Genomic DNA, 230686 nt, shown 5'->3' with positions numbered 1-230686 from the left:
GCCGTAACGGGTTGGTTCAAGGCCGATCAGGGCCTATTCGATGACTTGCATCTGAAACCGTACGCCCGGTTCAACTGGAAAAAATCAGGTTAGCGCCGCGGCGGGCAAAGACGGTCAGATGAACACCGGATGAGCACTGCTACCCTTTATCCCTGAAACTTTTTGCTTGCATCAACGGCAAGCCTGTCGACACGATTGTTGCGCTCATCAGTAGAGTGCCCCTTCACTTTCACCCATTCCACATCGTGCGGCTGCATCACCTGAAGCAGCTCCTCCCAGAGATCCCGGTTCTCCACCGGTTTTTTATCCGCTTTTTTCCAGCCTTTGCGCAGCCAGTTGTCGATCCATCCCCGGGTGAATGCATTTATGATGAGCGCACTGTCGCTGTGAACGGATACCCTGCAGGGCTTTTTGAGTATTCTGAGAGCCTCAATGATTGCCCGCAGTTCCATGCGGTTATTGGTCGTATTGGCTTCACCTCCGCTGATCGTTTTTTCCTGATCCTTCCACTGCAACAGCGCACCCCATCCGCCCGGGCCGGGGTTGCCGCTGCAGGCGCCATCCGTGTAGATAATGACATGCTGTTTTTTGTTGTTTACGGATGCACTGCTGCTTTTTGACTTACTCATCAGCTTTGGTCTGATATTTTTGTGATATGGTTGCAATCAATTTGTTGATGCGGTCGGTATTATGTCTAATCTGAATATCCCACGGCTCTTCACGAGACGGATCTGTTGCGGCGACAGCCCGGCTTGCATTGATAAGCGGCAGTCCGTCATGACCGGACAGGACCCGGTCAAGTTCGGGAACGGATCCGCCCTGGGCACCAACTCCGGGAATCAGAAGCGGCGCTTCAGGGTAAGCCCGCAAAACGGGCGTGTAGTGTTCCGGTTGTGTTGCACCGATGACCATTCCCAGTGAGCCGGGGTAACGGGCCGACACCTCCCGCAGCCTGCCGGCGATATACGCACTTAATGATTTCTCTGTGCCAAACGGCCGGGTCATGAGCTCATCAGCGCCGGGGTTGGAAGTAAGTGCAAGAGCATAGACAGCACGTCCGGCATCATCAAGAAACGGGGCCAGCGTATCGGTGCCCATAAAAGGGGAGAGAGTTATGGCGTCAAATCCGAACCGGTCGAACCAGGCTGCCTTGTACCGTGCATTGGTATGCGGGACATCGCACCGTTTGGCATCTGCAATGACCACCTTTCCAGAGGGAACCGCATCCAGGATTTCGTTTAGTACATGGAAACCATCCGCACCGAGTGCTTCAAAGTAGGCTGTGTTGAATTTGTAGGCAGCTGCTCCCGTTTTGGTTTGTTCAATGACGCGTCTGCAGAAAAAGACCGTCATATCGTTCTCAGACTGCTCCATTGCTCTGACTTCCCGGGGAAATGTTTCCGGAACGGGATCCACGCCTACGCAGAGGACCGAGCGGGAGTTGCGAATGGAGGCTTGTAATTTGGAGATGTAGCTCATGGACAGCAGATGATCGGATGGTAATTATCCGTAATTTAGTTCCTTTTTGTACCGCACCGAAAATACAATAATCCCGAGGCTTTTTTTTGCCGATTTAATGGAAAATCGGGATATATTTTGAGCCCGGCGTTGTTAGGGTCATTCAGCAACATTTGAAAACGGCAATTTTATCCAATCTGTGACATGCAGACATCCCGGTGGTTTGAATCCTGGTTTGACAGCCCGCTCTATGATCAGCTCTATTCCTACAGAGACGACAAAGAGGCGGCACGTCTTGTTTCCTGGATTCGTCACAGGTTTCCTCCGGAAAAACACCCGGAAGTGCTGGATATGGGTTGCGGAAGAGGCCGCCATTCATTGCTGCTGGCGGACGAAGGGTACCGGGTGACCGGAGTGGACTTGTCACCGCTCGCCATTTCGAAAGCTTTGGAAAAGGCACAGAACGGCTCACTCCGCAAGACAAAAAAAACGTCCTCTGCTGCGTTTGAAATCGGAGATATGCGTACCTGGCGGGGCGGGCCGTTTGATCTGGTTTGCAATCTGTTCACCAGTTTCGGGTATTTTGACGATGACGGGGATAATGCGTTGGTGCTGAATAACATGGTGGCCAGTATCAAAAATGACGGATATCTGGTTATGGATTACCTGAATGCGGATTACACCAAAAAGCATCTGGTTCCGCATGAACTGCTGGAGGTCGGATCCATGCAGTGTGAAATCACCCGTGTTATTGAAAAAGATACCGTCATCAAAACGATTCATTTCCGGCACCAAAGCAGCCGGGAGCATCAGAATTATCAGGAGCGGGTCAAACTGTATGACCGAAGCTGGTTCCGTGACAAATTCCGGGAGGCCGGACTGGAAGACCCGCAGGCGGCCGGAGATTACGATGGAAGTGAATATGACCCGGCCGGCAGTCCCCGCCTCATCCTTTACGCCGGGAACAAGGGCTCCTGAACGGTCTAAGGGTAATCATTATTCGGGGGTAAGCCGGGTAAACAGCCCCCGAATGCTCCTAAGCGCCGTTTTCATCCAGTTTCTTGAGCTTGCTCCGCAGCGTGCCGCGCGGAAGGTCAAGCAATTTGGCGGCACGTGATATATTGTTGTCGGCTTCTCTGAGTGCCCAGTTGATGATCTCCTTCTCCTTGTTATGCATATACTGCTCAAACGGCGGATAATCATCGCCCTCAGCATCATCATCGCTGCCGGTTTCTCCGTTGGGTGCCGACCTTTCATTAATCAGATCCGTTACAATATCGGGATCCGATGTGGCAATCACTCGCTCAACGGTATTTTCGAGCTGCCGTACGTTGCCGGGCCAGTTGTACTGCATAAGGGCTTCGTAAAAAGCCGGATCCAGATCAGAAAGCATATGACCGGCATCATGTTTCCCGAAAAAGTGATTGACAAGGTTCGGGATGTCCTCTTTGCGGTCGCGAAGCGGTGGTATATGGACCGGAATAATATGAAGCCGGTAATAGAGGTCTTCCCTGAATTCGTTTTTTCTGACCTGCTCTTCCAGATCGATTTTTGTGGCACAGATGACGCGGACATCCACGTTTACGGTTTCTGATCCGCCAACTCGCACAAACTGCCGCTCCTGCAGCACACGCAGAAGCTTGACCTGCAGGTGCAGGGGAAAATCATCAATGTCGTCAATAAAGATGGTCCCTCCGTCGGCCCGTTCAAAGTATCCCTCATGCTGCTGAATGGCACCCGAAAACGCCCCTTTTTCATGTCCGAACAGTTCGCTTTCCACAAGGGTTTCCGGAATGGCGGCACAATTGATGGCAATAAACGGCTTGTCTTTGCGGGTGCTGTGACGGTGAAGTGCACGCGCGACAACCTCCTTGCCGGTTCCGCTTTCACCCTGTATCAGAACGGTATAGTCGTGTGATGCGACATTTTCAACGGTTTCAAGCAGCTTGCGCATGGGGGGAGAGTTGCCGATGATGGTTTTGCTTTCAATCTGTTCGAGTCTCTTTTTCAGCTGCTGATTTTCATCACGGACTTCATGATACTGGTGGATGTTGTTCATCAGGCTGATAAACTTTTCAGGCGACAGAGGTTTGGTTATATAGTCATATGCACCTTTTTTGAGTGCCGATACCGCGGTTTCGACCGAGGCGTAGGCGGTTATGACAATCACTTCACATTCAGGATTGTTTTCCTTTGCAGCATTCAGAATGTCCAGTCCGCCTTTTCCCGGCAGGCGAAGATCCGTGATTACCACATCGTAGCTGTTCTCACAGACCAGTTCATGTCCCTTGCTGCCGTCTGCCACACTTTGCACTTCATAGCCTTCCTTATCCAGAAGGTTGGCCAGTGTGATTCTGGTTATTTTCTCATCTTCAACGATCAATATCTTCATGCGCTGACTCCACAGGTATGGTTATGATGAATTCTGTAAACTCTCCGATTTTGCTGTCGACCTTGATGGTTCCGTTGTGAGACTGCACAATGCCATGGGTTACGGAGAGACCGAGTCCGGTACCTCTGCCGGTCTCTTTGGTTGTGTAAAACGGTTCGAATATGACTTCACGCTCTTCTTCTGCAATGCCGGTCCCGTTGTCACGAATCCGTATTTCAATGTGATTTTCATCGGGTATTTTAAGTGAGACAAGAATAAAGCCCTCCTTGTCAACAGCATCAAGGCTGTTCAGCAGCAAATTCATGAGCATTTCCTGGATCAGGTTGGGATCGGCCTTGATTTCCGGAAATTGATCATCCTTTTCAATAGTTACCCTGATTGCTTTTTCAGTCAGACGGTATTCCAGCAGGTCCAGAACCATTTTGACCTTCTTCTCGATATGGACCGGCTCGGAAGATTTGGGCCGCTGTCGGGAGTACCCCAACAGCTTGGTGACAACCGATTCGATCTGGACAAGCCCTTCATTTATCAGTTTCAGGTATTCCTGCGTCTGCTCTTTGTTGTCCATGTCCTTTTGAATGCCATACACGCAGAAGCGCATGCCGTTCAGCGGATTGTTCACTTCGTGGGCCACGCCGGAAGCCAGCCGGCCGATCGAAGCCAGCTTTTCGGCCTGATATATCTGATGCTGGGCCATGGCCAGTTCCTGCCTGGAATGGTTTAACCTTTTTTTCAGCATTTCAAAATGCTTCAGCAGGAAGCCGATTTCATCGTTGCCCGGATTTGTGGCCAGCGGTTCATTTGATCCCAGATCAATTTTGTCCACCTCCACAACCAGGTTGCGCAGGGAGGCCATTACACGGTTGATGAAATAGTAGATCAATGAAAGGGTTACAGTGAGCGCCACCGCTGTGAGAAACAAGAGCTGAAAAAAGGACCTGCTGATACGGTCCCTGGTAGTCTGAGCTTCGAAACCAAGTATGGCGCTACCCCAGCGTTTCTCCCCGATCTGAAGCGGCTGAAGCGCTTCGAGGGTCCACCCGTGCACCTCATCCTTGAACACGGATGTGACCGGCTCTCGGCTTTCAATGACACTGAGCAGACGAGAATCTGTTATGGTCTGGTCATATTGTGACAAATCACTGTGGGCGATGATCCTGTGCTCGTTGTCCTGAATAGAGATGTAGGTGATCGATTCCACATTGTCCAGAAAATTCTGGATGTGACTTTCAAGCAGATCGCCGCCGATGACCCCCTCTCTTTCAGACTGGATAAGTGTTTCAATGACCGGAATGGAGAAGGCCCTGGAAACCGACAAGGCATTCTCCTTTTGCTGCTCAATGATCAGGTTGCGCCACTGGAGCAGTATCCCTATGGAAATAACGATCATCAGAACCGACACAATAACCCCGGTAACCGCAAGAATCCGGAATTTAATGCTGGAGCGGAACCATTCCCGAAGAACCTGCAGTAATCTCATGGCTGTCTCTCCGGCTGGTTGATTTGTGGAAGAAGATGATCGTAATCACGCGGTTCGGCCCTGGTGAAACCGAATGCAAACTCCTTGTCCCAGCGTGATATAAGCTCCTGAAAATCGGGATGGTCCGGATCAATATTCAGGAGTGCAGAGGAGATCGCTTCCACTTTGTATTCATCATAATCTTCCGGCACGACAATCGGAGATCCCGGTACCGGGGGCGACTGATCAATCACGCGAATACCCCTGCCTTCAAATTCTCTTGCAACACGATCTTTTACGCTCCCTGCATCAAAGCTTCCCCGTATGACTTCGTAGACAACCGAGTGATGATGATCGAAGTATTCAATTGCAGACAGATCATCACGGGTCATATTGTACTGATCAAAACCGGACCGGAACAGCCAGTTGCCCGAGTAGGACTGTGCCGAAGGAAGTGCCAGGCTGTGCCCTTTCAGGTGTGGGAGCCCATGCTTGTCAGAGTCCTCTCTTACAATGACCACAGAATGAAAGAAGGGTTCTCCGTTTTTATTCAGCGGCTTAAGTATGGGGATGATGTTATATTCATCACGCGATTTGGTGTAGATATATGATCCTAAAAATGCTGCGTCCAGCTCACCGGAACCCAGTCCCTGAACGGTTTCAATGTAGGACCTGCTGATGACCAGCTCAAAGTGATAGTCCGACTCTCTGCCAAGGTAATCCATTACAGGCTGGTACCCCTGATAAAGAATGTTTGCAGGAAAACGCGAAATGACCCCGAAATGAACAGTGTCAGCCGGACTCCGGTGGAGCACTTCGACGGTTTCAACTTCACCGGGATACGGCGATGTGATGTCTACTATGGATCGGTGGAGAAATAGCGTAAACACAACAGCAAACAGAAAAATCACAAGACTTATTACGAGGATCTTTTTTCTGATCATCGGATGCGAAAATAAATGTCGGTGAGAAATAGTCACGGTAGTTGTTTTCATAAGGAGCAAAAACCGTACCCGTAAAGAGAAACGGTTCAACCTGACGATATTTAGCCATCGTCAATGAGAAAAGCAATTAAAATGGCGAGATTTCGCCGTGATAGTGGCGATATGTCGCCGATCCTGGCGGTATTTCGCCGGTTGCTGAGTCCGAAACCATGCATGCAACATGCCTCAGATCAAAAAAGAGCCTGATCTGCAGATTTGAAGTGCAATTGGCATGCTGTTTGTAAAAGCGCTTACCAAACTTTGTTTAAACCGGAATAGTCACCAAAAAATTGAAAATCATGAGTAAGGATAAACTGAATATCGGCGAAGCTTCAAAACCCAGATTCGAATTCCGGACTTTCGGACAGGACTTTAGTCACGCTCATTACAGAATGTCCCGGTTATCGGTTCCTGTACCGGAAAAAGTATGGGAACGCCATTCTGATGAGATATACATTTTGTCGCGTACCAACGATGTCAACAACACCAAAATTCGTGACGGAAAGATGGACATCAAAACCTTCATCAAGACAGTTGATGGTCTGGAGCAATGGAATCCGCTCATGAAGGGTGAGTTCCCGATGAAAAAAGAGATGCTGGAAAAGGAGGTTATTCCTGCATTCCAGGTGGATATGGGAGAACTGACCAAAGAAGAATATACGCTGGAAGAATTTCTTCAACTGGTCAAAGACCATCCGGAACTGGAATCTGCACGGGTTCACAAGCAGCGGTTCGGCTACATGGTGAATGACACCATATGTGAGTTCGGTTATGTCACCATCAACGGCGCCAAAGTCGCGACGATCAACTCCGAGTCAACCGAGATCGAAGATATTAAAAAGACGATGGCTGATGTCGGCCTTGAGAGTGTCGAAAACATCAACTATCTGCAGGCCATAAAAAGGGTAACCGGGATGATCGACAAGCCGCTTGCAAATGAATGATGCACAGCCGGTATTATTGGGCGGATTATCAAACTGAAACCGATACAAATTCAAATAACCGAAATTATGTCTCAGGAAATTGAACGCAAGTTTCTCGTCAAAGGCGATTTTAAAAAGGACGCCTTCAAGGAAACAAGGATCATACAGGGCTATCTTTCATCAGTGCCGGAACGGACGGTCAGGGTCAGGGTGAAGGGTGACAAGGGATTCCTCACCATCAAAGGAATCGGTGACGAATCCGGTGCCAGCAGATTTGAATGGGAAAAAGAGATTCCTGCCGATGAAGCAAATGACCTGCTCAAAATTTGCGAACCCGGTGTGATCGATAAAACACGCTATCTGGTGAAGGCAGGCCAGCATACGTTTGAAGTCGATGAATTTTATGGTGACAACGACGGACTGACGGTCGCTGAAGTGGAGCTTGACTCGGTTGACCAGAAGTTCGAAAAGCCGGATTGGCTGGGTGAAGAAGTGACCGGCGATGCCAGGTACTTCAATTCCATGCTAATGAAAAATCCCTATAAAAACTGGTAGGACCGTAGCAGGAGTATGTCCGGTCAGGTCTGTGTCGGACGTGCAGACCGCCGGACATATTTCATTCATGTAATGCTTTCAGAAGCCTGAAACGCGGCGGAGGTCCCTGCCACTAAATGTTGCTTTAAATCAATAATATTTCGAACGATGAGTGACAGCAAAAAGGAACACTTGAAAACTGATGCGGAAGGAAATTCGTATGATCCGCTGGACATGACGAATTACTCCATTGAAAAGCTTCCGACCCGGAAGAAGTCTCCCGCCGAGCAGTGGATGGCCACGATCGGAGCCCCGCTTGCGGTCGTGGTATTCATACTATTCGCTTTTGTTATTGAAATTCCCTATTTGCAGGAGTTTGATGTGGATTCGATCCAGTCAGACACCGCTGTGGAAATACTTACCGATGTGGGTGATGACAAATTCAGCCAGAAAAATCATTTCATGCTGGCCATCTTTCTGGCAGCCATCATTCTCTGGATTACTGCAGCCATCCCCAACTATCAGGTTTCTCTGATTCTGATTATTTCCCTGGTTCTCACCGGTGTGCTTCCGGAAAGGGAGGCATACGCGCAGCTCGGGCATCCGGTGATGTGGCTGAACATCATGTCGTTTGTTCTGGCAAGCATGCTTGTGGCAACGGGTGTGGCGAAGCGTTTCGCTCTCTGGTTTATTCTGAAATTCGGTAAAAATGCCGGATCCATTTTCATCAGTTTTATTCTGATCAATACGGTATTGTCGGCGTTCATATCTGCCACGACGGCCAAGGCAGCTATTCTCCTGCCCATTTTTATGGTAATTGCAGCCGTGTACGGAGCAGAAGGCGGAAACAAAAAGAACAACTTTGGCCGAAGTATTGTGCTTCAAAACCTGCTGAATATCAATCTCGGTGCCGGTGCTTTTGTGACCGGTTCGGGAGCCAACCTGCTTGCAGCAGCGTTGATCAGCGGCGCCATTGATGGCAATGTCTATTTTGCAGACTGGATGGTTGCCATGTTTCCCACAATGGTCGGCATGATGTTCATAGGCTATATTCTGGCCATGAAAGTCTTTTTTCCGCTTAAGCCGGATGAGCGTGTGCCTCAGATCAGCGGGGGAATGGATATGCTCAAAAAAGAGTATGATAAGCTAGGAAAGATCGACTATCAGGAGATCAAAACCATTATCATATTTCTCGCAATCCTGACGCTCTGGGCAACCGACCGCATCCATGGTGTAAGTGCTACGGCGGTTGCATTTGTCGGGGCTATTATTGCCCTCTTGCCGAGATACGGTATTGTGACATGGAACCAGGTCGATATCCCGTGGCACCTCATGCTGTTTTCGGCCGGTGCTTACACACTTGGGGCAGGATTCAATCACACAGATCTGCCCTCGCTCAGTGTCAATGCCTTTTTCGACGGCCTGGGTATTCAGGATGAGACCCCGTTCTGGGTATTGTATATGCTCATGACCGGCGTGATGTGTTACAGTGCGCTGATCTTCCAGTCCAAAACCATGCGTACCATGCTCTTCATACCCATCGCGATCGGTGTCGCCCAGCGGTTTGATATCAGCGTGCTCAGTCTGGCACTGCCGACAGCATTCATGATTGAATATGTCTGGGTACTCTATTTCAACAGTAAACCAGCAGCACTTCTTTACGAAACCGACCGGTACGATCTCAAGGATGCCTTCAAGTTCGGTTTTACCCTGATGGTAATCGGATATTTCCTGAACATTCTGCTTGGAGAAACATACTATCGCTGGCTGGGTATCACTCCGGATGGTGTATTCGGAATATTCTGACAGACAGACAATCTCTCATTTATCCAATGTAACGGAATATCATGGCTCAGCTATTTACCAAACACAAACAGATTGAAGGTGAAATTGACGACTTTCTTGATATGATAGTAGAGGGAGGTCTGCTGTTCAAGAAAGGTGTACAATTTTATCTGCACGGCAGAAAAGATGAATTTGAAGGACGACTCAGCGAGCTGAGAAGTCTCGAAAAACAGGCCGATACGCTGCGGAGAAATGTGGAGACCAAACTGTACCTGCGAACGCTCATTCCCGAGTTCCGTGGCGATGTCCTGGGTCTGCTCGAACATTCCGACGCTGTTCTGAACAAGATTACCGATACCCTTCTTGAGTTTTCCGTCGAGATTCCTGAAACCCTCGAAGATCTCAACGAACTTCACGAAGATCTGGCATTTAATGCCATTGAGGCATCGGAAAATATGGTGAAAGCCATCCGGGCCTATTTCCGGGATCTGTCCGCAGTAAGGGACAATATCAAGCAGGTTCAGTTTTCACGCGAGGAGACCAACCGGATCGCCGAAAAATACAAGCGTGACCTGTTTCAGCGAACCAATCTGCGCCTGAGTCACAAAATCCACCTCAGGTACTTTGCACATAATATCGAGCAGATTGCCGATGAAGCTGAGGATGTCTGCGACCGTCTGGCTATAGCTGCAATTAAACGCTACATATAGAAAAAATATACTAAGCAATGGAATGGATCTTTTTAATTAGCGGGTTATTTCTCGGCTGGTCGCTGGGAGCCAATGACGGTGCCAATATTTTTGGTACCGCCGTCGGGACCCGTATGGTCCGTTTCAGTACAGCAGCGTTGGTTTCCACCATATTCGTAATTCTTGGAGCCGTGTTAAGCGGGGCCGGGACTACCGAAACACTGGGTCAGCTCGGAGCCGTGAATGCTCTCGCAGGATCCTTTACCGTTGCACTGATGGCCGGATTTACCGTAACGGTAATGACGCGCATGAAACTTCCGGTTTCTACCTCCCAGGCTGTAGTAGGTGCCATTCTGGGCTGGAACCTGTTTACCGGTTCTCCGACCGACTACAAAGCGCTGGCTGAAATTGTGGGAACCTGGATATTCTCACCGATTCTGGCCGGAATATTTGCCATCGGGCTCTACCTGCTTGCCAAAAAATATCTGGGCTCGGCCAAAATCCACATGCTGCAGATGGATGCCTGGACACGCATGGGGTTGATTGTTGTAGGTGCTTTCGGGGCTTACAGTCTCGGAGCCAACAATATTGCGAACGTGATGGGGATGTTCGTGTTTGCCAATCCTTTTGAAACGGTGACCATCGGTGGTTTACTGGACTTCACCAGCACGCAGCAGCTGTTTCTCATTGGTTCGGCGGCAATCGGGGTCGGAATTTACACCTACTCCTACCGGGTGATGACAACGGTAGGCAACGATATTTTCAAGCTTACCCCCTTGCTGGCACTGATAGTTGTGCTGGCCAAATCTCTGGTGCTTTTTGTCTTCGCCTCACAGGGCATTGAAAGGTTTCTTTTATCAATCGGGCTGCCGGCGTTACCGCTTGTACCGGTATCAAGCTCACAAGCCATAATCGGCGCCATTCTGGGTGTGGCTATTGCGAAAGGGAGGACCGGAATCAACTACGCGGTAGTCGGCCGCATTGCTTCCGGATGGGTTATAACACCGGTTATTGCCGCGGCCCTGTGTTTTGTGGCACTTTTCTTCGTTCAAAATGTATTTGAACAGGAGGTCGTGAAAAAACAGGGGATTGACCTTCAGACCTCTGTGCTGCAGGAAAAGGCAGAGTGGCGCCCTGTTCCGGAAAATACATTCGTAATTGAACATGCCGGTATGAACGATAAAAAAGAGATCCGGTGCAGTACCGGTTTTCCCCGAAGCATTAAAGAGTTTCAGCACAAAAACGGTACCGGCGAGCGACCGTTGGTTCTGAGCAGTATTAAACGCTCGCCACTAACAACCGGAGTTTCTCCTGCAGATGAATTTGCAGATTCCGGGTCGTACAACACTATTAATAAATGAATGAGGGCAGTTATATGTTACATTCAAAACAAAAAAACAGCCAGATTCCCTGGTTGCAGGCAATTGTAGTTGCATTTGTGATGACCGGTCTGCTTTATCAGCCGGCTTTTGCCACAGATGCTGATGAAAAGAAACCGGAAACAAAAGAAGCAACAGAAGAAAAAGCCGAAGAAGCAGCAGATGAGCATGACGAAGATGTTCCGCAAGCGGCAATTGACATGCATCCGGAACTGGAATATGATCCCACCACTCCGCTTGAGTGGCAGGAAGTCATTATCCGCCCGCACAAATTTGCCATCGCCAGCTCGGATGGAAAGCACAGAATCGGTATTCGCGGTCGTCTCCAGACAGACGTGGCCTATAACCTGTTTGACAGCAACGATACCGTTAACCGGGCCGAGTTTGGTGATGAGCGTACCGCACATTACGGAACCTGGCACCGGCGTATTCGAATGGGTATGCTCGGTGTAATGTATAACCGCTGGGAATGGCAGGTGGAACCCGAGTTCCGTGATACAGAAGTGCGATTTGCCAACCTGTATATGGCCTATCTGTTTGATCATGGTCGTCTGGCATTCGGTCACTTCAAAGAGCCCTTCAGCATGGAAAGCCATACCAGCTCAAGAAGAATCACCTTCCTCGAGCGCGCCGCTCCTGTTGATGCGCTTCGTCCCAGCAGCAGCCGTTCAATCGGTCTGATGTATGAGACCCTCCGTCCGGGATGGTATCTTGGTGGTGGAATTTTTGGCGGCAATACCTGGGGCGCACAGGAACGCGAACGGGACATCAACGAAGGATGGGCCACAACGTTCCGGGGAAGTTTTGCACCGCTTGATGATCAGTCACAGGCGCTGTTTGTCCACCTTGGCGGTAGCTTCCAGCATCGCGAGAACGCCTATGGACGTGGGGATGACCTGTCGGTAGACGGTGACGGAGAAGAAATGGTCAAAGGATACATGCCGGTACGAAAGCGTACCAGAACGGGGCAGCGCGCCGCTGAGGTTCGCTTTGTAGGCCGTCATGATCTTGAAGGGATCAAGCACCATCAAACCTATGCACTCGAAGCTGCAACGGGTTATGAAAGACTGACACTTCAGGGTGAGTATCTGTGGGCCAATTTCAACCGTCCGGATGACCTCACGGTTGATAATTTTGCCGGAGAACTGGAAGAAGCAGAAATCGATAATGTGGAATGGCTGGACTATTACGACGAAACCGTTACACAAAGCGGATGGTACATCGAAGGCACGTTCTTCCTGAGCAACGACCGCCGGACCTATCGCTCATTCAGCGGTGACTTTGGCAACCAGTACGTCAGCAGTCCGGTATCTGAAGGCGGAGCCGGAGCCTGGATGCTTACTGCCCGTTATGCGCATATGAACGGCTATACCGATCAGTATGCTGTTGATGCTGATGGAAATCACCTGTTTGATGAAGATCTTTTTGAGGGTGATCAGTATGCCGGCGGACAGAAGGTTGACCGCTTTACTCTGGGACTGAACTGGTTCCCCGAGACGGGAATTGTTACAAAGCTGAATGTCATGTACATGGACGGACGCTATCAGAAGCCCGTTGAGAACCTCGCAGGCGATCCTGAAGTGCGGAGCACGAAAGGATGGTCCTTCGCTCTCAGATTCCAGTATGAGTGGTAATCATATTCAGTACGACGCCACGGGGATTGATCCGGATCCCTTCGTCTAATTAAACCGGATCTGTCAGTCACGGTAACAGGCTGATATAACGTAGCTGCAGGAGGCCCCTTTCAATCCGAAAACGGTTTGGAAGGGGCTCTTTTTTTGAGGACAGATAAATAAATCATGGTATCCATGATTTATTTATCTTCCTGCTCTATCGCGAACTGTATATAAGAGTGCAAAGCAGCAGCTCTCCGTCTGCACGGTAAAACAGAAAAGCTTATTCAGCGTTACTGGCTCACAAGAGACTGCCAGTCACTGTCCGACACCGGACGGAATGCATCTTCATCCAACGACAGCTTGTTGCTCTTTTCGATGATTGCCGCAGCCCTGTCCCGCGGATCCGGATGGGTCTGAATCCACTGGGGAGCTGTTACGCCGTCACGTGTTTTGGTTGAGATGCGAAGCAGAAAATTGGCAAGATGGGCAGGGTCCCATCCGGTCTCAACCATGTATTCAAACGCCTTTTCATCGGCCTCCCTTTCATGCTGCCTGCTGTACGCTGTTGTGGTGAGAATCCGCAATACATTGGATATGATTTCCGTGCCCGCATCCATGCCGCTGAGTGTCATCAGCAAGGTAATGCCGAACTCTCTTTGCAAACGCTCCATGACATGATTTTCGGTGATATGGGCCAGCTCGTGAGCAAGAACACCGGCAAATTCATCCGCATTTTCGGTATAATCCAGCAGTCCGGTGAATATGATGATGTTGCGTCCGGGAATAACGGCGGCATTGATCACAGAACTGTCAAACAAATGAATGTCAATGGACTCCGGGTCGACACCGTTGGAGTCGCACAGTTCCCGGTGAATATTCTCGATGACGGACAATAGTGAGTCATTGGCGGAACGCGGATGCTGAAGCTCAAGCTGTTTGAGCAGGAGTTCCCCAAGCTTTTTTTCGGTCTCCCTGCCAATCGATTCGGTGGTGGTCTCACCGAGAAAATCAATCCGGCTCAGGCCATACCAGATTCCGGCAATCACCAGTATCGACAGGAATAGCTGAAGCAGCGGTTTTTTCATATCTATCTCACGGCTTGCAGACGGCATTGGTTAACGGTCCCCAGAACCACCATTCGACATGCCGACCCTTGCGGGTGACAATGGCGGTGTAGATGGTCATCACAAATTCGGTCAGATTGATCAGCATAGCTGTTATGACCCAGGCAATGTAGGTATTTGCAAGCTCGCCGGACCCGAAGACGATGCTGAGGGTCCATCCGACCGTAATCACATTGACGACAAAAATGGTGACTTGGGAAAGCATAGCCTGGGTGCAGTGCCAGCGGGTGAAGTAGGGCCCTTTGCGGTTTCCAAGGTAGAAAATTCCAGTGGCAAGAAGGTTGGCAACGGGCAGGGGCACCCCGACCATAATCGCGATAAGAGACATGAGGTAACTGTTGGAGGCTTTCTCACGCTCTGAGTCGTCTGGTTTGTAACTGAATTCAGGATGTTTGATCATGAGTTCCGTAAAGGTCGAATGATGGAATAACGTACTGACTAAAGGCCCTTCTGGATATTCCAGAACCAGTTTGCAAGTACCAATATTATGAGAACCGATGCAAGCCAGAATTGTTTTCCAATATATGCTTCAGCGCGTTGATAATATGATAACAAGGTCTCTTTTTTTCTGATCAGGTCGGAGAGGGTCCATGCAGGCAGAACGATCAGCAGACCGGCAGCGATCACACCAAGCGGGTTGATAAGCAGTGATCCGGCAACATCACCGTTAAGCAGCAATACGATGGAACGGCTTGTGCCGCAGGAAGGGCAGGGGAAACCGGTCAGCCGGTTGACCGGACAAATTTGTGCTGAAATACCTGCGCTTTCTGCGCGGAAGAACAGCCATGCAATGAAGGCATAAGAGGTCAGGGCAAGTGCAAGAATGAGTGCATATATGGGATTTCCTGCAAGCATGCTGACCCTGCTGTCAGTAGTGAAGTATTTCCTGGATCTTTTCGTAGTTGACTTCACGTGTTCGTCCCATGATCAAAAAATAGTCCACAATGGTCCAGATGCCGAAACCTCCGCAAGTTAAAAGCTTGGCTATGCCCAGTCCGACATCCCCGATAACAAAACGATCCACGCCAAGCGGTCCGGCAATGAGTGAGATAACCAGGCTGATAATCGGATCTTTAAAATTTGTGGCTTGAAGCCTTAAAAAAGTAGATTCATCGGCATTCAGCATCGCTTGCCGGATGGATGATATTTGATGAGGTTCGAAGAATTTGTTATTTGACATGATAAACATGTCAACCTGCTGTTTCTCCATGCAATCCCTCCGTTTTATATGGCTGTTTTGGTTCTTTTACAGACCATCATACGATAAATAATTCTGCAAGTTTATCAAAAAAAGAGATTTGTTTGATAAACTTGCACTTGGAATCACCTCCGTTTACCGGATCGTGGCATCTTTTGTGACTTCCTGAAAACCGTGAGGCGGCCGGTCCAGTGTCCAGGTTTCAAAATAGAAATGCCTTTCACTGCCAACCCTGTTGGCATTTATGCTGAAATATCTGAGTCCGGGGCCGATCAGCTTTTTACAGGAGTCAAAGATGGTCTCGTACAGGTTTTGCGCTGAAAAAAGATGAATATCAATGCCATGATGTGCTTTTTCTGTAAGCAGGACGTAGTATCCGGAGTCAAGAAGTGACGTCAATGGCCTGAAGTTTTCCCGGATTCCGGTGTGATTGTCCAGGATGAGCTGACGGGCAAGTTCCCTGTTTTGTCCCTGAGGATTTTTGCCAAAAAGGAATACCGAATGTGTTCGCGGATTTTTCTGAAGATATTCACTGAATGTGGCAATTTCGGAACCATCCGTATGAAACCACCCCGGCTCTTTCGTTTCAGGTGACTGGCGCTTTTCATCAGCCATAAGCTGCTCCAGTGTTGAAAGTATGAGAGGCCAGACAGACAGCGTGTTCAGTCCGAACCGGAACTTTCTGAAATCGTCAATATTGCTTCCGGAACGGTCAGTGTCTGCTGTTTTTTCTGTCCGGCTGCCGCTGCCGGCGCCGGTATCCGTGTCTGCAATGGTTGTACCGGTGAAGTAATACCGGTTATACGTTTTTTCCGGACGGAGAAAGGCTTCAAGGGTGTTTTCCCGTGTTTCACGAGCGATTTTCTCCTGGTGCCCCGACAAATGTCCGAGGGTAATGTCGTGTTGAAAGATTATCTTTAGAATTTCCATAATGTGCTGCACAGATGATTTTCGGCTATATAGCTTCGGCGGGATTCAGGCAGTGAATCCCGCATGGTAGGTAAATGCATGCCGGATGACTATCCTGAATATTTCAGCGCCGAATAACTGCCTGTATAAAATAAAAGCCCCGGAAATCATTCCCGGGGCTTCAAAAAATCAGAATAGTTCTGCTGATTTAATCAGGTGCTTATATGGCAGTGGCAATTACAAGCGCCACGATGGATATAAGCTTGATAAGAATATTGAGCGAAGGTCCGGAAGTATCCTTCAGCGGATCACCGACGGTGTCTCCCGTAACAGCGGCTTTGTGTGCATCCGAGCCTTTGCTGTAGGTTACGCCGTCAAATTCAATATCAGCTTCGATCATTTTCTTGGCATTGTCCCAGGCACCGCCGGCATTGGCCTGGAAAAGCGCCATGAGCACACCGGAAACGGTCACACCGGCAAGCAGACCGCCAAGTGCTTCAGGACCGAAAATAAAGCCGACAAGCACCGGCACGGCAATGGCCATAAGTCCGGGGAAAACCATCTCCTTGAGTGCCGCTTTCGTGGAGATCTCAACACATTTGCCATATTCTCCGGCATTTTCAGCCTTGGCAAAGGTCTCTTTGTCTTCATCGCTCCATTGATCCTGTTCTTTGCCCTCATTTCTGCGCATTACTTCAAGTGCATTTTTAAGCGCGGGAATCTCAGCGAACTGGCGGCGGACTTCCTGAATCATGAAATTGGCTGCCCGTCCTACAGCTCCCATTGAAAGAGCCGAGAAAACAAAGGCGAGCATCGCCCCGACAAAGAGTCCGGCAATCACACCGGCCTGGGATATATCAATGACCTGGATCTCGGCCGATGTCATGTAGGCTCCGAAAAGGGCAAGTGCTGTCAGTGCGGCTGAACCGATGGCAAATCCCTTGCCAATGGCAGCTGTTGTGTTTCCGACAGCGTCAAGCTGATCGGTTTTTGCGCGCACTTCAGGCGGCAGCTCGGACATTTCGGCAATACCACCGGCGTTATCGGCAATCGGACCGTAGGCGTCGACTGCGAGCTGGATGCCGAGGGTGGAAAGCATACCCACAGCTGCAATGGCAATACCATAGAGACCGGCAAATTCAAAAGCGGTCATGATGGATATGGCGATGATCAGAATCGGAAAAGCAGTGGAAATCATCCCCACCCCAAGTCCGGCAATGATGTTAGTCGCATGGCCGGTTATGGACTGACGAGCGATATTGATAACCGGCTTTTTGCCAACTCCGGTGAAGTATTCGGTGATGAATCCGATCAGCAGTCCGGCAATCAGACCGATGATCGAGGCAAAAAAGACGCCGTTGGCGGTGATGGTCCGCTCTTCACCGTAAAGAATGTCGGTGTAGGTCCAGCTGGAAGGCAGAACCCAGTTTATAAGGAAGAAGAAGGTAACGATCAGTATACCTGCAGCAACTACTTCTCCGATATTGAGCGCAGTCTGGGGATTGCCGCCTTCTTTGACACGAACAAAAAACGTTCCGATGATGGAAATAATGATTCCTGATCCGGCCATTAGAAGCGGAAGAACGACACCGCTCATGTTGCCGAATGCTGATTCATCGACAAAATGCTGTGAGGACATAAACACAACCCCGAGTACCATGGCGGCAATGATGGACCCGACAAACGACTCGAACAAATCCGCGCCCATTCCGGCAACGTCGCCCACATTGTCACCCACATTATCGGCAATGGTGGCAGGGTTCAGGTGGTGATCTTCCGGAATACCGGCTTCGACCTTGCCGACCAGGTCGGCACCGACATCAGCGGCCTTGGTGTAAATTCCGCCGCCGACACGTGCGAAAAGAGCAATGGATGACGCACCAAATGAGAAACCTGTAATCACAGTTACGATGGTGGCGAGTGTTTCCTGCATGGTAGCATCCGAATCAGGTCCGGGGATGAAACCGAAAACACTGGTGTAGAGCCAGAAAAGCAGGCCAAGACCAAGCACGCCAAGTCCTACAACGCCCATTCCCATAACGGATCCGCCGGAGAAGGCAACAGTCAGCGCCTTGTTAAGGCTTGACCGAGCGGCATGCGCCGTGCGGACATTGGCCTTGGTGGCCACCCGCATTCCGATGAAACCGGCCAGTCCCGAACAGAGCGCCCCGACGATAAACGAGAGGGCAATTAACGGGGACGATCCTTCAGTCACTGATCCCTGAAACCCGATGAGAACTGCAACGATTACTACAAAAATGGCAAGTACACGGTACTCGGCCTTCAGGAATGCCATGGCCCCTTCAGCAATATGGCCGGCAATCCGTGTCATTTTTTCGGTGCCGGTATCCTGTTTGTTGACCCAGTTTGATTTGATATAAGTGAACAGCAGTGCGATAATACCTGCAATCGGTATAATGTAAAATATGTAATTCATAATCGCTTCTGATTAAGTGAAGTGGTAGAGTTCGCTATCTTTTGACTGTCAGGACGTTGTATGGCAGGACAGGGGGAATATTATTAATTGAAATGATTCATAGCAATAACTATTCCTTCCCGGATAAAGCATAATGCTGCTTCTTCTGACTTTTTCAAACCCTCTTCTACATCCGGCATTTCTTCATCATCAAAAGGAGAGAGAACATATTCGGATTGCCGGCCGCGCGAATAATTATTACCGATTCCAAACCGCAGGCGCGGAAAATCGCGTGTGCCAAGATGATCTATAATACTTTGAATTCCGTTATGGCCGCCGGCACTGCCTTCGGGTCTGAGGCGGATCTTGCCCGTTGGAAGGTTGACATCGTCATAACAGACCAGGATGTCACCGGGCAGATAACGGAACATGCGGCAGGCTCTGAGAACGGCCTTGCCGCTGTTGTTCATAAGTGTGGTGGGCTGGATGAGTATGGTTTTCACACCCTTGAAACGCCCGACGCCCAGAATGTAAGGGTCGTCGGTCTGTTCCATGCTTGCCGACAGTGTACCGGCAAGACGGTCCACTATCGAAAAACCGATATTATGCCGTGTACCGGTATACTTTTCCCCTATATTGCCCAGCCCCACGATAAGTGGCATGACGAAATGGTTTAGCTGTCGCTTTCCTCTTTGGAGCCAGCTTCGTCTCCGCCTTCTTCGCCTTCAGCTGTTGTCTCTTCGCCTTCTTCACCCTCTTCACCTTCTTCCTCTTCTTCTTCAAGACCGAGAAGCTCGGCGAGGCCACCTTTCGGCGGACGGATAACGGCGATAGTACGATAGGAAGCACGCAGCGGCTCCAGACCTTCGATGTCGATCGCTTCAACATCAATGGTGTCACCGATATCCAGATGCGAGATATCCAGAACAATTTCTGCCGGGATGTCTTTCGGGAGACAGAGCACGGAGATTTTGCGAAGCGGCTGATACAAACGGCCGCCTTCGGCAGCACCTTTGGGAGTGCCGGTCAGCCGGATGGGAATCTCGATGGTCACCGGAGTCTGCTCCTCCATGGCGAACAAATCCACGTGAAGCGGACGGTCGGTGACAGGATGGAAATCAACCGCCTGTATCAGGGTCATGTACTCGGTCCCTTCGTAATTGATATTGATAAGGGCCTTTTTTTCGGAGGACAGGGCTTTTTCAAGCTCCAGTTCCGGGATATAGACGTTGAGATTTTTGTCCAGTTTCGGCCCGTAGGAGACCGCGGGAACCATGCCGTCCTGACGCAATTTTTTCAGAGCGGATTTGCCTTTTGGGCGTTCAGATGCTTCAACTTCTATGATAATTGGTTTTTCCATGATTCAGAAAACACTTAAGGGTTAGTCATCAAACAAGGTACTTATCGAATCGTCTGTGTAAATTCGCCTGATCGATTCGGCAAAAAGTCCGGCAACACTCAATACATGAATTTTGTCGGATGGTCGCTTCAATGGAACGGTGTCCGTAACCAGAAACTTGTCTATCGGAGAATCTTCTATTCGCTGGTATGCCGGGCCTGACAGTATGGAGTGTGTGCTGGCCGCCATGATTTTTTTTGCACCGCGTTCCTTCAGGGCAACCGATGCATTGGTGATCGTTCCGGCCGTATCAATGAGATCATCCACCAGCAGGATGTTCTTTCCGTCAACTTCACCGATAATATTCATGACCTCGGCGATATTTTGATTCGGACGGCGTTTGTCAACAAATGCTAGTCCGGCATGGAGACGCTTGGAGTAGGATCGTGCCATCTTGAGACTGCCCACATCCGGTGCTACTACAACCAGATCTTCTGTCGGGTTTTGCCTGAAATGTTCAACAAAAATGGAACTGGCATACAGATGATCGAGCGGGATGTCAAAAAAGCCCTGGATCTGGGGTGCGTGCAGGTCCATCGTCAGGACCCTGTCGGCTCCGGCTCCGGTCAGCAGGTTTGCAAACAGTTTGGATGCAATGGATACTCTGGGCTGGTCCTTGCGGTCTTGCCGGGCATATCCAAAGTAGGGAATTACTGCTGTGACCCGGTGGGCTGACGCTCTTTTGGCCGCATCGATCAACAGAAGAAGTTCAATTATGTTGTCACCGGGCGGAGGAGTGGACTGGACAATGAATACGTCGGCTCCGCGAATGCTTTGCTGATATTTGATATACAGCTCACCGTCGGAAAAGGACTTGATGGTAACGGCACCAAGCTTGGTGCCGAATTTTTCAGCAATGGCACGTGACAGTGCCAGGTTGCTTCTGCCGGCAAATATGGCTAGAGGCTTATCCAAGACTTTTGAGCGACGGCTTTATGCGGTGAATACTAAAAAAGGATGGAACCGATGCGGTCATCCTTTTACGGGTCATGCGAAAAACAAGTGTTGAAAAGTTGCCCGGGGAGGATTCGAACCCCCACTGACTGGACCAAAACCAGCTGTCCTACCCTTAGACGACCGGGCAAACACAAAGATTGAATTCCTTGAAAATTCAATTCATTGACAGACTTCTAATTTATGAAATGTCCTGAATGTTGTCAAGCTTGGACCAGATACTTCATGATATCACATTCACCGCACCTCCTTGGTTTGCAAAAATATTTAAAATGATGGAGTGTTGCCAGCCTGAAGGCATGATCTCCTTCGGGAAACCCGGTCACTTCCAGCGTCGCAGAGATTTTTTTCGGAAGCGGTATGTGCTGTCTTGCCCATGATTTTTCCGCTTCTCTGCAGACACTTTGCTTTTGGGTCCATTTGCCAAGTAAATAGACAGATGGCAGTACTACATTGTGAAGGAGGACCAGTTGCCGCTGCCGCCCCGGTGACGGCGTTTCACGCAATGTGCTGATGTTCTTCCACATTTTTTCCGGTGGATTCTGCAGCCAGTCTGCGGGTGTTGTTTTTTGGAGCAAAAGGCTGATTTCAGCGGCCTGCCTGATTCTTGCTGCAGGTTGATTTGCCGGCCGGCAGGCACTGAAGTCCCACTCGTTTCTGGTCACTATGGCATCGGAATGGCCGGTAAGTCCCGATTTTCTCAACAGAAAACCGACGGTCAGCTGTAATTCTTTTTTTCCGTGAATACTTCCGTTGGTTTCCTCCAGTGTATCAGCCAGCCGGACCATGCAGGCCTGATTTTTGTGGTAACCCAGCCCTTCGAATATGCCGCGCCTTATCATCCGCTTCCAGCCTGCAGACAACGGCAGGTGAGCCGGGTAGTGAGTGAGCATCCGGTTCAGGCGGTATTGAAAGTAATACTCATCCCATCGGGTTGTGACGGACTGAACATAATCTTCGGGAATCGCAGATACCTGACCCGCGCAGGGCAGTCTTTCCGGCTGATGAAATGAGCGCCACAGCCGGGCAAGATTGGCCGGCAGGGCTGACCTTAATTCCAGAGTTGGAATGCCGGTTCCGTCAGAAGCCGTCACATTTTTCCGGTGAAAATCGTCCTGAACGACCACGTGCAGAATAACCTTCTCATAACGTGAGTCCCTGTGATGTCCGTGCTGAAGCCACTCCGAAGACTTCTTGTGCAGTTCAACATCACCATAAAAAAGCAGTCCGTCCAGGCGTATCTTTGCATAGCGGTAATCGGGGCCGTCACCGGTATGGGGATACCCCGGATGGATGATCTCCACTTTCCGGCCATGTGTTGTACTCAATGCAGGTTGAGAAAAGTGCAGGTGCTCCCAGAGAAAGTGAAAAAAATCCTCGCGAATAATGTTCATCATTATTGGTTTTGTTTAATTGCCGCATATGTCATAAATTAAAAGTCAAGCTTCATTGCAGCATGTAATAACTACCTGATTTGTAAGAGATGAAGTCATTACAGAAAATCTGTTACTCTTTTGTTGCAGCAACGTTCCTGGTATTGCTTTCGCAAAGCCTGTTTGCGCAGGGCCATCAGATTGAATTTTCATCGGAAGAGCGACTGGAAGACAGAACCATAGTGGTGAGCTGGAGGGTATTGAGCCGCGATGAGGGACCCATTCCTCTGTCTTCTTTCAAACTTGAGCGAACCAATCACAGCAACGGACAAACCGCCGATGTATCGAGGGATATTGAAAAGATCAGCGACTACGAGTTTATCTACAAGGATACTGACCTGTACAAGCAGCCGGAAAATGAAACCGCATCCCAGGTAGAAGTCTCTTATACACTTTATGTTGACGGTGAAGAGTACGATCAGATCAGGTCAAGTTACACCACCAACGCTGTACGAAGAACCTGGGGCGACATCAAATCAATGTTTCAATAAGCTGTGACTGATCAGGATGCGACAAAACACCTGCTGATGAGCGCGTCCCGCATCGGACGGACCCTTACCCGAATAGCATTCCAGATTTTTGAAGATACCCGCGGTTCCGGTGATCTCGTCATTCTTGGGATCAATAAACGCGGCGCCCTTCTGGCCACCATCCTTTCCAAAAAGCTCTCGGAAATTTTCAAAGCGAAGATAAAGGCCTTTCCTGTCGACCTGAAAAATCCGGATTATGCCGGATCAGCAGCCGAATCTGCAGGGGAAGCGTTGGCGCACACACTGCCGGATATTGAAAATAAAAAAGTGATCATTGTTGATGATGTCATTTACAGCGGCAAAACCATGTTCGGGACGCTTCAGATGCTCATGTCTGCCGGAACTCCATCAGAGATCAAACTTGCGGCACTTGTCGACCGCGGGCACCGGCGCTACCCGCTGAATATTGAATATCTTGGCATGTTCTGCCCGACCAAGCTCGATGAACACGTCCATTGCGATTTTACCGGTGACGGTGAACCCGGGGCGGTTTGGCTTCATGCAACTTCCGTAGCTGAAGAGAAGTAACTCGTCTTGATTTTCTATTCACGTGCGAAGCAGGCACACCCCCAAATTAAAATCAATCTCCAAATACCATGACTATGATACATCGTTTACTCATTACCGCCGCACTTTTGTCGCTTATGACTGCGCCTGTTCTCAGCGCTGGTCCGGGAGCCGGAGCGGAAAATTCGGCTGCTTCTCTGTCCGGAGCTGCTGCCAGCGAGCAGCAGGAGAACAATGATGAAAAAGCGGATTTGTGGGAGCACAATTTGCGGCTCTCGCTTACCGGATCACAATCAACATACCGGAACTGGAGTCAGGGCGGGACGGACAATGTATCTGTTCTTGCAAGTACGGCCTATTCTTCTGAATATAAAAAAGATCATCTGGGGTACAGGGTCAGTGTGAACCTCCGGTACGGACAATCACGAATCGGAGACGGTGATTTTGTGAAAAGCGATGATGTGATCCGGGTGAGGAATCAGGCCAGGCGACTTTTCCGTGATGAGCGCTACAGTGCGATTTTCAATGTCAACTTTGAGACGCAGTTTGATAAAGGATATGACAATCCGGTACCGGATGAAGGAGAGACCAGGAATGTGATATCCCGCTTTTTTGCTCCGGCATACCTGAGCCAGACTCTGGGTGTGAGTTACAATCCGGACCGTCATTTCCGGTTTGAAACCGGTCTGGCCATGAAGCAAACGTTCGTGAGTGACACCGATCTTTCTGAGCGTTATGGTCTCCCCGAAGGCGATACGTTCCGGAATGAAGCCGGTTTCTCTTTGCTTCTGGGCTACGAACGGCGCATAATGGACAGCATATATTATGCCGGGTACGTCGAAACATTCAGCAATGTCAACAAAAGCCTGCTGTCAACGGACGTTCTGTTCGTAAATGAAATAACCGGTCAGATCAACCGCTACATCAGTGCCAACATCGAATTTGCATTAGCCTATAATGACGATGTGACCGATGAGCTCCAGGTCAAGCAGAATATTTCTGTGGGATTCAGCTACAGCATTTTTGGAAGTGAATGATGATCAGGGATTCATTATATTGTCGCTTGTCACATACGCTATGCCGGGTGTATTGTTATTAAAATCTGCATCCGGGCCCCTGAAGCTGTATTTCGCAGATCCATTATTACCTCTTCGATAATCAGCTTGCTCCATGCGTAAAGACAGTCACGAATTTATCTGTTATACGTTTATCGCAAATATTTGCATTGATCATGCGCTGGTGGTATGTCTTATTATTAACCGGGTTTCTGATGCTGTCGGGGGCATGGTCTGTAAAGGCTCAGCAATTACCCATGCCAACGGATGATCTGCTGAATGACGCAGAAGAGGAAGGGGACTGGGACTTTACGTTCCGGGTTGGTATCAACGGCTCCCAGGCCTACTACAGGGAATGGGCACAGGGTGGTGTCGACCGTATAGCCGTTATTGGCAATACCGTTTTCACAGGTGTTTACACCGAAGGGCCGTATCAGTACGGCTTGCGTGTAAACCTGCGCTATGGACAAACCAGGCAGGATCGCGGCGCCTTCAGGAAAAGCGATGACCGCATCCGTATCCGGAATCAGTTCCGGAGAAAGTTTGAGGATGAACGATTCAGCCTTACGGCCAACATCAATTTTGAAACCCAGTTTGACAAGGGGTATGACCGGGATTTTGAGGAAGTGCAGTCCCGCTTCATGGCACCGGGCACACTCACAGAAACCGTAGGTCTGTCATATGATCCCGACAGTTATCTGGAGTCAACCGTGGGTATCTCTCTTCGCCAGACATTTATCAGTGACACTTCCCTCTCGGAACGTTACGGACTTGACAAGGGGAGCTGGTTTCGAAATGAAGCAGGTTTTACGGTTATTCTGAACTATGAAAGGGAGATCTGGGACAATGTCTCCTATACGGGCTATCTAGAAACGTTCAGCAACCTGCAGGAAAGCCTGTTGAACACGGATTTTGTTATTACAAATGAATTTGAAGGGAAGATTAACGACTATCTCACCACGAATTTTGAATTTTCAATGCGATACAACAACGACGTCACCAATGCATTGCAAATCAAGCAGATTCTCTCAGTCGGACTCAATTTCCATTTCATGTGATAAAATTTTTGACTTCCAAGGTCACATGAGCCGAAGGTAACGAAGTGAAATGCCATGACCGTGTTTATTACAACTCAGGTTTTTCCGGAATCACGACCGGTCATGGATATTGTATCTAATGCCGCGTCATCTTTAAAGGTCATATTATGATACCGGACAGATATCTGAAGCGCCTTCCTGACCTGCTTGCCGGGTTGCAGAGCCGGCTTGATGACAACCGGTCTCCGACAACTCATACCGGTGCTGTCCCGGATGTCAGCGAGCAGCAACTTCAGAAGTCCGCTAATGAGTTGCTCGAGCGCCTCTCCCGGCATTACCCGTTCCACCAGCCCGGTTATGCCGGACAAATGCTCAAGCCACCGCACCCTGCCGCCTGGCTGGCATATACCCTGGCAATGACGATCAATCCAAATAATCACGCACTGGATGGCGGCCCGGAAGCATCTTACATGGAAAAGGAAGTCATCCGCAAGCTGGTCTCTTTTGCGGGCTTTCCGGATAAGTCAATCGGTCATCTTACCAGCAGCGGCACCATCGCCAATCTGGAAGCATTGTGGGTTGCCAGGGAGCTGCACCCTGACCGCCCGGTTGCCATTTCGTCCCGGGCGCACTACACGCACCGGAGAATGGCGCAGTTGCTTCGTCTGCCGGTGATTGAAATTCCTGATGATGAAGACGGAATGCCGGATTTGTCGAAGCTGAACGGCCCGGGGGCAGGCAGCAAGAATCTTCCCGGTACGATTGTGGTGACTGCGGGAACTACCGGGCTGGGAATTGTCGAGCCCTTGCACCGGATGACGGCATGGGCCCGGCAAAATGACGTGCGCATTCATGTGGATGCCGCTTACGGCGGATTTTTTCATGCCATCCGCAACTCAGGCAGCATTGATCCGGAGCCCTGGGACACTTTGTCACAGGCTGACAGCCTGGTGATTGATCCTCACAAGCACGGCTTGCAGCCCTACGGATGCGGATCCGTCCTGTTCAGGGATCCGGAAGTGGGAAGGTTTTACAAACACGATTCTCCGTATACCTATTTTACCACTGACGATCTGCATCTTGGTGAAATCAGCATTGAATGCTCGCGTGCCGGTGCTGCCGCAGTGGCTTTGTGGTTTACCCTGGAGCTCCTTCCGCTGAACGCGGACGGACTGGGACGGATTCTCAGTGCCTGCCGCAATGCGGCGCTTGAACTCTATGAGGCTTTACAGGAGTCTTCACTTTACCGACCAGTCCTGAAGCCGGATCTCGACATTGTCGCGTTTGTACCTGTCGAAAATGGTGGTACCTACCGCTCCGTGAGCCGGCAAACAGACCGGATATTAAAACGGGGAATGTCTGCACCGCAGGACGAAAGGCTGCACCTCAGCACATTGCAGCTTGACAAGCAGCAGGCTGAGCGATTCCTGCCCGGTCTTGAACCGGACCAGGATTACATAAGGGTACTTCGCAGTGTGCTGATGAAGCCGGAGCATCTCGGTTTTATCCCCGAGATGATGACACGTCTGGAAAGGCTGGCCGAATGACAGCATGCTGCGCGGACCCGGCTGAGCCCGACAGCGTGGTCACTCAAACAGCTGATCCATCAGCCATCAAAACGAAAATGCTGTCAAGCCGGATGAAAAGTCAGACCCGATGTGCGATCAGCCCGGGCGTGCAATCAAATCGAACATCCATCAGACATCAAACCGGATACCCTGCGCAAGCGGCATCTCCGTGCTCCAGTTGATGGTATTCGTCTGCCGGCGCATGTAGCTTTTCCACGCATCAGAACCGGATTCTCTGCCGCCACCGGTTTCCTTTTCGCCTCCGAAGGCACCTCCAATTTCCGCGCCGCTGGTTCCGATGTTGACGTTGGCGATGCCGCAGTCCGATCCGGTGGCACTGAGAAACCGCTCGGCCTCGCGAAGGTTGAGCGTGAAAATGGCTGAACTGAGCCCCTGATCCACACCGTTATGCATGGCAATGGCGTCATCCAGGGTTTCGTACGGAATCAGGTAGAGGATTGGTGCAAAGGTCTCTTCCTGGACAATCGGATATTCGTTTTTTGCCTGGCAGAGTGCCGGTCTTACATAGTTTGCAGACGGGTACTCGCCGCTGTCCAGAGGCTCTCCGCCGTACAATATTTCTCCGCCCTGTTTTTTAAGTTCCGACAAAGCATTCTGCATGTTTTCAACAGCCTGACGATCGATCAGAGGCCCGACGAGTGTTCCCTCTTCCAGAGGATTGCCGATGGTGATCTTTTCGTATACCTCAAGCAGGCGCTTTTTGACTTTTTCAAATACAGAAGACTGCACAATCAGCCGCCGTGTTGAGGTGCAGCGTTGTCCGGCCGTTCCTACCGCTCCGAACACGGTGGCGCGGACAGCCATTTCAATATCGGCATGTTCCGTGACGATGATGGCGTTGTTGCCGCCAAGTTCAAGTATGCTTTTTCCGAGCCGTGAAGCAACACGCGGGCCAACCGATTTCCCCATTCGCGTAGAACCGGTTGCAGATATCAAAGGCAGCCTGGTGTCACCGGCCATTCTGTCCCCGATGCTTGCGTCACCGATAACAAGATTGAACACGCCTTCCGGCATGTCGTTCTTTTTCATGACATCAGAGGCGATTTTCTGGCATGCAATCGCGGTAAGCGGTGTCTTTTCGGATGGTTTCCAGATCATGACATTTCCACAAACCGCAGCGATCATAGTGTTCCAGCTCCATACCGCTACCGGAAAATTGAAGGCGGAAATGATACCCACGGGTCCGAGAGGATGATACTGATCGTACAGACGGTGCTCCTCTCTTTCGGACTGCATGGTAAATCCGTACAGCTGCCGCGACTGGCCCACTGCAAAGTCGCAGATATCGATCATTTCCTGCACCTCGCCCATGCCTTCCTGCAATATCTTTCCGTTTTCCAGAGAAACAAGACGGCCGAGATCCTCTTTGTGCTTTCGCAGTGATTCGCCGATTTGCCGGACGATTTCCCCGCGCTGCGGGGCCGGTACCTTTCTCCAGGCAATGAATGCTTTTTGAGCCTCCTCGACGACTTCCTCGTATTGATCATCAGAGCTCCAGCTCACTTCAGCAATGACGCTGTCATCGATGGGGGAGATACTTTTTAAATATTCACGGTGCTCCCAGCTGTAACTCTTGCTTCCTATCCAGGTTCCGTTATTTACTGATTCGATGCCGAGGCGTGAAAGAAAACTCATAGCAACTTCTCCGATTTTCTGATGGTTCAGGTTAGTTTCTTGGATGCAGTATGACGAAAGATTCACAATCAGCTCCCGAATATGCAGAGCTGTTATTTATATCATAACGTACCCTAAAAAATCTGAAACAGCAATATCCTGCAGAAAGGTTGTGAAGTTTATCCACAACGGATTGACGGATGCTTTGCTTTGTGTCTGAATTCTTTGCCCGGCACACTCTGGCGGGGTAAGGCTAAAAACTGAAGACGGCCCGGATCTCCAGGTTCGGATACGTTCGCCGTACAGCACGCCGCTCTTCTTCCCGGAAAGCATCAGCAACATCCTCCGTATAGTTGATGTAGAGACGTCTGCGCACGGACTGCTGCTGCATCCATCCCCGGATGACAAGTCTGTTACCGGAGAAAAAGTTCAGATTTATGTCCACATTGGGACCGATTTGTCTGGTTGTCTGAACCCCGGGTGCGGCGCGGGTAACCGGAACCGGTGTACCGTCTTCATCGGGTATTTCCGCTGTTATGGCAGCCTGGGGAAGATAATCACGCCGGTAGAAAATGCGCCCGCCCAAACCGATCCGGTGATTTCCCGTCTGCATCACGGCCATGGCTTCGGCATTGTAGGTTATGAGTGTGTCGGTAGGGGTTTCCTCAAAGGAGTCCCAGTACAGCCTGCCGATGCGCAGCTCATTGCGCGATCCGCCGAGCTCAAGACTCCATGAATCGGTGAGCATGAATTCGATATTTGTCTGAGCGGCGAACTCCCTGGAGGACTGATCATTTTTGGGCCGGTCTTCCAGCTGATAATCCTCAACTGTGTAATTTGCCCGGACCAGCAGCGAATTGCGTATCCGGAGGCGTTCGAGAGGCTGCCATTGCATTTCGGGAGCCAGGCGGATGGTTCTGCGCCAGTTGTTTTCAATACTTCTTGCGGCGCTGAGGTAGACATAGTGGGTCGCTTCACCTCCGGCCCGCAGTGTTATGTCAAAGTACGGAGAGAAGACGTGCCGGTTGATGATCTGGATCCGGTAATTCAGCTCGTCCCTGTCATCCTGATTGATCTCCGGTGTATCGTAGCGTAAAATTCCGGCCTGACCCTGAATCAGCAGCTCATTGTTGTCGGCGATTCGCCATCTGCTTCTTGTGAACAGCTCGAACCGGCTTTGATCAAAATTGGAGTTTCTGAGTATCTCGTTGCGGCGGGTGACCTGATCTTCGGTAAAATCTTCCGTGTTGGTCAGACGCGAACCTCTGTTGATGTATCCAAAATTGAAACCCAGGGCGATCTGATTGCGTCTGAACTCATATTCGGCCCGGGAGTTGAGTTCAACTTCACGGCGCTGTGTGCGCGTGTCGGAAACGGGGTCATCCAGGTCATCGGTGTACGGCCGGCTGTTTACGGAACGGACACTGCTGAGTGTGTAGAGGTCTATTTCCAGATGCAAAGACTCAATGACGGGTACTCTGACCTGCAAGTCAAATGCGGTGGAATCATTGCGGATGGATTCGATGATGTTTGTGAGTCCGCGGTTAAAAAAACTGCTTGGCTGGTAGCCTTCTCTTGTGCCTCTTGAGGCGACAATATCCCCCCGCATGATAAAATCATCAAATCGGTACTCCCCCTCGGTTTGCACCCGGTAAGTCGAGGATGTTCTCGGATCCAGATCAGCGTAATGGGCCTCAGCAGAGGGTTGAAAAATGAAATCACCGGTTCTTACAGGCCTGCTTCGGGCACGAAACAAACCAGACCACCCCTGGTCCAGATTATCGCTTCGCCTGTCGCTCATGATACCACCCATCAGCGAAAGCTCGATTCGCTCGTAGGGATTGTACAGCATTCCCAGATGTGCTCTGTTCTGCAGCAAATTGGTGGTTGTGAAACTGTAGGATTGCGCCTCTCCGGTTACCGCCCATTGATCATTGAGCCATTGCCGCATGCTGAGCCGCAGTTCGTTTTCATCCTGAATATTTCTGGCCTCGCCATCGGAAAGATAGAGCCGTGACCGGAAGCTGTTTTGCAGTGTTACGCTGAGATTGTTCCTGTCCAGATCAATGCCACCCTCATATTGCCATCTCATTGCATCCAGCTGGCGGTTGAAGGATGTTTCCCCGCCAATGGAAAAAGGGGAGAGAAACTGGGCCAGGGCATTACCCGGACTGAGTGTGCACAGTGCCACAAGGAGTATCAGGAATGGCCTCAGGCAGCGGACAAGCAGATAAGTACGCCGGTAAATATGCTTTTGCCTCTTCAAAAGTCAGACGTCAGACGGGGGGTTAAAAAAGGATTTCGGCTTTCTTCGTGCATTATACAATCTATAATGCATCCTTTTTATCTACAAGTATGAAATGCCGTTTCAGAGTGCAAAATTTCCTATACTTTTGTTTAACCGGGGATGCCGTATGGGCAGGGCAGTTCAAAAAAACTGCTCAGGCAGCAGATTTTCCCTATTCCTGATTGTATGAAAAGTATGATAAATGTGATGAACCCACTCTCCAAAAACAGGGCAAAACAAATAAAGGCGCTTAAAAAGCGATCAGAACGGTACGAAAAGGGGCTGTTCCTGATTGAAGGCCTGCGATCGGTTATGCAGGTCATTCAAAATGATATTCTGGAGATTCAGTATCTCATATTTGATGAAAACACGAAACGGAACGGGCATCCTGATGATGAGGCAAGGAACCTGTTGCGTTCTGAAGTGCCGGACCACAAGCTGCTGACAGCCGGTTCAGGGTTGTTTAAGGAGTTGTGTGATACTGAAAATACGCAGGGAGTGATGGCAGTTGCAAAGATGCCGGATCCCGTGTATATCAGTGATCTGCTCGAAAAAAAAGGAGTGTTGCTGGCTGTTGACCGTGTTCAGGATCCGGGTAACCTGGGCACAATGATCCGTTCTGCCGTTTGGTTTGGAGCTGCCGGACTGGTGCTGGCCCCGGGAACAGTCGATCAGTTTCATCCAAAAGTTGTCAGAGGAACAACCGGTGCAACAGGGGTGCTGCCCTGGCTTGAATCGGACCTGGTTGACTTTTTTGATGCAGCACTGCAAAAGGGTTGGAAAGTGCATATTCTTGATGGCGGAAAGGATGCCAGGTCATGGAAGCAGGTATCACCCGGTGGTATGGATATTATTGCAGCCAGCAACGAGGCAGGAGGCGTGTCTCCGGAAGTTTCTGCTTATGCAGACCGGGAACAAGGATGCGGGAAAGTAAGAATTGATGCTCATGGAAGGAGCGATGCCGGTGCGCAGAATATAAAGGCACCGGGGGTGGAAAGCCTCAATGTCGCAGTTGCAACTGGTATTCTCCTGTCAAAACTAGCAGGAGAATGCGCGTGATATAACGGAGGTCAGATCACCCTTTAAGGTTCACGATTTCCACACGATTAAGCTTTTTCCCAAGAAAACGTTCCGCAAGCAGCTTGAAACGCTGAGGCTTGTCACTCACATAGCAGTGAAATGAGCCCTCAGTTCCGTTATGCAGCTGTTCTGCTTTTTCAAGATGTTCCCGGGCCAGGACTGCAATTGACTCTGCAGAGTCGACAATTTTTATTTTTTCCCCCAGAATCTGCGATATGCCTTTTTTGAACAATGGGTAGTGTGTGCACCCCAGAATCATGGCATCAAGATTCTTGCTCTGAAAGTCCTTCAGATAGGTTCCCAGTACATCCAGGGCAATGCTGTTGTCTGTCCAGCCCTCTTCAGCAAGGGGCACAAGCAAAGGACATGCTCTTGAAAAAACCTGGATATCAGTATTCTGCCTGTGAAGGGCTTCTTCGTATGCACCGGATCCAATGGTTGCGAGTGTTCCGATTACTCCGATCCCGGGCCTGGTGCTTTTTGAATGGCTCAATGCAGCCAGTGTTCCGGCTTCAATTACGTCCAGAACCGGAATATGCCTGCTCTTTTTTTTTATCTCAGAACTTGCGGCAGCAGCGACGGAATTGCAGGCTATCAGAATCATCTTGACATTCTTTTTCAGCAGGAAGTCTGTGATCTGCAAGGCATACTGACGAATTGTTTCAGTAGACTTTATTCCATAGGGAACCCTGGCGGTATCTCCGAAGTAAATAATGTGTTCATTCGGCAGCAGGTTCATAACGGATTTTACCACGGTCAAACCACCGATTCCGGAATCAAAAATACCTATTGGCGCCTGTTTGGGAGAACTCATAAATAATTTTTTAAAAACGGTTATTTAAACTGTAACAAGAATAGGAACTTCTAAAATGATTGCAAAGTCCGTTTTTTCATCTATAGTGGTACGGCCAGCACAGCAATAATTCTGTAACTCTTGCTCCCTCCCCGTCGCGAGGCAGCCTCAAAATGAACAATGTAGAGACCGACGCGGCATAACAGGCCGCTGTCATCCCTGCCGTCCCAGATCAGTTTTCCGGAGTAGCCTGCGCGTTCACCGTCGGCAAGTGTCCGGACAGGGCGGCCGTTCCGGTCAAATATCCTCACGTGCATAAGGTAATCTGAGTATTCAAGCTGATAGGATATGACAAGGTGGTCGTTGACGCCGTCTCCGTCTGGTGAAAACGGGTTGGGCTCAAGGTGAAGTCCGGTTGATATGTCCTGATTAACCGGTGCGCTGACAGAGTTTTCAAATCCGGGAGTTCCGCCCTGAAGCATGGTGTTGGATGTCCAGTTGTCAGGGTTCTGAGAGCCGGCATCATATCGAATGCGTTCAAGGCTGATTCCTCTGGTGTCTGTAACATCCGGATTGTGCCATTCGGGTCTGTACCACACTGAATCAATGACATCCCCGGCACGGTTCGCCAGATAAAGGTGATCTCCCTGCGTTGAAAGTCCCAGTGTAAGCCGGTCTACCCGATAAAAATGCTGATGGATATCTTCCGGAACGTCAAAAGCCTGGAAGATTCGGGCTGTTCCTGGTGAACGGCTTGTGTCCGCATGAAATACGGCATATGACCCGGGTGCCAAAGTTTGTAAAATATTAACCTCAGGTTTCATGCTGCGGACGGCACCCTGTTTGTCCGGCCGGTCATGAAGATGCAGCCCGGCAAGTAAAATGCTGAAATCTTTTCTGTTGAATATTTCAACATACTCACTCTGATCATGTGTTGAACTGTATCTTTCCGCCAGCGGCTGGTACATTATTTCATTGATGATCAGATCTCCGGAAACCGGTGGAAAGGACACATCAAGCTCCTGTCCGTCATTTTTACGGCCTGCATAATCCCGGAAACCGGACATATGAACAGATTTGGGCATCCTTTGAATATCGTCACCATCTGAAAACGTGAACTTAGACCGGAATAATTGAAGGTTTTCAGGGGCAGTAAGTTCCAGTTTTCTGTCATGCAAATGAATGTGTTCGATACTGCCGGAGCTGATAAACCGGTTAAAATGTATTGTAACCATGCTGCCGTTTTCAATTTCTGCAAGCAGTGCTTCCGGTGGACCGGGAGAGTCGTCCCGATTGTGGTTTTTTTTGCCGGCAGTATGATGATGCGGGTGCCCGGCCCAGTTAGCCGGGTCTGATGATGCTCCTTGAGGGTCAATGCGTTCCAGTGAAATCCCGTCTGCATTTCCTCCCCAGTCCGGTTTGTAGCCAACACTGTCAATAGTAATACCTTGCGGAGATATTATGCGGGGACTATCCCCCAGACGCGAATATGAAGGGAACGATGCAAGGGGAATATGAATGTTTACCGCATAAGGGATCACCATTTCTTTTTCTGAAATCACAGCCTTTTGGCCCGGCAGCAAAAAAACGGGCTTCTCTGAATGTTCTTCGATAATTGTGACAGCATTGCCCGTGTGCCTGCCTGTTTTCCAGCCGCGAAGGTCAAAAACGTGTTCGCTTGTGTTCTTGATTTCCATAAAACGCAAGGCGTCATTTTCACCGGGACGGTACAGGATCTCATTGATCACAACATCACCCGGTTCAGGGGTGTGCGTATGGTAGTAATGAAATGTTTTGATGACAGGCTCAATGATATTGCCAAACAGGTCGGAAACACCATTTATCTCAAGGTGATATTCCGCACCGTGACTCATCGGCTGATGCAGGTGCAGGGTTATCTCCGAACCGGATGTCAGTGACGGTTCTGCTGAAACACTTCTGTCATCATGTATGTCTGACAGGCGGTAAAAATCCGGACTTTCAGCAGCATCCGGCTTTAAATAATTGTCAAAGCCCAGTATGATCCTGTCAGCACCGGAATAGTCCATACTGATCAGCGAGAGAGCAGAATCCGGCGGTGTGACCGAATTGACAGTTCCCGGTGTGCCTCCCTGCACAGCATTAGACTCGTTCCAGTTCAGCTCCAGCCACGCAGGTACCACCGGTGATTTTCGCTCAAGCGCAACTCCTCTGCCACCCCAGGAGGATGGTTGATACTGAAGCGAGTCAATCAGCTGGTTATCCTCTGAAAACAACCTGATTTTATCAACGGAAGCTCTGTTGAGACGGGGGAAACCGGACATTTCAAATACATTTTCAGCACCCATTGTATGCGTAAGTGCAGCCTTGTCGGCTGTCAGAACCAGATATTCTCCGGGATGCATCTGCAGGTCGTTGGCAGTGATATAGCGTTCTGTTTCTGATGCAAGATTTCTGCGCTGCAACCTCCAGTTTTTCAGAGAGAGCACCTTGTCAGTGTGATTAAAAAGCTCAACATACTGCGGAACATCTTCCGGCGGATCGTACATGAACTCATTGATGGCAACATCACCGCTCTCTGCTGTATGCGGCACGATGAATTCAGTTTTTTCAAGGTTTGCGGTTTGCCCGTAGATGGTGCGATAAGACGAAACCTCCAGGTAATGCATTCCCGGATCAATCGGTTCGGCAAGGCGGAGTTTGCAAATCTGCGGATGCTCGCACTCCAGTTCGAAGGCTGCGTTACCGTTGTTGATACTGAACAGTGTCTGAGTGCGCTCCTCAGGTGCAGGAGGGATTGTAAATGTAACCTTTATCGCCTGTTCCAGAACGTGAACTTCAGCAATTCCCGGTTCCGGGTAAGTTTCAGATATAATCACATCACCAAAGCTGGTCTGATCGCTCCGGGTTGCCGTATAATCCGCCCTGATCCCGAAATGGCCTGTCAGCCTGTCCCGGCTGTGACCGGATCCGGTTTCGCCGGCAGTCTGATTCAGATCATGTTCACTCAGTGCATATGTCTCACTCTGCAGCAAGGGAACACCTTCCGGACCCTCGGCGATATAAAAATGAAGCTCATTGTCCGGTGTCTGAAGAACCCTGATCCGGTACGCAGTTTCGGGGTTGATATGTACATCACTTTCCCAGACGCTGCTGCCGGGCCGGCCGTTTTCGAACGGAATCAACCTGAAGTGTTTCGGGTTGCCGTTTTCGCCTGTTCGTATGGCCAGCCCCGACAGGTTTTCATCCGTGAGGTCCGGCTGACCGGCATTGAGAAAAAAGAAACTGCGATTGTTGTTCGACGGGGCAAAATTCTGCCGTATGACCCATTCCCGTACCTTGCCTGAGAAAGCCTCGCGTGTGGCAATCCAGGACATCCCCGACTCCGGTGGCGCATTCAGTTTAAGCGGAAGATGCCGGTTATCCGTGGCCGGAATAAAGTTGCCCGGATCACCATCCCACTGAGCGGACAGGTCTGAATCTGCAAAACGGGAGTGAAACACCTCTTCTCCGGACTTACCGTTGGAATCAGGTGTGATTACAACAAGAGCCGCAAGCACATGAATCCACACAAACAGAGATGTAAGGTACAGGTTCCGGCCACGTGCAACAACCCGTATCCTGAATCCTGCAAGGTATTTCCGGGGATTAAATAGGGTTACGAGGTGTTCCCCCCGCAACCCCATAGGACTGTAGAAATGCGCCTTCACGACTTTCCCAATGAATAGATCGGTTGGTGTTAATCTGTTCGGTTATACAGATAATGTTTGAAAAAATTCCTTACTCAATTAGCACAGAACAACACCAGGAAATAATTAATCTGTCAGAAAGCTACTGCAAAGGTAGTGAATACTATGGCCGAAATCAATGATAAAAGCGCTTTTTTGAAACTAATCTGACGGGGCAGCTGACGGCAGATATTTTGTGGCAAATATAGAGTAATGCCGGTACAGCCACCCGGCAGGGAAAACCATGAAGCGTGGTTTTCCCCTCGGTTTTTTTAAAAAAGACAGATTTTAAAGAAATGTTATGAAAAGTAGCCTTTGGCGTGCAGAAGCTCTGCATTGAGGATGGAGCATCCAGCCGCACCGCGGATAGTATTGTGCCCGAGCGCTGTGAATGCAATATCCATCACACTGGCGTTTCTGAGCCGGCCCATTCCAACCTGCATCCCGTTTTCAGCAAGTGACTGATGACGCGGCTGCGGATAACGGAAATCTTCATAAAGCCGGACCGGTTTGGCAGGGGCAGACGGCAGGTCAAGATCAGCCAGCGGACTGTCCCATTTGCGCACGTGGTCACGTACTTCTTCAATATCTCCGGGCTTTTCTTTCAGATTTGCGGTAACCGAAAGCAGGTGTCCGTCGATGACCGGTACCCTGGCGGCGGTGGCATGAATGGGAATATCTGCAGGAATTACCTTGTTGTCTTCCAGCTTGCCCATCAGTTTCAGCGGTTCCAGTCCGATCTTGTCCTCTTCTCCGCTGATGTACGGCAATATGTTACCCAGGATGTCCAGACTCGGAACACCGGGGTACCCGGCACCGGATACCGCCTGCATGGAAGTCAGAATTACCTCTTTGATGCCGTAAGCATCGGTAATAGGTTTGAGGGCCATTACAAGCGGAATGCAAACGCAGTTGGGATTGGTAACAATAAAACCTTTGCCGTTCGGATCGAAGGTCTGATGCTTGATCAGGGCAAGGTGATCCGGATTTACCTCGGCCACCATCAAAGGTACGGTTTCATGCTGCCGGTAATTTCTGGCATTTGAAATGACCGGGATGCCGGCTGAAGCGAAGGAAGCTTCAATATCAGTTGCAACTCCGGAATCCAGCCCTGAAAAAACAAAATCCACATCCATCTCATCAGGTGTGCAGGCCGAAACAACCAGGTTGGCAATATCATCGGGCATTTCCGTTGACTCTACCCAGTTTGCAGCTTCACGGTATGTTTTACCGGCACTGCGTTCGGAGGCTCCGAGTGCCGTTACCTTGAACCACGGGTGGTTACGCAATAAATGAATGAATTTCTGACCGACTGCTCCGGTCGCACCTAATACACCAACACGATATTCTGCCATATCTCTGAAAGTTTTTTTAATTATTTTTCGAAGTTTGATATAAATTGTACCGGATGCCGATGGCTGACTGCCAGAATCGATCCGGATTTCTGAAGTGTTCAGTCCTTTATTGAAAATCACATCAGTTTGAAACAATCCGTTCCTGAATCGCCGTGAACTGGCATGATGAAACGGATGGAAGTTGCGCGAGTGTAAATATTATTGAACATTCGCACATTACAGAATAAAATATCAAATCTGTGGTGTAAAACCTACAAATTTAAGGAAATCGGGTATGATGCAGCGTCCTTCTGAACACTGAGCAGATCAAGGCAGTGAGGACGAACATTTTAAAAGTTCACCTGCGCTTTTGTACTGCAATGGATGAACCAACAGACAACTATCAGATAATGAACGAAGAAATAAAAAAAATTACGGTATTCGGAGCAACCGGGATGCTGGGCAAGCCGGTCGTCAGAGAACTGGTTAAAGCTGATTATGAGGTTACCGCGATGGTCCGGGATGCCGGACGTGCGATCCCTAAGCTTCCCGAAAATGTAAACGTCACGGAAGGGGACTTGTCGAACCGCGAGGACATTGCCGCAGCAATTCAGCATGCCGATGCCGTGTATCTTAACCTCTCCATTCGTCCGGATGTAAAAAAATACGACTCATTCATTGCTGAACGGGATGGCCTTGAAAATGTACTTGCCGGAGTGGCTGCAGTCAACGATGACGCTGCTTCCACACGAAAAATCAAGCGGGTTGGAGCCATTTCATCACTCGTGCACAGATATCAGGGGACAAATAACTTCGACTGGTGGGTATTTGAAATCAAAAAATGGGCAGCCGAAACGCTGATAAAGGCAGATGTGCCTGTATCCATTTTTTATCCCTCAAGTTTCATGGAGACATTCGACCAGGGCGGAATCATGCAGGGGCACCGGCTGATGCTTCCGGGGAAATCCCGCTGGCCCATGCACTTTATTGCCGGATCCGATTACGGCCGGATGGTGGCTGAGGCATTCCGGACAAATGACGGCAATGATTATGAATATGATATCCACGGACCGCAGGCGATGACCATGGGGGAGGCGGCCCTCGAGTTTCTGAAACACTACCGGCACGGTCCGCTCAAGATCACGAAGGTGCCGATGTGGCCGCTGAAGCTTGTGGGCATGATCAACGGAGAGGTACATTATCTTTCCAGGATCATGGAGGCGCTTAACAATTATCCGGAAGAGGGGCCTGATGAGCAGGTCTGGCAGAAATTGGGACGCCCCCGGGTAACTCTGGCTGATTATGCCCGGCGTTTATAGCACGTAATTAATGTGATTACAAATTTGGATTTATGTTGTCACATGTGTTTTATGTCGTCACATGAACCGAAGATTACGAAGTGAAATGTCATGCCCGTTTTTAATCATGTGTCTGTACATCCGATCGCCGGCCCGGTCAGGGCATTTCATCGGCATAAAAAATGCGGTATATTACGGGCTTGTCTGATGAGCAAGGCACAGCGCTGCATCATCAGGTAGTTTTTATACATTATATAATTTCCGACCGGATTTAACGCAGAAACGCATTATGGCTTCAAAAAACAGACTCGACAAGATTGTCTCCCTTTCCAAGGCACGCGGATTTATTTTTCAGTCCTCTGAAATTTACGGTGGTCTCAGTGCTGTATACGATTACGGACCGCTCGGGGTAGAGCTGAAACGCAAGCTGAACCAGGCCTGGTGGGCGTCGATGACCCAGAAGCACGAGAATATCGTCGGTCTGGATGCCGCCATTTTGATGCATCCGACCGTATGGAAGGCCAGCGGACATGTCGACAGTTTCAGCGATCCGATGATTGATGACAAGCAGTCCAAGATGCGGTACCGCGCGGATCTTCTGATCGAAGAACACATCGAAAAGCTGCATCAGAACGGAAAAGCCGAGCATGCAGCCAGGGTTCAGGAACTGCTGGATACCTCAGGCACCCGCAAGTCGCTGAATGAGGACCTCTATGATATCGTCATGCAGGAGGAGATCAAGGGTCCCGACTCCGGTGCATTTGACTGGACCGAGGTGCGGCAGTTCAATCTTATGTTCAAAACGCAGTTTGGAGCCACTGCTGCCGGCGAGGATTCGGAAGTCTACATCCGGCCGGAAACCGCTCAGGGGATATTTGTCAATTTTACCAATGCGCTTAATACAACACGCCAGCAGGTGCCGTTCGGCATCGCCCAAATCGGGAAGGCTTTCCGGAATGAAGTGGTTGCCCGGCAGTTCGTTTTCCGCATGCGCGAATTTGAGCAGATGGAAATGCAGTACTTTGTGAAGCCGGGAACGGATTCCGAAGAGTATGAGCGCTGGAAAAAAGAGCGGCTCGACTGGCACAAAAGCATCGGCATCAGACCGTCAAAACTCCGCTTCCACGATCATCCCGAAGACAAACTTGCGCACTACGCCAAGGAGGCGGTTGATGTGCAGTACGAATTTCCGATCGGCTGGCAGGAGGTGGAAGGTATCCACAACCGGACCGACTTTGATCTGGGTGCCCATCAGGAGTTTTCGGGCAAAAAGATGGAATACTTTGATCCCCGTACTCAGGAGAGATACATCCCGTATGTGGTAGAGACATCTGTCGGACTCGATCGTACCCTGCTTATGGTGCTTTGTGATGCCTATCGGGAGGAAGAGGTGCCCGGTGACAAGGAAGGAACCGTCGAAACCCGTACCGTGTTGAAGATGCATCCAAAGCTGGCACCCGTCACTGCAGGCATTTTCCCGCTCATCAAAAAGCCGGAACTTCAGGAGGTTGCCCGAAAAATTCAGAGCGAACTTTCGGAAGATTTCAAAGTTCAGTATGATGAAAAAGGATCAATCGGCAAGCGGTACCGCAGGCTGGATGAAGCCGGCACACCGTTTTGTATTACCGTTGATTTTGACGGACTTGAAGATCAGACCGTCACAATCCGGGATCGTGACTCCATGAAGCAGGAGCGGATTCCGGTCGACAAAGCAGGTGAAGTAATCCGGAGCCGCATGAAAAACTGGACACCGGATGAGGCAGATGTGGAAGCAGAAGCCGGGTAAACGCTCTTTGGAATCACCCTGCATCAAGGGCGAATCAACCCGTTTTCGTTGATCCGTCCAAAAAAAGTGAATAATATCCACCGCATTTTTATGTTACAGGTGGTAACCGATAAATACGAATCAAACCATATAATACTTTGGCTACAATTAAAGAAGGCGACACCGTAAAAGTACACTACACTGGAAAAGTATCCGATGGAACGGTTTTTGACTCTTCAAAAGAACGTGAACCACTTGAGTTCACAGTTGGAGAAGGAAAACTCATTCCCGGATTTGAGAAAGCTGTTGTCGGTATGAACCCCGGCGATACCACCACCGTAAGCATTCCCACTGAAGAAGCCTATGGCGAGAAGCGGGATGATATGGTTGTCGATGTGGAACGCAATCAGATTCCGGATGATATTGATCCGGAGGTTGGACAGCAGCTGCAGATTCAGCAGAAAGATGGCGGTGCCATCCCTGTAGTGATTACCAATGTCACAGATGATACCGTTAAGCTGGATGCAAATCATCCGCTTGCAGGTCAGGAGCTTACCTTCGAAATTGAAGTAGTCGAAGTGAAATAGCGGCCTAAGCTGCAAACAGGAAAATCCGGCTGTTGCCGGATGGTTTTATGATTTTCAAAAAAAAAAGAGCCTCCGGACGGGGCTCTTTTTTTTTGCTGTATCTCTTGCCCGGTATCACTTCTGGGCAGATTGTAACCGTCTAACCATAACAGGTTCGAAAGTCCTTAAGCTCAGGCGGTGGAACCGGCTGCGGCGGAAGTCTCTTTTCTGACAGCCGGCGCCACTTCGCTGCCGAAAAGTTCGATGGCACGGAGTACCTTTTTGTGAGGGAGACTGCCCACCGTCAATTGCATCAGAAAGCGGTGATGACCGAACAACTCATGCTGGTGCAGTATTTTGTCTGTGACTTCTGACGGACTGCCGACGATATTGGCGCCATATATGGTGCATGATGCGTCAAACTGCTCACGGGTCATCGCCGGCCAGCCCCGTTCCCGGCCGATCCGATCCATGGTCAGCTTGAATGCCGGAAAGGCATAATCCTTCGCCTGACGGGAATCCTCGGAGATAAAACCGTGAGAGTTGATGCTCACAGGTGGTGCAGGATGCCCCGCTTCTTTTGCCGCCTGCTGATGCAGTTGTACGAAAGGCGCAAACTGGGCCGGCTGTCCGCCGATAATCGCAAGAGCCATCGGTAGTCCGAGGTTGCCGGTACGAACGGCAGACTGCGGCGAACCGCCGACTGCAACCCAGAGAGGCAGCAGGTCCTGTTGCGATCGCGGATATACCGCCCTGTTATTGATAGCCGGGCGGTGTTTTCCCGACCAGGTGATGCGCTCCGACTCACGCAGTTTCATCAAAAGCTGAAGCTTCTCGGAAAAAATCTCGTCGTAATTTTCAAGATCCTGACCGAACAGCGGAAAGGACTCAATGAACGAACCGCGTCCGGCCATGATTTCGGCCCGCCCGCCTGAAATCTGGTCAAGTGTCGAAAATTGCTGAAACACCCGGACCGGATCTTCAGAGCCCAGCACGGTTACGGCACTGGTCAGACGGATATTCCGTGTTTTGGCGGCGGCTGCAGAAAGAATGACCGCAGGGGAGGATGCAAGATATTCTGAGCGATGGTGTTCGCCAATGCCAAAAACATCCAGCCCGGCCTGATCAGCCAGTTCCACCTCCTCAAGCAGGTCCTGCATGCGTTGTCCGGGGCTTCTGGTTTGGCTGCTTCCGGCAATCGGAGTATTCTCGGCAAAAGAGTAGATTCCAAGTTCCATGTGTCAAAAAATGTTTAAAGTACTTTTCGAAATATGCAGCTTTAAACACTTGCAAACCTCAAATCATTCTTATATTAAGTGAATGACAACGCAATTACGGAATGTCACTTTTTTGTGCCGGAAATGCAATTTTATTTAGTTGGTATCCTCTATAGAGAAGATTGTCACATATCGAAGAAAAAAGCTCAATATCAATAATTCTGTTTTTGCTGATGCCGGCGGTTGCTTTGGTCTTGTCCGCCTGCATGGGACCGGTGCGTGAACTCTATCCGGAAGACCCTGATGAACGGCCCATTCCTGTATACATTGTCAAGGTGGGCTGGCATGCCGGACTTGTGGTCGAGTCGGAGTATCTGAGTGACGAGTTTCCCGATCATGACCGGATGCCGGAAGCGGAACGTTTTAAAGTGGGCTGGGGGGATGATAAATATTACCCTGATCCGGATGCGTCATTCGGCATTCTGCTTCGGGCAGCCCTCTGGCCGACACGGAGTGTTTTGCATGTCGTTGGTATTGATGCTCCGGTTGAGGAAAGCTTTTCCGGATCTGAGGTTATCACCCTTCATGTCTCGGAAGAAGGCATGGATGAAATCTCAAAGTTTATTATCGACCGTTTCCGGAGGGATGATGACGGAGAAGTGGTTTATCACAGTTTCGGCCGCTACAGCAACAGTGCATTTTTCAAGGCTACCGGAAGGTATTATGTCCCCAAAACATCCAATGTCTGGACAGCCAGGGCATTGCGGCGGGCCGGCATTCCGATCACTCCGATGTACGGAGTCACGGCCGGCAATGTGATGCGGCAGGCCAGGGGTGTTGCTGCTGATGACAAAAAAATGGAATAAGGGAAGCGCATTATTACCGGCAATATGGCAATACTTAAATTCCGGCGACATTTGTACCAAGTTTTTTGGCATTTGATGCAGGGCCGGTCGTTATATTTATAAAGGAATGGTGATTGTTTGAAAACAGATGTTAAAAAAACGGTCTTGCAGAAAAACAATACTTTCATTTTGTCAAGGAACCTTACATCTTTCTGATACAGTTACTAAAGTGTATGAACATGCGAATTGTTATAGCCTCACTGTTGCTGGTTTTCGGTACGCTGCTGCTGGTGGCAGAAGATAACTTTGTTCCCGACAGGCAGAGTTTGTCGTCAATTCAGTATGCCAGAGAAGGTTCTGCACCTGATATTGTCAGAAGTACGCTTCTTTCCGGAATGCTTCAGGTTGAGGATGTGGAGGACGAATTTGAAGATTTGCCCGATGAACCCGCGCCCGTTGTTGTGGATGAACTGGATGAAGATAAGCGTCCGACTGTAAGTGTCATCACGGTTCAGGGATCTATTGGCCCGACAGTAAGCAACTACCTGTCCCGGGGACTTGAAACGGCCAGAGAGCGCGGAGACCAGATGCTGATCATGGAACTGGATACTCCCGGAGGTCTCCTCAATGTGACGCAGGATATCGTCAGAATGCTTCTGGGATCGGAGCTTCCTGTTGCCGTATATGTTTCACCGGAAGGGGCCAATGCCGGAAGTGCAGGTACGTTCATTACACTCGCAGCTCATGTAGCTGCCATGGCTCCTGCAACAAGTATCGGAGCAGCATCCCCCGTAACGATGGGAGGCGGAGAGATGGATACCGTCCAGCAAAAAAAGATTTTCAGCTATACCGAGAGTTTCATTGAAAGTGTAGCCGAGCGAAGGGATCGCAATGTCGAATGGGCGAAATCAGCTGTTCGCGACGGAGCATCAATTACAAGCTCGGAAGCGGTGGAAATCAATGTCGTGGATTTTCTTGCACAGGACCTCGATGATCTGCTCGATCAGATGCACGATTTTGAAGTTAACGGACACAAACTCAAAACACGTGACGCTGACGTAAACCGCATTGATCTGAATCTGGCCGAACTCTTTTTCGGTTTTATCATGAGACCGGAAGTCCTGCTGATCCTGACACTCGTCTCTATTTACGGTATCCTGGGTGAAATCAGCAACCCCGGTGCCATCATCCCCGGCGTTGCCGGTGTCATCGCTTTAATCCTGTTGCTTTTTGGTGTGGCAGCCATGCCTATCAATGTAGCCGGATTCCTGCTGATCGGCCTCGCCTTAATACTATTTGTGATGGAAGCTTTTACACCAACCTATGGCATTCTTCTGGGAAGCGGTGCCGTCGCGTTTTTCCTGGGCGCGTTAATGCTGTTTCAGGATTTGCCTGAGGACATGCGGTTGTCTCTTGCCTGGCTTATTCCTGCAACTATCGTCACCGTTATGTTTTTTGCACTTGTAGTTTATTACGGGCTGAGAGCCCAATTCGGGAAAACGCGTTCCGGCGTGGAAACCATGATTGGTCAGAAGGCAACCGCAATTGAAAAAATCGACCAATCACGCGGACGGGTTTCTATTTCCGGTGAAATATGGAACGCAAGAAGTGACACCCCCATCGGCAAGGGTGAACAGTGTGAAGTATTGGAAGTCCAGGGGTTGATGTTGCAGGTCCAACCCCTAAACGAATCTATAAAACAAAAATAGAACAGAGGATCACTATGCAAACACTATTTAATCTAACCGACCTGATTACCTGGGTTGTTGTTATCGTTATTTTCCTGGGAATTGTCCTGCCTCAGATGTTCAAAATCATGAGGGAATATGAGCGGGCCGTGGTTTTTCGTCTTGGAAAATTCTATATGACCAAAGGACCCGGACTTATCATTTTGATCCCTTTTATTGATAAGATTGAGCGCGTTGATCTCCGTGTTCTTACCATAAATGTGGATAAGCAGGAAATTATTACTAAAGACAATGTCACGGTTCATGTTGATGCCATCACTTTTTTCCGGGTCGTGGATGCCGAGAAAGCAATCATTAACGTTGAACAGTATCACGCTGCAACGACATGGCTGGCTCAGACAACCCTCAGAAGCGTTCTGGGTCAGGCCGAGCTGGATGAATTGCTCGCTGAGCGGGACAAAATCAACAGACAAATTCAGGAGATCATTGACCAGCATACCGACGCCTGGGGAATAAAAGTGGTCACTGTGGAAGTCCGGGATGTTGTCCTTCCTGAATCCATGCAGCGTGCGATGGCTCAGCAGGCCGAAATGGAGCGTGAACGACGCGCCAAGGTCATTAACGCACAAGGTGAATTCCAGGCCGCAGCCAAGCTTGTGGAAGCAGGTAAAATGATCGAACAAACCCCGGTGGCTCTTCAGCTGCGATTCCTGCAGACCATGTCAGAAATCGGTGATGAAAGCTCCACACACACCTTCCTGCCAATACCGATGAATTTCCTGGAAGCATTCAAGCCGACCATCCAGGATGCATCCGGGAAAAAAGCTACGGCGAATGTGGATCCCGGAGACATGGATATGGATGATCCCGGTATAGAAACGAAATCTTCCGGCAAGAAATCAGGCGGATCTGAATCCGGACAGAGCGGTAAAAAGTCCGGAGGAAGCAGAAAGAAATCGGGAGGCGGCAGCAAGGAAGAATAATGGATAAATTTCCGATTACTCCGTGGTTTCTTTTACTTGTGATTTCAGTAACAGGATGGCTCGCAGCCTGCGGGGAGGAGCGTGATCCCCTTCCCGGCGAGCCGCCATCCGGACTGACATCGTTCATTGAGGAGCATAAAACCGACTGGGATATTCCCGGCATGGCAGTTGCCATCGTACACGAAGACTCGGTGGTATATGCCCGGGGTTTCGGTGTAACACATCTTGATGATCCCGAACCGGTTGATGAACAGACAATTTTCGGTGTGGCATCCATCAGCAAGGCCTTTACTGCGGCTGCACTGGGACTGCTGGTCGAGGAAGGCCTGATCAGCTGGGATGACCCCGTAGCGGAACACCTGCCGGACTTTGAGCTGTATGATCCGCGCATCACCGATGAGCTGACCATCCGCGACGCACTTTCACACCGGAGCGGGCTCGGCCGCATGATCGGCAACCGGCTGCAGTTCATGACAAACAGAGACCGTGACGAGCTGATATACCGGCTGCGGTATCTTGAACCCGAGAAGCCGTTCCGAGAAGGATATGTTTACAACAACATGATGTATCTTGTGGCCGGGGAGATTATTCCGGCCGTTACCGGACAATCCTGGGATGATTTTGTAGCCGAACGCTTCTTCGGTCCGCTCGGAATGGAGCGAAGCAACACTTCCGTCACACAAATCGATGAAGATGACAATGCCGCCTGGCCCCATCAGGAAATCAGGGGAGAGGTGGTACCCATACCCCGGCGGAATTTCGACAATGCGGGTCCGGCCGCATCGATCAACACCAGTGTCAAAGAGCTGGCGCAGTGGGTCCGGCTGCATCTCGGGGAACCCGGAATCTACGATGGAGAAAGGCTGATCAGTCGTGATATCATGAAAGAAATGCATTCCGCACAAACGATCATACCGGTTGACGAAATGTACGGTGACCTGCGTGCTTACGGACTTGGCTGGTTTATTCAGTCGTACGAAGGCAAGCGCATCGACCGGCATGGTGGCGGAACCGATGGAATGACCACCTCGCTGGTACTGATGCCGGAGCGGGATCTGGGTATCATCGTTGTCACCAATACCTTTTCCGGTTTTCGCGATGTAGTGACCAACAAGATCATGGACCATTATCTGGGTCTTGAAGAGACCGACTGGAACAGCATCATCCTCGAGCGTTACGAAGAAAGATACCGCGAGCAGGCGGCTGAACGAGACACCATCCATCAGCTCAGGCAGCAGGATGTTCCCCCGTCACTTGAACCGGACCGTTTCACCGGAAGCTACTTCGACAATCTCTACGGTGAACTTGAGGTGCTTATGGATGATGAGGATAACCTTGTGCTGAAATTTTGGGATGACGAGGAGCTCATGGCTGATCTTCAGCACTGGGAGGGTGACCGGTACAGGGCTCACTGGCACAATCCCGCCCAGCGGGAGAAGTTTGTGGAGTTTGTGCTCGGACGGCGTGCGGTGGTCGAAGGCATCGATGTCACATTCAATCTGCGACCGAATATGATTCAGGTAGGTGCTTACCCCTCGGATTACACGCGGACAGTGCGGTACGAAAAAGTGGAGTAATGGTATAGCTGTTGATCCAAAGTTTTTTATACCCACTGAAATCGATATATTTGACGGTTCTCAAGGTATGGTTTCTGGCATGCTTTGTTTTCATGATGATGTTGATGACAGCGCCTGAAAGATTCCTTTCTAAATCAGGTGGAAAATTGGTGCAAAAAATCGGTCGATATGGATATTATTCAGGCAATATTGCTTGGACTACTGCAAGGTATTACGGAATTTTTGCCGGTCAGCAGTTCCGGTCATCTTGCTCTGGGCAGAGCTTTACTTGGAAGGGATCTTGAGCCCGGCATTACATTCGAAATTGTCGTGCATTTTGGATCCTTCTGCAGCATTGTGGTTTATTTCCGCAAAAAAATATGGGAAATACTCACTGATATTTTCAAGAGTTTTTCACCCTCCGGGATACGAAGCAAGCGATTTATAAGCGATGGCAACACACAACTGAGCTATATAATCCTGTTGAGTATGATACCTGCCGGACTTGTTGGCTTTACCATGAAAGAAAATATTGAGGCGATTTTTCTAAATCCCTTTTTTGTTTCTTGCATGCTACTGGTAACCGGTACGCTTTTGTTTTCAACAAAGTTTGTGGGCAATCCTGAGAAAGATGTGGATGTAAAACGAGGCATACTGGTCGGAGTAGCTCAGGCTTTTGCCATTCTTCCTGGAATCAGCCGCTCAGGGTCTACCATATCAGTGAGTTTATTTAGTGGAATGAGCAGGCAAAAGGCGGCCAATTTTTCATTTTTAATGGTGCTTCCGGTACTCGCTGGTGCCATGTTGCTCGAAATGATAGAAATTGCAGAAACCGGAATTGAAATGACTGCTGTTATCAGTCTGTTTGCAGGATACCTGACTTCCTTTGTTTCAGGATATTTTGCTCTTAAATATCTCATTATACTGCTTAAAAAAGAGAAGTTTCATTACTTTGCTTACTACTGCTGGACCGTCGGGATTGTCGGCATTTTTTATTTTTTCTGATAAAATGTAAGCATCATGGTACTTTGGGTCGCTATTGTCCTTGGTATTGTTCAAGGGATTTTCATGTTTTTTCCGGTTAGTTCAACAAGTCATCTGGCTCTGGCACAGCACTTTTTTATATGGACCGGTCAGGATATGCCATCGCCGGATTCCGCTGAAATGATCCTGTTTGATCTTATTGTGCATGTTGGGACACTCGTTTCTATTGCTGTTGTGTTTCGGAATAGCCTGGCGAAATTTTTGAGAGATGCAATAAATGGTTTTCTTGCAACACTAAGAATGAAACCATCTTCAAAAGATCTGCTTTTCGTTAAACTCTCTCTCTTGGGACTCTTTTCTGTGGCAGTTACCGGCATAATTGGCTATCCGATGAAGTCGCAGTTTGAAAATGTATTTGCGCACCCACTATTGATGAGTTTGACGCTTGTGATTACTGGGCTGCTTTTGTGGTGGACAGACATTCTGCCTGAACGAAAAATTGGACTACGTGAAATTGGCTTTGGTGTTGCACTTGTAATAGGAGTTGGCCAGGGGTTAGCTTTGATACCCGGATTCAGCCGCAGTGGACTGACTATAGCATTTGCACTTTTTGCGGGACTAAAAAGACGGTGGGCTGCTGAATACAGTTTCTTTATCGCATTTCCAACAATCCTTGGGGCAACCTTACTGCAGGCTATGGAGGTTGTTGGTTATGGGAGCAAAATTACAATTGGATTTCCAGCTCTTGCAACCGGATTTATTGTATCAGCGCTTGTCGGTATTGCAGCCCTGTATCTCGTTGTTCATATGCTTTATAAGGCAAAATTCCGTTTTTTTTCCTACTATGTTTGGTGTCTGGCGCTCGGAATCATCGTATCTCATTTAATATTATGATTGTTGATGATGCCGGAGTCACCCAATTCTGTGCGTTTGCGAAATTATTGATAACAACTGAGTCAATTATCCCCCAAGCGGAAACATGTCCGGCATGGGCGGAGCAGGACGAACCGAAGGTTCGAATGTTCCGTCCTGCAGAAATCGCCCAATATCCTCTTTCATCTGAGAATATTGGGCGATATCTGTATAATTTTTGAAATCCCGTTCCCCGGACGCGGTTTGCAGCCCTTCCAGTTTTTCATCCAGATGTCCGGCAATCATGCGAAGCATCCAGGTCGTCGCAGCCCTGGCCTCGGATACCGAATTTTCATTTTTTGCGGAACTCATCAGTTCCTCAATATACATCCGCTGCGTTGCGCGAAGTATTGCGGGCCGACCGGCCTTGTCAAAACCGGACTCAAATTCGAAAAGATGATCATACAGCGTCACAAGAACCTCCTCGAGAGCAGGCATTTCGGGATTCCTGTCATGAAATGAAACAACACGTGCCGTGCGTTGCGGCAGCAGGATTTCCGAAAATATGCGGGACGTGAGCGCACGTACGTATTCAAGCTGGTCTGCGGCCGGACTTGCCGGTGTTGTAAACGACCGCTCATCATGATTGAATCCCCACGGAGAGGGGGCCATCAGTTTCATGATACGCTCCGGAACGGCAAGCTCGTCGGGATGAAGCGTTTCGAGAACTGCCTGCAGCGCTTTTCGTTGTTTTTCCGCCGGAATCAGCCTCGTCGGTTCTTGTCCGTCTCCCCGCAGAGCGTAACGAAACTCCATCCCCCCAATGTGTTTAATCATCGATGAGAGGATAAACCGGTGGTGGACATAGACAGGTGCAAACCGTTCACGCAAAAGGGAATAGGGTTCCCCATCCCGAACGGCCCGCTCATCGAAATGCTCCATTAAAAAACTCCGCACTTCCATGGCCTCCTCAAGCTCCCTGAACGGATCTTCAGCCCTGGTCCAGGCATGTACTTTCGGATAGGATCCGAACGGGCGGGTGTGCGGTGCACTGATATGATACAGGTCTTTGTCCAGTCCTTCCTGAATGATGGTTTCCAGACCCTCCTTCTCTTCATCAGGGTCAAATTGTGTGTATCCCCAACGGATCGAAAGGGTGTCAAAAGCACCGGGTCCGGGTTCATAGGCACGGCTCAGGTCAAGTTTGCCATCGCGTAAACGTATTTTTGCAGCGGGGTAATCCATCACGGATGCCCGTCCCATGCTTTCGGCGGCAAAGTTGTGAGCCAGTCCCAATGTGTGGCCAAGCTCGTGGGCAGCATGCTGACGCCTTCTGGCCATTACGAACTCTTCGGCGTCCACCTCGGAATCCAGTCCGGCCATCCATTCCATTGCGCCCTCACTGTCCATAGAACCAAACGGCTCCATGGCATCCAGTGCAGGGATCAATCCGGCATACTGATTGTAATTGACCAGGGACCGGTGCGAATCCATCCGCACTGCCGCCTTGATGATTTCTCCGGTGCGGGGATCACGGAATGTCGGTCCGATAGAGGCACCTGCTTCGGAACGATGTACCCACATGACTACATTGTAGCGGGCATCCATCGGATTCATGTCTTCGGGCATATCCCTGAGTTCAAATGCATTGATAAACCCAGCCTCTTCAAAAACTCCGTTGAACCACTCCATCCCGTCACGGAAAGCGGTGCGGTAGGGCTCCGGAATGGCGGGATCCAGGTAGTAGACGATCGGCTCAACAGGCTCTGAGAGTTCGGCTTCGGGATCCTTTTTCTCCAGCCGGTGGCGGACGGCATAACGGGTGATCAGATCTTCATCAAACCCCTTGGAGTAGTCATAAAAAGAGATGTTGAGATAGCCACCCCGGGGGTCATATTCACGCGGACGGAAGTTGTCATCCGGCAGTTTCACGAATGAGTGGTGCTGGCGCATGGTCACGGAGCGTCCGTCCGGCGCATGCCTGCGAAGGCGCCATGCCGGGTCACTGGCGGTGTATGTGATCGCAGCCTGCACTTCGGTATTCTCCGGAAACGCATCTGTTCCGGCCGGGTGGATGTGGCTTCTGGAGGTCTCCACGCTGAAGTTTCCGAGGTTCCTGGCGCGGAAAAGCCGCCGGACATCAAAGGTATCCCGGAGGAAATAGGATGTGGCATCGATGAGATAGTTTCCCTCTGTTTCGGCGACGATGTCGAAAGATCCGACAATGGATACGGGAAATGACTCTTCGACAGACCGGGCCAGCTGCGGCTGACCGGGATCGGTTGACACAAACTGCGTGTTGGACAGAACAAGGCTGATCCCGGATCCGGTCCGCTGAAATCGTGCGATGTGCTCATTTCCTATCTGGGCCCGGTCGAGGCGGGGGCCGTTCATGCCGCCGCCGGTTGCCATGCTGTTCAGGTAGAGAAACTCCCGGCCCAGCCGTTCAGCCGGAATCTCCATGTACAGTGAGCCCGAGCCCTCATCCAGATACAAGGGGAAAAATCCGTCTTTTTTCTCAAGAGATTCGGTGTAATCCGGGATGGATGGAGCTGTATCCGGCGATTGTGATGTTTCCCGGCCCGGCCGGTCGCCGGCACCGCTGGTACTGTTTTGACGGACACCGTCTTCCGGAGCGAAAACGGCACATGAGCTGATGTGGCTGAAGCTTATAAATATGAAAACAAGCGCAAAAGTGATTTTGCGGAATAATAATTTTGTAGTCATGAGATAAACGCGGCAGTTTATTCGGTGAATCAAGTCCCTGTAATTATGTCTCTTTCCACATGAATGTCAGAAGGCAGGCATTTTTCTGACCGTTGGAAATGAGATGATTTGAAATATAACCCGATTTGTCTTCAAAAAAATCGGCAAAAGAAAATACTTCCTCACCGTAAAGAAGCTCCTTGCGGTAATCTACCATTACACGGGTGGCCCTTTTGCCGTCGATCAGCTCGGGCGGAAGGGTGTTCAGCGCCCACTCGACAAACCGGATGTTGTTGGCATGCTTGTTTGTGTCTATGTCGCCGGGGCGAATGGCAAAACGGCTTTCATATTGCTTTTTTTCCGGTGCCTCCGGGGCCTTGATGGGAAGCGGCTTGTTCTGGTCCGGCGTCAGGCCGAATGCATTGATCATTTCTTCAGATACACGGACCGGCTTTTTTTTCTTCAGATCGATAAAAATCCAGAGGCTGCTGGCCTCGGCAAGGAGTGTCCCGTTGTCGTCCTTCATTTTGTACTGGCGAAAACCGAAAAAATTCCGGAAGGAGACCGGCTGTGTTGTGACATGAACCTGCTGATTGAATCCCGGATAGCTGTGAATGGTGATATCCCATTTGGCAAGCACCCATGCCACCTGGTTTTCTTCGTAATGATCGAGTCCGACGCCGCAGACTTCGCTGTGGCGGATCGCCATGTCTTCCAGGAACTGCATCAGTGCCGTAACGCGGAGTTTTCTGTGGCGGTCGACGAGAAAATAGGGGATGTCGTAGGTGTGAGTATATGCCATCGTTTTTTTTTTGCGCACAATATAGTATCCTCTCAGGAGAAATGCCGTTATATCATACCCCGCTGCCGGCGGGCGTGACAGCCCGAAGACTGCTGGGACCATCAGCTCATTAGATCAGCCCATCAGCCCCGAATCACCGTTACCACTCGAAAATAATACCTATGGTAGGCAGAACTTCTCCTGAGTTGTTGTCAAGCAGATACGTGTTATAGTAATCCTGTCCTTCCCGTGGATTGAACCGGGTTGCATCGTCCGGAGAGGTAAGTGGTTGCGGACGTCCGTCTCCGTCCCTCCGCACATTAAGGAACGGCTGCAGTTCAGTCTGGAATGCGTACACATTCTGGACATCCAGATAGAGGGAAAGATTGAACCGGTCGAAGTAGAATCGTCTGTCGACACGGATATCCAGCTGATGGAAAACCGAAAGCCGCTCTTCATTCAGACGGGTGTAATCGGGAAGTCCCTGGCTGTTGACATCCCAGACTTCCTTTCGGGATGAACGTTCATAGTCATATGGCGTGTAGGGTGCTCCGCCAAGCAGCTGCCAGCGAAGACCGATATCCCATCCGCCCGAAAACTGGTATCCTGCAGTCAGTGAAATAAGGTGTCGGTTGTCCCAGGCTGAGGGTGTGTAATTGCCCTGAAGGTCTTTGAATTCGCTCCAGAAGAGGGTGTATGAGAAAATCCCGTAGAAATTCCGGAAAAGTTTTTGCTGTGCCAGAAACTCGATACCGTAGGAGCGGCCTTCAGAAGTGGATTCCGCCGGTTCATTGCCAATAACTCCGAAGTCACTCCCCAGATTCGCCAGCGAGACTCCCTGACGTGTGAGAAACGGGTAGTCCCGGTACTGTTTGAAGAATCCTTCGAGTGTAAAAATCAGACTTTCTGTGGCCAGATACTCGAATCCGGCGACATAGTGGTTGGACCGGATGTAAGTGACGCCATTGTCTCGGTTGACCAGGTTTCCGTCGCCGTCACGGTATCCAAGCACCGTATAGGGCGGAAGCTGATAATAGATACCGGTATTGGCATTGAAGCTGAAGTTGCTGGTCAGATACCAGGAGAGGGAAAAACGGGGCGAAAACTGATCGATCAGATTATTTGTGGCACCGGAGTAGTCGGTGGCATCCATGCGGAAACCGGCTGACAGCGAGAGTCGCCGCCCGAAATAATTGGAGCTGAGCTGGGCAAACAGACCCCATTGATTCAGGCGCAGCTCGGAATCAAAATCAATGGTTTCAAGGCCATCCTCACCGGGAATAGATACAAAGTTGAAGGTGTCTGTTGTGTATATGGAGTGTTCGTAGTTTGCTCCGACGTTGAGCCGGTAGGAGCCGAGCTCCAGTTCGTTTTCGACCCGGGCTTTGTTTTCTGTTTCAACGGAGGTGTAATCAAGAATGAGGTTTTCCGGATCGCTGTCATCGTTATCCTCGTACTTGAAGGCGCGGTTGTTCAGCTTGTTCCGGCTGAGAACCACCGTTGTGATGCGATTCTCACCGGTATTCCGGTACCGCAGTCCTCTGGTGTAGTTCCATTGCTCATTGACCGGCAGATTGGCGAGGATGTACTGCTGCTGTTCGGTTTCATTGGCATCGGTGTTCAGCGAAAAGTCGTCAATGGCGCCAAGTCCGATAAACGTAAATTCATGGTTGGATGCGGGCTGGTAGCGGAAACGGAACTGTATATCGGTGTAGATTGGCAGGAAAGGCAGATCGAGCAGCTCGAAAAGAAACTGCAGGTACGAACGCCGGTATGAAAAAATGAAATCGGCATCATCACCGATCGGACCTTCGGCGGTAAGTCCGATATCGCTTGCTCCTACGGTTGCAGTTAACCCGTATCTGTCACCCCCGCTTCGCTGACGCAGTTCCATGATGGAGCTGAGTGCGTTTCCGCGGCTGGCGGGGAAAGCTCCGGTATAGAAATCAACTTCCCGGATGAGGTCGACGTTGATCATCCCTACGGGTCCGCCGGATGCGCCTTGTGTGGTAAAATGGTTGATAGTCGGAACTTCGATGCCATCCAGATAGAATGTGTTTTCACCGGGCGCTCCTCCGCGGACAATCAGGTCATTGCGGAAGCCGCCGATGCCGCTGGCCACACCCGGCAGTGACTGAACCACGCGGGAGATGTCGCGGTTGCCTCCGGGTGCACGTTCAATTTCCGATGTGCCGATAGTGCGCTTGGATATCGGGCTTTCCTCGGTCCGGTTGAAAGGTGAGGGGCGGATTACAATTTCACCCAGCTGTGCTGCATCCGGTTCCAGCTCCACATCCACGCGGATATCCCGGTTTCTTCTGACATGGATCTCGTAAACGGTGCGGCTTTTATAGCCAACATATGTGAAACGAAGGTTGTAGCGGCCGGGAGGTACGTTCCTCAGTTCAAAGTATCCGTCTTCGTTTGTACTGGTTCCGAAATCGGTGTCCTCAACCAGTACATTTGCAAATTCAAGGGGAGATCCGTCGCTGGCATCGGTGACCGTGCCTTTTATGGCGCCGCGCCCCTCTTCTGAGGTGGTGTCGACACCCGCAGAGGAGAAACCGGCGAGGGCAAAATGCGGGATGAGAAGCAGGAATAATGTAAGTAATGTAACTGCAGCTGACGATTTGTTAAAAACCAAGGCGGAAAAATGCACGCAGCAAGTACAGTCAAGATGACATATGCATCTTGATAACAAACCAGTTGAACGGCTTCTGAATGGGCGTGATTTTCGGGGCGACATTGGAACGACGTTGGAGGCTGCTGATACCTAATTCATTGTCTTGCAGCGATTAGATTAAATCTACCCAGTAGTAATCCGGATTGCCGGTAAAAAGTTCCTGAAAGCAGCAAGAGGCTTGCATGTGAATGTAAATAAGATGTGAGGTAAATATTAAATATTACAATTAATAATCAGGATTGGGGGATATTGGCTTAACAAAAGTTAAATATGTTTAATAATTGTATTGACTTCGGTTTTAAATTATCCCATTTTAAAGGACGAATCGGGATTTAGGGGTCTTCACATGGGTTTACAGGAATATACAAGAAGATGCTGCTGAACCGGCTCAAATTATTAGAAAAGCGCTTCCTGGGTTATTTGTAAAAATATTCAAATGATGCGCACATTATATGCATCCGGTTGATGGTGAAGATGGTGAGAATTGTCTTTTCATGCCGAATGCATTCCACCAATAACCAAAACAAAGCAAAAACATGAGCTATAAAAAACTACTGTATATTTGTTTTTTTCTTGCTTTGCTGCCTGCCATGGGACAGGCACAAACAGGAGAAATAAGCGGTACCGTTAAAGATGCAGCTACAGGCGATGGACTTGCTGGCGCCAATGTACTGGTACGCGGCGAAAATATTGGAGCTGCTACAAGTCTGGAAGGTGATTACACTATTACAAATGTTCCGGCCGGCGCTCAAACGCTTGAGGTGCGTTATCTGGGATACCAGGCAAAGACATTGAGTGTAGAGGTGACGGCGGGCGAGGTGCTGAATGTAGATATTGATCTTGCGCAATCTCAGCTGAATATGGATGAAGTGGTCATAACTGGAACAGCCGGTGATACACGACGACGGGCGGTTGGAAACTCCATAAGCAGAGTCGATGCCAGTGATATCATGGAGCGTGTATCCAACAACACCGTCACAGAACTTTTGCAGGCGAAGGTTCCGGGTATGACTCTTGTTCCCGGATCAGGTACTGCCGGAACGGCTGCCAATATCCGGATCAGGGGTGCCGGTTCCATGCAGGCTTCCGTCCAGCCGATATTCTATGTTGATGGTGTACGTATCCAGACAGGTGGTCAGGGTAATTTCAATGTCTACGGACAAAATACCTCTGCGCTTGATGCCATCAACCCCAATGATATTGCTTCGATTGAAGTCATAAAAGGACCTGCCGCTGCAACAATTTATGGTGCGAATGCCGCCAGCGGTGTGATTAATATCACAACCAAACAGGGAAGTATGGGCGAACCCAACATCAACTGGAGTGCGCGTGTGGAAAGAGGGGGGACATCCTGGCCTGAGTCTTGGCGTCCAACGAATTACTCTCTTGTAACCGAGGAACGTCTTGATGCCCCTGATAACTGGCCCGGTATGGTAGGCATGCAGGCTGGTGAGTTTTTTGAGCATATTCCGATGAGCGAAAACTCCGATGCCCTCAGAACCGGAGTGCTGAATCAATACTCTCTTTCTGTCAGAGGTGGCGGTCAACAGTACTCCTTTTTTGTATCCGGATCCAGGGACGAAGAAGATGGCGTTTTTTACAACAACTATTCCAACAGATCTTCGGTAAGAGGTAACTTCCGGTTTTTCCCATCAGAACAACTCGACTTTTCTGTAAATGCCGGATACTCGAACAACCATGTCAGGCTGCCATTGAATGATAACATTGCCTATGGTCTGATAATCAGTTCCTGGCTCGCTGTTCCCGGGCGTCAGTATACCGGTGCAGGGGATGTAGGGTTCTTTACTATTGCTCCCGAATATGCCAATACTTACAACAATCAGACCCGTTCCGACCGGTTCAGCATAAGCTCAACCATCAATTACCGGCCTTTGGATTGGTTTACCAACCGGCTGAGGGTTGGAATTGACAGCAATACCAGGCAAGCCGAGCTGTTCTACACACCTGACCAGACAGGCCTGGCACCTTTCGGTGTCAATGTCGCAGATGGATATGTCAGCATAGCAACACCCAAAACAGATGTTTATACCATCGACTATGGCGGATCACTGCAGTTTGATTTAAATCAACAGATTCGGTCCGATTTTTCCTTTGGTTTCCAGTTTGAGGCGGTTGACGGGCGCAGTGCTACGGCTACGGGTGAAGGGCTCGGGTCAGAAGCAGCCCGACTGGTTGGGAATGCTGCTACCACATTCGGCTCCCAGTCTTTCTCTGAATCACGCTCTTTTGGTGTTTACGTACAGGAACAGATCGGTTGGGAAGACAGGTTGTTTGCAACAGCGGCCGTACGAATGGATAACAACTCTGTCTTTGGTTCAGAAATAAACCGTGTGTTCTATCCGAAAACGTCCCTGTCTTATGTCATGTCTGAAGCACCATTTTTCAATTATCGCTACGTAGATGAGTTCAGGCTCCGGGCAGCATGGGGACAAGCAGGTAACGCACCGGGAACCTATGCAGCTTCACGTACTTATACTACCAGTGTACGCACAATGGAGGATGGCTCCGCTGAACCTGCTCTCCGGTATGCAACATTCGGAAATCCGGACCTGGTGGCTGAAAGATCTTCTGAACTGGAGCTGGGATTTGACTTATCCATGTTTATGGACCGGCTGGGGCTTGAGATTACCTATTACAATACGGTCACCCGTGATGCGATTATGAGTGTCAGTGTCGCACCTTCAACCGGCTTTTCCGGAAGTACGCTTGAAAACCTTGGTGAAATCAAGAATACCGGTATAGAAGCGGTGTTGAGCTTTGTACCTCTTGCACTTAATTCGGTAAACTGGCGAAATACTTTTACGTTCTCTACCAACAGCAATGAGCTGGTTTCCTTTGGTGATGGCAGAGATTCCCAGATATTTGGTATCTACCACCCGGTTCAGCGATACGAAGAAGGCAAACCTCTCGGTGCATTCTGGGCTCAAAGAGCATCACGTGATGATGATGGAGTCATGAGGCTTGAATCTGAAGATATTTACAAGGGCCCGTCACTTCCGACCCGTGAGCTTAAATATTCGGCAGAGATCAATTTCCTCGGCGGATTTCGCTTCTTCGCACTTGTGGACTACCAGGGAGGCCATTATCAGTTCAACGTGAAGGACATGCGCCGTGATCGTGCCCGCATAAGCTGGGAGACGGTTAATCCTGAGGCTGACCCGGATGAAGTAGCCGCAAGAGCACTATGGGGGCAAACGTATCACCACGTTCAGCCTGCTGATTTTATCAAACTGCGCGATGTATCATTGAGTTATACCCTGCCGGTTTCTTTTGTAGATCAGATTGGTCTGAATCGTGCAACACTTTCTGTAACGGGACATAATCTTGCCGTACTGTGGACCCGCTACGGAGGACATGATCCCGAGGTAAACTTCCATGGAGATGCCTCTTTCAGCCGCGTGGACTCGTGGACGGCTCCCAACTTCCGTCGTATCACAGGCTCGCTCAGCATTGATTTCTGATCACGGCTGGTCAACAGTTTTTTTAACACCATACTTTGAACATTATGCTACCATTTAAAAAACATCTTTTACACGGTTTTATGGCCGTACTGCTCATCACTGCGGCAGCTTGTGATGATATTCTGGATGTATCCAATCCGGGGGCTATCGAAGAGGATGAGCTGACAAATGTCAACCTGGAACAATCGCTTATTAATGGAGTGATTGGAGAATTTCAGTATACCCATTCTTACACTTCGCAGTGGACCGGAACGGTTGCGGATGAACTCCTGCTGGACCATACATTCGCTCAGACTATACCCATGGTGCTTCGTACTGCTGATGAGAACAATGTGTATGTAGCAAACATATATTCATTCTGGCAGCGAAGCCGCGCTTCGGCTGATGACGCTGTATCCAGGTTTGAAGTAATGTACGGCGATGATGCCTACTCCAGGGTGAATACTCTGAAGGCCCTGGCTTATGGCGGTTACTCCTATGTCATGATGGCTGAAACTTTTTGTGAGGCTCCTGTGAATGTCAGCGCGGCCTATTCATCTGATGAATTATTCCGAATCGCAATTGAGCGATTTGAAGAGGCGTTATCAGCAGCCGATAATGCACTCTCTGCAGGTGAGCCAGGTGCAATGGTTGAGCGACTCAGAAATCTTGCGTTGCTGGGTGCCGCACGTGCTTCACTTAATCTTGGCGAAATGGAAGATGCTGAAGAATATGCATTGCAGGTTGCCGATGATTTTGAAATGTGGATCCGTCATTCCGATAACTCATCCCGGCAATACAATCCCTTCCGTGATCCCACGACCGGAGCTAATAACAGATACCTGAGTCCGGGAGAACCATTTCAAAACCTGAATGACATCCGTGTTCCGCACACAGCTGAAAAGCTGACGTCACTGGTAGAGGGTACCATGATGTATATACCTTACCAGCCGTACAGTTTCAGTGATTGGGTCGCGGAAGAAGCGATGGAGTTTCAAAGAAGCACTGATGTCCGGTTTGCGTCTGCTTTGGAAGCACGGTATATCATCGCCGAGGCGCGTGGTGCTTCAGATTATACTCTGGATCTTGTGAATGAACGGCGTGAGTTTGCCGGTCATGATTCTGTTGATCTTACAGGTGATGAACTGATGGCTGAACTGCGTGAACAACGTGCCCGTGACTTCTATCTCACCGGGAAAAGGTTTGGTGATTTGCGCAGGTATAAAAATCTCTATGGCATTGATCTTTTCCCTTCCGGCGATGATCCGTTCCAAAACCTTCCGTATGGTGATCTCACCTGTCTGCCGATTCCTCAAAGCGAACGCAACAGTAATCCCAATCTTTAGCGGACAGCCGACAGGCAGACTTCCTGTCAATAAATGAGAAAGGCTTGCAACCCGGTATCTGACCGGGCTTGCAGGCTTTTTTTGTAATATGAGGCACACCGGTTACAAATCAAATATTGTGTCTGCAGCAGATAGTTTGTCAGAACGTTTTATGGTGAGAATAGGTTATCATTTCATTCCGGAAAACACATAAGAAGTTCAGAATTCGTTACTCCGGTTGAACCAGTCTCATACATGCATGCTTAAAACTGTTTTTAATCCGATGCGATCAGTGCTGCTTATTTTTTTTCTTCCGGCACTAACTGTCCTTATCAACGGGTGCACTACGATAGAAATCAAGGAAAAAGACGCTTTTGACGCTCACCGCACAATCACACCGGCCGAATTTGACATCCCCGGTTACCGGCTTTATCAGCACACTATTGAGACAGAGGACGGGGAAGAGCTTGACAGCTGGTTTATTCAGCACGAGGACGCTCAGGCAAACGTGATTTTTATGGGCGGCAACGGTTTTTTGATGGTGAAATCCCGGTATTTGATTGAAACATATTCGTCCTTGCCGGTAAACCTTCTTCTGTTTGATTATCGCGGTTACGGAATGAGCAGCGGTGAACCAAGCATAGCAGGCATAAAGAAAGATGCACAGGCTGCTTACAACTTTGTTGATCAGCACGAAGAAGCCGGAAAACTGCCGGTTTACATACACGGGCACTCCATGGGCTCACTTCTGGCTGGATGGCTTGCCGGCAGAGAGTCGGTGGATGGATACGTTCTCGAGAGTCCGATTTCGAGCACCGATGACTGGACGAGCGGCCTGGTTCCCAGATTGTTCCGGCCACTTGTGCGTTTTGATGTGGCTGAATCGATCAGGGAGCACGATAATCTGGATCGGGTGGCACGCATATCACATCCGCTGCTGCTTATTGGCAGCGAAAACGATCCCATAACGCCGTTCAGAATGGCAGAGTCACTGTATGATGCTTCTGTTTCGGAACAAAAAAAACTGATAAACATTTCAAACGGAGGCCATAATGATCTGCCACAGTTTTCCGAGTATCGTGATGCGCTGGAAGCGTTTTATCTGGAACATGCAGGGCTTGAGCAACCGGAATATACGGCGGAGTACTGATACCCGTCTTTCCTGCTGTCCTGATCTTTGCAATGCTGAAATGATCATGAACGGGCTGGCGCCCGGACGCACAGGCACATGAATAAATACCGTCATGACATTTCACTTCGTGACCTTTTGTTCATGCGGCCTTAAACCCATAAATTCAAAACGGATGACGTGATTTGTCTGTTAACTGTTTCCAAAGGCTGTTATATTTAGTGTTTGCCATTAATCGGGTAGCGAGATGCCATATGCGTTGGCAGCCGGGCAAATCAACAGTGTGATCAGCAGTTAGCTGCTAGTTTAAAGGGAACACATTAAAATGAACAGAAAACGAATACGAACTATTTTCATAGCCTTTGCTTTGGTCCTGGCCGGCCTGGTAATTGCCGACTCGATGGGTTTTTTTGACTCCAAACCCTACCGTGAAGTGCCGCACGGCAATCACAGCCACTATGTTCCCCATGACCGTGATCCGGCCATTCCGATTTCAGATTTTCCTACAACACCACCCAGGGAAGGTGAAAAAATTACACCCACCGGTCAGATTGTCCCGGATGCGGATGGAGACTGGTGGGACTGATTTTCAATTTCTGCAAACTCTAAACCTGAAATATCTTAGTTCATGCCTCACTATACCAGAATTCTCGGAATCATCCTGATACTTATCGGAATTATCGGTTATATAGCGTCCGGCGCAGTCAGCATTACCGCAATGATTCCCGCCTTTTTCGGCATCGCATTCATCATACTGGGACGGCTGGCCCAAAAAGAAGCATGGCGCAAGCATGTCATGCATATTGCTCTGCTTGTAGCTCTTATCGGACTGTTCGGATCATTTTCCGGAATATTTGACGTCATCTCCTGGTTGGGCGGTAATCAGGAAGTCAATGAGCTTGCGGCGATTGCCCGTGCTCTTATGGCCCTGTTGCTGATTGGCTACATAGCACTCGGCGTCAAATCATTTATCGATGCCCGTAAGGCAGCATCCTGAGACCTTTCTGAGGATATATCGCAACACAGACTTTTCAGTCTGCAAAGTCTGGATAGAGCGATATAAAACGGTCGGGGTAATCGGTGATAAGCCCGTCCACGCCCATGGAAACCATTGTTTTCATGTCGGCTTCCGTGTTGACGGTCCACGGTAACACCGTCATGCCCAGCTCATGCGCCCTTTCAACATGTGAGGGGGTCAGCAAGCCGTAATTCGGAGAATAAATTTCCGGTTCCAGTCCGTCAAAATAGGCGAGGTGATCGTCAACGGTACCTCTTTTGTACGTCAGGATGGCTATCGGAACCCCGGCATCGATCTCCCGCATGGCATGCAATGGCCTCGGGTCAAATGACTGGATATTTACGCGGTCCATCAGATCATTGCCGAGGGAGTCACTGAGTGACTGCAGCTCGTCATACACAATTTTTGCAAACCCATCCGGCGCCGGGGTGAGACTTTCATCCCATGCCTTATGGGTTTTTAATTCGATGTTGTACCGGACGGGTTGTCTGTCCTGTCCACGGGCATGCGCCTCCATTTCGAGAATCGCATCTTTCATCAGGGGTTTTGGCGCAGAGAGCGTTTTCTGCTCCGGATGATCCGGATGCCGCAAAGAACCGCAGTCAAACTGAGCGATCTTTTCATAATCGTATTCAAAAATCCGGTACGAGCGTTCCCGGAATTTGCGGATGCGGCTGCCATCGGGCTGAAGGCAGATGTCCGACCGGAACCAGGGCTCGTGGGATATAACCGCTTTGAGGTCCCTGGAAACCGCGAGGTCAAATTCTATGGTGGTTACACCGAGATCCATCGCTTTCAGAAAACCCGGAATGGTATTCTCCGGTTTGAGTCCCATCGCCCCCCGGTGTCCCTGCAGGTCAAAATCATCGGGGAGCGGATCCGTATCGGCGCGGCAGCCTGATGATACCCAGAGTGGAATGATCAGGGATAGTAGCAAAATGGCCCTCGTTTTCATGGCACGGCATCTGATGGAATGCCCGGGTCCGGCCATAGCCGGCCCTGACGGTTGTCCTTCGCCAAGTTACCTGAATACCTCAACCCGTTCAATAACAACATGCTCTTCCGGCTGGTCACGGTACTGGCTGCTTGTCTGCACATTGGCAATGGCATCAACCACGTCCATCCCGGATGTCACTTCTCCGAAAGCCGTATACTCATTATCGAGCCCGGGATTGGCTCCGTGCATGATGAAAAACTGGGAGCCGGCACCCCGGCTTTTGTCGGAAACCCGCGCCATGGACAGTATTCCCGGTTCATGGCGTGTGTCGTTGAATTCGTGCGGAATGGCAACGACGGGTCCGCCCTGCCCGTAGAGGCGGCGGTCATCCTCCCTGGAATTGGGATCGCCTCCCTGAATCATGAATCCCGGGATAACACGATGAAACTTGGTTCCGTCATAAAATCCGCTTTCCGCACGGGTCACAAAATTGAACGTGTGGATGGGAGCGCGATCCGGGTGAAATGCAAGCTCGATGTCACCATGATTGGTAACAATAGTGGCTTTGATGCCATCCATCTGCCCGGCAAGAAAATCGATACGTTTTCGGGTTGTCATCAAGTCCTCAATCTTTTGCTCTAGTTCCCGTTTTTCGTCGCTTAATTCTGTTTTGGAGCGCTGAAGTCTTTCCAGCTCTTCACTGTTGCCGCATGATATCAAAGTTATTGATGCCAAAGCAATCAACAGAATGGCTGCCAGTAAATTGACAGGGTTCATCCTTTTGGTAGTTTCGGTTTATATGGAAAAATGCAATGCCATGGTCGCAATTGATCATGCGCCTGCACATCCTGGCGCCATATCCGGCCATGGACATTTCATCACGGGAATGTGTATGATGCCTGCAGACCAAGCGGAATACCGATCCACCAGTACACAAGGAGGAAAATGCTCCAGGTCACCATGAAAATGAAGAAGTACGGAAGCATCATGGAAACCAGTGTTCCGATTCCGGTGCTTTTGACATACCGCTGACAGAATACTACAACCAGCGGGAAGTAGGGGAGTAGCGGCGTGATGATGTTCGACACCGAGTCACCAACGCGGTAAGCGGCCTGGGTCAGGTCGGGCGAAATTCCGATGCCCATGAGCATGGGAACAAAAATCGGGCTGATAAGCGCCCATTTGGCAGATGCCGATCCTACCAGCAGGTTTACGACAGCCGTGAGGACGATGATTCCGACAATGGTAAGGGCGCCCGGAAGTGCCAGACTTTCCAGAAAGCCGGCTCCCTTGAGCGCAATCAGGGTCCCGATATTCGAATTTCCGAAAGCGTCAATGAACAGCGCGCAGAAAAATGCCATTACAATATAGTAGGCCATGCTGCCCATGGCTTTGCTCATGCTGCCCACCATATCCTGCGAGTTTTTGAAGGTTCCTGCCAGAAATCCGTAGATGACACCCGGTATCACGAACAGCAGAAATATAAGCGGAACAATAGACTGCATCACCGGCGCGTCAAATGCCGTGACGTCCCTGCTGCCCTGAAGCGTAGCCACCATTTCGCCGGCCTGCAGTGTAGATCCTTCCCGCAGGTCGGGTTTGGCAAAGTGAATAACACCCTCTTCCATGGCCATCATGGTGTCTTTGCGTACCGGCTCGTAGTAAAGCTGGTCCTCATTTTCACTCTGCAGGTGAAAGATCTGAATGATGCCGAGTTCCTGTCCCACATCCACGGTGTCCCCGTCATCCACATAGAGTGAGTGTATCATACCTTCACCGGATGCCTCAAAAGCGGTTGTACCGGGCGAGCGCATGGGAGAATCCTGCGGAATGGTCCATGCAAATAATCCGGCAATACCAAGAAGCATTACGATAGTAGCAACCCAGAAAGCCCGGATTTCTTTTTTATTGAGGCGTTCCATCTGGGGCAGATCATCCTCATCCGCATCCACCTTGGTCTTGGCGAGCCGCGGTTCCACAATGCGGTCGGTAATCCACCATCCCACCGTAATAATGAGGATACTGGATATGGCGGTGAAGAAGTAGTTATTGAGCGGGTTGATAAGCATTTCCGGCTCAATAATCTGTGCTGCCGACTGGGTGAAGCCCTGGAGCAGCGGATCAATTCCTGAGGGAATGAAGTTGGCGCTGAACCCGCCGGATACACCGGCAAAGGCCGCGGCAATTCCGGCCAGCGGATGCCTGCCGGCGGCATAGAATATGACCCCGCCAAGCGGTATAACCAGCACATAGCCCGCGTCCGCCGCAGTATGGCTGACAATGGCTACCATGATGAGCATGGGGGTCAGCAGTGACTTCGGGGTGATACCCAGGATATATTTCAATGCGGCGTTGATATAACCCGAATGTTCAGCGGCTCCCACACCAAGCATGGCCAGCAGAACTACGCCGAGCGGAGCAAAGGTGATGAACGTTTCGGTCATATTGGCCAGGAAGGAGGCCATCTGATCACCGGAAAGGAGATTGATCACCCTGAGGGTTTCGCCGGAACGGGGATCGGTTTCACCAAAATCAAACGGAGAAAGTATGGCGGAGAGAAACCATACGAATATCATCAAAAGGAAGAATAGAATGGCCGGATCGGGCAGTTTGTTTCCTGTGCGTTCAATAATATCCAGAAACCTGCCGAGCACACCCTGCTGATTGTTGTTACTCATATCATGTATATACGTTTTTGCAAGAAATAAACGGAGTCTGGTAACACTCCGGGATAATCGCTTAGAGATAGAGAAATCCTGACTATCATGCAAGAAAAAAATCCGGCATTAACAGGAATTGCAAACAGGTTATTTCAGCCGGAAAATGTGCTCGGTCTGCCCCGGGCTGGTATAGCTGCATGAAAGGTCGGACAACTTCCCGGACTCCAGGCTGTAGATCATTCCGTGCACCGCAATAGCCTGGTTGTTTTTCCAGGCTTTCTGAAGGATGGTACTTTGAGCGATGTTGGCGACCTGCTTTCTCACATTCCATTCACAGAGTTTGTCTACCACCTCTTGTTCGCTCAGATGTGCAAACTCCTCTTTGTGATCCTGATAGATTTGTTTGACAGGACGCAGCCAGTTGTCGATAAGTCCATGGTCGACAGCCTCCAGGGAAGCCTTGACACCGCCGCACGCGTAGTGTCCGCATACGATAATGTGCCGGACTTTCAGCGATTCCACGGCGTACTGCAGAACAGAGAGGATATTCAGGTCATGATTGTTGCATTGATTGGCAATATTCCGGTGGACAAACAGATCGCCCGGCTCTGCATTTACGATTTTTTCAGCCGGCACCCTGCTGTCCGAACAGCCGATCCATAAAAACTCAGGATGCTGGTCGCCGGCCAGGCGTTTGAAATAATCCGGATCATCGGCAACTTGCCGGTTTACCCATGTTTCGTTTTTCCGAAGCAGTTCCTTGATTTCATTTTCCATGTTCACCCGTCTCTGTTACGTATTTTGATAATAACCTGTTTTTAGTGATGTTATTCAGTATCTGAGGAAGATTATGCATTTTTTGTCTGATACAGCAGGCGGCATACCGGCCGATAACTTCTCAAAGACATAGACTTGATTTAAATTGTAAAATACAAGCGGTTACCAGCCTTATTGTTTGCAGGAAACAATATATTCAAATCCCTGCACATTTTTGATAACTCAGCCGGATGTCTCCGACTTTTTTTATCCCATTGTTGTAAACATGAAGAAATTATACGAACACAGAGAGCTCGTTTTTGCATTGCTCTGCGGTACACTCCTGCTCGGGGCATGGCTTTATGAAGTGCTGGGTGATCCCGAACAACCCCGGCCGATCGTTGTATACCTGCTGTCCTATTTCTTCGGGGCCTATTTCGCATTTTTCCATATGATCGCCAGCCTCAGAGCCAGGCAGTTTGATATTGACTTCCTGATGCTCGTAGCCGCAACGGGTGCCGCAATACTGGGTGCCTGGGCCGAAGGCGCACTGCTGCTGTTTCTTTTCAGCCTCGGACATGCCCTGGAACATTATGCCATGGGCCGGGCCCGAAAAGCAATCCGGGCACTTGCGGATCTGGCTCCAACCGTCGCCCGGATCAAAGATAATGGCGGCGAGCGGGAAGTAAGTGTCGATGAAATCAAACCGCAGGATCTGCTGATTGTAAGGCCGGGAGAGCGTTTTCCTTCGGACGGATTTGTCATCAGCGGCAGAAGCAGTGTGGATCAGGCCCCGATAACCGGCGAAAGTGTTCCTGTTGACAAAGAACCGGTGCGTTCAGCGGAAAGCGCCCGCAATGATGTGGAAGGCCTGGGGCCGGCTCACAGAATATTTGCCGGAACGATAAACGGGGACAGTGTCATGGAAGTGGAAGTGACCAGCCGCGCCGAGGACAGCACCCTGGCCCGTGTCATCAGGATGGTCAATGAGGCCGAAACCGGCAAATCACCGACTCAGCGATTTGCCGAGCGTTTTGAACGCATATTTGTTCCGGCCATCATTTTGTTTGTCGTCATGCTCCACTTCGCCTGGGTTGTGGTCGATGAGCCCTTTGCCGATTCCTTTTACCGTGCAATGGCTGTGCTTGTCGCTGCAAGTCCCTGTGCCCTGGCTATTTCCACACCAAGTGCCATTCTCAGCGGAGTAGCCAGAGCCGCCAGGCTTGGGGTTCTTGTAAAAGGCGGCCGGCCTCTTGAACAGCTTGGCGGATTGCGTGCACTCGCCTTTGACAAAACGGGAACGCTCACTCAGGGTGTGCCGGAGGTAACCGACATCATTCCCCTGAACGGATTTGATGAACCGGGACTGATGCGGCTGGCCGTTGCCGTAGAACAGCGGAGCGATCATCCGCTCGCTCGTGCGGTAGTGCGCGCTTCGGAAAAATGGCTGGTAAATGACGATATACCGGAAGTGTCGGATGTCAGGATGATTGCCGGAAAAGGGATCATCGGCACCATCAACGGAAGTCATATCTCTATCGGGCAGCTGCGGCTTTTCAATAACTCCATTCCGGATGACGTGCAGTCAGAGCTTGACCGGCTGCACGGTGAGGGCAGAAGCACCATGATAGTCAAGTCAGGGGATCATTTTGCCGGTGTCATCGGACTTATGGACCTGCCCAGGCCCGGAGCCTCACAAGTCCTCAACAACCTCAGGGAAATGGGGATCAGGCGTCTGATAATGCTTTCCGGAGACCATCAGCGGGTGGCCGAAACCATTGGCTCCCGGGTGGGAGTGGATGAATCCTGGGGTGACCTGCTGCCTGAACACAAAGTGGATGCAGTCAAAAAGCTGCTGGATGAGGAGAAGGAGGTGGCTATGGTAGGTGACGGGGTGAATGATGCCCCGGCCATGGCAAACGCCACGGTCGGTATAGCAATGGGGGCCGCCGGATCAGACGTCGCACTGGAAACAGCTGATGTAGCCCTGATGGCCGATGATCTCGGAAAACTGCCGGTTGCAGTGGGGCTGAGCCGCAAAACAAGGAAAATCATCAGGCAGAATATTTTCATCAGCCTTGGCATGATTGCCTTCCTGGTGCCATTTGTGATTTTCGGTTACGCGGGAATCGGAATCGCTGTGCTGCTTCACGAAGGCTCAACCCTTGTTGTGGTGCTTAACGCACTCCGCCTGCTTGGATATCAGCATCCGCACTATCAGCCGGACAGCGCGTCTTTCACTATGGCGACCGCTTCTTCCTGAATTTTTTTCAGATGGTCTTTGTCCCGAAAACTTTCCGCGTAGATTTTGTAGATATCTTCGGTTCCTGACGGACGGGCGGCGAACCACCCGTTTTCCGTCTCAACTTTTAGTCCGCCCAGCGGCGCGTCATTGGCAGGAGCTTTCGTGAGTTTTTTCAGGACCGGCTCTCCGGCCAGGCTGTCCGCCCGCACCTTATCAGGTGACAGACTGGACAGAATATCCTTCTCTTCCGGACTTGCCGGCGCATCAATTCGCTCGTATACCGGACTTCCGTGCCTGCTTTCGAGTTCCTCGTAATGCTCGGCGGGATCCTTTTCGGTTTTTGCTGTTATTTCCGCAGCCAGGAGGTTCAGTATGATTCCGTCCTTGTCAGTCGACCAGGCCGATCCGTCAAAACGCAGGAAGGATGCGCCTGCGCTCTCCTCACCGCCAAATCCATACGATCCGTCAAGCAGTCCGTCAACAAACCACTTGAATCCTACCGGTACTTCTGCAAGCGGCCGGCCAAGTGCTTTTGCAACACGGTCAATCATGCTGCTGGAAACGAGCGTCTTGCCGATCGCAGCATCCTCACGCCATTTCGGCCGGTTTTGGAAAAGATAATTGATAGCAACGGCCAGATAATGGTTGGGATTCATCAGTCCGGCAGAGCGGGTGACGATGCCGTGACGGTCAAAATCCGGATCATTGCCGAATGCAATATCATAGCGCTCCTTCAGGCCTATCAGGCTTGCCATGGCATACGGAGACGAACAGTCCATCCGGATTTTCCCGTCTTTGTCGACGGTCATGAAAGCAAACCTCGGGTCCACATCGGGATTGACCACGTCGATGTTTAAATCGTAATGGCGGGCAATGGGTTCCCAGAAACCGACACCCGAACCGCCCATCGGATCCACACCGATTTTCAGTCCCGTTTTTCTGATGGCCTTCATATCGACAACCTTGTCCAGATCCTTGATGTACGGCATCATGAAGTCGGTAGCCATGACATTTTCTTTTTTCAGGGCTTTCTCAAAGGGTATGCGCTTTACTTTTTTACAGCCGTCTGCGAGAATCCGGTTTGCTTCATCCTGAATCTTTTTTGTGATGTCGGATCCGGCAGGCCCCCCGCTGGGCGGGTTGTACTTGAATCCGCCGTCACCGGGAGGATTGTGGGAAGGTGTGATCACAACACCATCGCATTTGTGCTCTTTCTGGCCACGGTTGCAACCCAGAATGGCGTGAGAAATGACCGGAGTGGGAGTGTAACCGAATCCCTCCTGATACCCGACCAGCACATCATTTGCTGCCAGCACCTCAATAGCGGTAATCATAGCAGGTTCCGACAGCGCGTGCGTATCCATCCCGATGTAAAGTGGCCCGTCGATTCCCTCTGACTTTCTGTAATCAGCCAGAGCCTGCGATATGGCCATGATATGCTGCTCGTTGAAGGTGTGTTTCAGCGAGGAGCCGCGGTGTCCCGAGGTGCCGAACCGAACGTGGTGCCGCGGGTTGTCAGGATCCGGCGTGCGGCTGTAGTACGCAGATACAAGTCGTGGAATATTGTCAAGAATGTAATACGGAGCTTTTTTTCCGGCTAACTCGTGAATGGCCATATCGCAATTATTTTTTGTTGCTTGTGTTGTTTAAAGAAAGTCTGCAGGTGTGAACGAATCCTCTTTGCCGCAGCGTTCTTTGAATATATTTTCACGAATAAGATGACGCAGAACCATGTCAAAATCAATCTATTTTATCGTTGCCGGAGTAGCTCTCGGGGCTCTCGGCGGATTTGCCTACTGGCATTTTATCGGATGTGATACAGGCAGTTGCCCGATTACCTCAATATGGTATCATGCAACAGCATACGGGGCTCTGATGGGAGGACTGCTTGGTAGTATAATCAGTCCGCAAAAGAAAAAGGAGGAAGGCCCGGAAACCGGTGAAAATTAGCACGGGGAGACGGAAAGCTGACCCGTCCTCACAACAGACTGGCCGGGAATACTGTAATTTGTTATAATGGCTTTGCAGGGACCTTTGCATAACACGCCATGTGTATGCACCGTATTAATATAATTACTGCTTGCCATGCCTCTTTACAAAATTATTTCAGCCGGTTCATTGCCGGCTTTAGTGATCATCACCAGCATGCTTTTTTCAGGGTGCCGTTCACATAACACTTATTCATTGTCCGGTGACATTCAGCAAGAATACCCTGATACAGACGAAGAAGCCTTGATCACCGATCTGAACGGGGATGGATACATGTTCCCTGAGGAGCCTGCAGTGCGTGTATTGCTGATCAACACGCTTGCTGAATTTGTTCTGCAAAGTAGCGGGAAGGTGGTTATTTCCGGATCCGGTCAGGAACATGAAATACCGGCAGGATCGGAAATCCGGTTTCAGCAAAAAAAGGGGGAACTTCTGCTGTTTGCTGATGGAGAAACACTGGCCAATGATGTCCATTTTCGAATGAAAACGGATTCATCGTTCACCATACGGGATGTGCCATACGGCATCAACTGGTGGTGGGGCGGACGGGAAGACCGGATTTACCAGGGTGAGCTGAATATATATACCGGGGATGAAGAAAATCTCAAGGCTGTGCTGCATCTGCCCATGGAACGTTATATGAAAGGAGTGGTTCCGTATGAAATTGGTCCGGAATCGCCTCTTGGAGCTTTAAAAGCTCAGTCGGTAGCCGCAAGAACCGAAATTGTACAAGCGCTGCTGACGGGCAAGTACGAAGGTGAGCACTACGATGTCTGCGCTGAAGTTGAGTGTCAGGTTTTTGCCGGAGATCACAGGAGATCATCACGATCTGATTCATCTGTAACGCTCACCCGCGGCGAAGTTCTGGAGTTTGAAGGTGCAGTGGCTGATGCCTATTACGCATCCAACTGCGGTGGAAAGTCGGAAAGGGTGGAAAAGGTCTGGCCCTGGCGAAGCGGCCCCAAACCCTACCTGGTTTCCGGATTTGATCAGGCGGATGATCCGCCAACGGATCCGCAAGATGACATCGAGACCTGGCTTGAGGAACCGCCCGAATCATGGTGCAATCCATACATCCACACGGACTTGCCGGAGTGGAGCAAAGCCAATTTCCGCTGGGAAAGAGAGATTGCCGATTCCGATTTCACAGAGGATTTCCGCGGACTGGATTCACTTGAAATCATAGAACGCGGGGAGTCCGGGAGGCTTCACCGCATACGCGCATGGAAAAACGGGGAAGCTGAGAAGCTGGATTATGAACTGGCTATCCGGCAGATGGTCAAACCGCCGCTGCGCAGTTCTGCATTTGTTTACAGTCGCACAGATACATCATGGGTTTTCCGCGGAGCCGGATGGGGGCACGGAGTGGGAATGTGCCAGAGTGGTGCCATATCCCAAATTAACAGTGGCTATGATTACCGTCAGGTCATTGATCACTACTTTCCCGGAACTTCTGTCGTTACCGTTTACAGGTAATTTCCACGGATGATATTATCACGGATGTTTTTCAGCCGGGATAACTCTGAATAAATCCGGCAATGCACAGCCGCATTTGAATTGAGCAGTTTTTGAGTTTGGTGTTTAATTTTTGGATAAATCTGTTTATTTGCATTATCAATCATTGCATTTAGGTTTAAAGATGTTATTTTAAACAGCTTATTGCATACATGATATGCGAAATATCGACAGATGAATTGCGGGTAAAAAAGTGTTGGTGACACCTCCCGCAGATAAAAAGGACTGTAGCTGCATTTTCCGCAAATGCAGAAATAAAAATGAATTAAATGAAGAACGACAGCAGATTGCAGCCGCTGCCGGAAGAATTATTGCAGAATCTTCCCGAAGTGGTCCGCACCGAACTTGACGAATACGAACAGCAAATCCGGGATTTCCGCAGAGGACAGATAGGCGATGTTAAAATGCAGAAAATCCGGTTGCAGCTCGGCACCTATGCACAGCGCCAGCCCGGCGTTCAGATGCAGCGAATAAAAATTCCCTATGGTGATCTGACCCCGTCCAAACTCCGCCGCCTTGCGGATGTTGCGGATAAATATGCCAACGGGTTCATGCACCTTACTACCCGGCAGGATGTTCAGCTTTATTACATCATGCTGGAATCTGTCCCGAATATGATGCGTGAGCTGGCCGATGCCGGAATCACTACAAGGGAAGCCTGCGGCAATACCATTCGGAATGTGACGGCAACTCCGTTTTCCGGTACCTCTCCGGATGATGTTTTTGATGTGGCACCATACGCCAAAGCGTTTACCGGCTTCATGCTGCGCAATCCCATATGCCAGAATATGGGCCGCAAAGTCAAAGTGGCGTTCGAAAGCAATGCCATAAAAGATGATGCCGGTTTGCGTATTCATGACCTTGGATTCCGGGCGCAGGTTCGGCAACAAAATGGCAAAGCCGAACGCGGATTCCAGGTCTATGTCGGCGGCGGACTCGGTTCATCTCCCATGCTGGGTCATCTATGGTCAGATTTCCTGCCGGAGGAAGAGCTGATTCCGTTCTCAGCGGCAGTCATCAGAATCTTTGACCGGTACGGAGAACGCAAGAACCGGATGAAGGCACGCATGAAATTTCTGGTCAAAAAGCTCGGTTTTGATGAATTTCGCCGCAGGGTAGAGGAGGAGCAAAAGGCATTGAATATCGATCCCTCCTGGAACAGCTATCTGGCAGAGGCGCACAGTGAGGAACAGCCGCCGTCCGGAACGGACCAGCTGCCCGATGCGCCCGCCAGAACCGAAGATGATCCCGGATACTTGCTCTGGAAAGGATCAGCTGCTACGGTACAAAAAAGCGGCGGACACGCTCTTGTTCAGCTGCGCATACACAATGGTGATCTGGCGACGGATAATGCCAGAAAAATCGCAGATATTGCGGGCACATTTGCCAATGGCAACATCCGGATTACGATACATCAAAACCTGGTGCTCCGCTGGGTTCCGGTTGATGCGCTGCCGGCTCTGTATGCAGCATTGAAAAAAGAAGGGCTGGATACCATCGGCGCCGAAACCATCGCCGATATCACCGCATGTCCGGGAGCCGACACCTGCCGCCTGGGAATCACATCGGCAAAGGGACTGGCAACGGGAATAGACAAGGCGCTGCAGAACGGCCTCGGAGAATACGCTGAAGTCGCCAGAGATCTGAAAATCAAAATTTCAGGCTGCCCGAACGCTTGTGCCCAGCATACAGCAGCCAACATCGGATTTCAGGGTGGAGCCATGTCAAAGGACGGACGCCGCGTTCCCTCAGAAATGGTCTTCGTAGGGGGCTCACTGGCCGGAGAAGAAACCCGCCTTGCTGAATCCGTCATAAAAATCCCGACACGGAATGCGCCCCTGGTCGTAAAGAAATTGATTCAGCTCTATATCGCCGAACGCAGCGACGGGGAGCATTTTGATTTTGTCATGAAACGGATCGGTAAAGACCGGCTGAAAAAGGAATTGAAGGAATTTACGCATGTTCCGTCATTTGAAGAGGCTCCCGAATTTTACAAGGACTGGGGCCACGAGGATGAGCAATTCGATATTATGACCGGTGTTAAAGGTGAGTGTGCCGGAGCAACGGTGGAGGACAAAGTGCCTACGTTCGAAGAAGCCGAAGCCTCGATGCAACAGGCGAAGGCCCATTTCATTCATGAAGACTACGAAGTCTCTATTCTGGAATCGTACCATGCCATGGCGCATGCCGCCCATGTTCCGCTCTACTCCAAACTGGTCGATCCGTTTACACCTTCGCAGACCATTTGGGAGTTTGAAAATCTCTTTGTGCGAACGGGTGAAGTGGATGAAGAATGGCTGGATATCCATGACCGTCTGCAGGATGTCCTGCAAATGAAGCCGGACAAAGAGCTTGCCGATGAAATGAGAAAAATGGCCGGGACGTTTTATGATGTGTGCTTTGAGGCGGAAAAACGTCTGAACAGCAAGGCAACGGCTTAAACCGGCATACTGATCAGTACGGTATCACGGCATTGTCCGGATTCGGCCTTCAGCGATTCATCAGATCCTGAACCTGTTCTATGCGTTCCGGGCTCGTCCGGTCAAAAAACCGCGACCTGAAATCGTCGTGGATCTGGTCGATGATCTCTTTTGTATCCTCATCCATCGGTTCATCTTCCGGATCATGACTGATGATCAGTTCCGCTTCCATGCCGTCCAGTCCGGGCTGATCGATCCGGAAAAGATTGGTGCGCTCAACCGTAAAGCTCACACGGTATATCAGATAGTACCATTCATCGTCAATGTATCCCGGATAAACCGGAAAGGGTGTGCCTCCGTAGGTTCCGAAAAAGTCGGGAACGGTGAATTGAACACCGGGCAGCTGCCGGTAAGCATCGGCAACAACCTCGACATTCAGCAGCTCGTCAAAATAGACGAGGTAATAAAAGTAATCGCTGTCTTCATCGTGATCAAGAAACATCAGCGAATCAGGACGCTGCTCAGCCGGCAAATCATCAACATACCGGAAAACTCCGTCCTGAATTTCATCCATATACTCAATATCGGCCCCGATAATCAGCCGGCCGGGCTCCCAGGGCATCAAAAAGATTGACTCTGTTTCCGGGAGGGTGTCGGAATAGGCATCACGAATGGCATCCCGGTGCTGCAGGAACATCAGTGCGGTCTCCGGGTCTGCCCTCAATTCGCCATCCTTCCACAATGCAAGCTGCCAGGCTTCAAAATAATCGTCATTGCTGAGCACAAATTCGTGGTCGTCAAACAACTCCAGCCGTTCACTGTCGCTGACGGGACCGTCAATTCCGTTGTCGCTGTCAACCGCATCGCAGGAGGTCAGAAAAAGTGTCAATGGACTAACAGAAAGGAGCAAAATGAATAATCTCATGGCAAAAAAAGGTAAGTGTCAGTAAGAAGCCGGATTCAGCAGGTTCAACGATTCAGCAGGTTCAACAATGGTATAACGGATAGTGTGTCTGCTGCATGTCCGTCATTCCCGAATGATCTTCAATTAATTCCATTCATACATCCGTTTCTTCCGTAATCCGATATTGGTATATTTAAAAAATGGACTTGTTACAAAATGACACCTCTGACAATAGTTTGCAACCCGGTCAACACAAACTCCGCACTGGTTTTCCTGAACAGGTAAAGCGACTTGTAATCAAGGTGGGAAGCAGGGTTCTTGTTGACAAGCAAGGGCGGCCGGATCCCGCTCAGATTCAGAAGCTTACCGGGCAGATTGCCTCACTGCGCAATCAGAATTACGAGGTCATTCTCGTATCCTCAGGAGCCATAGCTGCCGGTGTTCAGTCGCTGGGATGGCCCCGGCGTCCGGTCAATTTGCCGGATTTGCAGATGGCCGCTGCGATCGGCCAGGGGGTTCTGCTGAATCTGTATTCGGAACAACTGGCAAGGTATGACTGCCGGCTTGGACAGGTGCTGCTTACCCACGGCGATCTGAATGACCGCATCCGCCACCTGAATGCGCGAAACACGATCATGTCCATGCTCCGCAACGGGATTATTCCCGTATGCAATGAAAATGATGTGGTTGCGGTTGATGAAATCCGTTTTGGCGACAACGATTTGCTTGCAGCCATGGTAGCCGCGCTCATTGATGCCGATCTGCTCGTGCTGCTGACCACTTCGAACGGCCTCTTCCGGGCAGAAAACGGCCGGTTCACCGAACGCATTCCGCTGCTTGAGGATATAACGGATGAAACACTGGCCATGGCTCAGGGTAAGGGCAGCGGATGGTCATCCGGCGGGATGGGATCCAAGTTACAATCAGCCGACCGCGCCATCCGTTCCGGCACACCGGTAGTTATCGCCGACGGATATCAGGAAAACGTCGTAGCCCGGCTATTGAGCGGTGAGGACCTGGGAACTCTGATCACTGTTTCTTCAGAAGAGCAGAAACTTAAAGCACGGAAAAAATGGATCGCTTTTTTCCATCGTCCGCAAGGCAGTTTGTTTGTGGATGAAGGTGCCGCAAATGCCATAACCGAAAAAGGACACAGCCTGCTGCCGGTGGGTGTAAGCAAGGTAGAAGGTCGGTTTCGTGCCGGCTCCCTTGTCAATATCCGCAAGTCAGACGGAAAAGTTATCGCCCGTGGCCTAACCGCTTTTGACCGTGATGAAATAGAGCGGATCAAAGGCAAGAAAACTGTCGAAATTCCACGCATTTTGGGTGAAAGACACCATATTGAAATAATCCATCGTGACAATATGGTGCTTGTGTAACCTGCCGTAATTGTACAACCAGAAAAAAAATATTCTGCATTATGCCTGAAACCGAAGAAGCCATTCACAAACAGATCCTGGAGCTTGGGAAGAAAGCAAGGCGTGCATCGCGTGAAATGATGGGCATGTCTGCTGATGAAAAAAATCATGCGCTGCTGGCAATGGCGGATGCCCTGGAGCGCAGAAAGGAAAAAATCCAGGAGGAGAATGCAAGGGATGTCAGTGAGGCCAGAGATGCCGGACTTTCGGATGCACTTGTGGACCGGCTTGTACTGGATGATAAGCGGATGGCGGCAATGACACAGGGTTTGCGTGACATCGCAAAGCTTCCTGATCCGGTCGGCCGAACTCTCAAAAGCTGGGAAAAGGAGAACGGTCTGATCCTTGAAAAGAGAGCGGTACCCATTGGTGTAATCGGTATGATCTACGAATCCCGGCCGAACGTAACCGCCGATGCGGCCGCCTTGTGCCTGAAGGCATCGAATGCCATAATATTGCGGGGTGGATCGGAAGCGCTGCGAAGCAATCAGGCCATAGCCGATGCGCTTCAGGAAGGTGGGTCCGCCACCAAACTGCCGGCCGATGCGATTCAGCTTGTCCCGGTTCGCGACCGGAAGGCCGTCACAAGTCTTATTACCATGGATGAATATGTGGACATGATTATCCCGCGCGGCGGCGAGGGGCTGATCCGGGCTATTGCAGAAAACGCAACCGTACCTGTACTGAAACACTATAAAGGCATTTGTCATGTGTATGTCGATGGTGATGCAGACCCCGAAAAAGCATGGTCGATTGTGGAAAATGCAAAATGTCAGCGTCCGGGGGTTTGCAACGCAGCCGAAACGCTTTTGGTGGACCTTTCCATTGGAGAGGAGTGGCTGATACGCATGGCAGAGATCCTTCAGAAAAGGGGTGTTGAGCTTCGCGGGGACGAAAAATCGCGGGAGATTGTGGCATCCATGCTGCCTGCAACCGGGGAAGACTGGCATACCGAATATCTGGATATGATACTTTCGGTGCGTGTTGTGGACGGTATTGAGCAGGCTGTCGAGCATATCAACCAATATGGCTCAGGTCATTCGGATGCTATTGTGACCCGGAATAAGGGCAGGCAGGAGTATTTCGGGAAAATGGTGGATTCCGCTGCGGTCTACATCAACGCATCAACGCGGTTTACTGATGGTGCGGAGTTCGGCATGGGAGCCGAGATCGGTATCAGTACGGACCGCCTTCATGCGCGGGGGCCGGTGGCTCTGGAAGAGCTTACCACATATAAATATGTCGTTACCGGTGACGGGCAGATCAAAGAGTAATATGCCGAAACAGTTACAGCTGTTCAGCGCGGGGAGTTGCAGTTTGTGCCGGTTTTGCACATAATGATTTGTAACCCGTGATGACCTTTACCCGCCTTCATCGTCAACGCTGTCATGAGCTTAAAAAGAGAGAGCAGGGGAATACTACAAACCTTCATCCTAAACACAACAATTTTGGCAAAAAAATGGTTGTCATCCCCTTGTTGTTGCTGTCGGTATTTTCCATTGCTGCTGTATCCGGTGCGTTCTCATCAGCATCCGCCGGTCATGCTCTGCAAGAGGGCAGCCGTGCATTGCAATATCGGAGTGGAATGGTTCACCGCTTCATCGATCAGTTTTCTGGCAGAATACGGTATAGACCTTTATTACCTGTATTCGAATTCTGATGGAATGCGTGAATCGTATAATATGGATGGTGAATTAACAGGTGAGCAGGAATCATCCGCAAGCGGACATGGCCTTTTACTGATCCCCGGTTGTCCGGCTCGGTTAACTGCCTATTTATAATAGCTCACAAAGACGAGATCAGCTATCCGGCCCCTCCGCCGGAACCACCACCTGCGGAACCGGCCGATGCCCCGCCTACACCCGATACACCACTGAAACTGCTGGTGCCGCTTGAGGCCAGGGTGCTGAGTCCGGATGCTGTTTCCGCCGGACTGCCAGAAGTGGATACGGGAACGATCCAGATGAACAGCGGGCTGTCTTCTGTGACACTGGTTAATCGCTTTTCAAGCTGTTTTTTGGTCAGGCCAAGGGCTATGGCATAAACAAAATGCCGTCCCATATCCTGTTGATCGAACGACCGGTTTGGTCCCTTTTTAAGTGCTTTTCGATAGGCTGTCCATTCGGCATGCAGATTGGCTCCTATTTTGGTACGTTTGGGAAGGGTCAAACTCAGTAGCATGATCAGCACCACCAGTATAATTCCGATTACTCCAACACCTGGAGAAAGAAGTGTCACAACAACCATCCCGAATAATAGCGGCAGCTGGGCGAGCAGGTGCCAGTTCAAGGCCCTGGCTGCTTCGCGGTCAAACCAGGACCGTTCACGGATCTCGTTCTTAAACAGTTTTTTCCATTGACGCCACCATTTTCGTGATTTTCTGTCCGACCACTCAAGGATATCATTCATCCTTGTGATGCCATCATCAATACGCCCGTTTACTTTTTCCAGCAGGTTGCTTTCCCAATCTCTGAGATCATCTGCCGGTTTTTTTCCTGTTTTTTCAAGATGATACTCGGGGGTTTCGCTGCCCAGGAACTTCTTTTTCCCCTTTTTTTCGACAATACGAAAATATCCCCTTCTGGCCAGATCGAACAGTGTAATTCCCAGTGCCAATTTGTCGGGATCAGCATTCAGGGGCCCAAGCATAAGCATGCGGACAAGCGCCGGCGGATCTTCAGACGGAGGGGAGTAGCGCAGTTTTCCGGTGGTGATATCCGGTTTGTTTCTCCGGCCGAAGCGCCTGTAAAACCAGATGAAAATAATGATTGACCCGGGAGCAAGAACAAAGATCAGCCCCAGCGCCAGCATATGATTACGCTCTTCACGTTCCCGTGCCTCCAGCCAATCGTCCTCTTCCTGCATCACCCGGTCCAGCCCGAATCGCCTGTCAGTGATATCGGCATCCGGCAGCACCCGTGTCGGGAACAGTATGCGGGCTCTGATAATATCACCGCTTCGGAATCCCTCGCCCTCAAGAAACAGCAGGTTGTTATCCGTGCTTTTTTCAACATGATCAGGGCTCTCGCGCAACCAGACATGCCACTCGTCCTCATCAATACTTTCAGGCAGGGATATCCGTGCGCGAAACGTGTCGGGGGTGCGTTCCAGTTCCTCAGAGAGAAAAAACCAGAACCATTCGGTATGATCCGGACCGAGAACCAGTGCGTCCTTAAGGTCGTACTGGATGGTGTACGTATGCTCAGTATTGCCTTCCGTTTCGATGTACCAGGTGATCCGCAGTTCGTCGCTGTCTTTTTCCACTTTGAACGTTCCCGGCTCTTCGGTATCAGTATTGGTCAATGCGCGGCCATCCTGGCGGACTCTGATGTTGCTTATTTCATCAAAACCCCTGAGCGGTAATGTATAGTAGGCATAATTATACGTACCATCGAAAACATAATGCCTCTCTTCCGTATAGCGTATGGTTGCATCGGACTTAATTTCAGCCTGAAGGGAAATATCCGGGATGTGATACTCTCTGGCGTGCCCTGCGTCTGCAGCAAGAAACAATCCGATAATCACAATGAAATAAAATTGCCGGGTCATGATGGTAAAATATTGGTGAAACGATTGGTAACTTGATGATTACGAATATCCCAATGTTACTTTTTTATCCAATAAAAACATAGTTCGTAAATCAATCAATGCGGGCTATCTGCATCTGGCCGGTTTTTAATCCACTCGTGCTTTTTGACAACAATCACATTTTCGGATCTGCCGGCAATGTTTTTTACAATGGGTATACCGGTGATACGGATTCGTCCCTGCCGGTTATGCCACAAGTACTGAAGCTCCTCTTCTTCCATTTCAAGAAACCAGCGCTCCTCTTCATCGGTTACCAGGGCAATCATCGTAAAGGGCTCGTTTCCAAAAAGCCGCAGTGACCCCTCCCAGGTTTCCACTGTGTCCGATTTATCGAAATAAGAAGCTGAATACACGACAGTTGGAAACAGCGTACTCATTGAAACAATAATGGTAATCATAAGTGTGATTGATACTGTCATTTTTATAAAATAATGAATATCTTAGGAAAAATCGGGCTACGTTTATTTATCAAAAAAGCCCTTTTTTATAAATTGATTTTTAGTAGTTTAAAGGAAAATTATTACGTAGTCAGGGACAGAAGACGGCGATTCATCGATTATTAAACACAAGTCAGTCTTCTCCTGATACGTGTCGGTCGCAATAATTGTTCTGTTATTTTCGTCTGTGCGGATATCCTGCGATAACACAGTTTATCCGTCAACTCATTATCAAATTTCTATTTACCAGAATCACAAGGATTATTTATGAAACGTCCGCTTGTAACTATTGACGCCAACGAAGCCGCGTCCTATATCGCCCATCATGTAAACGAAGTCATCGCTATTTATCCAATTACTCCGGCATCTCCCATGGGAGAGTGGACCGATGCATGGTCAATGGCCGGAAAAAAGAACATCTGGGGCACAGTGCCGGATGTCATCGAATTACAGAGTGAAGGCGGCGCTGCCGGTGCCGTTCATGGAGCTCTGCAAACCGGCGCCTTGTCAACTACGTTTACTGCTTCACAGGGATTGCTTCTGATGATGCCCAATCTTTACAAGATCGCAGGCGAGCTGAGTCCAGCGGTCATCCACGTTTCGGCGCGGACCGTGGCATCGCATGCGCTTTCCATTTTCGGTGATCACAGTGACGTAATGGCTATGCGCATGACCGGCATGGCGATGCTTTGCTCAAACAGTGTGCAGGAAGCGATGGATATGGCAATGATATCACATGCTGCCACTCTGGAATCCCGGGTGCCGTTTATCCACTTTTTTGATGGATTCCGGACATCGCACGAAGTGCAGAAAATCGAGCAGCTTACACTCGGCGACATGGAGGAGATGATTGACTATGACCATGTCATTGCGCACAGAAACCGGGCATTGACACCGGATAAACCCGTAATCCGGGGAACAGCACAGAATCCGGATGTCTTTTTCCAGGCAAGGGAATCATCCAATACCTACTACAACAATTGCCCGGGGATTGTCCAGAAAACCATGGACCGGTTTGCCAAACTGACCGGAAGAAGCTATAACCTGTTTGATTATCATGGACCGGAGGATGCCGAGCGTGTAATTGTACTTATGGGTTCCGGAGCAGAAACTGTTCATGAGACCGTCGACCGAATGAATGCTGACGGCGAACGTGTCGGCGTGGTCAAAGTCAGACTCTACCGCCCATTTGATGTGGCCGCATTCGTAAAAGCCCTGCCGCAGAGTGTCCGAAGCCTGGGTGTACTTGACCGCACCAAAGAACCGGGAAGCGCCGGTGATCCGTTGTACCAGGATGTGATCACCGCACTGCAGGAAAACCGGGTTGAGGGTTACCGGAAATTTGACGTCGAACCAAAGGTTGTCGCCGGTCGCTACGGGTTGTCTTCCAAAGAATTTACCCCCGCTATGGTTCGAGCCGTCTATGATGAAATCGGCCGCGATAAGCCCAAGAACCATTTCACGATCGGCATTAAGGACGATGTCACACAAACCAGTATTGAATGGAAAAATGGATCCGGCAATGGCCGGTCGGTCGCGAAGTCCGGGACTGCGGACAAAAAACAGGGTAAACAAAAGCTGTTTGAAGGCCTGTTTTACGGACTGGGTGCCGACGGTACGGTCAGTGCCAACAAAAACTCCATCAAGATCATCGGCGAGAATACCGATTATCATGCGCAGGGCTACTTTGTGTATGACTCGAAAAAGTCCGGTGCGATGACAGTGTCCCATTTGCGATTCGGTCCGGATCCCATCCGGTCTGCGTATCTGATCCAAGAGGCCGATTTCATTGCATGTCATCAGTACCGCTTTGTTGAGCGCATGGATATGCTCCGAAATGCACGTCACGGCGCTACCTTTCTGATCAACACGCAGTATGGTCCGGATGAGCTTTGGGAAAATCTGCCCGACAAGGTTCAGCAACAGATTATTGACAAGAACATTCGTGTTTTTGCAATTGACGGATACCAGGTTGCTAAAGATAGCGGAATGGGCAACCGGATCAACACGGTAATGCAGGTGTGCTTTTTTGCCATTTCGGATATCCTTCCGCAGGATGAGGCGATTGCAGCCATCAAGGATGCCATCAAGAAAACCTATGGTCAAAAAGGCGAAGCCATTCTGAAAAGCAACTATGCGGCCGTGGACAATGCAGTTGAGCACATGTTTGAACTGGATGTTCCGGGCAAGGTTACCTCCACCCGCAAGATGCTGCCACCGATCATTGGCGAGAATACGCCCGAGTTTGTAGATAATGTGATCAGCGAAATCATTGCCGGAAACGGTGATGACCTGCCGGTCAGCGCGTTTCCTCAGGATGGCACGTTCCCGGTAGGCACGGCCTGCTATGAAAAGCGGAACATCGCACAGGAAATACCCATTCTGGAGCCGGATATATGTATCCAGTGCGGAAAGTGCGCCATGGTTTGCCCGCACTCCTGTATCCGGATGAAGGCTTATGATGAAGAGCTTCTCGCCGATGCGCCGCCTGAATTCAAATCCATGAAAGCCAAGGGACGCGAATGGCCTGACAATACCATGGTCAGCGTTCAGGTTTCCCCGGATGACTGTACCGGTTGTGAGCTGTGCGTTGAAGTGTGTCCTGCCAAGGATAAAAAGCAGGTGGGACGCAAGGCCATCAACATGGACAAGATTGAACCGCATCTGGAAACAGAGAGGAAGAACTGGGATTTCTTTGCATCACTTCCTGAATTTGACCGGACACAGCTGAAAACAGCTACCGTGAAAGGTTCACAATTTCTGCAGCCGCTGTTTGAGTTTTCCGGTGCCTGCTCCGGTTGCGGCGAAACACCCTATGTCAAACTGGTGACCCAGCTTTATGGTGACCGCATGCTGATCGCGAACGCTACAGGTTGCTCCTCCATTTACGGCGGGAACCTTCCGACAACACCATACACAACCAACGCCGAAGGACTCGGGCCTGCATGGTCCAACTCGCTATTTGAGGACAATGCGGAGTTCGGTCTCGGTTTCCGCCTGACCGTTGACAAGCAGACCGAACAGGCGCAGCGCCTGCTCAGGGAAGTGAACGGTTCTGTACCTGACAAGCTGAAAGATGCGCTCCTGAATGCCGATCAGTCCGATGAACCCGGGGTATTTGAGCAACGCAAGCGGGTTGCCGAGCTGAAAAGCGTCCTGCAGGATGCGGGAGGCGAAAACGCAAAAGACAAATCTGTCCGCCAGCTTTACAGCCTGGCTGATTTTCTGGTGCGCAAGAGCGTCTGGGCATTCGGCGGTGACGGATGGGCCTATGATATCGGCTACGGAGGACTGGACCATGTCCTTTCATCCGGCCGTGATATAAACCTGCTTGTGCTTGACACGGAGGTCTACTCCAATACCGGAGGTCAGCGATCCAAAGCCACCCCGCTTGGATCTGTCGCAAAGTTTGCTGCAGCCGGAAAGGAGACTGCAAAAAAAGATCTCGGACTGCTGGCCGTTTCGGGCGGATCGGCCTATGTTGCGCGAATTGCGATGGGTGCCAATGATACCCAGACCATCCGTGCCATTATGGAAGCGGAAGCCTATCCGGGTCCGTCAGTGATCATTGCCTACAGCCACTGTATCGCGCACGGTTACAACATGAAATACGGTCTGGATCAGCAGCAGAAAGCGGTAGACAGTGCATACTGGCCGTTGTTCCGGTTCAACCCGGCTCTGCAGGCGGAAGGCAAGAATCCGTTTATGCTTGATTCCAAGCCTCCGAAAATTGCGTTCAAGGACTATGCGTATAATGAAATGCGCTATCTCATGCTCTCCAAGTCACATCCGGAAGCTGCTGCCCGGTTTATGGAGCAGGCTCAGAAAGATGTGAATGAGCGCTGGAGACAATACGAGGAGATGAAAAATGTCTATGAGCCGAAGAAAGAGGAAGAGTAATATTATCACCATTATTTAACTGAAAAATTATTGATATGAATCTTGAAACCAATTACCTGGGACTGAAGCTGAAAAGTCCGCTCGTCCCGTCGGCATCGCCGCTGAGCAGCGATCTCGGAAAAGTCAAACGGATGGAAGATGCCGGTGCCTCCGCGATCGTCATGTACTCACTGTTCGAGGAGCAGATCACAAAGGAAAACCGGGCTATGGATCACTTCATGAATGTTTCGGCTGAAAGTTATGCCGAGGCGCTCAGCTATTTTCCCGAGCCCGAGCAGTACCATAATCTGGAAGCCGAAGATTACCTCGAACACATCCGGAAGATCAAGGAAACCGTGGATATTCCGGTGATCGGCAGCCTGAACGGAATTTCCGAAGGCGGCTGGATGAGTTATGCCAAAAAGATGGAAGATGCCGGTGCTGATGCTCTTGAGCTGAACATCTACTATGTGGCCGCGGATCCGGATATGACATCCGACAAGGTCGAGCAGATGTATATCGATGATCTTAAGGCGGTGAAAGAAAACGTCTCGATTCCCGTGTCTATCAAGCTCGGTCCTTATTTCAGCGCTTTTGCAAATATGGCAAAAAGGCTGGAAGCTGCCGGAGCTGACGGTCTGGTGCTGTTCAACCGGTTTTATCAGCCCGATATTGATCTTGAGACCAAAGAAGTGGCACCCAGCCTGGAGCTCAGCAATTCTTTCGAGAAGCGGCTTCCGCTGCGCTGGATTGCCATGCTGCGGCCCCATATCAAGGCCAGCCTTGCAGCCACCACCGGTATCCATTCAGCCGAGGATGTCATCAAGATGCTCATGGTCGGCGCCGACGTCACCATGATGACCTCTGCTCTGCTCAGGGAAGGTTGTGACAAACTCTACAACATCACCGAAGAGATGAAAATCTGGATGAATGAAAATGAGTATGCCTCCGTGGAGGAACTCAAGGGATGCATGAGCTCCGCCTCCGTAGCCGATGCGACTACGTTTGAGCGGGCCAACTATATCCGCATTCTCCAGAGTTATAAAATGGACAGCCTCGGGTGATTTTGTAAAGGTAAATCACTATCTTTACTCTAATACATTATTTTTATTACATCTAAACACAGCTCATTATGCTTGCTGATTATGGGTTTGCGCTATTATTCATAACCATCGGCGCCGTTTTTGCAGGTATTACACTTTTGGTGGCCTGGCTTTTGCGACCTGACCGGCCCAGTCCCGAAAAGCTTACCACCTATGAGTGCGGCGAAGATCCCGTCGGATCGGCATGGATCCAGTATAATAACCGGTTTTATGTCATTGCGCTCATGTTCCTGATATTTGAAGTCGAGGTGGTCCTGCTGTTTCCCTGGGCGACGGTATTCCAGAGTATGGGCTGGTATGCGTTTTGGGCAATGGTTGTCTTTGTTTCACTGATTTTTGTCGGGTTTCTGTATGAACTCGGAAAGGGTGACTTGGAATGGGACAAGCCGCAGCCCGTAGTTCCGCGTTATGTGGATGGTGTCGGAGTGGTTACCCCTGACTGGCAGGATCCTTCCCTGGCAGCCGGTGCCAATGGTCACACCAATGGAAACGGCGCCCCTGTTGCAGCGGAAGCGGCACCTTCTTCTGAAAGCGATGCTGCCGGAACGGAGTCTGACGCAAATAAAACAGAACCTCCGAAGTGAATGTAACGCAATGAGCATTTCATCTGCATCGTGTAGTAAAAAAGCAGTCAATTCCGGATGCATCCGGTAATTTGTAATCAGAATCAATGTCCACCAATTTTACTTATGGGTCTTCTCGATAAAAAATACCAGGACAGCAATATTATCATTGTGTCTCTGGAAAAGGCACTCAACTGGGCCAGGAAATCTTCGATTTGGTATATGCAGTTCGGACTCGCATGCTGTGCTATTGAGATGATGGCCACGGCTGCATCGCGCTATGACTTCGACCGGTTCGGGATTATTCCGCGTTCCTCACCACGCCAGGCTGACGTGATGATTGTGGCCGGGACGGTGACGCTGAAAATGGCAACCCGGATCAAGCGCCTGTACGAGCAGATGGCGGAACCCCGCTACGTCATTAGCATGGGTTCCTGTTCCAACTGCGGCGGCCCCTACTGGGAGCATGGCTATCATGTGCTGAAAGGCGTGGACCGTGTTGTTCCGGTGGATGTTTATGTGCCGGGCTGTCCGCCGCGCCCGGAAGCACTACTCCAGGGATTTCTGCATTTGCATAACAAAATTATGAATGAGAGCCTGGTCGAAGGTGTCGATCCCACCAAGCCTGTTGTGGTTGATGACAAGGGAGGTGAGGATATCGCTCTCAAAAATGTGGATGAAACCGATGAGCACAAAAAGGCTCAAATCGAATTCCCGCAGCAGGACGTACAGCGCAAGGAGAAGGGGGCATAATGAAAACAACGGAAGAGATATATAACATACTTGTTGAGCAGTTCGGTGAAGAAGGGCTGGAACTCAGGCCCGATGAGGTGGTGGCCCCGGTCATCGTGGTGGCGCCAGAAAATATCCAGAAAGTTGCAAAATATCTTCGGGACGGAGAGGATCTGCTGTTCGATTACATGATGTGTCTGAGCGGGGTTCACTACCAGAAAGAGGAGCAACTCGCCGTGACCTATCATCTCAACTCCACCTCGCTGAAGCACAAGGTGATACTGAAGGTCATCATGCCGCAGGATGATGCCCGAGTGCCGACAGTGGAACAGGTTTGGAAAACAGCCGACTGGCATGAGCGCGAAGCCTTTGACATGTTCGGCATTCAGTTTGAAGGTCACCCCGATCACCGCCGGATTCTTTGTCCGGATGACTGGGAAGGACATCCCCTCCGAAAGGACTACAAAGTCCAGGAGTTTTACCGTGGAATGAAAGTAGAGTATTAAGTAACCGATTTGTCCGGAGTAACAGATGACAACAGTGAAACAAAAAGCGCCCGAAGTCAGTCTTTCCCCGCCGGTCGAGGCCGGAAACGGTTTGAAGACCCAGGAGATGGTGGTAAATATGGGGCCCCAGCACCCGTCAACGCACGGAGTGCTTCGGGTTGAACTGACGCTTGACGGCGAAATTGTCGTAGCGGCGAAACCGCATATCGGCTATCTCCACCGATGCTTTGAGAAGCACAGCGAGGAGATGAATGACTATACCAAAGTCATTCCCTACGTTGACCGCATGGACTATGTGGCCGCTATGAACAACGAGCACGGCTTTGCCGTAGCCATGGAGCGGATGATGGATATTCAGGTCAACGACCGGGTAGAATATATTCGCATAATCATGGCCGAACTGCAGCGCATTGCCAGTCACCTTCTTGCCCTTGGAACCTTTGGCCTCGACATCGGTGCATTCACACCATTTCTGCACTGCTTCATCCATCGTGAAAAAATCCTGGACATTTTTGAAAAAGCCAGCGGCGCCCGGCTGCTCTACAATTATATCTGGGTTGGCGGGCTGATGAACGATGTTCCCCCGGACTTCAAGAAAGATACACATGAGTTTGTAAAGTACTTCCGGCCACAGATCAAGGAACTCAACGATCTGCTGTCCTACAATAAGATTTTTGTCGACCGGACGGCAAATGTCGGAGTGCTTCCCGGAAAGGTTGCCATTAATTACGGTGTCTCCGGACCAAGCCTGCGCGGTTCAGGAGTAAAGTGGGATCTCCGCCGTGACGATCCGTACTCCATCTATGACCGTTTTGATTTTGATGTCATTGTCGGTGACGGCAGCATGGGCACTCTTGGCGACTGCTGGGACCGCTACATGGTCCGGGTCTGGGAGATGGAGGAGAGCCTGAAAATTATCGAGCAGGCGCTGGATCAGATGCCTGATGAAGGCGATGTGCATGAGTCCCTGCCCAAAAAGATCCGTCCGCCTGCAGGAGAAATTTATGACCGGACCGAAACCCCGCGCGGTGAACTTGGCTATTATATCATAAGCGATAAAAAAAGCTCGCCGTACCGGATCAAGGCCCGCGCGCCAAGTTTTGTAAATTTAAGTGTTGTTCCCGCCATTTCGATCGGAGCCATGGTGGCTGATATGGTGGCGATTATTGGAAGTGTTGATATTGTACTCGGCGAGGTAGACCGTTAGCCCGGCTGACGGGGTCATCGCCCATTAATTTATTTCATAACTATGCTGGAATATCTGGAAACCATATTTCCTTCAGAAGCCCTGGCCATACTGGCCTTTTCCTTTATCCCGTTGACGATCATCCTGATCTATGCGCTTTTTGCCATATGGCTTGAAAGGAAAGTTTCGGCCCATATGCAGGGGCGGCTGGGACCGATGCGGGTCGGAGGCTGGCACGGCTGGGCTCAGACCATCGCCGATTTGCTCAAAATGATTCAAAAGGAAGATATCGTGCCGGCCAATGCCGACCGGTTTCTTTTCAAAATGGCACCATTCATTGCGTTTGCCGCATCCTACGGTGCTTTTGTTGCCATTCCGCTGAGCAGCGAGTTTCTGGGCAGCCATTTCGATGTCGGCATATTCTATATTATCGCTATTACCTCAATTCTGTCGCTCAGTATCATCATGGCCGGATGGGCATCCAACAACAAATGGTCGCTTCTGGGGGCCATGCGGACCGCGGCGCAGACCGTGAGCTACGAAGTTCCGGTAATTGCTACCATATTGTCAGTGATTACAGTAACCGGCACGCTGAATCTTATGGAAGTGACGGAGCTGCAGTCAGGCAATGCCTTTCTCGGTTTTCTTCCCAACTGGATGATCTTCCACAGTCCGTTCATGGTGATCGCATTTGTGCTCTTTTTTATCGCCATGCTGGCCGAGGCGCACCGGGTGCCGTTTGACCTGCCGGAATCAGAATCCGAGCTTGTGGGCGGCTACCAGACCGAATACTCCGGTATGCGCTGGGGCATTTTCATGCTTACCGAGTATGCCGATATGCTGCTGCTTTCTCTGGTGGCTGCAACGCTCTTTTTTGGCGGCTGGAACAGCCCGTTCGGCTCATTCATGGACGGTCCGGTATGGGGCGCCTTCTGGATGCTGCTGAAGGGCATGATTTTTGTTTTCATAATGATGTGGCTGCGGTGGACACTCCCCCGGCTTCGCGTGGACCAGCTGATGAATCTGTGCTGGAAATACCTGATCCCTCTTTCTTTTGTGAATCTTGTTCTGATTGCACTCTGGGAGATGATTTTTTAAACCCAAAGCGGTAAGACTATGCTTTCATTCTTTCAAGAAACCTATCATACTTTCAAAACCATCTTCACCGGTATGGGCGTTACCTGGCGGCATCTTTTCCGCCCGGCCGTAACCGTTCAGTATCCCGAAGAGCGCGATGTGCTCCCGGAAAGAGTGCGGATGAAGCTGGATGTCAACATCGATGACTGCATCGGCTGCCGGCTGTGTGAGCGCGCCTGTCCCGTTGACTGTATCGAAATCGGAACCATCAAGTCCACTGACGACGACGATCTGGGCGAGACTTCAACCGGCCACAAAAAGAAATTGTGGGTCAACCAGTTCGATATCGACTTGGCCAAGTGCTGCTATTGTGAACTCTGTGTGCATCCGTGTCCCACTGACTGCATATTCATGGTTCCGGATTATGAATATTCGGTTTATGACCGTGACAACCTTCTCTTCTCCTTTTCCGACATGACACCGGAGCAAATTGAGGAAGCTCAGGCGAAACTCGAGAAGGAAGAGGAGGAGAAGCGGCGCAAGAAAGAGGAGGCCCGTCTGGCCAAGAAGAAAAAGGCCGAAGAAAAGAAAGAGGGCGGATCAGAAGACGACGGAGGATCAAAAGCTTCCGCCGGTGCCGGAAAAAGTGACGCATCAACGAATGCCGATGCCGATGCCGCCAAGGAAGCACGACGGGCTGAAAGGGAGGCTCGGCGCGCAGCCCGTAAAGCTGAAAGAGAAGCAAAGAAGAAATCGGACAGTTAGCAGAAACCGCGCTTGAACAGCTCCGCCGGTGCGGAGCCGGAATCATTTTTTCGACATCATTGAACATCACTTATTAGACTTTACAATTTGAACTTTACTGGTATGGTAACATTATGGATCTGTTTGCTTTAGCTTTTTATCTGTTTGCGATCCTGATCATAGGCAGTGCAGCGGTGATGGTATTTACCAAAAACATTGTGCATGCGGCTTTTGCACTTATGTTTACCTTCGCCGGACTGGCCGTGTTTTATGCCCTTCTTTATGCAGGTTTTGTGGCTGTTACACAGCTGCTGGTTTATGTGGGAGGAATTCTGGTCCTGATACTTTTCGGGGTTATGCTCACAACAAAAGGGTATTTCGAAAAGGTAAAAACCCGGACCGTCAATCTGGTGCCGGCAACCATTTTTTCAGCTGTTGTGGCTGCCATTCTGATTATGGTCTTCCTGTCGACCAGCTGGGTGCTGGTGCCGCTGGAAGCGGATGAGGTGTCCATGACAGCACTGGGTGAGCTGCTTCTGACGGATTTCATGCTGCCCTTTCAGGTCGCCGGTGTCCTGCTCCTGCTGGCCATTATCGGCGCTGTGCTGATGTCCGCCAGAACCCGCACTCCGAAAGTGCCGGATCAAAAACAGCAAGAGACATCCTGAGACCGGTACCATGAATATTAAAAAAACGGTACAACTGAAATTGAAACCATTCACATTCAACATTATAGGTTATGGTATTACCTGAATGGCTGGCAGAGCCCGGACTCAATCATTTCCTGGTCGTGAGTGCCATCCTGTTTTCGCTGGGATTGCTGGCTGTGATATCCCGCAGAAACATCATTATGATCCTGATGGGGATCGAGCTGATTCTCAACTCGGCAAATCTCAACATCGTGGCCTTCAGCCGGTATGGTATGCTGGATCTTGACGGGCACATGATTGCCCTGTTTGTGATCATTATTGCCGCGGCCGAAGCGGCCGTTGCCCTGGCCATTGTACTGAATATATACAACCGGTTCGGGTCTGTGGATGTCGAACATATCACCGAGCTTAAGGAGTAGAACAACATCTCTTCAACCAGATTATTATGGGATTGGAAAACTTGATACTGCTGTCACTTATTACACTTTTTCTTCCGCTGGCCGGATTTGTGCTGCTGATTTTTTTCGGGAAGCGGATGCCCAGGGAGGGCGACTGGCTGGCCACTGCGACAGTGACCGCCGCTTTTCTGGCATCACTGGTTATCATGTTTGCAAAACTGGCAACGCCTGAAACAGTGACCGCCGGCTGGAACTGGGCAACGTTCGGAGGTATTCCCGGCGTCGGAGAAGTGACCGTCGAGCTGGGCATACTGATCGACAACCTGTCGGCAATCATGCTTGTCGTGGTTACCCTCATCAGTATGCTGGTACACTTTTTCTCGATGGGCTACCTCGAAGGCGATGTGCGTTACTCCCGGTACTTTGCCTACCTCGGCTTGTTTACGTTTTCTATGCTGGGCATCGTGCTTACCCACAACCTTCTGATGATGTACATTTTCTGGGAGCTGGTAGGCGTGAGCTCATATCTGCTGATCGGACACTGGTATGAGAAGAAATCGGCATCCAATGCCGCGATCAAGGCGTTCGTAGTAAACAGGGTCGGTGACGCCGGCATGTTCATCGGTATCATGATCATCTTCGTCCACTTTTCGACATTCTCGTTTGATGCCATTTTCAGTGCCGTTTCAGCCGGCAACCTGCCCTTTGAAAGCCAGGCATGGCTGACAGCCGTCGGTGTGCTGATTTTCTGCGGTGCCATTGGCAAATCCGCCCAGTTCCCGCTTCACGTCTGGTTGCCCGATGCCATGGAGGGTCCGACCCCTGTCAGCGCCCTGATCCATGCCGCCACGATGGTGGCCGCCGGTGTGTTTCTCGTTGCCCGGCTTTTCCCGCTGTTCACGGCGGACGCCCTTCTGGTCATTGCTTACATCGGAGCCCTTACGGCACTCATTGCAGCCACCATCGCCATCACGCAGTATGATATAAAAAAGGTGCTCGCCTGGTCTACCATCAGCCAGCTTGGCTACATGATACTCGCCCTGGGTGTGGGCGCCTACGCAGCAGGGTTCATGCACCTTGTCACACATGCTGCATTCAAGGCCGGACTTTTTCTCGGTTCCGGGGCCGTTATCTATGCGATGCACGCCGCCCTGCACAAGCAGCACGATCATCAAACCGATGCCCAGGATGTGCGGAATATGGGAGGGTTGCGATCCAGAATGCCGCTGACCTACTGGACGTTCCTCATATTCACGCTGGCCATTTCCGGCATTCCGCTGACATCCGGCTTTTTGAGCAAGGATGAAATCCTGGCCGGTACACTTGCATTCAGCACGCTGAACGGACACTACCTGCTGCCGCTCATAGCGTTTGCCGTCGCCGGTATGACGGCATTCTACATGTTCCGGCTTCTGATTCTCACATTCCACGGCAAACCGGCTGATGAGGAGCGCCTGACGCTCGTACGCGAAGTTCCCGGAGTCATGGGCATTCCGCTTGTCATCCTTGCGGCATTATCGGTATTCATTTTTTACAGCTTCAATCCGTTCGGAGCTTCATCCGGCTGGCTCTTCCAGGCGCTGGAACGGCCGGCAAGCGTTGTCCCCGAAGCACTCGCACCGGCAACCTGGCCGGTCCTTTACGAAGCCATCAGCCGGGTGCATACCCTCGTCATGATTCTGTCAATCGTCATAGCCGTTGGCGGACTTGCATTTGCATGGATGGTGTATGAAAAGCGATCCGTCAGCGCCGACAAAATGGCGTCAGCCATGGGGTGGCTCTATCACGGGTCCCGCAAAAAATGGTACTTTGACGAGATGTATGAAGCCGTATTTGTCAACGGCACTCTGGGTCTGACCCGCATTTCAAACTGGTTTGACATGAATATCGTCGACGGTATTGTCAACGGTGCAGGATCAGTGACCAGAAGCGTTTCGAAAATCAGCGGCTGGATTGACAACACCTTTGTCGACGGTCTGGTGAACTTCCTGGCGAATTTCACCGGAGCCATTGGAATGAGGCTCAGAAAGATACAAACAGGCAGCATCCAGAATTACCTGGTCTTCGCTGTATTCGGATTCCTGATCATAACCATTTTAATACTGGCCATCTGAGGCGAACAGTTCGCCCGGCCTCCGCAACCGGCGGTTAATCCGGCACAAAATTTCACAAATATTCCGGCAGCAAAATCATAAACAGATAAAGTAACGGTATGGAATTTACAATATTCGGCATCGGTATTCTCACATGGATCGTCTTCCTTCCCATTGTCGGGATGCTCATCGTTCTGCTCATCCCGAATGAACAAAAAAATGCCATGCGATGGACGGCAGCGGCAGTAACCGGGATCCAGCTTGTGCTGGCTGTCGTGCTGCTTGGTCTTTTCGACCGCGAAGCCCTCGGCATCAACGATCCGGGCAGCTTTCAGTTTGTCGAACAATTCGAATGGATCATTGTCGAAGCCGTGCCCTGGGTCGGGAAGATCGAGATCATGTACTTCCTGGGTATAGACGGTCTGAGTGTGCTGATGGTGCTTCTGACGGCGCTCATCAGTGTCATCGGGGTCATATCCTCGTGGACGATCCAGGAGAAGGTAAAGGGCTACTTTGCGCTCTATTTGCTGCTGGTAACCGGTATGATGGGCGTTTTTGTTGCGCTCGATTTCTTCCTGTTCTTCATTTTCTGGGAAGTCATGCTGCTGCCCATGTATTTCCTCATCGGTATCTGGGGCGGACCCAGGCGCGAATATGCGGCAATCAAGTTTTTCGTCTATACCTTTCTGGGCGGGGTGCTGATGCTGCTGGTCATGCTGGCGCTCTACTTCAGTGTGGCCTATACCAACGACGCCGGTGACCAGGTGCACACCTTCAACCTGCTGCACATGATGAACTCCGCGAATTTTGTTGAAGGGTCCATTCTGTACGGGATGGATACGACCTGGCGCTATGTTGCCTGGATTGCGCTGTTCATCAGTTTTGCGATCAAGGTACCGCTGTTCCCGTTCCATACCTGGCTTCCAGATGCGCACGTGGAAGCGCCAACCCCGATCAGTGTCATCCTGGCCGGTGTCCTCCTTAAGCTGGGGACCTATGGCATGCTGCGGATCATGTATCCCATCCTGCCGGACGGCACCGTCTACTTCATGTACCTGATGGCGGTACTCGGCATGATCAGCATCATCTACGGTGCGCTTTGCGCGATGGCCCAGGACGACTTCAAAAAACTGATCGCCTATTCATCCATCAGTCACATGGGTATTGTGATGCTTGGAATGGCCTCACTCACCAATCAGGGAACCGTGGGCGCAGTACTGCAGATGTTCAACCACGGAACCATTACCGCCATGCTCTTTCTCATCGTCGGCGTACTTTATGACCGGACGCACAAGCGCGGGGTTTACGATTTTGGAGGCATAGCCAACCAGATGCCGAAATATACCGGAATTGCCATGGTCGCCATGTTTGCGGCGCTGGGACTGCCCGGACTCAGCGGGTTTGTCAGCGAGCTCTTCTCGTTCCTCGGCGCTTTCGATGCCTTCAAGTGGATAACCATCATTTCGGTGATCGGGATTGTCCTGACCGCCGCCTACATTCTCTGGACGGTGCAGCGGGTCTTCCTCGGCGAGCTGGATGACAAGCACAAAACCCTTACCGATCTCACAGGCAGGGAAATGCTGATGTTTATTCCGCTTGTGATTATCGTCATTTTCCTCGGTGTCTATCCCGGTCCGGCCATCGAGTTCATGAACGCATCGCTGAGTCATCTGGTGGAATTTGTGAATGTTGCAGGCAGGTAACGACAACCACGAACTAATTTGTAACTGCAGGATTTTCTGATAATCTGACAAGGTATGGCTGAACACATTATTGAAAGTATTTTCCGGTTCCTTCCCGAGATTGCGCTGACGATTACGCTGATTGCGGCAATTGTGGCGGATCTTATTCTGAAGGAGCGAAACAGAAACGTGGCCTGGGTGGTGCTGGCCGGACTGGTGGTGACAGGGGCACTGGTGTTGGGTCAGGCCGGATGGAATGTTTCCATTTTCAGCGACACAGTGGCCGTGGATCCGTTCGCGGTATTCTTCAAGGCCGTGTTGCTGATAGCCGGACTCTTTATCGTTCTTTTCTCGGTCAAAAGCCGCGAACTCGATCACAACAGCACCCGCATCGGCGAATACTACATGCTAATTACCGGTGTCATTTTCGGGATGTTCCTGATGGTGGGAGCGACCAATCTGCTGCTGATGTATCTGGCTTTTGAGCTGACAAGTATCAGCTCCTATGTCCTGGCCGGATTCACCAAAACGCTCCGGAAATCGGCTGAAGCGTCGATGAAATACATCATCTTCGGATCGGTTTCGTCGGGTTTTCTGATTTACGGCATTTCGCTTCTGATTGGTGTGACCGGTGCGGTTGATATTTACGGTATTCGTGAAGCTTTGATGGACGGGGTGGAACAGACGGCGGCCCTGTATCTTGCGGTCATCATGATCATTCTTGGGTTCAGCTACAAGATTACGGCGGTACCGTTTCATTTCTGGGCGCCCGATGTGTATCAGGGAGCTCCGGTAACCATTACGACGTTTCTGGCAACCGCTTCAAAGGTGGCAGGGTTTGCCATGATGATCCGTTTCTTCCGTGTGGCCTTTGTTGATTCGGGAACCCTGACTACCCCCGGCTTTGAAGGGATTGCCGCTGTTATGCCCTGGAATGTTGTAATTGCCGTTATGGCTGCGCTGACCATGCTCATTGCCAATCTCATGGCATTGTGGCAGGAGAATATCAAAAGACTGCTGGCCTACTCAAGCATCGGCCACGCCGGATTTATCCTCATGGGTCTTGCTCTGCTGAGTGACGAAGGCATCAGTGCCATGATGATCTATCTTGCGATCTATCTGTTCATGAATATGGGTGCCTTCTTTGTGGTCATGCTGGTTGCAGATAAAATTGATACCGAGCAGATCAGTGATTATGAGGGGCTGGGCCAGCGTGCACCGTTTCTCAGTGTGGCGATGACCATTTTTATGGTGGCGCTTGCCGGATTTCCGCCCACTGCCGGCTTCATTGCCAAGGTCTACATTTTCGGTGCTACCATAAGTGCGGGATGGATCTGGCTGGTTGCTGTTGCCGGTCTGGCTACCATTATTTCACTCTTCTATTATATCCGTGTAGTCCGGAATATGTTTCTCGTGGATCCGTCAGATGAGACTTCCGGTCCGCTGACATTTGACCGCAGCTCTGTCGCAATACTGATTTTACTGCTTATTCCGGTGCTGTTTCTTGGCGTCTATTTCACGCCGATTGTTACCTGGGCGAAAAACGCGGTTACCATGTTCGGGGTGTGACGATCCGTTGTAACAGCAGGCTGAAGCATGTCGTGTGGTATCTTTGAGGCAGTGATCTGAAACGTAGATTTAGTCCAAATACCGTTTTTTTGTCATTTTAACTGGACAATGATATCCAAAAACTGTTCATTGCGTTATGTGGTGATCATTTTTGCACCGCATCTGCGTTTATATTATTGAAATCATTTAGCTTCACATACAACGGGATACTATTATGTCACATGCTAATTCTCATCAGGCTAACGACGGATTCAGCAAGCCATATGAATTGAAACAGATTCTGGATCAGGCAGAAATCGACTACGGCCGGTCTCAGGAAGAGCTTTACCGCCCGTCACACGATGTTGTTCTGTATTCAGCCTGCTTTTTTGCCCGCCGTGCACTCCATCATTACCTTTACTATTATTACAAGAAGTACAACGGTCCCGACTCAGAAAAATCTCCTCATGAGCTGACGGTTATGGAAATGGCCGAGTATTGCAAGCAGTTTGACAAGCGAATTGCCAGCATCGATTTCGAGGGCATGCACTGCAGCAAGTCGGATGTGCTTGAAGACGAAGAGGTTTTTTTCTGCAACGATGTTGACAAAGTCAACAGCTGCAAAAGCCTCGCGGAACAGATGCGCACTCTGGTATTCGATTGATCATCATGTGGCTGAAGCGGCAGGGCGGTGATGATTACGCTTCGGTATGATCATCATTGTTATCGTTATTGCCGTTTTCCTCATCACCGTTATTATCGTCACCATTGTCATTATCATCACCGTTTTCTTCCTCTTCTTCTTCGGTAATGATTTCGATCAGCTCCACTTCGAAAATGAGCGTGGCGCCGGGATGAATCCCGCTGCCGGGAGGCGGGAACTCTCCGTATGCAAGGAAATCAGGCAGGACCAGCTCAAATATATCACCTTCCTGCATAAGCATCAGACCTTCAGAAAATCCGGTGATGAGGTCATTGACAAAGAAACGGGCAGGCTCATCCCGGTCATGTGAGCTGTCGATCACATCGCCGTCAACAAGGGTTGCCGTGTAATGTACTCTGACCTCGGACGACTGCTCCGGGGAATCACCATCACCGGTCTCCAGGACACGATACATCAGTCCGCTGTCGGTGATCGTCACATCATCCCGATCGGCATAATCTTCAAGGTAGGCAATGTCATCAGCGTTGTCAAAATCCTGGGTCTCATCTTCAATGCAGGCTGAAAGCACCAGCAGAGCGGAGATGACCAGAAACCGGGGTAATTTCATCAGTTGAGCTGTAAAAAAGTGTATATTATCGTTTGGCAACTATTTCCTTTGATAAGGATCAAAGAAATATACTAAAAAAACGAAAAAAGCCTTATTGTGGTATGAGATGAGATTTTTCATGTCCGTTATTCTACCATCCGTCAGAATAAGTATGAAAAAATGTTTGAACTCACTTAACGTCGGCAAACAGCGCTGTTTTATTTCATATTTCGCAGTTTTCTTCAGTTTTATCATCCTTGTGTTATCAGATCCGGCCTCCGGAAATGCTCCGTTGCCCGGTGACAGCCTGAAAAATACCGGGGTTCAGGGTGATCACTATTTCATTGCTGACGAAGCTGATTTTTTTCAGCGTATCGATTCAATGGCATCAATAGACTCTCTGATGATTTCCGATGTCCCTGAATTCTTGAAGGAACCCGTCATTCCTGTCCTGAAGGACATGCGGCTGGAGGTAAATATCCGTACCCGTGAACTTTACGTTTATGATGGCAGCGATCGAGTAGCGACCTACCCGGTGGCTGTGGGAAAGCCGGACTGGCCCACACGTACCGGAAACTGGAGCGTCTATGAGGTGGTGTGGAATCCGTGGTGGCATCCGCCGGATGAGGAATGGGCCTGGTATCGTGCCATCATGGCTCCGGGTGATCCCGATAATCCCCTCGGGCGTGCACAGTTGATATACGATGCGCCGAGATCTATACACGGAACCATTGATCCGTCATCAATAGGAAGGGCAGCATCACACGGCTCCATCAGAGTAACAAATGAGGTGGCTATGAAACTGGCAAGACAGATTATGGAATCTACGGGACTGCAGCATGATGAGGACTGGTACAGGGATGTGCAGCAAAACAGGAGCAAGAACGTGAGGATCAGATTGTCAGAACGGATTCCGATCAGGGTATATCAGTAATTGAACCAGTCATCATGAGCGCGTATAACCGTTTCCGGGAAAAACACTATCATACCGCACTGGCCTCACTGACCGGCCGTGTTCTTGAAATCGGTTTTGGCGACGGGACATCATTGCTGCGCTATGCGCAAGCTGATGAGGTCTTTGGCCTGGAAAAAAAACGCAAAAAAATTCAGGCAGCCGGCTCGCTGCTTAAAAAGAATCACAGGGGTGATATCCGGCTGGTAGAAGGAGTGGCTGAGCAGCTTCCGTTTGAATCATGCCATTTTGATGCGGTGACCTGTTCTTTTACACTATGCTCGGTAAATTCCCGGGAACAGACGGTCTCGGAAATACTCCGGGTACTCAAGCCCGGCGGCAGACTGATATTGCTGGAACATACACTGTCACATAACGGCTTTTTCAGGATACTGCAAAAAGTGCTGGCCAGGCCACTGTCAAAAATATCCGGCAACTGCCATCTCGATAATGAGCCTCTTCGCGTTATTGATACTGAGAAGTTCCAAATTATTTCAACGGCCTACTTTCCCTTTTATCTGGAGCCGCCTCTGTTTATCGAAGCGGTAAAAAAAGGATAATTGGTTTTTATAGTCAATTTTAACGCAGAGTGAACGTTCAGGTGAGTACACCCGGGCTTATTAAAACCCGCATTTCACGAAGCATTGCATGCAAAATTTCAAAAAACAGTTACGGATATGTGGCTGTATAAAAAACAGGAGACTATTCCCGGCTATATTGGCGGGCAGCGTTGGATAATTCCGGAGAAAACGTTTGTCCCCGCATACCTGAAGCTGTATGAGCAGGACAGCAGCATATTTGAGGAGCGCAGGGAAAAAGCCCTGAAATTGCTTGAAGAGTGCATCGTTTGTCCGCGTGACTGCAGGGTGAACAGGCTGGAAGATGAACACGGCATTTGCCGGTCAGGGCGATACGCGAATGTCAGCAGCGCGTTTCCGCACCACGGGGAAGAGGCAGGGCTGCGAGGCCGGAACGGATCCGGAACCATATTCTTCTCGTTCTGCAATCTTAAGTGCGTTTTTTGCCAGAATCATGAACTCTCCTGGCAGGGGCAGGGGACGGAACTGGATGCCGGTCAGCTGGCCGGTCTCATGATTGACCTCCAGAACTCGGGGTGTCACAACATCAACTTTGTGACGCCTGAACATGTCGTGCCGCAGCTGATGGAAGCCATTCCGATCGCCGTGGAAAAGGGGCTTCGCGTACCTTTGGTGTATAATACCAGCGCCTATGACTCCATGCACTCCCTTGAACTGATGGATGGCATCATTGATATTTACATGCCTGATTTCAAATTCTGGGACAGGGAAAATGCCCGCAGATTCATGGCAGCCGAAGACTATCCGGACGTTGCCAGGGAAGCGGTCCGTGAGATGCACAGGCAGGTCGGGCCGCTCCGTTTCAGTGAAAAAGGCATTGCGCTTCGCGGACTGCTCATCCGCCATCTTGTTATGCCTGAGCAGACCGCCGGCTCAGATGAGATATTCCGGTTCCTTTCCAATGAAATATCCAAAGATACCTGGGTGAATATCATGGATCAGTATCGTCCCGACGGAATGGTGCTGCGGAAACCGGACAAGTATGCCGAAATCAGCCGGGGTATTTACAGATCAGAATATGACCGGGCTGTGCGGTCTGCACGAAGCCATGGCTTGTACCGGTTTGATAATAACTGATCTGGCTATCGGAAGACCACCTGAGTGGCTAGACACATTTGCCCGTCTCATACCCGCATGCAACCGAACGACTCAACAAGATCACTCCCGCCGCATCCCCGTTGAATTGATGAAACGGTCAATGTTTTTTCCGGATGGCTGCTGATAGTGCCGCAATCCGAATTCCGGCAGAATGGCCAGCATATGATCAAAAATATCGGCCTGAATGTGCTCATAATTTGCCCATTGCGTGCTGTCTGCAAAGGCGTAGAGCTGTATCGGCAATCCCTGGGCTGTTGGCTCCAGCTGCCGGACAAGTGTGAACAGTTCTTTGTTTGTCCGGGGGTGATGCTTCAGATATTCAAAAGCATATGCCCGAAAAGTGCCGACATTTGTTAGCCATCTGCCGTTGGTGACAATACCCGGCTTGGTCAGGAATTTCTGGTTATATCTGCCGACTTCGTCCAGCTTTTTTTCGATATAGTCTTTCAGAAGATAAGATTCTTTCAGACGCTCTACTTCGGAGAGTGTAAGAAACCTCACGCTCTCAATATCGATAAGAAGAGAACGCATCATTCTCCGCCCGCCGCTTTCCTGCATGCCCCGCCAGTTTCTGAAACTATGCTCCAGGAATTTATGAGTCGGAATAACCGCAAAGGTCTTGTCCCAGTTCTGGACACGCACGTTATTGAGTGCAATATCAATTACATTTCCGTCTGCACCGAATTGTTCCATTTCGATCCAGTCTCCGACACGGATGAGATCGTTGTTGGTAAGCTGGACACTGGCTACAAGTGAAAGCAGTGTATCGCGAAAAATCAGCATCAGTATAGCGGTGATGGCACCAATACCGCTTAGGAAGAACCAGGGTGAAAGCCCGGCGAGCTGAGCAATAATTAAAATGGCAGCAACAAGATAGACCAGAACTTTACCAAGCTGTATATAGCTTTTTATGGGACGGCGATTGGATCCGGGCTGTGTTATGTGAATGCTGTGAACAGTTGATAAAAAAGCATCGATGGTCCGAGCAAAGACGAGTACCATCATAGAGTTTATGATCCTTGTGAAAAAATCGAGCCACTCCTCCGGCAGGTCAGATACCCAGTCAAAACCAATGTAGAAAATGAGCAGCGGCAAGATGAACAGCCCGCGCTGAGGAACGCGGTTTTTAAGCAAAGCATCATACCACGGATGATTGGCCTTCTCACCAAGTTTGTTGAGCAGCCGTATCAGCCATCGTCTCACAATCAGATGAAGGAACAGAACAATCAGAGCCAGCAGTATGATGCCTGCCAGCGTTTCAATATGAGTGACCTGTAATTGTTCGGGGAGTTTTGAAACTACCCAGCGAATAATATTATGACCGGACTCTTCCATCTTATTCAAGCAATGATTTATTCAGAATTTGTTATACTTTCCAAAAGTAGCGATTGAAATGATATTTAAAAACCTAATCGGCAATGTTGATTGGCAATGATACAGATTGGCTGTTCACAAACTGTCGTTGCCGCGATCATTTTTCAGCAAACATTACAATTTTACATAGTCATCAGTCGGGATGCTTTTATTCTTTTTTAAAAAAATCATTAATTCACCGGAGGAGTTATGAAATATTCCGTTTTGCTTTTTCTGCCTTTCATTATGCTGCTGTCTTTCGCTTCTGCAGCATCAGCACAGGACGGGGAGTATCCGTCCTATCAGGTAACCGGGTTCATGCAGCAGCACTTCAGCTGGGAACACGACTCTGATGACCCTGCCGCTTTTTCCATTCATCGTGCCCGGGTCGGGCTTACCGGCAGTCTGACTGATATGATCTCCGTAAATATTGTTGCCGGGGCTGTTGAGCCACCGGACAGGACTCCAAGGCTTGTCAACGGCTTTGTTGACCTTGATCTGCATCCCATGCTTACTGTTCGCACCGGCCAGTTCCTGGTCCCGTTCGGACTGGAAGGTCCGGAACCCATTTTCCGTAATCCGGCGATTGAGCGCACAGAAACTATCCAAAGGCTGAATGTGCATGCCATGTTCCGCGATATCGGTATTCAGGCCTTTGGTTCGCACGAAAATGTCACATATGCCATTGCACTGGTAAACGGAACCGGTGCCAATAATCCGGAGCAGATCGATCCCAAGGATCTGTTGGGACGATTCGGCTATCAGGCTTCTTCGGAGCTTAATCTTGGCTTGTCGTTCCACATCGGACAGTATCCTGTTGGAAATGTTGAGCGCGACCGGTTCCGTCTCGGGGTGGATGCCACCTATCGCGCAGATGAATTGCTGTTGCGGGGAGAGTACATTTTCCGGAAGGATCAGCGCGTGGGTACAAGTGATCGCGATCATTTCGGGGGATATCTGCTGGCCGGTTACGACCTTACGGATGAACTGCAGGCCATCGCCCGGTTCGAAATGCTTCATCCCAATTCTGATGCGGATTTCTCGGATGCCGGCTTCACCAGTATCACTGCCGGGCTGAATTACTACTTTCAGGGACACAATCGTGTTAGCGTCAATTATGAAATCCGTAATGACAGACGATCTCAGCACGATCCCGGTAACTTGCTGACGGTTCAAATGCAGGTTGCCCTGTAGCGTTTTATTGGGAATGATGGGTGAGACCGCTTGTATCTAAATTTTTAAACAGATGTAACATGCCCGTGATCCGATCGGTTGCCGGGCACACAGACACCTGATTAGTTACGTGTCGGGCATTACATCTGATCACATAAATCCAAACACTAAGCACATGAATTCGCTGGGCATTCGCCATGAAGACAAATATGCTCCGGAGCGACGCACGCCGCTGGTTCCTTCGGATGTCCGGAAACTTGTCAATGAACACGGCATACCCGTTTATGTGGAAAGATCACAAAAGCGGATTTTCACTCATGCCGAGTTTGAAGATGCCGGTGCAGGGATAGTTGATGATGTTTCTTTTTGTGACATTGTGCTGGGCGTCAAGGAGATGCCGGTCGGATCATTCCGGCCCGGAATGGTCTGTGTGTACTTTTCCCATGTCATCAAAGGACAACGACAGAATATGGCAATGCTCAGGGATATCATGGAATCCGGGGCGACACTGATCGACTATGAGCGCATTCTGGATCAGAACGGGAATCGCCTGATCTTTTTCGGCCGGTATGCCGGGATCGCCGGTATGATCAATACATTATGGTCGACCGGGCAGCGATATGAGAAACTGGGAAAGGCTACACCGTTTTCAACAATAAAACAGGCTTCCCGTTATGACTCGCTTGAAGCTGCCAAAGAGGACATCCGGCGGTCCGGAGAAGCCATTGCCTCATCCGGACCCGGAGAAGGGGCAGGTCCGCTCATATTCGCCGTAACCGGTGACGGAAACGTGGCTCAGGGTGCGCTTGAAATACTGGATCTGCTTCCCGTCACAGAGCTGGCTCCGGGCGAACTGAGGGATCTTGACCGGTCCCGGCTTGACCCCGGTGCCATTTACAAGGTGAATCTGATTCCGGCCGATTACATGGTCCATAAAAAGGGCAAGAAGTTCTCGTTACAGGATTACATCGCCTTTCCGGATCATTATGAATCCCGTTTTGAGGAGTTCCTTCCCAATATAAATGTGCTGGTAAACGGTATTTATTGGGATGAGCGCTACCCTCGTCTGGTAACCAAAAAATGGCTTAGAGAAAAAAATCAGCATCTGAATGTGATTGGCGATATTACCTGTGATCCGGATGGTTCGGTGGAATGCACTGTCAAAGCCACGGAGATCGAGGATCCTGTTTTTGTTTATGACCCGGAAACCGATTCTCATAACATGGGCTTTGACGGACCGGGCGTAACCGTCATGGCTGTTGACATCCTGCCGAGTGAACTGCCCCGGGAAGCCTCCAAACAGTTCAGCAGTCTGCTGTCTCCATGGATTCCGCATCTTGCGGCCGCTGATTATGATGACTCTTTTGCCGATCTGAACCTTCCGCCGGAACTGAAAGGGGCGGTCATCGTCCACAAAAAGAAGCTGACGCCCGATTATGGTTATCTGAAGGCATATCTGAATCAGGTCTCCGGATAGCAATTTCGTACGTCAAGCCGGTTTCCGGGCTTCCGTGTGTTGCCGCTTTTGTATCAGCACCGGAAAAACGGCAGCGGCAATCAGGGCTCCCATCCCGGTCCGCGCACAACCCGGCCCGGCTTTGCTCCGGTGTGCTCGCCATCCTTCACCACCGGCGTGCCATTGACCAGCACAAATGCCACACCTTCAGCATATTGATGCGGATTTTCATAAGTGGCATGGTCCTGAATCTGTTCCGGATCAAAAATTACTATATCGGCCTTATAATCTTCATCAAGGCGACCGCGCCGGTCATCAATACCGAGAATTTCAGCGGGCTTGAGCGTCAGACGGTGGATGGCATCCTCCAGTGAGACAAGCTCTCTTTCACGGACATATTCGCCCAGCAGTCTGGCAAAATTTCCATAGGCTCTCGGATGAGGGCTGCGGTCGAGAAAGACACCTTCGGCTGCAAATGAGCCCCCGTCCGAACCAAACGTCATCCAGGGGAGCTGAACCTGCTTCTCCAGATTCTCCTCAGACATCAGAAAATAGACGGCATTAACGGTGTAATCATCTTCGGTTATCAGGTCAAGCACGGTTTCAGCGGGATCGGTACTGCGTGAGCGCGCCACCTCAGCAAGGGTCCAGCCGACATAGCGCTGCAGGTCATCAGAGCGGAATCCGGTAAGCAGTATGTCATCCGGCGACTCCACCATCTGAAGGAAATTCTCCCAATCGGTATCTTCAGACTCCATTTCAGCGATAATATCGGATCGCATGGTGGGATTCTGAAAGCGTTCGATCATCGATTCTCTTTCCCCTTCGCGCGCCCATGGGGGAATAATTGCCGAAAGGCGGGTCGCCGCAGCGGTATACATGTACATGTTGGATGTAATGTTCATCCGCTCCTCACGGGCCTGCTCCACCATATCAATAACCTCGTCAATTTTGTGCCAGTTATTCTTGCCTGCGGCCTTGAGGTGGTGAATATGTGCATCAATTTCCGCTTCTTCTGCAATCTGAAGCATTTCGGAAACGGCCTCAATGAAGCGGTCCCCTTCACTGCGCAAATGGGTAGCATAAATACCTCCGTATTCAGCGGCTGCTTCGGAAAGGGCAATAAGTTCTTCAGTGTCGGCATACCATGCCGGAGCATAGATCAGCGCTGTGCTCAGGCCCATGGCCCCTTCCTGCATGGCCTCGCGCACCAGGTTCTGCATTCTCTGAAGCTGGTCGGGGGTGGGTGTCCGGTCGTCCCGGCCAAGTTCGTGAATTCTGACTGTAGTGGCACCAACAAACGAAGCTATATTCGGAGAAACACCGCGGTCTTCAAGATGCTCAAGAAACTCCCCGAGTGTCCGCCAGGTCACATCATACGTGATGTAACTCTGATCCTGCTCTCTGATGAGTGCCATACGGTCGGTTAATGGTCCCATAGACCATCCTTCTCCCATGACTTCCAGGGTCACACCCTGCTTGATGTTGCTCATGGAGCGCCCGTCCTCGATCAGCGGTTCATCTGCCCAGCTGAGCATATTTATGAATCCGGGAGCCACGGCCATGCCCCCGGCATCAATGACTTCGGGGGCTGAGATATCATCGGGGAGATTACCGGTGTGGGTGATTCGGCCGTTCAGAATGGCCAGACCGCCTTCAGCGCTGCTGTTGCCGGACCCGTCGTAAATGATGCCGTTTGTGATGATAACATCGTGGGTGTGTCTTTCACAGGCAGCCAGGAGCAGCAGAGAGGCCAGAAACAGCACAAATGTGCAACTGACTGTATGCGCTGATGAGTAATCAATCGTTACAGATGAGGAAAAGCGACGCAGGGTTGATATGATGGAAAAGGACAGCATAGCGGTATTTTGCATTATTGGTCTGGTGTCTTACGGATGATAAGAAAATACACCTTTCCCGAAACAACTTTTCTTTTCGATGAATTATGCCCATTTTACAGTTACGGCGTAATGTTTTTCACCGAAACAAATCACAAAAGAGGTGAACATGATAAAAAAAGCGAGTGCAATATTATTATTTGCAGGCCTGATGGTTATGAACACAACAGTATTTGCCCAGGATGAAGCTGAAGTAGATCAGCGAATGGCGCAGATAGTTGAAGAGTACATGAACACCAAAGACGGTCTTGTTCATGACAGGGACGATCTGGCAGCCGCCTGGGCGGAACGCCTTGAAACCACTCTTGCCACAACACCCAATGAAATATTTCATGAAGATGATCTCCCGACATGGCAGAGTTACCAGCAAACCATGCACGGAACGGTGGGTGACCTTGTTGATGCCGAGAGCATTGAAGAGCAGCGCCAGGCACTGGCCGAAGTATCATCCGACCTTAAGGCGCTGATCGAGGAGTTTGGCAGCGGAGGCAGTGATATATTCGTCTTTGCATGTGAAGATCTTGATGAAGACATGATCTGGCTGCATACTTCCGAAGAGGTTGGCAATCCCTACCACGGCGTGGAAAATACCGATTGCGGAGAGGTCATCGAACAGCTTTAGGCCTGTTGAAAAAACGTGCAGGCCCGGGGATTAACTCCGGGGAAATTAAACCGCATCCTGGTTCCTGCTCTGTGATTTGCCACTTTTGACAAGGTCATCGATTATCTTCAGGTTCAGATCCTGAAAATCGTCGATGACCTTGTCACAGGCTAAAAGCTCATCGCGCCTGTGGGTTGTTGTGACACCGATGACGCTTGCACCGGCACGCTTTCCGGCCTCAATACCGGGCAGGGAATCTTCTATTACAACGCACCCGGAAGGCGGCACCCCTATCACTTCGGCAGATTTCAGATAGATATCGGGGTCAGGCTTGCCTTTACTGACATGCGATGAGTTCAGTACAGCATTGAAATATCCTGCGATTCCGGCTCGTGAAAGGATAAAATCGGCATTTTCAGCGGGGGCGGAAGTGGCAACGGCCACAGGAATCTCCGCGCGGCTGATCTCATCAATAAATGCAAGCAGTCCCGGCAGTAAATGCTCTTCAGGAGAGAACATGGATCGGAACAGGCGCTCTTTCTCATCCGCCAGTATTTGAGCTTCTTCCTTGCTGATGCCGGTAAACATTTTCGGTATCCACTCCTTGTTGGTTCTGCCCGAGATATGCTGCCGGAAAAACGCATCGGTCAGCTCTTTTCCGTGGTTTTGACAAAATGTATGAATAGCCTGCCTGTGCACAGGATTGCTGTCCGCAATCACACCGTCCATATCGAAAAGAATACCAAATCCTGAATTATTCATGGGAAATATTGTTTAAAAAAGCGGGGAATCAAATAAAGGCGGAAAAACCAGTCCCGATTTGTGCCACATCGGGAGGTTTGCTAAATTTCCGGCTCCAATGCAAAAGAATCGGAATGGGTTAAGCAGACTGCATTTCAGCCAAAAAACGCAACTACCAATATACGAAACCGGGTCGGTTGTTTTGGGTCTGATCTGAGGATAACAAAGTATTTCTGATAATGTCAAAACATCATAACCTTCAGTCAGGGACAGATGCCGGAATGTCATCATGCTTATTCATCTTCACACAAAGGGGCAGGTACAAATCCTTCTGTGTGAGTTCATTCTGATTAAATGAATCCGGAGTTAAACACATGATACATACTATGACTAACACTAATTTGGAGCCGCACTTGTTTCGCCGTTCTTTCCTGCCGGCGATGTTTGCAGCACTGCTGCTGCTCTCGGGATTGTTCCACTCATCTGCGATGGCATCAGACGAGGACACCCGGTTGCTGAGATTTCCCACCATTCACGAAAATCAAATCGTATTCTCCTATGCCGGAAATCTCTACACCGTTTCGGTTCACGGAGGAAATGCACGCCGCCTGACCAGCCACGAAGGCTACGAAATTTTTCCGCGCTATTCTCCTGACGGCACCCGCATCGCTTTTACCGGACAGTATGACGGCAACACCGAAGTCTATGTCATCCCTTCCGGTGGAGGAGAACCGCAGCGCAAAACCTACACGCCGACACTGGACCGTGATGACGTGGCCGACCGGATGGGCCCGAACAACATCGTTATGGACTGGACACCGGACGGTGAGCAGGTCCTGTTCCGGTCCCGCAAGCGCGAGTTCAATTCCTTCAAGGGACATCTGTATCTGACCGATCCCGACGGAGACCTCGCACAGCAGCTTCCGCTGCCGCGCGGCGGGTTTGCCTCATACTCCCCCGACGGCTCAAAACTGGCATACAACCGGGTATTTCGTGAGTTCCGCACCTGGAAACGATATCGCGGTGGCCAGGCCGACGATATCTGGGTGTACGACTTTGATACCAAAGAGACCATTCAGGTTACCGACAGCGAGGGGCAGGACATCATCCCCATGTGGCATGGTGACATGATCTACTTCATTTCCGACAGGGAAGAAAGCGGCCGTATGAACCTCTATGTCCATGACCTGGAATCGGATGAGACCCGCAAACTTACCGATTTCACCGAGTTTGACATCAAATTTCCCTCTATCGGGAAACGGCATATCGTATTTGAAAACGGCGGGTATATTTACCGGTTCAATCTGTCAACCGAAGAAAAAAACCGCGTACCCATCCGGGTTAAGGATGATCGCATAACCGGGCGCGGCGGACTTGTGGATGCCAGTGAGTTTATTCACTCCTATGATGTCGCTCCGGATGGCAGCAGAGTTCTTTTCGGCGCACGGGGGGATATTTTCACCGTGCCTGCGCGGAGCGGAATTACCCGTAACCTCACACAATCATCAGGTGTGCATGACCGCAACCCGGTCTGGTCGCCGGATGGTGAATATGTGGCGTTTATTTCAGATAAAACCGGAGAAGATGAAATATACGTCAAGCCTCAGGACGGATCGGGTGAGAAGCAGCAGATCACCACGGATGCCGATACATACAAGTACCGGATGGTTTGGTCACCCGACAGCCGGAAACTGCTCTGGGCCGATAAAAAACTCCGGCTCAACATGGTCGATGTGGAAACGGGCGAGGTGACTGTTGTCCGTGAGGCCGAAGCCTGGGAGTTTTCGCAGTACACATGGTCGCCGGACAGCCGCTGGATTGCCTACACGCTTCCTGAAGTCCGGACCATGAGCCGGGTCTGGCTGTATTCCGTTGAGGATGATGAGCACTATGAGGTCACGAAGGGATGGTACTCAGCCGGAAATCCCGAGTTCAGCCGCGACGGCAAATACCTTTACTTTGTTTCCAACAGGGATTTCAACCCGATTTACAGTCAGACCGAATGGAATCATGCCTACGCTGACATGCAGCGGATTTATTTCGTGACGCTGCAGGCGGATGAGTCCTCACCTTTCAAGCCCGAAAACGACGAAGTTTCGTTGAACAACAACGAAGAGGAGGATGATAACGGTTTCGATCCTTCAGAGTCTATCCCGGTTGATACCGAGGGCATCGGTAACCGGATTGTCGATCTGCCTGTTCAGCCGTCCAGCTACGGCAATCTGCAGTCTGTCGGCAACCGGATCTATTATCAGCGCAACGGAATGAGAGACCAGCAGACCATGCTCCTGTTTTATGACCTCGAAGCCAAAGAGGAGCAGACCGTAGGTGCTTTCAACGGCTATCGCATCACTGCCGATGGCAAAAAAATGCTTCTTGTACAGGGCGATGATTATGCTGTTGTTGATCTGCCCTCCCAGGAAGCCGAGCTGGATCCCAAGGTTGATCTGTCCGATGTGAAAGTTCGTCTGGACCGCACCGAAGAATGGGTGCAGATCTTCAACGAAAGCTGGCGGCAGATGCGCGATTTCCTCTACGCTCCCAATTTGCACGGAGTCGACTGGGAAGCTATTCGGGAGACATATCGTCCGCTTGTCGATCATGTGGCCCATCGCAATGACCTGACCTATGTTATCGGCGAAATGATCGGTGAACTCAATGTTGGCCATGCCTATGTCGGTGACGGTGACCGCAGGGAAGCTGACCGCACACCGATGGGCAGACTCGGCGCCGAGCTCGACCGTGATGATGAAACCGGGTTTTATCGGATCGACCGTATACTCAGAGGAGAAAACTGGGAGGATTCCCGACGGTCGCCGCTTACGGAAGTCGGGGTGGATATTTCGGAAGGACAGTATATCGTCCGTGTCGACGGTAATTCCACAGCTGAAATGACCAATATCTACAAGTCATTGATCGACAAAGCCGAAAAGCCTGTCATTTTGAGCATCAATGACGAGCCCGGGCTGTCAGGCGCGCGGGATGTCGTCATCAAGCCTGTTTCCGACGAGCTGGACCTCTACTACTACAACTGGGTTCAGGAGAACATCAGAAAGGTAAATGAGGCATCCGATGGCCGCGTCGGCTACATCCACATTCCGGACATGGGTCCGGGCGGACTCAACGAGTTTATCAAGCATTTTTATCCGCAGCTCAAGAAGGAAGCATTGATTATCGATGTGCGCGGCAACGGCGGCGGCAATGTTTCGCCGATGATCATCGAGCGGCTGCGGCGTGAACTGGCCATGGTCGACAAGCCACGCAATGCCGTGCGTCGTCCCGATCCGAGTGCGATGATGCTCGGTCCCATGGTGACCCTGATCGATCAGTTCTCGGCATCCGACGGCGACCTGTTCCCGTACCGGTTCCGCAAGCATGAGCTGGGCAAGCTTATCGGTACCCGGACATGGGGTGGCGTGGTCGGTATTCGCCAGACACTTCCCTTTGTGGATGGGGGATATCTGAACAGGCCGGAGTTTGCATCATACGACACCGACGGGGAGGAGTGGATTATCGAAGGCGTTGGTGTGGAGCCGGATATGTACGTTGATAACGATCCCGCAAAAGAGTATGGGGGAATTGACGAACAGCTCAATGCCGGTGTGGAGCATCTGCTTGAACTGCTTGAAGAGCATGACTTCAGCTTGCCGGATCCTCCTGATTATCCCATCAAGCGCTGATGTCGTTCAACGACTTAATCAGATTCAGATAGTCTGATGATCTCAAAAGCCATGGGCCTCACAGGTTCATGGCTTTTTTAATCCATTCAATCACTGAAGCGGAAGGTAAGTCCCTGTTTGCCGGCAGACAAGGTAACCGTACCTCCATGCTGAAGCTTTCCGAACAGCAGCTCATCGACCAGCTTGTTCTTAATGTTTTCCTGGATGACGCGGCTCATCGGCCGGGCTCCGTAGGAGGGGTCGTACCCTTTTTCCGCCAGCCAGTGCACAGCCTTCTCTGTGAGGCGAATTCTGACTTTTTTATGGCGTAGCTGCTCCTCAAGTTCCTTGATGAACTTGTACACAATACTTTCTATGACATTCTTGTCCAGATGATTGAAGATGACAATGCCGTCGAGACGGTTCCGGAATTCCGGACTGAAGTGCTTTTCGATGGCTTTTTTGGGATCGCCGCCGGGTTTTGCTTCTTTTCCGGAAAATCCGATAGGGGGACTGGCAAGCTCGCGTGATCCGACATTGGAAGTCATGATCATCAGTACGTTCCGGAAATCAGCCTTTCTTCCCGTGTTGTCAGTCGCCGTGGCATAGTCCATGATCTGCAGCAGGATGTTGAAAATATCGGGATGCGCCTTCTCGATCTCATCAAGCAGCAGCACCGAGTTTGGCTGACGGCGGATGGCATCGGTAAGCAGGCCGCCCTGCTCAAAACCGACATAGCCGGCCGGGGCGCCGATCAGTCTGGAAACGGTATGCTTCTCCATGTATTCACTCATGTCAAACCGGATGAGGGGCAGGCCGAGGTGATCGGCAGCCTGCCGGCATAGTTCGGTTTTTCCGACTCCGGTGGGACCCGAGAACAGAAAAGTACCAACCGGTCTTGAATCGTTGCCGAGTCCTGCCCGGCTTCGTTTCACCGCGGTAACAAGTGAGGTGACAGCCTTCTCCTGGCCAAAAACATTCTGGTTCAGTTTGCTTTCCAGGTCCCTCAGGCTCTCTTTTTCTTCACCGCCGACTTGCTGTACCGGCACGCGGGCCATTTTTGATATGAGTTTCTCAACATCACGAACCGAAAGCTGTTTGCGTTCACCCGGCTGGAGCGAGACCTGGGAACAGGCTTCGTCTATAACGTCAATAGCCTTGTCTGGAAGCCGCCTTTCTGTGAGATATTTGGATGAAAGCCGCGTGGCCGCCTCAAGTGCTCCGGTCGGGATCTTGAGCCCGTGGTACTCTTCGTAAACATTCTTCAGCCCCTTGAGAATGTTTACCGTAGTCGGTATATCCGGTTCATTGATCTCAATTTTCTGGAATCGCCGTGACAGAGCCCGGTCTTTTTCAAAATGGTTCTTATACTCTTCGAATGTTGTCGCACCGATGCAGCGGATGGCACCGTCGGCGAGCAGGGGTTTCAGCATGTTTGAGGCATCCAGGGTACTCGATCCGGCAGCTCCGGCACCGATGATATTGTGAATTTCATCGATGAACAGGATGACGTTTTTCTTTTGCTGCAGCGATTTCAGCACCCCTTTCAGCCGCGCCTCGAAATCACCGCGGAATTTGGTGCCGGCCAGCAGCGCCCCGAGATCCAGGGCGTAAATCCGGAAATCCTGAATCCGCTCCGGCACTTCCTGCTGCACAATCTTTTGAGCCAGCCCCTGGGTAATCGCTGTTTTACCCACTCCGGGATCACCCACGTAAATCGGATTGTTCTTCTGACGCCGGCAAAGGATTTCTATGCTTCGCTCAATTTCCAGCTCACGTCCGATTACCCTGTCAAAATGTCCTTCGCGGGCTTTGGCTGTCCACTCCTCCGTGTACAGTTCAAGCAGGTCCGTCTTCTTTTTTCCGGCCTGACCGGGCCGCTTCCGGCCGGTTTGCGGGTCTCCGGGAGACGGCTGGCCGTCTGCACCCGGAAAAGAAGCACCATGCCCCCCTTCAGCACCATCACGCCCCAAATGACCATCAACGCTGTCAGCCCCGTCCGGACCCTCCTCACCATCCGGGCCCTCATCCATCTCTTCAAAGAACGCCTCGCCGCTCTCCTCGTCATATCCGCCCTGTCCGTTATCTCCTTCCTCTGACAATTCCTCATCAGGATCTTCAAAACCGGGCTTGGAAATACGATGGGAGACGTAGTTCAGAATATCCAGCCGGCTTACTCCCTGTTTCTCAAGATAGAAAACGGCATGGCTCTCCTTTTCGGCAAACATGGAGATCAGTATGTCACCAACACTGGTCTCTTCCTGTTCTGCAGCCCGGCTGTGCATGAGTGCCCGTTGCAGCGTCCTCCGGAACCCGATAGTGTGGACTGGCTCGAGTGACTCATTCTGACGCCGGGGCATGTGATGGTAAAAATCGTCCAGATCCGAAAGCAGCATGGCAATATCCGTGCCGCTGCGACGGAGAATGCGGCTTCCCGGCTCATCGTTTGCAATGGAATGCAGCAAGTGTTCCAGGGTCACCATTTCATGGTTGAAATGGCTCGCCATCAAGTAGGAGTTTCTGAGAACCTGGTCGAGTGTTTTGCTGATCATGTGGATTTGTGACTCTGAATATGTTGTTTGGTATGAATATACTGAGGGAGGTGTTTTGCCGGCAGCCGGACAAACAGGCGCTGCCGGTGCCGCGTCAGGTTTCTTCCATTGTACATCGCAGCGGAAACCCAGCCTCTTTGCTGCTTCTTGCTACCATATCCACTTTGGTTTCTGCAATATCGCGGGTGTAAATGCCGCATACTCCCGATCCCTTCCGGTGGACATCATTGGTGATGGCAACCGCTTCAGGCACGGATTTGCCGAAAATGCCGGTCAGCACACTGACCACAAAATCAAATGTGGTATAATCATCATTCAGCAGAATCACCTTGTACATAGGCGGTTCTGTGATTTTTTCCCTGGTTTTTTCGCGTGTTTTGGTTTGATCCTGAAATTCTGTATCCGGCATATTTTGTAACGGTTTCGTATACGATATTCACACAATCTGGCCATCTGCCCAGAGAAGAAAATTTATCATGATTCGCGTTCGTTTTCTATTTTAAAAACAGAAACATTTTCGCAACGAATATCAATCAGCTAAAATTATCGCTTGTGCGGCCGGTTTGCAACTCGGCCGTTTACACTCACCGGATTCTTCTTATATTGTCCGGCACATTGATTCCGGGTTTACAGTCAATATTTATGTTGAGGTAATAATACATTTGGTTTTATGGGCAACCAGAACAAGACAGTAAAGATATTCAATCTGGATTTTGAAGTGGAAGGTGCCGTGCGCCGGAACCTGCTGCGCCTGGGCAGAAAACCGCTGGAAGGACTCCTTTCTTTCAAAGGACTGAATAATTTGTACAACGATGCACGCAACTACGAAACCGACCAGGGTTTTTATGACAAGCTGCTGGAGAGAATGAATGTGAATTATCATATCTCCAAAAGAGATATGGAGCGCATCCCGAAAGAGGGACGAGTCGTTGTTGTTGCAAATCATCCGTTCGGAGGAATTGAAGGTATTATTCTTGCCTCCCTGCTGCGATCCGTCCGCGATGACTCGAAAATTTTTGCCAATTACATGCTGGAACGCATTCCCGAACTGCGGGAAGTGTTCTTTTTTGTCGATCCCTTTGGCGGCAGGGAATCTGTAAGAGCCAACCTGGCAACCATGAAGAAGTCCATACAGTGGCTGCGGGATGATCATATGCTGGGAATGTTTCCTGCCGGTGAAGTAGCCCACTTTTCGATGGGTAAACGCAAAATTGTCGAATCTGAATGGACCGAATCACTTGCCGGAATCATACGCAAAACCGAATCACCGGTACTTCCGGTCTATTTTGACGGGTTTAACGGCCCGCTGTTTCACGCACTTGGCCTGATCCATCCCAGATTGCGTACCGCCATGCTGCCCAGAGAGCTGCTCAACAAGAAAGACAAGGATATTGAAATCTGCATCGGGAAAACAATCGGCTACAGTAAACTCAAGTCGTTTGATGATGATTCGGAGCTGGTAAATTATCTGCGTCAGCGGACCTTCATGCTGCAGAACCGCAGCAGTGATGAGGAGGCGGAAAGCTCATCCGTATCGCTCAGCGTATCCAAAGAAAAAATGGAGCCGGTTATTGAAGCTGTTCCGGAGGAAGAGGTAGAGCAGGAGATTTATTCTCTTCCCGGATCGCAAATGCTTCTGGAGAGCAATGAATTTCAGGTCTATCATGCCGTAAAGAGGCAGGCTCCGAAAGTACTTCAGGAAATCGGGCGCCTGCGGGAAGTGACTTTCCGTGGCACGCACGAAGGTACCGGAAAATCCATCGACCTTGACAAATTTGATGAGTATTACGTGCACCTGTTTGTCTGGAATAAGGAGAAAAAGGAAATTGTCGGTGCCTACCGACTTGGCCGCACCGATAATATCATCAAGCGTTTCGGGAAAAAGGGCCTGTATACCACCACGCTGTTCAATATAAAGAGCAGCCTTTTTGACGAGATCAGTCCGGCACTTGAAATGGGCAGATCTTTTGTGCGCCCCGAGTATCAGCGCAGTTTTGCGCCGCTGATGCTGCTTTGGAAGGGAATAGGAGAATATGTGGTCAAATATCCCAAGTATCGCGTCCTTTTCGGACCCGTCAGCATAAGCAGCGAGTACCATTCCATGTCACGTCATCTGATGGTATCTTTTCTTAAACTGCACAACTATCTGCCGGACATGGCCCGGAAAGTTAAACCCAAGACTCCCTATCGCGGACGGAGAATGAAGGGGATGGATACCAAGAACCGCACGATGATCCGGAGTATTGAGGACGTGTCGGAAATGATATCCGAGTTTGAAAATGACGAAAAAGGGGTTCCGATCCTGCTGAAACAGTATCTCAAACTGGGTGGAAAGCTGCTCGGCTTTAATGTGGATCCTGACTTCAGCGATGTGCTCGACGGACTGATACTTGTTGATCTGACAAAAACGGATCCCAAGATACTGAAACGCTACATGGGGGATAAAGGACTGAAATCCTTCTATGCACACCATGATAAAGCAGAAACTCAGGAAGAACCGGCCTGACAGCGATACATCTGCTTAAGGCAGATCGACGTTCAGTTCAGGTGAGGCCGGATCGCCCGAAAAGTCGAGATGAATGCGCCCGTCTTTCCGCGGAAGATCTATTTGAAACAAGCCTTCAAATCCGTCAATGAAGTCATTGAAGTCGGCACTGGTTCTGACAAAGCGGATCGAGCCCTCAACGATATCGGGGTCACGATCAGCGGGCAGGGCGACAATGGTGCTGAGCAGCGCATCGAAAGGCTCGGTGTAAAACGTGGCTTCCTCTATTCGCAGAGTATCCTCTCCGAGCTCCCACGTGGCATCAAGCGCCCTCACAGGCAGCCGGCTTTCAGGTATGCCGAACATGTTGAACATCATACCGTACTGCTCAGTGATATGATCAGGCGGATACCAGGAAATATTGCCGAGATGCAATCTGTTTTTACCCGGAAGTGTGAGCGGATGTCTGCCGGCATCTGATTTGTCAAACGTAACCGAACTGCTTACCGACATCGTATCCATCGAAAAGCCTCCTAAACGCGGTGATATGGGCAGGCGTGCCAGCTCATGCGTACTGGCAGATAAATCGTAATCCAATGACCAGGACTCCGGTTCATCCGGCCAGCCGGTTTCACCAAAAGTGACAAGACCATTTGCACGGAACACCAGCTCCGGCGACTCAATACGAAAGGCGCTCAGCGATGCTGATTTCTCTTGCGCACGGTATCTGATCTGGAGTGAAATGTGGCTGATATTTTCCGGGATTTTGTATCCGGCAAGAATGGGAAGGTCTGCACCGGTTATTTCAGGGAAGCCGGTGACGGAAATGTCATCGGCAGAGATGTTCAGCCGGTGATTGAACCCGGGCGGCCGGTTGTCTGCCGCGATTCCTGAAAGTTCATCCAGGCGTCCGTTATAGATTCCGGTCAGTGAGCGGAAGGATACGGAGACCGGTTCTCCGTCCGGGGTTTCTGAACCGCGTGCATCAGCTGTAAGAGTGACCGAAACCGATTGGGCGTTAAGGCGGAATGAACGAACGTTCTCCATCGGATTTTCGGAGCGTTTCCGGATAATACGCCACATATCTGCGTATGTAAGTGATCCGGTGATCTTATCCGCCCGGATGTGGTCACTCTCGCTCTCATAAATCAATTTTTCAATTGTGAGCGAGCCGAATGCCGGGTTGACTGATATTTTTTTATGGTCATAGTCAATGCGGTCGTCTGTTTCGGCAAATTGTCTGAGCTGGTGATCAACCTGGGATGCAAGAATGCGTCCGGCCAGCCAGTTTGCAAATATCAAAACGGCAATCAGTACAAAAAAACCTATGATGAGCCTGGCTCTCATGGCATCCACGCTGTTACGTCAAAATTGTTTTTTTGATGTCGTCCAGCGACAGTGTGACTTCTTCGCTTTCGGACATGTTTCTGAGCGTATAACGGTTATCCTGCAGTTCCTGTTCACCGACGATGATAGCATAACGCGCCTGCTGCCGGTTGGCGTCTTTCATTTGAGCCTTGATGGACCGCCCGGCGTAGTCCATGGTGCAGGAGAGTCCCTGCGAGCGAAGTCCGGGCATGGTTTTCACAGCCCATCGCGCCGCTTCTTCACCGCGTGTGACAATGTAGACGTCAGGACCGGATGTTTCAGAAAGGGCAATTCCCAGCGCTTCACAGGCAATCATCAGACGTTCGATGCCGCATGCGAAACCGACAGCCGGTGTCGGTGGTCCTCCGATCTCTTCGACAAGCAAATCGTACCGGCCGCCTCCTCCAAGCGCATCCTGGGAACCGAGATCCGGGCTGACAAGCTCAAAGGCGGTTTCCGTGTAGTAGTCGAGTCCGCGCACCATGAAAGGATCGGTTTCGTAAGGGATATCCATCTGTTCGAGCAGTTTCCTGACTTCTTCGTAGTGTTCCCGGGAAGCCTTGCTGAGATAGTCGGTGATTTTCGGAGCATCGGCTTTAAGGGGCTGATCTTCTTCTTCCTTGGAGTCCAGAATCCGCATGGGATTGGTTTCCAGGCGACGGCGGGAGATCTCGCTGAGTTTGTCCGACAGAGGCTGGAAATAGTCATACAGCGCCTTTTTGTAGGCACTGCGGGACTCCGGATCTCCTACAGAGTTGATCTTCAGCGTGGTGTTGTCAATCCCCGTCTGCTCGTATATGCTTTTCATGAAGGCAATGATTTCCACATCGGCGGCGGCGCCGGATGCGCCCATAAGCTCGGCTCCGAACTGGTGAAACTGGCGCTGACGGCCCTTCTGCGGCCGTTCGGCTCTGAAAAACGGCCCGATGTAAAACAACCGCTGGGTTCCGCCGCGCTGGGCGAGATGGTGCTGCACATATGCCCTGGCAACAGGTGCGGTGCCTTCGGGCCGGAGGACATACCGGTCTTCACCCCGGTCAAATGCGAACATCTCTTTGCTGACGATATCGGTAAGCTGACCGACACCCCGCGCAATGAGCTCCGTTTGTTCAAGAACAGGAGTCCGGATTTCCTGGAAATGAAATCTGCGGGCGGTTTCGCGAATGATGTTTTCAAGAACCTGCCAGTTTTCTACTTCCCCGGGCAGGAGGTCTGACATGCCGTGATGTGTTGCGAACTTCTTTTTTTCCATGAAAATTGATCAGGATGCAAATGGCTTAAAGCGTAAAAGAGAAAAATTGTTGTTTTCAGGCCGGGCCTTCTTTCAACGCATCAAGATAAAAGAATCCGCAAAGATTTCCTTACCCAAACCCGCTGAGGGAACTTACCGTTTTCCGGTGAACAATCGAAGGGTGTCCCGGATGAATTGCCGCAGGTCATCTGAAATGTTAAGCGAAACCACTGCAAGTACAAACAGGCCTGCAGCAACAGAAGACCTGATCAGCAGATCCAGAATCCATACCGGCACTTCCGGGATTGCGGCACTGACTGCGAGAATGGCCGCAAGTACGAGCAGGGCAACCGGTGTAGCCTTGCTGAATGGCTGAATACCGAACCGGTATTTGATATAGAAAAATGCGGCACTGTTTTGCAGCAAAATGGAAAGCGCAGTAGCCATGGCAGCTCCGACGATACCGAAAATCGGAATGAAAATCAGATTGGTAATAATCATCAGAGCCAGCAGCAGTAACGTTGCATACAGATCAAAACGGTACCAGCGCGAGGTCCGGATAATAGTGGCATTGAAACCGGCTGTCATTTCGAAAAGTTTAGCCAGACCGACAAACAGAAAAACGTATGCGCCTGCGTGATACTCTTCAGGAAGGAAACGGTAGATGTGATCCAGATTGATCCAGACAAGAATAAATATGATCCCGCCCACAAGAAGCTGGTTGATGGAGCTTTTGGAATAAATCGAGGAGACTGTGTCCAGATCGTTCTTGTTGTTGGCTTCAGCTATGATGGGCTGGGATATTTTGATCAGGCCTTTTGACGGTATCTTGATCATGGAAGCCAGATAAAAGCTGACGGCGTAAATTGCCGTTTCACCAAGCGTTGTCAGACCTCCCAGCATGATCATGTCGATGTTGCTGAATGCAATGGTTGCCACACTGCCAATTGTGGCAAAAAGAGCATAGTCTGCCATGCTGCGGACGCGGTCGCCGGTAAAACCGCTGAAGTCCGGTATGATGAACAGATGACGCTTTATACCGATATGCGCAAGCAGCAAAAGGGTCTGAACGGCATACGCCAGAACAAAAAGCCACATGAAGGTGTGAAACGGGATAAGATCAAAATAGTAGACCAGTATCAGGCTGGTGTGAAGAAGCCTGAGCAGAATGTCCTGCAGAAAGGTTGCGGCAACCGTATCAAAAAGGGAACGTATGTAGCACTCAAGTATGTGGAAATAGAGGATGAACAACAGAAGCGGGAAGAGCAGCTTGTAATACTCCCCGAAGAGGACACTTTCATCGGTATAAAACGAAACAACCGGTTCCCGGAAAAGCCAGCCGGCGATGCTGAGCAACAGAAAACCTGCCAGCGGAATGACCACTGCAATAAAAAGGAACCCGAAATGCCGTTTTTCACGGTTCCGGAACCTGGGAAAGAAGCGAAGGGTCACATTGCCCATTCCAAGACTTGCCACCTGTGCACCTATCATGGATATGGAGATCATGACCCGGGTCAGGCCGAACTGCTCCGCTTCCAGTACATATGGGAACAGCCAGATGATATTGATGAAACCAATGACCGCTCCGGCATAGGAGTACATCGTGTTCATCAGACTCTGGCGCAATACCATTCCCATCGGTTACCTTGTTTGTTGTATGAAGTGCCGGTCAGTCATGCACAGTTACGGTTAATAGCTGCAAGAAATGAGAATCAATGCCGCTGTGAATTGCACAAGCCGATGAATGCCGCTGTTATAACGAAACGGCAACATCGCTGAGGCGGGCTGCTTCGTAAATTCGTGCTGCATTGGTTGCCTTGTCATACGCATTTTTATTCATTGCATGATGCTCGTCGTCCCAGGTTTTTTTGAACTGGGATTCCAGCCAGCACTGTATATCCTCATCCTTGTCCGGATAGAAAATCTGCAGAAAAAAGGCAATTTCAATTCCTGCAGGGTTGTATGGGTACCCGTATTTGCTTTCCTCAAGTTCGTTTATGAACTGCTCCCGGAACAGAGGTGATGCGATTTTTTCTGTCACTTCCGGCTCCGGACCGTGGTTGTCAGGCAGTAACTGTTTCAGACGGGCCAGAGCGTAGAGATTGAAGCCGTGATAGCCGACCGACTTCCGGTAGATATAATTCCGGTGAAGCCCGTAAAAATACAGCACTTTCGCCGGTGCCTTGATCAGGTCGATTCCTTTCCCTATCACAAATGGGTTCAGATGCTTTATAATGCCGTTTTTGTAAAGCAGCATTTTCCGTTCAATATAGCGGACAAAGGCGCCGGCCCGGTCCACGGCCTCCGGGGTATCTTTCAGCATCCCGGCTGCAGAAGCAAACCATAACTGATGATTGAAGGTATAGTCGAAGGGATCCGCGCTTCCGTCCATCCGGAGTTTATGCCAGTATCCTTTGTTTTCATCCCACCGATGGAGCAGAAACAGCTTTTCTGCGACCTCATAACACTCCGGCATTGCAAGGGCGGAGGATGCTCCGGCAAGTGCTTCGATGACCCAGGCCTGGCCAATCAGTCCGTTGGCAGGGTGGGCGCCGGGTTCTTTAAGGCACAAAAAGGCGCCGTTTCCCGGACGGTTTTCTTTTTTCAGCAGATAGTGAGCGGCATGCTCTGCAGCCTTCCGGTACCGCTGATCTCCGGTCATCTCATAGACCTTCAGAAAAGAAACGAGCCAGTGAGCGGTATTGCGGACCGGGGTTTCCTCATGATGATACGGTCCGTTGTGTCCGGGCGGCATGGATCCGTCACTGCGCTGCATTTTCAGGGCAGCATCGACCGAAAGTTGTAATAATGTATAAATGGTCATCCGGTTTATGATGCATTGTGTTTACGCGTGCTGAAAAGATATTGAAAAACACCGGAAATATTGCCAAGGATCATAACGGGACGCACGATCAGCGAGAGCAGGAACAGACGGTAAACGTACCTGGTCATGAATGGTTTGCCGTTCTCCTTGATATTGTTCCTGATGGTCCGGGGCGGGATGGCGATTTTTGCCAGGTGGATCAGCAAGGTCAGGTATTCCTTCTGCCTGAGCCATACCCGGGGCTGAGCTGTGGCAACTCGCCACTGTTTTTTCAGAAGTCCCTTCAGCTTTCTCGGCGGTTTGTACACTCTGGCAGAATCACAGTAGACCAGTTGCTTGCCGGCCGCAGTCAGTGATCTCGTCCAGAACACGTCGCCTCCGGAACGCCATCCCTCAGGAAACAGGCCGATATCCGTAAACACGGATCGTTTTATGAAAAGATTGACGGTCTTGGCCATGCGATGCTGCTCTACAGAGGCCTTCATCCGGATGTTCATGATGGCATCGTACATCTCCCCGAAGGTGGCCGTTTCATCCAGTCGGAAAACGACACCGCCTCCGACCACATCCGCCTTTTGTGCCAGCAGGGCTTCTGTGCCCCGGGAGAGCCACTGCTTTTCAGGCACACAGTCCGAGTCCAGCAAAACGATGACCTCGCCGCCGGATGCCTCAATCCCCCGGTTTCTTGCCGAGTACGGACTTCCAGTGTACTTGCATTCTTTCGTGACGATAATGTTATCAGCAAGCTCCTGTGCCTTTCCGGTGGTGTTGTCGTCAGAGCAGTTGTCTGCGATTATGATTTCGGTTTTATCTGAAGGATAATCCTGTTCCAGTACCGACCGGACGCATCGCTGAATGTGTTTATCCGCGTTGTAGGTTGGGATGATGACAGATACGAGAGGGTGCATGTCAAATCGGGTGAAATAGTAAGGGAGGGAAAATGGTGAAAATGATTCAGGATTGAAACTTGCGGATGATTATCGGTGGTTTTGGTTCAGCCGGAGTTCATCTCACTCCGGCCGGTTGCCGGCCCGGAAAGCGCCTCCAGTGATGATACGGCCCGGGCCAGAACGTCATCAACGGAAAGAAAGCCGTTTTCAAAAATAACCCGCAGCAACTCGAGGGATTGAAATGAGTTGATATGCTCTCTGCCGGTGTAGCGGCCTTTAAAATCGGTTTTGTTGATGAATCCGTACCATGCAAGCGGATGTTCGTCATAGACCGATTTCATGCGTTTCCAGGCCATATACGTGTGATATCCTTTTTTTGATATGCTGAAAACAGGCGTATTTTTGATTTTATCCCGTATTGACAGAATTTTACTCTTCGGGTAATAACCCGATATATCATGAGGCGGCAGGGATAAAATATAATCTGTGTACAGGTTTTTGTCGTGCCGGAATTCCAGCGGGACCTGTAACCAGAATCGCAGGTAGTCCAGGTCAGTCCACGGCATCCACCAGTCGTACCCCATGAATTCATACAACCTTCCCGCATTGATGATGAATTTTGCCTGCCTTTCGTGAAAATCCCATGATTCGCAGGCACTCGGGCTGTCCGGGTAATCCTCTTCCGGTGCCAGAGTGTTCGTGATCCGGTCCCGGAAGAAGGGATACAGATCATCATGTTTCTCAGACCAGTTCCATAAATAATAGTGGTAGTGCATGACATGGGAAATGACCGTATCCATATTCATTTCCGGATGCTCACGGTAGGTGTAGCTGTCATAAACTCCCCGGCCTCCCGGCATCAGGCCTCCATGATGCCCTGTCACAATCACCGCATTGCCGGGTAACCATTCCTTTTCTTTCAGCTCGCCCATTACAACCAGTTCCTGGATGTTGGGTATCCCCGCAAGTCCGGATGCCTGGCGGTAGTACATCCGTCTTTCAGCGCTGTGGAACCACGCCCGCCATTTTTCTTTGGTATATGTGACACAGGTCCAGGGCAGATCCAGTTTTTCAGCAATGGATTTGCTGACACCAATTTCTTTGCTGCTTTGCTGACCATAAGTGTAGCAACGGACATCGGGATACTTCATCCGCTTGAGCGTCGCTGCAATAAGCCGCGAGTCATAACCGCCGCTTAACGGCAAGACTATCGGCCGTCCATCGGCATAGTCGGTCGTGTTTTTGAGTGTCTGCAGGACGATATCATCAAAATCCAGTAAAAGCTGCTTTTTTGTCGCGGACCGGTACCGGTGGACATAGCGAAAGTATCGGTGCTGCCGGATGTGCAAGCCCGGATTCTCTTTGCCGGTATGGTGTCCGTTTTGCTGCGCAATTTCTGTGGCAGTACCGGCTTCCACCTGCCGGATTTTTCCGGTGATGGTCTGGTCTCCTGTGACGTAACCCAGAACAAGGTATTCCGAAGCCAGCAGCTCGTCCGGAAGAGCATCTGCAAACTGATGATACAGCCAGCCGGCCTCGTCACTTACCCACACATCCTGCCCGTCAGTGGCATAAAAAAGAGGTACTGAACGATGATGGTCCACGCACAAAATGACCTTGTCGTCCATGATCCGTACCCACGCCCAGGAACCGTTGAGATCTTTGGCAAATTTGGCCGCATGGGATGCTGCATCCAGGTTCTGAATATCGCTTGCCAGCTGCTTGCCGGGTACAGGTTCGTTGTCTTTGATTCCCTTGCCTCTTATCCGGGTTTCATCATGGAGGTGCCACCGGGATTCATCATAAAAGTGCAGGTGAACTCTCATTATTTTTGGATTTGGTGGATGATGCCGGCAAGCCGGCGTGTGGTATGCCTGCGGGAGTATGTTTCAATCGCACTCTTGTCCGCCTGCATTGTTCCGGCCGGGACTTCGTCCTGCTGCTTTTCTTTGAGCAGTTTCCGGAGCCAATCAGCCGGACCGTCCGCATCGTCGTAGTCAAACGCCTTGCCAATGCTGCACTTTTGCACGATTGATGCGGCGTCTCCGTCAGGCGGACCGATAACCATGACGGGTTTTCCTGCTTTAAGGTAATCAAAAAGTTTGCCGGGGATAAGGATGCGGCTGTCATCCGAACGATGGACAACCACGACATTGACATCCGCCTGAATCATCAATGATACGGCTTCTTTGTGAGGTACGTACGGATGAATGGTCACCGAATCCTGAAGCCCGTACGACGCAATCCGCTTCTTTACGGCCGGATGCGTATAACCGATGAATTCTGCCGCAACCGGAAGATCCCGCATCCCGGAAAGTGCTTTCAGCAGGTTTTCGGGGACGGAGGTTTCTGTGACACTTCCGACGTGGCGTATGACCAGTTTGACGCGGGATGGGTGGTTCGTTTCATCCAGTCCCTCATGTGATTCTGTGGTTTTTGAAGAGGTTTTCGCAGAGCCGGTTTCGGGCAATGCAGCCTCGAAGTCATCAGGATCATACCCGTTGGTGATGACATGGTACTGCCGTTTGTGATGCTTTTTCAGATACTCCGCCGTACCCGGAGCGGTGACGGTCACGGCATCCGCCCCGGTGAGAATCTTTTTTTCAAGCCGGCGATCGAGCTTCCGGGTGATATAGTTGCGCGGCAGGGCCCTGTTATAGTGGATGTCCGTCCAGGGATCACGAAAGTCGGCAATCCAGGCGGCCCCGGTTTTTTTTGCCGCCCATGCACCTATGAAATGAGAGGAGTGGGGCGGACCGGTTGTGATAATGGTATCTATTTTGTGCTCGTTGATCAGGTCCCGCGCTTTTCTGCGGGCTGAAAATATCCAGCCAACCCGCGCGTCGGGTATGAAAATATTGGCGCGGACCCACCTGGAGAATCTTTGTGCCAATGACAGGTCTTTGGAGCCAAGTTCGATGGTGGGATTTGCCGCCTGGCCGGATGAGCTCCCGGTAAATCTGCTGTACAGGCGGAACGGTTCCATGGAGGGAGCTTTGAACACCGGAAGTGACTCTGCCACTTCATCAAGCAGGGACGCATCCACAATGGGATACGTGGGGTTGGAACATGTGAGTATGAAGGGCTCGACACCAAACCCCGGCAGGTATTTTGCAAATTTCAGGAATCGCTGTACCCCGGCTCCGCCGCTCGGAGGCCAGTAGTAGGTGACAATCAGCACCCGTTTGCTGCTGCCGATGTCGCTGGATGGCGTATTTACCACTGTTCGCTGCTCACATTGAGAAAATGTTCATGGTTTTCTGATCGTCAGGAGGAAGGGGCATCATCCGGCGTTTTACTTCCATCGCCTTCGGCAATCTCACCGTCTTTTCCGGACAGAAACCGGGCCCGGTACCACTGCACCAGTGCAAGGGCGCCAATCAACAGAATAACAATATTGAATACCCAGGTGAATCTGCTGCCGACGATGTGTGACCGGGGATCAAACCGGAGCTTCAGCTCGTGTTCACCGGCCGGAATCTCGAATCCCCTGAGAGTGTAGTTGGTGCGGATGATATCCACAGCGTCACCGTCCAGCGTGGTATACCAGCCTTCGGGATAGTACATCTCGCTCAGCACAAGAAAAGAGGGGGCATCGGCGGATACATCCATCCGGATCTCCCGTGGCCCGTACTCCGTTACATCAACTGAGCGGTTCTCCGTCGGTGTGATCTCCGGCAGCCGGTCATGCTGCAAAATGGCTGTCGATGCCGCTTCAAATCGATTCAGCCTGTCCATGGCGTCGCGGGCATCATCAGCCAGTTCAAGCGAATCCACAAACCAGGCTTTCGGCAGCACATTCTGATTTTCCATGACAACTCCTTCGTCACCCTCATAGACTACGCTCCAGCCCGGTATATTTACCGGATTCGGATAGGTCAGGTAGCGGGTGTTCAGCATGCTCAGCACCTCATTGTTGATTCCGGCGGGTCCGCTGTATATGGCATGGTCGATGACATCCTGGTAGTTGGCCAGTTTGGCGCCGGAATATCCTCCTATGGAGGGGTAGACAAAGGCTGACGGGATAGCATTGTTGAACGGGCTGTCGCCAAGCGGAAACGACCGGTACGGCCAGACGCCATCGGCATATTTGTTGTCCTCAATGTACCTGTCAAGGGATCTTACTTCGCGGGCGACAACATCATAACTTGTTTGTCCGTCAGGTGCGAGTCCGCTTTTATCCACATATCTGTTGCCAACCTGGACCAGATCGACTGCGGCAAGGATCAGCAGACCGGCTATGGCGTAATTGGCCGGAATTTTGCGGGTGGCCGCAAGGGCTAGCAGCGCGCCACCGAGCAGTATGAACAGCAGAAAACGCCGGCTGTCGGATGTGGCAAGGTCCTGCCTTGCAGGCTTTAAATCCTCTTCAACATACCGCTCGGCAAACTGTGTTACCTGGGGATCGTCGGGACTCATGTTCTGCTGTGAGGCAACTTGCTGGGCGATCTGCTCTGTTTCTCCCGGTTTTTCAAACGAAAGGACATTCTGGATAAAGCCGGCAAAAAACAGGGCGACAACAAGGGCGATTCCGACGGGAAGATACAGGGCGCGAAGCTGCAATGTGCCGTCATGCCAGCTGTCGTACAGCCATTTCATCCCCATGACGGCCACAATCACGAAGGAGAAGACACTGGCCATCAGCCATGCTTCCGGAGTCCGGAACTTGTCGAAAAAGGGCATGTACTGAAAGAAGAAGTAGTTGAAGCTGTACAAATTTTCCCCCAGTGAGAAAAGCAGCGTCAGCAGGCCGGATCCGAGAAATACATACTTCAGCCGTCCGGGAGCGCGGATCAGTCCGATCAGCAGCATCAGAAAAACGATGGCTCCCATGTAGTGCGGGCCGCTTGTGAAAGACTTTGGTCCCCAATAGGTGCCGTCCATCGAAGATCCGCCGAAGCTGCCGGGCACGATCAGGGTGAGCAGCTCGGACCGCCCCTGGGACCAGGCGAAGGCATAATCGATATCAAGCCCTTCGCGGCCGTTTTCCTGCAGCTCAGATCCGCCCCGGATGCTGTGTGGGGAATATTCGTAGATGCTCCAGTAGGGCTGCGTATTGGCGGCAAGTGCCAGCAGTCCCGCTGCAACCATCAGCGATGCACGTTTTGCCCAATCGGGCATCACACTGTTTCTGTACGATGTGTACGTGTCATAAATAAACCAGATCGCAAGAATGAACAAAAAGTAGTACAGAACCTGCACATGCTCCGCCCTCAGTGTGAAATTGAGTGCGAAGGCAAACAGGAACAGGCCGGTCACCCGGTGGCGCGTGTACGATAGCAGCCAGTATCCCGACATGACCCACGGAATATAGGAGTAGGCAATAAGCTTGGAGTTGTGCCCGGCTCCGACAATGATGGGAATGTAGGTCGTCAGACAGATTGCCAGAGCCCCGAGAGCAGACACCAGGGGGCGGTATCCCATCAGCCAGAAAAGCAGGTGCAGGCCCAGTGTGCAGAAAATAAACGGAAAGAGAGGTATATAGATGGAGGAAAAGGCACTTCGCAGGACATTGTCAAAGTGGGTAAACGTCTTGTTGGAATGCACGATGTAGGAGGGCATCCCGCTGAAAATATTGGTGGCCCACAGCGCATCGTCTCCGGTTTCCTGCTGATAGTCAATCACGGACTGTGCCGTAGCTCTCCACTGCTGGCGGTCATGTCCGACAAATTTCTGCCCCTCAAAGTAGACTTCACTGAAGATGAAAGATGGTATGATCAGCAGAAAAAGGAGGACAACCAGGTGCTGATATTTCAGAGGGATGTTTTCCCAAAAATCCCGGATGGCTGATCCTGTTGTGCTTTCGGTTGTTCTGCGTGTTCTGCGGGATGTTTCCCGTGCGGCTTTCTTTCTTTTCTTTTTTCCCATTTCAGGCTGTTTCTCAGTCTATCACTCTCGGTACACGGAAATAGTCGGCGTCAGCATCCGGAGCATTTTTCAGGGCTTCTTCATGATCAAGGGGTGTGAGAGCCTTGTCGGGACGCAGACCGGAATCGACATCGGTAACATGTTCCAACGGAGGAACGTCGGATGAATCGATCTGTCCAAGAAGCTCCATGTATTCCAGGATATCATTCATATCTTTGACAAGCCCCTGCGCTTCTTCATCTGTCAGCTGCAGACGTGCAAGGTTGGCCATATACGTAACATCTTCAAGAGTAACCGACATGCCGATTAATTATATTTTGCGTTCAGGAAAACATATAAAAACAGAAAATCTGTTATTTTGAATAAAGAAGTTACAAAATGTGTGATCAAAGTGTAACTTTGAGATTGCTAAAATAACATGTAACCGGATCAACAGTTACGCATTGGAATTACGGATTGAATTCAATTGAAACATGATCAAAAGAAAGGTGACTGTGCAGAACGATGCCGGCATTCATGCTCGTCCTGCATCGATTATTGTCAAGGAAGCATCACGCTTTGAGTCGGATTTTCATATTCACATGTATGGGTATCGCATCAACGGAAAAAGCATTTTGGGTCTGCTGACCCTTGCTGCTGAAAAAGGTGCGGAACTGGAACTTGAGACCGAAGGGCCTGACGAAGAGGAAGCAATGAACAGCCTGGTTTCATTATTTGAAAACAGTTTCCATACGGAATCAGAATAATCAATACACGAATGACGGGAATCGATATGCAAGAAGGAAATTCAAAGGAGTCCAATGCTGTAGTAAAAGGTGTTACTGCCGTTGAAGGGGTGGTAATGGGAGTTGCCCGGCTCTACACCCGCGGCAACATCAACATTGATCCCGAACCGGTTGAAGAATCGCGGGTTCCCGGTGAAATTGAAAAGTTCGCCCGGGCCAAAAAAAGTATCGGCATGGAAATGCAGCGGCTCACTGATTTTGCCAATGAGAGAGAAGATTCGCAGACGCGTGATATACTCAGCGCGCAGCTCGAAATTCTGAATGACCCGGAGCTGGACCAGATGGTTCAGAGCCACATCGAAGGAAAGCATATTCGCGCTGAAAAGGCTGTCTATGATGCATTCCAGTACTATATCGATCTGATCAAGTCATCCGAAAAAACATTTCTGGTTTCCAGGCTCTCTGACCTCAGGGACGTTCGCGACCGCCTGATCAACAATATCCAGCAGCTTGCGGTTATTGCCAATTTTGGCAAAGACGCCATTATTGTGACGGATGATGTGAGCCCGCTTGAGGTTGTTACCTTTGCAAGGAATGGCGTTCGGGGTATCATTTGCAACTATGGCGGACTGACATCCCACGCGTCCATTATTGCCAATGCCATGGGCATCCCGATGGTGATTGATACCAAGTCAGCCACTCGTGAGGCCGGCGACGGTGATACCGTTATTCTTGACGGATATGGCCAGGAGGTTATTCTCCGGCCGGATGACAGCACCTCGGGCTCTTACAGACGCGCGATAAAAAGGCACAAGGAAGAGGAAAAACTGCTCCGGTCTGTGATCGATAAACCCGCTGAAACGCTTTGTGGCAAAAAAATCAGCCTGCAGGCCAATATTGACTTTGAAGATGAAGTCCTGAACATAGAAAAATACCGTGCTGATGGCATCGGGTTGCTGCGGACAGACACGCTGCTGATGAATGCGGGTCCCATTTCCATGGACGGCAAGAGGCAGGAGCAGTTTTGCCAGACGGCATATTCCGGCAGCGGAAGTGCTCTGGTGACTATCCGGCTGCTGGATGTGGGCGGGGATAAGCTGCTGGACCTCAAGACACGGGAGGCCAATCCGTTTCTCGGATGGCGCGGGGTAAGAATTCTCCTGGATCGCAGGGAATTGCTCAGAAGTCAGCTGAAAGCGATTTGCCGGGTGGCGGGACAGCAGCCCGGCCGGACCAGAATACTGGTTCCCATGATTTCCAACATGGATGAACTGCGTGAAGTGAAAACGGAATTGGAGTCGGTCCAGAAACAACTGGCAGAAAAAGGCACCCCGATTGACAAGAACATTAAACTGGGCGTGATGGTGGAGGTGCCAAGTGTTGCACTGCAAGTGAAACATTTTGCGAAAGAAGTGGACTTTTTCAGTATCGGTACGAACGATCTTACCCAATACACTCTGGCCGTAGATCGCGGAAATCATCTGATTTCCGACCTGTACCAGCCGATGCATCCTGCCGTTCTTGCATTCATATCCATGACTGTTGAAGCAGGTGATGAACGTGATGTCCCCGTAGCGGTATGCGGCGAGCTGGCTTCGGATCCGTTCGCAGCAATGGTCCTGGTAGGCCTTGGTGTAAATGAACTTAGCATGACGCCCCGCCTGATACCGCGGGTCAAGCAGGCTATCCGGCTGCATACCATCAGGGAAATGGGAGAATTAGCCCGGCAAGTACTGGCTTCGGTATCGATAAAAGAGATAAAAAAGCTGAAAGAAGAGTGGCAGAGTGCTTATGAGGTCAAACTCAGGGAAGAAAGGGCAAGCGCGGCAAGAGGGTAATGCTGTTTGCTCTAAAAAATAGAGTGAAAAAATCTGAACGTTTTTCCTTTTTTTAACCCATCCGCTTAAATTGATTATGCACAAAGCGCTTGCATACAGATGACCGGGTTCTTTTTTTCGCAACGAATACTAAATAAATTAATGTTAAATCACATTAATTATTAAATATTTAAGCATTGAGTGTTTATTGTTGAAGAATATAATGATATATTCCCGTTGCGTTAACCCCAACCAAATTACAAGCCGATATGATTGAAAAAAAATTTACCCCCAAACGTACGATATGCAAAGTTACTTTCCGTGTGCCCGAAGATTGGGCTGAAAAAGAAGTAGCCGTAGTCGGCGACTTCAATGAATGGGATACCGAAGCCAACAAGCTTGAGCAAAAGAACGGTTCATGGGAAACCACCCTGAGACTTTCTCCTCAAAGCGAATACCGCTTCCGTTACCTTCTTGACGGAGAGCGCTGGGCCAATGACGACTCTGCCGATGGATATGCCACCAACCCGTACGGAACCGAAGATTCCATCCTGGTGATCGGCAGCTGACAGCTAGTTCTGACCAACAATATTTTTTTCGTTGTCACCACAAAGGTCTCTGATATGAGGCCTTTTTTTTTATCTTTATCGGTAGTTACCGGAATTCAATTCTCCTCCTTTGTTCGATCCCGCATCTTTTCACAAACTGCTGAAGACCGGTTGGCTCGGAAGACGATTCTGGTATATCAGGTCAATCGATTCGACCAACAGGTATCTTCATGACATGCCAGCCCGGCGTCTGTCACATGGTCTGGTATGTCTTGCAGATGAGCAGTATGACGGAAAGGGACAGTACGGTCGCCGGTGGAGCAGTACAGAGGGTGAAAACCTGACATTCACTATTGTCCTCATGCCCGGAGAGGTTCAGGGGCTGCAGCTTTTTTCTCTTGCTCTTATGTATGGCCTTAAGCAGACCGTTGATACCATGGCTTCATGTGACAGCCGGATTAAATGGCCCAATGATCTGTGTATTTCAGGCCGGAAGGCAGGCGGGGTGCTCACAGAATGCCGCTATAACGGAAAACAAATCGACCGGATGCTGCTGGGCCTTGGTGTCAACATCAACCAAACCACCTTCCCGGAGCATCTCCAGGACACTGCTGCCTCGGTGGCACAGTTTACGGGCGGACAACCACTTGACAGGGCTCTTTTTCTCGCTGTCCTTCTGAATAAACTTGAACCCCTGCTTGAGAGAACCCGGGATGGTGACCTCGACCTTATCAGAGATATCAATCGGTGTATCGACGGATATGGCAAATGGGTTTCCATAGAAGTGGATGGCAAAAGGGGCGACACCCCTGTTAAGGTGCTCGGTGTCAATGAATACGGTCATCTTTTGGTTCTCGATGCCAACGATGATCTCAAGTCGTTTACCCATGAACAGGTCCGTTTTGATGTCACAAACTGAAAAAACCGATCCCGGTGATTTGGTTCTGCAAAATATTGAGCAGCAAGGGCTGGACGATAATAAGGACAGCTGGATAGTTTCTGTCAGCGGTGGCAGCGACTCCATGGTGCTTCTGCACATACTCCACGAAATTGCCGGATTTCATGTCATTGCCGCACATGTAAATTTCAGAAAGCGCGGAGAGGCATCTGCTGAAGACGAACGCCTGGTCCGTGATTATTGCAGTAAAAAGGGGATCGTGCTTGAAGTCCTGGATATTGAAAACCCGGAAAGGACAGGCATTGAAGCGGGAAGTGCGGAGGATGCTCTGCCAGGCATGGTAGCAGGGTCACATGAATCCCTGAGCGAAAGCATGAATCGCGGCAATTTCCAGGATTCAGCCAGAAAATTGCGGAGGGAGTTTCTGGAATCCGTCCGCCAAAAGCATTCTGCAACGTTCATTGCGACCGGTCATCACCGTGACGACCAGCTGGAAACCATTTTCCAAAAAATCATGAGAGGGGCTGCGGTTGAAAACTGGACAGGCATCAAAACCCGGGATGATCCGTGGGTACGTCCGATGATCGATGTAACCAGGAAGCAGATTCTGGACTATGCCGCAAACAGGAACATACCTTACAGGACCGACCGCTCCAATCTTGAATCGGATTATGCCCGGAACATGCTGCGCAACCAGGTGTTCCCGAAGCTGCTGAATCTGTTCCCGGGTTGGCAGGACAATCTGATTCGTGTTCCCGAATTCGCCGGTCTGCATCAGGAAATGCTGGATTTTCTTACTGAAAAGGTGACAGTTCTGCGCCCGGAGGATTCATCGGAAAGCGTCGGGAATGTGCGCAGTTCACCCGGTCCCAAAGCCATGGACCGTGCAGCCTGGCTCTCTCTTCCTGAAAGACTGCGAACTGCGGTTGCCAGAAACTGGGTCAGAAGCCAGTCAGGCTTTGCAGAATGGACCAGGGGCGATGTTCTCCGGCTCGCAGACCTTGAGCATATCGAAACCGGACAGGTTGTTTCCGTAGGCCGGACCATTTCCATCATTCGGGATCGCGACCATTTTGTAATCAAACAGGAATTGCAGCATACAGACGAACCGGAAGATCAGGAACCACTGCCGGTAACACTGAACATATCCGGACTTGGCAAACGGCCGGTAACTATCAGGGGGGTGCAATTCTCTGAAGCTGGTTTTAATCCGGAAATTCCGGAAAATACATTGCAGCTCCGGAGAGATGTGCTGCCGGATCAGCTGATATTACGGTACTGGCAAAACGGGGACCGGTTCATTCCTTTTGGTATGGCCGGCAGTCAGACGGTAGCTGATCATCTTGCAAACAGAAAAATCGCCTCGGGTCAAAAAAAACAAACTATGGTGCTTGCGTCTTTTGACGGAAGTATCTTTGCCGTTATATTTCCACATTCTCTGCGAAAAGGTGAAATTGGCACTATTGCTGAGCATGCCCGATGCAATTCGGAAGAGCAGCGTGTTCTTTTTATTCAAAAAACGTAACCTATTACATGACTTTTTACGAACCAGAAAGTGTTGTCTGTAACGGATCCCTCTTCAGGCTTTATATCACAAAAAAGCAGCTGGACGAGCGTATAGCCGAACTCGGCGAGCAGCTGAACCGCGATTATAAAGATAAAAAGCCTATTTTCATCGGTATTTTGAACGGTGCCTTCATTTTTCTTGCGGATCTGATGCGTCATGTCAGCATTCCCTGCGAGGTCGACTTTTTCAAACTGAGCAGTTACGGCGACGAAAAAGTATCATCCGGACACGTTACCGAAAGAAAGGATCTGGATGCTGATGTTGCCGGCCGTCATATTATTTTAATCGAGGATATTGTAGATACCGGTTTGTCCATGAAATATATGGTTGACCGGATAAAAGAGAAGGATCCGGCATCAGTAAGTGTAGTCACGCTCCTGCACAAGCCGGATGCCACCAAACATTATGTAAGTGTGGATTATGTCGGATTTCAGATCCCTACACTTTTTGTGCTGGGATACGGAATGGATTACGCCCAGGAAGGCCGGAACCTGGCTCAGATTTATGTTATTGAGGATGAAGCCGACAACGGTGATGTCATTTCCGGGAAGAAGATTGGAAAAACGGATTCTGTCGATGACAATGATGAATGACCCGTTACAAATTTGACTGATTGTACCCGCCCCGCTATTACACATTTCTTTTTGAAGATGATCTTCCGGCATTGATATCACCTGTGAAAAAGATTATCTTTTAGTTCTGAGTTTTACTGACCGAATCATCACACTCAAGCACGGAGAGATGGCTGAGTGGTCGAAAGCGGCACCCTGCTAAGGTGTTGAGCCCCTCACGGGGCTCCGTGGGTTCGAATCCCACTCTCTCCGCCAAAGGGCAATATCCATACCGGTATTGCCCTTTTTTTTATGGTGCGCCCGGAAGGGCGCATCCGCTTGGTAGTGACAACTTCTGTGCACCGGCATTTTACTGGTCATTGTCCATAGCTGTCCCAAAGCCCTCCGTCTTCCTTGCCGGGCATAGCTGCATTACTTGCCCTCTCATCTGAACCCGCACTGCTTTTTACATATATTAAGTATTGTTCGGTTTTTTTTATAGAAAAAAATTGAATTTTGTTGCAGCTTTATTTTATTTAAATAAGAGAGCATGTTTGTTAAAGCATAAAAAATTGCTAAGTCTATAGAGCAGTTTTTTAATAACTTCCAATGAATCAGGAGATATATCATGAGAAAAACTACTCACTCACTCACTCACTCACGTAAAAGCAGGACTTTTATTTATTTCAGTTGTTCTGTTTGTCGTACTGATTAACATTCAGCCGGTAAAAGCACAGATAACCTTGGGCTCAAACGGCAATGTTACCATAGGAGATGAGGCGATTAACAGTACACAGAAACTGAGGGTAGAATGCTTGACTTCAGCTCAGTGTCAGGATTACACTCGAAGAGCCATATACGGATTTGCAGGGAATACTCCTAATGTGGCATATGGAGTAACTGGCAGGGTTGAAGATGCAGCTGTTTCCATTGGTGTGGATGGATATGCTTTAAACGGTAGTATGGCTACCTATGGAGTACGGGGACAAGGCATTGGATCCAGCAGTTATGGGGGATATTTCACCGGTGGTTTGTATGTAAGTGGTGGCATTGTCGAACAATCAGACGCCAGATTAAAGACGAATATTCGTGATCTCAGTGAAGAGAAGATACTTTCGCTGATTATGAAATTGCAACCGAAGCGATATGAGTCTTTAACTGAATCACAACTTCGTAGTGATGGATACCCGGGTACGCTTACCGCAGAAGGAGAATATTTGGGGTTACTGGCTCAGGATGTTGAAAATATCTTTCCCTATCTGGTTCATGAAATAACGCATTTGTTGGAAGATATGAACGATGCAGAGGAAACACAGAATGGGTCACCTGATACAGTCACAACAATGGGGATCAACTATATAGGACTAATTCCGGTACTTGTAGCCGGATTACAGGAACAGCAAGAGCAAATTGAGGAATTAGAGGCAAGACTTGAGACCTTGGAAAGGATGATGCAGCAGTGAGAATCTTACTAAGTACGTAAAAAATGTGAAAATATTATGCATCATATATCCAAAGGGTGATAATTATGTCATTATTAATATGACATGGTAACAGCAGGCCGGTAATTTTGGCTTCAAATACCATAATCAGAAATATAAACCTGTACCGTCATGAAAATTAAATACTTTACCATCATCCTTGTCTTAACGATTAGTTTCGGAATATGGGAGAGCAGTCAACTTAAAGCTCAATCTCCACAAAATATTCCAAATGATCCATTTTTTGATGAACAATGGAATTTATACAACGATGGGGCCGGTGATTCCGCAGTTGCCGGAGCAGATATAAATATTTTACGTGCCTGGAAGATAACTGAAGGCAGTTCTGATATCGTTATCTCGATGTTTGATCGGGGGATAGACCTGGATACTACTACCAGCCCCATGGAATTGCATCATCCAGAAATGGATGATGAGAACAGACATATGCTTGGTAAAAACTATACTTCAATGTGGGGCGGAGATCCTGATAATGTCAGGGACGGCTTTCCAGGTGGAACCAGTGGGCATGGAACGTGGGTCAGTGGGGTTATCTTTGCTGAAAAAAATAACGAAGAAGGTATTGCGGGCATAGCACCCCGGGTCAGTGCACTACATAACAGAGTATTAGGTGGAAGTCCCACAAGAAGAGAAGATTTTAAAAATGCATCACTTGACATCAAACAGAAAGCTTCTGAAAATCCAAATAAAAGGTATATAGTAAATTATAGTGCTGGTTGGTTTTCTGACCCCGGTCAAGAAACCTTGTTGCAAGGGGTACAATATTTAGAGTCAGAGGAAGTCATTCTGGTTTCAATTTCTCAAAATAATAATCAACCCCAAGTTTATTATCCTGCCCGATATGCAGGTGATTTTGATAATGTCATTGCAGTTGGAGCCACAGTTGACAACGACAACAGATGTGTTGTAGGACCGGAGTCAGGAAGCAATTATGGCCCGGAGTTAACAATTGTAGCCCCGGGAAGATTGATTCCTACTACGGATTTAGTTTATGCCGAAAGTGAGTCTTTACCAGGGCCGTATCGATTAGCCGGAACCTCCTGTTCCACATCCATGGCGGCTCCACATGTTTCCGGTGTAATTGGTTTAATCCTGTCCATTAATAATCAACTTACACCATTGCAGGTAAAGGAAATCTTAAAAGAATCGGCTGATGAAGTAGGCAACGTAGTATATCAGAACGGATTTCACGAGGAAATGGGATACGGGCGCTTGAATGCATATCAGGCATTGATACACACAATTGAAAACCATGGCGCTGTACTTGGCAAGGATAAGGAGGATGTTGAACTTGTACTGGAAGATGATTTACAATTTAATCATGATATTGATTTGGCAGAAAATACCAATTTGACAATAAGATCAGATGAAGGCACTGTATCTCTTTCTGCAGAAAGTGGTGTTGTTAACATTGGGGGTGAGTGGATCGGCAGTAGTGCTAAAATTGCAGGAGACTTGGTCAGTGATCGGGAATACCCGGCACAAAAGAAAGATGCAGAAAAAGAACGAGTTGGTCGGTTTCGTTTGCATCAGAACTACCCCAATCCGTTCAATCCTGCAACGAAGATCGGTTTCAGTCTTCCGGAGGCTGCAGATGTGCGTTTGGAGGTCTTCGATGTGACCGGAAGACAGGTGGCTTTGCTGCTAAATGAACATAAACCAGCCGGGCACCATGATGTCACCTTTGACGCCGGTGATTTGTCAAGTGGTGTATATCTGTACCGCATTCAGGCCGGAGGCCATATCGAAACCCGCAAGATGCTTTTCATGAAATAAGGAAATTTTTCTAACAGTAAAGAAATCTGTACCGTCATGAAATTAATAGACTTTACCATCCTCTTTGTTTTAATTAAACTTCGATTTAGTGAAACAAGAATACGGCGAGCGTTGAAGTCTCCGGTCGTTTTACCGGTGCTGGTTGTGCTTATGTGTCTGCCCTCAAAACTGACGGGTCAGTTTGCCGGAGGATCGGGTAGCGAAACCGATCCCTGGCAGGTGGAAACCCTTGAGCAGCTTCAGGCCGTGGGGACCTATCCAGACAGCCATTTTGTGCAAATCGCCGACATCGACGCCTCGGCAACCGCCGGCTGGAACGGCGGGAAGGGTTTTGAGCCTATCGGAAAGCAGGGAGACAGTTTTACCGGTTCCTATAACGGACAAGGCCACTTGATTTCAAATCTGACTATCAACCGGCCCGATGAGTCCTGGCTGGGATTATTTGATGGTATCATAAATGCAACTATTGAGCAACTACACCTGGAACAGGTGGATATCAGAGGCGAAGAAGGTGTCGGTGCACTTGCTGGATCGAATTTCGGATCGGTAAACGGAGTTTCCGTTTCCGGCAAGGTTTCAGGTAACCAATTGCTTGGCGGACTGATCGGCCATAATGAGGGAACCATTCGCTTTTCTTATGCCGATGTAGAAGTAACCGGAAAAAACAACCGAATCGGTGGATTGGTCGGCTATAGTTACGGAGTGGTGGAATTTTCTTTTGCCAGCGGTAATGTCACCGGTAGCCGATTTACAGGAGGCCTGGTTGGCATGAACGGGAGACATGTGCGGCAAGCCTATGCAACCGGGGATGTGAGCGGCAGTAGCGCGGTGGGCAGGTTGGTGGGCGGAAACACAGGATCACCTGATCCGGCTGAACAGAGCATTATTACAGAGTCCTATGCTATCGGGCTGGTTTCCGCCGAATCAAATGACGAAACGGGTGGAATTGCAGGCTATAATCCCGGACGTATTTACCGCAGCTATTGGCGAATTCCACCGAATGCGAAGCGACAAGAGGAGACGGGCGGCAGTTCTGAACAGTTGTGGCGTGACAACGATCCGGAAGTTTTGGTAACCGGTCCGCCGGTCGATGAAATGTGGGGCCTTTCCGCCGGACAGATGACCGGCCAGAATGCTTTTGTCTACATGTATGAATTTGATTTTGATGAGACCTGGCAACTGACCGAAGGTTACCCGAAACTTCGATGGCAGGCACCTGCAGATTCGGTGCAGGCTCCCGAGGTGGCCATTCTATCGGTCAGACCGGAGGATTTCGATTTCGGTGAAGTAAAGCTCGGCGAGGTGGAGTCCAGGCAATTCACCTTACGCAACAGAGGTAATATAACCATGAACGGTGCGGTTGGCACTCTGAGCGGTGATACCGGCTCTTTTTCCCTGACCGGAGGTGAGGGAAGTTATGAGCTTGCCCCCGATGAAAGTCATGGCTTAGATTTGGAATTTAAACCGGAACGGGCAGATACATTCATTGCAACTTTGGAAATCAACCATAACGCAGCCAATGAAGAAGACCCAATGCAACTGCTGCTGACGGGAATCGGAAAAGTGTCAACGCTTACTGAAGAACCGGGCCGAGAGCTGTCAGATCAGATTCGCCTTCATCAGAATTATCCCAATCCGTTCAATCCGGTGACGGTAATACAGTATGAGCTTCCGGTAAATAGTGAGGTTCGCCTGGAGGTTTTGGACTTGCTGGGTCGGCGCGTGGCCATTTTGGTCGACGGAATAATGCCTGCCGGTGTACATGAAGCTGCATGGGACGGTACGCATGCGGCCAGCGGCGTGTACATATACAAGCTACGGGCCGGCGATTTTGTGCAAACTCGTTCTATGATGCTGCTCAAATAAGGAAATATTTTATAATTAATTTATGCAAATCAAATTTGCAGCTATTCATGAAAGAGCAATCAATAATTAACTCCAAATTGTTTTCAGTGGTGCTGCTGCTCTTCACCGCCCCCGGCTTTGCAGTCGCAATGCCAGACCGGTCGCATGATGTCTACTGGTTTGACCGGGAGGAATTTCACGTGTTTGGCGGTTCTTTAGAATCAGGAGAAATCGATACTCTGGGAAGAGTCGTGCCCCGATATCCCCGGACAATTGAAATGGTTGACGGGGATATTTACTGGGCAAACGGACAACACGTCGCCATCCGTGATGACATCATGCCGAACGGGATCTGGAAAGGCGACCCGCAAAACGAGGATGGGGTGCAAATTGTAGTTACAGAGGGAAGTGTGACTAAAATCCAGGTGGATGCCGGCAATGAAATGATCTACTGGATTGAAAACGTTCCGGGCGATTCTGCGTCTTACGTCATTCGCAGGACCGGTCTGGTGGGAGGGAATATCGAAGTCCTGGCATCCGGTTCCACTATTACTTCATTCCGGCTGGATAACGTAAATAACCAACTGTATTGGGCTGAAAGAAATATGGGCAAAATCCGGCGTGCCAACCTGGATGGCAGTGACCCGCAGGATATTGTAACCGGCATCAATCCCATACCGGTTTCACTCCGGGATATCGAAATTGATCCTGCCAATGATGCTCTGTTTTGGATGGAGCATTCGGAATCTGATGAGAAAGTCGGAATCTATCGGTCCGCCCTTGACGGCAGCAATGCCGGGATAATCCTGAAAGTGCCGCAACTGCCGCGTTTTTTGAGCGTGAATCCCGGAGAAGAAAAGATATACTGGACTCGCCGGACACGGAATGTCTATCGGGCAAATTATGACGGAAGCATGACCGATACGTTGTTATCTGTTTCCAGGGTTGGAAATGGGGAATTGCGTTATAATGCAACGGATAACCGCTTGTACTGGATCGCAGATGATGTGAATGCAGGCAGATTCAAGAGCGTTAATCCGACAGGTCTGAATATGGAGACACTGTTTTATGGATTCGGAACACCAACCAACCTGGCGATAGACCCGGATGGGAGATATTTGTACTGGAGCACATTCTCCGATTATATCATGAAAGCCGGGCTTGACGGATCCGAAGTGCAAATGATTGCAGAGGGACCATACCAGTTGCCGCCGAGTATAAATACAACCCTTTTTAACAGAGATGATGGCTTTCTGTATTGGGTTTCCGGTGGAAATAATATTCGGATGAATGTATCCGATACGGAATCCAAACCGGATACTCTGGACAACCTGCCGTATCTGACCAGGGAGTTTGCTTATGATCCTCATGGCCAAATGATGTATTGGGCGGGTAGTGCAGGCAATAATTATGCCCTGCTCAGATCAGATGCAACGGATTTTTCCGGTGAATCGACCGAAATTCTGGTTTCAGAAGAAAACCTTGACTCACCGGTAAAAGGGGTGGCCATTGATCTTGCCTCCGGCCATCTTTATTGGACGGAAACAGATAATGACAGAATTCGACGTGCGAATCTCGATGGGTCACAAACAGAGGATTTTCTGACCGGCCTGGAGCAGCCGGAAGGGCTGTCCATTGATGTGGCCAACGGGATGATCTATTGGAACGAACCGAATGCGGGCAAAATCCGTGCTGCCGGACTGGATGGGAAGGCGCCGGAAGACCTTTTTACCGGACTCAAAAAACCCGGCCGGCCGGTACTCGCATCCGAAAGTACAGGAATACCAACTTCATCGGAACCAAAATCGGAACCTCTTCCGCTATCTTTCAATTTGTACCAAAATTATCCCAATCCGTTCAATCATTCCACGATCATCACTTATGAGATACCGGAAGAGTCACATGTCCGGCTGGGCATCTACGATGTGACAGGACGGCGGGTGAGCAGCCTGGTTGACGAAATGCAGGTGCCGGGAGAATATCGGATTACCTGGAATGCTGAAAATTTGGCCAGTGGTGTGTATTTGTACCGATTCACTGCCGGTGACGTGGTTCAGACACGACAAATGATACTGATCAAATAGGAATTATAGTACCTGTTTAATAATGCCCAACGGGCATGATATAAAGCGGATATTCGCCATCCTCAAGCTCCATCAGCTCCATAATGCCTTCATCGTCAAAGGCACCAATGGCAACCGTGCCCAGCTCCAGGGCAGTGCTTTGCAGGTAAATATTCTGCGAAACGTGTCCTGCCTCCATATACATGAACCGTTCCGCCCGCTCACCGTACCTTTGCGCCGTCCTCTCCAGAACACCCGTTATCACCAAAACAACCGGCGCATCAATGATGGGCTCCTGCTGAAGTGACATTTGGTAGATATCCCGGCGCATATCCTGGCTGTGAACCCGGTCCAGCGCGTGATCTCCGGGGTCATACCGGTACACGCCTTCACCCGGTTCATGTCCGTCAGAAACGACAAAGTAAAGTTCGATCGGATAAGTAGCTCCGGCTGAAGGAGCGGTGCGGAAGTTATTTACCCGGTCGCTGATACCCTGGGCAGCCCAGGCCAGCTGACTGATTATCCCGGCTGATATGGTTTTGTCCGAGTACGACCGGACGGACCGCCGGTCTTTCAGAGTTTTTTCCAGGGAAATATCTCCCTCAAGAGAAGGTTCCGGTAGTGAAATGGTCTCCATATTGTCATTTGTATTGTTTTCAGGGCCGAAACAGTTACTGATGATCATCAATGTAATTATGCTGATAACTGGTAACATGGCAATAGTAATCTGGATGTGATCAGTTTGTGCTGAAATAAATAATACATATTGGCACACAATGACTTGTTCAATATAAATACTGAAAACACAAACGGAAAGGATAGTGCCGGCTTAAGTATTGCGTTCAGCAGGACGATAATCAGGCATACCTGCTTTTCCCGGAACGGAACTCAGGTCTTGATCACAGGTCTGCAAAATATGGATTGGAGCATAAACGGGATTTATTCACCAGCGATGGAATAGTAATAATAATCCCGGTACTTATGCCTTTTATGCCTCTGCTATTATTTAACTTATGAAAAGGATGGTATTTATGAGTACGGATAACAAAACCGCATTCTGGAAAAAATGGACATTGAAGACCCGTCTTTTGACAACAATATCCGCAATTCTTGTAGTAACCGGGTTGCTGTTGACGACAGCCAATGTATTTACGGCAGGGAACAGTTTCAGAGAACTGGCTGATTATACACTGAACATGAAACTGGACGGTGATGTGGAGTCTGTTCAGGTCTATGCCGGGAACTATTTTGGTGAAGTGGAGTTATCAGATAACCGGCTGGTTGACAGCGAAGGAGCCCCCGTTGAAGGCAGAAATGATGCCATTGACCGGATTGCCCGGGATCTCGGGGTGGAAGCTACCATTTTTCAAAGAGACGGGGATGACTTCCGGAGAATTGCGACCAGTATTCAGGACAACTCGGGAAACCGTGCCGTCGGTACTTTTTTGGGTGTTGACAGCGAAGCTTATGATCCGGTGATGCAGGGAGAGCTGTATGTAGGAGAAGCGGATATTCTGGATCGCCCGTACCTCACCGCTTATGAACCGATGACGGATGGCTCAGGCCGGGTTGTCGGGATCTATTTTGTCGGTATTCCCATGTCGGACGTAAACACGATCACCTCGGATGCCCGCTACTCTCTTGTCGCAACAGCCGGAATGGTGATGCTGATTGTCCTGCTCGTCGGTATTGCCATAGCCTGGTTGTTCAGCAACTCACTTATCCGGGCACTCAATAACATAATTACCGGGCTCAACAGCGGTGCAGAACAAATCAATGCTTCATCAACCCAGTTGTCCGGAGCCAGTCAGGAGCAGTCCGAAAGCGCAAGTGAACAGGCTGCAGGCTTGCAGCAGACGACCTCTTCGCTCGAAGAAATGTCCGCACAGACAAAGCAAACGGCCAATAATGCAGATGAAGCCGAGAGGGCAATGAAGAATACCCTTCCGGTCATTGACGAAGGCGTTGGTGCTATGGAGCGAATGTATGAGGCTATGGGGCAGATTAAAACCTCCTCTGATGAAACCTCAAAGATTATCAAAACAATTGATGACATCGCTTTTCAGACAAATTTGCTGGCACTGAATGCTGCCGTGGAAGCTGCAAGGGCCGGTGAGGCAGGAAAAGGGTTTGCCGTTGTAGCTGAAGAAGTCCGGACACTGGCACAGCGCAGTGCCGAAGCCGCAAGAAACACCTCAGAACTGATAGAACGTTCACAGGCAAATGCTCAAAGCGGTGACAATGCAGCCCGTGATGTTGCTGAAGGTCTTGAAAAAATCAAGCAAAGTGTCTCTGATGTGAGCACGCTGGTGGTTGAGATTACATCAGCGACCAAAGAGCAGGCTACGGGCATCACAGAATTGAACTCGGTCATGTCTGAAATGGATAAGGTAGTACAGCGCAATGCATCGGGCTCAGAAGAGACGGCAAGTGCCGCTGAAGAACTTTCTTCTCAGGCAGAAGAGCTCAGGCGCATGGTTGGGGAACTTGTTGCTTTGGCCGGCAGCAATGATGGCAGCACAGGCAATGGCCGCCAAAGAGCGCAGCATTCCGCAAGGCTGCATGCACCTGCAAATTACCGGAATTCGAATTCAGCAAATGCATCCGGCAGCAGTAACAGATCTGCAGCTTCCTCAGGAAATAAGGGAAAAAACACAACGTCAGCCGGCAACGGTGGTTACACTGCCAAACAGCGTTTCAGCAACAAGCAGAATCAAACTGAGCGGCATACAGCCACTGCAGCGTCCGCGGGCAACGGAAATAAAAAAAGTGCCCGGGAAATTATCCCTCTGGATGACGACGATCTGTCAGATTTTTGATAATTAGCTGGTTATCGGTTTCCTGCAGGGGTATATTTCAATGTCGTTGGAACTGAAAATTTCACCCCAATAAGGAGTCTGTCACATGGACAGCAACACCGAAACCCGCCGGCCCGGCAAGGAGCCATACTATCAGCGCAATATCCCCATGAAAAAACGCAAGCGGATTGTGTTGATCGCTCATGACAACAGAAAAGAGCAGCTGCTTGAGTGGGCTCGCTGGAATAAAAAACTGCTCGGTGACCACGAGCTTTTCGGTACAGGTACAACAGGAGGGATTATCTCCAGGGAGCTTGGACTGGATGTTCACCGTTTCAAAAGCGGCCCGCTTGGAGGCGATCAGCAGGTCGGTTCCAAAATATCCGACGGTGATATCGATGTCATGATTTTTTTCTGGGATCCGATGTCTGCGCAGCCTCATGATGTCGATGTCAAGGCTCTGCTGCGCCTGGCCGTTGTCTACAATATTCCGGTAGCCTGTAACCGCTCATCAGCTGATTTTATCATCTCATCCCCGCTGCTCCAGGAGGAGTATGACCGGAAAATCGATGATTTTGCCGCTGTGCTGATCGAGCCGTGACCGTTTTCTCCAATACCTGACGCGGTCCGATAAAAGCAGAGGCTGATCAGGCTGACCGGATCCGGCTGATAGATCCGGGCTGATCGGTTCAGCTGGCGGAAACATACCGGAATCATAACCAGGTGATTTAAACGGCAACTTCCTTTGCCGTCGAAGCTACCGCTACATCCGGCTCCTCGAGTACCACACCGGTTTCCAGCGGGCGCACATTGACCTGGTCTCCGGGCCTGAAGTGAATTCTATTGTCGGTGTGGACAAGGCATTCGCGGGCCTTGATTCTTACCCTGTAGGTGATGTCGTGGCCTTTGAACTCTTTGGAAACAACCTCTCCGAGGTGATTGTCGATCCGGGGATTCGGCTTTTCGAGTGTCAGATGTTCCGGCCGGATGGAGAGTGTGACTCTGCCGGTCGCCGGACGGTTAAGGTTGATCCGGCCGAACTCAGTCAGCGCTGAGGCACCGATGGCTTCAGCTGTAATGAGATTGGTGGTGCCGAGAAACTGGGCGACAAACCGGGTACGGGGACGATAGTAAACCTCCTCCGGCGTGCCGATCTGTTCGATGCGCCCCTCGTTCATAACGGCTATTCGGTCTGCAAAGGAGAGGGCTTCTTCCTGATCATGAGTTACAAGTACGGCCGTCATGCCGGCTTTTTTGAGCAGTCCCCTGATTTCATCGCGGGTTGACTGACGCAAAACGGCATCAAGATTGGAGAACGGCTCATCCAGCAGGATGAGTTCGGGAGTTGGTGCTATTGCCCGGGCAAGTGCAACACGCTGTTGCTGTCCTCCGGACAGTTCAAACGGACTGCGGTTCATGAAAGCGCGAAGGCCCATCATGCAAAGGATCTCTTCGGCCCGGACCTCCCTTTTGTTTTTCGGAACGTTCTTCAGCCCGAACATGACATTTCGCAGCACTGAAAGATGAGGAAACAGCGCATAATCCTGAAAAACAAATCCGATACCCCTGTCTTCCGGTTCTATGAAAATCTTGCGTTTTTTTCCGTTATTTCTGCCGGTACTGTTTTTTTCCGGCTTACCGGAGGCGGATTTGACCAGTATCCGGTCATTCAGTATAACTTCGCCTTCATCCTGAGGCTCAAATCCTGCTATCATGCGCAACGTCGTGGTTTTTCCGCATCCGCTGGGTCCGAGCAAGGCGAATATTTCGTGCCTGTTTACGGAAAAGGAAACCTGGTCCACGACTTTCTCTGGTGGTTCAAAAGATTTGCTGAGACCTGTTATCTGTAGATGTGTATTCATAATTAGAAAATGTGATCTGTCGTCAGCTGTTCGTGATCCGGTGCCTAAGTCTCAGGAGACCCGTCAGCCCGTCAAAAGATGTATGAAAAAAAGTCATCACGGTTTCTTTGTCCACTCTTTAGCAAAAAGTAACCCGACAAACAACGCAGAAAAAACCAGAATGAAAAGAGCATATGGTGCCGCCTGGGCAAACATGGCCTCAGAGGTATAACTCCAGACATTAACGGCCAGTGTTTCGAATCCGACCGGTGCCAGCAGAAACGTGATCGGCAGCTCTTTCATTGCCGACATAAATACAAAAGCAGCAGATACGATCAAACCGTTCCTCATGACCGGGAATGTCGCAAGAAAAAATGCTTTAAGCCTTCCGTAGCCGAGAGAACGAGCCGCCTCTTCGAGCCGCGGCGAGGCCTGATAAAGAGAGCTTCTGACGGGACCGATGGCTTCAGCCAGAAAATGCAGCGCGTAAGCCACGATCAGCACAATGAGTGTTTGATAGAAAAACGGGGCGACGCTGAGAGTGAAAAAAATCAGTGCCAGTGCAAATGCAAGGGGAGGCGTGGCATAGCCAAGATAGGCGATCCGTTCCAGTCCGCGGGTGAGCCGGGACGGATGCCGCACACCGATATATGCCAGCGGAATGGCAAGGCCTGTTGCCAGCAGCGCGGCCGGGGCGGAAGCCATGGCCGATCCCGTCAGTGCACGCTTAAGACCGGCAAGCTGTCCGGTGTCAAATGCCTCCAGCATCCAGAAAAGTATGGTACTGACAGGCAGGACAATCGAAAGGAGTACCAGCACCGTGACAAACAGATATGCAGGCCACTTCCAAATGCCGAGTGTCATGATTTTGGCATTTTTCTCATTGCCGGTTCCTGTCCGGTGGAAAAGCATTCCTCTGAGAAGCTTGTATTCGACAATCAGTGCCGTTGATGTCAGCACCAGCAACATCAGGGCAAGCCATGCCGCATATACCCGGTCATAGGCGGCCGCATACTGCAGATAGATGGCAAAACTGAAGGTTTCGAATCTCATGAGGGAGACAGCACCGAAGTCCCCGAGGACATAAAGAAAAATGATGAGGGTGCCCGCGTAGTAGGCCGGTTTCAGCTGGGGGAGGATGACCAGGAAGAACACTTCCCGCGGCCGGTAGCCCAGTGAGCGGGATGCTTCTTCAAGTGAGGGATCGATACCGGCAAGTGCCGCGCGGAAGTTCAGGTAGAGATAGGGAAACGTATACAGGCTGATGGCGGTCAGTGCCCCGGGGAATCCCCTCAGCCTTGGCAGTTCAATACCGAACAGCACGGCAAGGGTACCGTCAGAACCGGTAAAACCCAGCAGGGCATAGGCCATTACGTATCCGGGAATAGCCAGAGGCAGTACGCCAAGAAGAGTAAGTAATTTTCTCCCCGGGATGTCGGTCCGTGTCGTGATCCAGGCCAGGGGAAGAGCTATTGTCGTTCCCACAATCAGCGTCCCGAAAGCCAGCAGCAGCGTGTTGTAAAGCAGCTCCAGATTGCGTGTCCGCAGAACCAGCTCCATGGATAGCTGGGTATCAGCTTCCAGTGCACGAATCACCAGATAAATCAAAGGTATAAGTACCAGGATCCCTACCAGGACGGCAGGCGCCAGAAAGTACCAGGACGGTAAATTGGTGATCCGGAATATTTCTTTAAGCTTTCTGAACAAAGTTGGTTATCTGCATCAATATGAGTGAAAGCATGTTATCATCAGAGCAGCCCGGCTCTGCGAAGCAGATTTAGCGTTTGGTCAAGCTCACTGAGTTTGTCAAGATCGAGCGTGGGACTCAGCTCTCTGATGTCTGAAAGAGGCATTCGACCGGCTGCAACGGTGACCTCATCGTGCACCGGATACTCAAAAACTTCATCCGTAACCCATTGCTGATTCTCCTTCTCAAGAAGGAATTGAATAAAGGCCCGGGCTGATTCCTCGTTGCGGGCATTTTTGAGCATTCCGATTCCGGCCACATTCACCAGGTTGCCGGGGTCGCCGGCCTCAAAAAAGGTTTGGTCAACCGGAAAGTCCGGGTTGTTCTCCCGAAAGCGGTAGAGATAGTAATGATTGGTCAGTGCAACATCGATCTCACCAGCCGATACAGCCTGCAAAAGGGCGCTGTTGTTGATATAGCTTTCAGCGTCATTGTCTTTCATCGCGCGGAGCCATTCAAGGGTGGCATCGTCCCCTTCCAGAATGCGCATGGATGTCAGGAACGACTGGAATGAGCCGTTGCTCGGGGCCCATCCCACGCGACCTTTCCACTTCCCGTCGGTTAATCCAAAAACGGATTCCGGAAGATCCGAACTGTCAACGCGGGTTTTCGAAAAAGCCATGACACGTGCACGTCCGCTTGTTGCAATCCAGGTTCCGTCAGTGTTATGAAACTGACCGGGAACCATTTCCAGCAGCGAGGAAGGAAGCTGTTCCAGCATGTCACCGCGATGTACTGCCCCCAGAGCACCTGCGTCTTGTGCCCAGAATACATCGGCGGGCGTCCGGCGTCCTTCTTCAAGCATGGCCACGGCAAGCTGGGTGGAACTTCCGTATCTCACGTTGGCCCGGATCCCGCTCTCTTCTTCAAATTTCTCAATTAGGGGTTCTACCAGTGCCTTGCTGCGACCGGAATAGATAGTAAGCGACTGGGCAGTCAGATGAGCAGGTATCAGCAAAAGAAGTATTAAAGCAGATACCAGAGTATGAGTGTACATGGGGCAGGTTGATTTTCGGTTTATTTTATTCATCATTCAATCCAGATTTTGTAACATCAGGAGTATTCATATAATTTCAGTGAGTTCTTCCGCACTTGTTTATTGCCATAAGCCCGCTGTTTGGAGAAGCAGGTTTAGTCCCCCGCCGGCGAAAAGTACAATTGCCAGCATTATTGCAATCAGTTTCAGGAGGCTCGGCCACCCGATTTCCTTGAACAGTACAACAAAAGTTGCTACACAGGGGAAGTAAACCATCAGCACGACACTGGCTACTATTAGTTCAGAGACCTCCATACCAAGCGGTACAAGCATTCCCACAGCAACATCCTTTCGCAAAAAGCCTACGATCATGGCTGCACCCGCCTCACCCGGTAAGCCGAACAGCCCGGTGATAACCGGGGCAAAAGCATCACTGATATATCCGATAATCCCCATTGTGTAGAATATGTTGACTACAAAAACACCCAAAAGGACATATGGGAGTGCACCCCGGATAAATCCGTTCATACGCATGTATATTTTTTTTGACAGGGATTCGGCATAGGGCTTTCTGAATGGAGGAAGATCAATCAGCATTTCTGTCGTTTTTCCTCCCAGAAACAGATTCATGGACCAGCCAAGAATCAGCAGCAGTAAAAAAAGAGTACCATATACCAGCAGAAGCCCGGCCAGACCGGCCTGCCCCAGTAGTCCGATGACCATCGCCTGCTGAGCCATGCAGGGAACAACGATCGCAATCAGTGTTGCTACGATGAAGCGCTCTTTTTTGGTTTCCAGCATGCGTCCGGCCATAACTCCGGGAACATTGCATCCAACGCCGAGCATCAACGGAACCACAGACAACCCGTGAATACCCAGTTTTCTCATAATACTGTCAACGACCACACCCAGACGCGGCAGATAACCGACATCTTCCAGCAGGCTCAGAACCACATAGAAACAAAATATAAACGGTAGAACTACTGCAAACGGGATAAAAAGTCCGGTAGTTAACAGGCCGAAAGATTCCTCCATATCAATACTGCCGTCAATAAGGTTGCCGACAAGTATGCTGTGAACAAATCCCGTACCACCTAACCACTCTGAGAGCCATGTCGTTACAGGAAGCCAGAGAAAAAGGAAGAGGTCCTCCATAATTTCATGAAGCAAATCACCGAATAAAGCCACAAAGGCAAAACTTGCGATCAGAACCGCAAACGCCAAGAGGGGCCCTGCTGCGGGATGAACGGAGAGGGATTCCGCTTTTGCGGGAATGGAGGAGCCCCGGTGTTCATCGGTTTGGCAATCGGAAATAATTTTATCAATTTCTGACCAGATAGCATCACTGCCGCCGGCTCTTCCGGATTGATCATTATGGGAACCGGGCAGATTTCCAAACGCACAACCATATCCCTGGCCGGAATGTGAAGCGTCCGCCGCATCGTATTTGTTGTGAGGATACGATTTTCCGGTGGCTGATTGCCTCCGGGCAGAAGGTCCGGTTGTACCGGCTTTCCCATTAAGCAACAGGCTTTCCAGCCGGCTCCGCAACTCTGAAATGCCGTCACCGGTAACAGCACTGGTCGTAACTACCGGAATACCTAACCGATGCTGCAATTTTTCAACATCGATTTTTATCTTCTTTTTCTTGACTTCGTCCCACATGTTGAGAACCAGTATGACCGGACTGCCAGTTTGCACCAACTGAAGCGATAAATAAAGGCTTCTTTCAAGGTTTCCGGCATCGGCTACATTGACAATGACATCGCCTTCCCCAAGCATGGAGACGGCAACCTGCTCGGCCTTGTTGGTTGGATCAAGTGAAAAAGTCCCCGGCAAGTCTACCAAATCCGCCTTAACGGAGTTTATTTTTAACGAACCCCGGGCGTATTCCACGGTTGTTCCGGAATAGTTGGAAACCATCACATCAGTTCCGGTCAACCGGCTGAATATGGCACTTTTTCCAACATTGGGGTTGCCTGTTAACAGAACACGCATGTCGCAAATATCTTTATCCGGCCTGTGAATGTTCTTGCAAATGATGTTCGGGAAGTTTGCTGCATACTTTAATACTGGAGGCAAGTTCTCTGCTCATGGCAGTTTGCTGTCCGCTTACTGCCACCACTACAGGACCACCGGCAGCCTGGGAGCTGATACGCGAAATGGACTTGCCTTGCCGTATGCCCAGTTCTTTGAGACGATGTCTGAGGTTGCTGCTGTCAGGAAGGGAAATGATTTCTGCTTCTTCACAGGCATTCAGCTCAATAAGTGTTTTTATCATGAAGATGCAAAAAAGTCTTAATATTGAAAATAATTGTATTAAGACTGAATCTAAATAATTATCCGGAGAAATGCATCCCTCATTGGTCAATCCGGCAGAACCCGGGCAGGTTTCAGAAATTCATTCATCGTTTGATGCGCACCTTGTGGCAAGCAGAATAATGATAAGCAAGGGCATCAGGTAATCATTCCTCTTTTCCTGCATGCAGATACAGGCAAGGCGCTGACTGCGTAAATCAGCCTTGTTGCAAGCAAGTCAGATCAGCTTGTCCCATGAAGTGTTACCGTGAGCGCTCGTGCTCCGCCCCGGTTTCTGTGCTCACACAGATAGATGCCCTGCCAGGTGCCCATGGATAAACGACCGTTGCTGACCGGTATGGTCAGGGAAGGACCAAGAATGGATGCCTTTATGTGCGAAGTCATGTCATCAGGGCCTTCAAGGGTATGCTTGTACATTGAAGTATCCTCGGGTACCGTACGGGTAAAATGCATTTCGAAATCTTCCCGCACGGTAGGATCCGCATTTTCATTTATTGTGAGACTTGCGCTGGTATGCATGATATGGATATGGGCCAGACCGATGCGCATGTCGGATAATTTGTCCAGTTGGGATACAATTTCATCGGTTACAAGATGAAAACCGCGTGAGCGAGGGCGAAGTGTGATTTGCTGCTGATGCCAGATGTCGGACATGGATGTCTGCCTGTTTTTGATTTAAAATATCTGTTTTAGCGTCATTTTATTGCATTCAAACTGATGATAAAGCGTAAACTCATCCGAACAAACCGCTGATGTTGCCGCCGTCGTGGCTGATGGTCTGTCCGGTCACATATGCCGAGTGTTCCGACAAAAGCCACGCCGCCAGTCCGGCAAACTCTTCTGCCGTACCGAACCTGCCGGCAGGAATCGCCTTTTCCATGGCTTTTCGTGCTTCGGCCGTATCTTCTCCGCTTCGCCCGGCGCGGTAGGCAATGACGCGCTCAATAGCCGGAGTGTCGTGAGGACCGGGAGCCAGCACATTTACCGTTATGCCTTCGGAGGCGACATCTCGTGACAGCGACTTTGCAAAGCCCACAACGCCGGCACGCATGGCATTGCTCAGGGCGAGCACAGGGATGGGCTGTTTGACGGACTGGCTCTCAACAAAAAGAATTCTGCCATATCCGGAGCTCCGGAATTCGGGCATCAGTCGCAGCACGAGGTCAACTTTCCACCGGAAGACGGACTGATAAGCCTCATCCCATTCAGAAATGTTTGTATGAATGGCCGGCTTTGCCGGAGGTCCGCCGGAGTTCAGCACCAGTCCGTGAAGCGACTTTCCCTTGACCATGTTAACCAGCCTGTCCAGTGTTTCGGACCTGGTCAGGTCGCCCTGAAGCGGACTGAACTGATGAGGCCATCGCTGATGCAACCTGGAGAGGGGGTCCTGTTTTCTGGCAACACCGGTAACACGCGCTCCTTCCCGGCACAAGGCATTCGTAATAGCCTTGCCAAACCCGGAGCTGCATCCGGTAACGACAAAATGGCGATCCTTGAGTTGCAGGTCCATATTACATTGGTTTTAGGTTAAATGATAATGATCCGGCGGACTTCCGGGCGTTATGCTCCGCTTTGTTTCTGAATTTGAAAACACGGGGGTCCTGCCGGACTATGTCCCGGATCAAAGACGGCAACAATAATGAGATAAAAATAACAAAATGGCAGGTTTTTCCATTTATCCCATGAGTGACTCATCCGCACGACTGAGGGGGATGTTCATGGAGCTGAATGTTTGCAAGCGGTATTGCCAGAGTACCAGTGCGGGCATGATCATGAACATAATGCGATGGGCGTTATCCGGAGCCAGCAAGTAACTTACTGCAAACATGATGGCAAACCAGCAGGAGAGAACAGTTACTGTTTTGTTCCAGCCCATCACAAAAATTCGGTAAGCAAAAAAGGCCAGGGCAAGTCCGAAGCTTCTGAAAAATGCCCCCAGGACCGTACTCTCGGATTCGGACAGCCGTGTGGTGATGTGGCTGAGCCACTCACCGGGCCGGAAAAACAGATGAGCATCGGGTACATTCGTAAACAGCGGAACAGCAAGATAAATCAATGCCGCAGCCAGAACGGAAGCATATCCCTGAATCCACAGCCGTCCACGGAGCATATCGGTCAGCGGCAATAAAAAAAGTCCGAGGAACAGGTACTCCGAAACCCATACTCCCGCAATCATCGCCGGAAGCAGGATGACCCAATTTTGCAAAAGCACGCCGACAAGGACCAGCCCGAATGCAGTGAACATGAGGGCATCGGGTACCGGGAGAAAAACACCCTGCCAGAATGCAGGCAGCGTCAGAATCAAAAACGGGGGGATGGCCACCTCAAGCGAATTTGTACTTTTATCCTTAAGCGACAGGTAATACATCAGCCCGAAACCAGCCAGCAGGTAAATAAAGTTAAGCGATCCGGTCAGCAGCCCGAGGCTTTCCTCGCCCGTCAATCCGAACAACCCGGCAATGGTGCCGCTGATAACCGGCACAAGAATCCGGAAAGACGAAATTTCTGTGCTGAAAAAGTTCATGGATTCGGCCAGGGCAATGTAAGCAAACATGTCTCCGTAGGTGCCTTCCTCCCCGATGCGCCCCTCTGCCAGCAGCACAAAATGGGCAATCATCACGATAGAGCAGGCCGATGCCAGAACCGGCATCGAAATATACAGCGTCATCGAGAACCGCGTTGCTGAGTGGGGGACGTCCCGTTTGGCCTCGTTTGATTGCGTTGTCACCAGCAGCCGAATTTGGAGGTGTTTGCTACAGCAATTCTTTTACGGTCTGACCGATAAGCGCCGGACTTTCACTGACGGTGATGCCGGCTTCACTGAGCGCTTTTATCTTGTCGTCGGCTGTTCCTTTTCCGCCGCTGACAATAGCTCCGGCATGACCCATGCGGCGGCCGGGAGGGGCTGTGCGGCCGGCAATAAATGCAACGACAGGCTTGCTGACATTCTCGCTGACCCAGGCGGCAGCTTCCTCTTCATCGGTACCCCCGATTTCCCCGATCAGGACGATAGCCTCGGTTTCCGGATCATTTTCGAACAGGGCAATGGCATCGCGATGTTTGGTTCCGATTACGGGATCACCGCCGATACCGATGGCCGTGCTCTGTCCAAGTCCGGCCTTGGTAAGCTGGTCGACAGCCTCATACGTGAGTGTACCGGATCGTGAGATCACCCCGATGTGTCCGGGTGTGAATACATTGGCAGGCATGATGCCGACCTTGGCCTGTTCCGGAGTGATAATTCCGGGGCAGTTCGGCCCGATGAGCGTGGCTCCGTGGCGCCGGACCACTTCCCTTGCGACGATCATATCCTTCACCGGGATGCCCTCGGTGATGCAGACAATCACCCCGATGCCATTGATGGCCGCTTCGGTAATGGCATCAGCGGCAAATGCCGGCGGTACAAATATGACCGATGTGTTGGCGCCTTCCTGCCTGACCGCATCGGCCACGGTATTGAATACCGGCCTGTCGAGATGGCTGGAGCCGCCTTTTCCCGGAGTCACCCCGCCGATGACATTGGTCCCGTAAGCGATCATCTGTTCGGCGTGAAAAGTGCCTTCCTTTCCGGTGAAGCCCTGTACAACCAGTCTCGTGTCATTTCCAACTAAAACGCTCATGCCATTACTTTTTTTGAGGTTCGGTTTACAAATCGCATGGAATATACCGACAGCAGAATTCAGTTGCCAAACCACTTGCAATAAACTTCGCATTTGGCTTGAATGGCAATCGGCAAAGACGCAATTTAGAGAGATAATCAACAACGACGCACAGGCACAATATGATTCCGGACGATAAAAAAGAAGAAGTAAGACAGGCAGCCGACATCGTGGATGTCGTCTCTGATCACGTCAAGCTGCGCCGCACAGGCAGCAACTTCACCGGATTGTGCCCGTTTCACAGCGAGAAAACACCATCATTCAGTGTGTCACCCGGACTCGGAATCTACAAATGCTTCGGATGCGGGGAGGGCGGCGATGTGTTCAATTTTGTGATGAAGGTGGATGGTGTCGGGTTTGAGGAAGCGGTGCGAACCCTGGCGGAGCGATACAATGTCGTGCTGCCGGAAAAGGAGGAGCAGTCCTACGATCCCAATCAGTACCTCAAGGACGGTATCTACCACGCACTGAGATTTGCCGGCCATTTTTACTACAACAATCTGGCTGATTCCGACGAAGCCGCCCACGTCCGGGATTATCTGCAGAAGCGCGGCTACCCCTGGAAAACGGTGCGAAAGTACGGTCTGGGATATGCGCCCGACCGCTATGATGGCTTGCTTAAAGCTGCATCTGATGCCGGAATCAACCGGGACTATCTTATGGAAGCGGGGCTGCTCAAAGCCCGTGAGCGCGGTTCCGGCTATTACGACACCTTCCGCGCCCGTCTGATGTTTCCGATCTTCAATCCGAGCGGAAAGGTCATCGCGTTCGGCGGCCGCACCCTTTCCGACGCCAAAAACATCCCGAAGTACATCAATTCGCCGCAGACGCAGGTCTACAACAAGAGCGAAGTGCTTTACGGCATTCAGGTGGCCAGGAATGACATCCGCAAGGAGGGGGAAGTTATTCTGGTGGAAGGGTATACCGATGTGATCTCACTTCAGCAGGCGGGGATCGGCAATGTGGTATCGACCAGCGGGACCTCGCTGACACCGGATCAGGTGCGTGTGATGAAGCGCTACGGCGATACGGTTGTGATGATTTTCGATGCGGATGTTGCCGGGGTGAGGGCTGCGGTGAGGGGGATCTCGATTGCGCTGGAAGGCGGGATGGCCGTGAGGGTGCTGACGCTGCCTGAGGGGGAGGATCCCGACTCCTATGTGCGGGAATACGGTGAAGAAGGGTTCCGGGAGCTCAGGAAGAAAGAGACTATGGATTTTTTGAGATACCTGGTTTCGCTGGCGAAAAAAGAGGGCCGGTGGGATGACCCTGTGGACCGGCGGAAAATCATCACCGAAATGCTTGAAGCCATTGCCGTAATGCCGGACGAGGTTTCCCGGATGAATTTTTTACAGGAACTGAGCAGAATCAGCCGGATCGGGGACAGGACACTTCAAAAGGAACTGGAGATCGTCCGGAACCGCATCCGCAAAAGCGCCCGGTTGCGCTCATCGCGTCCGGGGCGGGAGCAAGCCGGTCCGCAGCCCCGGTACGGCCACGATTCCGGCTCCGGACACGGCCGTATGCCAGGTCACGGGCACACACATCATCCCGAAGCCGGACAGACGCAGCCGAATCGTGAACAACAGGGGGAAAAGCAGCCGGGCAGGGATCCGGGACAACCTGCCGCATCCCAAAACATACCCTCAGGGCCTAAAGGCGGTGTTCCTGCTGCTGAAGGCGGATTTCCGGAGGCGACCCGCTCATCCAGCCGCGATACGGCCGGACCGGTAAGGCGCCCGGAGTACGAAAAAGAGCTCATCCGCCTGATGCTTACCTTCGGAAACAAGCTGGTTTCTTTTATCGGTATGCACTGCAGCGAAGAATATTTCGAAGATCCGCAGCTGAAAGCTTTTTATGAGGACATCATGCAGCGTTATCAGAACGGTGAGGAAATTTCCGTCGAGGCATACAGCCGCAGGGAACATCCCTACCCCGAACTGGTGGGTGAAATCGTGCTGGAGCGGTACTGGATCAGCGAGCTTGGCATGAAAAAGCGCGGCTACAATATTCACAAAGATGCCGATCCGTTCAAAACGGCACGCGGGGCGCTGAAGACAATAAGAATACGATTCCTCGAACAGTTGCATCAAAGGCTGCTGGATGATTATCCTTATGCCGATACCGACCGCAAAGCACAGATTCAGGAATGGATTCGGAAAGCACGTCGCGAGCGCAACCGGTTTGAAACCGTAGCATCAGAAACATTGTTTCCGGCAGAATCCTGATCGCTCAGGGTTATCCCAATAATCAATAAATATTTTTAGATGGAGTCACAAACATTGAAAACGGCCCGGCTTGCTGCCGAAAAAGCCAGGGATGTCATCAGATATTACGACAAAAACCGCTCCCGGCTGAATGTGGAGCTGAAGGCCAAGAACGATCTGATTACCGAAGCTGACGAGGCGGCGGAAAAAGTGATAATCAGTGTCATCCGCCAGGCTTTTCCGGATGATGACATTCTGGCCGAAGAATCGGCAAGTGAGACCAGCCTCACAGACCGGCGCACATGGATCATCGATCCAATTGACGGAACCACCAATTTCGCGCATGGCGTGCCGATATACTGCATATCCATTGCAATGTGGGAGCATAAAAAGCCGCAGACCGCACTGATTCTTGAAGTCAATCGTGATGAGTGGTACACCGCCGAATCCGGGAAAGGAGCCTGGCTCAACGGAGAGCGCATTTCTGTTTCGGATATCACGGAACCGCAGCAATCACTGCTGGCCACCGGTTTTCCCTATCGTGACCTGGAGCTGGTGGATGCCTACCTTGAACTGTTCAAGTCGTTTATGCATGACACCCAGGGTGTCCGGCGTCCGGGAAGTGCCGCTTACGATCTTTGCCTGGTCGCTTCCGGACGATGTGACGGTTTTTTCGAGTACGGGCTTTCTGCCTGGGATGTCGCCGCCGGCAGCCTGCTGATCCGTGAGGCCGGCGGAGTGGTTTCCGACTGGCACGGCAAAGAAAACTGGCTTTTCGGAAAGCGAATTGTTGCAGGAAATTCCGATATTTACCAATTCATGAAACAACGAATTCAGGAAATTATTCCGGAAAAGTTTCTGAGCTGAAGCCGGATTCTTTTTCCCGAGTCGCCCTTGAAATAAAAAATGAACTGTTTGCGCGCCCGGTCGTCTAACCTGTTGAGCAAGGTTTGAAATCATTCACCGAAAGCCGGCAATGTGCAAACTGTTACATTTTAACATTTTCAGGGTGAGATAGAAAAGTGAAATCACCTGATGTCATCTTACACACTGACCGAGCACGAACTGAACCAGCGGCTGCCGGAGTTCTATCCGCGCATCTACCGCATGGTGCGAGCTATGGTGCATGGGAGCGGAATCGATCCGGAAGATCTGACACAGGATATCTTCCTCAAGGTGTACAACAAGCGGCATCTGTACAACGCAAGCAGCGGCCTGTACACCTGGACCTATCAGATTGCCCGGAATACCGTACTGGATGCACTGCGTCGCAACAAAATACAGCGCCGGATTTTCTGGTGGAGTGATGCGGAAGAAGAACCTGTAGAGTTTGATTCCGGTGAAGCGGGTGATGAAACGCTGGACCGGCGGGAGCGGCAGAAAATGCTGCATGAGGCACTTGCCGCCCTGTCGGAAAAAGACCGGCTGATTATCACCATGCGGGATCTGGAAGGAATGGCATATGATGAAATTGCAGAAATTGAAAATATATCCGTCGGTACCGTGAAAAGCAGACTATTTACAGCCAGGCAAAGGCTCAAAAAAGAGCTGATGCGGCTTGGTGTTCATCATCAATTTGAAACCGATGCGTAATGCGCTATCCAAAAATTACCTTTAGTCACAAAAACCATACTGATTACCGTTGTAACTGATTATTAATCCATCTCCTCCTAACATGAAATGATCATGACCGGCTGAAATCCGGACACACAGGCGCATGATTACATACGGTCATGACATTACATGTGACGACATAAATCCAAACATTTAAACACATGAAACGTCCGAACAAAAAACAATACCTCTTAAGCAGACTGATCGACGCCCAGGATGGTTTGCTGCAAGAAGACGAGCTGCGGCAATTGAAAAAAGAGGTAATGGCGTATGATCCCTCACTTTGGGATGACCACCTCTGGATGCTTGAGCAAAAAAGCGAAAAGGGGGTTTTCGGGCAAATGCAGGACCTGCACGCGGCGGAACCCGGCAATGCGGACATAAGCAGGTTCCACCGCAGGAAAGAAGCCGAAACCGGTGATCAATTCGCGCTCGAGCACCTTGTCTGGAGCTGGTTCCGGAAATACGTCATCACAGTCGGTGTGCTTTTAATCGTCGTGCTGACCGGCATTGAGATGACAACGACTGCTTCTGATGTCTCGTTTGAGGAGCAGATGGAATCCTATTTTGGAGTACATGATGAAGAAATGTCCGAGCTCAATCACTGGTTGTATGAGGATTTGTGACTTTGCATCCGGACCGGCTGTGAAAATGTTACTGGCTTGATGAAACAACGTGAGATATTATGAGTAAAAATCCAAAAGTTACAATTGCACTGGCTTTTCTGCTGACGTTCCTGATCGGTATCGGAGCCGGATACCTTTTGCGCGGCAGTGTCCAGCCCGGAGCGTATACGGCTCAGATGTCCTACGATATGCCCGATGATACCGTGGCTGAAGGGCAGGATGAACTGGTCCGTGAAGGGCGCGGAGAAGGAGCAGGTGCCGGTCAAAGATCACTGGCAGAAAGGGACGGCGATCAAAGACGCACCGAAGCCGGTGAGCGTGATGAGGACCACAGAAGGTACGGCAGAAACGAAGATGAAGTACGTCAAAGAGATCGTGATGAACAAGACCGTGAGTGGCGGCGTGAAGAGTACAGGCGCGACAGAGAGGCAAGAAATTATGAGCAACTCAGAAAAAGACTGAAAGATGAGCTCAATCTGTCCGAAGAAACAGCGGAACACTTTTTCTCATTGCTGGAAGAGCATCGCCACAAGGTCAGGGATGATATCGTGACTTCATACAGAAAGATCAGGGAAAAACATCACCAGCTGCAGGATGAGCTCGAGGAAAAACTCTCGGAAATCCTGACGGAAGAACAGCTGGAAGCCTGGAGTGAGCGGTTTGCTCCTAAAAGAGACCGCACACGTCGTGCGGAAGAGCCGGACGACGACTAAGTTCCGGGTTGCGACAGGTTACCGGATCGGTTGTGTGGAAAGCAGAAAATCCAGATTTCCGGCGGGAATAGGTCCGCCGTAGTAGAGAAACGGCTCACCGAACGTCACTCCAATTTGCTGACCGTATTCTCTGGATCGTCCGCGAACTGCTTCAAAAAAACGGCGGCTTGATACAAATGTCTCAGGCTCGCTGTCATCCGGCCCGTCATCAAGAAATTGCGAAGAAAACGCCCGGATGGCCGCTTCTTTTTTTTCGATGGCAGCAGTGATGTCGACGACAATGGTCGGCTGGAACGGCCAGTGCTGCATGAAGTGAAGGATGTGAGACGGGCGCCAGGGCTCCTGAGATGCGCCGGTCTCGCTGTCCGTTGTTTCAATCCTGGTCAGACCACCATAAAAGAGTGCGTCCAGTGTCAGTCTGGCGGCATTGCGATGGTCGGGATGCCGGTCTTCGGGGGCATTGATCAGGCAGATATCCGGCCGGTACTTGCGTACGGTCCTGATAATCTGCTCTCTGTGTCCGGCAGTGTTTTCCAGACCGCAATCCGGCAGTCCGGCATTTTCCCTGACAGACAAACCAAGTATTTCTGCAGCTATTTGCGCCTCCTGAACCCTCATTTCAGGCGTACCTCTTGTCCCCATCTCTCCGCGGGTCAGGTCCAGGATCCCCGCCTTTTTCCCGGACGCTGTCATCACGGCAAGTGTGCCGGCACAGCAAAGCTCGGCATCGTCGGGATGGGCTGCAATTGCCATGATGTCAAGTTTCATTTGCAGTTGGTTTGATTCGTATTTTAGCACTGAAGCCACTGAAGCCACTGAAGGTCTCTGCAGCTTGTAACGGCCGGCGAATTTTGCCAGATAAAACGGCCGGATGCCAAAACCACATGCTGCATAAGATCTATCAAAAATACCTGATTTCAACCGCAAAGACCAGACGTGATTCAATCCGGCACTGAAACCATTCGCAGCAGTCGGGCAGCGCGCGCATCAAAATTTCCTGAAACCCGGATCCGGTTTTGTACGTAGAAGATGCAAACTGTAGCCGCAAAAAGGTCATTACAGACGTTATTCAACAGTATACGGTTTAATTCTGCACCGCAACTCCGGTCTAATCATGCTTATTCGAATTCGCAGCATTTACGAGGGTGTGCGTCTGTCGCTCTATGCCATCTGGAGCAACAAGCTGCGTTCCGCGCTGACTACCTCCGGTATCGTTATAGGTATTGTGATGGTAACTACTATGGTTACCGTTATCGACGGGATCAACCGGTCGTTCGAATCGAGCATGGAGATGCTCGGACAGGATGTGGTTTTCGTTCAGAAATGGCCCTGGGGTTTTGGAGGAGAGTATCGCTGGTGGGATTATGTCAATCGCAGGGAGATGGATGTAACCTATGCCTCCGAGATTTCTGCCAGAAGCACCTGGGCATCAGCCGTTTCCGCCGAAGCTTCCAGGCGGGGAAGCGTGACATACCGCGATGAAACAGCCGAAGAGGTCCAGATTGATGGAGTTACCGCCAGCTATATCCGCACTTCAGCCATAGAGATATCAGACGGCCGCTTTTTTACCGAAGAAGAGGATCATGCCGCCAGGAATGTGGTGATTCTGGGGCATGATGTTGCTGATGCCCTGTTTAACTGGCGCGATCCGGTCGGACAGAGGGTTCGCATTGGCGGGAGACGTTTCGAGGTAATCGGGGTTCTGGAGCGCCAGGGAAATTTTCTGGGAATGCAGAGTTTCGACAATATGGCCATAATTCCCATCAACACATTCCGCTATATTTACGGGCTGCATCGCGGTATTTCCATCCGGGTGCAGTTTGACAACGATCAGGCGCTCAGAGAAGGTCAGTACGAAATTGAAGGCATCATGAGGCAGATCCGCAGGCTTGATCCTGCCGAAGACAACGATTTTGCCATCAATCGCCTGGATATGTTCGAGCAGCAGTATCGTGCCATGACCGGCGCCATCTACGGTGTGGGAATTTTTCTGACGGCTCTGTCGCTGTTTGTCGGCGGGATCGGAGTGATGAATATCATGTATGTATCGGTCAAGGAACGGACGCGCGAAATAGGCATCCGGAAAGCCGTGGGTGCGCGCTACCGGGAAGTGCTGCAGCAGTTCCTGGTGGAGTCGGTAGTCATCTGCTTTATTGGCGGCATACTGGGCATTATGCTCTCGGGCGTGGCGGTATATGCCATCAATCAGTATTTCGTTGCGCATCTGGGCATAAACACTATCCTGCTGGCTTTTGTAATCACAACGATTACCGGACTGGTTTTCGGGTTTTTGCCGGCCCACAAGGCTGCCAAGTCCGATCCCATTGAATCACTGCGCTACTCGTGAGGAAAATCATGAATCTCTGGCAAATCATAAAAATGGCATTCGGTGCTCTTGGTTCCAACAAGACAAGAGCTTCGCTGACGCTGCTTGCCATTGTTGTCGGAGTATTTGCGGTTATAAGCGCATCTACAGCCGTCCGGGTCATCGACAACTACTTCCAGAACACCATGACCCTGATGGGAAGTGACGTGATCAACATCACCACCCGTCCAACCGTAATGACCGGACATGATCAGAGCCATGCCCGCCGGCAGCCGATCACTTTCCGGCACTATGAACAACTCCGGGAGATGTCGGAACTGGCCAGGGCCATTTCCCCGGAAGTCAATCTGAGCAGCAAGAGGATTTATCAGGGCAACAGCAATACCGAGCCCAATGTCACGGTGTGGGGAGGAAATGAATATTCGCTGGCAAATAACGCCTATGACATTGAAGAGGGCAGGAATTTCACCAGGGATGATATCGAGCACGCCCGGCCTTATGCCATCATCGGCGCTGACATCCGGTCCGACCTTTTTTCCGGCAGCGACCCGGCCGGCAAGCGGATCCGGATTGACGGGCAGCATTACACCGTTATTGGGGTGGTTGAATCAAAAGGATCCGCATTCGGACAGTCACTCGACAATTTTGTGCTGCTGCCGTATTCCCGGCTGGCATCCGTCTACGGCCGGGATCACAATATCAACCTGCAGATCAGGGCGCCCTCGGTAACCCTGATCAATGAGACCGTGGATGAAGCCACGGGACTCCTGAGGGTGATCCGCCAGGTGCCGCCCGACCGCGGAAATGACTTTGAAATCGAAACAAATGAATCCCTGAGAGGGATTTTCGATGATTTTACCGGCATACTGTATCTGTTCGGATTTGTAGTGGGAGGTATTGCGCTGCTCGGGGCGGGAATAGGGGTGATGAATATCATGCTGGTGTCGGTTACCGAACGAACAAGAGAGATCGGGATCAGAAAAGCTGTAGGTGCCAACAGAAAAAATATCACCATCCAGTTTATGACAGAGGCGATTATCGTGTGTCAGCTGGGAGGTCTGATCGGGATGTTTCTCGGAATTGCGGCAGGAAATATCCTGGTCGTCATTATGGGCACAACATTTGTTCTGCCGGTCCTTTCCATTGTGGCGGGTATTGCCGGAATGACCCTGATCGGAATGATTTTCGGGGTTTATCCGGCCTGGAAGGCCGCCAGGCTTGATCCGATCGAAAGCCTGAGATTCGAATAAACCTCTCTGCGAATGAAGCTTAGCATTTAACGCTGAATTCATTATTTTCTAAAGCAAAGAATGTGAACAGGCTGTGTTTCGCCGGTATTTGAAATTACTAAACCCATCAGATATGAATCCCGTACTTGATACACTGGAACGACTTGCCCAACAGGCGCAGGACACATGGCAGGATGACGAGTTTCAGCAGCGACTGGATGATGCAAGAGCCCGGTTGGCTCATATGGTACGCACCAACCCGCTGGGATCAGTTGGAATTGCCTTGCTCGCCGGTTTTTTGATCGGAAAAATCACTAAAAGAGGGAGAAAAGAATGAGTCCCGAAGAGTATGACTCACTTTTGAAAAACCTGAAAAAACTGCCGGGTGAACTGAAAACGCTGGTCGAGAAGCGAATCGAGCTCTTCACACTTGAAATGGGAGAGCGGATTACAGGCGTCATTGCCCATGCGGTCTACAGGATAACCGGAATTGTCTTTCTGGGGCTCGGGCTGATTCTGATCCTGTTTGCGGCGTCAAATTTCGTAGGAGAGCTTCTGGACAGCGAAAGTCTGGGGTTTATCGTTGTGGCTGCTCCGGTACTTCTTATCGGACTGATGTTTTTTTTCCGCCGTCCCCGCTCCATGGTTAACGCCACTAGGGACAAAATGCTCCATCAGTTTATGAAAGACCTGGCAGAACAACTCGGAAGCATTGAAATGGACGAGTCCAGTAAGGAATCATCCGGGCCGGATGGAGAACAAACAGACGAATCGGAGAGACGGCAATCCAAACATTCTACCGGTTGATATCAGAATGGAACAAAAACGAACAAAATCATCGGACATAAAAGAGCTCAGAGCCCGCAAGCAGGCACTGCGGCGGGAAATGGCGGAAATACAGACGGAAATTGAATCCTCCCTGACGGAAGTGCGCAGGTCATTCTTTGGCAGGGTTCACTATCGTTACTGGATTGAAAAATATCCGCTTCAGCTTTTAGGGTCTGCCGTAGTTGCAGGATTTCTTGTTGCCCGCAAAACAGGGATGCGGCATACAGACGATTTCTCAGATGCAGAAGATTCATCGGAAAAAAAGGCGCCCTCATCACTGGGTTTATTTTCAGGGCTGCTTGCAGATGAACTGAAAAAGCTTGCTGCCCAGCGTACTGTCAGATATATAATGAAACGTATCGAGGAGGCGGTTGACAACCGCAATGAAGAAGAAATTCATACTGACAAGTAACTTTTTTGCAACCTCCTTTGTTGATTATCGTCTAAACCTCTTAGCGGGAATAGCAGGATTAGCAGGAAGGTACCGTTTACTTTTTTGATTTATGTATCACTCAAGAACAATTGCCATAATGAAAACATTATCAGCCATCGTCACTATTCTGTTGATTTTGACTTTCTCATCAGCAGAAGCCCAGGAAGTCCGCAGCATAACACTGGAAGAAGCAATTGAAATTGCCGTTGAAAACAACATCGAACTGAAGCTCAGCAAAAGTAATATTGAGCGCTCTGAAAGTGATTATCGCAGTCAGAGGGCAGACTTTTTGCCTAATCTCAATGCTTCCGTTGGCGGAACCCGCACCATCGGACGACAATTTGAGCAGGTGTCAGGACAATTCGACGATTTCACCACGAATACCTTAAGTGGCAACATCTCCACCAGCGTGGTTCTATTTGACGGGATGCGCAATATCAACGAACTGCGCAGTGCCAGAGTCGGCAAGGAAAGCGCAGAGCAGCGATTTGAGCGGACCAAGGAGGGGATAATTTTTGATGCCGCCGCCAGATTTCTGGATGTGCTGCTGTCCGTTGAACTGCTGGAGATTGAACAGGAAAATCTCGAAGCCAGCCGCAAACAGCTGGAGCAGGTTGAAGCGCAGGTAGATGTCGGGATGAGGCCCGTGGTTGACAAATACAGCCAGGAGTCGGTAGTCGCCAGTAATGAGCTGAGTGTCATTCAAACTGAAAATGCATTGAATCTGAATAAATTGCGGCTGGCACGGCTTCTTCAGCTCGATCCGCTCGGTGAGTATGATTTTGTAGCCCCGGGGATACAGGAAGAGGAGCTTGTCGTAGAAGATTATGACCTCAGCGAACTAATTTCTGTGGCTTTGGAAAACCGACGGGACTTCCGCGCTTCCGAACTGGATGTGCAGCAGGCCCGGTATGCCCTCAGTATCAGCAGGGGAGCACGGATTCCTGAACTCAGTCTTTCCGGCTCTGTATCGACCGCCTACAGGGACCAGCAGCGGGATCCTGCAACAGATGATATACTGCCATTTTCCGATCAGTTTTTTGACGGAAACATCAACCGTTCGCTGTCATTCGATGTCAGCATACCTATTTTCAACCGCAGGCAGACAAGCAATCAGATTCAGCAGAGTCAGATTGATTTCCGGGATGCTGAACTTCAGCTTGAAGATCTGCGTCAGGAGGTCTTCCTTGAGCTCCAGCAGGCTTATAATGACTATATAGGCTATGCCAAAGAGCTGGAAGCTACCGAATCAGCACTTATTGCCGCCGAGAAAGCATATGAAACCGAACAGGAAAGGTATAATGTCGGAAATGCGACCCTTATTGAGCTGACCAATGCCAATAATGAGTTCATCCAGGCCAGCTCCAACCGCATTCAGGCAATGTATCAGTTTATTTTTCAGGAAAAGGTGCTTGACTACTTTCTGGGACGCCTGACCATGGATGTTGAAATCGATGCACTGGCCGAGTAACGCCAGCCCCGTTGCGTTACATTACCGGAATTATTGACACCGGATACCGGATGCGCCACGGCATCCGGCCGGTGCTGAAGTTTTATTTCTGAGCAAATTATTAGTTTGGCAAAGAATAAGGGGAAAAGTACATCCGGAATAGAAATTTTTTGAAGTACTGAAACCTTCCTGATTGCATGACGTATCATGGCATTGCAGACATCAGAAAGGACAGAACATCGGGAAGATTTAAAATGCACGATTCCTGCTCCGCTGCACAAAACAGAATGCAACTCCCCAAAACAGTTTGAATCATGGCTTCTCGAAAAAAATCCGGAAAACGAATTTGGCTTGTAACAGGATTGGCTTTTGCAGGTCTGGTTGTTCTTGTCTTCATAGGCAGGGCCGCTGGGTGGATTGGCGGCGAGCCGGTTGGTCATTCCGTCGAAGTGTCGAAGGTGTCCGAGCGAAATATTGTACGTATCGTTACTGCTACAGGCCGTATCCAGCCCGAAACCGAAGTCAAGATAGCGCCCGATGTTTCAGGGGAAATCATCGAACTGAATGTCAGAGAAGGGGATTTTGTGCATGAAGGCGATGTGCTTCTGCGCATACGTCCGGATATCATACAGGCCAGAAAAGATGAAATGCAGGCGACCATACTCGGACAGAAAGCCCGCATGGAGCAGAACCGGGCGTCAAAACTCAGAGCCCAAAACGAATTTGAGCAGAAAAAGACGTTGTTTGACAAGGGGATGGTATCACAGCTCGAGTATGAAAATGCGCGCAGAACCCACGAAGCGGAAGTGGCCAGTTTCAATGCCAGTGTCTATCAGGTCGATAATGCCAGGGCGCAGCTGAGGAGGATTGAAGAAGAGCTGCGTCAGACCACAATCAAAGCTCCCATGACCGGAACCATCAGCCGGCTTGATGTTGAGCGCGGAGAGCGTGTGGTGGGAAGCATCCAGATGGCCGGCACGGAGATGCTGCGGATTGCCCGGATGGAACAGATGGAGGTGCAGGTAAATGTCAATGAAAACGATATTGTCTATGTTGCAGAAGATGACACGGCACGCATAGAAGTAGATGCCTATCCCGGCCGGGAATTTATTGGCGTGGTCACCGAAATCGCCAACTCCGCCATCACCCGCGGTGACGGCACCGCTGAACAGATAACGGAATACCCGGTCAAAATCAGGATTCTCAGTCCTCACAACCCGGATACCCGTGAGTCAGGAGCTCCGTGGGACCGGTCCGACATGGTCAGGCTTCAGGACAGCGAAGTGGCCATCCGGCAGCCCGTTGCCTATTTCAAGCCCGGAATGACCGCTACCGTGGATGTAGAAACAGTTCGGGAAGAGAACGTTGTTTCGGTGCCGCTGCAGGCTGTCACCATGCGGGATTTCAGCGCCGGCAATCCGGATACCACCGAAATCGATGAAGAAGACATGAGGCGGGTTGTCTTCCGTGTTGACGATGACAAAGCAAACATGGTCGAAGTCATTACAGGGATAAGTGACGATCGTTTTATTCATGTGCTTTCCGGCCTTCAGCCGGGTGACCGGGTGGTGTCGGGCAACTACAGGGTACTTTCCAGGGAACTTCAGGACGGCAACCAGATACGAATTGCATCCCGGTAACAAACAGCCCCCCAAAACAGGATCCCGCAAACATTTTTTAACCGGACCAGCAACCACAACAAGATACTGTCATGAACAAAGAACCCATTATAACCATCCGCGACCTCAAAAAAGAGTATGTTATGGGAATGCAGAAAGTATATGCGCTGCGGGGGGTCGACTTTGACATTCACAGGAACGAATACGTATCGATAATGGGTCCTTCGGGATCCGGGAAGTCCACTCTGATGAATATCGTCGGTTGTCTGGATACCCCTACTCACGGCACCTATCATCTGAACGGACAGGATGTGAGCAATCTCACCGACAACGATCTCGCAGACGTCCGGAACCGGGAGATCGGATTTGTTTTTCAGACATTCAACCTGCTTCCCCGTTCTGACTGCCTGGGGAATGTTGAGCTGCCGCTCATCTATGCCGGAATTAAATCCTCTGAGCGGAAAAAGCGGGCGCTGGATGTACTTGATCGGGTTGGCCTGTCGGACAGAGTTGACCACAAGCCGAATGAGCTTTCAGGAGGGCAGCGGCAGCGTGTGGCAATAGCCCGTGCACTGGTCAACAATCCGTCCATTCTTCTGGCCGACGAACCCACGGGAAACCTGGATTCCAAAACCGGCGAGGAGATCATGAGGCTGTTTGAAGAACTCCACAGTGCCGGTCACACCATCATCGTGGTGACGCACGAACTTGATGTTGCCAAACACAGCCGCCGTATCATAAATCTTTTTGACGGGAAAATCGAAAGTGATACACAAGTAGATAATCCGGCACTTGCCAATGATATGCAATCTGTCGTATCCTGAACACTATACGAAGCGAAATATGTTTCAGCTGATAATTATTCTCGAACGGGAGATTACACGGTGTTGTTCCACCTTTCATGAGCACGCAAAGCTATCCAAAATACGATGTGATCGTCGTCGGTTCCGGCATGGGAGGGATGACTGCGGCGTCGCTGCTGGCACGTGACGGGTACAAGGTGCTGGTCCTGGAAGCGGCAAGCGTTCCGGGCGGCTGCAGTTCTTCATATTACAGACAGGGTTATATATTTGAAACCGGAGCAACAACACTCATCGGTTTCGACAAGCATCAGCCCCTGGCGCGGCTGGAAAAGATGCTGGATATCACCCTGCCGAAAGAGCAGATTGATCCGCCCATGACCGTGAGGATGAACGGTGATGTAATCACACGGTATACCAATCGGGACTACTGGATTATGGAAGCATCCAGGGTGTTCGGGAATGCCATCGGACAGCAGCGCTTCTGGCGCAGGGCATTCGAAGTCAGCGATGCCGTTTGGCGATTGTCTGAAAAAAATGTGTTTTTCCCACCCCGTGGATTCCGGGAGTGGGTGGAGCTTGCTACCCGTAATTCTGTCCGGGATGTGATGCTGCTGAAGTATGCATTCCGGAGTGTACGCAAGGTTATGCGCTCTTTAGGAGTTGATACCCCGAAGTTCCGCGCTTTCATAGATGAGCAGCTTATGATTACCGCTCAGAGCAAAAGCGATGACACCCCGTTTCTGTTCGGCGCGCCGGGCCTTGCATATACAAGCTGTTCCAATTACAATGTCCCCGGCGGCTTCCTCCAAATGATAGAAGAACTCAGGAAGTATATCGGTGACAGAGGCGGCGTGGTGAAAACGCGCAGCAAGGTGAACAGAATCTTCACACGCGAAGAGTTTTACTCAAACGGTGAACAAGGCAGCGAAACCCCGGCCGGCGAAAGTTCTGATGTGCCCGAACTGAAAGACAAGCCGGCATACGTGGTCACCGCAGGCCATGCGCGTTATTTCTGTGACCGTGTTGTGTGCAATATTCCGGTCTGGAATATTCCGCAAGTGACATCCGGCATTGCAAAATCATGGTTTACCAAACAGGCTGATAAATTCAGCCGTGCCTGGGGCGCCTACATCCTGGGTATCGCAACGAAGGACACATACCCCGATGATCTGACGCTTCATCATCAGATCCATCTTGAAAACCCGGTTCCGGAAGCCGGATCGGACTCGGTTTTTGTAACACTGTCAGCCCGGGGCGATACCCGGCGGGCGCCGGAAGGATACCGCGTACTCAATGTTTCTTGCCATACCGATACCACCTCCTGGTTTACCAGAGGCGATGATTACGAAGCGGCAAAAACCCGGGCGCGGGATGCCATTCTGGACATACTTGAACAGTCGCTCCCCGGTTTCCGCAAGGACAACATTACCGTTCAGTTCGAAGGTACACCGGTTACCTGGCAAAACTGGGTTTACCGCCATCAGGGCAGGGTCGGAGGCATCCCCCAAAGCATGAAACGCTCGCTGCTCGACTGGCCCCCCGCTGAAACACCGTTTCAGGACTGGTACCTTACCGGAGATACCGTGTACCCGGGACAGGGTATTCCCGGTGTCACGCTGAGCGGGATCAATGCATACTGGCGCATTGTTTCAAACGATGCAGGCAAGCGCATTTCCCGATAAATAGTGGTATATTATCTGTCTTGATAAAAAGAAAGTATGGCTCTTTAGCAGGGTTATATTTCAACAACTGTCACATATAAGCAATTTTAATTTACATCTGTTTTGAGTTACCAAGGCGATCCATATCAGACCAGTACAAGCTTTTCACTGTTTCCACCCGCCATCAAGCACCTGTTGATCATCAATCTTCTGGTGTTTCTGGCCCTGATGACACCCGGGCTGGCCAATTACGTGTTCGGACTCGGAGCGCTCTGGCCGTTGGGGCATCCCAATTTCATGCCATGGCAGTTTGTCTCCTACATGTTTCTGCACGGCGGTTTCGGACACATTTTGTTTAACCTGTTTGCACTGTGGATGTTTGGCCAGAGCATCGAAAACCTGTGGGGAACCCGCCGCTTTGTGATATACTATTTTGTGACCGGTGTGGGTGCCGCTTTGCTGCATATGGCTGTGACTGCTGCCGATGTGCCCATGGTCGGAGCATCCGGCGCTGTTTACGGCATTCTGCTTGCATTTGCCATGATGTTTCCGAACCGCCCGATCATGCTGATCTTCCTGCCTATCCCAATCAAGGCAAAATATTTTGTGATGATTTTCGGGGCGCTTGAACTCTTCAATGGTGTCGCAAACCTGCAGACGGGCATCGCCCATTTTGCTCACCTGGGAGGAATGGTCGTAGGTTATCTGTTGATCCGCCTCTGGGGGATCAAAGGAAATTATGAGTAACCAGCAATCTGTATGAAAGGTGTAAATGGCGGCTATGTCCATGTATGACGACAGTTTCGGAAGTGCACTAAAACGCGGGTATCTTGGCATGCCTGTGGCTCTGCGCAGAATCCTGCTGCTTAATGTGGTGATTTTTCTGGTTCAGAGCCTGCTGATGGCTTTCGGCGGCGGAGCCATCGTCAATGCCGTTATCGCCACGTTCGGCTTTATGCCGGAGTGGAGCACTTCTCTGATGCAGCCCTGGCGCCTGGTCTCCTATATGTTCCTGCACGGCAGCGTGCTGCACGTCGCTTTCAATATGCTCTGGCTCTGGTGGATGGGCCGGCCGGTGGAGCAGCAGCTGGGCTCGCGCAATTTTCTTGTGATCTATTTCGGGTCGGGAATCGGCGGCGCGCTAATCAACCTTGTTTTCAGCCCCTTCTTCAGTGCAACGATCACCATCGGAGCATCAGGCGCCGTATTTGGAATGATGGTCGCCTTTGCGATGCTGTTTCCACGCATTCCCATCATGCTTCTTTTCCTCCCGCCTATCGAAGCGCGCTTTCTGGTGGCCGGACTCATCGCCATTGACTTGCTGTTTATCTCATCGGCCGATAATGTCGCCCGGATCGTCCACCTTGGAGGTGCCCTGTGGGGATATGTCCTGCTGAAAATGTACTTTCAGGGCTATAATTACGATCTTTGGATTGAGCAGATCAAGCAAAGGTTCCGGTCCCGGTCCCCGCGCGGATCATCGGCATCAACGGGATCCGCAAAGTCGCGGCCCGCATCCGGAAGCATGGGAAGAGGTCCCGGTCGACCGGTAAAGGGTAATATGCGTGCTGTGACGGATGCTGAAATTGTTGAGGAAAACAATCAGGGTGAACTGGACCGCATACTGGACAAAATTTCGAAATCGGGATACGAGGGTCTGACGGATAAAGAAAAACGACTTCTTTTCGAACTAAGCAAGAAGAATTGAAGTTTTGTATATCGAAATCCGGCCGGATAATGTGAACGGCTTCACCCGAAGGCTCTGAGACCGGTGATGACTTCAAGTCCGGCAGTGATCAGCCAAATCAGAATTCTACAACCAAAGTGAAATGATTCGCAGAAAATCCATCCCAGTTGATGTCGGAGGTGTCCGGGTAGGCGGTGAAGCTCCGGTCGTCGTACAATCCATGACCAATACGGATACGGCCGATATCCCCGAAACTATTGAACAGGTTCACCGTCTTGCCGCTGCCGGATCGGAGCTGGTCCGGATAACCGTGAACAACAAAGAGGCGGCCAAAGCGGTACCTGCTATAATTGAAGGACTCGACAGCAGAGGCGTCAATGTTCCGATTATCGGGGATTTTCACTACAACGGACATGTTCTGCTTACGGAATATCCCGAATGTGCCCGGCTGCTTGCCAAATACCGGATCAATCCGGGCAACACCGGAACCCGGTCGCGCGACAAAAACTTTGTCACGATCATTGAGCAGGCCATAAAGTGGGATAAACCGGTGCGGATCGGGGTAAACTGGGGATCACTTGACCAGCAGCTGCTTGCGGAACGGATGGATTGCAACAACGAGCTGCCCGAGCCCAAATCAGCCAAAGAGGTCATGATGGACACCATGATCGAAAGTGCGATGCGTTCAACGGCGCTGGCTGAAGAGGTCGGGCTCCCGTCCGACAAGATTATCGTGAGCTGCAAACTTTCCGGTGTTCAGGATTTGATTGAAGCTTACAGCCGTCTGTCCGGTTTGTGCGAATATCCGCTCCATTTAGGACTTACCGAAGCCGGTATGGGAAACAAGGGAGTGGTAGCCAGTACTGCGGCCTTGTCGGTACTGCTGCAGAAGGGGATCGGAGAAACCATCCGGGTCTCGCTGACGCCGATGCCCAACGGAGACCGGACCGAAGAAGTACGAGTCTGCCAGCAGATTCTGCAATCAATGGGCATCCGCAATTTTATTCCTCAGGTTGCTGCATGCCCCGGATGCGGCCGGACGAAAAGCACCTATTTCCAGGAACTGGCCGATGAGATTCATAACTACATCGTCGAAATGATGCCCATCTGGCGGGAGGTGTATCCCGGTGTGGAGGATATGAATGTCGCTGTGATGGGATGTGTGGTGAACGGACCAGGAGAGTCCAAGCATGCCAATATCGGTATTTCGCTGCCCGGAACATTTGAAGAGCCCAAAGCTCCGGTCTATATCGACGGGGAACATCATTCCACTCTTACAGGTGATCACATAGGAGAGACATTTCGGAAAATGCTGGATGACTATGTCGTGAAAAATTACGGGCAGAAAAAATCTGTAGCCGGCAACGCCTGATTTTTACGGCGATTAATAATCCGGTTTTGCTGACGCAATGCCATCCAATGATTCCGTAATTCTTTTCCTGCTGTCAGATTGCGGCGGAAAAGACCATATCTGAACAACCCGTTCCGGCACGGTATGTGTAAAATTTATTTAAAATAAATGTAAAAACTATTTGAATATGTAAGCGCTTTCATTATATTTCGGTAACTTTTGCTTCACATGCGTCAAATAAAGCCATTTATTTAGAAAATATGCTACAGAAATATGATGAATGATCGGCCCGCTCTGCCTGTCATGCATGCCGTACTGACAGTTGTTTTGCTAATCCTCGTCACACTGCCGCTTTCCTGTTCCCGTAAGTCATCAGACAAGGAGCAGGTGCTGCCCATGGCGGAGATCGGCGACTATACCGTTACCAGCGAGGAATTTCTCGGTGCGTTCAGAAATGTATTTGATCGCTCGGGACAGGCATTGCAGGTAACCCCGTCGGTGTTGAGAGAAATCCTCGACCAGAGAGTAAGCTTTTACTCCATCGTTCAGCACGGAATTGATCAGGGTTGGCACGAAGATTATGAGGGCTTGCATCAGAAAAACCTGATTTACCGACAGGTTATGATGGATGAGTTCAGGGAATCGTTTCTGAAGTCTGATATCCGCATTGAAGAGTCTGATCTTGAAGAGCTGTTTCTGCGTTACAATACCCATCTCCGTGCTTCACATTTATATGCACCGGACCGGGAAACGGCCGACTCGCTGCATCAGCTGGTAAAAAACGGTGCCAGCTTTGAACAACTTGCCCGCGATATATTTGATTCGCAGTCGCTGAGAGAGTCCGGCGGCGACCTGGGATATTTCACGGTGGATGATATGGATGTCGGCTTTGAAAACACGGCTTACTCCATGGCTGTCGGAGAAATTTCCGACCCGGTGCGAACCAGCCGCGGTTTCAGCATCATCAAGGTGACCGACCGGATCACGACTCCTATCATCACGGAATACCAGTATGCTCAGAACAAAAACCGTATCCGTGATCTGGCCATCCGGCAAAAAGCAGAATTGCGTCAACGGGAGCATATGGATGAGATAATTGATGCTTACAGCTTTGACGAGCAGCTGCTTGCGGATCTCCGGGAGTGGCTGGACGGACATCTTGGCGTTGATCCTGTTGCCGATGTCGAAACCGAGGGTTTTCACTCGCGCGTCCCGCAGGAGTATTACGGCAGCATAGTGGCGTCACACGACGGATTCGACCTTACGGTGGAAATGCTTCTTCAGGAAACCTGGTACACACCGCTTGAAACACGCCGGAATATCGACAACCGGCATAGCTTCAGGAATCTGGTCGAAGGTGTTGCCTATCGTGCCTATGCTATGAACGCCTATGAAAACAGTCCGCATTATGATGAAGAGCTGGTTGCCCTTTCGGTAGAAAATACCTTCCAGAACTATCTGAACCGAAGGCTGTACCGCACACTAGAATCTGAAGTGGAAATACCCGCCCATGTGCTGGCAGAAGAGTATCACAATAACCCCGACCAGTACATGTATCCGAGAGAGGTGAATGTAGCCGAACTGGCTGTACGCGATATGGATACCGCCGAGAAAGCCTGGGACGCCATTCAGGCAGGGATGTCGTTTCAGGATGCACTTATGAAGTACGGATTCGACGAGGAAGCCAAGCAGGTGGGCGGTGAAATAGGATATACACCGGTTTCCAATTTCGGATCGATATCACCTGCGCTGTCTGAAATCCAGCCGGGTGAACTTGCAGGGCCGTTTGAGATGACCAGCGATGTGATTTTTCTCTTTAAATGCCTCGGTGTCCGCGAAGCCGAACCCATGACATTTGAAGAGGCTAAGCCCCGGATAATGAATAACCTGACTGAAATGTATGTCATGGAAATGCGCAGGAATATTATCGGGGAGACCAAAGAGCGGCACAATGCCAGGGTGCATTACGACCGCATTGATGAAGTGGATTTGAAACTGTAGCAAAGAAAAGCATAACGGGTCCTTACCTCCTGTGACCGACAGAAATCAGCAAATAACAACATGAAACACCTATACAGACTTCACATTACTCTTTTTCTGATACTCTTTACCGCCGGAACAGCCCTTGCGCAAGCGGGATTCATATCGGGAAAAGTAACCGATGCCGATGACGGCGAACCGCTTATCGGTGCCAATGTCATGATCGAAGGAACAGACCGGGGTGCATCAACCGACCTGGACGGCAACTTCCGGATTCTCAATGTGCGGCCGGGAACATACACCCTTGTTGTCCGTTACATCGGTTATCAAACCAAGTTTATCGAAGATGTTCTGGTGCAAAGCGACCTGCGTACCAATCTTGATATCGTATTGCAGGAAGCCGTCTTTGAAGGTCAGGAAATCGTAGTACAGGCAACCAGAGACATCGTCACCCGCGACCGTACCAGTTCGGAATCCCGCGTATCAAGAGAACAGCTGTCAGCCATGCCTGTTCAGGAAGTAGGGGATGTGCTCAGCCTTCAGGCCGGGGTAACGCAAAGCAGCACCGGACAGATTCACATACGCGGCGGCCGTGCAACAGAAGTAGCCTATATCGTCGATGGAATACGCGTGACCGACGATTTTGACCGCTCTCTGGGAGTGCGCATAGAAAACCAGAATATTGAGGAGCTTCAGGTGGTTTCCGGCGCATATAACGCCGAGTACGGTCAGGCCATGTCCGGAATCGTCAATGTTACGACACGGGCCGGATCCAATAACTATCAGGGGAGCATCAGAACATGGGCAGGGGACTATCTGTCTGCTGACCGCCATTTATACGATGGTGTTGCCCATAATATCAGCGACCTGAGACTCTCAAACCAATACAATATCGAAGGAAGCCTTTCCGGGCCTGTGATGCGGGACAGGCTGACGTTCTTTGTCAGCGGACGCTATTTTGAAACCGACGGGTGGTTTTATGGCAGAAACGCCTACACGCCTTACGGTCCCATGCTGGAAGGGACGGATGATTTCGGCCGTCCGCAATTTCCAAGAGTACCAAGGGACAATCCTGTCAATCGCTTTGGCGACCGCATTGATGGTGATCTTCCCTGGATTGATATCATCAACGAAGACGACAACTGGATTTATTACACCGACTCGGGCGAGCGGGACAGTACGCGGGTTCCGATGCAGCAGTTCAACTCTTTCACCGGACAATACAACCTGCAGTGGAATGTGTTCCGCGGGCTGCGGCTTAATCTTATCGGAAATTACTCTATCGAGGAAGGTGATGCCGGAGGAGGCCATAACAACCGGCTGGTGCCGGGAGGTGTAGCCACATTTGACCGCACGCGCTACTACAATAATTTGCGCGCTACCATCACGCCGAGTGCAAACACCTACATGAACTTCAATGCCGCAATGCGTACCAATCACTTTGAACAGCGGCTCTTTGATGATTTGAATGATCCGCGTTATTTCAATCCGGACAGGATATCGGAACTGCCGTCACGATATGCCGGGGGATCAGGAAGGTTCAGCATCATCGGAACAGATAATTATGTGGAAGAACGAACTACGACCACATATATCCTCAAGGGAGACATCACCAGTCAGATCAACCCTGTCCACCAGATCAAAGCAGGGGTGGAGTTTCAGCAGGATGTAATCGAAAGAGATGCATTTTCGCTTCAGCCGGTAGGGCCGAATATTGATCCTCTTCCGGATACCGATGATCTGGGAGTGCCTATCCGCGACGGCAGAAGAAGAGAATACTACACCCGCCGGCCCTGGCTCCTGAGTGCGTTTATTCAGGATCGCATCGAGTATGAGAGCCTGATTATCAACGCCGGCCTCCGGTTTGAATATTTTGAGCCAAACGGCCGCATACCGGCCGATTCGCAGGATCCTGACCTCTTTGAATTACCAAATGACCGTCATGATGATTTCTGGACCTCGGCGGATCCGAAGTTCCAGCTGAGTCCGCGCCTTGGTGTGGCCTATCCCATCAGCGAAACCGGTGTCATCCACTTTTCTTACGGATACTTTCTGCAGTTACCGGAATATGAGCGGCTTTACAACGGAGACCGGATAGTGATGCCGCAGACATCGGGAATCTTTGGGGTGTATGGCAATCCGGACCTGAAACCGCAGCAGACCATCCAGTATGAACTGGGCTTGCAGCAGCAGCTGATTCCCGGTACGGTACTTGAGGTAAGCGGCTTTTACCGTGATATACGTGACTGGATTTCATCCGGACCAACCGAACTCACTTCCAATCCCGGCATCCGGTACGGAACCTGGGTGAACCGCGACTACGCCAATGTAAAAGGTGTTACAGCTACTTTGACGCAGCAGCTCGGCCGCAGAATCAACATGCTGTTTGATTATACCTTTATGGTTGCCGAAGGCACCAATTCCGATCCGCAGGCCGAATTCAATGCTGCTGTTTCCCGGGGAGATACTACGGGAACCGCACTGACGCAGATGCTGCAGCCGCTGGACTGGGACCGCCGCCATCAGCTCAATGCAACCATGTTTTTTGCAAGCCAGAACTGGGGCGCAAGTCTGATCGGCCGCTATCAAAGCGGTGAACCCTATACGGCCGATGCCACTTATTCAACGCGCACCGGGATAACTTCTCTGACCTATTTTGAGCAGAACAGTCTGCGAAAGCCTGATGGGCTCACTTTTGACATCAATCTTTACAGGGGTATGGAAATCGGGGGTGCGACGTTGCGCGCCAATCTGAATATCTACAATCTGCTCGATACCCGTAATGTAAACTTTGTCTTTGCTGACTCAGGTACCGCTGATGAACCGCTGCCGGAAAACCAGCCGGCACAGATTGATCCCGGGTATTACGACAATCCGTTTTTCTATACCGAACCCCGCCGTGTGCAGTTCGGAATTGAAGTCTCCTTCTAATTTATTTCTACTCAGTTATCTATGAAATCATATCTGTTTTCAAGAACCATGCTTAAAAGTTCTCTTTTACTTTTTGCGCTTCTGCTGATTGTCCAGGATGTTTCATCGGGCCAGAATGGCAGCGACACAGATCACCAACCCGGCGATGAAAGAGGGTCGTTCGAAGCCCGCCGCAAGATGATCCTGGACGGGAATAATCTGCGTGCTACCTATCATAATTTCGGGTGGGGCGGACGTCTTGACGGTGATGCCGTTGACGAGGTAACCTATGAATTCCCCAGAAATACCAACCGGGTCTATATTGCACTTGTCGCCTTTTTTGTAGGCGCAGAAGTAAATAATCAGGCCGAAACGGGACCGGAGCAGTTCCCCATCGTACTTACACCAAATGGAAGAGAATCCCCCGACGGAAGCAGCTGGGATATGAACCCGGTTCCCGGGTACTACAACCCCGCCGTTCCTGAGCAGTTTGCTCGCAGCGACCGTCCGGAAACCTGGCCGAGTGTCTGGCCGGACAAGATGGATGATGAGACCGATCCCGGCTGGAGCGGATCCTGGAATGGCTATTTCGGCAAAGATCAGTTCAGCGCCGATCAGGAATTCTTCTACCGGGCCAGCGGAAACGAGTACACCCGGTTTTCCGAACCGACCAACCCCGACAACCTTTTCCGTCCTGATCTGACCGACCCCTCTCGCGGCGGTCTCGGACTGATTATAGATGCCCGAATCATGGCATGGTCACAGACTCTGATCAATGATGTCCATTTCAATATTTTCGAGATCCGGAACGACGGTTCATTTGACTATGACCGGATGGCATTCACGCTCTGGATTGCCGACCTGGTCGGAGGAGGCGGCAACGATCTTCCCGAATTCGATGAGCGCTCAGCCATTTCCTATCTGACGCATCTTGAGCCTCGTACAGGGCGGTCCCATTTCGGTGATACGCGGGTTGGAATGGCAGGAATCCAGTTTCTGGAAACACCGGGCAATTCCATTGACGGTATCGACAACGATGGCGACAGCGATAACTATCTGCCCGGAAGCGGATATTACAATCCGGACAATCCCGACCTGATGGCTCCGCTTCTCGAAAGCAATGGTGGTTTCTTTCAGAATGAGAATGTGCTGTTTATGGAAGTTATTCCCGAATTTCAAAGGAATGACTTCGGTACCCGCCGCATCTGTCCCGGCGATCGCATTGTTCTGATAGATGATGATCACAGCCGGATCATTACCGAATATCCGGAAGGTGGCGGAACATTTACAAGTCAGGGAAGAGAGTTCACCCTGAACGGCGGCTGCTACGACTTGACCGAAGATGCTGATCAGGGAACAAATGACCTGTTCCCTGATGCTACCAATTCCGACCTTTTTGACAATACACTGAACGGACTGATAGATGAGACCGAGGAACTGCATTTGGAGAAGCAGTTCTTTGACAGAGCTCAGCGCGACTTTTTCCGCCGTCCGGTTCGCTACATCAACTACATGTGGGATCAGTACGAAGTTGGTGATACACTTCAGCGCGGTTTGATCGTGCCCAATCAGAAAATACGTGAGCGGATGGCAGAAGATGAGAATTTCCGCAATCTGATCCTCGATTATCAGGAAGCGCTCAACCTTGTACATGTCAACGGCGGCTACCGCTCGCCCGGCGCCTTCGACAACTATTTCCGAAATCATCACACTTCGGCTCCGATGATTGACGAATCGCGGGAGGACTATTTTGACAACAACAAGGCCTGGGATGCCATGCAGGATGATGTGGGGCTGGACGGCGTGCCATTCAGTGGTGCACGTGGTGAGGGTGACGGCTTCCCGACATCCGGTGCCGGTACCCCGTTTCCCGGTGAACCGAATATTGACAAAACCAGTGTGGCAGAATCCGATATGATCGGGATTTCCTCGGTAACCTTCCCGCTCGCAGGGTCCCTGGGTGACGGTCCTTCTTTTGCCCGCGACGGTGCATTCTGGAGAAACCGGATGCTCCCGGGTAACCTGGGTGATGAAGCCCAGCCCGGAGATGATACCGACATTCTGGTGACTTCATCTCTGTTCCCTCTGCAGCGCGGACAAACCGAGCGCTTCTCTGTAGCTATTACCGTCGCCCAAACCAACATAGCGGATTATGATGCACCAGACGGAGACCGGGACAAAGTCAATGACAACCTGGATGAGGCGTTCAATGCCTACGAAGCCGACTACCAGTTTGCAACGGCTCCTCCAGCGCCGAATGTAACGGCAGTCGCCGGTGACGGACGGGTAACACTCTACTGGGATGACATTGCGGAAGAACATTTTGACCGGTACTTGTCCCGGCTGCCGGGTAATACCGAAGCCGATGCACGAAACTTCCAGGGGTACAAAGTCTACCGCTCCACGGATCCCGGCTTTCAGGATATTCTTAACATTACAGATGCCCGCGGCAACAGAATTTTCCGTCAGCCGCTGGCCGTTTTTGACCTGGAAAACGAATGGTCCGGACTGCATCCGGTCGATATCAACGGGGTGAAATTCAACCTCGGATCCAACTCCGGTCTGCAAAGAAAATTTGTGGATGAAAATGTGGTAAACGGCCGCCGCTATTACTATGCGGTAACATCGTACAGTTTTGGTAATGTGCAAAATGACATTGCCCCGTCCGAATCGCCGATTTTCATCAGCATCAATCCGGATGGCAGCGTTGATACCGGGCCCAACGTAAATGTGGTCACACCCGCGGCATCCAAGGCCGGTTACATCGATCCGGAAAACCCGGAAGCTACTCCTGTCCGGGGGACCACCAGCGGACGTGTTTTTGTGGAAGTCATCGATCCCCGGGAAATACGGGTGGATGACCTTTACCGGGTCGTCTTCGAAGACACACTGATTCCGTCAGGCCGTGATGACCGTCCCGATACACTTCGAACCAAAAACTTCTCTCTTCTCAACATTTCCACCGGAGACTCCCTCATCAGGGAATCACAAAACTTCAATATGGAAGATAATCCCGTCAGGGAAGGGTTCCGTCTGACACTTGATAATGCCGAACTGGAGCTGAGCGTCAATATGGAGAGATCCGGGTGGCTGGAAAATGAGGAATACGAGCAGGGAGTCCACCCCTTTGCTTTCTTCCTGGAGGGAACTCCGAGAGCATCCGATTATCTGGTGGTATTCGATGAGCTGGGTGTGAACCAGTCCATTGATACTACCTATGCCGGAATTGATTTACCTCAAAAAGATGTCAACTTCCGGATTTTCAATACCTCCATCACCGATGATGACGGAAATCCGATTGAGGTGGAGTTTGCCCTGAATGACGCTCACAACAACCCCACGGCAACGGCCAATGATCCCAACGAAACCGAGCCCGGCGAATTCAGTGCGGGCCCGGTAAGGCAGGGCCCCTTTGTGAACATGCGCAGGGATCAGATCTTTATTTACGAGCCGGTTGGGGACGTTCAGCGCGAACTGACTTGGACGCTCTTCATGAATCCCACTACAGAGGGTACGGGTTCCAACCGCACCGCAATTTCCCGGAATCCGCGCGCCGGTGATACCCTGCAGGTCTTCACCAGAAAACCGTTCACCTCTCTCGATGTGTTTGAGTTTCGCATGTCGGACATCCAGGTGGGCATGGTTGATAATGAAAAAATCAGGGATGACCTCGAAAGGATACGTGTGGTGCCCAATCCTTACATAGCGACCAACCCTTATGAACCGGCACCCACGATGGCAAGACCCGATCAGGTGCGGGAACTGCATTTTACCAGGCTTCCGGTACCCGGTACCATCAGGATCTTCACGGTGTCCGGGGAGCTTGTGCAAACCATTGAGCTGACTGAGTCAAATACCTTCAATGGTACCTACAAATGGGATATGCTGACCAAAGATAATCTTGAGCTGGCATACGGGGTCTACGTGTACCACATAGAGGTACCAGGTATCGGCGAACATGTCAGCAGATTCGCGGTGATTAAGTAATCCATAACAAGAATAATCATGCAAGCACGAATTTTTATAACTCTCTTTTTAATCCTTGTTGTCGGGATGGCAGACGTTGCCGCTCAGAGTGTCAGCAAGACCGGAACCACCGCCGGAAACTTTCTTAAAATGCCGGTAGGAGCACGATCTGCAGCACTGGGAGGCGCTGTTGCCGCATCCGTCAATGACCCGTCGGCCATGCGCTGGAACCCGGCTGCACTTACCGGGTTTGACCGGCCCGAAGTTATGCTGGACCATGCAGAACTGTTTGCCAGTATCCGGCACTCATATCTGGGCGTGGTTCTGCCGATCAACGGAAACTCGGGGATCGGACTGAATATTACGGCCATGACGATGGATGATATGGAGGAGACAACATTTGACCGTCCGGATGGTACTGGCAGGATGTTCGGCGCCTACAGTTATGCCGCCGGTGTCAGCTATGCCCTCAAGCTTCTGCCCAACTTCTCACTTGGTGCCAATGTCAAGTTCATCAATGAAACCATATGGAATACATCCGCAAGCGGCATAGCCTTTGACATCGGGACCACCTATGTCACACCGTTTGATGATATCGTATTTGGTGTGAGCGTGACCAATTTCGGACAAAAATTCCGGATGCTGGGAGATGATCTGCTAATTCCTGCTGATGTAGACAGGTCGTCCAGCGGTAACAACAGTGAAATCCCGGCCAATCTCGACACGGACCGCTTTGATCTGCCGCTCGGGCTCAGCGCCGGTCTTCTTTGGCACGCATTTGATACCGAAAACATGCGGGTAAGCCTGATGGCTTCCGGGCAAAGTCCCAGCGACAACTACCAGAATCTCAGCGTGGCTGCCGAACTGGCATTCCTGAATGAACTGATCACTTTCCGGGGAGGGATTCCCGAAATTGGTCTGCCTCAGGAAGACAGAATGTACAAGTTTGCACTTGGTGCGGGGCTGAAATACTCCTTTGGCAATAACCTGGCACTGGATTTCGGCTATGCCTACCAGCAGCATGAGCATTTGGGAGGGACAAACCGGATTTCTGCATCAGTTGCATTTTGACAAAACCAACAAACACGGATAACACCGTAAAATAACAACAAATAAAAAAGAGGAAGCTATGAATACTGTTTACCGTAGTATCAAACGGTCATTCAGGTCGCTGGCAGCGTTGCTGGCACTGACTCTGCTTTGTTCCTGGTCGCTGAATACGGCCCAGGCACAAGTGGAACTCTCCGATGCCGAGTGGAAAATCGGCTTTGAAGAAGAAGACTGGGTGACTGCTGACAACACCATGAGGGGCGGAAGTCTGAACCCTGTTACAGGCAATCTGCTGGTAGTCAGCCGCACCGGCGGACCGGCAATTTATGTCGTTGATGCTGATGACGGCTCGGTTACAGGTGAATTGGACATGGAAGGCGTTTCCGGTGGAGACTTCCCCATCAATCTCATCAAGGTAGCCAGTGATGGTGTAATTTATGCCGCCAATCTTTCGGTTCCCGGTTCCAATTATCGCCTGTACCGATGGGCCGATGAGGACAGCGAGCCGACACTGGCCTTCGAAGGGAATCCGAACAGCACGCGTATGGGGGATTCTTTCGGTATGTACGAAGACGATGACAAGGTTGTGCTCATGGCCAGTGGCACCGGCAATGATGCCATTTTTACCCTGACACGCGACAAGCAGGACGACACCTACACCGATGGTCTGATTGAGGACATCCCGGCCGGATACGCACGCGGCGGTTTTGCTTCGGTTGACGGACAGGATCAGGTCTGGATCAACGGATACGGCACCCCGCTGACACTTGTAGATCTGGAAAGCGGCGATGTTCTTCTCGAGGTGCCAGAAACGGCTATTCCTTATCAAACCATGGAAGTTTCCTTCGCCCAGATCGGTGATCGCAGTATCGCTGCATTATTCCCGACCGATACCGAGCCTGAGGGACAGTACGTAGCCATTTACGATGTTACCGATGCTGAAAATATCGCAAAAATCGGCCGCACAGCACAACTTGGCGACGAGGAAAATCTTAATGGCGTCGGCAGTATTGAGCTGGATGCAGACAATCAGATGCTGTATGTGGTTGGAACCAACAATGCCGTAGCTAAATTTGACATCACTCCGGCACTCGAGGCGGTTACTGTTGTGCTTAATTTCAACGCAGCAACCGTGCCCGACACCCTTCGTGCAGAAGATGTCGTACAGGTACGCGGTGATTATTCCCCTGCCGGTCTGACCTGGGGTGCTGACAGCCCGGTTCTGGCTGAAAATATCGGGGGCGACTATTGGCAGGCAACCATCAGCGGTGCTCCGGGTGATACCATAATCTTCAAATTCTGGACCGGGTTTTCTCTGGATCCCGAAGAACCAACTGCCAACGGCGGATGGGAAGGCGGAGATGACCGTATGTTTGTCATTCCTGATGACCAGACTGGAATCATTGCCAGTGATCTGCTCTTCTACAACCAGGTTGAACTCTTTGAAGAAAAAGCCGATTCCATTGGCATATACTTCCGGGTCAATATCGGCGCTCAGGTGCAGCAAGGCCAGTTCAATACCGATGAAGACAGAGTTGGTGTCCGCGGACAACCGCCCCTTGACTGGGATGAAACCCTGTTCTTTCTCAATAAGGAAAGCAGAATGGAAGGATCAGATAATATTTTCTACTCCGGTGTTTTTTATGCCGCTGAGGATATAATTGAACAAGAAGGTGGATTTGACTTCAAGTTTGTAACCGACATTGATGGCATCGGCTGGGAAGATGGTGATGACCGGCCAGTGCGGTTTGGTGAAATTGCCGACACAACACTTCAGTACGGCTTTTTCAGCGGTGAGAAACCGTCACCGGATGAAGTTGAGCTCATTGAAGCCGACATTCAGTTTGCCGTCAACGTCAACGTACTTTCCAACCTGGGGATCTTTGATGATGCCATCGACGGGGTAGAACTTCGCGGCAACTTTAACAGCTGGGCCGGAGGTGATGAACTGACCTTCAACCCGACCCTCGACCGTTACCAGATCACCCGGGACTATTCCGGCGGTGACCTCGTCTCCGTTGGACAGCGTTACGCATACAAGTACTTTATTCTCTGGGATGAATCCCGCGAAGATTCAGAAAGCCCGAACTACATCCCCGGTCTTGATGCCGAAGGCGCCGGATGGGAAGAGCCGGGAACGACCGGTGGTTCTGATCGTATATATTTCGTGACTGAAGATGCCGAGCAGACCACTTATCCGGATGATCCGGGCTATGATTACTTCAATGACCTTCCGGGTGCCTCGGTAATCCTTCAGGAGTTTATTGAAGGTGAGCCGGAAACATGGCCGATCACTTTCCGTATCGACATGACCCGTGCAACCGAAATACCTGATGCAGAAGACAGGTTTGTTCCTGGTGAGGATTCGGTCTTCATCGCTTTTGAAGAGCAGATCTTTGCTTTCTCTCAAGGGTTTGGCACAGGGCCGGGATCTGTTGAGGATGCTTCCAATATTGAGCGCAATGAAAACTACCTGCTTGAGGATGTGGATGGCGACGGAATCTACGAAATCACGGTAGATGCCCAGCTCCCGTCTGTCAACTCATTCGGGTTCATCATCGGTTACGGACAGCCCAATATTGGCGAAGGAACAATTACCTGGAATGGCGGTGGTTTCGGAAGCGGACGACGCTACTATCAGTTTGCCATGCCAACACAGGTCGTTGATTTTGATGGTATTCTGGTATCATACTGGCCGGCTGAACCTGATCTCGATGTACTGACATGGTATGGCGGTGAAAACTTCAACGATGAAGGCCTGACCGTTGAAGCTGCTCCTGATTACAGAGCACTGCTTACCAGTTCAGAGGATGCCCGCATAGACACTCCGGTTACGTATAACCTGAGACAGAACTATCCCAACCCGTTCAACCCGACCACAAATATTGAATTTACCATTCCGGAAAGCCATGATGTGCGGCTGGAAGTGTACAATATACTCGGTCGGCGGGTGGCGACACTTGTCAATACATACAAAAATGCCGGTACACATACTGTTCAGTTTGATGCATCAAGGCTGGCATCCGGCATGTACATCTATCGTCTGCAGGCAGGCGATTTTGTACAGCAGAGACAAATGATGCTCGTGAAATAGCATTGCTCTGTATCTGTTCTGACATGCGGGGCCACAATCACGTGGTCCCGCGTGTCTCTTTAATCCTGCCCTCAAGAAACGTAATATTAGGTCAACACTATTGAGCTCAACGATTTATGATATTGCCAGAGAAGCAGAAGTAAGCATCGCTACCGTTTCCCGGGTCTTCAATAACAGCAGCAGTGTCACCAGGAAGACGCGGGAAAAAGTACTTGCTGTGGCTGAAAATCTCGGATATCATCCACGGGCACTCGCCCAAAGTCTGGCCAGAAAAAAGACGAAAATTATTACCGTTATTGTACCGGTGATCTCCAACTACTTTTTTATGGAAGTACTCGCCGGAATGCAGGATAAAATTGCCGACTACGACTATGACCTGCAAATATTCAATGTGAAAATCGCGGATGATCTGCTCAACCAGGCCGATCATATCATGAAACGGGGATGGGGAGAAGGGTACGTCGTCATTTCTGTGCACCTGGCTGATTCCGAGTGGGAACTGCTGGATAAATACAACGTGCCTGTTGTACTGATTGACGAATACTATCCCGGCTTTGATACCATCAGTGTCGATAGTATCGAAGGAGCCTATACGGCTACAAGCCATCTGATTGAACAGGGGTACACCTCCATAGGCATGATTTGCGCAAAGCCCGATTCCAAGCCGATAATCGACCGCAGGCTGGGCTACCGGCGGGCAATGGAAGATGCGGGTCTTCTGGTCGACCCCGGGTTGATCGTGACCGGTGACGACATGGAGCGTGACGGTTTTACCGAAAACAATGGCTATCAGGCAATGACAAAACTGATCCAAAACAAACAGCCTCCCCAGGCATGCTTTTGTGCGTCCGATATTCAGGCTCTTGGTGCCATCAAGGCTATGCGTGACAATAATGTGAAAATCCCCGTCATTGGCTTTGACGACCTTGAGTTTTCTGAATATGTCGGACTGTCCACCATGAGACAGCCCATGTATGAAATGGGTGCTCTGGCCATCGAAAAAATGGTAAAACGCCTCGAAGAAAAGCAAAGCGATATTACCCATACCGTTTTTTCACCTGACCTGGTGCTCCGTACAAGCTCTCCGGATTTTGCCGGAATTACGAAAACTAAGGATAAACCTGTCACTTCCTGATTTTCCGTTGCTCTTCTAATCCAGCAGCAACTTTGCCTCTCTAAACTCTGATAACACAATTTTCCCGCTTCCATGAACAAATTTCATTATACCTTGATTTTTATGCTGCTGACATTCTCATTTGTGCAGAATGTCACGGCACAAATTACCACTGAACCATCCTTCCCTTCGGCAGACCGGCCGGTTACGATCACATTTGATGCTTCGGATACAAACCTGGAAGGCTACTCCGGCAGTCTTTATGCCCATACAGGACTCATTGTTACCGAGCAGGACAAAAACTCCGGTGCCTGGCAATATGTCATAGGCAACTGGGGGCAGAATAATGTCCAGCCGGAACTGGACATGATCGGACAGGATTTGTGGGAACTGCACATTGAAGATATTTACAGCTTTTATGATGCCCCCGATACAGAGAGTATCTACCAGCTCGCATTTGTATTCCGGAGCTCAGACGGCAATTCCCAGACCGGTGATCTGTTTGTGGATATATATTCAGAACTTGTGGTCGTCCGGTTTGACAAACCTTCGTTACCCCAGTTTGGCTCTTTGATTCTGAGTGATGATGAGCTGCTTGAGGTCGAGATGAGTGCCAACTCGCTGGAATATGAGATCATATCCATAGAACTCCTGTTAAACGATGACGTGGTGGCAGTGAGTGATTCCGCTTTTCTGGCATATGATATTGACATCGATGCAACCGGCCGCGCTCTTATTACCGCAGTAGCCGAAGATTCACAGGGCAACAAAGCCGAAAACAGTTTTCACACCACCGTAAGCCCGCCGGTCACCGAAGCACCGGTTCCGGATGGAATGGAGCTCGGGATCAATTACCATGACCAGGATGACAGAGCTACTTTTGTGCTCTGGGCTCCGGAAAAAGAATTTGTCTACCTGATCGGAGATTTCAATGACTGGGAACCTGAATCCGATTATTTCATGGCAAGGGAAACAGCCCGGTCCGACAGCGTGCTGTACTGGATCACTGTTGACGGACTTGAGCCCGGCGTCGAATACGGTTTTCAATACCTCATTGACGGGGAAATCCGGATGGGCGATCCGTTTTCACATAAAGTCCTGTCCCCATGGAATGACCAGTACATTTCCGGAAGTGTCTACCCGAACCTGAAGGAGTATCCCCACGGTAAAACAAACCACATGGTCAGTGTAATGCAGACTGGACAGGAGCCTTATGACTGGCAGTCCGTTGACTACCAGCGTCCCGATCAGTCCGAACTGGTTATCTACGAGCTCGTTATCCGCGATTTCCTGGAGGATGGCACCTACAGATCGCTTGCTGACACCCTGGACTATCTCAAGCGTCTCGGGGTTAATGCGATAGAGCTGATGCCGGTCAGCAACTTCGACGGAAACGACAGCTGGGGCTACAACCCGAATTTTCACCTGGCCCTGGACAAGGCGTATGGACCAGCCGATGAGTTCCGGCGTCTGGTTGATGAAGCTCACAAGCGTGACATGGCGGTCATACTCGATGTGGTCTACAATCATGCTACCGGGCAATCTCCGCTGATCAGGCTGTATGGTGAATCCCGTGAGAGAAATCCGCTCATAGGGCCCGGACATGCTTTCAACGTATTCAATCACCTGAACCATGATCATCCGTTCATCAAGTACTGGATGGACCGGGCCAACCGGTACTGGATGGAGGAGTTCAATGTAGACGGTTACCGGTTTGACCTGACCAAAGGATTTGCGACAAACGTTCAGGACGGGGCCCTGCTGCAGGGACCTAATCCGGAGCGTATAGTAAATCTGAAACGGATGGCTGATGAACTCTGGAGCTTTGATCCCGAAGCTTACATTATCCTTGAGCACTTTGCTGATAACGCCGAAGAGAAGGAGCTGGCAGAATACCGGCTTGATGACGGGATGCCCGGCATGATGCTGTGGGGTAATCACAACTATAATTACAGCGAGGCTTCCATGGGCTGGCATGGCGGCAGCCGGTCCAACTTTTCCGGAGTGTATCATAAAAACAGGGGATGGGATGTACCCAACCTGATCGGTTATATGGAGAGCCACGACGAACAGTGGCTGATGTTCAAAAACCTGAATTATGGGAACAGTATGGATGGTTATGACATTACCGAACTGGAAACAGCACTTGACCGGCAGAAGCTGGCCGGGGCATTTTTCCTGACCATTCCGGGTCCCAAAATGATCTGGCAGTTCGGAGAGCTTGGGTACGGCGGTGGTCCGGATGAATGTCTGAAACCGGGAGACGGTACTGACGGAGAATGCCGACCCGATGACCCCGGCCGGACAGCCCGAAAACCCATCCGCTGGGACTACTATGATGATCCGGACCGAAACGCCCTGTATCAGACGTGGCAGTGGCTGCTGAAATTGCGCCACGAAAACCCGGTATTCCATGACACAGCTACTGATGTGGCAATGTACGGCATGAATACGGCGTCCAAGACAATTACCCTGCAGTATGAAACCATGGATGTTTCAATAACCGGAAACTTCGGAGTGATTGAACGGGATGTATTTCCCCGCTTCACACATGAGGGCACCTGGTATGATTACTTCAGTGGTGATGAAATTGAAGTTTCTTCTGATATGGTTGGGGATTCCTACAGTATGTCTCTTCCTCCCGGAGTGTTTCGAATATTCACCAGTGAGCCGGTAGAAACCCCGCCTGCCGGACTGACTCCAACCTCGGCCGCCATCGATCAGGATCCGTCGGATCTGCCGGAGAGATTCACACTGGATCAAAATTATCCCAATCCGTTCAACCCGGCGACCAATATAGCCTTCGAATTGCCGGAAGCCGTACAAGTGAAGCTGCATGTCTATAATATTATCGGACAACGCGTATCCACACTGGTTAACGAGTTTCGCGAAGCAGGGTCGTACACGGTTGTTTTTGATGCCTCACAGCTTGGAAGCGGCACGTATCTCATTAAGATGGATGCCGGTGGACACCGTTTCACACGAAAAATGATGCTGATCAAATAGTATCCTATGACCATATGAACCTGACTTTAGATACGCAGAAATATTTAAATCGATTTATTTATGGCACTTTCATGAGACTGGTTACGTAAATTTCCGAATAATTTTCAAACTATCTATTATGCACTTTAGGCGTCTGTACGTAATGAACTGCGAGCAGGCGCTTTTTTTGTTTATCAACTCAAATAACAAAACCTCATCGCATGGAGAGTTTGAACAGTCATAGTTTATGCCTGATACAATTAAAATTTGTAAAAAAACCACCACCCCTCCCATCCGTTTTTGCACCTTTTGTAAAATTCATCCCACCCCTCTCTGCTTTTCCAATGCTTGTGTTATATAGCAGGAGTAAGCGCTTTCATTTTGTTATAAAATGTAAAAGTTCTTTTAAAAAAGCGTTTTTTTGTGGTGTAATCATTAGATTTAAATAAATATTACATGTGAGCGTAATTTATACGATGGTGAATGTAAGCGCTTACAGTTGTTTTTTAATCAAATTCCGGCACAAGCCGGTGAGGCATAATCAGATAAACACTCAATTAAAACAAAAAAAACTTTCAAATATCAAAATCATAAGACTCTTGCTACAAAGAATCTATCAATCCAGAATCATTTCATGACAACCTGAAGACACGTCTTTTTGAATAACACGAAAACAAATGATTTCTATGCTAAAAAAGAAATATCAACTAATGTCTTACCTGCTGGCGGCTTTTTTCCTGTCGCCGATCCTCTCCGGAAATGCTTTTGCACAAGCCCGGGATCATACCGTAGAGGGGCAGGTAATTGATGCCAATACCGAGGAAGAACTCGTAGGAGTTAATATTCTCGTAGAAGGAACTACCATCGGAACCACTTCCGATTCAGACGGAAACTTCCGCTTGGAAACAGCCCCGGACGATACTCTTACTTTTTCATATATCGGGTATCAGTCTTTGGAAGTACCCATTGAAGGCCGGAGTACAATTACCGTTGAAATGATGGACGAGTCCATTGTCGGTGACGAGGTCGTGTTCATTGGCTACGGAACCCGGCAGGTGGAAGACAATACCGGATCGATCGGCAGGGTGACTGCTGATCAGTTTAATCCCGGCTCAACATCACCAGGCGAACTGTTCCAGGGCAGAATCCCCGGTGTGGATGTTACATCAAGCGACGGTGCTCCGGGCAGCGGTCCCGCAATACGTATCCGCGGCGGTTCGTCACTTTCCGCAAGCAATGATCCGCTCTTTGTAATTGACGGAGTTCCCATAGCGCCAGGCGGCATATCAGGGATGCGAGATCCATTGAACTCAATCAATCCGAATGATATTGAGGACATCACCGTCTTGAAAGACGCCTCTGCAACGGCTATATATGGTTCCCGTGCTTCCAACGGCGTTATCGTTATTACAACCAAGCAAGGCCAGGCCGGTCAGCCCCTGCAGCTTAACTATGAGAGCAAACTCAGCTACCAGACCCAGCGTGAAACCCTGGACGTTCTGGAGCCGGATCAATTCCGGCAGGTCATTGATGACCGGTTCGGTGAAAGAGGAACAGACAGGCTTGGTGACCATGAAACCGACTGGCAGGATCAGATTTACAGCAACGTACTCAGTCACGAGCATAATATCAGCCTGTCCGGAGCTTATCGTGAAGTCCCCTTTCATACTTCCATCGGTTTTACCGGAGATGAAGGCATTTTGAACACATCAAGCAATGATCGTCTTGCCGGATCACTCAGGCTCACTCCGAGATTTCTTGATGATAATCTTCAGGTAGATCTGAACCTGAGAGGTTCCAGAGTTGAAAATCGATTTGCTAATACCGAGGCGGTCAACACAGCGATTGCTTTTGACCCAACGCAACCTGTCATGGATGAGGACTCCCCGTTTGGTGGCTATTTTGCATGGACCGATGCTGATGGACAGCCTATTGACATTGCACCGGCAAACCCTGTCGCCCTTCTGGAACAGACACGGGATGAGTCAACGGTATATCGCTCGGTAGGTAATCTCCAGCTTGATTACAATATGCCATTTCTGCAGGATCTTACGGCAACGCTGAATCTCGGGTATGATTACTCTGATGTTTCTGACGGCCGGAACTTCGTAACTGACAACGCCGCATTTGACTTCGAAGGCGATGAGTTTTCCGGCAGCAGGACAGAGTATGATCAAAGAAGAGAAAACCAGCTTCTGGACTTCTACCTGAACTATGAAACGGAACTGCCGGATCTTCGCAGTAACTTCGATGCTACTGCCGGTTATTCATGGGAACACAACTATGAGGAAGGAGAAACCTTTACTACCAACTACAATATCGAAGATACGGTTGTGGTTCACTCAGATACGGATTACAAGACCGAGAATTACCTGGTATCTTTCTTTGGAAGAGCCAATTATTCACTCATGAACCGTTATTCGCTTACAGCCACGATGCGGGCAGACGGCTCCTCCCGATTCGCTGAAGATAATCGCTGGGGTTACTTCCCGTCCATGGCGTTTGCCTGGAATATGCATCGTGAGCCTTTCATGGAAGACTTCGGAAGACTCTCCCAACTCCGCCTGAGAATAGGGTACGGTGTGACGGGTCAGCAGGAAATTCTGCAGGGTAACTACCCCTATCTTGCCCGCTATACCTTTGGTGAAACATCGGCACAATACCGCTTCGGTGATGACTTCATCCGCACGTACCGGCCGGAAGGCTATAATCTGGATCTTAAGTGGGAAGAGACCAAAACCTACAACATTGCGCTGGATTATGGGTTCTATGACAACCGGCTTCGCGGTACCATTGAAGCCTATCACAGAGAAACTGAAGATCTGCTGAATGTTGTGCCGGTTGCCGCGGGAACCAACTTCACCAACAGGATCATCTCCAATGTGGGTGACCTTGAAGTTCAGGGAATCGAGTTGGACTTCACCGGTGTACCGGTTGCCACCAGGGATGCCTACTGGGAGGTCAGTTTCAACGTATCCCACAATGTCAATGAGATTACACGTCTGACTACCGTAGATGACCCTGACTACATCGGTGTAGAAACAGGAGATATTGCAGGCGGAACCGGAAACACCATTCAGATCCACTCCGTCGGTAATCCGAGAAGTGCATTTTATGTCTATGAACAGGTGTATGACGAGGAAGGCAATCCTGTTGAGGGAGCCTATGTCGACCGCACCGGTGACGGGAGAATCACTGAGGATGACAAGTATCGCCTCGGAAGTCCCGATCCGGATGTGACATTCGGCCTCTCTTCCCGATTCCAGTATCAAAATTGGGACTTTTCCTTTTCCGCACGCGCGCAGGTCGGCAACTATGTATATAACAACGTGGATTCCGAATACGGCTTCTATAGCATGATGCTTTACAACCAGTATCTCCGGAATTCCCCGGCTTCCATAACGGAAACCAATTTTGTAGACCCGCGTTTCCACTCCGATCATTACGTTGAGGACGCTTCGTTCCTTCGCATGGATAACATCACTGTCGGATACACATTCGAAAACCTTTTTGATGTCGTCCCGTCCATGCGGGTATCCGGTACCGTAAATAATGCATTTGTGATTACCAATTACAGCGGACTGGATCCGGAAGTATTCGGAGGTATCGACAACCAGGTCTACCCAAGACCCAGAACCTGGATCATGAGCGTGAATATCGATTTCTAAAGGAACCCATTAATAACAGAAATTATGCTGACACGAAATTATCGAATATTACTAATTGCAATGATCGTAGCAGTGGTGCCCGTATGGACATCCTGCACCGACGATCTGTCCACCTCGCCTATAGATGACAGCGAAGTGACTTCGGATATGATCTATGAAGATCCTGAAAATTTCCGCAAGGTATTGGCAAAACTATATGCCGGACTTGCGGTGACAGGACAGGAAGGACCGGCTGGAAGCCCCGATATCGACGGTATCGATGAAGGCTTCTCCAGCTATATCCGCCAGCTCTGGGTAACCCAGGAGCTCCCGACGGACCAGGCGGTGGTGGCATGGCCCGATCCCGGACTGCCAGGATTCAACACCCAGTCCTGGAGTCCTGGAAATGACTTTGTCATGGGGATGTACAGCCGCATTTTCTATCAGATCACCCTTGCCAATGAGTTCATCAGAAATGCAAGGGATGAAGATGATCCCCAGATTCAGCAGTATATGGCCGAGGCCCGTTTCCTTCGGGCGTTCAGCTACTGGCATGCACTGGATCTGTTTGGCGGGAATATCCCTTTTGTGACCGAAGATGATCCCATCGGCGCATTTGAACCCGAGCCCGTCGGAAGCGAGGAGATCTTCTCATATATTGAAAGCGAACTGATGGACATAGAGGACGCCATGCCGGCTCCTCAGGAAAATCAGTATGGCAGGGCCGACCGGGCCGGCGTGTGGATGCTGCTGGCCAGGCTCTACCTGAATGCCGAAGTGTATATTGATGAACCGCGCTATGATGAGGCGGTCACCTATACACAGAGAATCATTGACGAAGGCGGATATGAGCTGAATTCCACCTACGATCAGCTCTTCCTTGCCGACAATGATGAGGCCGATGGTGTTATTTTTGCCATTCCGTTTGACGGCAACAATACCCAGAGCTTCGGAGGCACGAACTTTATCATTCATGCCGCAGTCGGCGGAAGCATGAGTGCTGCTGATTTCGGGATTTCCGGCGGCTGGGAAGGCCATCGGGTTACTCCCGAGTTTGTCGACAAATTTGACAAGGACAATGATGTCAGGGCCATGTTCCACACCGACGGGCAAAACCGTGATGTGGACAACCTCGGTGATTTCAACGAGGGATATGCGGTCACAAAATGGCGCAATGTCACTTCCACCGGGGAGCCCGGATCACGATCGGCTTATGTCGATACCGACTTCCCCATGTTCCGCCTTGCCGATGTCTATCTCATGTATGCCGAAGCTACACTGAGAGGCGGAGCCGGTGGTGACATGAACATGGCTCTGAATCTGGTCAATGACATCCGCGAGCGTGCCTACGGTGACGAGACCGGTCACATCACATCAGACGAGCTCGATCTTGATTTCATTCTCGATGAGCGGGCACGTGAACTTTACTGGGAGGCCCAGCGCAGAACCGACCTCATCAGGTACGGTTACTACACTTCTGCCGACTATGTCTGGGCATGGAAAGGTGATACCCAGGAAGGAACATCGACCTCAGAGCATCTCAAGCTCTATCCGATTCCTTCTTCGGATATCAACTCCAATCCGAATCTGACCCAGAATCCCGGATACTAATTTGATTATCACACCAAATTTCAGAACAATGAGACTACTATCTATTCTAACTGTTTCAATAGGCTTGATTTTCGCCTTTTCGTCTTGTGACAGAGACTCGGGACCGGTGATGAGTTCATCACCGGATGCCCCTTCCATAACCTCCGACATGGAAGGTCAGAGTTTTCAGCTGCTCGAAGATGAGGCCGACGAGATTCTGTTTACACTGGAATGGACCGCTGCCGATTACGGCTATGATGCTGCCGTTGAGTATGAGGTTCAGATAAGTGAAACAGGTGACAATTTCGAAAATTACAACGAACTTGGCTCCACCGCTGAAACCGAAATATCCTTCACCGTAGGCGAGGTCAACAGTGAACTGATAGCCATGGGCTTCGACGATACCCAGGATGCCGAAGTGCAGATCAGGGTCATTGCCAAAGTGGATGGCGCTGAAGTCGATGAGGAAGTGTCAGAACCGGTTTCGCTGATGATACGTCCCTACCTGGTGGAAATTGAACTCCCCGAAATTTACGTTCCGGGCGGATATCAGGATGTCAGCGGATATGGTAACGAGTGGAGCCCGGAAGATGCTCCGCCGCTGTTCTCCTTCGACGATGATGACGTCTATACCGGATATGTCTATATCGCGGAGGACGACAGTGAGTACAAATTCACCTACGAGCGCTCCTGGGACCTCAACTGGGGTGATGATGAAGGTGACGGAACACTGGATGAAGACGGTGCAAACATCCCTGCCGACGCCGGATATTACCTCATGGAGGTAGATCTGAACGATGAAACCTACTCCGTTCTTGACACCGAGTGGGGCATTGTCGGTGACGCCACACCAGGCGACTGGGATGGTGATACCATGTTGGAATATGACATGGAGGAAAAGGTCTGGGCCGTCGATGTTGACCTGGTCGAAGGCGAAATGAAGTTCCGCGCCAACCAGACATGGGATGATCTCGACTATGGTGACAATACCGGTGACGGTACCCTTGATGAAGGCGGTGAAAATATTCCTGTTGAGGAAGCCGGAAACTACACCGTCATCCTCAACCTTGGAGAGGCTCCCTTCAGCTATGAACTCATAATGAACTGAAACGGATAATAAATTCATCCGCTTCGGAACAGGCCTTCCGGAGCGGATGTTTTTTTTAACGTCCTGCACGTTTTGAGTATCACCATTTATGACATAGCGAAACAGGCAGAGGTGAGCATTGCCACCGTGTCCCGTGTCTTTAATGACAGCGGACACGTCACAGCAGCAACCCGGAAAAGGGTGCTCGATGTTGCGAATCAACTCGGTTATCACCCCCGCGCACTGGCACAAAGCCTGGCACGGAAAAAATCCAAAATCATTACGGTCATTGTTCCGGTAATTTCCAACTACTTCTTCATGGAAGTACTGGCCGGAATGCAGGACAAAATAGCCGAGTACGATTATGACCTGCAGATTTTCAATGTGAAAGTTGCCGAGGATCTTCTGGATCAGGCCGATCACATCATCAAACGTGGCTGGGGTGAAGGCTACATGGCCATTTCGGTTCATCTCGATGACTCATCCTGGGAGAAGCTGGAAAAATACGACGTACCTGTAGTCCTCCTGGATGAATATTACCCGGGTTTCAGCACCATCAGTGTTGACAGCATCGAGGGAGCATATATTGCCACCTCGCATCTTCTGCAGCAGGGTTATCGCTCCGTCGGTATGATCTGTGCCAAACCGGACTCTAAGCCGGTCATTGACCGCGTTCTCGGATATCGCCACGCCATGCAGGATTCCGGCATCATGGTTGATCCCGAAATGATTGTCACCGGTGAGGACATGGAACGCGACGGATTTACCGAAAGCAACGGGTATCAGGCCATGACGAACCTGATCAGAAGCGATACGCCCCCCGAAGCCTGCTTTTGTGCCTCGGACATCCAGGCGCTCGGCGCCATCAAGGCTATGAAAGACAACAATATGCGTATTCCGATCATCGGATTTGATGATCTGGAGTTTTCCGAATATGTGGGGCTCTCCACCATGCGCCAGCCAATGTATGACATGGGATCACTTGCAATCGAAAAAATGGTACGGCAACTGGAGAAGACCGACACCGAACCAACCCATACCATCTTCACGCCGGACCTCGTTCTGAGAGCAAGCTCGCCGGACTTTGCCGGAATTTCAGAAGAATCAGGCTGATGCATCCTGATGACCCGGGATTCCGCCCGGACTAAATAAACTCACAAGCAGATATTGATCCGGTAAAACACGAGGCTCCGGAGACCAGGTACTTTAAACACGTGAATCCATCCGGATTCAATTAACCATCCTGCCAAATATATCCAAGATATGAAACTACGAACGACGATACTGTCTTTCCTCTTCCTGTTGGTTGCAATGCATTCCGCCAGGGCCGGGGTACTGACTGTAGATCCATCCTTTCCCAGTGTGGATGAGCCGGTAACGATTACCTTCAACGCTGAAGGAACCCCCCTGGAAGGATACACCGGTGAGATATATGCCCATACGGGACTTATCACCAGTGAAGATGACATTGACAGCGGAGGCTGGGAATACGTCATCGGAGAGTGGGGCGACAATGATGCCCAGCCGCAGCTTGATGAGATCGGCCCGGATCAGTGGCGTCTTGAAATTGACAACATTCCGGATTTTTACAATGTTGAAGCGGGAGAAACCATCTACCAGATTGCGATGGTGCTCCGCAGCTCCGACGGCGGAACCCAAACCGATGACCTGTTTATCGATATTCTTGATGAACCGGTTTCGGTGCGCTTCGAAAGCCCTGCCGGAACCTTGCTGGAACCCTACTTTGCAAAGGAGGATGAAACAGTCAGCGTTGAGATTGTCGCACAGGCCAGGGATACCGACCTTGACGAGATCAGGCTGTATGTGGATGGTGACCTGGAAGCAGTTGAGGGCGATGATGAAACTCTGACACATGATCTGACGGTCGCCGGTACGGGGCGAATTGAACTCGAAGCGGTAGCCGAAGATCAGGACGGCAATACAGCCGAAGATGAGATGTTTCTCATCGTCAACCCCGAAGTTATCGAACAGGCGCGGCCTGACGGGCTTGAGGATGGTATCACATACACTTCCGATCAGTCTGTCACACTTTCCCTGTATGCACCCTTTGTAGATTTTGTTTATGTCATCGGTGATTTCACCGACTGGGAGGTTGATCCGGACTACTTTATGTACCGCGATACCGAAGACGAAGACAATGTCCGGTGGTGGATTGAAATCGACGGTTTAGAGCCGGGAGAGGAGTATCGTTTTCAGTACTTTGTTGAAGGCGACCGCCGCATCGGTGACCTTTACTCCGAAAAAGTTCTGGATCCCTGGAATGATGTCTGGATTCCGGATGATGTATACCCCGATCTTATTCCCTATCCCGAAGATCAGACAGAAGGCATGGTCTCCGTTATGCAGCCCGGAAGGGAAGCCTATGACTGGCAGGCAGAAGATTACGAGCGTCCCGATCCGTCAGAACTGGTAATATACGAGCTGGTAATCCGGGACTTTCTGGATGACGGCACCTATGCCAATCTCGCCGATACGCTTGACTATCTCAAGAATCTTGGCGTTAACGCCATCGAACTGATGCCCGTTTCGAACTTTGACGGAAATGACAGTTGGGGCTACAATCCCAATTTTCACCTTGCCGTGGACAAAGCCTACGGACCTGCGCACGAGTTGAAGCGGGTCATTGATGAAGCCCACAAACGGGACATGGCCGTTATCCTCGATGTGGTCTACAATCACGCTACCGACCAGTCTCCTCTGATCGGTCTTTACGGCAACGATCCGGAAGACAATCCGTTCATCGGTCCGGGACACGCATATAACGTTTTCAACCATCTAAATCACGACCACGATTACATCAAATACTGGATGGACCGGGCAAACAGACACTGGATTGAGCGGTTCCGGGTTGACGGCTACCGTTTTGACCTGACCAAGGGATTTGCGTCCAATGTCGATCAGGGTAATCTGCTCGACGGCTACAATGAACGCCGCATCGAAAATCTCACCCGGATGGCCGATGAAATGTGGGATGTGGACGAAGATGCCTACATCATTCTTGAGCACTTTGCCGCGGCAGAGGAAGAGCAGGAACTTGCAGAGTACGGAACGGATGAAGGCCGCTCCGGCATGTTGCTGTGGGGCAATTTGAACAGGGCTTACAGCCAGTCTGCCATGGGATGGGTTGACTCCGACGATTTCTCATCCGATATATCCGGTGTGTGGTATCCCAATCAGGGATGGGAGCAGCCCAATCATATTCATTACATGGAGAGCCACGATGAACAGTGGCTGATGTACCGCAATCTGGCTTATGGCCGCTCCAACGATGACTATGATATCACGGAGCTGCCGGTAGCGCTCAACCGCCAAAAGCTGGTCGGGGCGTTCTTCTTTACTGTTCCCGGTCCGAAAATGATGTGGCAGTTCGGCGAGCTTGGATACGGATACGGCCCGGATGGCACCGACTGCCTGCGCCCCGGCGACGGCACGCTCGGGGAATGTCCGGAAGGCACTCCCGGCCGGACTGACGCAAAGCCCGTGCGATGGGAATACTATGACGACTCACAGCGAAAATCGCTCTATCAGGTCTGGCAGGCGCTTCTCAGACTCCGCCATGACAATCCCACCTTCCATGACACCGATACGGAAGTGAATATGCGCACCGGACACGGACAGTTTGACCGGCGCATTGTGCTGGAGCATCCGGACATGGATGCCGTGATCATCGGCAACTTTGATGTAGAACCGCTGGAGGTTGACCCCGCATTTCCGCAGTCGGGTACCTGGTATAATTTCTTTGAGGGAAGTCAGGTGGAGGTGGATGAAGGAGAACGAAATCAGCCGATTACGCTTGAAGCCGGCGAGTTCCGGATCTACACAACAGAGGAGCAGGAAACGCCTCCTCAGAATATCCTGACCAGTGCCGATGACGAAGAAGAGGTCGGACAGGATGTGCCCGAGCGTACCAGCCTGGCACAAAATTATCCCAATCCGTTCAATTCCCAGACGACAATCCGTTTTGAGCTTCCGGCATCCTCAGAAGTTACCCTTGAGGTGTTCGACGTGCTCGGCAGACGGGTAACCACACTGGTGGACGGACAGATGGATGCAGGTGTGCACGAAACCCGTTTCGATGCCTCCGGACTTTCCAGCGGAGTCTATATATACCGGCTCCGGACTGCCGAAACCGAAATGACGCGGCAGATGATGCTGATTGAATAACCTTCACGCTCTGGCTGAAAGCATCTCAGTCAGGGCTTTTTTTGCTGGCAGTATTTGCAGGTATGGGACAAAAAAGGTATATGACCGGGGCTATGGGCAGCCACTCAGGCATTTTTTGCTGCCATATACCCGGATGAAGTGCTATATTACGCACTGAAAAATTATTAAAAATTGCTTTCTAAAAAGGTATTCAGCATGAAAGATCAACCTGCCGTGACATCAGGATATTATCGTCTGAGCTTCGTTACTCTCATCCTTCCGCTCATTGTACTGTTAACCGTTACCGGCTGTGGTGAAGATGATCCTTATGCCGTTCCCGAATATGTTCCTGATGAAGATCTCACTGCCGTTCCGGAGTGGGCTCAGGACGCGGTTTGGTATCAGATTTTCGTAGAACGATTCCGTGACGGTGACTCCGGGAATCAGCCGACCCTCCGGTCCATCGAAGGTTCCTGGCCCCATGATCATCCCGAGACCTGGCAGCCAACACCCTGGGGACAGGACTGGTACTCTGAGGATGACTGGGTTTCCGACGTGGATATGGATTTCTATGAATGGGTGCACCTGCGCCGGTACGGCGGTGATCTGCTGGGTGTCCTGGATCAGCTGGATTACCTCGAAGATCTGGGAATCACGGCAATTTATTTCAATCCGGTTAACGATGCCCCGTCGCTGCACAAATACGATGCGCGGAATTATCGTCATGTGGATGTCAATTTCGGTCCGGATCCCGAGGGTGACCGCGAACTCATAGCCGGAGAGGATCCCGCTGATCCCGATACCTGGGTCTGGACGGAAGCGGACAAAATGTTTCTGAAAGTCATTGAGGAAGCACAAAAAAGAGGAATCCGGGTCATAATGGATTATTCATGGAATCACACCGGCATCACGTTCTGGGCATGGCAGCACATTCTGGAACATCAGGAGGATTCTCCTTATGCCGACTGGTATCAGATTGACCGGTTCGATGATCCGGAAACCGAAGAAAATGAATTCGAATATCCCGGATGGGCGGGGGTTCCGGAATTGCCCCAGTTCCGGCGCTATGATTCAGTTGAGGATTTCGAGCACGGTGACCTGATTCCCGGAGATTTTCATCCCGGGCTCAAGCGCCACATTTTTGCCGTTACCCGCCGCTGGCTCGCACCGGACGGGGATGTGGACCGGGGCGTCGATGGATTCCGGCTGGATGTCGCAGAGCTCATCCCGGTCGATTTCTGGAGGGATTATCGCAAGTTTGTGCGCAATATCAATCCCGAAGCTTTTCTGGTAGGAGAACTTTGGTGGGCTGACTGGCCGGATAAGCTGATGGATCCCACCGAATGGCTTCAGGGTGACATTTTTGATGCCGCCATGAATTACCGGTGGTACCGCCCGACAAGGCAATGGCTTGGAGGAGCCGAGCCGGAACTGACGGATCCCTCCGAATATGTACACCATCTGGATTCCATTCAAAACGGTTTGCGTGATGAGGTTGTGAGGGCACAGATGAACCTGACCGCCAGCCATGACACACCACGCTTCTCCACATCCATCTTTAACCAGGGGCTGAACAAGTACGAGGTAAACCCGCGCGAAAACCCCGATTACAAACTCCATCGTCCGGATGACCGTACGTGGCGCGATGTGCGGCTGATTCTGGCACAGCAGTTTACGTGGAAAGGTGCGCCTCATGTATGGATGGGGGATGAGCTTGGTATGTGGGGCGCCGATGATCCTGACTGCCGCAAGCCGTTAATCTGGCCCGATCTGGCATTTGAAGACGAGACAACGCATCCGTTCGACCGGGAACGTACGCGTGACGAAGTGCAGGCGGATATGGAGCTTTGGAACTATTATCAGCATCTCATCCGGCTGCGCCGGGATAATCCGGTTTTTTCAAGAGGCCGGCTGGAAGTGCTGAAAACCGATGATGACCGCAATCTGCTGGTTTATGAGCGTAATGCCGGCGAAAACCCCGGGCAAGCAAATGAGCAGGAATTTGAAGGAAGCCAACGGGCTATTGTTGTTTTTAATAACCATGAAACAGGTTCTGCCGATATCAGTTTACCGGTGGAAAATCCTCAGCAATGGCAGGAGGTGCTTGGTTTGCAGCCCATGGCATGGGACTTTGGCGATCAGGCTCTGGAGATAACCATACCGGCGAAATCCGCAGCTGTTTTTTTGAAAGAGCCGTAGTAGAGCAGCAGGGTTCCGGAATCAGAATTCCCTGAAGACTCTTTCGCCACCCACAGACTCCATATTCAGCAGTACTTTTTTTCCCTTTCTGACATAGGCAGCCAGGATTTTTCCTATGAAGATGATGTGGTCACCGGAATCGACTTCCCTGAAGAGCTGACACTCCAAATTGATGGTGGCCTTTTTTAGAAGCGGCGGTTTCACATACTCGGACTTTACCGTTTCCAGGCCAGATTCTGCAAACTTGTCGACAGACTTACCCGATACCGAACCGAAGTACCGTACGGCCTTTTCAAGCTCTTTGTTGGGAACGGCAACAACAAACTCTCCGCTCTGCTGGATCAACTTGTGGGTGTTTCCGCTTTTGGACAGTGATACGGCATAAAGCGGCGGTTCAATGGAACTTTTCATATTCCACCCGGCAACCATCCCGTTGGGCTTTTGCTTCTGATCTACAGAAATGACAAATACGCAGCTTTCTGGCTTGAAGGCATCAAATGATTCTTTTACGGAGACCTTTTTCATGTGCTTAAAATTTTTGATTCATATGGTCAGATGTAATTCCATGACCGTGTTTAATCATGATCCTGTGTGCCCGGGCACCGGCCCGGTCATGATCATTTCATGTGCTCAAAATTTTGGATTTATACAGTCAGATGAACCGAAGGTCACGAAGTGAAATGCCATGACCTTGTTTAATCATACGGTTGTGTGTCCGGGCGCCGGCCCGGTCATGGACATTTCATCTGTTTAAATTTTTGATTTCTAATGTCACATGTAATAATCTGGTGTTACTTGTTGACTTTTTTTCGTGTTGAGATATGTATAGGGTTTTGTCAGTCAGAATGGTAGATTCCTTCTTCACCCTCTTCCGGGACACTTTCCACGATATCCTGTTCCTGAAGCACAATCATCACGAACCAGCAAAGCGAAGCCCAGAAAAAACCGACCGTCCAGCCGAACAGCACATCCGTCGGATAGTGAACCCCCAGCAGTACACGGGTGAAACCCACCAGTATGGTAATGAATATCGGTATGCTGATAGTGTAAATCCTGATGCGTGACGTGGTCTCCAGCCGTGTCAGAAGCGAACCCAGTGTCAGGTACACCACCGCAGAAAGCATGGAGTGTCCGCTCGGAAAACTTGGCGATGTCTCGACCATCAGGGCAGGGACTATGTCAGGACGGTCCCGCAGAAAGAAATCTTTCAGCAGCAGACTTATCAGCAATCCGCCGGCGGTTGCAATAAAGACCAAAGTGGCGGACCGGTAATTCTGTTTCAGAAGCAGATATCCGACGACAAATATTATGGTAAGGGTAAGTACGGTTGGCCCTCCCATAGCGGTCATGTCGCGGACAGCTTCATCCACCCAGTGCGGTCCGCGCAGAAGTTCGGGATTTTCGGGGCTGCGGACAATGGTCAGCGCCCATTGATCGAACTGCCTGGCCTGCTCAACAATAAACATGTCACTAATTTCAATACCTCCGCGAATGAACAGTAATACCATCAGCAGGCCGAGCAATATCAGGATCTCTTTCTTGAACAATATCTTAATCTTGGGAAATTGACGGCTGGACTTATCTAATATTGGCATAACGAAACTTATGTTATACTGGCATAAGAAGTTTTATGGCTGACTGCATACGTTTGACATCTAATAAATACAATATTACGCCATATTTCAACATAAAACAGCCGGCGCATGGATAAGTGTGGTCATCATAGTTTATTGAATACCTTGGTTTTGAGGTATTCTTTTTCCATGCAGCTTTTTGTCATCGGAAGAAAAAATCCCGATTTTCTTCCTTATTTTAGGTGATACCTCTATTTCACAAATTATTTTTCACAATTTAACTGTGCATCAGTACTGTATCTAATTATGACCCGGACTATCAGATTTTTTCCCAGTTGTTTCTTCCCGCTTTTATTATTGGCAACGCTGACCCTGAAAAGCACCGGAGCGGCCTCCGCTGAAACAGACGGTGGATCAGTTGAACGTCCTCAAACCGGTGCCAATATACCGGAATGGGCCAAAGACGCCGTTTGGTATCAGATCTTTCCGGAGCGTTTTCGCAACGCTGATCCCGATAACGATCCGGTCCCGGAGCGTATCGGAGACCCGCATTCCTGGGATCTCGGAGCACCGGAAGGGTGGGAGATTTCTCCCTGGACCGGCGATTGGTATCAGCGGGCGGACTGGGAGCAGCGAGTGGGGACTGATTTTTACGATTTTGTCTTTACGCGACGCTACGGCGGCGATTTGCAGGGCGTTATTGACAAACTGGATTATCTGGACACTCTGGGGGTCACCGCCATCTATCTGAATCCGGTTTTTGATGCTGTTTCTCTCCACAAGTACGATGCCAGCCATTTCCATCACATTGACCGTCATTTCGGACCCGATCCCGAAGGCGATATTGAAATTATGGAACAGGAAAATCCTTCCGACCCCGACACCTGGCAATGGACATCCGCAGACAAGCTATTTCTTGAGCTGCTTGATGAAGCCCGCAAACGGGACATTCGTGTGATCATTGACGGTGTCTGGAATCATGTCGGACGGGACTTCTGGGCTTTTCGCGATATAAGGGAACACGGCAGGGATTCGGAGTTTCTCGACTGGTTTAAAATCACTGATTTCGGTGATGAGTATGAAGATGGCTTTGATTACGAGGGTTGGTGGGGGTATATGGGGCTCCCCGAGTTTGCCGAAGACGGCGAAAATCTCCATCCGGAAGTAAAACAGCACATATTTGACGTCACAAAAAGGTGGATGGCGCCCGATGGGGATGCCGGCAGCGGCATTGACGGATGGCGGCTTGATATGGCCACAGAACTCGGCAAGGAGTTCTGGGAAGAGTGGCATGAGCTGGTTTATGATCTGAATCCGGAGGCGTTGACCATCGCTGAGATCTGGGGTGATGAAGCCCGGGATTTCATCGCTGACGATCTTTTTGGCGTGGTGATGAACTACCGGTGGGCTTATGCCACACACGCATTTCTGATTCAGCAGAGTATGACGGCATCAGAGTTTGCTGATCGCCTGGCCGACCTGAGAAATGACTTTGATGAACGCACTAATATGGCCATGCAGAATATCCTTGACGGCCATGACACCGAACGCCTGGCCTCGATGATCGTCAATGATGAGTATGCCTACAAGGGCGGGATGGATGATGAAGAGCAAAGCAAAATCAGGGATATTTACAACACCTACGAAGTCAGAGCCCCCGACGATGAAGAAAAAAAACGGCACCGGCTCGTTGCGCTCTTCCAGTTTGCCTACACCGGTGCTCCCATGATTTACTATGGCACCGAAGCCGGCATGTGGGGCGCTGACGACCCCGATGACCGCAAACCCATGGTCTGGCCCGATATGGAATACGATGACGAAATCAACCATCCCTACTCCAGGCAGCGTCCGCGTGATTCCGTGGCATTTGATCACGACATGTACAGCTGGTACGCCAAGCTTGCCGGCATCCGCGGTAAAAGGGATGCACTCAGGACAGGCCGGTTCCGCCTCATAAAAGCCGATGACGATGCCCGTGTTCTGGCATTCAAACGCTACACCGATGATGATTTTGCGATCGTTGTAATAAACCGCGGCTCTGAAACCTATTCATTTGATTTTTCCTCCGGAGACGTAACGGATCTGCCCAGAAGAGTTTTCGACCGGGTCAGCGGCAAGCGGATTATCAGCAGACAGAATAAGTTCAATGTGGATGTCCCGCCGGTCAGCGGCATGATAATCACACCATAATTTCAGCTGCACAGCGGAAAAGATCAGCTGTCCCGCATTCTGCCCGGAAAGTTTGCGAAGTTACACCGCATGCAAGCGGATTTGAGGGGTATTTGGATGGTTTTCGGCGCCAGTACTTTGTATCTTGTCTGGATGCGAATTGATCCGAAGTATTTCAATCATTTCATGGTCATCGTAGCGGTTATTTGCATTTTGGCTATAATTTTTGCCAGCCTTCGCTACTCTCAAAGACAAGAACAGCGTTTTCTCGATCGTCTGGATAACAAATCTCTGTCCGAACTGGTTTTTATGGATCAGCAGGGAGATACGCTTTACGTTAATCCTGATCAGACGACCGTTCTGTTGTTCTGGGCGACGTGGTCCGATCGCTCTCTGGAAGAACTGTATGATCTTTACAACTGGCACGACCGCCATCCGCATATAGAAGTGATTTCTGCCTTTGTAAAGGATGCCGAGGAATTTGCCAAAGCTCATGACCGTGAGAATAAGAACAGCTACCGGCTGGTCAACGGCACCCCGGCATATCAGGACCTGAGGGTCCCGGGCGTTCCCACGGCAGTTGTGTTTGACTCCGGTGGAAAAGTGAAAAAGGTTCAGTCAGGCTCACAGACAGTCCCGATTTGGCATGAAGTGTCCACGCGGCAGGAACTGCAGCATCAACGCGAACAAGAAGAGGGTTAATCGCGTTACTTATGCGGCCGGAACCTGCCGTCGGTTGAAATACCCATGGCGGCTTACCCCCACACAGGAGCATGATTATAGCCAGCATGGGTACTACATGTGACGTCAGAATCATAAATTATAAACAGATGAAATGAACATGACCGAACGGGCGTCAGGACACACAGGCGCATGATTAAAACCGGTCATGGAATTGCATGTGTCCACTTAATCAAAAATTTTAAACACATGAAAACGTCGGCCATATCACAAAAGATAGATTAAAAAATAACCGCCATGAGCTGGAATACCGCCTCAGAGAAACTGCCTGTTGTCCTGTTCAACGATGCATTCCTACCGGCAGAACAGGCTTCGCTCAGTCCCGAAATCAGACTGGCCCGTTACGGAGAGGGCTGTTTTGATACTATGCGATATTATGCCGGTGGTTTTTTCCGTCCGGAAGATCACCTGACCAGGCTCCGGAAGGGGTTGGAGCATCTGGGACTCGAACCATCCGGATATCTGGCTGATACCGATTCTTTTCTGGGCATGCTCACCGGTTTTTTAAAAGCCAACGATGCTCTCGGACAGCATGTGCGTATCCGCGTCCAGGTATGGGCTGATGATATCACAGCAGGGTACCGGCCGGGTAACAGAACGGCAAAAATCCATGTCTCCGGATCCCGGATAATCACCACTACCACCGGCGAAAAACCCGCCGGAGTCAATCTGATTACAAGTACTGTCCCGCGCATACCACACGCTGCCCTTCCTGCAGATGTAAAATGGTCCAACGGGATAAATTACATTCTCGCTGCACGACAGGCCCAGTCGCACAATGCTGATGATGCACTGATGATGACCACTACGGGGTGGGTAAGCGAGACAACCATCGCAAACATTTTCTGGATCAAAGACGATTTTGTATTTACTCCGTCGGTTTCCTGTGATTTGTTTCCAGGAATTGCCCGGAATACCATCATCGAAGTGCTGGATGAAATGGATATCAACACTAATCAGGGTGCGTATTCCGCCGACTTTCTGAAAACAGCTGATGCTGTGTGGATATGCAACTCTGTCCGTGGAATTGGGTTGGCAGGACGCATAGATAACAAGGAGTTTCCGCTTCAGTACAGCTTTTTTGACCGGATTCAGAATCGATTTGCTTCACACATCAACGATAATCTGCAATATGTTGGCTGATTCATCTGCAACTGTAAAAAGGAATCTGGTGTTCCGGACGGTTCAAGAATTCGATGCATGGATTCGGAGCTACCTTCGGAAGAAGAAAGAGGAGGGACCGGTTGTATTTCTGGATTCCCAGCTTGACGGGCATCCGGCCTCATCGCACGGATACATAGCCAGTAATCCCGAGTCGGTGTTGTGGTACCGGCAAGATTACGGTGACCCGGAAGGTGTTTTTGAGTACGATGCCCGGAATGCAGGTCTGGGTGCCGCGACGGACAGACCTGAATCCTGGATCAAACGGGAAGAAACCGATCCCTGGGAAGCCCTGAAAGCCTATCGCAGGGAGCATAAGGACTGGATGTTCGGATGGTTTTCCTACGACCTGAAAAACAGGATCGAAACGCTTTCCTCTGCTAACGAGGATCGCATCAGATTGCCCGATCTCTGTTTTTTTATCCCTTCGTCGCTGCTGGAGGTCGATCGCAGGCAACTCTCCGTCAGAGTATTAAAAGGCCCGTGTAATACCGTACCTGCGGGCGTGGCAGAGTTCAATTCCCAAAATACTAATGGATTGTATTCACAGGAAATAGCATCCATCGACAAAAAGCTGCCATCCGGCACCCTGAAATCGGGAGAAGGCTGGCAGGACTATCGCGCCAAGATCCGGCAGATCAAGGATTATATCGCCAGGGGGGATACGTATGAGGTGAATTTTACTCATCAGCTCGAGAGTCCGTTTGAATCCGGTTCTCTTGAGTTATTTGATAATATGAGAGGGCACGGACCGGTGCCGTTTGCTGCATGGATTACATACAATGGGGTGGATGTCTGCTGTGCTTCGCCGGAACGTTTTCTGATGCGAAAGGGAAATCGTGTTGTCTCCCAGCCAATCAAGGGGACATCGCCGAGAGGAGGCACCCCTGAAGAAGACAGGGAAATTATCAGCGACATTCTTAACAAGGAGAAAAACAAGGCAGAAAATGTTATGATTGTCGACCTTGTGAGAAATGATCTTGGCAAGCTGGCGAAAACCGGTACTGTAAAAACCGATTCTCTGCTTGAAGTACAGAGTTTTGCGACGGTTCATCAACTGGTTTCCACTGTTTCGGCCGAAGTCAGCACCGGTATGGCATCAGTGGATATTATCCGGGCCTGCTTTCCTATGGGATCAATGACCGGGGCACCGAAAATTCGTACAATGGAAATAATTGATGAACTGGAAACTTATCGCCGGGGGCTTTATTCCGGTGCCGTTGGTTATTTTGCCCCAAATGATGATTTTGACTTCAACGTTGTCATCCGGACGGCCATTATTAAAGAAAGGAGATTGTACTATTCTGTAGGCGGTGCCATAACTTCCGATTCAGATCCGGAAGAGGAGTGGCAGGAGAGCTGGTTGAAAGCCCGTGCATTACCTGTAAATCATACGTTTTGGTAGTTGAAAAACGATAGTAATAGTCATATCTTTATCCTTCTGAAAAAAAATGATATCATTCTGTCAGAATTAAAAATTATAAGCACATGAAAAAAGGCATTCATCCTGAATACAAGGAAGTAAAGGTCATTCTCAGCGATGGCAGTGAGGTGGTTACCCGGAGCACCATGAAAACCAAAGATGGTGTTTACAAAGCGGAAGTGGACTCTAAAAACCATCCGTTCTACATCGGCAGTCAGAAAATGATGAGTGCCGCCGGACGTGTAGAACAGTTTAATCGTCGTTTTGGCAAGAAAGCCGCCAAGAAATAATTATATCCGGCAGTAACTCTGCTGTTTACGGACATCTGGCTACAGGTGCCATCCATTTTCCGGCAGATTTGTGTGCTAATCAAGCACACGGGTCTGCCATTTTTTTTGCGGATCAGGACGGCCCGGCATAAAGTGCATTTTCAAACTGCCTGATTTCCGTTTTCCTGCAACATTATCCGGCACAAATTCCACAATGGTAGATGAAACGGTGCGCACATGTTCCAGCTCCATACTGAATCCAAAAAGGTCAGGGTTGCCCTCGTTTATATCATCAGGTTGCTTCAGCCCGTTTTGTGTGGTGTGCAAATCCATAATTCTTCCCAGATTGTTTTTGTAGCTGCGCCCCAGGAAATCTTCAAATAATTGCCTGCGGCCGTTGCGTATCTTTGACTCCTCTTTGCCTGCCGAAACCCATATGCCTGCACCGTACCCCTGATGGCTTCTCTGCAGTGCCTGCCCGTCAAAATGCCACATGGTTACTCCGTTCCGTGAATCTGCCATCAGCAGCCGGAACGGCTGAAAAGAGAGGTGCTTGAGGGGGTCCGAATCTGCAAATCGTTCCGCAACCTGGTCAGGTGAGGAACAGTCGGCTATTTCCGGTATGATAACCCCGCGGCTGGATGTATCTGAACCGGATGCGTGTTGGCGGCTCTGGTAGTCGTTCATGAGTGCAAAGGCAGCACCTGTTTCGTTGGCAGCGATCCAGGTACCTCCGGCCTGGCGGTCAACAGGCCATACACACTGTATTCCGCTGACATTGTGCTGAAGCGGTTCTGTGGATGACGGCCGGGATTTTTGCTCGTCACGGTTGGATGCCAGTAAATAAGAGCCGGCCCCGGTCGGTAAAAATGTAATTGTACACATCCGTGAAAAAATCCGTTATTTTAACGGCAACTGGCCGGGCCAGGTAACCGTAGAATTGAATTAAGCTTATATGAATCTGAAACTCCAGAAATTTGAAGGCCTGAATCCGTTTCAGGAAAATGCCTATCTCGTACATGATAACAAAAAGGCGCATCTGTTTGATCCCGGGTTTCACAATGCAGAAGAATGGGACAGACTGTTGCAGTATCTTGAATCCGTGAAGCTCGATGTGGAAGCGCTGGTAATCACACATGCTCATGTCGATCACATTATGGGACTGCAGCGGGCCATGCAGCTGTTTGAAGTACCGCTTTACATGCACAAGGACAGCTACATCTTTATTGAACAATATCCCCGGCAGGCCATGATGTTTGGCATGAACGCCGAGCCACTGGAGGTCGATCCGGTTTTTATTGATGCATCATGGACACTGCAGATTGGTTCATTCGAGTATGACTCCAGACACACGCCCGGCCATTCTCCGGGTCATCTGTCTTTTTACCATAAGAATGGCGGATGGGTTATTGCCGGTGACGCTCTTTTTGCCGGAAGTATCGGACGAACGGATCTGTTTGGCGGTGATTATGAGCTGCTCGAGGAGAGTATCAAAAAAAAGCTGTACACCCTTCCTGATGATACTGTAGTATGGCCCGGACATGGTCCCAACACAACTATTGGTTACGAAAAGAAGACAAATCCGTTTGTCAAGGGGCTGTGATTAAGCTGCCGGAATACGGGGTGATTTCGTAACCGGATTAAGCAGATTTTCAGATGCCCGGAAGTGTTGATACACAAGAGCAAATGCCTGCAGCTTCCCTTGCCTGCAACACTCATTCCATAAGATTTCTGATGCGTTCCATTTCCTTGCGATAGTATTCGGACCGGTGCGGCCTTGTTTGAACCAGCTTTTCAAAGGTTCTCAGAGCTTCATCGTATTTGTTTTGCTTTTCATATATCCTGGCAAGTGTTTCTGAAGCGATATCACCCACTTTTATTGAGTTTTCACCAAGATCAGGCTGCTCTGCCTCTTCCCGCTTATCGTCCGGTTCCGGCTGCAGAGTGATCTTCTTGTTCTCTGCCTTGTTAAGCTGTTCGATAAGCCGGTCAAGCTGAAGCGTCTGTGGGGAAGTATCCCCGGGTTCAGGAGCATCGGTTGTATCCGAATCGGGAGAAAACGGTTTCCAGGCCTTGAAATGATCCGGGTGGGTCAGAAAATAATGAAGATGTTCAAAAAAAGGACTGCCCGGAGCATAACATTTAGCCTTGAGCGCATAATGAATGGCCTGGTTATTTTGGCCATTGAGATGGTGAAGCCATGAGAGCAGAAAATAACCGACGGCATCCATACCCCGCTTTTTTAAATGATTTTCGAGATTGGAAATACCTTTTTCCGGGTCTATTTCAAACTGTGTAATGTAAGAGCTCAGGCTCTGGGGAATTTCAAAAGGTAGTCCTTGCATGATAGTATCTTAGGTTAATACCCTGAATATAGAAACAGCATGGATCAAAACAAAGATGCTGATATTACCATTCACCCATGGCATCGTTGAACATGCTGTCGGCCAGCCGCAGCATGGCTTCAAATATGGCCTCAATTTCCCCGTCTACGGGGTCTTCACTGGGGTCATATTCATAATTGCCGGTAAAATTCTTTTGCCATTCGGGCTCATCACTGCCAACATATTTATACGTTGCCTGAACCCCGATCTGCACCCGGTTCAAATCTGCACGCTGATCACCGGCGACGCTGAATGGTCTGTTTGAATAGGATGTAATGGTACCCTCAATAATGACATCTGCATTTTCAGGTGAATCGGTAAGCTGCAGACGGCTTTGATTGATAAACCGGTCAATCATGGCATCGTTCAGCTGGTCACTCAGATCACCAATACCACTGCCGGAGCGGTCTGAGAAAAAAGGAATGTATATCGTACGGACATCGGACGGAATGGTTACCCCGGTAAAACTGTAACGAATACATCCCGAAAGCAATCCTCCTGCGAGCAGAACAAGGATCATTACCCTGCCGGTGAATGACATACCCCTGGAAGTATTAAAGCAGTTCATATTGGTCTATTTTCCGGTATAACGTACGTTCACTCATGCCCAGTATTCTGGCCGCTTTCCGGCGGTTTCCGCTGTATTTTTCGAGTGCTCTTTTGATAAGAAATTTCTCAACGTCTTCCAGTGAGGGAAGATCCTCTTTGCCAAACAATGCTGCTGCATGCCGCTGGTCATCGGTCAGTTCCTGCAGGTTTTCTGTTCCGGAAGCATGATTCTCGCCCTCTCTGTTTATGTCATGATCCGCTGGTCCATATTCATCGTAAGGACCTTTATTGTGATTTTGCTCCGGCAAGTCATCGACATCATCAATTTCGGCATCCGAATAGGGAGCAACCCCGACCATTAAATCATTGATATCCTTGGCAGAAGCAGGTTTTTGGGGGTTCTGTGGATTTTCTTCACCCCGGGTGCCGGTATGCGCCGGAAGGTGTTTCGGAAGACCACCTTCCCTGAAAGTATGATAAAAAAGGGTGGCAATCATCCGTTTCATATCGCCCATCTCGTTTTTCATGTCGAGCAGAGCACGGTAGATCAGCTGCAGCTCGCGGCTCTCCGTTGCGGAAGCGGTTTGATGCTGATGCTGCTCATCGTGGTCAAAGAGCATGGGAAGATTATCCGCCGAACCAAGACTTTGTCTGCCTTTCAGATACTTTTTAAGGACATCCTCATTGACAAACTGGGATTTTTCAAGAACAACCAGCTGCTCAGCCACATTTCTGAGTTCCCGGATGTTGCCCGGCCAGCGGTAGGAAAGCAGCAGCTGCCGTGCCTCATCGGACATCCCCCGGAAAACAGAGTCGTACTTTTTGGCAAAATGGGAAACAAAATCACGGAAAATGAGCAGAATGTCGTTGCCGCGTTCCCGTAAAGGCGGGATGCTGATGGTAATGGTATTCAGGCGATAAAAAAGGTCCTGGCGAAAATCACCTGCCTCCACACTCTTCCACATGTCCTTGTTGGAAGCGGCTATGACCCGTGTATTCACCTTCCGGGGTTTACTGGAACCGACCCGGAAGAACTCCCCGGACTCCAGAATGCGAAGCAGCTTTACCTGCACATTTTTGGGCGTGTCTACAATTTCATCGAGAAAGATGGTGCCGCCGTCAGCCTGTTCGAAGTAGCCCATTCTGGATTCATGGGCTCCGGTATAAGCACCTTTTTCGTGTCCGAACAGTTCACTTTCGATAATACCTTCGGGTATGGCACCACAGTTGACGATAACCAGATTTTTTTGATTTCTGGGGCTCAGATCATGAATGACTCTGGCAATGACATCCTTGCCGACACCTGTTTCTCCATACAATAGTACAGTTATCTCTGTAGGTGCTACCTGCAGCACCTTGTCGAGGGCCTGCTTAAGTGCAGGAGACTCTCCTATGATTCCGTATTTTTTCTGAAGCTCTTTTCGATCCACACTATAAATGTAATAATTATTACGGCAATTTTAATGATATCAAATGTCCGTGGAACAGCTGTGCCACGATGACCGGCATGTTTGCATGTAATCCCCGGAAAGCAGGACTTTATTCAGAGTGCCACCGCCGGAAAGGGCGAGGTATCGGATAATAAAACTTTGCTGAGTGCCTTTCCCTTGAGTGTTGCCGAGGTGGCATCAAAAATTTCCACTTCAACATAATCTCCGGCTTTGCACACGCCTTTGTCAAAAATAACCATTTTATTCGTATCTGTCCTGCCCGAGAGCTGATCTTCCGATCTTTTGCTGGTACCTTCAGCCAGAACAATATGGCGCCGGCCTATTTCCTGCTGATTTAACTCTGCGGCAATACCGTGCTGCAGTGAGATGATCTCTGACAGACGCCGTTTTTTAACCTCTTCAGGTACGTCGTCTTCGTATTTCCGGTGTGCCAGAGTACGCTCCCGCTCGGAGTAGGCGAACATGTAGGCCATGTCGTAACGCACCCTCTCTATGATATCCAGTGTTTCTTCATGCTGTTCTTCCGTTTCGCCGCAGAAACCGGCAATGATGTCGGTAGAAAGTGAAACGCCCGGGATCATGGATCTCATTTTGTCGATCAGCTCCAGGTACGCTTCCCGTGTGTACGGACGCTTCATCCGCTCAAGCACGGTATTATTTCCCGACTGCACCGGAATATGGATATAGTTGCAGACGTTGTGCCGCTCACGCATCACATGAAGAAACTCATCAGGGAAATCTTTGGGATGTGAAGTCGAAAACCGGATTCTCATCTCGGGATTAATGAGACTGCAGCGGTACATCAGCTCTGCAAAATCCCGTCCGTTATGGTTGTAGGAATTTACATTCTGGCCGAGAAGTGTGACTTCCTTGTATCCTGCATCGCTGAGCTGCTGAAACTCGTCAATGACGCTTTCAACAGGGCGGCTCCGTTCGCGTCCGCGGGTGAACGGTACGACACAAAATGAACACATGTTGTCGCAGCCGCGCATGACCGAAACAAATGCGGAAACTCCGTTGCCCGTTGTGCGGACCGGCGTTATATCGGCATAGGTTTCTTCCTGCGAGAGGATGACGTTTACAGCTTTTCGTCCGTCTTCAACTTCGGCAAGCAGTTTGGGAATGTCCCTGTAGGCATCCGGACCAACAACAATATCGACAAGCTTTTCCTTCTCCAGAAACTTTTCGCGCAGCCGCTCGGCCATACAGCCAAGTACCCCTATAACCATGTCTCCGTTTCGTTTCTTTTTCAGGGACCGGAAATGATTGAGCCTGTTCCAGACTTTTTGCTCGGCATTGTCGCGGATAGAGCAGGTGTTTATAAATACAACAGACGCATCATCGGGCGTGTCAGTCGGTTTCATGCCGCGGTCAACCATGATGGAGTTGACGATTTCAGAATCGGCAAAATTCATCTGACAGCCGTAGGTTTCTATAAAAAAGTTACGATCTCGCAAAACGGGGTACCTTGTTTCGGGTGATACGGTAAACGTGTGATTGTGATTGCATTTCAGAAAAATGCCGGCCAGTAACATCGTACAAGCCTGTAAAATAATGACTTTGCCGCACTTTTACTACGCAGATCCGGCTCTGTAATTATGAAGGATTACGTCTGATCCTGCCCCGGAAAAAGTGCACCGGCTCTTACGTTCACTATTCGGAGCCCGGCCAGGTATCGGGCCTTTTTCGCCAGTCATTCAAAAACGCAACATCGCTGTGGCGTATTTTATCTTTCTCAAGGGCAACATCAACCAGTGTTGCATAATCGGTAAGTGTATGCATCGGTATGTTATGTTCCTTGATTTTTTCGTTGGAAACGTCGAAGCCATACGTAAATATGGCAAGCAGTGCGTCTACTTTGGCACCGACAAATTCCAGGGTTTCAACAACTGAGAGGGCAGAGGTACCGGTGGAGATGAGATCTTCAATGACAACGGTAGATTCGCCTTTGCGAACCCCGCCTTCAATCTGATTACCCATTCCGTAGGACTTGGCTTTTGCCCTGACGTAAGCCATCGGTTTGTTCAGCCGGTCGGCTACCCAGGCCGTGTGGGGAATTCCGGCGGTTGCGGTTCCGGTAACGACATCAATGTGTGAATAGTTATCGGTAATGATTTCCGATAATTTGCCGGCAATTTTCTTTCTCAGTTCCGGATAAAGAATGGTCAGTCGGTTATCACAGTAAATGGGGGAGTTCCACCCGGAAGACCAGACGAAGGGGTTATCCGGCCTGAGCAAGACAGCGTTTATGTCGAGGAGTTCTCCGGCCAGTTCCCGGGCAAATTTTTTGTCTGAAATCATAGCGCAAATCGGTTCTGCTGTTCGATTCTGTTATTACCGGGCTATGCTGATCCCCTCTCGATATTCAGCAACCTTGAACAGAATTTTTTATAGAACAACAAATATAATAAATAACAGACAAATTTGTGCATACATCCCGGCTACGATATCGTCAAGCAGAACACCCCAGCCGCCTTCGGTGTTTTGAATGGCTCCGATGCCGAGCGGTTTGAGGACGTCAAAAAAACGGAACAGGAAAAAACCAGCGGCAAAAACCAGAACATTGTATTCCCAACTCGTATAGACCGGGATGAAGAGAAATACCATGGCCTGACCGGCAAATTCATCAGATACACATTCGGCGGGATCGGGGCCGAGCTCTTTTTCAATTCCGTTGGCTGCAATAAGTGTTACCGCAGCGAAGAGCACGACAATCAGGAGCGGACCGAAAAGGGGGTGTATGAATTGCGAGGTGAGATAAATCAGCGGCAAGGCAGCAAGGCTTCCCCATGTTCCGGGAATTTTCGGCAAAAAGCCGATATAGAAAACACTTCCCGCTAAAACAGCCCAGTTAGACGTTTTTGGGTTCACTTTTAAATAATCTCCTGTTAATATAAAGGTATTCAATACCGGTATAGACGGTAACAATCATTACAAGATAGAAAAACCAACCCAATATCCCCGTTTCAAATAATGCCGTGGCGGCATCACCGGGCATTCCTCCTGCTTTTGATATGGCACCGGCCAGCAGTACTACATACAGAAATACCATTTGAACCAGCGTTTTAACTTTCGCCGAATACCTTGTCTGCATCGGAAATCCGATGTAATCTGACCAGATCCGCAAAGCCGTTATGACAATATCCCTGAATACAATTACCCCGATAACCCACCACGGGAACTGGCCGGAATCAAGAAACGGAATGCAGATAAAGCCGGCAAACGTCAGAAATTTGTCTGCAAGCGGATCGAGAAAAACCCCTGTATTTGAAGTGACCTCATATCTGCGGGCGTAATAGCCATCCAGATAATCGGTCAGCGCGGCTATGATGAAGACAATAAGCCCGAGCGCCGCCCAAAAAAATGCGTCCTGAAGATACATCAGCACGAAAAGGGGAGCGAGAATGATACGCAGGGCACTTAATATATTCGGTACTCGTTTCACAACGTCAAAGATAAAAAAGTTGCAACACACTGAAACAGAATATTTATGATTCATCCGGCAAGGTTATCAGTATTGTGAAAAGTTACCCATGGATCAATATGTATTCTGAATTTGCCGTTCGTTTGAAACGGGAGAAATCCTATTTTAGATTACGTCAGATTCCGGTCTTTCGCGGATAGTTATACATTTTCCGCTATACACCCCGGATCTGCTAAACGAACGAACCACACTATTTCAGGCCGTCACAATAACAGGCTTGCTTCAGCACCAAAATTTCTATGGCTAATCATTCAGCCGGTATCGTAACTATCGGTAATGAACTGCTCAACGGCGATGTCATCAACACAAACGCTTCCTGGCTGGGTCAGATCCTGCGTGGCATCGGCATTCCCTGTGAAACCGTACTCACGGTTTCAGACGATATGGAGTCTATCCTGAGTGCAGTAAATTATCTGTGGGACAATCATGATCTGGTGATTGTAACCGGCGGCCTGGGGCCGACGAGGGATGATGTTACAAAATCAGCTTTGCTGCATTTTTTTGAGGATCAGCCTGTTAGGGATGAAAACGTGCTTGCGCATGTAACAGAGTACTTCAGAAAAAGGGGGCGACCGGTCAGTGAGGTGAACCGCCAACAGGCAGATATACCATCCAGAGCCCGTATTATGTTTAATGATCTGGGCACTGCTCCCGGATTGCTCATGGAAAAGGATGACCGTATACTGGCGGCAATGCCAGGCGTGCCTTATGAGTTGAAGCACATAACGGAAAAACGTCTGATACCGCTGCTGGAGCAGCGATGGGAGAAAAAAGAACGCAGAATCAGCCAGAAGTACTACCGGACTACCGGGATCGGCGAAAGTGACCTTAGCGAACGGGTCCTGGGAGGGCTTGAAAAAGTTATCCCTGATACGGTTGATATTGCTTTTTTACCCCATCCGTCCGGTGTGGATATTCGCATAACGGAAATAAACGGAAGCAGCCAGGCTGCCTTTTCAGATTTTTGTGAATGGATTCAGCAGAAGGCTTCGCTTTTTATTTTTTCAGATGACTATCATGAAACCCTCGGCCGCAATCTGGTTACACTGCTGGCAGACTCAGGCAAGACACTCTCGTTTGCAGAGAGCTGCAGCGGCGGGTTTTTAGCCAGTTCCTTAACCGATGTGCCCGGCAGCAGCCGGTGCTTCAGGGGCAGCGTTATTGCATATGACAACGAAGTGAAGATAAACACTCTCGGAGTCAGTTCGGATGCCATCGAAGAACATGGCGCGGTGAGTGCACCGGTTGCACTTGAAATGGCCAAATGTGCCGGCAAGCTCATGCGTACCGACTATGCCATCAGTACAACCGGTGTGGCGGGTCCCGGAGGTGGAACAAGGGACAAACCGGTAGGAACCATCTGGATCGGATTCTGGGCCGGAGATGTTGAGCACTTTGCCTGCCGCTTTCATTTTACGACAGAAAGACTGGTGAACAAGGAGCGCAGTTTTGCTGCTGCCATGGATCTTCTGAGAAGGAATATCCGGGGCCTGCCGGGTTATCCGTATCAACCTGAAGTGGTCCGTCCATGATAGCTGTTTTTGTCATATCACTTTTGTCGTTTATGCTGCCGGTGTCAGAATCCGGACAGTATGCTGAAAACGCATTTTTCTGGACGGCACCCGGTGATACCATCCCGCAGGAGCCCGATGAGCCCGAGGCGCCCGAAGAGCCCGCGGATCCTCCGGATCGGGATGGTGTTCCCGCTGATGTGGATCGCGAAGAGCCCATGGATCCAGAAGGAATTCCGGATGAGGCTGATGTGAGAGAGGATCGAAGGGAACGGGACCGCCATGTCTATTATGAACCTGTCCAGCCGCTTGAAATGGAAGCTCCCGGTGCATTTGTCCGGGTAAGCAACGACAGTCTCAGCCGCTGGGAAATGTGGTCTGACCAGGGGGAGTGGCTGAGCAGGCAGCACGGCGTCATCTCTTATCAGCTGGGAGGGCTCGGCCGCAATGACGGCTTTCTGATCCGTGGCCACGAGTCACGTCATCAGCGGGTCTACCGCGACGGCATCCCCCTGAATGAACGCGTTTTCGGATCGGCCAACCGGAAAAGGCTGTCCCACTACAGCAGGCTGGCCACGGTCAATGAGTTCAACGCTCCGACTTACCATCGTACCGAGACCAGCACCAGGCGCTATCACGTATCGCAGCCCCTGACATTGATTAATTACGAACAAACTGCTTATGAATACCGCAGCACAGAAGGGTACCTGACCCAGAATATCACACCATCCACCAATATTTCCATTGCTTACTGGGGCAAAAATGAAAGTGAGGGCTACCGGAACAGCACGATGGGCGGGAGAAACGCTGAGGTGATTCTTTATCATTTTATAAACGACTCATGGCTGGTGGAGGGTGGTTTTATCTACAGCGGCCTGCAGATGGGAGAGCCTCACGGTTACGATATTGTGGATATGTTCACCTTTCCGTTCGACCGGTTTGAGGTCTTCCCGAATGAAACCACGGCCGAGTCATCCATGCGAAATTCCCTTTTCAAAGCAACGGCCTACCGGCGCGGCGATCCGGGTGAAAAAGCCACATCGCGGATATCACTATATCACGACCGCTACCGCCGCTTTCATTACGACAGTGCAGACAGTTCTTACATCCGCAACCATACCACAGGCCTGACTGCCCGGCATATTGAGCACGCAGGGCCGTTCGAACTGCAGGGAGACGTGCGGTCTGAGTGGACGGTAATAGACCGGGACCGTTTTCAGACTATGGACATCGACTCCTGGATCTTTTCGGAGGGTATGGTTATGGCCGGCCTGCCATTGCCGCGGCAATCCCGGCTGCATACATGGGGGCGTGCCGGATGGCGGACAGACGGGCATACGGATTATGAAATTGGCTCGCAGGTTACAATCCGGCTCTCCGGAAATCTCTCAGCAAGAGCTTCCTATTCAAGAGGCGAGCACATGCCTCAGGCAGGACATCTCTACTGGAACCGTGACCCTGTAAGAGGTGACGAGGATATCGGCAATGAAGTCGTCGAGCGCGCTGTCGCCGGCCTTCATCAAGGCAACGGCAGGTGGGATGCCGGTGTCGAGCTGCATGCCTCGCGATTCGAGCGACCCATTCTTGTGGATCAGGACAGTGTATTCACCCAGGCCGGTTCCTACGCCTCTGCAGGGGCAACCACCTGGATATCATTCAATGGTGACCGGATTGAGTTTTCACTGTCAGGAACATATCAGAACTATATTTCGGATGACGACCGGCTGGTAAATCAGCTGCTGGACCGCAGCGGGCACCGGATATGGGGAAGGGCATCGTTTTATTATAAAAATTATGTACTCGACAGTGCTTCCTATATCAAAGGCGGATTTTACCTCCAGGCCTCTCCCAACATCTACAGATCAGCTCAGTACTATCCGTCGATGGATTACTGGGATCCCAACTCCTGGCATCCGGCAGCGGAGGCAACAGAAGCCCAGGCACTGCCAGAATTTGCCCGGCTGGATCTGGATTTGACAGCCAGGGTAAGGTCGGTGATTTTTTTGTTCCGGCTGGAAAATGCGCTGGATAATTGGCTGCTTCCGGGCTATTTTGAGACGGCATACCACCCTATGCCTTCCACGCGTTTTCGATTCGGTATCCGATGGGTTTTGCGAAATTAATTGTAACAGGTGATGTAATCCGCACATGAGTTTTTCATACGTTGTCAAAGAGGGCTTTTCAGGATTTAAACGAACAAAGCTTGCCAGTTTTACATCGGTCACGGCACTGGTTGTGGCAGTATTGCTTGTCGGACTGATGGCCCGGTTCGGATATAATGCGTTTCAGGTCGTTCAGGCTCTCAAGCAGTCTGTCGAGGTGGAAGTTTTTCTTATGGATGTCGACGAGGACAGGACCGGTCGGATTGAAACCGACCTGCTTGCCTATTCCGTTGTTGAAAATGCAGAATACATAAGCAAAGATCAGGCAGAAGAGATTTTTCGTGAAGAGTTTGGCACCGAAGGCGAATCACTTGCCGATTTGAAGTTTCTGCCGGCCTCTTTCAAGCTGCAGCTGGCTCCGGATGCCTCTGCTTCTGATATCCGTTCAATGGTTGATGAAATTGAGCAATTCCAGGGAGTGGACGAGGTAGTGTTCAATCAGCAGCTGCTTGAAACTCTTGAAGACCGGCTCGAGCTTATGGCCATGACCGGAACGGGTATCGGAATTTTTATCTTGCTGACCGCCATAATTTTGGTATTCAACACCATCAGACTCACTATCTACTCCAAACGGAACATCATCCGGACCATGAAGCTGGTTGGTGCTACAAACGGATTTATCCGGAGGCCGTTTCTACTGGAAGGATTTATTCAGGGTGCCATTGCTGCAGTCATTGCGATTGGTCTGCACTGGGCTTTGTTTCAGTATATCATTCCGTATTACGTGCCGCAGTTTGGTGTCCTGGCATGGCCATTCGGTGAATGGTATTACCTCACCGGGGCAATGGCGGTGCTTTCTCTGATGATGGGGCTGTGGGGAAGCCGGTGGGCAACCCGAAAGTTCATCAGCCAGACCTCAATTACCTGATTTCGCAGCGGCTGTTTTTCCGGTTTCGGCAGGTGATGCTGCACTCTCTCTGTTCCGGGGACTTTTTTCCGTGCTCTCCGTGTTTTCGGCACACGTTTCCGGATCAAGACACGTGCCGTAAAAATGGAGGGAATGCCCGTCTATGTCGAAATCATGTATTTTCTCAAGCATGATTTTTATCTCCTGAAGGCGCGGATCACAAAACTCGATCACCTTTCCGCACTTTTTGCATATCATGTGATCATGCTGCCGGTAGGCATAGGCACGCTCATAGATAGACTGATTTTTACCGAACTGGTGACGCTGTACCAGGCCGCATTCCAGCAGCAGGTCAAGCGTGTTATAGACTGTTGCACGCGATACTCGGTAACCGATGTTTTTCATCCGGAAATACATATCGTCCGCATCAAAATGTCCGTCAGCACGATAGATCTCTTCCAGAACCATGAACCGTTCCGGTGTCTGGCGGTGCTTGTTTTCCTTCAGATACGTCCGGAAAATCTGCTTGACTTCATTAATGAGGTCGTCACTGGCGGGGTTAGCCATAATAAGTCGGTGGTATTATTTGGGAGTCCGGTTTTAAATAACGCTAAAAGAGAATATGGTAATATACCTTTTTTCAGGCATTCAGCGTGAACGTTCTGTTTCGATTTTTTGTAGTTACAGCAGCATTGTAGCTGGTATGGTATCAGTTGACAGTAGCCGTCGGAGACCGGTCCAGTTTCATAAAACCGGCTTTAAAACGTGACGCATATTCAGCACAGCTGATTTCAGCAATGCAGCACAATATATCTTCGGTGAGTGCTGTATAAAACCAATAACATATAAACAGCTTTAACCCATTCCTGAATATTTAAAAATCACGCAGGTTCGTATCTATGACAGTAAACAACAGCGTCATCACGGTGATGATCGAAATTCCCAAAGGAAGCCGTAACAAGTATGAATATGACAAGAAAACAGGGCTGATCAGTTTTGACCGGATGCTTTTCTCATCTGTCCACTATCCAAGTGATTACGGTTTTATACCGGATACCCTGGCTCTGGACGGTGATGCCCTGGATGCTCTTGTGCTTGTGACAGAGCCTACATTTCCCGGCTGCATGATCGAGGCCAAACCAATCGGCATGTTTAAAATGTGGGATGAAAAGGGCCCGGATGAAAAAATACTCTGTGTCCCGGTCAAGGACCCGCTCTGGAACCACATTAATTCACTGAGTGAAGCTCCTCCCCACATGCTTCATGAAATCGAGCATTTCTTTCAGGTCTACAAGGATCTTGAAGACAAAAAAACAGGGACCGACGGATGGTATGGCCTGGAAGTTGCTGAAAATATCATTCAGGACTGCAGGGACCGGTTCAAGAAGAGTAAAAAATCAGCCTGACGCAGATAACCTGTGATCTCCCTCTGAGATCACAGTTCACAAACTGGGCACGGAGTCGGAGTGTCTGGTTACTATTTCAAAAAGCGCTTCAACCGTCCGGTCCATTTCTTCCGGTGTATTGTACTTACCAAGACTGAAGCGCAGGGTTGATTTTGCCAGCTCTTCGCTCATTCCAAGAGCAAGCATCACGTGGGAGGGTTTGATGGTTCCCGAAGTGCATGCAGATCCATTGGAACAGCAGATACCTTCAATGTCCAGGTTTAGCAGCAGCATTTCGCCGTCAAGCGGTTTGTAGCCCGAATCGGTTACCGTTACACTCAGGATGTGCGGTATTCCGTTTTCAGGGTCACCGTTGAAACGGACAAGATCACCAAATTTTTCTGAAAGTCCGGAATAAAGGCGTTGGTGCAGATCCCTGATATGTGATATGTGATCACTCATTCCGTCAGCGGCAACTTCAAGAGCTTTTCCCATACCTGCAACTCCGGGCACATTGAGTGTCCCTCCACGGCGCCCGCGTTCCTGTGAACCGCCGTGCATCCAGGCTGACCATGGAGCGCCGCCCCGCACGTAGAGTGCACCGGCACCTTTGGGGCCATGGAATTTATGCGCACTCATCGAAAGCAGATCCACGCCAAGCTCGTCGACATTGACCGGGATTTTACCAACCGCCTGAACGGCATCGCAATGCATCGGCACATCGTGTTCTTTGCAGATGGATGCCAGTTCGGGGACAGGGTTAATGACCCCGGTTTCATTATTAACATGCATCAGGCTGACAAGAGCCGTGTCTTTGCTGATGACTTTCCGAAGTGCTTCCGGTGTAACTTTCCCGGTCTCATCAATGTCGGCAAAAATAATTTCATAGCCCATTTTCCGGGCATGTTCTGCCGGGTATAACACCGCATTGTGTTCGGTTCGGGCTGTGACAATCTGTTTGCCGGTGCGGTTCTCAAGCAATCCGAAAATGGCCGAGTTGTTGCTTTCGGTACCGCCGCTTGTAAATATGATCTCTGAAGACCGGGCACCGATAATTTTTGCAATTTTTTCACGCCATGTTTCAACGGCTACACTTGATTTGCGCCCCATGTGATGAATGGACGATGCGTTCCCGTAATCTGATTTCAGAAACGGCTCCATCGTACCGGCGACATGTTCATCAAGCGGAGAAGTGGCGGCATTATCCAGATATATGGTGTTCATGATTGATTCATGATTTAATAATGATGTGTAATTCTTTTATTTTTGAGTGATTTGTAATATACCTCAGCGGGTTTTTCATAAAGAATACATCATCATAGTATATTATCAAGGTGAAGTAAAATAACGGTTAAATCAAAAGGAATCATTCACAATGACAAAATTATCTCTTAAAGACCTGGACTTGAAAGGAAAGACGGTCGTTATGCGCGTTGATTTCAACGTACCGATTAAAGATGGCGTGATCGGTGACGACAACCGGATCAGACAGGCTCTGCCCAGCATAAATCATGTAATTGAAGCAGGCGGCAAGCTTGTTCTGCTGAGTCATCTCGGACGCCCGAAGGGTGAACGCAAACCCGAATTCAGCCTCAAGCCGGTGGCCGGTCACTTGCAGTCGCTGGTCTCCTGCAATGTGCATTTCGGTGAAGACTGCATCGGTGATCAGGCCCGAAAAGCGGTTGAAGCCGCGAAAGCCGGTGAAATCGTTGTGCTGGAAAATGTCCGGTTCCATCCGGAAGAAACCAAGAATGACCCCGGATTCTCCAAGCAGCTGGCAGAACATGGAGACATTTTTGTCAACGACGCCTTTGGAAGCAGCCATCGTGCGCACAGTTCTGTAGCCGGTATAACGGAGCATCTGCAGCCGGCTGCCGCCGGATACCTGCTGCAAAAGGAGATTGAATATCTTCAGAACAGCGTTGAAAATCCGAAGAGACCGTTTGTTGCCGTACTGGGCGGAGCCAAGGTTTCGGACAAAATCGGAGTGATTGAAAACCTGATCACAAAAGTGAATACCATTATCATCGGCGGCGGAATGACCTATACATTCTACAAGGCTCAGGGCCTGCCGATTGGCAATTCGCTGCTTGAGGAGGACAAGGTTGAGCTTGCAGGTACACTGCTCGAAAAAGCCAAATCCAATAATGTTAACATTATGCTGCCTGTAGACTCTATTGTCGGACGCGAGTTCAAGGAAGACACCGAGACCAAAACGGTAGCTCAGGACGGCATCGAGGATGGCTGGATGGCGATGGATATCGGTCCGAAGTCTGCTGAGCTTTTTGGCGATGAAATCAAGGATGCCAAAACCGTAATCTGGAATGGTCCGATGGGCGTTTTCGAAATGGATGCATTCGCCAAGGGTACCTTTGCCGTTGCAGGAGCTATGAGCACAGCTACTGAAAACGGAGCAATCACGATTATAGGAGGCGGTGACTCCGCATCTGCCATTAAAAAGGCAGGTCTTGAGGACAAAGTTTCCCACGTTTCGACTGGTGGCGGAGCAAGTCTCGAGTATCTGGAAGGCATTGAACTTCCGGGTATTGCCAGTCTCACAGATAAATAGCAGCTGCTGACTGGTGCCTGCAAAGGTTATCTTAACATGTGCCGGAAAAAAACACGCAATTGTGTTGATCCGGCACTTTTTTATCTTAAGCTTTCTCTGAAATCAACTGGAAAACATCCTTCCGGAAAAAAAGAAATACCAATTAAAACACTACTTATTATGGCCAGACAAAGAACATTGGCAATCCTCAAACCCGATTGTGTACGCAAGGGACTCATTGGTGAAGTGTTGCGCAGAATTCAGGACGCCGGCTTCACTGTCAAGGCAATGAAGATGACCCGGCTCACCAAGCAGACGGCGGGTGGTTTTTATGCTGTGCACAAAGAGCGGCCTTTTTTCGATGAACTGACGGATTTTATGAGCAGCGGCCCGTGTGTTCCCGTCGTACTCGAAAAAGAAAACGCCATTGAAGACTTCCGTGCTCTGATCGGAGCCACGAATCCTGCCGAAGCTGCTGAAGGGACGGTCAGAAAAGAGTTTGCAGACAGTGTAGGTGAAAATATTGTTCATGGATCCGATTCCGTTGAAAACGGAAAAATCGAAGCTGCCTACTTTTTTGCTGAAAGCGAACTTGTGGCCAACGAATCCTGATTTTTTTGTGTAACAATGCGGCCGGTTCTTTCTCCTCTTATTGACATGTCAGTTCAGGAGAAGCCGGTCCTGTTATAATTATTTGCTGTTGTTATCTATTATGAAGCGTTTACCCCCTGAGTTTGTTGCCAAGATCTGTCATGACATGAAGTCACCGGTCGGTAATGCCATGATGTATTCCGAGCTGCTTATCGATGATATCGAAAACCTTCAGTCGGAGCACAAGGATGCAGCAGACGATCTGGATCATCTCAAGCATTATTGCAGGAACATCCACCTGTCGTCCTCAAAGCTTATCAATACCATTCAGAGCTGGGGCTTTGCCTATCAGATTGAAGATGGTATTTATGAAGCATCGGAAGACAGGGTGCATGTGAAGAAACTGCTGGAGCAGACCATATCCGGAAATGAGATATTTATCAGAGGAAAGTCTCTGAATGTCAATTTAGAGTATGAAAGTGATGTAAATACCGTCAAAAGAGATGAGGAGCTGATAACGCTTGTTCTGGATAACCTGGTCACTTTGTTCTTAAGCATTGCCGGCAACAAAAAAACGATAGATATCAGGGTCAGTGATGATAACGGCAAGCTGCTGTTTCTTTTCTTTCCCCCGGAAACGGCATTCCGCTCCAATCTCATTGAGGCATTCTCAGGTGAGCAAACCATCAGCAATAACATGGTGCCCGAACAAGGCATTCTGAAACCGGGCGGTTATGCCCTTTTATTCGTAAATACGGCTCTCCGGTTTTTGGGTGCCGATCATGGCGTGGACCAGGAATCCGGAGCAACACCCTCATTCTGGTTTCGCCTGCCTTTGTCGTAATATTTCGTAACTGATAAGGGCGCTGCTTACCGAGGCATTAAGCGATTCCACATCATTGAGCATGGGTATGTGCACAAACATATCGCAATGCTCTTTTGTCTTTTTTCGTATCCCTTTCTCTTCACTGCCGAGCACCACGACCATCGGGATGTTGTAATCCTGATGCCAGTACGGATCTCCGCTCTCCATATCGGTACCAAGTATCCAGAACCCGGCTTTTTTCAACGTTATCAGTGCCTGATTCAGATTGACAACCCGGATTACCGGCATGCGCAGAATAGCCCCGGCGGAAGCTTTTAAAACGCCTCCCGACATGGGGGCCTGCCGGTGCTTGGGCACCATTACCGCATCTATTCCGCAGGCCAGGGCCGTCCGGACCACGGCGCCAAAGTTGTGCGGATCCTCGATTTCATCAAGGGCAAGTATTACGGGATTCAGGCTGATGTCCGATTGCTCAAGCCAGTCTTCCAGCTCGATGTAAGCAGCTTCACTGACAGAAGCAACCACACCCTGATCATTAACAGATCCGACCATATCGGCCAGTTTTTTCCCGGGAACG

182 protein-coding genes, 2 tRNA genes and 1 pseudogene (2 of these 185 running past the window's edge) are annotated in these 230686 nt (G+C 50.3%); 113 read left to right on the top strand and 72 right to left on the bottom strand.

Annotated features, from left to right (window positions below):
* Positions 1–93: the 3' end of a tRNA (adenosine(37)-N6)-threonylcarbamoyltransferase complex transferase subunit TsaD gene (gene tsaD / locus NATSA_RS01640; RefSeq protein WP_210509770.1), read on the top strand. It extends 927 nt beyond the left edge of the window; the window shows 93 of its 1020 coding nt (coding positions 928–1020); its start codon lies beyond the left edge, outside the window; its stop codon occupies positions 91–93.
* 53 nt (positions 94–146) lie between these two features.
* Here the strand turns inward: tsaD and rnhA are convergent, their stop codons facing one another.
* A complete protein-coding gene (rnhA, locus tag NATSA_RS01635) occupies positions 147–629 on the bottom strand; it encodes a ribonuclease HI (RefSeq protein WP_210509767.1) in 483 nt (160 codons plus the stop codon).
* The gene (pyrF, locus tag NATSA_RS01630; RefSeq protein ID WP_210509764.1) at positions 622–1479 is read right to left on the bottom strand and encodes an orotidine-5'-phosphate decarboxylase; all 858 of its coding nucleotides are present in this window, start codon (positions 1477–1479) and stop codon (positions 622–624) included. The genes rnhA and pyrF overlap by 8 nt, the downstream gene beginning before the upstream one ends.
* Before the next feature lie 183 nt (positions 1480–1662).
* Between pyrF and NATSA_RS01625 the strand changes: the two genes are divergently transcribed.
* A complete protein-coding gene (locus tag NATSA_RS01625; protein ID WP_210509762.1) occupies positions 1663–2436 on the top strand; it encodes a class I SAM-dependent methyltransferase in 774 nt (257 codons plus the stop codon).
* Between the two features lie 58 nt (positions 2437–2494).
* On the opposite strand, the gene NATSA_RS01620 is transcribed toward NATSA_RS01625, so the two are convergent.
* From NATSA_RS01620 to NATSA_RS01610, 3 genes are read right to left on the bottom strand one after another with little or no spacing between them, the layout of a single operon-like run.
* Positions 2495–3850 carry a sigma-54-dependent transcriptional regulator gene (locus NATSA_RS01620; protein ID WP_210509759.1) on the bottom strand — a complete coding sequence of 452 codons (1356 nt, stop codon included), beginning with the start codon at positions 3848–3850 and terminating at the stop codon, positions 2495–2497.
* Entirely contained in the window at positions 3831–5330 is a 1500-nt protein-coding gene (locus tag NATSA_RS01615; RefSeq protein ID WP_210509757.1) for an ATP-binding protein, read from the bottom strand. The genes NATSA_RS01620 and NATSA_RS01615 overlap by 20 nt, the downstream gene beginning before the upstream one ends.
* Positions 5327–6253 (bottom strand): PhnD/SsuA/transferrin family substrate-binding protein, encoded by a 927-nt coding sequence (locus NATSA_RS01610; RefSeq protein WP_210509755.1) that lies wholly within the window; start codon positions 6251–6253, stop codon positions 5327–5329. Before NATSA_RS01610 ends, NATSA_RS01615 begins: the two co-directional genes overlap by 4 nt.
* A 338-nt stretch (positions 6254–6591) precedes the next feature.
* On the opposite strand from NATSA_RS01610, the gene NATSA_RS01605 reads away from it, so the two are divergent.
* The 6 genes from NATSA_RS01605 to NATSA_RS01580 all read left to right on the top strand — a co-directional run bounded on the left by NATSA_RS01605 (position 6592) and on the right by NATSA_RS01580 (position 13236).
* The gene (locus NATSA_RS01605; protein ID WP_210509752.1) at positions 6592–7236 is read left to right on the top strand and encodes a hypothetical protein; all 645 of its coding nucleotides are present in this window, start codon (positions 6592–6594) and stop codon (positions 7234–7236) included.
* A gap of 66 nt (positions 7237–7302) precedes the next feature.
* Positions 7303–7770: a CYTH domain-containing protein gene (locus NATSA_RS01600; RefSeq protein WP_210509749.1), complete on the top strand. Its 468-nt coding sequence runs from the start codon at positions 7303–7305 to the stop codon at positions 7768–7770.
* Between the two features lie 147 nt (positions 7771–7917).
* Complete coding sequence (locus tag NATSA_RS01595) at positions 7918–9555, top strand: SLC13 family permease (RefSeq protein WP_210509747.1); 1638 nt, start codon at positions 7918–7920, stop codon at positions 9553–9555.
* Between the two features lie 41 nt (positions 9556–9596).
* Positions 9597–10244: a DUF47 domain-containing protein gene (locus NATSA_RS01590; RefSeq protein ID WP_210509745.1), complete on the top strand. Its 648-nt coding sequence runs from the start codon at positions 9597–9599 to the stop codon at positions 10242–10244.
* A gap of 17 nt (positions 10245–10261) precedes the next feature.
* A complete protein-coding gene (locus NATSA_RS01585) occupies positions 10262–11584 on the top strand; it encodes an inorganic phosphate transporter (protein WP_210509743.1) in 1323 nt (440 codons plus the stop codon).
* 14 nt (positions 11585–11598) lie between these two features.
* Entirely contained in the window at positions 11599–13236 is a 1638-nt protein-coding gene (locus NATSA_RS01580; RefSeq protein ID WP_210509741.1) for an OprO/OprP family phosphate-selective porin, read from the top strand.
* 272 nt (positions 13237–13508) lie between these two features.
* Here NATSA_RS01580 and NATSA_RS01575 read toward each other — a convergent pair whose 3' ends face one another.
* The 11 genes from NATSA_RS01575 to NATSA_RS01525 form a co-directional block, all read right to left on the bottom strand.
* A complete protein-coding gene (locus NATSA_RS01575) occupies positions 13509–14303 on the bottom strand; it encodes a M48 family metallopeptidase (protein ID WP_210509739.1) in 795 nt (264 codons plus the stop codon).
* Between the two features lie 7 nt (positions 14304–14310).
* Positions 14311–14742 carry a magnetosome magnetite crystal formation protein family gene (locus NATSA_RS01570; RefSeq protein WP_210509736.1) on the bottom strand — a complete coding sequence of 144 codons (432 nt, stop codon included), beginning with the start codon at positions 14740–14742 and terminating at the stop codon, positions 14311–14313.
* A gap of 38 nt (positions 14743–14780) precedes the next feature.
* Positions 14781–15197, bottom strand: coding sequence for a DUF2752 domain-containing protein (locus tag NATSA_RS01565; RefSeq protein ID WP_210509734.1), 417 nt, complete (start codon positions 15195–15197; stop codon positions 14781–14783).
* A 13-nt stretch (positions 15198–15210) separates the two neighbouring features.
* Positions 15211–15552: a TM2 domain-containing protein gene (locus NATSA_RS01560; protein ID WP_210509732.1), complete on the bottom strand. Its 342-nt coding sequence runs from the start codon at positions 15550–15552 to the stop codon at positions 15211–15213.
* Positions 15553–15675: 123 nt separating this feature from the next.
* Complete coding sequence (locus NATSA_RS01555) at positions 15676–16470, bottom strand: hypothetical protein (protein ID WP_210509731.1); 795 nt, start codon at positions 16468–16470, stop codon at positions 15676–15678.
* Positions 16471–16669: 199 nt separating this feature from the next.
* Positions 16670–18886, bottom strand: a complete 2217-nt coding sequence (locus NATSA_RS01550) for a sodium-translocating pyrophosphatase (protein ID WP_210509729.1) — start codon at positions 18884–18886, stop codon at positions 16670–16672.
* Positions 18887–18969: 83 nt separating this feature from the next.
* Positions 18970–19527, bottom strand: a complete 558-nt coding sequence (gene pth / locus NATSA_RS01545; protein ID WP_210509727.1) for an aminoacyl-tRNA hydrolase — start codon at positions 19525–19527, stop codon at positions 18970–18972.
* Between the two features lie 11 nt (positions 19528–19538).
* Complete coding sequence (locus tag NATSA_RS01540) at positions 19539–20225, bottom strand: 50S ribosomal protein L25 (RefSeq protein ID WP_210509726.1); 687 nt, start codon at positions 20223–20225, stop codon at positions 19539–19541.
* A 21-nt stretch (positions 20226–20246) separates the two neighbouring features.
* Positions 20247–21179: a ribose-phosphate diphosphokinase gene (locus NATSA_RS01535; RefSeq protein ID WP_210509724.1), complete on the bottom strand. Its 933-nt coding sequence runs from the start codon at positions 21177–21179 to the stop codon at positions 20247–20249.
* Positions 21180–21277: 98 nt separating this feature from the next.
* Positions 21278–21348: transfer RNA gene (locus tag NATSA_RS01530), tRNA-Gln, on the bottom strand.
* 73 nt (positions 21349–21421) lie between these two features.
* Complete coding sequence (locus tag NATSA_RS01525; protein WP_210509722.1) at positions 21422–22615, bottom strand: DUF2851 family protein; 1194 nt, start codon at positions 22613–22615, stop codon at positions 21422–21424.
* Between the two features lie 86 nt (positions 22616–22701).
* On the opposite strand from NATSA_RS01525, the gene NATSA_RS01520 reads away from it, so the two are divergent.
* The 5 genes from NATSA_RS01520 to NATSA_RS01500 all read left to right on the top strand — a co-directional run bounded on the left by NATSA_RS01520 (position 22702) and on the right by NATSA_RS01500 (position 27327).
* A complete protein-coding gene (locus tag NATSA_RS01520; protein WP_210509720.1) occupies positions 22702–23142 on the top strand; it encodes a hypothetical protein in 441 nt (146 codons plus the stop codon).
* A 3-nt stretch (positions 23143–23145) separates the two neighbouring features.
* On the top strand, positions 23146–23709 hold the full coding sequence (locus NATSA_RS01515; protein ID WP_210509719.1) for a phosphoribosyltransferase family protein: 564 nt from the start codon (positions 23146–23148) through the stop codon (positions 23707–23709).
* Between the two features lie 74 nt (positions 23710–23783).
* Entirely contained in the window at positions 23784–24725 is a 942-nt protein-coding gene (locus tag NATSA_RS01510) for a DUF3078 domain-containing protein (protein ID WP_210509717.1), read from the top strand.
* 194 nt (positions 24726–24919) lie between these two features.
* Positions 24920–25801 carry a DUF3078 domain-containing protein gene (locus tag NATSA_RS01505; RefSeq protein WP_210509714.1) on the top strand — a complete coding sequence of 294 codons (882 nt, stop codon included), beginning with the start codon at positions 24920–24922 and terminating at the stop codon, positions 25799–25801.
* Positions 25802–25947: 146 nt separating this feature from the next.
* Positions 25948–27327, top strand: a complete 1380-nt coding sequence (locus tag NATSA_RS01500; protein WP_210509712.1) for a pyridoxal phosphate-dependent decarboxylase family protein — start codon at positions 25948–25950, stop codon at positions 27325–27327.
* Positions 27328–27477: 150 nt separating this feature from the next.
* On the opposite strand, the gene amaB is transcribed toward NATSA_RS01500, so the two are convergent.
* A complete protein-coding gene (gene amaB / locus NATSA_RS01495; protein WP_210509710.1) occupies positions 27478–29004 on the bottom strand; it encodes an L-piperidine-6-carboxylate dehydrogenase in 1527 nt (508 codons plus the stop codon).
* Between the two features lie 232 nt (positions 29005–29236).
* Positions 29237–31249: a hypothetical protein gene (locus tag NATSA_RS01490; protein ID WP_210509708.1), complete on the bottom strand. Its 2013-nt coding sequence runs from the start codon at positions 31247–31249 to the stop codon at positions 29237–29239.
* Positions 31250–31477: 228 nt separating this feature from the next.
* Here NATSA_RS01490 and NATSA_RS01485 point away from each other — a divergent pair, with 228 nt between their 5' ends.
* A complete protein-coding gene (locus tag NATSA_RS01485) occupies positions 31478–32329 on the top strand; it encodes a TrmH family RNA methyltransferase (RefSeq protein WP_210509706.1) in 852 nt (283 codons plus the stop codon).
* 16 nt (positions 32330–32345) lie between these two features.
* Here NATSA_RS01485 and murI read toward each other — a convergent pair whose 3' ends face one another.
* From murI to asd, 3 genes are all read right to left on the bottom strand, one after another.
* On the bottom strand, positions 32346–33164 hold the full coding sequence (gene murI, locus NATSA_RS01480; RefSeq protein ID WP_210509704.1) for a glutamate racemase: 819 nt from the start codon (positions 33162–33164) through the stop codon (positions 32346–32348).
* 80 nt (positions 33165–33244) lie between these two features.
* Positions 33245–36694: a lamin tail domain-containing protein gene (locus NATSA_RS01475; RefSeq protein ID WP_210509701.1), complete on the bottom strand. Its 3450-nt coding sequence runs from the start codon at positions 36692–36694 to the stop codon at positions 33245–33247.
* A gap of 455 nt (positions 36695–37149) precedes the next feature.
* Complete coding sequence (gene asd, locus NATSA_RS01470; protein ID WP_210509699.1) at positions 37150–38205, bottom strand: aspartate-semialdehyde dehydrogenase; 1056 nt, start codon at positions 38203–38205, stop codon at positions 37150–37152.
* Positions 38206–38564: 359 nt separating this feature from the next.
* Here asd and NATSA_RS01465 point away from each other — a divergent pair, with 359 nt between their 5' ends.
* The 3 genes from NATSA_RS01465 to NATSA_RS01455 all read left to right on the top strand — a co-directional run bounded on the left by NATSA_RS01465 (position 38565) and on the right by NATSA_RS01455 (position 41834).
* On the top strand, positions 38565–39503 hold the full coding sequence (locus tag NATSA_RS01465; RefSeq protein ID WP_210509696.1) for an SDR family oxidoreductase: 939 nt from the start codon (positions 38565–38567) through the stop codon (positions 39501–39503).
* Positions 39504–39771: 268 nt separating this feature from the next.
* Positions 39772–41268, top strand: coding sequence for a glycine--tRNA ligase (locus tag NATSA_RS01460; protein WP_210509693.1), 1497 nt, complete (start codon positions 39772–39774; stop codon positions 41266–41268).
* A 137-nt stretch (positions 41269–41405) separates the two neighbouring features.
* Complete coding sequence (locus NATSA_RS01455) at positions 41406–41834, top strand: FKBP-type peptidyl-prolyl cis-trans isomerase (RefSeq protein ID WP_210509691.1); 429 nt, start codon at positions 41406–41408, stop codon at positions 41832–41834.
* Between the two features lie 170 nt (positions 41835–42004).
* On the opposite strand, the gene NATSA_RS01450 is transcribed toward NATSA_RS01455, so the two are convergent.
* Entirely contained in the window at positions 42005–43051 is a 1047-nt protein-coding gene (locus tag NATSA_RS01450) for an LLM class flavin-dependent oxidoreductase (RefSeq protein WP_210509688.1), read from the bottom strand.
* A 161-nt stretch (positions 43052–43212) separates the two neighbouring features.
* On the opposite strand from NATSA_RS01450, the gene NATSA_RS01445 reads away from it, so the two are divergent.
* The 6 genes from NATSA_RS01445 to NATSA_RS01420 all read left to right on the top strand — a co-directional run bounded on the left by NATSA_RS01445 (position 43213) and on the right by NATSA_RS01420 (position 49980).
* A complete protein-coding gene (locus tag NATSA_RS01445; RefSeq protein WP_210509686.1) occupies positions 43213–43896 on the top strand; it encodes a DUF2459 domain-containing protein in 684 nt (227 codons plus the stop codon).
* Between the two features lie 218 nt (positions 43897–44114).
* Positions 44115–45584: an NfeD family protein gene (locus tag NATSA_RS01440; RefSeq protein WP_246481557.1), complete on the top strand. Its 1470-nt coding sequence runs from the start codon at positions 44115–44117 to the stop codon at positions 45582–45584.
* Between the two features lie 14 nt (positions 45585–45598).
* Positions 45599–46546 (top strand): slipin family protein, encoded by a 948-nt coding sequence (locus NATSA_RS01435; RefSeq protein WP_210509683.1) that lies wholly within the window; start codon positions 45599–45601, stop codon positions 46544–46546.
* A complete protein-coding gene (locus NATSA_RS01430) occupies positions 46546–48123 on the top strand; it encodes a serine hydrolase (protein WP_210509681.1) in 1578 nt (525 codons plus the stop codon). The genes NATSA_RS01435 and NATSA_RS01430 overlap by 1 nt, the downstream gene beginning before the upstream one ends.
* Before the next feature lie 168 nt (positions 48124–48291).
* The gene (locus tag NATSA_RS01425) at positions 48292–49107 is read left to right on the top strand and encodes an undecaprenyl-diphosphate phosphatase (protein WP_210509679.1); all 816 of its coding nucleotides are present in this window, start codon (positions 48292–48294) and stop codon (positions 49105–49107) included.
* 15 nt (positions 49108–49122) lie between these two features.
* Positions 49123–49980, top strand: a complete 858-nt coding sequence (locus NATSA_RS01420; RefSeq protein WP_210509677.1) for an undecaprenyl-diphosphate phosphatase — start codon at positions 49123–49125, stop codon at positions 49978–49980.
* A 66-nt stretch (positions 49981–50046) separates the two neighbouring features.
* Here the strand turns inward: NATSA_RS01420 and NATSA_RS01415 are convergent, their stop codons facing one another.
* The 3 genes from NATSA_RS01415 to NATSA_RS01405 all read right to left on the bottom strand — a co-directional run bounded on the left by NATSA_RS01415 (position 50047) and on the right by NATSA_RS01405 (position 56069).
* Entirely contained in the window at positions 50047–52665 is a 2619-nt protein-coding gene (locus tag NATSA_RS01415; RefSeq protein WP_210509675.1) for a zinc-dependent metalloprotease, read from the bottom strand.
* A gap of 43 nt (positions 52666–52708) precedes the next feature.
* Positions 52709–53464, bottom strand: a complete 756-nt coding sequence (locus NATSA_RS01410; protein ID WP_210509673.1) for an acyl-[acyl-carrier-protein] thioesterase — start codon at positions 53462–53464, stop codon at positions 52709–52711.
* Between the two features lie 121 nt (positions 53465–53585).
* A complete protein-coding gene (locus tag NATSA_RS01405) occupies positions 53586–56069 on the bottom strand; it encodes a TonB-dependent receptor (RefSeq protein ID WP_210509671.1) in 2484 nt (827 codons plus the stop codon).
* Between the two features lie 575 nt (positions 56070–56644).
* Between NATSA_RS01405 and NATSA_RS01400 the strand changes: the two genes are divergently transcribed.
* The 5 genes from NATSA_RS01400 to NATSA_RS01380 all read left to right on the top strand — a co-directional run bounded on the left by NATSA_RS01400 (position 56645) and on the right by NATSA_RS01380 (position 63020).
* A complete protein-coding gene (locus NATSA_RS01400) occupies positions 56645–59590 on the top strand; it encodes a SusC/RagA family TonB-linked outer membrane protein (RefSeq protein WP_210509669.1) in 2946 nt (981 codons plus the stop codon).
* Positions 59591–59634: 44 nt separating this feature from the next.
* Entirely contained in the window at positions 59635–60915 is a 1281-nt protein-coding gene (locus tag NATSA_RS01395) for a RagB/SusD family nutrient uptake outer membrane protein (protein ID WP_210509668.1), read from the top strand.
* A 262-nt stretch (positions 60916–61177) separates the two neighbouring features.
* Positions 61178–62044 (top strand): alpha/beta hydrolase, encoded by an 867-nt coding sequence (locus NATSA_RS01390; RefSeq protein ID WP_210509666.1) that lies wholly within the window; start codon positions 61178–61180, stop codon positions 62042–62044.
* A 304-nt stretch (positions 62045–62348) separates the two neighbouring features.
* Positions 62349–62609 carry a hypothetical protein gene (locus NATSA_RS01385; protein WP_210509665.1) on the top strand — a complete coding sequence of 87 codons (261 nt, stop codon included), beginning with the start codon at positions 62349–62351 and terminating at the stop codon, positions 62607–62609.
* 42 nt (positions 62610–62651) lie between these two features.
* Positions 62652–63020 carry a hypothetical protein gene (locus tag NATSA_RS01380; protein WP_210509663.1) on the top strand — a complete coding sequence of 123 codons (369 nt, stop codon included), beginning with the start codon at positions 62652–62654 and terminating at the stop codon, positions 63018–63020.
* 34 nt (positions 63021–63054) lie between these two features.
* On the opposite strand, the gene NATSA_RS01375 is transcribed toward NATSA_RS01380, so the two are convergent.
* The 4 genes from NATSA_RS01375 to NATSA_RS01360 form a co-directional block, all read right to left on the bottom strand.
* Positions 63055–63978 (bottom strand): glycerophosphodiester phosphodiesterase family protein, encoded by a 924-nt coding sequence (locus tag NATSA_RS01375; protein WP_210509661.1) that lies wholly within the window; start codon positions 63976–63978, stop codon positions 63055–63057.
* A gap of 84 nt (positions 63979–64062) precedes the next feature.
* The gene (locus NATSA_RS01370) at positions 64063–64755 is read right to left on the bottom strand and encodes a peptidylprolyl isomerase (protein ID WP_210509659.1); all 693 of its coding nucleotides are present in this window, start codon (positions 64753–64755) and stop codon (positions 64063–64065) included.
* A gap of 101 nt (positions 64756–64856) precedes the next feature.
* Complete coding sequence (locus NATSA_RS15395) at positions 64857–66656, bottom strand: AbgT family transporter (RefSeq protein WP_246481555.1); 1800 nt, start codon at positions 66654–66656, stop codon at positions 64857–64859.
* Positions 66657–66785: 129 nt separating this feature from the next.
* Positions 66786–67415 carry a carbonic anhydrase gene (locus NATSA_RS01360; protein ID WP_210509658.1) on the bottom strand — a complete coding sequence of 210 codons (630 nt, stop codon included), beginning with the start codon at positions 67413–67415 and terminating at the stop codon, positions 66786–66788.
* Positions 67416–67680: 265 nt separating this feature from the next.
* On the opposite strand from NATSA_RS01360, the gene NATSA_RS01355 reads away from it, so the two are divergent.
* Entirely contained in the window at positions 67681–69657 is a 1977-nt protein-coding gene (locus NATSA_RS01355; protein ID WP_210509656.1) for a heavy metal translocating P-type ATPase, read from the top strand.
* On the opposite strand, the gene pgm is transcribed toward NATSA_RS01355, so the two are convergent.
* Complete coding sequence (gene pgm / locus NATSA_RS01350) at positions 69612–71255, bottom strand: phosphoglucomutase (alpha-D-glucose-1,6-bisphosphate-dependent) (protein ID WP_210509654.1); 1644 nt, start codon at positions 71253–71255, stop codon at positions 69612–69614. The genes NATSA_RS01355 and pgm overlap by 46 nt on opposite strands.
* 115 nt (positions 71256–71370) lie before the next feature.
* Between pgm and NATSA_RS01345 the strand changes: the two genes are divergently transcribed.
* The 3 genes from NATSA_RS01345 to NATSA_RS01335 all read left to right on the top strand — a co-directional run bounded on the left by NATSA_RS01345 (position 71371) and on the right by NATSA_RS01335 (position 75584).
* The gene (locus NATSA_RS01345) at positions 71371–71589 is read left to right on the top strand and encodes a DUF6132 family protein (protein WP_210509653.1); all 219 of its coding nucleotides are present in this window, start codon (positions 71371–71373) and stop codon (positions 71587–71589) included.
* Positions 71590–71724: 135 nt separating this feature from the next.
* Positions 71725–73104 (top strand): SpoIID/LytB domain-containing protein, encoded by a 1380-nt coding sequence (locus NATSA_RS01340; protein ID WP_210509651.1) that lies wholly within the window; start codon positions 71725–71727, stop codon positions 73102–73104.
* Positions 73105–73412: 308 nt separating this feature from the next.
* A complete protein-coding gene (locus NATSA_RS01335; RefSeq protein WP_210509650.1) occupies positions 73413–75584 on the top strand; it encodes a hypothetical protein in 2172 nt (723 codons plus the stop codon).
* A 49-nt stretch (positions 75585–75633) separates the two neighbouring features.
* Here NATSA_RS01335 and NATSA_RS01330 read toward each other — a convergent pair whose 3' ends face one another.
* On the bottom strand, positions 75634–76488 hold the full coding sequence (locus NATSA_RS01330; protein WP_210509649.1) for a hypothetical protein: 855 nt from the start codon (positions 76486–76488) through the stop codon (positions 75634–75636).
* A gap of 179 nt (positions 76489–76667) precedes the next feature.
* Between NATSA_RS01330 and proB the strand changes: the two genes are divergently transcribed.
* The 3 genes from proB to NATSA_RS01315 all read left to right on the top strand — a co-directional run bounded on the left by proB (position 76668) and on the right by NATSA_RS01315 (position 79666).
* Positions 76668–77846 (top strand): glutamate 5-kinase, encoded by a 1179-nt coding sequence (gene proB, locus NATSA_RS01325; RefSeq protein ID WP_210509648.1) that lies wholly within the window; start codon positions 76668–76670, stop codon positions 77844–77846.
* 41 nt (positions 77847–77887) lie between these two features.
* Positions 77888–79159 carry a glutamate-5-semialdehyde dehydrogenase gene (locus NATSA_RS01320; protein WP_210509646.1) on the top strand — a complete coding sequence of 424 codons (1272 nt, stop codon included), beginning with the start codon at positions 77888–77890 and terminating at the stop codon, positions 79157–79159.
* A gap of 114 nt (positions 79160–79273) precedes the next feature.
* A complete protein-coding gene (locus tag NATSA_RS01315) occupies positions 79274–79666 on the top strand; it encodes a hypothetical protein (RefSeq protein WP_210509645.1) in 393 nt (130 codons plus the stop codon).
* A gap of 22 nt (positions 79667–79688) precedes the next feature.
* Here NATSA_RS01315 and NATSA_RS01310 read toward each other — a convergent pair whose 3' ends face one another.
* Positions 79689–81434, bottom strand: coding sequence for a DUF2207 domain-containing protein (locus NATSA_RS01310; protein ID WP_210509643.1), 1746 nt, complete (start codon positions 81432–81434; stop codon positions 79689–79691).
* Between the two features lie 95 nt (positions 81435–81529).
* Positions 81530–81892 (bottom strand): hypothetical protein, encoded by a 363-nt coding sequence (locus tag NATSA_RS01305; RefSeq protein ID WP_210509641.1) that lies wholly within the window; start codon positions 81890–81892, stop codon positions 81530–81532.
* A 285-nt stretch (positions 81893–82177) separates the two neighbouring features.
* On the opposite strand from NATSA_RS01305, the gene nifJ reads away from it, so the two are divergent.
* From nifJ to NATSA_RS01235, 14 genes are all read left to right on the top strand, one after another.
* Positions 82178–85810, top strand: a complete 3633-nt coding sequence (nifJ, locus tag NATSA_RS01300; RefSeq protein ID WP_210509639.1) for a pyruvate:ferredoxin (flavodoxin) oxidoreductase — start codon at positions 82178–82180, stop codon at positions 85808–85810.
* A gap of 35 nt (positions 85811–85845) precedes the next feature.
* Positions 85846–86853: a dihydroorotate dehydrogenase-like protein gene (locus tag NATSA_RS01295; RefSeq protein WP_210509636.1), complete on the top strand. Its 1008-nt coding sequence runs from the start codon at positions 85846–85848 to the stop codon at positions 86851–86853.
* Between the two features lie 68 nt (positions 86854–86921).
* Positions 86922–87476 carry an NADH-quinone oxidoreductase subunit A gene (locus NATSA_RS01290; RefSeq protein ID WP_210509634.1) on the top strand — a complete coding sequence of 185 codons (555 nt, stop codon included), beginning with the start codon at positions 86922–86924 and terminating at the stop codon, positions 87474–87476.
* 105 nt (positions 87477–87581) lie between these two features.
* On the top strand, positions 87582–88208 hold the full coding sequence (locus tag NATSA_RS15555; RefSeq protein WP_210509632.1) for an NADH-quinone oxidoreductase subunit B: 627 nt from the start codon (positions 87582–87584) through the stop codon (positions 88206–88208).
* The gene (locus NATSA_RS01280) at positions 88208–88693 is read left to right on the top strand and encodes an NADH-quinone oxidoreductase subunit C (RefSeq protein ID WP_210509630.1); all 486 of its coding nucleotides are present in this window, start codon (positions 88208–88210) and stop codon (positions 88691–88693) included. Before NATSA_RS15555 ends, NATSA_RS01280 begins: the two co-directional genes overlap by 1 nt.
* Positions 88694–88799: 106 nt before the next feature.
* Positions 88800–89900, top strand: a complete 1101-nt coding sequence (locus NATSA_RS01275; RefSeq protein WP_246481598.1) for an NADH-quinone oxidoreductase subunit D — start codon at positions 88800–88802, stop codon at positions 89898–89900.
* Positions 89901–89942: 42 nt separating this feature from the next.
* Positions 89943–90977 (top strand): NADH-quinone oxidoreductase subunit NuoH, encoded by a 1035-nt coding sequence (gene nuoH / locus NATSA_RS01270; RefSeq protein ID WP_210509626.1) that lies wholly within the window; start codon positions 89943–89945, stop codon positions 90975–90977.
* An 18-nt stretch (positions 90978–90995) separates the two neighbouring features.
* Positions 90996–91721 carry a NuoI/complex I 23 kDa subunit family protein gene (locus NATSA_RS01265; RefSeq protein WP_210509623.1) on the top strand — a complete coding sequence of 242 codons (726 nt, stop codon included), beginning with the start codon at positions 90996–90998 and terminating at the stop codon, positions 91719–91721.
* A 113-nt stretch (positions 91722–91834) separates the two neighbouring features.
* Positions 91835–92368: an NADH-quinone oxidoreductase subunit J family protein gene (locus NATSA_RS01260; RefSeq protein ID WP_210509621.1), complete on the top strand. Its 534-nt coding sequence runs from the start codon at positions 91835–91837 to the stop codon at positions 92366–92368.
* 71 nt (positions 92369–92439) lie between these two features.
* Positions 92440–92769: an NADH-quinone oxidoreductase subunit NuoK gene (nuoK, locus tag NATSA_RS01255; protein WP_210509619.1), complete on the top strand. Its 330-nt coding sequence runs from the start codon at positions 92440–92442 to the stop codon at positions 92767–92769.
* Between the two features lie 26 nt (positions 92770–92795).
* Entirely contained in the window at positions 92796–94862 is a 2067-nt protein-coding gene (nuoL, locus tag NATSA_RS01250) for an NADH-quinone oxidoreductase subunit L (protein WP_210509616.1), read from the top strand.
* A 98-nt stretch (positions 94863–94960) separates the two neighbouring features.
* Complete coding sequence (locus NATSA_RS01245; protein WP_210509614.1) at positions 94961–96544, top strand: complex I subunit 4 family protein; 1584 nt, start codon at positions 94961–94963, stop codon at positions 96542–96544.
* Positions 96545–96598: 54 nt separating this feature from the next.
* The gene (locus NATSA_RS01240) at positions 96599–98092 is read left to right on the top strand and encodes an NADH-quinone oxidoreductase subunit N (protein WP_210509612.1); all 1494 of its coding nucleotides are present in this window, start codon (positions 96599–96601) and stop codon (positions 98090–98092) included.
* 214 nt (positions 98093–98306) lie between these two features.
* Complete coding sequence (locus NATSA_RS01235; protein WP_210509609.1) at positions 98307–98735, top strand: hypothetical protein; 429 nt, start codon at positions 98307–98309, stop codon at positions 98733–98735.
* A 34-nt stretch (positions 98736–98769) separates the two neighbouring features.
* On the opposite strand, the gene NATSA_RS01230 is transcribed toward NATSA_RS01235, so the two are convergent.
* Complete coding sequence (locus NATSA_RS01230) at positions 98770–99342, bottom strand: FKBP-type peptidyl-prolyl cis-trans isomerase (protein WP_210509607.1); 573 nt, start codon at positions 99340–99342, stop codon at positions 98770–98772.
* A 238-nt stretch (positions 99343–99580) separates the two neighbouring features.
* Here NATSA_RS01230 and NATSA_RS01225 point away from each other — a divergent pair, with 238 nt between their 5' ends.
* The 3 genes from NATSA_RS01225 (at position 99581) to NATSA_RS01215 (ending at position 101949) form a co-directional block, all read left to right on the top strand.
* Positions 99581–100255, top strand: coding sequence for a L,D-transpeptidase (locus NATSA_RS01225; protein WP_210509604.1), 675 nt, complete (start codon positions 99581–99583; stop codon positions 100253–100255).
* 14 nt (positions 100256–100269) lie between these two features.
* A complete protein-coding gene (locus NATSA_RS01220; protein ID WP_210509602.1) occupies positions 100270–100833 on the top strand; it encodes a class I SAM-dependent methyltransferase in 564 nt (187 codons plus the stop codon).
* Positions 100834–100950: 117 nt separating this feature from the next.
* Positions 100951–101949 carry a radical SAM protein gene (locus tag NATSA_RS01215; RefSeq protein WP_210509599.1) on the top strand — a complete coding sequence of 333 codons (999 nt, stop codon included), beginning with the start codon at positions 100951–100953 and terminating at the stop codon, positions 101947–101949.
* 81 nt (positions 101950–102030) lie between these two features.
* On the opposite strand, the gene NATSA_RS01210 is transcribed toward NATSA_RS01215, so the two are convergent.
* The gene (locus NATSA_RS01210; RefSeq protein ID WP_246481595.1) at positions 102031–103305 is read right to left on the bottom strand and encodes a mechanosensitive ion channel family protein; all 1275 of its coding nucleotides are present in this window, start codon (positions 103303–103305) and stop codon (positions 102031–102033) included.
* A gap of 228 nt (positions 103306–103533) precedes the next feature.
* On the opposite strand from NATSA_RS01210, the gene NATSA_RS01205 reads away from it, so the two are divergent.
* Positions 103534–104517 carry a porin gene (locus tag NATSA_RS01205; RefSeq protein WP_210509594.1) on the top strand — a complete coding sequence of 328 codons (984 nt, stop codon included), beginning with the start codon at positions 103534–103536 and terminating at the stop codon, positions 104515–104517.
* 154 nt (positions 104518–104671) lie between these two features.
* Positions 104672–105973, top strand: coding sequence for a bifunctional lysine ketoglutarate reductase /saccharopine dehydrogenase family protein (locus NATSA_RS01200; RefSeq protein ID WP_210509592.1), 1302 nt, complete (start codon positions 104672–104674; stop codon positions 105971–105973).
* 80 nt (positions 105974–106053) lie between these two features.
* Here the strand turns inward: NATSA_RS01200 and NATSA_RS01195 are convergent, their stop codons facing one another.
* On the bottom strand, positions 106054–107826 hold the full coding sequence (locus NATSA_RS01195; RefSeq protein WP_210509591.1) for an N-acyl-D-amino-acid deacylase family protein: 1773 nt from the start codon (positions 107824–107826) through the stop codon (positions 106054–106056).
* A gap of 181 nt (positions 107827–108007) precedes the next feature.
* Between NATSA_RS01195 and NATSA_RS01190 the strand changes: the two genes are divergently transcribed.
* Complete coding sequence (locus NATSA_RS01190; RefSeq protein ID WP_210509590.1) at positions 108008–108472, top strand: DUF3347 domain-containing protein; 465 nt, start codon at positions 108008–108010, stop codon at positions 108470–108472.
* Positions 108473–108517: 45 nt separating this feature from the next.
* Here NATSA_RS01190 and NATSA_RS01185 read toward each other — a convergent pair whose 3' ends face one another.
* Positions 108518–109213 (bottom strand): HAD family hydrolase, encoded by a 696-nt coding sequence (locus tag NATSA_RS01185; RefSeq protein ID WP_210509589.1) that lies wholly within the window; start codon positions 109211–109213, stop codon positions 108518–108520.
* A gap of 365 nt (positions 109214–109578) precedes the next feature.
* Between NATSA_RS01185 and NATSA_RS01180 the strand changes: the two genes are divergently transcribed.
* Positions 109579–112872, top strand: a complete 3294-nt coding sequence (locus tag NATSA_RS01180) for a S41 family peptidase (RefSeq protein ID WP_210509588.1) — start codon at positions 109579–109581, stop codon at positions 112870–112872.
* Positions 112873–112958: 86 nt separating this feature from the next.
* Here the strand turns inward: NATSA_RS01180 and NATSA_RS01175 are convergent, their stop codons facing one another.
* Both NATSA_RS01175 and clpS read right to left on the bottom strand, forming a co-directional pair.
* The gene (locus NATSA_RS01175; protein WP_210509586.1) at positions 112959–115403 is read right to left on the bottom strand and encodes an AAA family ATPase; all 2445 of its coding nucleotides are present in this window, start codon (positions 115401–115403) and stop codon (positions 112959–112961) included.
* Positions 115404–115497: 94 nt separating this feature from the next.
* The gene (gene clpS / locus NATSA_RS01170) at positions 115498–115812 is read right to left on the bottom strand and encodes an ATP-dependent Clp protease adapter ClpS (protein ID WP_210509584.1); all 315 of its coding nucleotides are present in this window, start codon (positions 115810–115812) and stop codon (positions 115498–115500) included.
* Between the two features lie 261 nt (positions 115813–116073).
* Here clpS and NATSA_RS01165 point away from each other — a divergent pair, with 261 nt between their 5' ends.
* Positions 116074–117909, top strand: coding sequence for a lysophospholipid acyltransferase family protein (locus tag NATSA_RS01165; protein WP_210509582.1), 1836 nt, complete (start codon positions 116074–116076; stop codon positions 117907–117909).
* Positions 117910–117924: 15 nt separating this feature from the next.
* Here NATSA_RS01165 and NATSA_RS01160 read toward each other — a convergent pair whose 3' ends face one another.
* From NATSA_RS01160 to gatC, 9 genes are all read right to left on the bottom strand, one after another.
* Positions 117925–119244 carry a hypothetical protein gene (locus NATSA_RS01160; protein ID WP_210509580.1) on the bottom strand — a complete coding sequence of 440 codons (1320 nt, stop codon included), beginning with the start codon at positions 119242–119244 and terminating at the stop codon, positions 117925–117927.
* A gap of 4 nt (positions 119245–119248) precedes the next feature.
* Entirely contained in the window at positions 119249–120508 is a 1260-nt protein-coding gene (gene hisS, locus NATSA_RS01155) for a histidine--tRNA ligase (RefSeq protein WP_210509578.1), read from the bottom strand.
* A gap of 132 nt (positions 120509–120640) precedes the next feature.
* On the bottom strand, positions 120641–122125 hold the full coding sequence (locus tag NATSA_RS01150) for a lipopolysaccharide biosynthesis protein (protein WP_210509576.1): 1485 nt from the start codon (positions 122123–122125) through the stop codon (positions 120641–120643).
* Between the two features lie 115 nt (positions 122126–122240).
* Entirely contained in the window at positions 122241–123311 is a 1071-nt protein-coding gene (locus NATSA_RS01145; RefSeq protein ID WP_210509574.1) for a hypothetical protein, read from the bottom strand.
* Between the two features lie 5 nt (positions 123312–123316).
* Positions 123317–124219, bottom strand: a complete 903-nt coding sequence (locus NATSA_RS01140; RefSeq protein ID WP_210509572.1) for a glycosyltransferase family 2 protein — start codon at positions 124217–124219, stop codon at positions 123317–123319.
* An 86-nt stretch (positions 124220–124305) separates the two neighbouring features.
* Positions 124306–126027 (bottom strand): asparagine synthase-related protein, encoded by a 1722-nt coding sequence (locus NATSA_RS01135; protein ID WP_210509571.1) that lies wholly within the window; start codon positions 126025–126027, stop codon positions 124306–124308.
* A complete protein-coding gene (locus NATSA_RS01130; protein WP_210509569.1) occupies positions 126027–127424 on the bottom strand; it encodes a glycosyltransferase family 4 protein in 1398 nt (465 codons plus the stop codon). Before NATSA_RS01130 ends, NATSA_RS01135 begins: the two co-directional genes overlap by 1 nt.
* Positions 127425–127468: 44 nt before the next feature.
* Complete coding sequence (locus NATSA_RS01125) at positions 127469–130069, bottom strand: hypothetical protein (protein WP_210509568.1); 2601 nt, start codon at positions 130067–130069, stop codon at positions 127469–127471.
* A gap of 13 nt (positions 130070–130082) precedes the next feature.
* A complete protein-coding gene (gene gatC, locus NATSA_RS01120) occupies positions 130083–130370 on the bottom strand; it encodes an Asp-tRNA(Asn)/Glu-tRNA(Gln) amidotransferase subunit GatC (RefSeq protein ID WP_210509567.1) in 288 nt (95 codons plus the stop codon).
* 172 nt (positions 130371–130542) lie between these two features.
* Between gatC and NATSA_RS01115 the strand changes: the two genes are divergently transcribed.
* From NATSA_RS01115 to NATSA_RS01065, 11 genes are all read left to right on the top strand, one after another.
* Entirely contained in the window at positions 130543–130815 is a 273-nt protein-coding gene (locus NATSA_RS01115) for an HPr family phosphocarrier protein (RefSeq protein WP_210509566.1), read from the top strand.
* 26 nt (positions 130816–130841) lie between these two features.
* On the top strand, positions 130842–132632 hold the full coding sequence (gene ptsP / locus NATSA_RS01110; protein WP_210509565.1) for a phosphoenolpyruvate--protein phosphotransferase: 1791 nt from the start codon (positions 130842–130844) through the stop codon (positions 132630–132632).
* Positions 132633–132880: 248 nt separating this feature from the next.
* Positions 132881–133180 carry an isoamylase early set domain-containing protein gene (locus NATSA_RS01105; RefSeq protein ID WP_210509564.1) on the top strand — a complete coding sequence of 100 codons (300 nt, stop codon included), beginning with the start codon at positions 132881–132883 and terminating at the stop codon, positions 133178–133180.
* 109 nt (positions 133181–133289) lie between these two features.
* Complete coding sequence (locus NATSA_RS01100) at positions 133290–134078, top strand: biotin--[acetyl-CoA-carboxylase] ligase (protein ID WP_210509562.1); 789 nt, start codon at positions 133290–133292, stop codon at positions 134076–134078.
* Positions 134065–135582, top strand: a complete 1518-nt coding sequence (gene tilS / locus NATSA_RS01095; protein ID WP_210509560.1) for a tRNA lysidine(34) synthetase TilS — start codon at positions 134065–134067, stop codon at positions 135580–135582. The genes NATSA_RS01100 and tilS overlap by 14 nt, the downstream gene beginning before the upstream one ends.
* An 8-nt stretch (positions 135583–135590) precedes the next feature.
* Positions 135591–136217: a hypoxanthine phosphoribosyltransferase gene (gene hpt, locus NATSA_RS01090; protein WP_210509558.1), complete on the top strand. Its 627-nt coding sequence runs from the start codon at positions 135591–135593 to the stop codon at positions 136215–136217.
* 142 nt (positions 136218–136359) lie between these two features.
* Positions 136360–136451: transfer RNA gene (locus tag NATSA_RS01085), tRNA-Ser, on the top strand.
* A 539-nt stretch (positions 136452–136990) separates the two neighbouring features.
* Positions 136991–137638, top strand: a complete 648-nt coding sequence (locus tag NATSA_RS01080; RefSeq protein ID WP_210509555.1) for a tail fiber domain-containing protein — start codon at positions 136991–136993, stop codon at positions 137636–137638.
* Positions 137639–137788: 150 nt separating this feature from the next.
* Positions 137789–139453, top strand: a complete 1665-nt coding sequence (locus NATSA_RS01075) for a S8/S53 family peptidase (RefSeq protein WP_210509553.1) — start codon at positions 137789–137791, stop codon at positions 139451–139453.
* Between the two features lie 36 nt (positions 139454–139489).
* On the top strand, positions 139490–141319 hold the full coding sequence (locus NATSA_RS01070) for a choice-of-anchor D domain-containing protein (RefSeq protein WP_210509551.1): 1830 nt from the start codon (positions 139490–139492) through the stop codon (positions 141317–141319).
* 47 nt (positions 141320–141366) lie between these two features.
* The gene (locus NATSA_RS01065; protein WP_210509549.1) at positions 141367–143382 is read left to right on the top strand and encodes a T9SS type A sorting domain-containing protein; all 2016 of its coding nucleotides are present in this window, start codon (positions 141367–141369) and stop codon (positions 143380–143382) included.
* Between the two features lie 16 nt (positions 143383–143398).
* On the opposite strand, the gene NATSA_RS01060 is transcribed toward NATSA_RS01065, so the two are convergent.
* Positions 143399–144076 (bottom strand): SagB/ThcOx family dehydrogenase, encoded by a 678-nt coding sequence (locus NATSA_RS01060; protein WP_210509546.1) that lies wholly within the window; start codon positions 144074–144076, stop codon positions 143399–143401.
* A gap of 316 nt (positions 144077–144392) precedes the next feature.
* Between NATSA_RS01060 and NATSA_RS01055 the strand changes: the two genes are divergently transcribed.
* Positions 144393–146180 carry a methyl-accepting chemotaxis protein gene (locus NATSA_RS01055; protein WP_210509544.1) on the top strand — a complete coding sequence of 596 codons (1788 nt, stop codon included), beginning with the start codon at positions 144393–144395 and terminating at the stop codon, positions 146178–146180.
* A gap of 148 nt (positions 146181–146328) precedes the next feature.
* On the top strand, positions 146329–146760 hold the full coding sequence (locus NATSA_RS01050; protein ID WP_419539829.1) for a methylglyoxal synthase: 432 nt from the start codon (positions 146329–146331) through the stop codon (positions 146758–146760).
* Between the two features lie 127 nt (positions 146761–146887).
* Here the strand turns inward: NATSA_RS01050 and NATSA_RS01045 are convergent, their stop codons facing one another.
* The 9 genes from NATSA_RS01045 to sucD form a co-directional block, all read right to left on the bottom strand.
* Positions 146888–148021, bottom strand: coding sequence for an ABC transporter ATP-binding protein (locus tag NATSA_RS01045; RefSeq protein ID WP_210509539.1), 1134 nt, complete (start codon positions 148019–148021; stop codon positions 146888–146890).
* Positions 148022–148117: 96 nt separating this feature from the next.
* Positions 148118–149707 (bottom strand): ABC transporter permease, encoded by a 1590-nt coding sequence (locus NATSA_RS01040; protein ID WP_210509537.1) that lies wholly within the window; start codon positions 149705–149707, stop codon positions 148118–148120.
* A 41-nt stretch (positions 149708–149748) separates the two neighbouring features.
* Positions 149749–150744, bottom strand: coding sequence for an iron ABC transporter substrate-binding protein (locus NATSA_RS01035; RefSeq protein ID WP_210509536.1), 996 nt, complete (start codon positions 150742–150744; stop codon positions 149749–149751).
* 99 nt (positions 150745–150843) lie between these two features.
* Positions 150844–152721 (bottom strand): ferrous iron transport protein B, encoded by a 1878-nt coding sequence (feoB, locus tag NATSA_RS01030; RefSeq protein ID WP_210509535.1) that lies wholly within the window; start codon positions 152719–152721, stop codon positions 150844–150846.
* Between the two features lie 13 nt (positions 152722–152734).
* Entirely contained in the window at positions 152735–153004 is a 270-nt protein-coding gene (locus NATSA_RS01025; RefSeq protein ID WP_210509534.1) for a FeoA family protein, read from the bottom strand.
* A 260-nt stretch (positions 153005–153264) separates the two neighbouring features.
* Entirely contained in the window at positions 153265–153687 is a 423-nt protein-coding gene (locus tag NATSA_RS01020) for a secondary thiamine-phosphate synthase enzyme YjbQ (RefSeq protein ID WP_210510058.1), read from the bottom strand.
* Positions 153688–153775: 88 nt separating this feature from the next.
* Positions 153776–154552 (bottom strand): SDR family oxidoreductase, encoded by a 777-nt coding sequence (locus NATSA_RS01015; RefSeq protein WP_210509533.1) that lies wholly within the window; start codon positions 154550–154552, stop codon positions 153776–153778.
* Between the two features lie 165 nt (positions 154553–154717).
* On the bottom strand, positions 154718–155770 hold the full coding sequence (locus NATSA_RS01010) for a hypothetical protein (RefSeq protein ID WP_210509531.1): 1053 nt from the start codon (positions 155768–155770) through the stop codon (positions 154718–154720).
* A 25-nt stretch (positions 155771–155795) separates the two neighbouring features.
* Entirely contained in the window at positions 155796–156662 is an 867-nt protein-coding gene (sucD, locus tag NATSA_RS01005) for a succinate--CoA ligase subunit alpha (protein ID WP_210509529.1), read from the bottom strand.
* Between the two features lie 161 nt (positions 156663–156823).
* Here sucD and dnaG point away from each other — a divergent pair, with 161 nt between their 5' ends.
* From dnaG to NATSA_RS00980, 5 genes are all read left to right on the top strand, one after another.
* The gene (gene dnaG, locus NATSA_RS01000) at positions 156824–158929 is read left to right on the top strand and encodes a DNA primase (RefSeq protein ID WP_210509526.1); all 2106 of its coding nucleotides are present in this window, start codon (positions 156824–156826) and stop codon (positions 158927–158929) included.
* Positions 158930–158968: 39 nt separating this feature from the next.
* A complete protein-coding gene (locus NATSA_RS00995) occupies positions 158969–159775 on the top strand; it encodes an inositol monophosphatase family protein (protein WP_210509524.1) in 807 nt (268 codons plus the stop codon).
* A 168-nt stretch (positions 159776–159943) separates the two neighbouring features.
* The gene (locus tag NATSA_RS00990) at positions 159944–160501 is read left to right on the top strand and encodes an RNA polymerase sigma factor (protein ID WP_210509522.1); all 558 of its coding nucleotides are present in this window, start codon (positions 159944–159946) and stop codon (positions 160499–160501) included.
* 182 nt (positions 160502–160683) lie between these two features.
* Positions 160684–161148 carry a hypothetical protein gene (locus tag NATSA_RS00985; protein WP_210509520.1) on the top strand — a complete coding sequence of 155 codons (465 nt, stop codon included), beginning with the start codon at positions 160684–160686 and terminating at the stop codon, positions 161146–161148.
* A 59-nt stretch (positions 161149–161207) separates the two neighbouring features.
* Positions 161208–161861, top strand: coding sequence for a hypothetical protein (locus NATSA_RS00980; protein WP_210509518.1), 654 nt, complete (start codon positions 161208–161210; stop codon positions 161859–161861).
* Between the two features lie 18 nt (positions 161862–161879).
* On the opposite strand, the gene bshB1 is transcribed toward NATSA_RS00980, so the two are convergent.
* Entirely contained in the window at positions 161880–162629 is a 750-nt protein-coding gene (gene bshB1, locus NATSA_RS00975; RefSeq protein WP_210509515.1) for a bacillithiol biosynthesis deacetylase BshB1, read from the bottom strand.
* A 346-nt stretch (positions 162630–162975) separates the two neighbouring features.
* On the opposite strand from bshB1, the gene NATSA_RS00970 reads away from it, so the two are divergent.
* The 25 genes and pseudogenes from NATSA_RS00970 to NATSA_RS00850 all read left to right on the top strand — a co-directional run bounded on the left by NATSA_RS00970 (position 162976) and on the right by NATSA_RS00850 (position 205034).
* Positions 162976–164208: an ABC transporter permease gene (locus tag NATSA_RS00970; protein ID WP_210509513.1), complete on the top strand. Its 1233-nt coding sequence runs from the start codon at positions 162976–162978 to the stop codon at positions 164206–164208.
* Positions 164209–164216: 8 nt separating this feature from the next.
* Positions 164217–165437, top strand: a complete 1221-nt coding sequence (locus NATSA_RS00965) for an ABC transporter permease (RefSeq protein ID WP_210509511.1) — start codon at positions 164217–164219, stop codon at positions 165435–165437.
* A 112-nt stretch (positions 165438–165549) separates the two neighbouring features.
* A complete protein-coding gene (locus NATSA_RS00960) occupies positions 165550–165753 on the top strand; it encodes a 4-alpha-glucanotransferase (RefSeq protein ID WP_210509509.1) in 204 nt (67 codons plus the stop codon).
* Positions 165750–166223, top strand: coding sequence for a phage holin family protein (locus NATSA_RS00955; RefSeq protein WP_210509507.1), 474 nt, complete (start codon positions 165750–165752; stop codon positions 166221–166223). The genes NATSA_RS00960 and NATSA_RS00955 overlap by 4 nt, the downstream gene beginning before the upstream one ends.
* 7 nt (positions 166224–166230) lie before the next feature.
* The gene (locus NATSA_RS00950) at positions 166231–166656 is read left to right on the top strand and encodes a hypothetical protein (protein ID WP_210509504.1); all 426 of its coding nucleotides are present in this window, start codon (positions 166231–166233) and stop codon (positions 166654–166656) included.
* 118 nt (positions 166657–166774) lie between these two features.
* Complete coding sequence (locus NATSA_RS00945) at positions 166775–168148, top strand: TolC family protein (protein ID WP_210509502.1); 1374 nt, start codon at positions 166775–166777, stop codon at positions 168146–168148.
* 293 nt (positions 168149–168441) lie between these two features.
* Positions 168442–169767, top strand: a complete 1326-nt coding sequence (locus tag NATSA_RS00940) for an efflux RND transporter periplasmic adaptor subunit (protein WP_210509500.1) — start codon at positions 168442–168444, stop codon at positions 169765–169767.
* Between the two features lie 71 nt (positions 169768–169838).
* Positions 169839–170570, top strand: a complete 732-nt coding sequence (locus NATSA_RS00935) for an ABC transporter ATP-binding protein (protein ID WP_246481551.1) — start codon at positions 169839–169841, stop codon at positions 170568–170570.
* 77 nt (positions 170571–170647) lie between these two features.
* The gene (locus NATSA_RS00930) at positions 170648–172231 is read left to right on the top strand and encodes a phytoene desaturase family protein (RefSeq protein ID WP_210509498.1); all 1584 of its coding nucleotides are present in this window, start codon (positions 170648–170650) and stop codon (positions 172229–172231) included.
* 102 nt (positions 172232–172333) lie between these two features.
* A complete protein-coding gene (locus tag NATSA_RS00925) occupies positions 172334–172957 on the top strand; it encodes a rhomboid family intramembrane serine protease (RefSeq protein WP_246481549.1) in 624 nt (207 codons plus the stop codon).
* A 25-nt stretch (positions 172958–172982) separates the two neighbouring features.
* Positions 172983–173918, top strand: a complete 936-nt coding sequence (locus NATSA_RS00920; RefSeq protein WP_210509496.1) for a rhomboid family protein — start codon at positions 172983–172985, stop codon at positions 173916–173918.
* Between the two features lie 115 nt (positions 173919–174033).
* Positions 174034–175269: pseudogene (ispG, locus tag NATSA_RS00915) on the top strand (flavodoxin-dependent (E)-4-hydroxy-3-methylbut-2-enyl-diphosphate synthase); the annotation flags it as partial.
* A 252-nt stretch (positions 175270–175521) separates the two neighbouring features.
* On the top strand, positions 175522–177249 hold the full coding sequence (locus NATSA_RS00910) for a foldase protein PrsA (protein ID WP_210509492.1): 1728 nt from the start codon (positions 175522–175524) through the stop codon (positions 177247–177249).
* A gap of 60 nt (positions 177250–177309) precedes the next feature.
* Positions 177310–180159 (top strand): TonB-dependent receptor, encoded by a 2850-nt coding sequence (locus NATSA_RS00905; protein WP_210509490.1) that lies wholly within the window; start codon positions 177310–177312, stop codon positions 180157–180159.
* A 21-nt stretch (positions 180160–180180) separates the two neighbouring features.
* On the top strand, positions 180181–184125 hold the full coding sequence (locus NATSA_RS00900; protein WP_210509488.1) for a fibronectin type III domain-containing protein: 3945 nt from the start codon (positions 180181–180183) through the stop codon (positions 184123–184125).
* Positions 184126–184143: 18 nt separating this feature from the next.
* Entirely contained in the window at positions 184144–185175 is a 1032-nt protein-coding gene (locus tag NATSA_RS00895; protein WP_210509486.1) for a PorV/PorQ family protein, read from the top strand.
* A 58-nt stretch (positions 185176–185233) separates the two neighbouring features.
* Positions 185234–188248 (top strand): T9SS type A sorting domain-containing protein, encoded by a 3015-nt coding sequence (locus tag NATSA_RS00890; protein WP_210509484.1) that lies wholly within the window; start codon positions 185234–185236, stop codon positions 188246–188248.
* A 100-nt stretch (positions 188249–188348) separates the two neighbouring features.
* Entirely contained in the window at positions 188349–189383 is a 1035-nt protein-coding gene (locus tag NATSA_RS00885; RefSeq protein WP_210509482.1) for a LacI family DNA-binding transcriptional regulator, read from the top strand.
* Between the two features lie 102 nt (positions 189384–189485).
* Entirely contained in the window at positions 189486–192368 is a 2883-nt protein-coding gene (locus tag NATSA_RS00880) for an alpha-amylase family glycosyl hydrolase (protein ID WP_210509480.1), read from the top strand.
* Positions 192369–193033: 665 nt separating this feature from the next.
* Positions 193034–196015, top strand: a complete 2982-nt coding sequence (locus NATSA_RS00875; protein WP_210509478.1) for a SusC/RagA family TonB-linked outer membrane protein — start codon at positions 193034–193036, stop codon at positions 196013–196015.
* Between the two features lie 24 nt (positions 196016–196039).
* On the top strand, positions 196040–197605 hold the full coding sequence (locus tag NATSA_RS00870; protein WP_210509477.1) for a RagB/SusD family nutrient uptake outer membrane protein: 1566 nt from the start codon (positions 196040–196042) through the stop codon (positions 197603–197605).
* 28 nt (positions 197606–197633) lie between these two features.
* Positions 197634–198692 (top strand): SusE domain-containing protein, encoded by a 1059-nt coding sequence (locus NATSA_RS00865; RefSeq protein ID WP_336244669.1) that lies wholly within the window; start codon positions 197634–197636, stop codon positions 198690–198692.
* Between the two features lie 72 nt (positions 198693–198764).
* The gene (locus tag NATSA_RS00860; protein WP_210509475.1) at positions 198765–199784 is read left to right on the top strand and encodes a LacI family DNA-binding transcriptional regulator; all 1020 of its coding nucleotides are present in this window, start codon (positions 198765–198767) and stop codon (positions 199782–199784) included.
* Positions 199785–199934: 150 nt separating this feature from the next.
* Positions 199935–202856 carry an alpha-amylase family glycosyl hydrolase gene (locus NATSA_RS00855; RefSeq protein ID WP_210509474.1) on the top strand — a complete coding sequence of 974 codons (2922 nt, stop codon included), beginning with the start codon at positions 199935–199937 and terminating at the stop codon, positions 202854–202856.
* Positions 202857–203051: 195 nt separating this feature from the next.
* Entirely contained in the window at positions 203052–205034 is a 1983-nt protein-coding gene (locus tag NATSA_RS00850; RefSeq protein WP_210509473.1) for an alpha-amylase family glycosyl hydrolase, read from the top strand.
* Positions 205035–205055: 21 nt separating this feature from the next.
* On the opposite strand, the gene NATSA_RS00845 is transcribed toward NATSA_RS00850, so the two are convergent.
* Positions 205056–205559, bottom strand: a complete 504-nt coding sequence (locus NATSA_RS00845; protein ID WP_210509471.1) for a flavin reductase family protein — start codon at positions 205557–205559, stop codon at positions 205056–205058.
* 311 nt (positions 205560–205870) lie between these two features.
* Positions 205871–206629 carry a phosphatase PAP2 family protein gene (locus NATSA_RS00840; protein WP_210509469.1) on the bottom strand — a complete coding sequence of 253 codons (759 nt, stop codon included), beginning with the start codon at positions 206627–206629 and terminating at the stop codon, positions 205871–205873.
* A 336-nt stretch (positions 206630–206965) separates the two neighbouring features.
* Between NATSA_RS00840 and NATSA_RS00835 the strand changes: the two genes are divergently transcribed.
* The 5 genes from NATSA_RS00835 to rpmE all read left to right on the top strand — a co-directional run bounded on the left by NATSA_RS00835 (position 206966) and on the right by rpmE (position 212392).
* Positions 206966–208798, top strand: coding sequence for a glycoside hydrolase family 13 protein (locus NATSA_RS00835; RefSeq protein ID WP_210509466.1), 1833 nt, complete (start codon positions 206966–206968; stop codon positions 208796–208798).
* Between the two features lie 192 nt (positions 208799–208990).
* Positions 208991–209479 carry a TlpA family protein disulfide reductase gene (locus NATSA_RS00830; RefSeq protein ID WP_210509464.1) on the top strand — a complete coding sequence of 163 codons (489 nt, stop codon included), beginning with the start codon at positions 208991–208993 and terminating at the stop codon, positions 209477–209479.
* Between the two features lie 276 nt (positions 209480–209755).
* Positions 209756–210661, top strand: coding sequence for an aminotransferase class IV (locus NATSA_RS00825; RefSeq protein ID WP_210509462.1), 906 nt, complete (start codon positions 209756–209758; stop codon positions 210659–210661).
* Positions 210651–212084, top strand: coding sequence for an aminodeoxychorismate synthase component I (gene pabB / locus NATSA_RS00820; protein ID WP_210509461.1), 1434 nt, complete (start codon positions 210651–210653; stop codon positions 212082–212084). The genes NATSA_RS00825 and pabB overlap by 11 nt, the downstream gene beginning before the upstream one ends.
* A gap of 83 nt (positions 212085–212167) precedes the next feature.
* Positions 212168–212392 carry a 50S ribosomal protein L31 gene (rpmE, locus tag NATSA_RS00815; RefSeq protein ID WP_210509459.1) on the top strand — a complete coding sequence of 75 codons (225 nt, stop codon included), beginning with the start codon at positions 212168–212170 and terminating at the stop codon, positions 212390–212392.
* 75 nt (positions 212393–212467) lie between these two features.
* Here rpmE and NATSA_RS00810 read toward each other — a convergent pair whose 3' ends face one another.
* Positions 212468–213256, bottom strand: a complete 789-nt coding sequence (locus NATSA_RS00810) for an NRDE family protein (RefSeq protein ID WP_210509457.1) — start codon at positions 213254–213256, stop codon at positions 212468–212470.
* A gap of 70 nt (positions 213257–213326) precedes the next feature.
* Between NATSA_RS00810 and NATSA_RS00805 the strand changes: the two genes are divergently transcribed.
* Positions 213327–213974, top strand: coding sequence for an MBL fold metallo-hydrolase (locus NATSA_RS00805; protein ID WP_210509455.1), 648 nt, complete (start codon positions 213327–213329; stop codon positions 213972–213974).
* A gap of 112 nt (positions 213975–214086) precedes the next feature.
* Here NATSA_RS00805 and NATSA_RS00800 read toward each other — a convergent pair whose 3' ends face one another.
* The 7 genes from NATSA_RS00800 to pgsA form a co-directional block, all read right to left on the bottom strand.
* Positions 214087–214716, bottom strand: coding sequence for a tetratricopeptide repeat protein (locus NATSA_RS00800; RefSeq protein WP_210509453.1), 630 nt, complete (start codon positions 214714–214716; stop codon positions 214087–214089).
* 64 nt (positions 214717–214780) lie between these two features.
* Positions 214781–215323, bottom strand: coding sequence for an LptE family protein (locus tag NATSA_RS00795; protein WP_246481547.1), 543 nt, complete (start codon positions 215321–215323; stop codon positions 214781–214783).
* Complete coding sequence (locus NATSA_RS15650) at positions 215310–216734, bottom strand: sigma-54 interaction domain-containing protein (protein ID WP_336244668.1); 1425 nt, start codon at positions 216732–216734, stop codon at positions 215310–215312. The genes NATSA_RS00795 and NATSA_RS15650 overlap by 14 nt, the downstream gene beginning before the upstream one ends.
* A 113-nt stretch (positions 216735–216847) precedes the next feature.
* Positions 216848–218290: a tRNA (N6-isopentenyl adenosine(37)-C2)-methylthiotransferase MiaB gene (miaB, locus tag NATSA_RS00785; protein WP_210509435.1), complete on the bottom strand. Its 1443-nt coding sequence runs from the start codon at positions 218288–218290 to the stop codon at positions 216848–216850.
* Between the two features lie 118 nt (positions 218291–218408).
* Positions 218409–219056 carry an orotate phosphoribosyltransferase gene (gene pyrE / locus NATSA_RS00780; protein ID WP_210509433.1) on the bottom strand — a complete coding sequence of 216 codons (648 nt, stop codon included), beginning with the start codon at positions 219054–219056 and terminating at the stop codon, positions 218409–218411.
* A gap of 87 nt (positions 219057–219143) precedes the next feature.
* On the bottom strand, positions 219144–219626 hold the full coding sequence (locus tag NATSA_RS00775) for a phosphatidylglycerophosphatase A family protein (RefSeq protein WP_336244667.1): 483 nt from the start codon (positions 219624–219626) through the stop codon (positions 219144–219146).
* Positions 219607–220200 carry a CDP-diacylglycerol--glycerol-3-phosphate 3-phosphatidyltransferase gene (gene pgsA, locus NATSA_RS00770; protein ID WP_336244666.1) on the bottom strand — a complete coding sequence of 198 codons (594 nt, stop codon included), beginning with the start codon at positions 220198–220200 and terminating at the stop codon, positions 219607–219609. Before pgsA ends, NATSA_RS00775 begins: the two co-directional genes overlap by 20 nt.
* 278 nt (positions 220201–220478) lie before the next feature.
* Here pgsA and NATSA_RS00765 point away from each other — a divergent pair, with 278 nt between their 5' ends.
* The 3 genes from NATSA_RS00765 to NATSA_RS00755 are packed head-to-tail and all read left to right on the top strand — an operon-like array spanning position 220479 to position 224780.
* On the top strand, positions 220479–221771 hold the full coding sequence (locus NATSA_RS00765) for a CinA family nicotinamide mononucleotide deamidase-related protein (RefSeq protein WP_210509429.1): 1293 nt from the start codon (positions 220479–220481) through the stop codon (positions 221769–221771).
* Positions 221768–223873, top strand: coding sequence for a hypothetical protein (locus tag NATSA_RS00760; RefSeq protein ID WP_210509428.1), 2106 nt, complete (start codon positions 221768–221770; stop codon positions 223871–223873). Before NATSA_RS00765 ends, NATSA_RS00760 begins: the two co-directional genes overlap by 4 nt.
* A gap of 25 nt (positions 223874–223898) precedes the next feature.
* Positions 223899–224780: a cell division protein FtsX gene (locus tag NATSA_RS00755; protein ID WP_210509425.1), complete on the top strand. Its 882-nt coding sequence runs from the start codon at positions 223899–223901 to the stop codon at positions 224778–224780.
* On the opposite strand, the gene NATSA_RS00750 is transcribed toward NATSA_RS00755, so the two are convergent.
* Positions 224769–225326 (bottom strand): Fur family transcriptional regulator, encoded by a 558-nt coding sequence (locus tag NATSA_RS00750; protein ID WP_210509423.1) that lies wholly within the window; start codon positions 225324–225326, stop codon positions 224769–224771. The two genes, NATSA_RS00755 and NATSA_RS00750, sit on opposite strands and share 12 nt — an antisense overlap.
* A gap of 332 nt (positions 225327–225658) precedes the next feature.
* On the opposite strand from NATSA_RS00750, the gene NATSA_RS00745 reads away from it, so the two are divergent.
* Complete coding sequence (locus NATSA_RS00745; RefSeq protein ID WP_210509421.1) at positions 225659–226165, top strand: inorganic diphosphatase; 507 nt, start codon at positions 225659–225661, stop codon at positions 226163–226165.
* Positions 226166–226201: 36 nt separating this feature from the next.
* Here the strand turns inward: NATSA_RS00745 and NATSA_RS00740 are convergent, their stop codons facing one another.
* A complete protein-coding gene (locus NATSA_RS00740) occupies positions 226202–227368 on the bottom strand; it encodes a cysteine desulfurase family protein (RefSeq protein WP_210509419.1) in 1167 nt (388 codons plus the stop codon).
* Positions 227369–227519: 151 nt separating this feature from the next.
* On the opposite strand from NATSA_RS00740, the gene NATSA_RS00735 reads away from it, so the two are divergent.
* The 3 genes from NATSA_RS00735 (at position 227520) to NATSA_RS00725 (ending at position 230127) form a co-directional block, all read left to right on the top strand.
* Positions 227520–228713 carry a phosphoglycerate kinase gene (locus tag NATSA_RS00735; protein ID WP_210509417.1) on the top strand — a complete coding sequence of 398 codons (1194 nt, stop codon included), beginning with the start codon at positions 227520–227522 and terminating at the stop codon, positions 228711–228713.
* Positions 228714–228872: 159 nt separating this feature from the next.
* On the top strand, positions 228873–229304 hold the full coding sequence (gene ndk, locus NATSA_RS00730; protein WP_210509415.1) for a nucleoside-diphosphate kinase: 432 nt from the start codon (positions 228873–228875) through the stop codon (positions 229302–229304).
* A gap of 145 nt (positions 229305–229449) precedes the next feature.
* Entirely contained in the window at positions 229450–230127 is a 678-nt protein-coding gene (locus NATSA_RS00725; RefSeq protein WP_210509413.1) for a HAMP domain-containing histidine kinase, read from the top strand.
* On the opposite strand, the gene rlmB is transcribed toward NATSA_RS00725, so the two are convergent.
* Positions 230098–230686 carry the 3' portion of a 23S rRNA (guanosine(2251)-2'-O)-methyltransferase RlmB gene (rlmB, locus tag NATSA_RS00720; protein WP_210509407.1) on the bottom strand. The gene runs 161 nt beyond the window's last position, so only the last 589 of its 750 coding nucleotides appear in the window; its start codon lies beyond the right edge, outside the window; its stop codon occupies positions 230098–230100. The genes NATSA_RS00725 and rlmB overlap by 30 nt on opposite strands.

The organism is Natronogracilivirga saccharolytica, assembly GCF_017921895.1.
Lineage (GTDB): Bacteria > Bacteroidota > Rhodothermia > Balneolales > Natronogracilivirgulaceae > Natronogracilivirga > Natronogracilivirga saccharolytica.
The sequence above is the reverse complement of the archived record's forward strand: the minus strand, read 5'-3'. Positions and strand labels throughout refer to the sequence as shown.

Bases quoted from the DNA above. Each gene is read 5' to 3' on its own strand.
- NATSA_RS01245 (WP_210509614.1), top strand. From the start codon at position 94,961: ATGGAATTTACAATATTCGGCATCGGTATTCTCACATGGATCGTCTTC.
- NATSA_RS01345 (WP_210509653.1), top strand. From the start codon at position 71,371: ATGTCAAAATCAATCTATTTTATCGTTGCCGGAGTAGCTCTCGGGGCT.
- NATSA_RS00955 (WP_210509507.1), top strand. From the start codon at position 165,750: ATGAGTCCCGAAGAGTATGACTCACTTTTGAAAAACCTGAAAAAACTG.
- NATSA_RS01150 (WP_210509576.1), bottom strand. From the start codon at position 122,125: ATGGGAATGGTATTGCGCCAGAGTCTGATGAACACGATGTACTCCTAT.
- NATSA_RS00805 (WP_210509455.1), top strand. From the start codon at position 213,327: ATGAATCTGAAACTCCAGAAATTTGAAGGCCTGAATCCGTTTCAGGAA.
- NATSA_RS01435 (WP_210509683.1), top strand. From the start codon at position 45,599: ATGCAAACACTATTTAATCTAACCGACCTGATTACCTGGGTTGTTGTT.
- NATSA_RS01525 (WP_210509722.1), bottom strand. From the start codon at position 22,615: ATGATGAACATTATTCGCGAGGATTTTTTTCACTTTCTCTGGGAGCAC.
- NATSA_RS01050 (WP_419539829.1), top strand. From the start codon at position 146,329: ATGAAAAAACGCAAGCGGATTGTGTTGATCGCTCATGACAACAGAAAA.
- nuoL (WP_210509616.1), top strand. From the start codon at position 92,796: ATGGGATTGGAAAACTTGATACTGCTGTCACTTATTACACTTTTTCTT.
- nifJ (WP_210509639.1), top strand. From the start codon at position 82,178: ATGAAACGTCCGCTTGTAACTATTGACGCCAACGAAGCCGCGTCCTAT.
- NATSA_RS01370 (WP_210509659.1), bottom strand. From the start codon at position 64,755: ATGAACCCTGTCAATTTACTGGCAGCCATTCTGTTGATTGCTTTGGCA.
- NATSA_RS00970 (WP_210509513.1), top strand. From the start codon at position 162,976: ATGCTTATTCGAATTCGCAGCATTTACGAGGGTGTGCGTCTGTCGCTC.
- NATSA_RS01610 (WP_210509755.1), bottom strand. From the start codon at position 6,253: ATGATCAGAAAAAAGATCCTCGTAATAAGTCTTGTGATTTTTCTGTTT.
- ptsP (WP_210509565.1), top strand. From the start codon at position 130,842: ATGCAAGAAGGAAATTCAAAGGAGTCCAATGCTGTAGTAAAAGGTGTT.
- NATSA_RS01195 (WP_210509591.1), bottom strand. From the start codon at position 107,826: ATGCAAAATACCGCTATGCTGTCCTTTTCCATCATATCAACCCTGCGT.
- NATSA_RS01275 (WP_246481598.1), top strand. From the start codon at position 88,800: ATGGTGGTAAATATGGGGCCCCAGCACCCGTCAACGCACGGAGTGCTT.
- murI (WP_210509704.1), bottom strand. From the start codon at position 33,164: ATGAGTTCTCCCAAACAGGCGCCAATAGGTATTTTTGATTCCGGAATC.
- NATSA_RS00800 (WP_210509453.1), bottom strand. From the start codon at position 214,716: ATGCAAGGACTACCTTTTGAAATTCCCCAGAGCCTGAGCTCTTACATT.
- pyrF (WP_210509764.1), bottom strand. From the start codon at position 1,479: ATGAGCTACATCTCCAAATTACAAGCCTCCATTCGCAACTCCCGCTCG.
- NATSA_RS01605 (WP_210509752.1), top strand. From the start codon at position 6,592: ATGAGTAAGGATAAACTGAATATCGGCGAAGCTTCAAAACCCAGATTC.
- NATSA_RS01200 (WP_210509592.1), top strand. From the start codon at position 104,672: ATGAATTCGCTGGGCATTCGCCATGAAGACAAATATGCTCCGGAGCGA.
- NATSA_RS01230 (WP_210509607.1), bottom strand. From the start codon at position 99,342: ATGAAATTACCCCGGTTTCTGGTCATCTCCGCTCTGCTGGTGCTTTCA.
- NATSA_RS01235 (WP_210509609.1), top strand. From the start codon at position 98,307: ATGTCACATGCTAATTCTCATCAGGCTAACGACGGATTCAGCAAGCCA.
- NATSA_RS00840 (WP_210509469.1), bottom strand. From the start codon at position 206,629: ATGCCAATATTAGATAAGTCCAGCCGTCAATTTCCCAAGATTAAGATA.
- NATSA_RS00760 (WP_210509428.1), top strand. From the start codon at position 221,768: ATGATAGCTGTTTTTGTCATATCACTTTTGTCGTTTATGCTGCCGGTG.
- NATSA_RS00995 (WP_210509524.1), top strand. From the start codon at position 158,969: ATGGAGTCACAAACATTGAAAACGGCCCGGCTTGCTGCCGAAAAAGCC.
- miaB (WP_210509435.1), bottom strand. From the start codon at position 218,290: ATGTTACTGGCCGGCATTTTTCTGAAATGCAATCACAATCACACGTTT.
- NATSA_RS00750 (WP_210509423.1), bottom strand. From the start codon at position 225,326: ATGGCTAACCCCGCCAGTGACGACCTCATTAATGAAGTCAAGCAGATT.
- NATSA_RS01015 (WP_210509533.1), bottom strand. From the start codon at position 154,552: ATGGACCTGCAACTCAAGGATCGCCATTTTGTCGTTACCGGATGCAGC.
- NATSA_RS01320 (WP_210509646.1), top strand. From the start codon at position 77,888: ATGCCTGAAACCGAAGAAGCCATTCACAAACAGATCCTGGAGCTTGGG.
- NATSA_RS01185 (WP_210509589.1), bottom strand. From the start codon at position 109,213: ATGAATAATTCAGGATTTGGTATTCTTTTCGATATGGACGGTGTGATT.
- NATSA_RS01500 (WP_210509712.1), top strand. From the start codon at position 25,948: ATGATACCGGACAGATATCTGAAGCGCCTTCCTGACCTGCTTGCCGGG.
- NATSA_RS01600 (WP_210509749.1), top strand. From the start codon at position 7,303: ATGTCTCAGGAAATTGAACGCAAGTTTCTCGTCAAAGGCGATTTTAAA.
- NATSA_RS01070 (WP_210509551.1), top strand. From the start codon at position 139,490: ATGAAATTAATAGACTTTACCATCCTCTTTGTTTTAATTAAACTTCGA.
- NATSA_RS00895 (WP_210509486.1), top strand. From the start codon at position 184,144: ATGCAAGCACGAATTTTTATAACTCTCTTTTTAATCCTTGTTGTCGGG.
- NATSA_RS01395 (WP_210509668.1), top strand. From the start codon at position 59,635: ATGCTACCATTTAAAAAACATCTTTTACACGGTTTTATGGCCGTACTG.
- NATSA_RS01210 (WP_246481595.1), bottom strand. From the start codon at position 103,305: ATGGAAGAGTCCGGTCATAATATTATTCGCTGGGTAGTTTCAAAACTC.
- NATSA_RS01360 (WP_210509658.1), bottom strand. From the start codon at position 67,415: ATGGAAAATGAAATCAAGGAACTGCTTCGGAAAAACGAAACATGGGTA.
- NATSA_RS01555 (WP_210509731.1), bottom strand. From the start codon at position 16,470: ATGGAAATTCTAAAGATAATCTTTCAACACGACATTACCCTCGGACAT.
- NATSA_RS01180 (WP_210509588.1), top strand. From the start codon at position 109,579: ATGACTAACACTAATTTGGAGCCGCACTTGTTTCGCCGTTCTTTCCTG.
- NATSA_RS01560 (WP_210509732.1), bottom strand. From the start codon at position 15,552: ATGGAGAAACAGCAGGTTGACATGTTTATCATGTCAAATAACAAATTC.
- NATSA_RS00735 (WP_210509417.1), top strand. From the start codon at position 227,520: ATGACAAAATTATCTCTTAAAGACCTGGACTTGAAAGGAAAGACGGTC.
- NATSA_RS01105 (WP_210509564.1), top strand. From the start codon at position 132,881: ATGATTGAAAAAAAATTTACCCCCAAACGTACGATATGCAAAGTTACT.
- NATSA_RS01420 (WP_210509677.1), top strand. From the start codon at position 49,123: ATGGTACTTTGGGTCGCTATTGTCCTTGGTATTGTTCAAGGGATTTTC.
- NATSA_RS15555 (WP_210509632.1), top strand. From the start codon at position 87,582: ATGGGTCTTCTCGATAAAAAATACCAGGACAGCAATATTATCATTGTG.
- pth (WP_210509727.1), bottom strand. From the start codon at position 19,527: ATGCCACTTATCGTGGGGCTGGGCAATATAGGGGAAAAGTATACCGGT.
- NATSA_RS01260 (WP_210509621.1), top strand. From the start codon at position 91,835: ATGGATCTGTTTGCTTTAGCTTTTTATCTGTTTGCGATCCTGATCATA.
- NATSA_RS01335 (WP_210509650.1), top strand. From the start codon at position 73,413: ATGAAGAACGACAGCAGATTGCAGCCGCTGCCGGAAGAATTATTGCAG.
- NATSA_RS01220 (WP_210509602.1), top strand. From the start codon at position 100,270: ATGAGCGCGTATAACCGTTTCCGGGAAAAACACTATCATACCGCACTG.
- NATSA_RS00855 (WP_210509474.1), top strand. From the start codon at position 199,935: ATGAAACTACGAACGACGATACTGTCTTTCCTCTTCCTGTTGGTTGCA.
- NATSA_RS01140 (WP_210509572.1), bottom strand. From the start codon at position 124,219: ATGCACCCTCTCGTATCTGTCATCATCCCAACCTACAACGCGGATAAA.
- NATSA_RS01465 (WP_210509696.1), top strand. From the start codon at position 38,565: ATGGATGAACCAACAGACAACTATCAGATAATGAACGAAGAAATAAAA.
- NATSA_RS01205 (WP_210509594.1), top strand. From the start codon at position 103,534: ATGAAATATTCCGTTTTGCTTTTTCTGCCTTTCATTATGCTGCTGTCT.
- NATSA_RS01135 (WP_210509571.1), bottom strand. From the start codon at position 126,027: ATGAGAGTTCACCTGCACTTTTATGATGAATCCCGGTGGCACCTCCAT.
- NATSA_RS00880 (WP_210509480.1), top strand. From the start codon at position 189,486: ATGCTGCTGACATTCTCATTTGTGCAGAATGTCACGGCACAAATTACC.
- sucD (WP_210509529.1), bottom strand. From the start codon at position 156,662: ATGAGCGTTTTAGTTGGAAATGACACGAGACTGGTTGTACAGGGCTTC.
- NATSA_RS01355 (WP_210509656.1), top strand. From the start codon at position 67,681: ATGAAGAAATTATACGAACACAGAGAGCTCGTTTTTGCATTGCTCTGC.
- NATSA_RS01055 (WP_210509544.1), top strand. From the start codon at position 144,393: ATGAGTACGGATAACAAAACCGCATTCTGGAAAAAATGGACATTGAAG.
- NATSA_RS00870 (WP_210509477.1), top strand. From the start codon at position 196,040: ATGCTGACACGAAATTATCGAATATTACTAATTGCAATGATCGTAGCA.
- NATSA_RS00980 (WP_210509518.1), top strand. From the start codon at position 161,208: ATGAGTAAAAATCCAAAAGTTACAATTGCACTGGCTTTTCTGCTGACG.
- NATSA_RS01585 (WP_210509743.1), top strand. From the start codon at position 10,262: ATGGAATGGATCTTTTTAATTAGCGGGTTATTTCTCGGCTGGTCGCTG.
- NATSA_RS00960 (WP_210509509.1), top strand. From the start codon at position 165,550: ATGAATCCCGTACTTGATACACTGGAACGACTTGCCCAACAGGCGCAG.
- NATSA_RS00940 (WP_210509500.1), top strand. From the start codon at position 168,442: ATGGCTTCTCGAAAAAAATCCGGAAAACGAATTTGGCTTGTAACAGGA.
- NATSA_RS00890 (WP_210509484.1), top strand. From the start codon at position 185,234: ATGAATACTGTTTACCGTAGTATCAAACGGTCATTCAGGTCGCTGGCA.
- rnhA (WP_210509767.1), bottom strand. From the start codon at position 629: ATGAGTAAGTCAAAAAGCAGCAGTGCATCCGTAAACAACAAAAAACAG.
- NATSA_RS01025 (WP_210509534.1), bottom strand. From the start codon at position 153,004: ATGATAAAAACACTTATTGAGCTGAATGCCTGTGAAGAAGCAGAAATC.
- rpmE (WP_210509459.1), top strand. From the start codon at position 212,168: ATGAAAAAAGGCATTCATCCTGAATACAAGGAAGTAAAGGTCATTCTC.
- NATSA_RS01145 (WP_210509574.1), bottom strand. From the start codon at position 123,311: ATGACCATTTATACATTATTACAACTTTCGGTCGATGCTGCCCTGAAA.
- NATSA_RS01310 (WP_210509643.1), bottom strand. From the start codon at position 81,434: ATGACCCGGCAATTTTATTTCATTGTGATTATCGGATTGTTTCTTGCT.
- NATSA_RS01520 (WP_210509720.1), top strand. From the start codon at position 22,702: ATGAAGTCATTACAGAAAATCTGTTACTCTTTTGTTGCAGCAACGTTC.
- NATSA_RS01125 (WP_210509568.1), bottom strand. From the start codon at position 130,069: ATGGGAAAAAAGAAAAGAAAGAAAGCCGCACGGGAAACATCCCGCAGA.
- NATSA_RS01175 (WP_210509586.1), bottom strand. From the start codon at position 115,403: ATGATCAGCAAAACACTCGACCAGGTTCTCAGAAACTCCTACTTGATG.
- NATSA_RS00905 (WP_210509490.1), top strand. From the start codon at position 177,310: ATGAAACACCTATACAGACTTCACATTACTCTTTTTCTGATACTCTTT.
- tilS (WP_210509560.1), top strand. From the start codon at position 134,065: ATGTCACAAACTGAAAAAACCGATCCCGGTGATTTGGTTCTGCAAAAT.
- NATSA_RS01570 (WP_210509736.1), bottom strand. From the start codon at position 14,742: ATGATCAAACATCCTGAATTCAGTTACAAACCAGACGACTCAGAGCGT.
- NATSA_RS01240 (WP_210509612.1), top strand. From the start codon at position 96,599: ATGGCTGAACACATTATTGAAAGTATTTTCCGGTTCCTTCCCGAGATT.
- nuoH (WP_210509626.1), top strand. From the start codon at position 89,943: ATGCTGGAATATCTGGAAACCATATTTCCTTCAGAAGCCCTGGCCATA.
- NATSA_RS01440 (WP_246481557.1), top strand. From the start codon at position 44,115: ATGCGAATTGTTATAGCCTCACTGTTGCTGGTTTTCGGTACGCTGCTG.
- NATSA_RS01045 (WP_210509539.1), bottom strand. From the start codon at position 148,021: ATGAATACACATCTACAGATAACAGGTCTCAGCAAATCTTTTGAACCA.
- NATSA_RS01280 (WP_210509630.1), top strand. From the start codon at position 88,208: ATGAAAACAACGGAAGAGATATATAACATACTTGTTGAGCAGTTCGGT.
- NATSA_RS01510 (WP_210509717.1), top strand. From the start codon at position 23,784: ATGATACATCGTTTACTCATTACCGCCGCACTTTTGTCGCTTATGACT.
- proB (WP_210509648.1), top strand. From the start codon at position 76,668: ATGGACTTGTTACAAAATGACACCTCTGACAATAGTTTGCAACCCGGT.
- NATSA_RS01075 (WP_210509553.1), top strand. From the start codon at position 137,789: ATGAAAATTAAATACTTTACCATCATCCTTGTCTTAACGATTAGTTTC.
- NATSA_RS01590 (WP_210509745.1), top strand. From the start codon at position 9,597: ATGGCTCAGCTATTTACCAAACACAAACAGATTGAAGGTGAAATTGAC.
- NATSA_RS01115 (WP_210509566.1), top strand. From the start codon at position 130,543: ATGATCAAAAGAAAGGTGACTGTGCAGAACGATGCCGGCATTCATGCT.
- NATSA_RS00755 (WP_210509425.1), top strand. From the start codon at position 223,899: ATGAGTTTTTCATACGTTGTCAAAGAGGGCTTTTCAGGATTTAAACGA.
- NATSA_RS01550 (WP_210509729.1), bottom strand. From the start codon at position 18,886: ATGAATTACATATTTTACATTATACCGATTGCAGGTATTATCGCACTG.
- NATSA_RS00965 (WP_210509511.1), top strand. From the start codon at position 164,217: ATGAATCTCTGGCAAATCATAAAAATGGCATTCGGTGCTCTTGGTTCC.
- NATSA_RS01190 (WP_210509590.1), top strand. From the start codon at position 108,008: ATGAACACAACAGTATTTGCCCAGGATGAAGCTGAAGTAGATCAGCGA.
- NATSA_RS01380 (WP_210509663.1), top strand. From the start codon at position 62,652: ATGCCTCACTATACCAGAATTCTCGGAATCATCCTGATACTTATCGGA.
- NATSA_RS01565 (WP_210509734.1), bottom strand. From the start codon at position 15,197: ATGCTTGCAGGAAATCCCATATATGCACTCATTCTTGCACTTGCCCTG.
- NATSA_RS01215 (WP_210509599.1), top strand. From the start codon at position 100,951: ATGTGGCTGTATAAAAAACAGGAGACTATTCCCGGCTATATTGGCGGG.
- NATSA_RS00945 (WP_210509502.1), top strand. From the start codon at position 166,775: ATGAAAACATTATCAGCCATCGTCACTATTCTGTTGATTTTGACTTTC.
- NATSA_RS00845 (WP_210509471.1), bottom strand. From the start codon at position 205,559: ATGAAAAAGGTCTCCGTAAAAGAATCATTTGATGCCTTCAAGCCAGAA.
- NATSA_RS01485 (WP_210509706.1), top strand. From the start codon at position 31,478: ATGAACCCACTCTCCAAAAACAGGGCAAAACAAATAAAGGCGCTTAAA.
- gatC (WP_210509567.1), bottom strand. From the start codon at position 130,370: ATGTCGGTTACTCTTGAAGATGTTACGTATATGGCCAACCTTGCACGT.
- hpt (WP_210509558.1), top strand. From the start codon at position 135,591: ATGACTTTTTACGAACCAGAAAGTGTTGTCTGTAACGGATCCCTCTTC.
- NATSA_RS01390 (WP_210509666.1), top strand. From the start codon at position 61,178: ATGCGATCAGTGCTGCTTATTTTTTTTCTTCCGGCACTAACTGTCCTT.
- NATSA_RS00825 (WP_210509462.1), top strand. From the start codon at position 209,756: ATGAGCTGGAATACCGCCTCAGAGAAACTGCCTGTTGTCCTGTTCAAC.
- NATSA_RS01595 (WP_210509747.1), top strand. From the start codon at position 7,918: ATGAGTGACAGCAAAAAGGAACACTTGAAAACTGATGCGGAAGGAAAT.
- NATSA_RS01625 (WP_210509762.1), top strand. From the start codon at position 1,663: ATGCAGACATCCCGGTGGTTTGAATCCTGGTTTGACAGCCCGCTCTAT.
- NATSA_RS00865 (WP_336244669.1), top strand. From the start codon at position 197,634: ATGAGACTACTATCTATTCTAACTGTTTCAATAGGCTTGATTTTCGCC.
- NATSA_RS01580 (WP_210509741.1), top strand. From the start codon at position 11,599: ATGTTACATTCAAAACAAAAAAACAGCCAGATTCCCTGGTTGCAGGCA.
- NATSA_RS00950 (WP_210509504.1), top strand. From the start codon at position 166,231: ATGGAACAAAAACGAACAAAATCATCGGACATAAAAGAGCTCAGAGCC.
- NATSA_RS01295 (WP_210509636.1), top strand. From the start codon at position 85,846: ATGAATCTTGAAACCAATTACCTGGGACTGAAGCTGAAAAGTCCGCTC.
- NATSA_RS01450 (WP_210509688.1), bottom strand. From the start codon at position 43,051: ATGGAACTTGGAATCTACTCTTTTGCCGAGAATACTCCGATTGCCGGA.
- NATSA_RS01505 (WP_210509714.1), top strand. From the start codon at position 24,920: ATGCGCTGGTGGTATGTCTTATTATTAACCGGGTTTCTGATGCTGTCG.
- bshB1 (WP_210509515.1), bottom strand. From the start codon at position 162,629: ATGAAACTTGACATCATGGCAATTGCAGCCCATCCCGACGATGCCGAG.
- NATSA_RS01265 (WP_210509623.1), top strand. From the start codon at position 90,996: ATGCTTTCATTCTTTCAAGAAACCTATCATACTTTCAAAACCATCTTC.
- pyrE (WP_210509433.1), bottom strand. From the start codon at position 219,056: ATGATTTCAGACAAAAAATTTGCCCGGGAACTGGCCGGAGAACTCCTC.
- NATSA_RS00990 (WP_210509522.1), top strand. From the start codon at position 159,944: ATGTCATCTTACACACTGACCGAGCACGAACTGAACCAGCGGCTGCCG.
- NATSA_RS00850 (WP_210509473.1), top strand. From the start codon at position 203,052: ATGAAAGATCAACCTGCCGTGACATCAGGATATTATCGTCTGAGCTTC.
- dnaG (WP_210509526.1), top strand. From the start codon at position 156,824: ATGATTCCGGACGATAAAAAAGAAGAAGTAAGACAGGCAGCCGACATC.
- NATSA_RS01415 (WP_210509675.1), bottom strand. From the start codon at position 52,665: ATGACTACAAAATTATTATTCCGCAAAATCACTTTTGCGCTTGTTTTC.
- NATSA_RS01400 (WP_210509669.1), top strand. From the start codon at position 56,645: ATGAGCTATAAAAAACTACTGTATATTTGTTTTTTTCTTGCTTTGCTG.
- NATSA_RS01615 (WP_210509757.1), bottom strand. From the start codon at position 5,330: ATGAGATTACTGCAGGTTCTTCGGGAATGGTTCCGCTCCAGCATTAAA.
- NATSA_RS00725 (WP_210509413.1), top strand. From the start codon at position 229,450: ATGAAGTCACCGGTCGGTAATGCCATGATGTATTCCGAGCTGCTTATC.
- NATSA_RS01540 (WP_210509726.1), bottom strand. From the start codon at position 20,225: ATGGAAAAACCAATTATCATAGAAGTTGAAGCATCTGAACGCCCAAAA.
- NATSA_RS01305 (WP_210509641.1), bottom strand. From the start codon at position 81,892: ATGACAGTATCAATCACACTTATGATTACCATTATTGTTTCAATGAGT.
- NATSA_RS00810 (WP_210509457.1), bottom strand. From the start codon at position 213,256: ATGTGTACAATTACATTTTTACCGACCGGGGCCGGCTCTTATTTACTG.
- NATSA_RS00795 (WP_246481547.1), bottom strand. From the start codon at position 215,323: ATGAACTGCTTTAATACTTCCAGGGGTATGTCATTCACCGGCAGGGTA.
- NATSA_RS01060 (WP_210509546.1), bottom strand. From the start codon at position 144,076: ATGTTACCAGTTATCAGCATAATTACATTGATGATCATCAGTAACTGT.
- feoB (WP_210509535.1), bottom strand. From the start codon at position 152,721: ATGCGTGTTCTGTTAACAGGCAACCCCAATGTTGGAAAAAGTGCCATA.
- NATSA_RS01290 (WP_210509634.1), top strand. From the start codon at position 86,922: ATGCTTGCTGATTATGGGTTTGCGCTATTATTCATAACCATCGGCGCC.
- NATSA_RS00900 (WP_210509488.1), top strand. From the start codon at position 180,181: ATGAAATCATATCTGTTTTCAAGAACCATGCTTAAAAGTTCTCTTTTA.
- asd (WP_210509699.1), bottom strand. From the start codon at position 38,205: ATGGCAGAATATCGTGTTGGTGTATTAGGTGCGACCGGAGCAGTCGGT.
- NATSA_RS01620 (WP_210509759.1), bottom strand. From the start codon at position 3,850: ATGAAGATATTGATCGTTGAAGATGAGAAAATAACCAGAATCACACTG.
- NATSA_RS00875 (WP_210509478.1), top strand. From the start codon at position 193,034: ATGCTAAAAAAGAAATATCAACTAATGTCTTACCTGCTGGCGGCTTTT.
- NATSA_RS15395 (WP_246481555.1), bottom strand. From the start codon at position 66,656: ATGAGTAACAACAATCAGCAGGGTGTGCTCGGCAGGTTTCTGGATATT.
- NATSA_RS01165 (WP_210509582.1), top strand. From the start codon at position 116,074: ATGGGCAACCAGAACAAGACAGTAAAGATATTCAATCTGGATTTTGAA.
- NATSA_RS01575 (WP_210509739.1), bottom strand. From the start codon at position 14,303: ATGAAAAAACCGCTGCTTCAGCTATTCCTGTCGATACTGGTGATTGCC.
- pgm (WP_210509654.1), bottom strand. From the start codon at position 71,255: ATGGCCATTCACGAGTTAGCCGGAAAAAAAGCTCCGTATTACATTCTT.
- ndk (WP_210509415.1), top strand. From the start codon at position 228,873: ATGGCCAGACAAAGAACATTGGCAATCCTCAAACCCGATTGTGTACGC.
- NATSA_RS01425 (WP_210509679.1), top strand. From the start codon at position 48,292: ATGGATATTATTCAGGCAATATTGCTTGGACTACTGCAAGGTATTACG.
- NATSA_RS00910 (WP_210509492.1), top strand. From the start codon at position 175,522: ATGATGAATGATCGGCCCGCTCTGCCTGTCATGCATGCCGTACTGACA.
- NATSA_RS01430 (WP_210509681.1), top strand. From the start codon at position 46,546: ATGGATAAATTTCCGATTACTCCGTGGTTTCTTTTACTTGTGATTTCA.
- nuoK (WP_210509619.1), top strand. From the start codon at position 92,440: ATGGTATTACCTGAATGGCTGGCAGAGCCCGGACTCAATCATTTCCTG.
- NATSA_RS00765 (WP_210509429.1), top strand. From the start codon at position 220,479: ATGGCTAATCATTCAGCCGGTATCGTAACTATCGGTAATGAACTGCTC.
- NATSA_RS00740 (WP_210509419.1), bottom strand. From the start codon at position 227,368: ATGAACACCATATATCTGGATAATGCCGCCACTTCTCCGCTTGATGAA.
- pabB (WP_210509461.1), top strand. From the start codon at position 210,651: ATGTTGGCTGATTCATCTGCAACTGTAAAAAGGAATCTGGTGTTCCGG.
- amaB (WP_210509710.1), bottom strand. From the start codon at position 29,004: ATGAGTTTTCTTTCACGCCTCGGCATCGAATCAGTAAATAACGGAACC.
- hisS (WP_210509578.1), bottom strand. From the start codon at position 120,508: ATGGAAAAAAAGAAGTTCGCAACACATCACGGCATGTCAGACCTCCTG.
- NATSA_RS00985 (WP_210509520.1), top strand. From the start codon at position 160,684: ATGAAACGTCCGAACAAAAAACAATACCTCTTAAGCAGACTGATCGAC.
- NATSA_RS01065 (WP_210509549.1), top strand. From the start codon at position 141,367: ATGAAAGAGCAATCAATAATTAACTCCAAATTGTTTTCAGTGGTGCTG.
- NATSA_RS01330 (WP_210509649.1), bottom strand. From the start codon at position 76,488: ATGAGATTATTCATTTTGCTCCTTTCTGTTAGTCCATTGACACTTTTT.
- NATSA_RS01340 (WP_210509651.1), top strand. From the start codon at position 71,725: ATGCCTCTTTACAAAATTATTTCAGCCGGTTCATTGCCGGCTTTAGTG.
- NATSA_RS00920 (WP_210509496.1), top strand. From the start codon at position 172,983: ATGGCGGCTATGTCCATGTATGACGACAGTTTCGGAAGTGCACTAAAA.
- NATSA_RS00745 (WP_210509421.1), top strand. From the start codon at position 225,659: ATGACAGTAAACAACAGCGTCATCACGGTGATGATCGAAATTCCCAAA.
- NATSA_RS01315 (WP_210509645.1), top strand. From the start codon at position 79,274: ATGAGCTTAAAAAGAGAGAGCAGGGGAATACTACAAACCTTCATCCTA.
- NATSA_RS00930 (WP_210509498.1), top strand. From the start codon at position 170,648: ATGAGCACGCAAAGCTATCCAAAATACGATGTGATCGTCGTCGGTTCC.
- NATSA_RS01035 (WP_210509536.1), bottom strand. From the start codon at position 150,744: ATGTACACTCATACTCTGGTATCTGCTTTAATACTTCTTTTGCTGATA.
- clpS (WP_210509584.1), bottom strand. From the start codon at position 115,812: ATGCCGGATACAGAATTTCAGGATCAAACCAAAACACGCGAAAAAACC.
- NATSA_RS00935 (WP_246481551.1), top strand. From the start codon at position 169,839: ATGAACAAAGAACCCATTATAACCATCCGCGACCTCAAAAAAGAGTAT.
- NATSA_RS01460 (WP_210509693.1), top strand. From the start codon at position 39,772: ATGGCTTCAAAAAACAGACTCGACAAGATTGTCTCCCTTTCCAAGGCA.
- NATSA_RS01385 (WP_210509665.1), top strand. From the start codon at position 62,349: ATGAACAGAAAACGAATACGAACTATTTTCATAGCCTTTGCTTTGGTC.